General features: G+C 73.5%; 206 protein-coding genes, 2 tRNA genes and 2 pseudogenes (2 of these 210 cut by a window edge). 81 read left to right on the top strand and 129 right to left on the bottom strand.

What is annotated here, in order from left to right; all coding sequences use genetic code 11:
* Positions 1-895: the 5' portion of an SMP-30/gluconolactonase/LRE family protein gene (locus tag OG994_RS31430; RefSeq protein ID WP_328851814.1), read on the bottom strand. 146 nt of this gene lie to the left of the window's left edge; only the first 895 of its 1041 coding nucleotides appear in the window; the start codon lies at positions 893-895; the stop codon falls past the left edge of the window.
* Positions 896-1158: 263 nt separating this feature from the next.
* Here OG994_RS31430 and OG994_RS31425 point away from each other — a divergent pair, with 263 nt between their 5' ends.
* Both OG994_RS31425 and OG994_RS31420 read left to right on the top strand, forming a co-directional pair.
* Positions 1159-3306 (top strand): M14 family metallopeptidase, encoded by a 2148-nt coding sequence (locus OG994_RS31425; RefSeq protein WP_328851813.1) that lies wholly within the window; start codon positions 1159-1161, stop codon positions 3304-3306.
* A 112-nt stretch (positions 3307-3418) separates the two neighbouring features.
* On the top strand, positions 3419-3685 hold the full coding sequence (locus tag OG994_RS31420; protein ID WP_120331758.1) for a hypothetical protein: 267 nt from the start codon (positions 3419-3421) through the stop codon (positions 3683-3685).
* Between the two features lie 179 nt (positions 3686-3864).
* On the opposite strand, the gene OG994_RS31415 is transcribed toward OG994_RS31420, so the two are convergent.
* The gene (locus OG994_RS31415; RefSeq protein WP_328851812.1) at positions 3865-4485 is read right to left on the bottom strand and encodes a hypothetical protein; all 621 of its coding nucleotides are present in this window, start codon (positions 4483-4485) and stop codon (positions 3865-3867) included.
* A gap of 183 nt (positions 4486-4668) precedes the next feature.
* On the opposite strand from OG994_RS31415, the gene OG994_RS31410 reads away from it, so the two are divergent.
* On the top strand, positions 4669-5001 hold the full coding sequence (locus tag OG994_RS31410) for a hypothetical protein (RefSeq protein ID WP_120331756.1): 333 nt from the start codon (positions 4669-4671) through the stop codon (positions 4999-5001).
* 56 nt (positions 5002-5057) lie between these two features.
* Here OG994_RS31410 and OG994_RS31405 read toward each other — a convergent pair whose 3' ends face one another.
* The 4 genes from OG994_RS31405 to OG994_RS31390 form a co-directional block, all read right to left on the bottom strand.
* Positions 5058-5525, bottom strand: a complete 468-nt coding sequence (locus tag OG994_RS31405) for a ribose-5-phosphate isomerase (protein ID WP_328851811.1) — start codon at positions 5523-5525, stop codon at positions 5058-5060.
* A 71-nt stretch (positions 5526-5596) separates the two neighbouring features.
* Entirely contained in the window at positions 5597-6796 is a 1200-nt protein-coding gene (locus tag OG994_RS31400; RefSeq protein WP_328851810.1) for a DUF1015 family protein, read from the bottom strand.
* A gap of 105 nt (positions 6797-6901) precedes the next feature.
* Complete coding sequence (locus tag OG994_RS31395; RefSeq protein ID WP_328851809.1) at positions 6902-7426, bottom strand: hypothetical protein; 525 nt, start codon at positions 7424-7426, stop codon at positions 6902-6904.
* 157 nt (positions 7427-7583) lie between these two features.
* Positions 7584-8207 carry a mycothiol-dependent nitroreductase Rv2466c family protein gene (locus OG994_RS31390; RefSeq protein ID WP_120331776.1) on the bottom strand — a complete coding sequence of 208 codons (624 nt, stop codon included), beginning with the start codon at positions 8205-8207 and terminating at the stop codon, positions 7584-7586.
* Positions 8208-8426: 219 nt separating this feature from the next.
* On the opposite strand from OG994_RS31390, the gene pepN reads away from it, so the two are divergent.
* A complete protein-coding gene (pepN, locus tag OG994_RS31385; protein ID WP_328851808.1) occupies positions 8427-10976 on the top strand; it encodes an aminopeptidase N in 2550 nt (849 codons plus the stop codon).
* Positions 10977-11269: 293 nt separating this feature from the next.
* Here the strand turns inward: pepN and OG994_RS31380 are convergent, their stop codons facing one another.
* The 14 genes from OG994_RS31380 to OG994_RS31315 all read right to left on the bottom strand — a co-directional run bounded on the left by OG994_RS31380 (position 11270) and on the right by OG994_RS31315 (position 24405).
* Positions 11270-11677: a DUF5130 family protein gene (locus tag OG994_RS31380; protein WP_120331752.1), complete on the bottom strand. Its 408-nt coding sequence runs from the start codon at positions 11675-11677 to the stop codon at positions 11270-11272.
* A complete protein-coding gene (ctaJ, locus tag OG994_RS31375; RefSeq protein ID WP_435870841.1) occupies positions 11664-11969 on the bottom strand; it encodes an aa3-type cytochrome oxidase subunit CtaJ in 306 nt (101 codons plus the stop codon). The genes OG994_RS31380 and ctaJ overlap by 14 nt, the downstream gene beginning before the upstream one ends.
* A 57-nt stretch (positions 11970-12026) precedes the next feature.
* Positions 12027-13490 (bottom strand): amidase, encoded by a 1464-nt coding sequence (locus tag OG994_RS31370; RefSeq protein WP_120331750.1) that lies wholly within the window; start codon positions 13488-13490, stop codon positions 12027-12029.
* 59 nt (positions 13491-13549) lie between these two features.
* A complete protein-coding gene (locus OG994_RS31365) occupies positions 13550-14551 on the bottom strand; it encodes an amidohydrolase family protein (RefSeq protein WP_120331749.1) in 1002 nt (333 codons plus the stop codon).
* Entirely contained in the window at positions 14551-15075 is a 525-nt protein-coding gene (locus tag OG994_RS31360; RefSeq protein ID WP_120331748.1) for a 3-hydroxyanthranilate 3,4-dioxygenase, read from the bottom strand. Before OG994_RS31360 ends, OG994_RS31365 begins: the two co-directional genes overlap by 1 nt.
* Positions 15072-15500: a RidA family protein gene (locus OG994_RS31355; RefSeq protein ID WP_120331775.1), complete on the bottom strand. Its 429-nt coding sequence runs from the start codon at positions 15498-15500 to the stop codon at positions 15072-15074. The genes OG994_RS31360 and OG994_RS31355 overlap by 4 nt, the downstream gene beginning before the upstream one ends.
* A 138-nt stretch (positions 15501-15638) precedes the next feature.
* Positions 15639-16412: a 2-keto-4-pentenoate hydratase gene (locus OG994_RS31350; protein ID WP_120331747.1), complete on the bottom strand. Its 774-nt coding sequence runs from the start codon at positions 16410-16412 to the stop codon at positions 15639-15641.
* Positions 16409-17560, bottom strand: a complete 1152-nt coding sequence (dmpG, locus tag OG994_RS31345) for a 4-hydroxy-2-oxovalerate aldolase (RefSeq protein WP_328851807.1) — start codon at positions 17558-17560, stop codon at positions 16409-16411. Before dmpG ends, OG994_RS31350 begins: the two co-directional genes overlap by 4 nt.
* Positions 17557-18489, bottom strand: a complete 933-nt coding sequence (locus OG994_RS31340) for an acetaldehyde dehydrogenase (acetylating) (protein WP_120331746.1) — start codon at positions 18487-18489, stop codon at positions 17557-17559. Before OG994_RS31340 ends, dmpG begins: the two co-directional genes overlap by 4 nt.
* Positions 18486-19292, bottom strand: a complete 807-nt coding sequence (locus tag OG994_RS31335) for a 2-keto-4-pentenoate hydratase (protein ID WP_396844420.1) — start codon at positions 19290-19292, stop codon at positions 18486-18488. The genes OG994_RS31340 and OG994_RS31335 overlap by 4 nt, the downstream gene beginning before the upstream one ends.
* The gene (locus OG994_RS31330) at positions 19289-20770 is read right to left on the bottom strand and encodes a 2-hydroxymuconic semialdehyde dehydrogenase (RefSeq protein ID WP_328853844.1); all 1482 of its coding nucleotides are present in this window, start codon (positions 20768-20770) and stop codon (positions 19289-19291) included. Before OG994_RS31330 ends, OG994_RS31335 begins: the two co-directional genes overlap by 4 nt.
* 23 nt (positions 20771-20793) lie before the next feature.
* On the bottom strand, positions 20794-22131 hold the full coding sequence (locus tag OG994_RS31325) for an FAD-dependent oxidoreductase (RefSeq protein ID WP_328851806.1): 1338 nt from the start codon (positions 22129-22131) through the stop codon (positions 20794-20796).
* A 49-nt stretch (positions 22132-22180) separates the two neighbouring features.
* Positions 22181-23482, bottom strand: coding sequence for a kynureninase (gene kynU, locus OG994_RS31320; protein WP_328851805.1), 1302 nt, complete (start codon positions 23480-23482; stop codon positions 22181-22183).
* Between the two features lie 20 nt (positions 23483-23502).
* Complete coding sequence (locus OG994_RS31315; protein ID WP_120331772.1) at positions 23503-24405, bottom strand: tryptophan 2,3-dioxygenase; 903 nt, start codon at positions 24403-24405, stop codon at positions 23503-23505.
* A gap of 145 nt (positions 24406-24550) precedes the next feature.
* On the opposite strand from OG994_RS31315, the gene OG994_RS31310 reads away from it, so the two are divergent.
* The 3 genes from OG994_RS31310 to OG994_RS31300 all read left to right on the top strand — a co-directional run bounded on the left by OG994_RS31310 (position 24551) and on the right by OG994_RS31300 (position 26561).
* Complete coding sequence (locus OG994_RS31310; RefSeq protein ID WP_328851804.1) at positions 24551-25018, top strand: Lrp/AsnC family transcriptional regulator; 468 nt, start codon at positions 24551-24553, stop codon at positions 25016-25018.
* Between the two features lie 214 nt (positions 25019-25232).
* Complete coding sequence (locus tag OG994_RS31305; protein WP_120331771.1) at positions 25233-25712, top strand: hypothetical protein; 480 nt, start codon at positions 25233-25235, stop codon at positions 25710-25712.
* Positions 25713-25724: 12 nt separating this feature from the next.
* Positions 25725-26561, top strand: a complete 837-nt coding sequence (locus tag OG994_RS31300; protein ID WP_328851803.1) for a class F sortase — start codon at positions 25725-25727, stop codon at positions 26559-26561.
* A gap of 11 nt (positions 26562-26572) precedes the next feature.
* Here the strand turns inward: OG994_RS31300 and OG994_RS31295 are convergent, their stop codons facing one another.
* Complete coding sequence (locus OG994_RS31295) at positions 26573-27106, bottom strand: HNH endonuclease (RefSeq protein WP_120331741.1); 534 nt, start codon at positions 27104-27106, stop codon at positions 26573-26575.
* A gap of 278 nt (positions 27107-27384) precedes the next feature.
* Between OG994_RS31295 and OG994_RS31290 the strand changes: the two genes are divergently transcribed.
* From OG994_RS31290 to OG994_RS31280, 3 genes are all read left to right on the top strand, one after another.
* The gene (locus OG994_RS31290; protein WP_120331740.1) at positions 27385-28455 is read left to right on the top strand and encodes a mechanosensitive ion channel family protein; all 1071 of its coding nucleotides are present in this window, start codon (positions 27385-27387) and stop codon (positions 28453-28455) included.
* A 234-nt stretch (positions 28456-28689) separates the two neighbouring features.
* On the top strand, positions 28690-30057 hold the full coding sequence (locus OG994_RS31285) for an MFS transporter (protein WP_328851802.1): 1368 nt from the start codon (positions 28690-28692) through the stop codon (positions 30055-30057).
* Positions 30058-30166: 109 nt separating this feature from the next.
* The gene (locus tag OG994_RS31280) at positions 30167-30586 is read left to right on the top strand and encodes a globin (protein ID WP_120331738.1); all 420 of its coding nucleotides are present in this window, start codon (positions 30167-30169) and stop codon (positions 30584-30586) included.
* Between the two features lie 24 nt (positions 30587-30610).
* Here the strand turns inward: OG994_RS31280 and OG994_RS31275 are convergent, their stop codons facing one another.
* From OG994_RS31275 to ettA, 4 genes are all read right to left on the bottom strand, one after another.
* On the bottom strand, positions 30611-31195 hold the full coding sequence (locus tag OG994_RS31275) for a type III secretion system chaperone family protein (RefSeq protein ID WP_120331737.1): 585 nt from the start codon (positions 31193-31195) through the stop codon (positions 30611-30613).
* A gap of 131 nt (positions 31196-31326) precedes the next feature.
* Entirely contained in the window at positions 31327-32034 is a 708-nt protein-coding gene (locus tag OG994_RS31270; RefSeq protein ID WP_328853843.1) for a serine/threonine-protein kinase, read from the bottom strand.
* Positions 32035-32132: 98 nt separating this feature from the next.
* Complete coding sequence (locus tag OG994_RS31265; RefSeq protein WP_120331736.1) at positions 32133-32579, bottom strand: acyl-CoA thioesterase; 447 nt, start codon at positions 32577-32579, stop codon at positions 32133-32135.
* Positions 32580-32602: 23 nt separating this feature from the next.
* Positions 32603-34279 carry an energy-dependent translational throttle protein EttA gene (gene ettA, locus OG994_RS31260; protein ID WP_120331735.1) on the bottom strand — a complete coding sequence of 559 codons (1677 nt, stop codon included), beginning with the start codon at positions 34277-34279 and terminating at the stop codon, positions 32603-32605.
* Positions 34280-34627: 348 nt separating this feature from the next.
* Here ettA and OG994_RS31255 point away from each other — a divergent pair, with 348 nt between their 5' ends.
* Together OG994_RS31255 and otsB are read left to right on the top strand one after the other, a co-directional pair.
* Positions 34628-36028, top strand: coding sequence for an alpha,alpha-trehalose-phosphate synthase (UDP-forming) (locus OG994_RS31255; RefSeq protein ID WP_120331734.1), 1401 nt, complete (start codon positions 34628-34630; stop codon positions 36026-36028).
* A 41-nt stretch (positions 36029-36069) separates the two neighbouring features.
* Positions 36070-38631, top strand: coding sequence for a trehalose-phosphatase (gene otsB, locus OG994_RS31250; RefSeq protein ID WP_120331769.1), 2562 nt, complete (start codon positions 36070-36072; stop codon positions 38629-38631).
* A gap of 189 nt (positions 38632-38820) precedes the next feature.
* Here otsB and cobA read toward each other — a convergent pair whose 3' ends face one another.
* The 3 genes from cobA to cobC all read right to left on the bottom strand — a co-directional run bounded on the left by cobA (position 38821) and on the right by cobC (position 42402).
* Positions 38821-40077, bottom strand: a complete 1257-nt coding sequence (gene cobA / locus OG994_RS31245; protein ID WP_120331733.1) for a uroporphyrinogen-III C-methyltransferase — start codon at positions 40075-40077, stop codon at positions 38821-38823.
* Positions 40078-40174: 97 nt separating this feature from the next.
* Positions 40175-41305 carry a nicotinate-nucleotide--dimethylbenzimidazole phosphoribosyltransferase gene (locus tag OG994_RS31240; RefSeq protein WP_328853842.1) on the bottom strand — a complete coding sequence of 377 codons (1131 nt, stop codon included), beginning with the start codon at positions 41303-41305 and terminating at the stop codon, positions 40175-40177.
* The gene (cobC, locus tag OG994_RS31235; RefSeq protein ID WP_407942623.1) at positions 41305-42402 is read right to left on the bottom strand and encodes an Rv2231c family pyridoxal phosphate-dependent protein CobC; all 1098 of its coding nucleotides are present in this window, start codon (positions 42400-42402) and stop codon (positions 41305-41307) included. Before cobC ends, OG994_RS31240 begins: the two co-directional genes overlap by 1 nt.
* A gap of 147 nt (positions 42403-42549) precedes the next feature.
* Between cobC and OG994_RS31230 the strand changes: the two genes are divergently transcribed.
* Positions 42550-44676: a transglycosylase domain-containing protein gene (locus OG994_RS31230; RefSeq protein WP_328851800.1), complete on the top strand. Its 2127-nt coding sequence runs from the start codon at positions 42550-42552 to the stop codon at positions 44674-44676.
* A gap of 143 nt (positions 44677-44819) precedes the next feature.
* Here the strand turns inward: OG994_RS31230 and OG994_RS31225 are convergent, their stop codons facing one another.
* Complete coding sequence (locus OG994_RS31225) at positions 44820-45389, bottom strand: GNAT family N-acetyltransferase (RefSeq protein ID WP_120330563.1); 570 nt, start codon at positions 45387-45389, stop codon at positions 44820-44822.
* Positions 45386-46789 (bottom strand): cobyrinate a,c-diamide synthase, encoded by a 1404-nt coding sequence (locus OG994_RS31220; protein WP_328851799.1) that lies wholly within the window; start codon positions 46787-46789, stop codon positions 45386-45388. The genes OG994_RS31225 and OG994_RS31220 overlap by 4 nt, the downstream gene beginning before the upstream one ends.
* Before the next feature lie 153 nt (positions 46790-46942).
* Between OG994_RS31220 and OG994_RS31215 the strand changes: the two genes are divergently transcribed.
* A complete protein-coding gene (locus tag OG994_RS31215) occupies positions 46943-47764 on the top strand; it encodes an SURF1 family cytochrome oxidase biogenesis protein (protein WP_328851798.1) in 822 nt (273 codons plus the stop codon).
* Positions 47765-47874: 110 nt separating this feature from the next.
* Here the strand turns inward: OG994_RS31215 and OG994_RS31210 are convergent, their stop codons facing one another.
* The 4 genes from OG994_RS31210 to OG994_RS31195 form a co-directional block, all read right to left on the bottom strand.
* The gene (locus OG994_RS31210; RefSeq protein ID WP_328851797.1) at positions 47875-49458 is read right to left on the bottom strand and encodes an ATP-dependent DNA ligase; all 1584 of its coding nucleotides are present in this window, start codon (positions 49456-49458) and stop codon (positions 47875-47877) included.
* A 62-nt stretch (positions 49459-49520) separates the two neighbouring features.
* Entirely contained in the window at positions 49521-49727 is a 207-nt protein-coding gene (locus OG994_RS31205) for a hypothetical protein (RefSeq protein WP_120330559.1), read from the bottom strand.
* Between the two features lie 77 nt (positions 49728-49804).
* On the bottom strand, positions 49805-51157 hold the full coding sequence (locus tag OG994_RS31200; RefSeq protein ID WP_328853841.1) for a dipeptidase: 1353 nt from the start codon (positions 51155-51157) through the stop codon (positions 49805-49807).
* Between the two features lie 270 nt (positions 51158-51427).
* Positions 51428-52189, bottom strand: coding sequence for a uridine kinase (locus tag OG994_RS31195; RefSeq protein WP_396844438.1), 762 nt, complete (start codon positions 52187-52189; stop codon positions 51428-51430).
* A gap of 100 nt (positions 52190-52289) precedes the next feature.
* Between OG994_RS31195 and OG994_RS31190 the strand changes: the two genes are divergently transcribed.
* Positions 52290-52691 carry a rhodanese-like domain-containing protein gene (locus tag OG994_RS31190; protein WP_120330578.1) on the top strand — a complete coding sequence of 134 codons (402 nt, stop codon included), beginning with the start codon at positions 52290-52292 and terminating at the stop codon, positions 52689-52691.
* Positions 52692-53425: 734 nt separating this feature from the next.
* On the opposite strand, the gene OG994_RS31185 is transcribed toward OG994_RS31190, so the two are convergent.
* The 4 genes and pseudogenes from OG994_RS31185 to OG994_RS31170 all read right to left on the bottom strand — a co-directional run bounded on the left by OG994_RS31185 (position 53426) and on the right by OG994_RS31170 (position 57254).
* On the bottom strand, positions 53426-54967 hold the full coding sequence (locus OG994_RS31185) for a cobyric acid synthase (protein ID WP_328851796.1): 1542 nt from the start codon (positions 54965-54967) through the stop codon (positions 53426-53428).
* A 155-nt stretch (positions 54968-55122) separates the two neighbouring features.
* Positions 55123-56094, bottom strand: a pseudogene (locus OG994_RS31180) (cobalamin biosynthesis protein); the annotation flags it as partial.
* A gap of 190 nt (positions 56095-56284) precedes the next feature.
* Positions 56285-56425: a hypothetical protein gene (locus tag OG994_RS31175; RefSeq protein ID WP_328851794.1), complete on the bottom strand. Its 141-nt coding sequence runs from the start codon at positions 56423-56425 to the stop codon at positions 56285-56287.
* A 100-nt stretch (positions 56426-56525) separates the two neighbouring features.
* On the bottom strand, positions 56526-57254 hold the full coding sequence (locus tag OG994_RS31170; RefSeq protein WP_328851793.1) for a single-stranded DNA-binding protein: 729 nt from the start codon (positions 57252-57254) through the stop codon (positions 56526-56528).
* An 872-nt stretch (positions 57255-58126) separates the two neighbouring features.
* On the opposite strand from OG994_RS31170, the gene OG994_RS31165 reads away from it, so the two are divergent.
* The gene (locus tag OG994_RS31165; RefSeq protein WP_328851792.1) at positions 58127-59158 is read left to right on the top strand and encodes an alpha/beta hydrolase; all 1032 of its coding nucleotides are present in this window, start codon (positions 58127-58129) and stop codon (positions 59156-59158) included.
* A gap of 49 nt (positions 59159-59207) precedes the next feature.
* Here OG994_RS31165 and OG994_RS31160 read toward each other — a convergent pair whose 3' ends face one another.
* A complete protein-coding gene (locus OG994_RS31160) occupies positions 59208-59894 on the bottom strand; it encodes a hypothetical protein (RefSeq protein WP_328851791.1) in 687 nt (228 codons plus the stop codon).
* A gap of 231 nt (positions 59895-60125) precedes the next feature.
* Between OG994_RS31160 and OG994_RS31155 the strand changes: the two genes are divergently transcribed.
* A tRNA-Arg gene (locus OG994_RS31155) sits at positions 60126-60198 on the top strand.
* A gap of 192 nt (positions 60199-60390) precedes the next feature.
* Here the strand turns inward: OG994_RS31155 and OG994_RS31150 are convergent.
* The gene (locus OG994_RS31150) at positions 60391-61053 is read right to left on the bottom strand and encodes an ALF repeat-containing protein (protein ID WP_328851790.1); all 663 of its coding nucleotides are present in this window, start codon (positions 61051-61053) and stop codon (positions 60391-60393) included.
* A 282-nt stretch (positions 61054-61335) separates the two neighbouring features.
* On the opposite strand from OG994_RS31150, the gene OG994_RS31145 reads away from it, so the two are divergent.
* Positions 61336-61863: a hypothetical protein gene (locus OG994_RS31145; RefSeq protein WP_147427279.1), complete on the top strand. Its 528-nt coding sequence runs from the start codon at positions 61336-61338 to the stop codon at positions 61861-61863.
* A 4-nt stretch (positions 61864-61867) separates the two neighbouring features.
* On the opposite strand, the gene OG994_RS31140 is transcribed toward OG994_RS31145, so the two are convergent.
* Complete coding sequence (locus OG994_RS31140) at positions 61868-62464, bottom strand: TetR/AcrR family transcriptional regulator (RefSeq protein WP_120330538.1); 597 nt, start codon at positions 62462-62464, stop codon at positions 61868-61870.
* Positions 62465-62590: 126 nt separating this feature from the next.
* On the opposite strand from OG994_RS31140, the gene OG994_RS31135 reads away from it, so the two are divergent.
* Positions 62591-63409, top strand: coding sequence for an SDR family NAD(P)-dependent oxidoreductase (locus tag OG994_RS31135; RefSeq protein WP_328851789.1), 819 nt, complete (start codon positions 62591-62593; stop codon positions 63407-63409).
* Positions 63410-63440: 31 nt separating this feature from the next.
* Here the strand turns inward: OG994_RS31135 and OG994_RS31130 are convergent, their stop codons facing one another.
* Entirely contained in the window at positions 63441-64184 is a 744-nt protein-coding gene (locus OG994_RS31130) for a class I SAM-dependent methyltransferase (RefSeq protein ID WP_328851788.1), read from the bottom strand.
* A gap of 254 nt (positions 64185-64438) precedes the next feature.
* Between OG994_RS31130 and OG994_RS31125 the strand changes: the two genes are divergently transcribed.
* The 5 genes from OG994_RS31125 to OG994_RS31105 all read left to right on the top strand — a co-directional run bounded on the left by OG994_RS31125 (position 64439) and on the right by OG994_RS31105 (position 69475).
* Positions 64439-65332 carry a septum formation family protein gene (locus OG994_RS31125; protein WP_328851787.1) on the top strand — a complete coding sequence of 298 codons (894 nt, stop codon included), beginning with the start codon at positions 64439-64441 and terminating at the stop codon, positions 65330-65332.
* 198 nt (positions 65333-65530) lie between these two features.
* A complete protein-coding gene (locus OG994_RS31120; protein ID WP_328851786.1) occupies positions 65531-66709 on the top strand; it encodes a sensor histidine kinase in 1179 nt (392 codons plus the stop codon).
* Positions 66710-66821: 112 nt separating this feature from the next.
* Entirely contained in the window at positions 66822-67976 is a 1155-nt protein-coding gene (locus OG994_RS31115; RefSeq protein ID WP_328853839.1) for a hypothetical protein, read from the top strand.
* Complete coding sequence (locus OG994_RS31110) at positions 67949-68662, top strand: response regulator transcription factor (protein ID WP_328851785.1); 714 nt, start codon at positions 67949-67951, stop codon at positions 68660-68662. The genes OG994_RS31115 and OG994_RS31110 overlap by 28 nt, the downstream gene beginning before the upstream one ends.
* 87 nt (positions 68663-68749) lie before the next feature.
* On the top strand, positions 68750-69475 hold the full coding sequence (locus tag OG994_RS31105; RefSeq protein WP_328851784.1) for a hypothetical protein: 726 nt from the start codon (positions 68750-68752) through the stop codon (positions 69473-69475).
* Positions 69476-69490: 15 nt separating this feature from the next.
* Here the strand turns inward: OG994_RS31105 and OG994_RS31100 are convergent, their stop codons facing one another.
* Positions 69491-70240 carry a lysophospholipid acyltransferase family protein gene (locus tag OG994_RS31100; protein WP_328851783.1) on the bottom strand — a complete coding sequence of 250 codons (750 nt, stop codon included), beginning with the start codon at positions 70238-70240 and terminating at the stop codon, positions 69491-69493.
* Positions 70241-70394: 154 nt separating this feature from the next.
* Here OG994_RS31100 and OG994_RS31095 point away from each other — a divergent pair, with 154 nt between their 5' ends.
* Entirely contained in the window at positions 70395-71042 is a 648-nt protein-coding gene (locus tag OG994_RS31095; protein WP_328851782.1) for an alpha/beta hydrolase, read from the top strand.
* 45 nt (positions 71043-71087) lie between these two features.
* On the opposite strand, the gene OG994_RS31090 is transcribed toward OG994_RS31095, so the two are convergent.
* The 7 genes from OG994_RS31090 to OG994_RS31060 form a co-directional block, all read right to left on the bottom strand.
* A complete protein-coding gene (locus OG994_RS31090; RefSeq protein ID WP_120330530.1) occupies positions 71088-73148 on the bottom strand; it encodes an amylo-alpha-1,6-glucosidase in 2061 nt (686 codons plus the stop codon).
* The gene (locus tag OG994_RS31085; protein WP_120330529.1) at positions 73148-73516 is read right to left on the bottom strand and encodes an SCP2 sterol-binding domain-containing protein; all 369 of its coding nucleotides are present in this window, start codon (positions 73514-73516) and stop codon (positions 73148-73150) included. Before OG994_RS31085 ends, OG994_RS31090 begins: the two co-directional genes overlap by 1 nt.
* Positions 73517-73782: 266 nt before the next feature.
* Positions 73783-74199: a CBS domain-containing protein gene (locus OG994_RS31080; protein WP_120330528.1), complete on the bottom strand. Its 417-nt coding sequence runs from the start codon at positions 74197-74199 to the stop codon at positions 73783-73785.
* A 122-nt stretch (positions 74200-74321) separates the two neighbouring features.
* Positions 74322-74762 carry a PPOX class F420-dependent oxidoreductase gene (locus OG994_RS31075; RefSeq protein ID WP_328851781.1) on the bottom strand — a complete coding sequence of 147 codons (441 nt, stop codon included), beginning with the start codon at positions 74760-74762 and terminating at the stop codon, positions 74322-74324.
* Positions 74763-74785: 23 nt separating this feature from the next.
* The gene (locus OG994_RS31070; RefSeq protein WP_120330527.1) at positions 74786-75811 is read right to left on the bottom strand and encodes an aspartate-semialdehyde dehydrogenase; all 1026 of its coding nucleotides are present in this window, start codon (positions 75809-75811) and stop codon (positions 74786-74788) included.
* Between the two features lie 323 nt (positions 75812-76134).
* The gene (locus OG994_RS31065) at positions 76135-77475 is read right to left on the bottom strand and encodes a M16 family metallopeptidase (RefSeq protein ID WP_328851780.1); all 1341 of its coding nucleotides are present in this window, start codon (positions 77473-77475) and stop codon (positions 76135-76137) included.
* Positions 77472-78764: a M16 family metallopeptidase gene (locus OG994_RS31060; protein WP_120330525.1), complete on the bottom strand. Its 1293-nt coding sequence runs from the start codon at positions 78762-78764 to the stop codon at positions 77472-77474. Before OG994_RS31060 ends, OG994_RS31065 begins: the two co-directional genes overlap by 4 nt.
* Before the next feature lie 113 nt (positions 78765-78877).
* Here OG994_RS31060 and OG994_RS31055 point away from each other — a divergent pair, with 113 nt between their 5' ends.
* Positions 78878-79624 carry a phosphodiesterase gene (locus OG994_RS31055; protein ID WP_240033098.1) on the top strand — a complete coding sequence of 249 codons (747 nt, stop codon included), beginning with the start codon at positions 78878-78880 and terminating at the stop codon, positions 79622-79624.
* On the opposite strand, the gene OG994_RS31050 is transcribed toward OG994_RS31055, so the two are convergent.
* A complete protein-coding gene (locus OG994_RS31050; RefSeq protein ID WP_120330524.1) occupies positions 79591-79803 on the bottom strand; it encodes a hypothetical protein in 213 nt (70 codons plus the stop codon). The two genes, OG994_RS31055 and OG994_RS31050, sit on opposite strands and share 34 nt — an antisense overlap.
* A 363-nt stretch (positions 79804-80166) precedes the next feature.
* Here OG994_RS31050 and OG994_RS31045 point away from each other — a divergent pair, with 363 nt between their 5' ends.
* The 3 genes from OG994_RS31045 to OG994_RS31035 all read left to right on the top strand — a co-directional run bounded on the left by OG994_RS31045 (position 80167) and on the right by OG994_RS31035 (position 81980).
* On the top strand, positions 80167-81261 hold the full coding sequence (locus OG994_RS31045) for a 3-deoxy-7-phosphoheptulonate synthase (RefSeq protein ID WP_328851779.1): 1095 nt from the start codon (positions 80167-80169) through the stop codon (positions 81259-81261).
* Positions 81262-81523: 262 nt separating this feature from the next.
* A complete protein-coding gene (locus OG994_RS31040; protein ID WP_120330522.1) occupies positions 81524-81748 on the top strand; it encodes a hypothetical protein in 225 nt (74 codons plus the stop codon).
* Between the two features lie 28 nt (positions 81749-81776).
* The gene (locus OG994_RS31035; protein WP_328851778.1) at positions 81777-81980 is read left to right on the top strand and encodes a hypothetical protein; all 204 of its coding nucleotides are present in this window, start codon (positions 81777-81779) and stop codon (positions 81978-81980) included.
* A 60-nt stretch (positions 81981-82040) separates the two neighbouring features.
* Here the strand turns inward: OG994_RS31035 and OG994_RS31030 are convergent, their stop codons facing one another.
* The 3 genes from OG994_RS31030 to OG994_RS31020 form a co-directional block, all read right to left on the bottom strand.
* Positions 82041-82592, bottom strand: coding sequence for a DUF1360 domain-containing protein (locus OG994_RS31030; protein WP_120330520.1), 552 nt, complete (start codon positions 82590-82592; stop codon positions 82041-82043).
* A gap of 134 nt (positions 82593-82726) precedes the next feature.
* Entirely contained in the window at positions 82727-83056 is a 330-nt protein-coding gene (locus OG994_RS31025) for an SRPBCC family protein (RefSeq protein ID WP_120330519.1), read from the bottom strand.
* Positions 83053-83394 (bottom strand): DUF6158 family protein, encoded by a 342-nt coding sequence (locus tag OG994_RS31020; RefSeq protein WP_120330518.1) that lies wholly within the window; start codon positions 83392-83394, stop codon positions 83053-83055. Before OG994_RS31020 ends, OG994_RS31025 begins: the two co-directional genes overlap by 4 nt.
* Before the next feature lie 130 nt (positions 83395-83524).
* On the opposite strand from OG994_RS31020, the gene OG994_RS31015 reads away from it, so the two are divergent.
* Positions 83525-83947, top strand: a complete 423-nt coding sequence (locus tag OG994_RS31015) for a hypothetical protein (RefSeq protein ID WP_328851777.1) — start codon at positions 83525-83527, stop codon at positions 83945-83947.
* A 25-nt stretch (positions 83948-83972) separates the two neighbouring features.
* The gene (locus OG994_RS31010; RefSeq protein WP_120330516.1) at positions 83973-84299 is read left to right on the top strand and encodes a DUF3817 domain-containing protein; all 327 of its coding nucleotides are present in this window, start codon (positions 83973-83975) and stop codon (positions 84297-84299) included.
* Positions 84300-84387: 88 nt separating this feature from the next.
* Here the strand turns inward: OG994_RS31010 and OG994_RS31005 are convergent, their stop codons facing one another.
* Positions 84388-84873, bottom strand: coding sequence for a DUF6232 family protein (locus OG994_RS31005; RefSeq protein ID WP_328851776.1), 486 nt, complete (start codon positions 84871-84873; stop codon positions 84388-84390).
* A gap of 545 nt (positions 84874-85418) precedes the next feature.
* On the opposite strand from OG994_RS31005, the gene OG994_RS31000 reads away from it, so the two are divergent.
* Positions 85419-86390 carry a C40 family peptidase gene (locus tag OG994_RS31000; protein WP_328851775.1) on the top strand — a complete coding sequence of 324 codons (972 nt, stop codon included), beginning with the start codon at positions 85419-85421 and terminating at the stop codon, positions 86388-86390.
* 72 nt (positions 86391-86462) lie between these two features.
* On the opposite strand, the gene OG994_RS30995 is transcribed toward OG994_RS31000, so the two are convergent.
* The 3 genes from OG994_RS30995 to OG994_RS30985 all read right to left on the bottom strand — a co-directional run bounded on the left by OG994_RS30995 (position 86463) and on the right by OG994_RS30985 (position 89815).
* Positions 86463-87452 carry a sigma-70 family RNA polymerase sigma factor gene (locus OG994_RS30995; protein WP_192902242.1) on the bottom strand — a complete coding sequence of 330 codons (990 nt, stop codon included), beginning with the start codon at positions 87450-87452 and terminating at the stop codon, positions 86463-86465.
* A gap of 492 nt (positions 87453-87944) precedes the next feature.
* Complete coding sequence (gene murQ, locus OG994_RS30990) at positions 87945-88904, bottom strand: N-acetylmuramic acid 6-phosphate etherase (protein ID WP_120330512.1); 960 nt, start codon at positions 88902-88904, stop codon at positions 87945-87947.
* On the bottom strand, positions 88901-89815 hold the full coding sequence (locus OG994_RS30985; RefSeq protein WP_120330511.1) for a MurR/RpiR family transcriptional regulator: 915 nt from the start codon (positions 89813-89815) through the stop codon (positions 88901-88903). The genes murQ and OG994_RS30985 overlap by 4 nt, the downstream gene beginning before the upstream one ends.
* Before the next feature lie 296 nt (positions 89816-90111).
* Between OG994_RS30985 and OG994_RS30980 the strand changes: the two genes are divergently transcribed.
* The gene (locus tag OG994_RS30980) at positions 90112-90804 is read left to right on the top strand and encodes an SDR family NAD(P)-dependent oxidoreductase (protein WP_120330510.1); all 693 of its coding nucleotides are present in this window, start codon (positions 90112-90114) and stop codon (positions 90802-90804) included.
* Here OG994_RS30980 and OG994_RS30975 read toward each other — a convergent pair.
* Positions 90789-91514, bottom strand: a complete 726-nt coding sequence (locus OG994_RS30975) for a dTMP kinase (protein WP_328851774.1) — start codon at positions 91512-91514, stop codon at positions 90789-90791. The genes OG994_RS30980 and OG994_RS30975 overlap by 16 nt on opposite strands.
* Before the next feature lie 156 nt (positions 91515-91670).
* Between OG994_RS30975 and OG994_RS30970 the strand changes: the two genes are divergently transcribed.
* The 4 genes from OG994_RS30970 to OG994_RS30955 are packed head-to-tail and all read left to right on the top strand — an operon-like array spanning position 91671 to position 93448.
* On the top strand, positions 91671-92255 hold the full coding sequence (locus tag OG994_RS30970; protein ID WP_120330508.1) for a nucleotidyltransferase: 585 nt from the start codon (positions 91671-91673) through the stop codon (positions 92253-92255).
* Positions 92252-92527 (top strand): hypothetical protein, encoded by a 276-nt coding sequence (locus OG994_RS30965; protein ID WP_120330507.1) that lies wholly within the window; start codon positions 92252-92254, stop codon positions 92525-92527. Before OG994_RS30970 ends, OG994_RS30965 begins: the two co-directional genes overlap by 4 nt.
* 10 nt (positions 92528-92537) lie before the next feature.
* Positions 92538-93299: a metallophosphoesterase family protein gene (locus OG994_RS30960; protein WP_328853838.1), complete on the top strand. Its 762-nt coding sequence runs from the start codon at positions 92538-92540 to the stop codon at positions 93297-93299.
* A gap of 5 nt (positions 93300-93304) precedes the next feature.
* On the top strand, positions 93305-93448 hold the full coding sequence (locus tag OG994_RS30955) for a GPGG-motif small membrane protein (RefSeq protein WP_167363573.1): 144 nt from the start codon (positions 93305-93307) through the stop codon (positions 93446-93448).
* A gap of 225 nt (positions 93449-93673) precedes the next feature.
* On the opposite strand, the gene OG994_RS30950 is transcribed toward OG994_RS30955, so the two are convergent.
* Complete coding sequence (locus tag OG994_RS30950) at positions 93674-94450, bottom strand: peptidoglycan DD-metalloendopeptidase family protein (protein WP_328851773.1); 777 nt, start codon at positions 94448-94450, stop codon at positions 93674-93676.
* Positions 94451-94695: 245 nt separating this feature from the next.
* On the opposite strand from OG994_RS30950, the gene OG994_RS30945 reads away from it, so the two are divergent.
* The 5 genes from OG994_RS30945 to OG994_RS30925 all read left to right on the top strand — a co-directional run bounded on the left by OG994_RS30945 (position 94696) and on the right by OG994_RS30925 (position 100995).
* Positions 94696-96042: an ABC transporter substrate-binding protein gene (locus OG994_RS30945; protein ID WP_120330504.1), complete on the top strand. Its 1347-nt coding sequence runs from the start codon at positions 94696-94698 to the stop codon at positions 96040-96042.
* 69 nt (positions 96043-96111) lie between these two features.
* Positions 96112-97158 (top strand): carbohydrate ABC transporter permease, encoded by a 1047-nt coding sequence (locus tag OG994_RS30940; RefSeq protein WP_120330503.1) that lies wholly within the window; start codon positions 96112-96114, stop codon positions 97156-97158.
* A 1-nt stretch (position 97159) separates the two neighbouring features.
* Positions 97160-98125: a carbohydrate ABC transporter permease gene (locus OG994_RS30935; RefSeq protein ID WP_120330502.1), complete on the top strand. Its 966-nt coding sequence runs from the start codon at positions 97160-97162 to the stop codon at positions 98123-98125.
* A gap of 63 nt (positions 98126-98188) precedes the next feature.
* A complete protein-coding gene (locus OG994_RS30930) occupies positions 98189-99253 on the top strand; it encodes a LacI family DNA-binding transcriptional regulator (RefSeq protein ID WP_120330501.1) in 1065 nt (354 codons plus the stop codon).
* 80 nt (positions 99254-99333) lie between these two features.
* Positions 99334-100995 (top strand): glycoside hydrolase family 13 protein, encoded by a 1662-nt coding sequence (locus tag OG994_RS30925; protein WP_407942558.1) that lies wholly within the window; start codon positions 99334-99336, stop codon positions 100993-100995.
* Positions 100996-101043: 48 nt separating this feature from the next.
* Here OG994_RS30925 and OG994_RS30920 read toward each other — a convergent pair whose 3' ends face one another.
* The 3 genes from OG994_RS30920 to xylA all read right to left on the bottom strand — a co-directional run bounded on the left by OG994_RS30920 (position 101044) and on the right by xylA (position 105209).
* Positions 101044-102471, bottom strand: a complete 1428-nt coding sequence (locus tag OG994_RS30920; protein WP_328851772.1) for an MFS transporter — start codon at positions 102469-102471, stop codon at positions 101044-101046.
* Between the two features lie 70 nt (positions 102472-102541).
* Positions 102542-104011, bottom strand: coding sequence for a xylulokinase (gene xylB / locus OG994_RS30915; RefSeq protein ID WP_328851771.1), 1470 nt, complete (start codon positions 104009-104011; stop codon positions 102542-102544).
* A 10-nt stretch (positions 104012-104021) separates the two neighbouring features.
* The gene (gene xylA / locus OG994_RS30910) at positions 104022-105209 is read right to left on the bottom strand and encodes a xylose isomerase (RefSeq protein ID WP_120330498.1); all 1188 of its coding nucleotides are present in this window, start codon (positions 105207-105209) and stop codon (positions 104022-104024) included.
* A gap of 75 nt (positions 105210-105284) precedes the next feature.
* Here xylA and OG994_RS30905 point away from each other — a divergent pair, with 75 nt between their 5' ends.
* Positions 105285-106523, top strand: coding sequence for an ROK family protein (locus tag OG994_RS30905; protein ID WP_328851770.1), 1239 nt, complete (start codon positions 105285-105287; stop codon positions 106521-106523).
* A gap of 75 nt (positions 106524-106598) precedes the next feature.
* Here OG994_RS30905 and OG994_RS30900 read toward each other — a convergent pair whose 3' ends face one another.
* Complete coding sequence (locus OG994_RS30900; protein WP_240033097.1) at positions 106599-107174, bottom strand: MarR family winged helix-turn-helix transcriptional regulator; 576 nt, start codon at positions 107172-107174, stop codon at positions 106599-106601.
* A 57-nt stretch (positions 107175-107231) separates the two neighbouring features.
* Between OG994_RS30900 and OG994_RS30895 the strand changes: the two genes are divergently transcribed.
* On the top strand, positions 107232-108362 hold the full coding sequence (locus tag OG994_RS30895) for a PP2C family protein-serine/threonine phosphatase (protein ID WP_120330496.1): 1131 nt from the start codon (positions 107232-107234) through the stop codon (positions 108360-108362).
* Between the two features lie 7 nt (positions 108363-108369).
* Here OG994_RS30895 and OG994_RS30890 read toward each other — a convergent pair whose 3' ends face one another.
* The 7 genes from OG994_RS30890 to OG994_RS30860 all read right to left on the bottom strand — a co-directional run bounded on the left by OG994_RS30890 (position 108370) and on the right by OG994_RS30860 (position 116980).
* Positions 108370-109845, bottom strand: coding sequence for a sugar transferase (locus tag OG994_RS30890; RefSeq protein WP_240033096.1), 1476 nt, complete (start codon positions 109843-109845; stop codon positions 108370-108372).
* Positions 109846-110142: 297 nt separating this feature from the next.
* The gene (locus OG994_RS30885; RefSeq protein WP_120330569.1) at positions 110143-111888 is read right to left on the bottom strand and encodes a substrate-binding domain-containing protein; all 1746 of its coding nucleotides are present in this window, start codon (positions 111886-111888) and stop codon (positions 110143-110145) included.
* 155 nt (positions 111889-112043) lie between these two features.
* The gene (locus tag OG994_RS30880; RefSeq protein WP_328851769.1) at positions 112044-113081 is read right to left on the bottom strand and encodes a lactonase family protein; all 1038 of its coding nucleotides are present in this window, start codon (positions 113079-113081) and stop codon (positions 112044-112046) included.
* Between the two features lie 151 nt (positions 113082-113232).
* Entirely contained in the window at positions 113233-113835 is a 603-nt protein-coding gene (locus OG994_RS30875) for a GTP-binding protein (RefSeq protein ID WP_120330494.1), read from the bottom strand.
* Positions 113816-114202 (bottom strand): DUF742 domain-containing protein, encoded by a 387-nt coding sequence (locus OG994_RS30870; protein ID WP_120330568.1) that lies wholly within the window; start codon positions 114200-114202, stop codon positions 113816-113818. The genes OG994_RS30875 and OG994_RS30870 overlap by 20 nt, the downstream gene beginning before the upstream one ends.
* Positions 114192-114614 carry a roadblock/LC7 domain-containing protein gene (locus tag OG994_RS30865; protein ID WP_120330493.1) on the bottom strand — a complete coding sequence of 141 codons (423 nt, stop codon included), beginning with the start codon at positions 114612-114614 and terminating at the stop codon, positions 114192-114194. The genes OG994_RS30870 and OG994_RS30865 overlap by 11 nt, the downstream gene beginning before the upstream one ends.
* The gene (locus OG994_RS30860; protein ID WP_328851768.1) at positions 114614-116980 is read right to left on the bottom strand and encodes a sensor histidine kinase; all 2367 of its coding nucleotides are present in this window, start codon (positions 116978-116980) and stop codon (positions 114614-114616) included. The genes OG994_RS30865 and OG994_RS30860 overlap by 1 nt, the downstream gene beginning before the upstream one ends.
* A gap of 485 nt (positions 116981-117465) precedes the next feature.
* Here OG994_RS30860 and OG994_RS30855 point away from each other — a divergent pair, with 485 nt between their 5' ends.
* The 5 genes from OG994_RS30855 (at position 117466) to OG994_RS30835 (ending at position 121875) form a co-directional block, all read left to right on the top strand.
* Complete coding sequence (locus OG994_RS30855) at positions 117466-118101, top strand: hypothetical protein (RefSeq protein WP_328851767.1); 636 nt, start codon at positions 117466-117468, stop codon at positions 118099-118101.
* A gap of 13 nt (positions 118102-118114) precedes the next feature.
* A complete protein-coding gene (locus tag OG994_RS31665; protein WP_407942557.1) occupies positions 118115-119140 on the top strand; it encodes a hypothetical protein in 1026 nt (341 codons plus the stop codon).
* A 151-nt stretch (positions 119141-119291) separates the two neighbouring features.
* Positions 119292-120950 carry a sodium:solute symporter family protein gene (locus OG994_RS30845; protein WP_328851766.1) on the top strand — a complete coding sequence of 553 codons (1659 nt, stop codon included), beginning with the start codon at positions 119292-119294 and terminating at the stop codon, positions 120948-120950.
* Between the two features lie 16 nt (positions 120951-120966).
* Positions 120967-121317 carry a hypothetical protein gene (locus OG994_RS30840; RefSeq protein ID WP_120330490.1) on the top strand — a complete coding sequence of 117 codons (351 nt, stop codon included), beginning with the start codon at positions 120967-120969 and terminating at the stop codon, positions 121315-121317.
* Positions 121318-121491: 174 nt separating this feature from the next.
* Positions 121492-121875, top strand: a complete 384-nt coding sequence (locus OG994_RS30835) for a hypothetical protein (RefSeq protein WP_328851765.1) — start codon at positions 121492-121494, stop codon at positions 121873-121875.
* 112 nt (positions 121876-121987) lie between these two features.
* On the opposite strand, the gene OG994_RS30830 is transcribed toward OG994_RS30835, so the two are convergent.
* Complete coding sequence (locus OG994_RS30830; protein WP_328853836.1) at positions 121988-123727, bottom strand: glycoside hydrolase family 6 protein; 1740 nt, start codon at positions 123725-123727, stop codon at positions 121988-121990.
* A 594-nt stretch (positions 123728-124321) separates the two neighbouring features.
* On the opposite strand from OG994_RS30830, the gene OG994_RS30825 reads away from it, so the two are divergent.
* A complete protein-coding gene (locus tag OG994_RS30825) occupies positions 124322-125413 on the top strand; it encodes a hypothetical protein (protein ID WP_328851764.1) in 1092 nt (363 codons plus the stop codon).
* Positions 125397-126095 carry a class F sortase gene (locus OG994_RS30820; RefSeq protein WP_328851763.1) on the top strand — a complete coding sequence of 233 codons (699 nt, stop codon included), beginning with the start codon at positions 125397-125399 and terminating at the stop codon, positions 126093-126095. The genes OG994_RS30825 and OG994_RS30820 overlap by 17 nt, the downstream gene beginning before the upstream one ends.
* 60 nt (positions 126096-126155) lie before the next feature.
* On the opposite strand, the gene OG994_RS30815 is transcribed toward OG994_RS30820, so the two are convergent.
* The gene (locus tag OG994_RS30815; RefSeq protein WP_120330485.1) at positions 126156-131213 is read right to left on the bottom strand and encodes an NAD-glutamate dehydrogenase; all 5058 of its coding nucleotides are present in this window, start codon (positions 131211-131213) and stop codon (positions 126156-126158) included.
* Positions 131214-131502: 289 nt separating this feature from the next.
* On the opposite strand from OG994_RS30815, the gene OG994_RS30810 reads away from it, so the two are divergent.
* Positions 131503-133464, top strand: coding sequence for a penicillin-binding transpeptidase domain-containing protein (locus OG994_RS30810; RefSeq protein WP_328851762.1), 1962 nt, complete (start codon positions 131503-131505; stop codon positions 133462-133464).
* Positions 133465-133619: 155 nt separating this feature from the next.
* Here OG994_RS30810 and OG994_RS30805 read toward each other — a convergent pair.
* The 6 genes and pseudogenes from OG994_RS30805 to OG994_RS30780 form a co-directional block, all read right to left on the bottom strand.
* A pseudogene (locus OG994_RS30805) lies at positions 133620-134666 on the bottom strand (arginase family protein); the annotation flags it as partial.
* Between the two features lie 84 nt (positions 134667-134750).
* A complete protein-coding gene (locus tag OG994_RS30800; RefSeq protein WP_328851761.1) occupies positions 134751-135656 on the bottom strand; it encodes a tetratricopeptide repeat protein in 906 nt (301 codons plus the stop codon).
* Between the two features lie 205 nt (positions 135657-135861).
* Positions 135862-137550: an acyl-CoA mutase large subunit family protein gene (locus OG994_RS30795; RefSeq protein WP_120330482.1), complete on the bottom strand. Its 1689-nt coding sequence runs from the start codon at positions 137548-137550 to the stop codon at positions 135862-135864.
* 110 nt (positions 137551-137660) lie between these two features.
* Positions 137661-138074, bottom strand: a complete 414-nt coding sequence (locus OG994_RS30790) for an Asp23/Gls24 family envelope stress response protein (RefSeq protein WP_120330481.1) — start codon at positions 138072-138074, stop codon at positions 137661-137663.
* An 84-nt stretch (positions 138075-138158) separates the two neighbouring features.
* Complete coding sequence (gene meaB, locus OG994_RS30785) at positions 138159-139094, bottom strand: methylmalonyl Co-A mutase-associated GTPase MeaB (protein WP_396844436.1); 936 nt, start codon at positions 139092-139094, stop codon at positions 138159-138161.
* A gap of 92 nt (positions 139095-139186) precedes the next feature.
* Positions 139187-140386 carry an acetyl-CoA C-acetyltransferase gene (locus OG994_RS30780; protein ID WP_328851759.1) on the bottom strand — a complete coding sequence of 400 codons (1200 nt, stop codon included), beginning with the start codon at positions 140384-140386 and terminating at the stop codon, positions 139187-139189.
* A 61-nt stretch (positions 140387-140447) separates the two neighbouring features.
* Between OG994_RS30780 and mce the strand changes: the two genes are divergently transcribed.
* From mce to OG994_RS30755, 5 genes are all read left to right on the top strand, one after another.
* On the top strand, positions 140448-140927 hold the full coding sequence (gene mce / locus OG994_RS30775; protein ID WP_328851758.1) for a methylmalonyl-CoA epimerase: 480 nt from the start codon (positions 140448-140450) through the stop codon (positions 140925-140927).
* A gap of 318 nt (positions 140928-141245) precedes the next feature.
* On the top strand, positions 141246-142601 hold the full coding sequence (ccrA, locus tag OG994_RS30770) for a crotonyl-CoA carboxylase/reductase (RefSeq protein WP_328851757.1): 1356 nt from the start codon (positions 141246-141248) through the stop codon (positions 142599-142601).
* Positions 142602-143095: 494 nt separating this feature from the next.
* Entirely contained in the window at positions 143096-144352 is a 1257-nt protein-coding gene (locus tag OG994_RS30765; protein ID WP_120330476.1) for a DivIVA domain-containing protein, read from the top strand.
* Between the two features lie 175 nt (positions 144353-144527).
* The gene (locus OG994_RS30760) at positions 144528-146804 is read left to right on the top strand and encodes a hypothetical protein (RefSeq protein ID WP_328851756.1); all 2277 of its coding nucleotides are present in this window, start codon (positions 144528-144530) and stop codon (positions 146802-146804) included.
* Positions 146805-147132: 328 nt separating this feature from the next.
* Positions 147133-148398 carry an AI-2E family transporter gene (locus tag OG994_RS30755; RefSeq protein WP_328851755.1) on the top strand — a complete coding sequence of 422 codons (1266 nt, stop codon included), beginning with the start codon at positions 147133-147135 and terminating at the stop codon, positions 148396-148398.
* Between the two features lie 67 nt (positions 148399-148465).
* Here OG994_RS30755 and OG994_RS30750 read toward each other — a convergent pair whose 3' ends face one another.
* The 5 genes from OG994_RS30750 to OG994_RS30730 form a co-directional block, all read right to left on the bottom strand.
* Positions 148466-149275 carry an alpha/beta hydrolase gene (locus OG994_RS30750; protein ID WP_120330474.1) on the bottom strand — a complete coding sequence of 270 codons (810 nt, stop codon included), beginning with the start codon at positions 149273-149275 and terminating at the stop codon, positions 148466-148468.
* Positions 149276-149342: 67 nt separating this feature from the next.
* Positions 149343-149669 (bottom strand): hypothetical protein, encoded by a 327-nt coding sequence (locus OG994_RS30745; RefSeq protein ID WP_120330473.1) that lies wholly within the window; start codon positions 149667-149669, stop codon positions 149343-149345.
* 38 nt (positions 149670-149707) lie between these two features.
* Entirely contained in the window at positions 149708-151498 is a 1791-nt protein-coding gene (locus OG994_RS30740) for a 3-hydroxyacyl-CoA dehydrogenase family protein (protein ID WP_328851754.1), read from the bottom strand.
* A gap of 254 nt (positions 151499-151752) precedes the next feature.
* The gene (locus OG994_RS30735) at positions 151753-152817 is read right to left on the bottom strand and encodes an alpha/beta fold hydrolase (protein WP_328851753.1); all 1065 of its coding nucleotides are present in this window, start codon (positions 152815-152817) and stop codon (positions 151753-151755) included.
* Between the two features lie 166 nt (positions 152818-152983).
* Positions 152984-153400 carry an FHA domain-containing protein gene (locus OG994_RS30730; protein WP_328851752.1) on the bottom strand — a complete coding sequence of 139 codons (417 nt, stop codon included), beginning with the start codon at positions 153398-153400 and terminating at the stop codon, positions 152984-152986.
* Positions 153401-153674: 274 nt separating this feature from the next.
* Between OG994_RS30730 and OG994_RS30725 the strand changes: the two genes are divergently transcribed.
* Entirely contained in the window at positions 153675-155171 is a 1497-nt protein-coding gene (locus OG994_RS30725; RefSeq protein WP_328851751.1) for an aldehyde dehydrogenase family protein, read from the top strand.
* 19 nt (positions 155172-155190) lie between these two features.
* On the opposite strand, the gene nucS is transcribed toward OG994_RS30725, so the two are convergent.
* Complete coding sequence (gene nucS / locus OG994_RS30720; protein ID WP_120330566.1) at positions 155191-155850, bottom strand: endonuclease NucS; 660 nt, start codon at positions 155848-155850, stop codon at positions 155191-155193.
* Positions 155851-155921: 71 nt separating this feature from the next.
* Here nucS and OG994_RS30715 point away from each other — a divergent pair, with 71 nt between their 5' ends.
* On the top strand, positions 155922-156539 hold the full coding sequence (locus tag OG994_RS30715; protein ID WP_328851750.1) for a DUF4126 domain-containing protein: 618 nt from the start codon (positions 155922-155924) through the stop codon (positions 156537-156539).
* Positions 156540-156597: 58 nt separating this feature from the next.
* Here the strand turns inward: OG994_RS30715 and OG994_RS30710 are convergent, their stop codons facing one another.
* Positions 156598-157194 (bottom strand): hypothetical protein, encoded by a 597-nt coding sequence (locus tag OG994_RS30710; protein WP_328851749.1) that lies wholly within the window; start codon positions 157192-157194, stop codon positions 156598-156600.
* Between the two features lie 510 nt (positions 157195-157704).
* Here OG994_RS30710 and OG994_RS30705 point away from each other — a divergent pair.
* Positions 157705-158001, top strand: a complete 297-nt coding sequence (locus OG994_RS30705; RefSeq protein WP_120330466.1) for a DUF1540 domain-containing protein — start codon at positions 157705-157707, stop codon at positions 157999-158001.
* Between the two features lies 1 nt (position 158002).
* Here OG994_RS30705 and OG994_RS30700 read toward each other — a convergent pair whose 3' ends face one another.
* Positions 158003-160009, bottom strand: coding sequence for a protein meaA (locus OG994_RS30700; protein WP_328851748.1), 2007 nt, complete (start codon positions 160007-160009; stop codon positions 158003-158005).
* Between the two features lie 151 nt (positions 160010-160160).
* On the opposite strand from OG994_RS30700, the gene OG994_RS30695 reads away from it, so the two are divergent.
* Entirely contained in the window at positions 160161-161009 is an 849-nt protein-coding gene (locus OG994_RS30695) for an ABC transporter ATP-binding protein (RefSeq protein WP_328851747.1), read from the top strand.
* Complete coding sequence (locus OG994_RS30690) at positions 161006-161851, top strand: ABC transporter permease (RefSeq protein ID WP_120330463.1); 846 nt, start codon at positions 161006-161008, stop codon at positions 161849-161851. The genes OG994_RS30695 and OG994_RS30690 overlap by 4 nt, the downstream gene beginning before the upstream one ends.
* Before the next feature lie 58 nt (positions 161852-161909).
* Here OG994_RS30690 and OG994_RS30685 read toward each other — a convergent pair whose 3' ends face one another.
* Both OG994_RS30685 and murA read right to left on the bottom strand, forming a co-directional pair.
* The gene (locus OG994_RS30685; RefSeq protein ID WP_120330462.1) at positions 161910-162758 is read right to left on the bottom strand and encodes a 3-hydroxyacyl-CoA dehydrogenase family protein; all 849 of its coding nucleotides are present in this window, start codon (positions 162756-162758) and stop codon (positions 161910-161912) included.
* A gap of 80 nt (positions 162759-162838) precedes the next feature.
* On the bottom strand, positions 162839-164278 hold the full coding sequence (gene murA, locus OG994_RS30680) for a UDP-N-acetylglucosamine 1-carboxyvinyltransferase (RefSeq protein ID WP_120330461.1): 1440 nt from the start codon (positions 164276-164278) through the stop codon (positions 162839-162841).
* Between murA and OG994_RS30675 the strand changes: the two genes are divergently transcribed.
* A complete protein-coding gene (locus OG994_RS30675; protein WP_120330460.1) occupies positions 164277-164849 on the top strand; it encodes a cob(I)yrinic acid a,c-diamide adenosyltransferase in 573 nt (190 codons plus the stop codon). The two genes, murA and OG994_RS30675, sit on opposite strands and share 2 nt — an antisense overlap.
* Positions 164825-165244 carry a VOC family protein gene (locus OG994_RS30670; RefSeq protein WP_328851746.1) on the top strand — a complete coding sequence of 140 codons (420 nt, stop codon included), beginning with the start codon at positions 164825-164827 and terminating at the stop codon, positions 165242-165244. The genes OG994_RS30675 and OG994_RS30670 overlap by 25 nt, the downstream gene beginning before the upstream one ends.
* A 6-nt stretch (positions 165245-165250) precedes the next feature.
* On the opposite strand, the gene OG994_RS30665 is transcribed toward OG994_RS30670, so the two are convergent.
* From OG994_RS30665 to OG994_RS30605, 13 genes are all read right to left on the bottom strand, one after another.
* Complete coding sequence (locus tag OG994_RS30665; protein ID WP_328851745.1) at positions 165251-165706, bottom strand: DUF2550 domain-containing protein; 456 nt, start codon at positions 165704-165706, stop codon at positions 165251-165253.
* Between the two features lie 12 nt (positions 165707-165718).
* Complete coding sequence (locus tag OG994_RS30660) at positions 165719-166003, bottom strand: F0F1 ATP synthase subunit epsilon (protein WP_120330457.1); 285 nt, start codon at positions 166001-166003, stop codon at positions 165719-165721.
* A 73-nt stretch (positions 166004-166076) separates the two neighbouring features.
* The gene (locus OG994_RS30655; RefSeq protein ID WP_120330456.1) at positions 166077-167213 is read right to left on the bottom strand and encodes an LCP family protein; all 1137 of its coding nucleotides are present in this window, start codon (positions 167211-167213) and stop codon (positions 166077-166079) included.
* Positions 167214-167432: 219 nt separating this feature from the next.
* A complete protein-coding gene (gene atpD / locus OG994_RS30650) occupies positions 167433-168869 on the bottom strand; it encodes a F0F1 ATP synthase subunit beta (RefSeq protein ID WP_120330455.1) in 1437 nt (478 codons plus the stop codon).
* Positions 168869-169798, bottom strand: coding sequence for a F0F1 ATP synthase subunit gamma (locus tag OG994_RS30645; RefSeq protein ID WP_120330454.1), 930 nt, complete (start codon positions 169796-169798; stop codon positions 168869-168871). Before OG994_RS30645 ends, atpD begins: the two co-directional genes overlap by 1 nt.
* A gap of 9 nt (positions 169799-169807) precedes the next feature.
* The gene (atpA, locus tag OG994_RS30640; RefSeq protein ID WP_120330453.1) at positions 169808-171457 is read right to left on the bottom strand and encodes a F0F1 ATP synthase subunit alpha; all 1650 of its coding nucleotides are present in this window, start codon (positions 171455-171457) and stop codon (positions 169808-169810) included.
* A gap of 93 nt (positions 171458-171550) precedes the next feature.
* Positions 171551-172372, bottom strand: coding sequence for a F0F1 ATP synthase subunit delta (locus OG994_RS30635; RefSeq protein WP_120330452.1), 822 nt, complete (start codon positions 172370-172372; stop codon positions 171551-171553).
* A complete protein-coding gene (locus OG994_RS30630; protein WP_120330451.1) occupies positions 172372-172908 on the bottom strand; it encodes a F0F1 ATP synthase subunit B in 537 nt (178 codons plus the stop codon). The genes OG994_RS30635 and OG994_RS30630 overlap by 1 nt, the downstream gene beginning before the upstream one ends.
* Positions 172909-172935: 27 nt before the next feature.
* Positions 172936-173175, bottom strand: coding sequence for an ATP synthase F0 subunit C (locus OG994_RS30625; RefSeq protein ID WP_120330450.1), 240 nt, complete (start codon positions 173173-173175; stop codon positions 172936-172938).
* 67 nt (positions 173176-173242) lie between these two features.
* Positions 173243-174040 (bottom strand): F0F1 ATP synthase subunit A, encoded by a 798-nt coding sequence (gene atpB, locus OG994_RS30620; protein ID WP_120330449.1) that lies wholly within the window; start codon positions 174038-174040, stop codon positions 173243-173245.
* A gap of 11 nt (positions 174041-174051) precedes the next feature.
* The gene (locus tag OG994_RS30615; protein WP_120330448.1) at positions 174052-174288 is read right to left on the bottom strand and encodes an AtpZ/AtpI family protein; all 237 of its coding nucleotides are present in this window, start codon (positions 174286-174288) and stop codon (positions 174052-174054) included.
* A gap of 182 nt (positions 174289-174470) precedes the next feature.
* Complete coding sequence (locus OG994_RS30610; protein WP_120330447.1) at positions 174471-174902, bottom strand: hypothetical protein; 432 nt, start codon at positions 174900-174902, stop codon at positions 174471-174473.
* The gene (locus OG994_RS30605; protein ID WP_204985260.1) at positions 174895-176184 is read right to left on the bottom strand and encodes a serine hydroxymethyltransferase; all 1290 of its coding nucleotides are present in this window, start codon (positions 176182-176184) and stop codon (positions 174895-174897) included. Before OG994_RS30605 ends, OG994_RS30610 begins: the two co-directional genes overlap by 8 nt.
* A gap of 35 nt (positions 176185-176219) precedes the next feature.
* Here OG994_RS30605 and OG994_RS30600 point away from each other — a divergent pair, with 35 nt between their 5' ends.
* Complete coding sequence (locus OG994_RS30600; RefSeq protein ID WP_328851744.1) at positions 176220-177707, top strand: SDR family oxidoreductase; 1488 nt, start codon at positions 176220-176222, stop codon at positions 177705-177707.
* On the opposite strand, the gene OG994_RS30595 is transcribed toward OG994_RS30600, so the two are convergent.
* The 4 genes from OG994_RS30595 to prmC all read right to left on the bottom strand — a co-directional run bounded on the left by OG994_RS30595 (position 177682) and on the right by prmC (position 182105).
* On the bottom strand, positions 177682-179793 hold the full coding sequence (locus OG994_RS30595; RefSeq protein WP_328851743.1) for a transglycosylase domain-containing protein: 2112 nt from the start codon (positions 179791-179793) through the stop codon (positions 177682-177684). The genes OG994_RS30600 and OG994_RS30595 overlap by 26 nt on opposite strands.
* 112 nt (positions 179794-179905) lie before the next feature.
* Positions 179906-180517, bottom strand: a complete 612-nt coding sequence (locus OG994_RS30590; protein WP_120330444.1) for an arsenate reductase/protein-tyrosine-phosphatase family protein — start codon at positions 180515-180517, stop codon at positions 179906-179908.
* The gene (locus tag OG994_RS30585; protein WP_120330564.1) at positions 180517-181158 is read right to left on the bottom strand and encodes an L-threonylcarbamoyladenylate synthase; all 642 of its coding nucleotides are present in this window, start codon (positions 181156-181158) and stop codon (positions 180517-180519) included. Before OG994_RS30585 ends, OG994_RS30590 begins: the two co-directional genes overlap by 1 nt.
* 26 nt (positions 181159-181184) lie before the next feature.
* A complete protein-coding gene (gene prmC, locus OG994_RS30580) occupies positions 181185-182105 on the bottom strand; it encodes a peptide chain release factor N(5)-glutamine methyltransferase (protein WP_328851742.1) in 921 nt (306 codons plus the stop codon).
* Between the two features lie 71 nt (positions 182106-182176).
* Between prmC and OG994_RS30575 the strand changes: the two genes are divergently transcribed.
* Positions 182177-183727 (top strand): GGDEF domain-containing protein, encoded by a 1551-nt coding sequence (locus OG994_RS30575; RefSeq protein WP_120330442.1) that lies wholly within the window; start codon positions 182177-182179, stop codon positions 183725-183727.
* Positions 183728-183777: 50 nt separating this feature from the next.
* Here the strand turns inward: OG994_RS30575 and prfA are convergent, their stop codons facing one another.
* Both prfA and rpmE read right to left on the bottom strand, forming a co-directional pair.
* Positions 183778-184866 carry a peptide chain release factor 1 gene (gene prfA, locus OG994_RS30570; RefSeq protein WP_328851741.1) on the bottom strand — a complete coding sequence of 363 codons (1089 nt, stop codon included), beginning with the start codon at positions 184864-184866 and terminating at the stop codon, positions 183778-183780.
* A 126-nt stretch (positions 184867-184992) separates the two neighbouring features.
* Positions 184993-185217, bottom strand: a complete 225-nt coding sequence (gene rpmE / locus OG994_RS30565) for a 50S ribosomal protein L31 (protein ID WP_120330440.1) — start codon at positions 185215-185217, stop codon at positions 184993-184995.
* Positions 185218-185530: 313 nt separating this feature from the next.
* On the opposite strand from rpmE, the gene OG994_RS30560 reads away from it, so the two are divergent.
* Positions 185531-186427 (top strand): phosphatase domain-containing protein, encoded by an 897-nt coding sequence (locus OG994_RS30560; RefSeq protein WP_328851740.1) that lies wholly within the window; start codon positions 185531-185533, stop codon positions 186425-186427.
* A 59-nt stretch (positions 186428-186486) separates the two neighbouring features.
* On the opposite strand, the gene OG994_RS30555 is transcribed toward OG994_RS30560, so the two are convergent.
* The 9 genes from OG994_RS30555 to argS form a co-directional block, all read right to left on the bottom strand.
* Positions 186487-189966 (bottom strand): phosphodiester glycosidase family protein, encoded by a 3480-nt coding sequence (locus OG994_RS30555; RefSeq protein ID WP_328851739.1) that lies wholly within the window; start codon positions 189964-189966, stop codon positions 186487-186489.
* Between the two features lie 306 nt (positions 189967-190272).
* Positions 190273-192297: a transcription termination factor Rho gene (gene rho, locus OG994_RS30550; RefSeq protein ID WP_328851738.1), complete on the bottom strand. Its 2025-nt coding sequence runs from the start codon at positions 192295-192297 to the stop codon at positions 190273-190275.
* A gap of 297 nt (positions 192298-192594) precedes the next feature.
* Complete coding sequence (gene thrB / locus OG994_RS30545; protein ID WP_328851737.1) at positions 192595-193539, bottom strand: homoserine kinase; 945 nt, start codon at positions 193537-193539, stop codon at positions 192595-192597.
* Positions 193540-193606: 67 nt separating this feature from the next.
* A complete protein-coding gene (locus tag OG994_RS30540; RefSeq protein WP_328851736.1) occupies positions 193607-194851 on the bottom strand; it encodes an MFS transporter in 1245 nt (414 codons plus the stop codon).
* A 234-nt stretch (positions 194852-195085) separates the two neighbouring features.
* Positions 195086-198364: an efflux RND transporter permease subunit gene (locus tag OG994_RS30535; RefSeq protein ID WP_328851735.1), complete on the bottom strand. Its 3279-nt coding sequence runs from the start codon at positions 198362-198364 to the stop codon at positions 195086-195088.
* Between the two features lie 341 nt (positions 198365-198705).
* Entirely contained in the window at positions 198706-199755 is a 1050-nt protein-coding gene (thrC, locus tag OG994_RS30530; RefSeq protein WP_328851734.1) for a threonine synthase, read from the bottom strand.
* 205 nt (positions 199756-199960) lie between these two features.
* Positions 199961-201280 carry a homoserine dehydrogenase gene (locus OG994_RS30525; protein ID WP_328853834.1) on the bottom strand — a complete coding sequence of 440 codons (1320 nt, stop codon included), beginning with the start codon at positions 201278-201280 and terminating at the stop codon, positions 199961-199963.
* 8 nt (positions 201281-201288) lie between these two features.
* Entirely contained in the window at positions 201289-202674 is a 1386-nt protein-coding gene (gene lysA, locus OG994_RS30520) for a diaminopimelate decarboxylase (protein ID WP_120330431.1), read from the bottom strand.
* 3 nt (positions 202675-202677) lie between these two features.
* Positions 202678-204345, bottom strand: coding sequence for an arginine--tRNA ligase (argS, locus tag OG994_RS30515; protein WP_328851733.1), 1668 nt, complete (start codon positions 204343-204345; stop codon positions 202678-202680).
* A gap of 99 nt (positions 204346-204444) precedes the next feature.
* Here argS and OG994_RS30510 point away from each other — a divergent pair, with 99 nt between their 5' ends.
* The 4 genes from OG994_RS30510 (at position 204445) to OG994_RS30495 (ending at position 207209) form a co-directional block, all read left to right on the top strand.
* Positions 204445-205245 carry a DUF3105 domain-containing protein gene (locus OG994_RS30510; protein ID WP_120330429.1) on the top strand — a complete coding sequence of 267 codons (801 nt, stop codon included), beginning with the start codon at positions 204445-204447 and terminating at the stop codon, positions 205243-205245.
* 8 nt (positions 205246-205253) lie between these two features.
* Positions 205254-205916 (top strand): DUF305 domain-containing protein, encoded by a 663-nt coding sequence (locus OG994_RS30505; RefSeq protein WP_328851732.1) that lies wholly within the window; start codon positions 205254-205256, stop codon positions 205914-205916.
* A gap of 295 nt (positions 205917-206211) precedes the next feature.
* Positions 206212-206904: a winged helix-turn-helix domain-containing protein gene (locus tag OG994_RS30500; protein WP_120330427.1), complete on the top strand. Its 693-nt coding sequence runs from the start codon at positions 206212-206214 to the stop codon at positions 206902-206904.
* A gap of 230 nt (positions 206905-207134) precedes the next feature.
* A tRNA-Arg gene (locus tag OG994_RS30495) sits at positions 207135-207209 on the top strand.
* Positions 207210-207331: 122 nt separating this feature from the next.
* On the opposite strand, the gene OG994_RS30490 is transcribed toward OG994_RS30495, so the two are convergent.
* Positions 207332-208300, bottom strand: a complete 969-nt coding sequence (locus OG994_RS30490; protein ID WP_120329112.1) for a GlxA family transcriptional regulator — start codon at positions 208298-208300, stop codon at positions 207332-207334.
* 161 nt (positions 208301-208461) lie between these two features.
* Here OG994_RS30490 and OG994_RS30485 point away from each other — a divergent pair, with 161 nt between their 5' ends.
* Entirely contained in the window at positions 208462-209100 is a 639-nt protein-coding gene (locus OG994_RS30485; protein WP_120329111.1) for an HD domain-containing protein, read from the top strand.
* Between the two features lie 52 nt (positions 209101-209152).
* Here OG994_RS30485 and OG994_RS30480 read toward each other — a convergent pair whose 3' ends face one another.
* The 3 genes from OG994_RS30480 to OG994_RS30470 all read right to left on the bottom strand — a co-directional run bounded on the left by OG994_RS30480 (position 209153) and on the right by OG994_RS30470 (position 212485).
* Complete coding sequence (locus OG994_RS30480) at positions 209153-210106, bottom strand: DNA polymerase domain-containing protein (protein ID WP_328851731.1); 954 nt, start codon at positions 210104-210106, stop codon at positions 209153-209155.
* 31 nt (positions 210107-210137) lie between these two features.
* Positions 210138-210935, bottom strand: coding sequence for an isocitrate lyase/PEP mutase family protein (locus OG994_RS30475; RefSeq protein ID WP_328851730.1), 798 nt, complete (start codon positions 210933-210935; stop codon positions 210138-210140).
* A gap of 104 nt (positions 210936-211039) precedes the next feature.
* Complete coding sequence (locus OG994_RS30470; protein WP_120329108.1) at positions 211040-212485, bottom strand: MFS transporter; 1446 nt, start codon at positions 212483-212485, stop codon at positions 211040-211042.
* A 121-nt stretch (positions 212486-212606) separates the two neighbouring features.
* Between OG994_RS30470 and OG994_RS30465 the strand changes: the two genes are divergently transcribed.
* From OG994_RS30465 to OG994_RS30455, 3 genes are all read left to right on the top strand, one after another.
* Complete coding sequence (locus tag OG994_RS30465) at positions 212607-213002, top strand: winged helix-turn-helix transcriptional regulator (RefSeq protein WP_120329145.1); 396 nt, start codon at positions 212607-212609, stop codon at positions 213000-213002.
* A gap of 140 nt (positions 213003-213142) precedes the next feature.
* On the top strand, positions 213143-213718 hold the full coding sequence (locus tag OG994_RS30460; RefSeq protein WP_120329144.1) for a TetR/AcrR family transcriptional regulator: 576 nt from the start codon (positions 213143-213145) through the stop codon (positions 213716-213718).
* Positions 213718-215925 (top strand): MMPL family transporter, encoded by a 2208-nt coding sequence (locus tag OG994_RS30455; protein WP_328851729.1) that lies wholly within the window; start codon positions 213718-213720, stop codon positions 215923-215925. The genes OG994_RS30460 and OG994_RS30455 overlap by 1 nt, the downstream gene beginning before the upstream one ends.
* A gap of 131 nt (positions 215926-216056) precedes the next feature.
* Here the strand turns inward: OG994_RS30455 and OG994_RS30450 are convergent, their stop codons facing one another.
* Positions 216057-216698, bottom strand: coding sequence for a CatB-related O-acetyltransferase (locus OG994_RS30450; RefSeq protein ID WP_120329106.1), 642 nt, complete (start codon positions 216696-216698; stop codon positions 216057-216059).
* Positions 216699-216803: 105 nt separating this feature from the next.
* On the opposite strand from OG994_RS30450, the gene OG994_RS30445 reads away from it, so the two are divergent.
* A complete protein-coding gene (locus tag OG994_RS30445; RefSeq protein ID WP_328851728.1) occupies positions 216804-217436 on the top strand; it encodes a TetR/AcrR family transcriptional regulator in 633 nt (210 codons plus the stop codon).
* Here the strand turns inward: OG994_RS30445 and OG994_RS30440 are convergent.
* Complete coding sequence (locus OG994_RS30440; protein ID WP_120329104.1) at positions 217418-218674, bottom strand: erythromycin esterase family protein; 1257 nt, start codon at positions 218672-218674, stop codon at positions 217418-217420. The genes OG994_RS30445 and OG994_RS30440 overlap by 19 nt on opposite strands.
* A 184-nt stretch (positions 218675-218858) precedes the next feature.
* Between OG994_RS30440 and OG994_RS30435 the strand changes: the two genes are divergently transcribed.
* On the top strand, positions 218859-219050 hold the full coding sequence (locus OG994_RS30435) for a DUF2795 domain-containing protein (RefSeq protein WP_120329103.1): 192 nt from the start codon (positions 218859-218861) through the stop codon (positions 219048-219050).
* A 6-nt stretch (positions 219051-219056) separates the two neighbouring features.
* Here the strand turns inward: OG994_RS30435 and erm are convergent, their stop codons facing one another.
* The 3 genes from erm to OG994_RS30420 form a co-directional block, all read right to left on the bottom strand.
* Positions 219057-219854: an ErmE/ErmH/ErmO/ErmR family 23S rRNA (adenine(2058)-N(6))-methyltransferase gene (gene erm, locus OG994_RS30430; RefSeq protein WP_328851727.1), complete on the bottom strand. Its 798-nt coding sequence runs from the start codon at positions 219852-219854 to the stop codon at positions 219057-219059.
* A 388-nt stretch (positions 219855-220242) separates the two neighbouring features.
* Positions 220243-221346, bottom strand: a complete 1104-nt coding sequence (locus tag OG994_RS30425) for an IS30 family transposase (RefSeq protein ID WP_456238361.1) — start codon at positions 221344-221346, stop codon at positions 220243-220245.
* Positions 221347-221433: 87 nt separating this feature from the next.
* Positions 221434-222339, bottom strand: a complete 906-nt coding sequence (locus OG994_RS30420) for a Gfo/Idh/MocA family protein (RefSeq protein WP_328851725.1) — start codon at positions 222337-222339, stop codon at positions 221434-221436.
* Between the two features lie 259 nt (positions 222340-222598).
* Here OG994_RS30420 and OG994_RS30415 point away from each other — a divergent pair, with 259 nt between their 5' ends.
* Together OG994_RS30415 and OG994_RS30410 are read left to right on the top strand one after the other, a co-directional pair.
* The gene (locus OG994_RS30415; protein ID WP_328851724.1) at positions 222599-222994 is read left to right on the top strand and encodes a hypothetical protein; all 396 of its coding nucleotides are present in this window, start codon (positions 222599-222601) and stop codon (positions 222992-222994) included.
* Entirely contained in the window at positions 222987-223412 is a 426-nt protein-coding gene (locus tag OG994_RS30410; RefSeq protein WP_120329100.1) for a hypothetical protein, read from the top strand. Before OG994_RS30415 ends, OG994_RS30410 begins: the two co-directional genes overlap by 8 nt.
* A 16-nt stretch (positions 223413-223428) precedes the next feature.
* Here the strand turns inward: OG994_RS30410 and fabG are convergent, their stop codons facing one another.
* Entirely contained in the window at positions 223429-224187 is a 759-nt protein-coding gene (gene fabG / locus OG994_RS30405) for a 3-oxoacyl-ACP reductase FabG (RefSeq protein WP_328851723.1), read from the bottom strand.
* A gap of 70 nt (positions 224188-224257) precedes the next feature.
* Positions 224258-225904 carry an alpha-amylase family protein gene (locus tag OG994_RS30400; RefSeq protein WP_328851722.1) on the bottom strand — a complete coding sequence of 549 codons (1647 nt, stop codon included), beginning with the start codon at positions 225902-225904 and terminating at the stop codon, positions 224258-224260.
* A gap of 69 nt (positions 225905-225973) precedes the next feature.
* On the opposite strand from OG994_RS30400, the gene OG994_RS30395 reads away from it, so the two are divergent.
* Together OG994_RS30395 and OG994_RS30390 are read left to right on the top strand one after the other, a co-directional pair.
* A complete protein-coding gene (locus tag OG994_RS30395; protein WP_328851721.1) occupies positions 225974-226579 on the top strand; it encodes a DUF1349 domain-containing protein in 606 nt (201 codons plus the stop codon).
* Between the two features lie 78 nt (positions 226580-226657).
* Positions 226658-227329 carry a DedA family protein gene (locus OG994_RS30390; protein WP_120329097.1) on the top strand — a complete coding sequence of 224 codons (672 nt, stop codon included), beginning with the start codon at positions 226658-226660 and terminating at the stop codon, positions 227327-227329.
* Between the two features lie 43 nt (positions 227330-227372).
* Here the strand turns inward: OG994_RS30390 and OG994_RS30385 are convergent, their stop codons facing one another.
* Positions 227373-228300: the 3' portion of a glycoside hydrolase family 18 protein gene (locus OG994_RS30385; RefSeq protein ID WP_328851720.1), read on the bottom strand. 635 nt of this gene lie beyond the right edge of the window; 928 of the gene's 1563 nt are visible here — the last part of the coding sequence; the start codon falls outside the window, past its right edge; its stop codon occupies positions 227373-227375.

The following is a 228300-nucleotide window of genomic DNA, read 5'->3' as shown; positions in this document are numbered from 1 at the left end:
CCCACATCGCGTCCACCCAGGCCAGGCGGGGGTCGGCCACCAGCGTCGCCACCTCGCGCTCCGGTGAGACGGTGAGGATCCGCCGCCGCTCGGCGTCGGCGAGGTAGATGGTGCCCGCCGCGTCGATGGCCGTTCCGCCGGTCGTCGGGGTGTCGAGCCAGGGTTCGACGTGCGCGGCCACCGTCGCGGGGGTGACCGACGGGTCGTCGAGCCACCGCGTCTCGATGCGGGACAGGCCGCCGGAGGCCGGCTGGTAGTACAGGTACCGCCCGTCGGGCGACACCTCGAGCTGGTCGACGTGCAGCACGACCTCGGCGCCGTCGGGGCCGCGCAGCACCTCCCCGTCGGCGACCAGCGGCCGCCCCCGCGTGCTGGGATGCCCGTCGAGCACCCGGCGGGCCCGCCCGGAGGCCAGGTCGAGGACGATGAGGCCGCCCACGCCCGCGTCGGTGAGGTACGCCGTGCCGCCGTTGAACCGTACGTCGTCGACGTAGCTGTGCTCCCTGACGGCCACCTTGAGGTCGTAGATCCGGGTCACCTCGCGGGAGCCGGGGTCCGTGACGATCAGCCGGGCCCCACCGGGCACCTGCGGCCGGCCGAGCCCGGGCGCGCCGGAGTCGACGATCCACAACCGGCCGTCCGGGCCGGCGCGCAGGCCGTTGACGTGCACGTACGCGCCGTCGGGGCGGGGCTCGTCGTGGACGGCGTTCCACGACTCGTCCGGCCACGGCACCCGCCGACCGTCCGGCAGCGCCTCGGCGACCTGCACCCCGGGCTCGTCCGCTCCGGGGAAGCTCACGAAGATGCGCCCGTCGACGGTGGTGACCCCCGTGCAGACGCGGTCGTTGGCGACGACCGGCGTCACGCGCCCGTCCTCCCGGGTCGGCAGTGCCACGGCGTCCTCCCGGCCTGTGACGTGATCGGCGGCGTTGCCGGCCCGAGCGGCCGGCGGCGAACCGGGCCGGTTCCCGGCCTCCCGGCGCCGCCGGATTCCCGGGCCCCACCAGGCCCGCCGGCTTCCCGGCCTCCCCGGCCCCGCCGGGTTCCCGGGGCCCCGCCGGGCCAAACACCGGCGCACCACGGGAAGCCTTCTTGACAGAAATCGATCCGTGGACTGGTGTGGAGGGCCGGAGACATCGACGTCCGTCAGGAGGGCACATGATCGTCCGACGACGGTGGACGGCCGCCGCCACCACAGCGATCCTGATCAGCGCGGTCCTGTCCCATTCCGGTTCCGGCGCCGCCGCGCCGGCCCCCGCGCCCCGGCCCGCGGTCACCCTGGCCGGCGACGAGACGGCGCTGGTCCGGGTGCAGCTGCGGGACCAGGCGCAGCTCGACCAGCTCGTGGCCCGCGGAGCGGACCTCGCCAACCGCCCCCGGTCCGCCGACGGGCGGATCCTCGCGGACCTGGTGCTGACCGGCGCCCAGCTCGCCGAGCTGACCGCGCAGGGGGCCACCGCCGTCCAGGTGGTGCAGCGCGCCGGCGACGGGGCCCGGCACTTCGCGGAGAGCGTCCGCGCCGCGCAGGCCCGTACGGCGGCGGGACTCCGCGCCCCGGCCGCGGGGCAGCGCACGACGAGCGCCGCGACGGCCGTGGACACCCTCCAGTTCCTCCAGGCGTACTGGTGGACCACCGGTGGCCGGACGTTCGTGCAGACCCAGGTGGCGACGACCGCCACCGACGACCCGGACGTCGAGATCACGGTGAGCTGGCGCGCCGCCGACGGCGCCACCGGCTCGTTCCCGCTGACCCGGTTCGAGGACTCGGGCGAGTACCAGTACCACTACGCGCTCCCCGTGCCGGTGCCGAGCCGGCCGGTGCAGGTGACGGCCACCTCCAGCCTCGGCGGGGTGAGCCGGCCGGTCACGCCGGCGCTGTGGCCGAACGCCGCTCCGCCGCCGCTGCCGGAGGGCTACCAGAAGGACTTCATCGACGCGTACCTGACGCCCGTGGACATCCAGGCCCGGATCAAGCGGCTGGCCCGCCAGTACCGCGGCCTGGTGGACGTCATCGACCTGCCGTACAAGACGCAGGGCTACCGGCGGACCGCCACCGCGTACCTCGGCGACCCCGCGGTCGCGGCCGTCGTGGTGGAGTCGGTGCGCTTCGGTGACCAGGGCATGAACGGCGTCCAGGTGCGCACCGTCGACCCCGGCCGGGGGAACCGCCCGCTCACCGCCACCTACCGGGACCGGGTGCTCACCGTCTCGCTCGCCACCGACCGCTCCGGCGCGGTCGTCAGCACCACCGACGACGTCGCCGCCGTCATCAACGCCCGGTTCCCGAACCGGTTCCGCGCGTTCGTCGAGGACGGCTCCGCCGGGCTGCCCATGCCGGTCGTGGCACCGGTCCGCCTCGACGACGGGCTGGAGGGCGCCGAGGTGCCCACGAAGCCGTGGACGGTGCAGGCGCTGCGCATCGGCAAGCACCGCGACGGGTCGCGCATCGGCGTCCTGGCGTACTTTCAGGAGCACGCCCGGGAGTGGGCCACGCCGCTGGTCACGCTGGAGTTCGCCGAGCGGATGCTCGCCAACTCCCGCACCGACCCGGCCACCCGCGAGCTGCTGGAGCAGGTGGACATCTTCGTCATCCCGACGGTCAACCCGGACGGGGCGAACTACTCGTTCCACGACTTCAACTTCCAGCGCAAGAACCTGGTGAACCACTGCACCGGGACCAGCCGCGACCCGCGCAACCGGGACGCGTGGGGCGTGGACCTCAACCGCAACTACACGGTCGGCTCGTACTTCGACGGGTACGTGGGCGGCAGCGGCAACTGCCTCTCCGGCACGTACGCCGGCTCCGGCGAGCTGTCCGAGGCGGAGAGCCGCAACGTCATCGCGCTGGCCCGGGAGCACCGCAACATCCGGTTCGCCATGAACGTGCACTCCTACGGCGGGTACTTCATGTGGCCGCCGGGGGCGTACAAGGCCGACGGGCGGGTCACCCTGCCGCGGCCGTCGATCGACGAGTCGAAGCTCTTCCTGGACAGCGCCCGGCGGATCGTGGGCGCGATCGCGCAGGAACGCGGCACCGTCACCTGGCCGTCGCAGACCGGTCCGGTCGCCGACGTGCTCTACTCGGCCGCCGGCAACTCGGCCGACGAGCTCTACTACGAGCTCGGGATCTTCGCGTGGGACTTCGAGGTGGGCAACGACCGCTGGAACGACGAGACCGGCCAGTGGGAGGGCGTCGGCTTCCAGCCGCCGTTCGAGGAGGCGCACGCCGAGTCCCAGGAGTACGCCGGCGGGCTGGTCGAGATGGTCCGGGTGGCCCGCGACTACGCCGCCGCCCAGGAGGGCTGACGGGCCGCCGCCCCGAGACCCGGGTGCCCGGGGCGGGCCGGCCGGGTCGTCCGGCCGGCCGGTCCCGGGCCGCGTCCGTTTTGCGCGGACCCGGCCCGGGTACGGCATCGACATGGACACGAACGACACCGCGCACCTCGTCGGCGGCCCCCGGGACGGCAGCACCCACGACGCGGGTGACAGCGCCCTGCTGGAGCTGGAGATCGACGGGATGATCCACCGGTACATCCGCACCACGAAGCGGCACGACGACGGCGGCACCGTCTACACGTACGACGGGATGGTGGCCCCCGGCGGCGGCGAGCCCGGCGTCGAGGACCCGGCCGCCCGCGTGGCGTCGCCGCGCGCCGACGCGGAGGGCGGCGCCGGCGGGCACTGACCGCGCGCAGTTGCCGGCGTGCCCGGTCTCCTGCCGTGGATGAACCGCGGCGGTCCGGGTAAGCAGCGGCCCAGCCTGGTGGAGGACGACGACGTCGCGGCGACTCCGCGACCGGGCGCGGGCGGGCGGGCGTGGCCCGCCCGCCCGCGGTCAGCTTCTCGCGTCGCTCCCGGGCGGCGTCAGTGGCCGGTGATCCAGTTCCAGGCCGACACCACCCAGTCGGTCTGCTGCAACCAGGCGACGCCGAGCCCCACCAGGAAGACGGCCGTGATCAGGTGGGCGCCGCGGGCGCTGCGCCGGACCCGGCCGAGCTGGCGTTCGAGGATCACGCGACCGACCAGCCGGGAAAGCGCGAAGAGGCCCACCGCGACCAGCAGGCTCAGCACGAGGATCAGGAACGGTCCGGTCAGGTTCCCCTGCCCGGAGATCGCCCAGATCCCCCAGCAGACGAACGCGAAGAGCGCCCCCGCGGCGCTCCACTCGCCACCGCGCCGCAGCTGCGCCAGGTGCCAGCTCATCGGCCGGCGCGGTGCCGGCTCGCCCGGCCAGCCGATGCCGGTCGGTTCCTGCCCGACGGCGGGGAACGGCTCGGTTCGCGGCGCCCGGGGCTGGCCGACCGAGGCGACGCCCCGGCGGAAGCCGTCCCGCTGCTGGGGCACGGCCCCGGGCCGCGGCGGCACCTCGACGGTCCGCTCCGCCCAGGGCTGGGTCTGGTCCGGCTCGACGGTCCGCTCCGCCCAGGGCTGGGTCTGGCCCGGCTCGACGGTCCGCTCCGCCCAGGGCTGGGTCTGGTCCGCCATCTCTCTCCTCCCCCTGACCGGCGGCATTCACCGCCGCCTGAGTCCGAGGGTAGCCACCCGGCAAATGCACCACCGCCCGCGATCTTGCACTTTACGCCCCGGCGTACCGGACAAAAGCCCCGAACCTGGGGCCGAAAGTGCAAGATCGCGGGGAGAGGCGGGGGTGGGCGGTACGGTCGGGGGGTGGGCGATGCGGAGCGACGGCGACGACGGCTGAGGCACCACGGCGACGACGGGCCCGGGCGGGGCGGCACCGGCGGGTCGGCCACGACGTCCGGAGTCCACGACGGCGACCCGCCCCGACGCCGCGGCCCGGCCGCCGACGAGCGCGACGGCGAGCGCGGGCTGCGCGGCCTCGTCGGCTCGGGCTCGTCACAGGTGGGGCTCAGCGCCGCCCTGCGGGCCCGGGACGCCGCCCGACCGACCGAGCGGGACCTAGCCGAGGCCGAGGCCCGCGTGGTCGTCGTACGGCGCAACTGGGTGCCCCGCGAGGAACTGCCCCGCTCGCCCCGCTGACTCCCGCGCCACTGACTCTCGCCCCGCGACACGTCACCCGGCGCGTCGGTGACCCGTCAGGGCAGCGGCGGCAGCTGCCGGCTCGCCTCGTACGCGGCGACCTGGCCGATGCGCCGCGCGTGCCGGTCGTTGCCCGAGAACGGCGTGGTGAGGAACGCCTCGACGATGGCGGTCGCCTCGTCCAGGGTGTGCTGGCGCGCCCCGACGGCGACGATGTTGGCGTCGTTGTGCTCGCGGGCCAGCTGCGCCGTCTCGACGCTCCAGGCGAGCGCCGCCCGCACCCCCGCGATCTTGTTCGCGGCGATCTGCTCGCCGTTGCCGGAGCCGCCGATGACCACGCCGAGGCTGCCCGCGTCGGCCACCACCCGGTCACCGGTGTGCAGGCAGAAGGCCGGGTAGTCGTCGTCGGGGTCGAACACGTGCGGCCCCACGTCCACCACCTCGTAGCCCTGGTTGGCCAGGTAGCTGGCCAGGTGCACCTTCAGCTCGTAGCCGGCGTGGTCGGATCCCAGGTAGACGCGCATACCGCGCAGTCTGTCAGGCCGCCGCCGGTGACGACGCGCGGGCGGCGTCACCGGGGCGATTCGTCACAGCGTCAGCCGGCCAGCTCGGCGACCACCAGGCCGCCGCGCGCCTTCGGCGTGAACCAGGTGCTCTTGCGCGGCATCTTCTCCCGGGCCAGGTTGACGGCCACGAAGTCGTCGACGGTCACCGGCGCGATGAGGATGGCCAGCTCGGCCCGTCCCGCGTCGACCTCGCCCGTCAGCCAGCTCGCCGGGTAGTCCCCGCCGACGTACGTGATCCGCTTGTCACCCGGGTCGAGCCCGAGGGCGTCGCGCAGCAGCAGGCGCTCGACCAGGGTGTGGTCGAGGTTGTCGAGCGGCCCACCGTCGACGTGGGGCAGCCGGACGGCGTACCCCTGGCCGGGGAGCCGGAGGTGGACGGTGCCGCCGGCGGCCGGGACCTCGACCGGGCCGTCGATCGGGGTGACCTCCGCGCCGGCCGCGCGGAGCCGGTCCAGCAGCTCGGCGCCGCTGGTGGTCAGCTCGCTCACCAACCGGTTGTACGGCTGGATGGCGACCGACCGGGGCGTGGTGACCACCGCCAGGAAACGCGGCAGGTTGCCGGTCTGTGCGGCGAGGCTGCGGTGGTTGCCGTCGGCGACGACCAGCTCGCCACCCCCGGCGAGAGTGGTGAGCCGGTCCTGTTCGGGGCCGGGACCGACCAGCCAGATCGCGTGCGTCCGCCCGGCCTGGTCGGTGTCGGTGGCCGCGGGCGCGCCCGCGGACTCGGTCGCCGCGGCGAGCGCCTCGTGCAGCTCCTCGCCCCGCCCGGTCTGGAGCAGCAGCACCGGGGAGAGCAGGTGGCCGAGCGCCTCGGCCAGGGCGACGCGTTCTCGCACCTTGGCGATGAAGACGTCCTCGTTGCGGATCACCAGGCCCGGCTCGTCGGCGCGGGTGGAGATCTGGTCGGTGTCCACCATCGCGAAGAGCCCGTACGCCGGCTCCTCCCCCGGCGCGGTGATCCGGTAGAGGACGACCACCTGCTCGGCCGGGGTGTAGCTGCCGTCGGCCTTCGCCTCGGCGAGCCGCGCGACCGCGTCGGGCAGCGCGTCGAGGAACGACTTCCCGAGGCTGCCCGGCGCCCGGTGCGGCATCTCGATGCCGAGGGCACTGTGCGGGTTCGCCTCGATGATCGCGGTGATCTCCGCGTCGTCGGCGAACTCGTCGTAGTTCTGCGCGCCGGTGCCGCCAGTGGTGATCCAGGCCCGGGCGATCGGATGCACGACCGTCATGCCCGCTGACGCTACCGTCGCCGTACCGGTCGGCGACGTGGACCCGGGCCGCCGTCCACCAGGTGAAAGCGGCGACCCGGCACGTCCGGTCATCGTGCGGAGGGCTCAGCGGCTCTGCTCGGCCGAGCGGCGGTGCCGGCCGACCGGCGCCCCGGCCGGGCGGACACCCGGGGGGAACGGAAGGACCGGGCGGACGCCGGAGGTCGCCGACACGGGCGGGGGCACCGGACGGGCGGCCGGGGTGGGCGGAGCCGCCGGACGGGCGGCCGCCGCGGGCGGGCCCGCCGGGCGGGCGGCCGGGACGGGCGGAGCCGCCGGGCGGGGCTGGTTCCGCCGGGCGGGCGCCGCGGTAGGCCCGGGCGGGGTCAGCCGGGACATCGCCGCGGTGGCCCCGGGCGGGGTCAGCCGGGCGGACGCCGCGGTGGCCCCGGGCGGGGTCAGCCGGGACGTCGCCGCCACCCGGGCGACGCCCACCACGATCGGCGGGGCCAGCAGGTCCGCCACGTCCGTGGGCAGGTCGGGCCGGACCGTCGGCCAGCGGGAGTCGTCGACCGACCAGTACGCGGCCGTCTCGGCCGCCTCCTCCTGGTTCAGCGGATCGTCACCGGACACGCGGCGGTGCTTGGCCATCGGGATGCCTCCACGAGCTGCGAGATGCGGGTTGCGACTGGCTGCGGCGGACATCCGGCCAAACGAGGTCGGAGGCGGGGCGGTGACGGTACGTGGCGTGGTGTTAACAGGGGCCCCTGTTACGACCGACCGCGTCGACGGGGCCCCTGTCCGCACCTCAGTCGAAGATCGGGTCCTGCTCCCGCGTCCGCTTGAGCTCGTAGAAGCCGGGCGTGCCGGCGACCAGCAGGACACCGTCCCACAGCCGCCCCGCCGCCTCACCCTTCGGCGCCGGCGTGATCACCGGGCCGAAGAAGGCCACGGTGCCGCCGTCCGGGCCGGGAGCGTGGATGACCGGGGTGCCCACGTCCTGGCCGACCGGTCGCATGCCCTTCTCGTGGCTGGCCCGCAGCGCCTCGTCGTACTCGGTGCTGTCGGCGGCCGCGGCGAGCGCCGGGTCCAGGCCGGCGTCGGTCAGGGCGGCGGCGTACAGCTCCGGGCCCCGGTTCTCCTTGCCGAGGTGGATGCGCGTGCCGAGCGCCGTGTAGAGGCGGCGCAGCACGTCGCCGCCGTACCGCTGCTCGGCCGCGATGCACACCCGCACCGGGCCCCAGCCGGTCCGCATCAGCTCCTGGTACTCCTCGGGCAGGTCGCGGCCCTCGTTGAGCACCGACAGACTCATGACGTGGAACCGGACGTCCAGGTCACGGACCCGTTCGGCCTCCAGCAGCCAGCGGGACGTGATCCAGGCCCACGGGCAGATCGGATCGAACCACATGTCAACGGCTACGCGTTCGCTCATCGGCGCGGTCCCTCCACGACGGCTGACGCCGTACCGTGCGGCGTCCCACCCGATCTTCACCCCGGGATGCGGGGAGCGGCAGTGGAATGAGAGCGTGACCTCGGCCACCGCGGGCTGCCGCTGCATGGAAGACTCGTTCCGGGCCGACCACCACGAGCCGGTCGGCGAGCGGCGCCGCCGCGGCGTGAAGCGAATGGGATGGAGACAACAGTGCCGGGAGTGCGCAACCTGACGCAGGTCGAGGCCACCGAGCGAGCCCGCCTGCTCGAGGTGACCCGATACGACATCAGCCTGGACCTGTCGACCGCCGTGCAGGCGGCCGAGGGTCGCACCTTCCGGTCCACCACCGAGGTCCGGTTCCGCTGCACCGAACCGGGCGCGAGCACGTTCATCGAGGTGGCCGCCGAGTCGGTGCGCTCGGCCACGCTCAACGGCTCCCCCGTGGACCTGTCCGGCTGGTCGGCGGAGAAGGGGCTCGCCCTGACCGACCTCAAGGGCGAGAACACGCTCGTGGTCGACGCCGACTTCGCGTACTCGAGCAGCGGCCAGGGCCTGCACCGCACCGTCGACCCGGTCGACGGTGAGACGTACCTGTACAGCCAGTTCGAGACCGCCGACGCGCAGCGGGTCTTCGCCTGCTTCGACCAGCCCGACCTGAAGAGCGTCTACACGTGGCACGCCACGGTGCCGGAGCACTGGCGGGTGGTGTCGAACATGCCGGTGGAGCGGGAGGAGCCGGCGGGCGACGGCCTCAAGACCGTCCACTTCGCGCAGTCGGTCCGCATGAGCACCTACATCACGGCGCTCTGCGCCGGCCCGTACCACGAGGTGCGCGACAGCCACGACGGCATCGACCTGGGCGTCTTCTGCCGGGCGTCGATGGCGCAGTACATGGACGCCGACGACCTCTTCCTCATCACGAAGCAGGGCTTCGACTTCTTCCACGAGCAGTTCGGCGTCCGCTACCCGCTGCCGAAGTACGACCAGCTCTGGGTGCCCGACTTCAACGCGGGCGCCATGGAGAACTTCGGCTGCGTCACGCACGCCGAGTCGCACTACATCTTCCGCTCGCAGGTGACCGACTTCGAGTACGAGCAGCGGGCCAACACGATCCTGCACGAGATGGCCCACATGTGGTTCGGTGACCTCGTCACCATGCGCTGGTGGAACGACCTGTGGCTCAACGAGTCGTTCGCCGAGTGGGCCAGCCACTGGTGCAACACCCACGCGACCCGGTTCCGGGAGGCCTGGACGACGTTCCTGTCCATCCGCAAGAACTGGGGCTACCGGCAGGATCAGCTCTCCTCCACCCACCCCGTCTACTGCGAGATGCCCGACCTGGAGGCCGTCGAGGTCAACTTCGACGGCATCACGTACGCCAAGGGCGCGAGCGTGCTCAAGCAACTGGTGGCGTACGTCGGTGAGGAGCCGTTCCTGGCCGGCCTGCGGGCGTACTTCGGCAAGTACGCCTGGGGCAACGCCACGTTCGACGACCTGCTCTCGGAGCTGGAGGCGGCCTCGGGTCGGGAACTGCGCAAGTTCGCCGCCCAGTGGCTGGAGACCGCCCAGGTCAACACGCTGCGGCCGGAGGTGACCATCGCCCCCGACGGCACCTACGAGCAGGTGGTCGTCCGGCAGGAGGCCCCGGCCGGGCACCCGACGCTGCGCACCCACCGCATCGGTGTGGGCCTCTACGACCTCACCGACGGCCGGCTGGTGCGCCGGGAGCGGTGGGAGGTGGACGTCGCCGGGGAGCGGACCGAGCTGGGCGACCTGGCCGGTGTCCGGGCCGCCGACGTGCTGCTGCTCAACGACGACGACCTCACGTACACCAAGCTCCGCCTCGACGAGCGGTCGATGTCCACGGTCGTGCAGCACATCGCGGGCTTCGAGTCGTCGCTGGCCCGGGCGCTCTGCTGGACCGCCGCCTGGGACATGACCCGCGACGCGGAACTCGCCGCCCGCGACTACGTGGCGCTGGTGCTCGCCGGGCTGCCCGCCGAGGGCGACATCAACCTGGTCACGGCGACGCTGCGGCAGGCCACCACCACGCTCACCTTCTACGCCGACCCGGCCTGGGCGCCGACCGGCTGGGCGGAGCTGGCCCGCACCGCGAAGGCCGCGCTCGCCGCCGCCGAGCCCGGCAGCGGCTTCCAGCTCGCCTGGGCCCGGGCGTACGCCTCGGCGGCCCGTTCCAGCGAGGACCTCGCGATCCTGCGGGGCTGGCTGGACGGCACGGACGTGCCGAACGGGCTGACGATCGACACCGAGCTGCGCTGGGGCCTGCTCGCCGCGCTCGTGGCCAACGGCGCGGCCGGGCCGGCCGACGTGGACGCCGAGCTGGCCCGTGACCGGACGGCGAGCGGCGAGCGGGAGGCCGCGTACGTGCACGCGCTGGTGCCCACCGCGGAGAACAAGGCGGCCGTGTGGGCCCAGCTCACCGGCCCGGAGGCGCTGCCGAACTGGCGGCACCGCGCCCTGCTCCAGGGCTTCACCCACCCGACGCAGGTCGAGCTGGTGGCGCCGTACCGCGAGCGGTACTTCGCCGCGGTGGGCCAGGTCTGGGCCAGCCGCGACAGCGAGCCCGCGCAGGAGTTCGCCCAGCTGGCGTACCCGGCGTACCTGGTGGACGAGGACACCGTGGCGGCCAGCGACGCCTGGTTGGCCGCCGAGGGCAACCCGGCGCCGCTGCGCCGGCTGGTGGCCGAGGGGCGTGACGGCGTGGTGCGCGCCCTCAGGGCCCGCGAGAGGGACGCGCGCAGCGCCTGACGCGAAGGATCGGACGCGGCCCGGGCGGGCGTGGGCGCAGGCCCGCACCCGCCCGGGCCGTCCTCGTCCGGCGGGGACGCGACGGCGTCGCCTCCGACGCACGGTTCCTTGGCGCTGCCGGACCGCCGCCGGGCCTCGGCCGGTGCGCTCGACGGCCCGCCCGCGGTTCCAGCGGGACCCGAGCACCCGCGCCCGGCAGGGGGCCGGGTCCTGGCCGGTCGATCCGCCCCGTCAGGACGACGAAAGCCCGGCCCGCGTGTGCGCGGGCCGGGCTTTCGTCGTACGCGAGCGGGTCAGCCCCGGCCGGCGTGGCTGGCGAGCTGGTCGAGGCCGCTGATGATGCCGCCGGCCAGGTCGCCGCCGCCGAAGGAGGCCACCATGGAGAGCGCCGCCAGCTTGGCGTACGTGTCCGGGATGCGCTTGCGCGCGTGGCGGCCGGTGACGATCTCCAGGCGTCGCTGGTTGGGCGAGACCGCGATCAGGACGGAGCGGTCCGGGTCGGCGAGCTGGCGGTGCAGCCGCTCGGCGTGCTCCCGGACGGGCTCGTCGAGGCCGCCCACGAAGACCGAGAAGACCAGGCCGGTGCCCTGGTCGGCGAGGCGGAGCGCCTCGTCGATGCGCAGCAGCTGGCGGGTCGAGAACGGGCCGTCCAGCACCTCCGGCGGGTTGCCCGTGCCAGCCTGAACCTCACCAACGGTCACTTGCGCCTCCGGTTCCCCCGGCCGGCGCCTCGCGGCCGGCCTGCTCCTGCTTGCGGCTCGTCAGCGCGGGTGCCTGCGCGCCCGCTGCCAGGGCGGTGCCGGCCGAGTCGGCCAGGTGCTCCGGGCGGGCCAGGAACCAGACCGGCGTGAAGTCGAAGGGCCGGCCCGGGCGGTAGCGCTTCGCGCCGCGCCCACCATTGCCACGACTGGCCGCGTACGCGAGGCCGCCGATCACCAGTACGGCCGCCGCCGGGATGCCGACGTAGACCAGCAACGTGTCGGTAACAGACAATCCCAACGCCCCCAGGCGGAAGAAGAGACCTCAGGCATCAAGGTCGGGTGGACAGGTTCAAGGCGTCGACCGCCCGACTCCGCTGCCATTCACGTTAGCGGAGTCCACGGCCCGCCAGATCGCGGGGTGGCGATCCCATCCGCCACTGGAGTTCTCGAGTTCCGCAGCGGTCGCGATCAGGCGCGCGTCGTCACCGTACCGGCCGGTGAGCAGCACTCCCACGGGCAGGCCGGTCCCCGTCGTCCCGATCGGCAGCGATACGGACGGCTGGCCCGTGACGTTGAAGATGGCACAGTACGGGGAGAAACGGCGTTGGCGGTCGAAATCCGCCTCCGGGTCACCGTCGGCGGTGAACCAGCCGACGGGCGCCTGCGGTGCGGCCAGGGTGGGGCAGAGCAGCAGGTCGCAGTCGGCGGTGCGGCGGGCGCCGAGGCGTACCTGGGCCTGGAGTTCGCCGAGCGTGGCGGAGAGCGTGCCGGCGGAGATCTGTGCGCCCCGGGCCCGGAGGAACCGGGTGAGCGGCAGCAGTTCGCTCTCCCGCTCGGGCGGCACCGGGGACAGCGCCAGGACGTACCAGACGACCTCGAACAGCGGCCACGCCGCGGGCCCGAGCGGCGCGGGCACGTCGACCACCTCGTGGCCCGCGGCGGCGAGCAGCGCGGCGGCGCGGTCCACGGCGGCGACGCAGTCCGGGTGCACCGGTTCCTCGGCGAGCATGGGGGTGGTGAACCGGCCGATCCGCAGCCGGCCCGGCGAGGCTGCGCGGGCGGTGGCGAGGTAGCCGTCCGGCGGCGCGACGGGCGGCAGGTAGGGCTCCCCGGGCACCGGTTGGGCCATCACGTCGAGCAGGGCCGCGACGTCGGTGACCGTACGCCCGATCGGGCCGGGCGTGGGCAGGCCGAACGCGCCGAACCCGAGGGGGCCGCCGGACACCAGGCCGCGGCTCGGCTTGTAACCGACCAGGCCGCAGAGTGCGGCGGGGATGCGCACCGACCCGCCGCCGTCGGAGCCCTGTGCCACCGGCACCAGCCCGGCCGCCACGGCCGCGGCCGCGCCTCCGCTGGACCCGCCCGCCGTGTACGCGAGGTCCCACGGGTTGCGGGCCGGCGGCGCCACGAGGCCCTCCGAGTAGAGCGAGCAGCCCAGCTCCGACGTGGTGGTCTTGCCGAGGCTGACCATGCCGGCGGCCCGCATGAACCGGACCACGTCGGCGTCGACGGGCGGCACGAAGTCGGCGAAGGCCGCCGAACCGAAGGTCGTCCGCACACCGGCGGTCAGGGTCAGGTCCTTGAACGCGGTCGGTACGCCGTGCAGCGGCCCGCGGCCGTCCGCCGGCGCCGCGTCGGCGTCGCGGGCCGCCGCGCGGGCCGCGTCGGGCGTGACGGTCACGAACGCGCCCACCGTGTCGCCGAGCGCCGCCACCCGGTGCAGGTGATGCTCGACCAGTTCCACGCTGGACAGCTCGCCGCGGGCGATCGCGGCGGCCTGCTCCAGCGCGGTCAGGTCGTGCGGCTCGGCCATGCCCCCATCCTGCCCGCCGGCGGGCCGGCCGGCGGGAAAGACACGTCGTCCGGGCCGCGCTACCGGCCGAGGAAACGCAGGGCGTTGCGGGACAGCAGCTTCTCCCGCTGGTCCGGCGTGAGGAAGTCGGCCTTGCGGACCACCTGCCCGACCGGCCGCTCCCCCAGCGGGTACGGGTAGTCGCTGCCGAGCAGCACCCGGTCCTCCCCCATGGTGTCCACGAGCAGCCGCAGCGCCGCCGGGTCGAAGACGACCGAGTCGACGAGGAACCGGTCGACGTAGGCGCTGGGCGGCGCCGTGGAGGCGCCGCGGACGAGGTCGCCGCGACGGTGCCAGGCGTTGTCGGCGCGGCCGAGCCAGAACGGGAAGCTGCCACCGCCGTGCGCAAAGCAGATCCGCAGCGTGTCGGGCACGCGGTCGAAGACACCGCCGAGGATCAGCGCCAGCACCGACAGGTGCGTCTCGGCCGGCATGCCGGTGAGCCAGCGGGCCATCCAGCGGTCCAGGCGCGGCCCGCCCGGCATGTCCCAGGGGTGGACGAAGACCGGGGCGCCCACCTGCGCGCAGTGGGTCAGGAACTGCACGATCCCGGCGTCGTCGAGGTCCCGGTCGCCGACGTGGTTGCCGATCTCCACGCCGACGTGGCCGGCCGCGAGGCACCGGTCCAGCTCGGCGCAGGCGGCGTCCGGGTCCTGGAGCGGCACCTGGCAGAACGGGACCAGCCGGCCGCCACCGGCGGCGGTCACCGACAGCGTGAGGTCGTTGAAGACGCGGGCGACCTTCACGGCCTGGTCGGCGGGCCGGTCGTAGCTGAAGAAGACCGGTGTGGGCGAGACGACCTGGACGTCCACGCCGTCGGTGTCCATGTCGGCCAGCCGCGTCGGCGCGTCCCAGCACTCGGCGCCGACCGGCCGGAACTCCGTCTCCCCCACCATGATCATGGCGGCGCGCTCGGAGTCGATCCGCAGCCACGGCCAGCCGGACCCGCCGCACGCCGCGGCGAGGTCCGGCCATCCCCTGGGTACGACGTGCGTGTGCACGTCGACCACCGGTGCGCCCATCAGCCCTTGCCCGGGTGCAGCGCACCGCAGTTGTCACAGGTGCGCGCCTTCTCGTCGGCGTAGAACGCCTGGAACACCGGGGGCAGGTCGGCCGCGATGTCCCGGACCTGGAGCTCGACCTCGTGCACCTTGTGGTGGCACTCGGGGCAGTACCACTGGAACTTCTCCAGCGTGCCCTCCTCGCGTACCCGCTCGATCACCATCCCGATCGAGCCGGCCTCCGGCCGCTGCGGCGAGTGCGGGGTGTTGCGCGGCAGCATCCACATCTGACCCTCGCGGATGTGGACCGTACGCGGCCCCTCCGGCAGCATCAGGTTGACGTGCATGTTGCCCTTGACCTGGTAGAAGAACTCCTCGTACGGGTCGACGTGGAAGTCGGTGCGCTGGTTCGGCCCGCCGACCACCATGACGATGAAGTCGTCGCTGCCCGGCAGCATCTCCTTGTTGCCGACCGGAGGCTTGAGCAGGTGCTGGTTCTCGGCGATCCACCCGGGAAAGCTGAACGGCTCGGCGATCTCGCTCACGACTGACCTCCTGAGGGAAGAAGGGCCACGGCCTGTATCTCGATGAGCAGGTGCGGGTGGGGCAACTGGTGTACGGCGACCGTGGTCCGGGTGGGTCCGGTGGCGTCGAAGAACTCCGCCCACACCTCGTTGTAGCCGCCGAAGTCGTTCATGTTCACGAGGTAGGTGGTCACCTGGACGAGATCGGACAGGTCCGCGCCGACCGAGCGCAGCAGGTCCCGGACGTTCTCGATGACGGCGCGCGTCTGCACCCGGATGTCCAGGTTGGTCGTGCCGAACTCGTCCACCTCGACGCCCGCGAACGTGTTGTCCGGCCGCCGGGACGACGTACCGGAGACGAAGACGAACCCGCCGGCCACCTTGACGTGCGGGAACGCGCCGCGCGGCACGGCCTTGCCCGGCACCACCTTCGCGCCGTCACCCACGTCGACCACCTCCGGCCTCCGACGCGGGGACGGTGACCACGACGAGGTTCCCGGCGGGCCCCCCGGCGTTGCGGGCCGGCGGCCGGGTCGAGGCGTCAGGCCCGACCGCCCGCAGCGGGGTAGGCCGCCCGGCGCGGGTCACGACGCCGCCCGCAGCGACGCGGCACCGAGCTTCTCGACGACGGCCCGCACGTGCGCGCCGGGGCGCAGCGGCACCGCGGCGGTCGCGGCCCCGGCCAGGAACACCCAGCCCTCGCGCAGCCGGACCCCGTGCCGGCCCGCCAGCCGGATCCCCTCGTCGAGCGCGCGGCGCGGGTCGCCGAGGATCGCCGCCGTCGAGCCCACCTGGGCCACCCGCCCGTCGATCTCCAGCAGCACACCCAGGTTGTCCAGGCCGTCCGGCACGGGCGACCAGGGGCCGATGACGAACGCGGCGGCCGAGGTGTTGTCGGCGATCACGTCGGGCAGCGAGAACGTGAAGTTGGCGTACCGGGAGTCGATCAGCTCGATCGCCGGGGCGACCGCGCGGACCGCGTCGGTGAAGTCGCCGACCGGCTCGCCCGGGCCGGGCAGGCGGTCCAGCAGGAACGCCACCTCCGGTTCCACCCGCGGATGGATGTACGCGCCGACGTCCACCGCGCCCCCGTCGGGCACCCGCATCGCGTCGGTGAGCCGCCCCCAGATCACCTCGTCCACGCCGACCTGGGCCATCTTCGCCCGGCTGGTGAGCCCCATCTTGAGCCCGACGAGCCGCTCACCCCGGTCCAGCCGGCGTTGCAGCAGCGCGGTCTGCACCGCGTACGCGGCGTCGACGTCGAGGCCGGTCTCGGCGGCGAGCTGGCCGATGGCCGTGGCCGTGTCGGCGGCCGCGCCCAGCTTCTCGGCGATCCCCGCCACGTCCGGTCCGATCATGCCCGTTCCTCCCGGTCGCCCCGGCCCACCGGGAGCTGGTCGCCCGCCGGGTCCTGGTCGCCCGCCGGGAGCTGGTCGCCCGCCGGGTCCTGGTCGCGCCGGCCGGCCAGGTCCAGCGCCACGTCGACGATCATGTCCTCCTGGCCGCCGACCATCCGGCGGCGGCCCAGCTCGACGAGGATCGAGCGGACGTCCACGCCGTACTTCGCCGAGGCGCGTTCGGCGTGCCGCAGGAAGCTCGAGTACACCCCGGCGTAGCCGAGCGAGAGCGTCTCCCGGTCGACCTGCACCGGCCGGTCCTGCAACGGCCGCACCAGGTCGTCGGCCGCGTCCATGAGCGCGAACACGTCGCAGCCGTGCTTCCAGCCGTGCAGCTCGGCGACGGCCACGAACACCTCCAGCGGCGCGTTCCCGGCGCCCGCGCCCATGCCGGCCAGCGAGGCGTCCACCCGCACCGTCCGCCCGTGCGGGGCGTCCGGCCCGGCCGGCGCGTCACCGAGGATCCGCCCGTGCTCGACGGCGACCACGCTGTTCGCCACCCCGAGCGACAGGTTGTGGTGCGCGTGGATGCCGATCTGCGTCTCCGGCTCCAGCACCTGCCGGTACGCGTCGATCCGCTGCGCCACGTCGGACATCAGCAGCCGGCCGCCGGAGTCGGTGACGTAGACGCAGTGCGCGCCGTACGACTCCATGAGCTTGGCCTGGGCGGCGAGGCCGGCCGGGTCGTTCATGTGCGACATCATGAGGAACCCGGAGACGTCCATGCCGTTCTCCCGGGCCCAGGAGATGTGCTGCGCCGCGATGTCCGCCTCGGTGCAGTGGGTGGCGATGCGTACGCTCGTCACGCCGAGCGCCCGTGCGGCCTTCAGGTCGGCGATGGTGCCGATGCCCGGCAGCAGCAGGGTGGTGAGCTTCGCGCTCGTGAGCACCTCCGCCGCCGCGGCGATCCACTCGGCGTCGCTGGCCGCGCCGGGGCCGTAGTTGACGCTCGACCCGGCGAGCCCGTCGCCGTGCGCCACCTCGATGGCGGCCACCCCGGCCGCGTCCAGCGCCGCGGCGATCGTGCGGACCTGGTCGACGGTGTACCGGTGGGCGATGGCGTGCATGCCGTCGCGCAGCGTCACGTCCTGGATGTACAGGTCGGTCACGCGGTCACCTCCTGGCCGCGCAGCGCCACCAGCCGCTCCGCGGTACGCAGCGCGGCCGAGGTCATGATGTCCAGGTTGCCGGCGTACGCGGGCAGGTAGTGCCCGGCGCCGGAGACCTCCAGGAAGACCGAGACCAGCAGCCCGGACACGCGGCGGCCCAGCGACGGCAGGTAGGTGTCCACCCGGTCGAACTGCACGTCCTGCTTGAGCCGGTAGCCGGGCACGTACTCCTGCACGGTCGCCACCATCTCCGCCACCGAGGCGGCGACCGCCGCGGTGTCGGCGTCGGCGTCGGGGCAGAGGCAGTAGACGGTGTCCCGCATGAGCAGCGGCGGGTCGGCGGGGTTGAGCACGATGATCGCCTTGCCCCGCTCGGCGCCGCCCACCACCTCGATGGCCCGGGCGGTGGTCTCGGTGAACTCGTCGATGTTGGCCCGGGTGCCCGGGCCGGCCGACTTCGAGGCGATCGACGCGACGATCTCCCCGTACGCCACCGGGGTGACCCGGCCGACGGCCGCGACGATCGGCACGGTGGCCTGCCCGCCGCAGGTGACCATGTTGAGGTTGCGCTCGTGCAGGTGCTCGTCGAGGTTCACCGGCGGCACCACGTACGGGCCGATCGCGGCCGGGGTCAGGTCGACGACCGTCCGCCCGTGCGCGGCCAGGACCGCGTCGTTGTGCCGGTGCGCCCCGGCCGAGGTGGCGTCGAAGACCACCTCGACGTCGGCGAACTCCGGCATGGCGACGAGCCCGTCCACCCCGTCGGCCGTGGTGGCCACGCCGAGGCGGCGCGCCCGGGCCAGACCGTCGGAGTCCGGGTCGATGCCGGCCATCGCGACCATCCGCAGCCGGTCACCGAGCCGGAGCACCTTGATCATCAGGTCGGTGCCGATGTTGCCGGACCCGAGCACCGCCACCCCGACGCTCATCGCTCACCCTCCTTCGAGAAGCAGGTGCGCACCGAGCCGAGACCGGAGATGCGCGCCTCGTACGCGGCGCCGGGCGTGACCGGCACCATGGGACCGAGCGCACCGGAGAGCACGACGTCACCCGCCCGCAGCGGGTCGCCGGTGCGCGCCAGCGTCCGCGCGAGCCACTCCAGGGCGTGCAGCGGGTTGCCCAGGCAGGCGGCGCCGGCGCCCACCGACACCGGCTCCCCCGCGTGCTCCAGCACCATGCCGCACAGCCGCAGGTCCACGTCGGCGAGGCGACGGGGCGTCGTGCCGAGCACGAACAGCCCGCTGGAGGCGTTGTCCGCCACGGTGTCCACGATGGAGATGTCCCAGCCGGCGATGCGGGAGTCGACGATCTCGATGGCCGGCAGCAGGTGGTCGACCGCGCGGATCAGGTCGGCCGTGGTGACCCGCTCGTCGGTCAGGTCCGCGCCGAGCACGAACGCCACCTCCGCCTCCACGCGGGGCTGGAGCAGCCGCCGTATCGGCACCTCGACGCCGTCGCCGACCGCCATGGCGTCGGTGAGCACCCCGAAGTCCGGCTGGAAGACGCCGAGGCTCTCCTGCACGGCCCGGGACGTCAGCCCGATCTTCGCGCCCACCCGGCGCTCGCCGCGGCCCTGCCAGGCGCGGGTCTGGAGCTGCTGCACCCGGTACGCCGACTCGACGTCCCCCTCGGGCAGCAGCCGCCCGCGTAACGGCGGGCAGGGTTTCCCGCTGGTGCGGGCCTCGGCCAGTTCGCGGTTGGCCGCCTCGAGGTCGATCGAGATGCCGGTCATGACAGGTCCACGCAGACGTTGGTGAGTTCGGAGTAGAAGTCCAGGGAGTGCACGCCGCCCTCGCGGCCGATGCCGGACGCCTTCACCCCGCCGAACGGGGTACGCAGGTCGCGCAGGAACCAGGTGTTCACCCAGACGATGCCCGCGTCGAGCCGGGCGCCGGCCCGGTGCGCCCGACCCACGTCCCGGGTCCACACCGTCGCCGCGAGACCGTACTCGGTGCCGTTCGCGAGGGCGTACGCCTCGTCCTCGTCGTCGAACGGCGCCACGTGCACGACCGGGCCGAAGATCTCCTCCCGGTTGGTCCGGGTGTCCGGGCCGAGCCCGGTCAGCACGGTGGGCTGCACGTACGCGCCGCCGTCGCGGGCGTCTCCGAAGCGGGGCGTGCCGCCCCCGGTGAGCACCTGCGCGCCCTCCGCGCGGGCGAGGTCGTAGTGGCCCAGCACCTTGGCCCGGTGACCGTGCGAGATCAGCGGCATGGTGGCGGTGGCCTCGTCGGTCGGCCACCCGTACGCCAGCTCACCGGCCCGCTTCGCGAGCCGCGCCGTGAACTCGTCGAAGACCGGCCGCTGCACGTAGATGCGTTCGGTGCACAGGCAGACCTGGCCGCCGTTGGTGAAGCTGGACCGCACCGACCCGGCCACCGCCGCTTCCAGGTCGGCGTCGGCGAACACCAGCCCGGCGTTCTTGCCGCCCAGCTCGAAGCTGACCGCCTTCACGCCGTCCGCGGCGGCCCGCATGATGGCGCTGCCGGTGGCCGACTCGCCGGTGAACGTGATCGCGTCGACGCCGGGGTGCCGGGTGAGGTGCTCCCCCGCCGAACCCGGCCCGAAGCCGTGCACGAGGTTGAACACCCCCGCCGGCACGCCGGCCGCGGCCATCACCTCGGCGAGCAGTGTCGCCGACGCCGGAGTCTCCTCGCTGGGCTTGACCACGACGGTGTTGCCGCAGGCCAGCGCGGGCGCCACCTTCCAGGTGAGCAGCAGCAGCGGCAGGTTCCACGGCACGATGACGGCCACCACCCCGACCGGCTTGCGGACGGCGTAGTTGAGCGCCCGGCCGCCGCCCGGCGTGACGGTGGTGAACGACTCGGTGGGCGCCGTGGCGACGATCTCCGCGAACGCCCGGAAGTTGGCGGCGCCGCGCGGGATGTCGAGCGTACGGGCCTGCGAGATGGACTTGCCGGTGTCGGCCACCTCGGCGGTGACCAGGTCGTCGAAGCGGCGCTCCAGCTCGTCGGCGATCCGCCGCAGCACCTCGGCGCGTTCCCGCTCGCCCATGCGGCCCCACGGGCCGCGCAGCGCCGCCCGGGCCGCCGCCACGGCGTCGTCCACAGCGGACGCGTCCGCCTCCACGACCTCGAAGACCGGCTCGCCCGTCACCGGGCTGGCCTTCGTGAAGCGCTGACCGGCGGCGACGAACTCGCCGGCGACGAAGTTGCGCAGGAGCCCCGGCCCGTCCGGCGCGCGGCCGGTCATCAGGCGGGGGTCCCAGGTGACGGTCATCGACGCCTCCCTCGGCTGAGCACCGTGCCGACCGCGCCGGCCAGCAGCGCCGCCGCGCCCGCGGCGACGGCACCGAGCACCTGGTGCTGCCGGCGGACCCGGCGGACCACCTCGGCGTACGGCGTGGTGGAGAAGGACACCAGTTCGTACCGGGAAACGTACCGGCCGGGCAGCGCCCGCTCCAGCGCGTGCTCCACCCGGCGGCCGAGCTGGAACAGCGGCGAGGCCACCTTGTCCCGCATCTCCACGAAGTTCGCCAGGGCCATCTGGGCGATGGCCTCGACGTTCTCCTGCCGCCGCCGCTCGAACAGCGGCAGCGCGGCCGCCCAGTCGTCGTCGCAGTCGTCGAGGCAGCGGTCCAGCTCGACCACGTCCTCGAAGGCGCAGTTCGCGCCCTGGCCGTAGAACGGCACGATGGCGTGGGCCGCGTCGCCGAGCAGGCCCACGACCCCGTTCGCCTGCCAGGGAGCGCAGCGGACCGTACCGAGCACCCCGACGGGGTTGTGCTGGTAGTCGTCGACCAGGTTCGGCGCGAGCGGGATCAGGTCCGGGTACTGCTCGGCGAAGTGCCGCTCGATCGCCGCCGGGCTGCCCAGCGACGCGAACGCCGCGGTCCCGTGCGTCGGCCAGAAGAGCGTGCAGGTGAAGGACCGGTCCGGGTTGGGCAGCGCGATCATCATCGAGGTGCCGCGCGGCCAGATGTGCAGCGCGTCCGGCTCCAGCGCGAAGTCGCCGCCCAGCGGCGGGATGGTGAGTTCCTTGTAGCCGTAGTCGAGGAAGTCCAGGCTCTCGGTGAGCAGCCCGTGCGCGAGCAGCTGCCCGCGTACGGCCGACCCGGCCCCGTCGGCGCCCAGGACCACCGGCGCGGACGCGGTCACCTTGCCCTGCGGGGTCTCGAACGTCATCTCGCCGCTGGCCGGGTCGAGCCCGACCAGCCGGTGGTCGAAGGCGATCCGCACGCCCGGCAGCGCGGTGGCCGCGTCGAGCAGCGCGTTGTTCAGGGCGCCCCGGCTGATCGAGTTGATCGCCCGGTCGCCCGTCGCGCTGTACGACTGGAACTGCGGCTCGCCGGCCACCGGGTGGATCATCCGGCCGCGCATCGGCAGCGCGTCGGCCATCACCTGCTCGTCGAGGCCGATCCGGCGCAGCGCGTCGAGGCCACGCTCGGACAGCGCCAGGTTGATCGAGCGGCCCCGCTCGACCCGCCCGGTGCGCGGGTCCGGCCGCCGCTCGTACAGCGCCACCCGGTAGCCGCGGCGGGCCAGGAAGCAGGCCAGCAGGCAACCGGCCAGTCCCGCGCCGACCACCGCAATCTCGTCACGTCCGGTGCTCATCGCCCCGCTCCGCCTTCCGTCCGCGCGGGTCGCGGCCCGCTCGTCGCGCTCACCGCGCCACCGCCACCGTCGCGGCCAGCGCGTCCGCCGCCCGCCAGCAGTCGTGGTACGTCGAGTAGAGCGGCACCGGGGCGAACCGCACGATGTCCGGCTCCCGCGCGTCGGCGATCACCCCGTGCTCGTGGCGCAGGCGCTTGGTGAGCTCGGCCGCGCTGCCGGCGCCGATGCGCACCGAGAGCTGGCAGCCGCGCCGCTGCGGGTCGCGCGGGGTGACGACGGTCAGCGGCCGGTCGGCGGTCACCTCGTCGAGCAGCCGCTCCAGGTAGCCGGTGAGGCGCAGGCTCCGCTCCCGCAGCGCCGGCATGCCGATCCGGTCGAACAGCTCCAACGACGTACGGACCGGCCCCATCGCGAAGATCGGCGGGTTGGAGATCTGCCAGGCCTCCACTGTGGCGGGCGGCCGGGACACCGGCGTCATCTCGAACCGGGTGGCCGCCTCGGTGCTCCACCAGCCCTCGAAGCGGGGCAGGGACGGGTCGCCGAGGTGCCGCTCGTGGACGAACACGCCGGCCAGCGCGCCGGGCCCGGAGTTCAGGTACTTGTAGGAGCACCAGGCGGCGAAGTCCACGTCCCAGTCGTGCAGCGCCAGCGGCACGTTGCCCACGGCGTGGGCGAGGTCCCAGCCGACGACGGCGCCGGCCGCCCGGCCCGCCGCCGTGACGGCCGGGATGTCCATCAGCTCGCCGGTGAGGTAGTTGACGCCGCCGAGCAGCACGAGGGCCACCCGGTCGCCCTCCGCGGCGAGGTAGCCGGTCACGTCCTCGGTGCGCAGCGTGTCCTCGCCCGGCCGGGGACGCAGCCGGACCACCGTCTCGTCGGGGTCGAGGCCGTGGAAGCGGGCCTGGCTGCGAACCGCGTAGCTGTCCGAGGGGAAGGCGCTGTCCTCGATGACGATCCGGGTACGCCGGCCGGACGGGCGGTAGAAGCTGACCATCAGCAGGTGCAGGTTGACCGTGAGCGAGTTCATCACCACGGTCTCCGACGGCAGTGCGCCGACCAGTCGCGCGGCGGGCCCGGTCAGCAGCTCGTGATACGGCAGCCAGGGCCGCTCCGCCTCGAGGTGCCCCTCGACGCCGAGCCGGCGCCAGGCGTCCAGGTCGGCGAGGAGTTCGTCGCGGGTGGCCCGTGGTTGCAGCCCGAGCGAGTTGCCGGCCAGGTACGCGGCGTCGGGATAGCGGCCGCCGTCAGCCGGCGGCACGTGGAACAGGTCCCGGTGCCCGGGGTCCTCGGCGTCCAGCCGGAGCGCCTGGGCCTCGTCGAGCCCGTGGGGTGGGGGGTGAGGGGCGTTCATGCAGTTGTCTCGCTTCCGGGTCACATGCTGGTGCGGGCCGACCACAGCTCGGGGAAGACGACCCGGGCCATGCTGCGTTGCAGCCACGCCAGTCCGGCGGAGCCGCCGCTGCCGACCTTGGCCCCCATGGTCCGCTGCACCGCCTTGACATGCTCCCAGCGCCAGTCGCCGAACTGCTCGGCCACCTCGGTGAGGGCCTCGCCGAGCAGCCGGAGCTGGTTCTCCGGGCCGTCGTCGGCGTAGATGCGCACCCAGGCCGCCTCCACCCGCGGGTGGGCCTCGTGCTCGACCGAGACGTCCCGGTCGAGCAGGTCGGCGGGGATGTCGAAGCCGTGCCGGGCGAGCAGGGCGATCACGTCGTCCCACAGGCTCGGCGCGGCGAGCGTCTCGCGCAGCTCCGCGTAGACGTCCGGCTGGCGGCGGAACGGCCGGATCAGCGCCGGGTCGCGGAGGCCGAGCAGGAACTCGAGCTGGCGGTACATGGCGGACTGGAAGCCGGACGCCTCGCCGAGCAGGTCGCGGAAGCGGTTGAAGTCGGCGGGAGTCATCCAGCGCAGCCCCCGCCACGCGGCGTTGAGCGCCTCGAGGTGCAGGCCGGCGCGGCGCAGCGGCGCGAGGGCGTCCCACACCCGGTCGGCGCGCAGCATCCGCTGGGCCTGCAACAGCTCGTAGCGGGTCAGCCCGAAGTACAGCTCCATGATCTGGCTGACCATCAGGAAGGACATCTCGCCCGGGTCGTCGCTGATCGGCTGCTGCAGCCGGTGCAACGTGCTGGCGTTCACGTACACGTCGTAGGGCGTTCGGCCGTCGAACTCCAGGGTGGGTTCGCCGCCGGTGCGCGCCGCCTTCGCCTCCCGCTGCTTGGGCGTGACCGGACGTAGCGCCGCGGTCACGGTGCGGCCCCGCAGCTCCGTCTGTTCCACCGTCGTCTCCTCCATGAGCCGGATCACGTCATGATGTCGCGGGCGGATCGCCCGGCGGAATGCCCGATCAACGGGACTGGCCGGCATCGACCTACCGATCGGAAGCCATGAAGGCGATTCCGGTTCAGGAAAGTAAGGTCTGCTCATGGACGACATGGACTGGGCCCTGCTGCGCGAGTTGCAGGCCGACGCCCGCCTCTCCTTCAGCGAGCTGTCGCGCCGGGTGCACCTCTCGCCGCCGGCCGTCGCGGAGCGCGTACGCCGGCTGGAGGAGTCGGGGGTGATCACGGGCTACCACGCCCACGTCGACCTGAGCCGGGCCGGTCGCAGCGTCGTGGCCCTGATCCGGATGTCCTGCTACGGCTCCCGCTGCATCCTCTACGACCCGGACGTGGCCGGCTGGCCGGAGATCCTGGAGATCCACCGGATCACCGGGGACGCGTGCAGCATGTTGAAGGTCGCGGCCGGCTCGATCGACGCGTTCGAGCGGGTCATCGACCGTCTCGCCCCGTACGGCCAGCCCTCCAGCACCATGGTCCTCTCCACTCCCCTGGACTGGCACCCGGTCACCCCGCTGCCGCCCGCCGGACCGGACACCGCCCGGCGTCGCTGACCCGGCGCCGGTCGGCGTGGCGCGGTACGGCGGGCGGCGCGGGGCGCCGGCCGGGGGCTCCCGCCCGACGGGCGCGCCGGGTTAGCCGGCAGACCAGGGGGAAAGCACCGCGGGTCGCCCCAGCAGGACCGGTGCACCGGTGCCGGGAGGGAGGATCATGCGGGGTCTGCGACCGGACGGTGGCGCGCTTTCCGCCCCGTCGACCATCGTGCGGATGCTCGGCGCCGTTGCGCTGTTCGTGGCGTTCGTCCTGGTCGGTGCCGCGCCGGCCCGGGCGGGTGAGAACGTCTTCGTCGAGGTGACGCCCAACAGCGTCCAGGCCGGCAGCCGGGTCAACATCCGCGCCAGCTGCGACAACAACAACAATCGGCAGGCGCAGGTCGAGTCGGACGCGTTCGGGCGCGTCACCGTACGACCCGACAACGGCTTCCTGACCGGCTCCGTGACCGTGCCGGCCAACAAGGAGCCCGGCGACTACCCGGTCAACCTGCGCTGCCCGAACAACAACACGGCGTCCACGACGCTCACCGTGCTGAACATGGCCCAGCCCAGCAAGGGGCCGGCGACCGGCGGCGGGGGCACCGCGATGGGCGGCACCGGCAGGATGCTGCTGATCGGCGGGCTGGCCGCGGCGGGCGCCGCGGTGGCCCTCGGCCTGGCGGGCGGCCGCCGGCGGACCGGGGCCGGTTCCTGATCCGGGAGCGCCATGGCCCGCGCAACCGCACGTCGGAGGCGGCCGGATCCGGGCCGAGTCCGCGCGGCCACCCGGACCGCGCTGCGGGCGTCCGGCCGGTGGGCGGCGTCCACCTCGCGCCGGTTGGGTCGGGTGGCCCACCACGCGATGTCGGCGAGCGTCGCCACGACCGACCCGAAGGCGCCGCCCCTGCCGGCACGGCGGCAGCAGCGCGTCGTCCGCCGCCGGGCGGGCGCCGGCCCCGGCCTGCCGGTCCTCTTCGTCGCCTCGCTCATGGTGCTGATCGTCGCGATGCTCGGCGTCGAGCGCGTGACGGGGCTCGACGTCCTGCCGGACCAGCTCGGCGCCGGCCTGCGGCCACCGCCGAAGAAGTTCCCGGTGCTGCCGGCCAGCGAGCCGGTGGAACTCACGATCCAGACCATCGACCTGCGCGCGCCGGTGCACAACGTGGGCATCGCGCCGGACGGCAGCATCGGGGTGCCGGACGCGGCCCGGGCGCAGGAGGCCGGCTGGTACGACCAGGGCCCCACGCCCGGCCAGTACGGGCCGGCGGTGATCGTCGGGCACGTGGACACGACGACCGGGCCCGCGGTCTTCCACCAGCTCAAGGAGCTGCGCGCCGGCGACCGGGTGGAGGTGACCCGGCAGGACGGCACGGTGGCGGTCTTCGAGGTGAACTCGCTGCACCGGTTCGACAAGGACGAGCTGCCGGTGGACGAGGTCTTCGGCGACTTCAGCCGGCCCAACCTGCGCCTCATCACCTGTGGCGGACGCTGGGTCGGCGGGGAGACCGGCTACGCGGACAACGTGGTGGTGTTCGCGTCCCTCGTGAAGGCCCGCCGGACGTGAGCGGGCCGGGGTCAGGCGGCCTCGGGCTCGCGCAGGTCGAGCCAGTCGGCCCAGCGCGGGTCCGGCGTCCGGTGGCCGAGCACCCGCCAGGCCGTCCCCTTCGGGGCGGCGGGCAGCGAGTGCAGGCGCCAGCCCATCTCGGCCGGGGTCTTGTCGCCCTTCGTGTGGTTGCAGCGGGCGCACGCCGCCACCACGTTCTCCCAGGCGTGCCGGCCGCCCCGGCTGCGGGGGAACACGTGGTCGATCGTCTCGGCCGGGCCGCGGCAGTAGGCGCAGCGCCACCCGTCCCGGGCGAAGACGGCCCGACGGGAGAGGCCCACGTGGGTGCGGTAGGGCACTCGGACGTAGCGGGTCAGGCGGACCACCGAGGGCACCGGAAGGGCCTCCCGGGCGCTGTGCAGGATGCCGTCGCCGTCGGCGACGCAGACGGCCTTGGCGGACAGGACGAGGATCGCGGCACGACGCACGGACACGACACACAGCGGCTCGTAGGTGGCATTCAGGACCAGCGCACCGGAGCCCACCGTGGGTCGTATGTCAGGCATCGCGCTCACCCTCCCGGTTCAGCGGCCACCTCGCGCGCCGCCGACCCAGATCGGGGCACGACGGCCACCAGGGTCGACGCCGGCCGGATCACCGACGTCCGTTGCGCCAATCGTCCCTGATCGGACCCGCGATTGCACGTACTAATCCGGGGTCCCTCGTGAAGCGATTTCCGACCGTGACAAGATGACCGGTTTCGCCCCGCGCGTTCACCCTCCGGCCAGGGCCGCACCGCCGTCGCGTCACCCGGCGGTGGGTCGGCGGCGGCCCGCCCGGCCCGTTGCGGTACGAAGACAGGGTGACTGCCTCCGCTCTGACGCTCCTCGCGGCCGCCCCCGGACAGGGCGACAGCCCCAGCCCGGACTGCCTGAACGAAGCGGTCTGCAACGCCGTCTGGAAGCTCACCGGTTCGGTCTGGTTCGCCGAGGGCAGCTACTGGATCCTCGTCAAGCCGCTGCGGGTCGCGCTGATCCTGCTGCTCGCCGTGGTCGCGAGGTGGGCCGTACACCGTACGATCAACCGGCTCGTGCGTACGACGAGCGACGCCGGGGTGCCCACCATGCTCCGGCCGCTGCGGGAGCGGATCCCGACCGCCGCCACCGAGCCCGGTGAGTTCGTCCCCGAACGGCGCCGGCAGCGGGCCGAGGCGATCGGGTCGGTGCTGCGGAGCCTCACCACCGCGTTCGTGTTCGGCATCGCGCTGCTGATGGTCCTGCGCGAGTTCAGCTTCGACCTGGCGCCGCTGCTGGCGAGCGCCGGGATCGCCGGCGTGGCGCTGGGCTTCGGCGCGCAGAGCCTCGTCAAGGACCTGCTCGCCGGCCTGTTCATGCTCATCGAGGACCAGTACGGCGTCGGCGACACCGTCGACCTGGGCGAGGCGACCGGTGTGGTCGAGGCGGTCGGACTGCGGGTGACCACGGTCCGGGACGGGCGCGGCGTCCTCTGGTACATCCGCAACGGCGAGATCGTCCGGGTCGGCAACAAGAGCCAGGGCTGGGCGCTGGTCGTCGTCGACCTGCCCATCGGCTTCGCGCCCACGGAGGAGGCGACGGCCGTGCTGCGGACGGCGGCGGCATCCGTGGCCGTCGACCCGGACCTGTCGTCGGAGATCGTCGAGGCGCCGGAGGTGCTGGGCGTCGAGCAGATGACCGTGGACGGCGCGGTGATCCGGACGGTGGTGAAGACGACCGCCGAGGGGCAGTTCGCGGTCGGCCGGGAACTGCGCCGCCGCCTCGCCGAGGCGCTGGAGAACTCCGGGATCACCGCGCAGATCGCCGCCGCCCGCCTCTACCCCGTGGCGCCGGCCCGGCCGCCGGCCGACGGCGGGACGGGACAGAGCGGCGCGACCTGACACCGGGGCTGACCGAGGATCGAGGGGTCGCGAGCCGCGCGGCCCCTCAGGTATCGTCCGTTCGTTCAGTCGGAGATGCGACGATCTATCCGTTCGCCCTAGCCAGTTGTCAGACGATCGGGCAGAATCCGGGGCACGCGTTCCCGCCAGAAGCGTGCTGCGTCCTCGCTGATCCGCAGATCTGACGAGAGTTCCCGGGCTGGCGCCGCCATCAGTGGCCCGCCCTGGGGAACGATGGAGGCGACGGTGTCCGACGAGCGACCCTCTCCGGAAGGGCCGGCAACCTTCCGCGAGGTCTTCGCCCAGCGGGAGTTCGGGGCCGTCTTCGCGGCTGGCGCGCTCTCCTGGGTCGGCGACTACCTCGCCAAGGCGGCCGTCACCCTGCTCGTCTACCAGGAGACCAGCTCGGTCGCCCTCTCCGCCACCGCCTTCGCGGTCAGTTACCTGCCGTGGCTCGTCGGCGGGCCGCTGCTCGCCGCCCTCGCGGAGCGGCACCCCTACCGGCGGGTGATGGTCGCGTGCGACCTCATCCGGATGGTGCTGATGCTGCTCATCGCCATCCCCAGCCTGCCGGTGCCGGTCCTGCTGGCGCTCCTCTTCCTCGCCACGCTGGCCAACCCGCCGAGCCAGGCGGCCAAGTCGGCGCTGCTGCCGCACATCCTCACCGGTGACCGGCTGGTCCTCGGGCTGTCGCTCAACGCCAGCGCCGGCCAGGCCGCCCAGGTCGTCGGCTACCTGCTGGGCGGAGCGATCGGCGGCTTCAACCCGGTGATCGCGCTGCTGATCAACGCCGCGACGTTCGGCGTCTCGGCCGTGCTGGTCCGCTTCGGCGTGCACGAGCGGCCACCGGCGCTCAGCGAGGCCCACCGCACCCGACTGCTGCGGGAGACCGCCGAAGGGGTCCGGTTCGTGTTCGGGGCCCCCGTGCTGCGGGCGATCGCCGTGCTGGTGTTCAGCGCCATGCTCTTCTCGATCGTGCCGGAGGGGCTCGCGGCGGGCTGGGCCAAGACCAGCGCCGGTGACGATCTCGACACGGGCGTCGCGCAGGCGATCATCATGGCCGCCAACCCGGTCGGTTTCATCCTCGGCGGGTTGCTGATCGGCCGCGCGTTCGGCCCGGCCCGCCGGCTGGCCCTCATGCGGCCGCTGGCCGTGCTCGCCCCGCTCACCCTCGTGCCGGCCCTGCTCGACCCGTCGCCACTGGTGGTGGCGCTGCTCGCGGCCGCCTGCGGCTTCGCCGTGGCGGGCATGATCCCGACGGCGAACGGCCTCTTCGTCCAGGCCCTGCCGGACGCCTTCCGGGCTCGGGCCTTCGGCGTGATGGCCACCGGGATCCAGGTGATCCAGGGCGCCGCCGTACTGATCACCGGGGTCCTCGCCGACCGCTTCGCCATCCCGTCCGTCGTCGGCCTGTGGAGCATCGCGGGCGTCCTGCTGATGCTGCTGGTGAGCCTGAGCTGGCCGAGTCGGGAGACGATCGCCGCGGCCGTGGCCGCGGCCGCCCGTCCCGCCCAAGCCGGCGTGGGCGACGACCCCGGCCCGGCCGCCGATCCGGTCGGCGGCCCGTCCCGCGACGGACGGCCACGGCACGCGGTCAGCTGAGCGCTCCCCCACGCCCTCGGCGCGCTCCGACGGACCTCGTGACCGGCCGCACAGCGAAGCGGGTCTCCTGCCTACCGCCACCCACGGGGGCGCCTGGCAGGATGGAACGGTGAATCCCGCAGGCGAATCCGACACTTCCCGGCCGACGAAGACCCTCTTCGAGGCGATCGGAGGCGAGCCCACCTTCCGGAAGCTGGTGGACGAGTTCTACGCCGGTGTCGCCACCGACCCGCTGCTGCGGCCGATGTACCCGGAGGAGGATCTCGGCCCGGCGGCCGACCGGCTCACGCTCTTCCTCATGCAGTACTGGGGCGGCCCGAACACGTACTCGGCCCAGCGGGGGCACCCGCGGCTGCGGATGCGGCACGCTCCGTTCCGGATCGGCGCGGCCGAGCGCGACGCCTGGCTGCGCCACATGCGCCGGGCCGTCGACCGGCTCGACCTGCCGCAGGAGCACGCCACGGTGCTGTGGGACTACCTGGAGCGGGCCGCGTACTTCATGGTCAACGTCATGGAGGACCCGGCCTGACGGGCCGGGCCCCACGCCGGAGGTTCAGAGCAGGGCGCCCTCGTCGTGCAGCCAGTCGACGAAGCTCGTGGCCACGGCCGCGCCGCAGTCGAGCATCTCCACCAGGAGCGCGTCGTGCGTCCCGGCGCCCAGCGGCACCTGGAGCTCGGCGTAGATCGGCAACTGCCCGCGCTCGGTGGGGTCGCCGACGTACGCCTTGCAGAACCGGCGGGTGTGGTTCCACTCGTTGACCACCCGGTAGGCCCGGTCGGCCCAGTCCGGCGGCACCGTCGCGTGTGGACGGGCCCGCATGACCAGGATCTCGTCCTCGGGGCCCTCGAGGGTGACCAGTACGGCGTGCCGCTCCCACATGGCCAGGAGGTTGCCGTCGCCGTCGGCCAGGTAGCGGACGTCGAGCAGGTCGAGCGCGTCGCAGACCCGGCTCAGGGTGACCGGCGCGACGGTGGCCGGCATCTCGGCGAGGACGGGCCGCTCGTTGCCCGTGCAGTCGTCTCCCGGCTTGCGCGGGGTCGGCGCTCCGACCCGGACGGTGCCCTCCACTGTGATCCCGCTTCGAGTTTCCGGGTCGCCGCCGTTGGCGGGACCGGGGCGCCATGACCACCACGGCATCGCACGCGCACCTCACTCCCCAGCGGATCCAGCCGCCTACCGTGCGTTGGATCCGAGGATGGACGGTACCCGGACAGCCGGGTTGAAGCATCCCCCCAACGGCCGCCCCAAACCGGAAGGATGACCGGTGGTCATCCGTTCGGATGAGGCGCGATCGGCGTCAGGGCAAGATCGGTGCCCTTCTGCAACCAGGCCGCTCCGTACGGTCCCACGAGACCGACCCATCGACCGACGACGCGCACCTGCACGTCGGCCGCCGGCCGGGCCGCGTCCGGCGAGCCCAGGAAGCCCATCCGGACCAGACCCTGGACGAGCCGCTGGGGCACCTCCACCGGAGGACCGGGCGGATCCTCGGGCGTCACCAGCACGGCCACGTGGTCGAGCAGGGCGTCGCGCAGCGCCCGCTGCCCCACGGCCCGCCCGGCCACACCCTGCTCGCTCGCGACGCGCAGCGTGCCCGCCGCCGCCCGGGCGATCCGCCACATGTCGTCCGCGGGCAGCGTCTCCACGGGCCGGCTCGCGGCCGGTGGCAGCGGCCAGCGCCACAGCGCGTCCCGGCGCGGCGGCAGGGCGGCACCGGAGCGTTCCAGCTCGGCGAGGAGTTCCCCCGCCGCGACCGCCGCGTCACCCGGGCCGGCCCCCGCCACCGTCCGCACCACGAGCACGCGCCACGGCAGCCGGGCCCAGAGCGCGGTCCGGTCCGGCCCGGCCGGGCGGAACCGGACCGGCGCGGCCGGGTCCAGGCGGACCAGCCGGGCGAGGAAGGCACCCGCGTCGGCCACCCCGACGATCCCGTGGCCGCCGGCCGGCGCCGCGCCCCCGCCCGGCTGCTCGGGCAGAGTCGGGCGGCCACCGGGACCGGCCCGGCCGGGGCCGGTCGACGAACCCCCGCCGGGACCGGTCCGGCCGGGGACGCCGGTCGAGCCCCCCGGGCGGGTCACGCGGGCCCGCCCGAGGGGGCGTAGTTCAGCAGGAACTCCCGCTCCCGCTCGGTGATCCGCCGGGGCACCTGCCGACCCAGGTCGAACGGCACGAGCACGGAACGGGCCCGCCCGGCCAGCACCTCGCCGTCGTACAGCTCGTACGCCACGGTGAAGCGCGACGCCCGGATCTCCTCCACCCACAGCTCGATCCGCACCGTGGGCGCGGCCTCGGCGGTGGCCCGGTCGAGGGAGTAGTCGACCGGGCGCAGGTAGTCGACCTCGTGCCGGCGGATCACGACACCCTCGGCGAACGAGTCGACCCCCCACGCCCGGGCGCCCGCGAACATCATCGCCACCCGCGCCTCCTCGTAGAGGGTGAGGAAGCGCGAGTTGTTGACGTGACCGTAGGCGTCCAGGTCCGACCACCGCAGCGTGCAGTGGTACACGAAACGGTCACTCATGGCGCGGTACCGGTCGGCCGTCCTCAGTCACGGGTCAGCTTGCGGTACGTCACCCGGTGCGGGCGGGCCGCCTCGGCGCCGAGCCGCTCGACCTTGTTCTTCTCGTACGCCTCGAAGTTGCCCTCGAACCAGAACCACTTCGCCGGGTTCTGGTCGTCGCCCTCCCACGCGAGGATGTGGGTGGCGACCCGGTCCAGGAACATCCGGTCGTGGGAGATGACCACGGCGCAGCCGGGGAACTCGAGCAGCGCGTTCTCCAGGCTGCCGAGGGTCTCCACGTCCAGGTCGTTGGTCGGCTCGTCGAGCAGGATCACGTTGCCGCCGATCTTCAGGGTCAGCGCCAGGTTGAGCCGGTTCCGCTCGCCGCCGGAGAGCACCTTGGTCGGCTTCTGCTGGTCCGGTCCCTTGAAGCCGAACGCCGCGATGTAGGCGCGCGACGGCATCTCGACCTTGCCGACCATGAGGTGGTCCAGCCCGTCGGAGACCGTCTCCCAGACGGTCCGGTCGCCGGCCAGACCCTGCCGGTTCTGGTCGACGTACGACAGCGACACGGTCTCGCCGATGCGCACCTCGCCGCTGGTCGGCTGCTCCAGCCCGACGATCGTCTTGAACAGGGTCGTCTTGCCGACGCCGTTCGGACCGATGATGCCCACGATGCCGTTGCGCGGCAGCGAGAACGACAGGTTGTCGATCAGCACCCGGTCACCGAACGCCTTGGTGAGGTTCTTGACCTCGATGACCGTGTTGCCCAGGCGGGGGCCCGGCGGGATCTGGATCTCCTCGAAGTCCAGCTTGCGGGTCTTCTCCGCCTCGGCGGCCATCTCGTCGTACCGGTCGAGACGGGCCTTGGACTTGGTCTGCCGGGCCTTGGCGTTGGAGCGCACCCACTCCAGCTCCTCGGCGAGGCGCTTCTTCATCTTGGCGTCGCGGCGCCCCTCGACCGCCATCCGCGCGGCCTTCTTCTCCAGGTAGGTGGAGTAGTTGCCCTCGTACGGGTAGGTGCGGCCGCGGTCCAGCTCGAGGATCCAGTTGGCCACGTTGTCGAGGAAGTACCGGTCGTGGGTGATGGCGATGACGGTGCCGGCGTACTTGGCCAGGTGCTGCTCCAGCCACTGCACGCTCTCCGCGTCCAGGTGGTTGGTGGGCTCGTCGAGCAGGAGCAGGTCGGGCGCCTCCAGCAGGAGCTTGCAGAGCGCGACCCGGCGACGCTCACCACCGGAGAGCGTCGTCACGTCGGCGTCCGGCGGCGGGCAGCGCAGCGCGTCCATGGCCAGTTCGAGCTTCGAGTCGATGTCCCACGCGTCGGCGTTGTCCAGCTCCTCCTGGAGCCGGCCCATCTCCTCCATGAGCTGGTCGGAGTAGTCGGTCGCCATCTGCTCGGCGATCTTGTTGAACCGCTCCAGCTTGGCCTTGGTCTCGGCCACCGCCTCCTCGACGTTGCCGAGGACGGTCTTGGCGTCGTTGAGCGGCGGTTCCTGGGCCAGCAGGCCGACGGTGTAGCCGGGCATCAGTCGGGCCTCGCCGTTGCTCGGCCGGTCCAGCCCTGCCATGATCTTGAGGAGGCTGGACTTACCGGCGCCGTTCGGCCCGACCACACCGATCTTGGCCCCCGGCAGGAAGTTCAGCGTCACGTTGTCCAGCACGACCTTGTCGCCGTGCGCCTTGCGCGCCTTTTCCAGGACGTAGATGAACTGGGCCACGGTGCGGGCTACCTCCGTAGGTTTCGACTGGGAGCCGGCGGGCGATGGGCCCGGGCGACGGGTGCCTCCGGGGCCGCCGGCCGGGGCCGGCCGCACGCACGCCATCGTCAATCCTGACAGGTACGCGGCGCAGCGCCCACATCACCCCGCCGGGCGTACGTCCGCGTCGCGGCCGGCCCGCGCACCGGGGCCCCCGGTCGCGCCCCGGGCCCCGGCTGTTGACAAGATCACGATCTGGGATTCGGCGAGCGTGGGACGGGTAGGGAACTCCGGCACGGGGGTCCAGACGCCGCAGCTACGCTCAGTACGCTCATGCGGTTGACCCGTCAGCACCGGAGGTGGCCGAACGTGACCGTCCGCAGCTCCTTTGTCGTAGTGGCGAACCGCCTGCCGGTCGACGAGGTGAGCACACCCGAGGGACGGCAGTGGCGGCGCAGCCCGGGCGGGCTGGTGACCGCACTGCACCCCGTCCTCGCCGCGCACAAGGGCACGTGGGTCGGCTGGGCGGGCGGCACCGGCGCCGCCCCCGAACCGTTCGACCTGGAGGGCATCCGGCTCCACCCGGTGCCGCTCAGCGCCGACGAGCTGGAGCGCTACTACGAGGGCCAGTCCAACGCGACGATCTGGCCGCTCTACCACGACGCCGTCGAGACGCCGGTCTACAAGCGGCGCTGGCGGGAGACGTACCGCCTGGTCAACGCCCGGTTCGCGGAGGCCGCGGCGGACGTCGCGGCCGAGGGCGCGACCGTCTGGGTGCAGGACTACCAGCTCCAGCTCGTGCCGGCGATGCTGCGCGAGCTCCGCCCGGACCTGCGCATCGGCTTCTTCCTGCACATCCCGTTCCCGCCGATCGAGCTGTTCATGCAGATGCCGTTCCGCACGGAGATCCTGCGCGGCCTGCTCGGCGCGGACCTCGTCGGGTTCCAGCAGCGCCTGGCCGCCCAGAACTTCGTCCGGCTGGCCCGGCACCTGCTCGGCCTGCGCTACGAGGGGCAGATGATCCAGGTCGACGGCCGGCAGGTGAAGGCCGGGGCGTTCCCCATCTCGATCGACACGAAGGAGATGGAGCGGATGGCAGCCGACCCGGCCGTCCAGGCCCGGGCCAAGGAGATCCGCGAGGAGCTGGGCAACCCGCGGACGATCATCCTGGGCGTGGACCGGCTGGACTACACGAAGGGCATCGAGCTACGTCTCAAGGCCTTCCGCGAACTGCTCGCCGACGGCAAGCTGAGCGTTCCGGACGCGGTCATGGTGCAGGTCGCCACGCCCAGCCGGGAGCGGGTGGAGCACTACCAGGCACTCCGCGTCAAGGTGGAACGCGAAGTTGGTCGGATAAATGGCGAATTCGGCAGGGTGGGCGTGCCGGCGGTGCATTATCTGCATCAGTCGTACAGTCGCAGCGAGCTGGCCGCGTTGTACGTCGCTGCCGACGTGATGATGGTGACCCCGCTGCGAGACGGGATGAATCTGGTGGCCAAGGAGTACGTGGCATCGCGCGCCGACCAGGGTGGCGCGCTCGTGCTCAGTGAGTTCGCCGGCGCGGCCACCGAGCTGCGTCAGGCGTTCCTGTGCAACCCGCACGACCCGGACGCGGTCAAGGACGCCCTGCTGCGGGCCGTGCATGTCGAGAAGCCGGAGGCCCGCCGCCGCATGCGGACAATGCAACGCCATCTGCGTACCAACGACGTGGGCCACTGGGCCCAGTCCTTCCTCACCGAGCTCGGCGCCCCGGAGGCGGAGGCCGCGTGACCACCCCCGTCCCCGGCGGGTCCACCGTCCTCACCGACGTCATGGACCCCGAGCTGCGTGCCGCCATCGGCCGGATCGCCCGCGTGCCGCAGCTCCTGGTCGCCTGCGACTACGACGGCACCCTGGCGCCGATCGTCGAGGACCCGAGCAAGGCCGTGCCGCTGCCCGAGGCCGTGGCCGCCGTACGCGCGCTCGCCGCGCTGCCCCAGACCACCGTGGCGGTGGTCTCCGGCCGGGCGCTGCGCGACCTGGCCGCGCTCTCCCGGCTGCCCAGCGAGGTGCACCTGGTGGGCAGCCACGGTTCCGAGTTCGACATCGGCTTCGTGGAGCGCCTCTCCCCCGAGCTGATCGCGATCCGCACCCGGCTGCGCGACGCGCTGCGCGAGATCGCCGCCGCCCACCCGGGCATCCGCCTCGAACGCAAGCCGGCGAGCGTCGCCGTGCACACCCGCGGGGTGGACCCGGAGATCGCCGCCGCCGCCATCGAGGCGGTCCGCAGCGGCCCCGCCACCTGGGAGGGCGTCACCGTCACCCAGGGCAAGGAGGTCATCGAGCTGTCGGTGGTCGCCACCCACAAGGGCACCGCCGTCGACCAGCTGCGCACCCAGCTCTCCGCCAGCGCCGTGCTGTTCATCGGCGACGACGTCACCGACGAGAACGCCTTCGGCAACCTGCACGGCCCGGACGTCGGGATCAAGATCGGTCCCGGCGACACCAAGGCCGACTACCGGGTCGCCGAACCGCTCGACGCCGCCCGCGCCCTCGGGCTGCTCCTGGAGACCCGCCGGCACTGGCTCTTCGGCGAGCGGGCCGTGCCGATCGAACGGCACTCGATGCTGGCCAACGGCCGCACCGTCGCGCTGCTCACGCCGGCGGCCAAGGTCACCTGGCTGTGCCACCCGAAGCCGGACTCGGCGGCGATCTTCGCCGACCTCGTGGGCGGCAGCCCGGCCGGCCACTTCACCGTCTCGCCCGAGCGGGGCGGCATCCCGCTGGGCCAGCGGTACCGTCCGGGCACCATGACCGTGGAGACCCGCTGGTCCGGTCTCACCGTCACCGACTGGCTCGACAAGCCGGCCCGGGAGACGACGCCGGACGGTCCCGCCGTCATGAGCGGCGACTCGACGCTCGTCCGGGTGCTGAGCGGCACCGCCCGGGCCCGGATCGAGTTCGCACCCCGGCCCGAGTTCGGCCAGGTGGCCGTACAGCTGCAACCGCTCGACGACGGGCTGCTGGTGCTCGGCTCCAACGAGCCGGTGGCCCTCTACTCCCCCGGCGTGGAGTGGGAGGTCGTCAGCGACGGCGTCTACGAGAGCGCCAAGGCGGTCGTGGACCTGCGGGCGGCCGGCGGGCAGGTCGTGCTGGAGCTGCGCTTCGGCACGCACAGCCTCGAACACCACCGGGTGCCCGTGCACGAGCGGCAGGCCGCGGCCGAGCAGCCCTGGAAGGACTGGGTGGCCTCGCTCCGGCTGCCCACGACCGCCCGTGACCTCGTCATCCGCAGCGCGCTCACGCTGCGGGGGCTCTGCCACGAGGCGACCGGTTCCATCCTGGCCGCCGCCACCACCTCGCTGCCCGAGGAGCTGGGCGGCGTACGCAACTGGGACTACCGGTACTGCTGGCTGCGGGACGCGGCGCTGAGCGCCCGGTCGCTGGTCGACCTCGGCTCGACCGAGGAGGCCGAGGCGCTGCTGCGGTGGATCGACGGGGTCGTCGAGCGCACCGGCGGCCACCCGGAGCGGCTGCACCCGCTCTACACGGTCGACGGGTACGAGCTGGGCGCCGAGGCCGTCATCGACACCCTCCCCGGCTACGCCGGCTCCCGGCCCGTCCGGGTCGGCAACCTCGCCAACCACCAGCTCCAGCTCGACGTCTTCGGGCCCGTCGCCGACCTGATCGCCGCCGTCGCCGACCTGCGCGGCTCGGTGCGCGAGACGGAGTGGCGGGTGCTGGAGTCCATGGTCGAGGCGGTCAGCCGCCGGTGGCACGAACCCGACCACGGCATCTGGGAGGCGCGCCTCCCGCCGCGCCACCACATCTTCTCGAAGGTGATGTGCTGGATGACCGTGGACCGGGCCCTGCACGTCGTACGCCGGCACGGCGGCGAGGACCGGCCGGAGTGGGTGAACCTGCGCGACCGGATCGCCGACAACGTGCTGGAGTACGGCTGGCACGAGCACGCCGAGGCGTACAGCGTCGCGTACGGCGACGAGGACATGGACGCCTCGTCGCTGTGGATCGGCCTGTCCGGCCTGCTGCCCGGCGACGACCCGCGGTTCCTCTCGACCGTGCTCAAGATCGAGGCGGACCTGCGCAGCGGCCCCGTGGTCTACCGCTACCACTGGGACGACGGCCTGCCCGGCCGGGAGGGCGGCTTCCACATCTGCACGGCGTGGCTCATCGAGGCGTACCTGCGCACCGGGCGGCGTGGTGACGCCGAGGAGCTGTTCGCCCAGATGATCGACACCGCCGGGCCGACGGGCCTCCTGCCCGAGCAGTACGACCCGCTCGCCGAGCGCGGCCTGGGCAACCACCCGCAGGCGTACAGCCACCTCGGCCTGATCCGCTGCGCCCTGCTGCTGGACAACATGCTCAAGCAGTGACCGGCGGTGGCCTCGGGGCGCCCGTCGGGCCGCCCCGAGGCCACCGCGCTCGGCCCCGCCTGGCCCCGCCTGGCCCGGCCTGGCCCCGCCCGACCCCGTTGATCATGACGTTATCGCCGTCCGACACGGCGTGTCGTGACGACAACTTCATGATCGACGGCCCTGGCCCCGGGGCGGGCCGGGGGTCGGTTAGCCGGGCGGGAGTGTGGTTACCACCTCGCCGACCACCACGATGGCGGGTGGGCGCAGGTGGGCGGCCGCCACGTCGGCGGCGACCCTGCCGAGCGTCGAGCGCAGCACCCGCTGCCCGCCCGTCGTGCCCTCCTGCACCACGGCCGCCGGGGTTCCCTCCGGTCGTCCGTGCGCGACGAGGGTCGCCGTGATCGCCGCCAGGTTCTTCAGCCCCATGAGGATCACCAGCGTGCCGCGCAGGGCGGCGAGCGCGTCCCAACGCACCAGCGACGCCGGCGAGTCCGGCGCGACGTGCCCGGACACCACGGTGAACTCGTGGGCCACCGCCCGGTGCGTGACGGGGATGCCGGCCACCGCGGGGACCGCCACGGCGCTCGTCACCCCGGGCACCACCGTCACCGGCACGCCGGCCTCCGCGCAGGCCAGCAGTTCCTCACCGCCACGGCCGAAGACGTACGGGTCGCCGCCCTTCAGCCGTACGACGAACCGCCCCGCCCGGGCCCGGTCCACGATGATCCGGTTGATCTCCTCCTGCGTCCGGGCCGGCCCGTACGGGATCTTGGAGGCGTCGACCAGCTCCACGTCGGCGCGCAGCTCGTCCAGCAGCAGCCCGGGCACCAGCCGGTCGGCGACCACCACGTCCGCCTCGGTGAGCATCCGCAGGCCCTTCACGGTGATCAGCTCGGGATCGCCCGGCCCGGCGCCGACGAGGGCGACCCGGCCGCCGGGGGCGTGGACAGGGCCCGCCTCCTCTGCCGGATCCGTCGACAGGGGGCCCGGCCTCGCCTCCAGCAGCGCCCGGACGGCGTCGCGCACGCTCATCGCCCGGCGGGGATCACCGCCGCCGAGCACGGCCACGGTCACCGGACCGTGCCGGGTGACGGCCGGCGTCCAGGCGGTCGCCGCGTCCCGGTCGTCCGCGCGTACGCAGAAGACGCGCCGCTCGTCCGCCGCGGCGCTCACCGCCGCGGCGGCCCGCCGGTCGTCCACCGCCACCTGTACCAGCCACGCGCCGTCGAGGTCCGACGGGACGAACCGGCGTGCCTCCCAGCGCAGCCGTCCCGCGTCGACGTGGGCGCGCAGCGCCGGGGTCAGCTCCGGGGCCACCAGCAGGACGTCGGCGTCCGCGTCGAGCAGCGCCGGCACGCGCCGGGTGGCGACCGTCCCCCCGCCCACCACGACCACCCGCCGGCCGCGCAGGCGCAGGCCCAGGGGGTACGGGTTGCCGCCCGACGGCTCGACGCGACCGCTCACGGTGCGACGCTCCCCGAAGGGACGGCGGCCCCGCCCGCCGTCGCGGCGCGGACGGGCGCGGTGCGGCGCGGCCGGAGGGTGAGGTCGACGGGCACGGTCACTTCTCGGCCACGCCGGCGGAGTCGAACGTCGCGACCTCGTGCAGCACCCGCACGGCACCGGTGACCACGGGGAGCGCGAGCAGGGCGCCGGTCCCCTCGCCGAGGCGCAGGCCGAGGTCGATGAGCGCGTCGAGGGCCAGCTTCCGCAGCGCGAGCGTGGCGCCCGGCTCGGCCGACCGGTGCCCGGCGACCATGGCGCCCACCGCGTCCGGGGCGAACGCCGCGGCGGCGAGGGCGGCGGAGCCCGCGATCACCCCGTCGAGCAGCACCGGCACCCGACGCGCGGCCGCACCGAGGATCAGCCCGGCCAGCGCGGCGTGCTCCAGGCCGCCGACCGTGGCCAGCACGCCCAGCGGGTCGGTCGGGTCCGGCCGGTGGCGTTCCAGCGCCGCCCGCACCACGTCGACCTTCCGCTGGTACGTGGCGTCGTCCACGCCCGTGCCGCGACCCGTCGCCGCGGCCGGGTCGGCGCCGGTGAAGGCCGCGATGAGCGCGGCGGCCGGGGTCGTGTTGCCGATGCCCATGTCCCCGGTGAGCAGGATCCCGGCGCCGGCGTCGATCAGCTCGTCGGCGACGCGGACACCGGTCTCCACCGCAGCCCGGGCCTCGTCGCGGGTGAGGGCGGCGGTCACCGTGAGGTCGGCCGTACCGGGCCGGACGTTGGCGTCGACGAGGCGCGGCACGGCCGGGTCGAGCAGCCGCGCGCTGCCGGCGGGATCGAGCACCGACGCGCCGCCGGCCGGGTCGAGCGGTTCCGTGCCGGCGGTCGGGATCGGGGTCGCCACCCCGACGTCCACCACGGTGACCGCGGCGCCCGCCTGCCGGGCGAACGCGTTGACCACGGCGCCGCCGGCCAGGAAGTTGGCGATCATCTGGGCGGTGACCTCCTGCGGCCACGGGCTCACGCCCTGCGCGTGCACGCCGTGGTCGCCCGCGAAGATCGCCACCGCCGCCCGCTCCGGCAGCGGGGGTGGGCAGGCGCCAGCCAGGCCGGCGAGCCGTACCGAGAGCTCCTCCAGCGCGCCGAGTGAACCGGCCGGCTTGGTGAGCCGCCCGTGCAGCTCACGGGCCGCGGCCATCGCGGCGTCGTCCAGCGGTCGGATGGCCGCGATCGTGCTCTCCAGCATCATGCCTCCAGGATCTCGCCCAGTACCCGGGTGAACGCGTCGGTGGTGGCCGGGTCGCGGACCGCCACCCGCAGCCAGTCCGGCCCGAGGCCGGGGAAGGTGTCGCCGCGGCGTACGGCCCAGCCCCGTTCGCGCAGGGCGACGCGGACCGCCGCCGCGCCGGGCAGGTGGATCAGGACGAACGCGCTCGCGGGCCGGCCGGCGACGCGTACGCCCGGCAGGCCGGCGAGGCGGGCCACCAGGTGCTCGCGGTCGGCGGCCAGTCGCGCGGCGATCGCGCGCTCGGCCTCGACCGCGACGGGGCTGGCGCAGGCCGCGGCGGCCGCCAGCGCGGGCGTGGAGACCGCCCAGAGCGGCTGGACGGCGGCGAGCCGGGCCAGTAGGTCCGGGGCGCCGAGCAGGTAGCCGATGCGGAGCCCGGCCAGCCCCCACGTCTTCGTGAGGCTGCGCACCACGAGCAGACCGGGCACGTCCCGCCGGCCGGCGAGGGACTCCGGTTCGCCCGGGCGGCCGGGGACCGTGGTGGTGTCGGCGAACGCCTCGTCGACCACGAGCACCCGGCCCGGGCGGGCCAGCGCGGTGAGGTCGGCCGCGGGGTGCAGCACCGAGGTGGGGTTCGTCGGGTTGCCGATCATCACGAGGTCGGCGTCGGCGGGCACCCGGGCCGGGTCGAGCCGGAAGTCGTCGGCGGCGTCGAGCAGCACCCGCTCGACCTGGTGACCGGCCGCCCGCAGCGCCGCCTCGGGCTCGGTGAACTGCGGGTGCACCACCACCGGGCGGCGTACGCCGCGCAGGGCCTGGGCGATCAGCACGAACCCCTCGGCGGCACCCGCGGTGAGCAGCACCTCGTCCGGGGCGCGGCCGTGCCGGGCGGCGACGGCGGCCCGGGCCGGTGCCGGGTCGGGGTAGCGGGCGAGGTCGCCGAGGGTGGCGGCGATGGGCTCGGCCAGCCACGGCGGCGGCGCGGCGTGCCGGACGTTGACGGCGAGGTCCACGAGCCCTTCCCCGACCTCAGCGTCGCCGTGGTGACCGAGGTCCGGCCCGTCCGCGGCCGGCGCGGGGGCCGGTGGCGCTCCGGCGCCGGGCGGCGTCCCCATCGGCTGACCACGCATGTCCGCGATCCTGCCGGGAAGGCGGCGTGCGGGACAGCCGATCACGACGTGGGCCGCGTCACCACTCGATTGCCGTCCGCCCGTTTATGAATTTTTCTCATTTCCGAATCGGAAATGTCATAGCTTGACCCTGTGAGCAACCGACCCCTTGCCACCGCTGGTCGTGCCATTCCTCTCCTTCGCGCCGGACTGATCGCGGGCATCGTGATCGCCGCCGTCGCCTACCCCGTGGTCGCGTTCACCGGGCTCGGCGCGAAGGCCACCGCGCACGCCACGGAGCACAAGACCAGACTGTTGACCAAGGCCCTGCCCGCCGAGACCTCCTACCTCTACCTGCCCGACGGCAAGACCGTGCTGACGATGTTCTACGAGGAGTACCGGCAGTACACGAAGCTGTCGGACATGTCGCCGTACATCCAGCAGGCGATCGTGGCCGCCGAGGACTCCCGCTTCTACCAGCACCACGGCGTCGACCCGAAGGGCGTCGTCCGCGCGTTCGTGGCCAACGCCCGCTCCAGCGGCGTCTCCCAGGGCGCGTCCACGCTCACCATGCAGTACGTCCGCATGGCACTGCGGGACAGCGCCACGACACCGAAGGAGGTGCAGGAGGCCACCCAGCAGACCAGCCTGCGCAAGATCAAGGAGATGCGGCTGGCGCTCGACCTGGAGAAGGAGCTGAGCAAGGAGGAAATCATCGAGCGGTACCTCAACTCGGCGTACTTCGGTCACCGCGCGTACGGCATCTACGCGGCCAGCGAGATCTTCTTCTCCAAGACGCCGAAGGACCTGACACCGGTCGAGGCGGCGACGCTGGCCGGCCTGGTCAAGTCACCCAGCCAGTACGACCCGGCGACCTCCGACCAGAAGGACGCCACGGCACGGCGCAACTACGTGCTGGACCGGATGACGCAGCTCGGCTACCTCTCGCCGGACGCGGCCGCCTCCGCCAAGGCCGAACCGATCCGGCTCAAGCTGACCGACCCGCCGAACGACTGCGCCGCCGTCCCGAAGAAGTACAACAGCTGGGGCTTCATCTGCGACTACCTGAAGAACTGGTGGAGCGCGCAGCCCGCGTTCGGGGCGAACCGGCTGGAGCGGATGGACAAGCTCCGCCGCGGCGGCTACCGGATCGTGCTCGGCATCGACCCGAAGATCCAGGAAGCGGCGGAGAAGAACCTCGGCGCCGGCACCGGCAGCCCGTTCGCCAACGGGATCGTCGTGAGCGAGCCCGGGACCGGGCGGGTGAAGGCGATGGCCGTCAACCGCACCTACTCCCTGGACCTCAACGAGAACCCGCAGAGCTCCAACCCGGAGGCCGGGCCGAACGTGAAGGCCAACTACCCGAACACCGTGGCGCCCCTGCTCGGCGGCGGCGACCTGCCGGGCTACCAGGCCGGATCGACGTTCAAGATGTTCCCGATGCTGGCCGCGCTCAACGCCGGCATGCCGCTGTCCACCTCGTTCAACGCCCCGTACCGGTACCAGTCGAAGGTCTTCGACGGGTGGGCGCCGTCCAACGCGAGCGGGGCGATGTCCGGCCTGCAGACCATGTGGTCGGGCTTCGGCAAGTCGGTCAACACGTACTTCGTCTGGCTGGAGGAGCAGATCGGCGCCGAGGCGGGCGTCCGGCTCGCCGAACAGCTCGGGCTGCGCTGGCGCACCGACGTCGACCGCGACCAGGCCTCACCGGAGAAGGTGAAGAAGTGGGGGGCCTTCACGCTGGGCGTCTCCGACGCCACCCCGCTGGAGATGGCCAACGCGTACGCGGCCATCGCCGCCGACGGCCGGTACTGCGAGGCCATGCCGGTGCAGGCGATCTACAACCGGGACGGTACGCCGACCACGTACACGACCGCGTCCGGCATCACCCGGGAGGTGGCCAAGCCCCGCTGCCGGCAGGTGGTGAGCGCGGACGCCGCCCGCGCGGCCACCGACGCGGCCCGCTGCCCGACCGGCGACACCCCGGCCCGGGGAAGCTGCGGCGGCTGGTCGACGGCGGACAGCGTCCGGGGCACGGTGGGGCGGCCGGTGGCCGGCAAGACGGGTACGACGGACAGCACCCGGTCGGCCTGGTTCGTGGGCTACACGCCGGAGCTGGCGGCGGCGAGCTTCATCTCCGACCCCGACAACCCGTTCAACGCGGTGGGTGACGGCCAGTCCCAGATCCCGATCAGCGCCGTGGCGGAGACCCTCCGGGACGCGCTGAAGGGCAAACCCACCCGGCAGTTCACGCCCCCGTCCGACGCGATAGTGGGCTGACACGCGACCACTCCTGGTTGATCATGAGGTTGGCGGGCCGGATCCGGACGGATCCGCCCGCCAACCTCATGATCACCGGGGTGAGCGGGGGGGCGGGGGGCGGGGGGGCAGGGCGGGGCGGGGCGGGGCGGGTGGGGTGCGGGTTAGCGGAGGTCGGCGGCCACGAACGACCACAGTTCCAGGTCGACCCGGGCGCCGCGGACGTAGCCGGCGTTGCGGAGCAGCCCCTCGTAGCTGAAGCCGGCCTTCTCGGCCACGCGCCGAGAAGCCGTGTTGCCCGGCGCCACCCGCAGCTCGACCCGCTGGAAGCCGTGCTCCAGGATCAGCGCGATGGCCACCGCGTCCACCGCCTCGGCGGCCAGGCCGAAGCCCCGGGCGTGCGGCGCCACGGCGTACGAGACCTCGGTGACCCGGGCGCCCCAGTCGGTACGCCGGGTCCACAGGCAGCCCACGAGCCGCGCGTCCTCCCGGCGGATGATCCCGTAGTGGTCGCCCTCCCCGCTGTCCCGGCGCTGCCGGGCCAGGTCGGTGCACCACGCGTGCCCGTCGATCGGCCCGGAGTCGTCGGCCAGCGGCAGCCAGCGCCGGGTCATCTTGTCGGCGAGGATCTCCCCGACCGCCGCGGCGTCCGCCGCCACGAGCTGGCGGACCTCGGTACGCGGCGTCGAGACGGTCAGTGCCGGGAAGCGCCGTACGGCGACCTGACCGATCACGCCGGCACCCCGCCGGAACCCGTCTCGGCCGGATCGGGCGCCGGATCGGCCACCGCGGCGGCCACGAGGCGCGTGGCGATCCCGGGGTAGCCGGCCCAGTGCACGGCGAGCTGCGAGGCGTGCACGTTGCGCCAGACGAAGCCCTCCGGCGTACCGCCCTCCCAGCTCCAGGCCGGTCGCCGGCCCGCGCGCGGATCGAGCACCGCCCGGTGCTGCTTGTGGCCGACCACGACCGACCCCTCCGCGGCCACCACGCTGCCGGCGCGGGCCGTCGCCTCCCGGTAGCCGATCACGAGGCCGTCGCGGCTGGTCCCCACCGCGTCGAGCACCCCGCACATCGGCAGCCCGTCCAGCTCGCGGGCCAGCCAGAGCAGGCCCGTCCCCTCGGCGATCACCGGACGGCCGGTGCGGGCCAGCTCGGCCACCGCGATGCAGAGCCGCCGGTTGGCCGAGAGCTGCTCGGCGTACGTCTCGGGAAGCGCCCCGCCGACGACCAGCGCGCGGGTGCCCGGGGGCAGCGCCTCGTCGCGGAGCGGGTCGAGCGTCACCACCTCGGCGCCGGCGGCGGCGAGCAGCTCGGCCGTCTCCGGCGGGCTGTAGCTCCCGCCCGCGGCGCCGGCCAGCGCGACCACCGGCGGCTCGGCCGGGGCCACCGGGTCACCCAGCTCGTCGCCGGGCGACCAGGCCGTGGCCGGCAGCGGCGGGGCCGACCGGGCCAGCCCGAGCAGCCGGTCCAGGTCGACGGTGGCGGCCACCGCCTCACCCAGCCGGCGTACGGCGCGGCCCGCCTCGGCGGAACCGCCGATCGCCGGCACCACGCCGTGCCCCCGGCTGGGCAGCACGGCGGGCAGGTCCTGCCGGCGCAGCGCCCCGTAGACGGGCACCCCGAGGTCGTCGAGCGCCTCGCGCAGCATGGCCTCGTGCCGGGACGAGGCGACCCGGGTGAGGATCACCCCGCCCAGCCAGAGCTGGTCGTCGTACGACCGGAAGCCGTGCACCAGGGCGGCCACCGACTGACCCATCGCGGCGACGTCGACGGCCAGCACCACCGGGCTGCGCAGCGCCGTCGCCACGGCGGCCGTGGAGTCGTGCTCCGGCCGGCCGCTCACGCTGTCGTACAGCCCCATGCTGCCCTGGACGACGGCCAGCCCGGCCCCCGCGGCGCCGTGGGCGAGCAGCGGGGCGAGGCGGTCGGCGCCGACCAGCCGCGGGTCGAGGACACGCCCGGGCCGACCGGCGGCGAGCCCGAGGTAGGCCGCGTCCACCGGATCCGGGCCGATCTTGAATCCGGCGACCGTGAGGTCGCGGTCGGCGAGCGCGGCGAGCAACCCGATCGCCAGCGCGTTCTTGCCGTGGCCGGAGGACGGCGCGCTGAGCACCAGGCGCGGCACGACGGTCATCATCGACTCCTCGCGTGCGGTACGCGGTCGCGGGGCGGCTGCCCGCCCGGTGACGATACCGGTCCGGACCGCCGGGCGAGCGGCACCCGATGTCCTGTCGCGACGCGCAGCCGGGCGGTCGCGGGCAGTGGTGCCGGTCATACGAGTAGCCTCGTGGCTGTGTACCGGTTCCTGCTGACCCCGCGCTGGCTCGGCATCCTGGCGCTGACGCTGGTGGCGGCCACCGTGATGGTGTTCCTGGGCAACTGGCAGCTGGACCGCTACCGGGGGCGCACCGAGATCAACGAGCGGATCGACGCGGGCGCGAGGATGGCCCCGACGCCGTTGCGCGACGCGCTGTCCGCCCCGACGGGTGGCGCGGGCACCGCCGGGCCGGCCCCGGCCGAGGACAAGGTCTGGACCCGGGTCACCGTCACCGGGCGGTACGACCCGTCGAACATGGTCCTCGTCCGCAGCCGCACCGTCGACAGCCGGGTGGGCTTCGAGGTCGTCACCCCGCTGGTGCTGGGCGACGGCACCGCCGTCCTCGTGGACCGGGGCTGGATCCCGCCGGCGCCGGGCGGGGCGACCGCCCGGCCGGACCTGCCCGCCACGCCGTCCGGCGAGGTCACCGTGGTGGGCCGGGTGCACGAGAGCGAGAGCGGCGCGGGCGCGGTGGAGCGACGCGACGGGCGGCTGGAGACGCGGCGGATCGCCGTCCCCCGGCTGGCGCGTGAGCTGCCGTACCCGGTCTACGGGGCGTACCTGCTGCTGGACGAGCAGACCCCGGCCGCCGACCCGGCCTTCACGGCGGTGCCGATCGGGCACACCAACAACTGGCAGAACTTCGGCTACGTCGTGCAGTGGTGGCTCTTCGCCGGGATGACCCTGTTCGGCTACGGCTGGGCCGCCCGCCGGGAGGCCCGCCGTGCGGCCGGCCACGACCCCCGCCCCGTCGACCGGGCCGCGGAGCCCGCCACCAGCACCTCCGTCTGACCCGGCGCCGGGCGCCCGCCGCTGCGGGGTCCGCCGAGACTCGATCGGGCGGGGCGATGCCCGTGAACCGGCGGATCGGTCGGGCGGCGGTGCCCCTGGACCGGCGGCGCTCAGCCGGTCGGGCGGCCCGCGTGGATGGCCCGGACGGCGTCGATCGTGTCCGCCTCGGCGGCCGACTTGTCGGTGCGGTAGCGCACGACCCGGGCGAAGCGCAACGCCATCCCGCCCGGGTAGCGGGAGCTGGTCTGCACCCCGTCGAACGCGATCTCCACGACCTGCTCGGGGCGGACCCGCACCACCCAGTCGCCCTTCTCGACCGCCAGGCCCAGGAAGCGCTCGGTCTGCCAGCGCAGCATCTCGTCGGTGAGGCCCTTGAACGTCTTGCCGAGCATGACGAAGTCGCCCGTGCGCGGGTCGCGGGCCCCCAGGTGGAGGTTGGAGAGCCAGCCCCGGCGCCGGCCACTGCCCCACTCGACCGCGAGCACCACCAGGTCGAGCGTGTGCCGCGGCTTGACCTTCACCCAGGCCGAGCCCCGCCGGCCCGCGTCGTACGGCGCGTCCGGCGCCTTGACCACGACCCCCTCCTGGCCGGCGTCGACGGCCGCGGCGAACGCCGCGCCGGCCTGCTCCGGCCCGTCGACCTCCACCCGGCCGACCAGCAGCGACTCGTCGACCGCGCCGGCCAGGGCGGCCCACCGGTCACGCCCGGGCAGGTCGATCAGATCCTCGCCGTCGAGGTGCAGCAGGTCGAAGAAGTACGGCGTCAGCACGGTCTCGCCGGTGGTCTCGGCCGCGGCGAGCACCGCCGGGGCGACCGGCGAGCGGCCGGTGGTGCTCGGCGTGGTGCGCCGCGCCGCCCGGCTGGACGTCTGCTGGAAGGGCAGCGGCCGGCCGACCTCGTCGAGGCCGATCGCCTCGCCGTCGAGCACCAGCTCCCGGCCGGGCAGGGCGCGCACCGCGGCCACCACCTCGGGCACCCGGGCGGTGATCTCGTCGAGGCTGCGGGTGAAGACCGCGATGTCCTGCCCCGAGCGGTGCACCTGGATCCGGATGCCGTCGAGCTTGACGTCGACCACCGCCGGCGTGCCGGTCGCGGTGAGCGCCTCGTCGACCGTGGGCGCGCTCTGCGCCAGCATCGGGGCGAGCGGACGCCCCACCTGGAGACCGAAGTCGGCCAGCGCGGCGGCGCCGCCGGACAGGGCGGCCGCCGCGACGGCCCGCAGGTCACCGGCGAGCAGCAGCGCCCGACGTACGGCCGTGACCGGCACCTCGGCGGCCCGGGCGATCGCGTCGGCGAGCAGCCCGGCCTGCGCGCCCTGGCGCAGCTCGCCGCTGAACAGGCCGGTCAACAGCCGCTGCTCCTCGGCCGTGGCGGCGGCGTAGAGCGCGCCGAGCAGCGCCCGACGGCGCGCCTGGGAGCCGGCCCCGCGCACCGCGGCGATCTCGTCGATGGCCGCGTCGACGTCGGCCACCGTCAACGTCGGCTCGGCGGCGGGAGGTGGCAGGTCGCGCAGGCTCGCGTAGCCGACGCCGGTCTGCCGTTGGCGCAGCTCGCCGGCGAGCCAGCCGGCGCCCGCCGACACCTCGGCCGGGTCGAGCGCCCGCAGCGCACCGGCCAGCAGCTCCACCTTGGCCCGCCGGCCGCTGGTGGCGGCCACGGCCGCGGAGGTGGCTGCCAGGTCGAGGAACCGCACGGGTTCATCCTGCCAGCCACCTCCGACATCGCCCCGAGATTGCGCGGCGGCGGAGCCGCCGATCAGGCCGAGACCGGCTCCTCGATCCGCAGCCCGCGGGCCCGGACCTCGTCGGCCACCCGGCTGAGCAGCGAGTCGAGCGCGACCAGGGAGGCGGAGAGTTCACCGAGCTGTTCCTTGAGCGTGTCCTCGGACCACGCGGAGACGTCGACGTCCCCCAGAGCGCTGACGGCGGCCTGCAACCGGGCCATCACCTCGTTCGTACTCATGTTCGAAAGGCTATACCACCGCGGCCCGCGACACGCCGCAAAGTCCAGAATCGACCCGGGCGTTACGGTTTCGACACCTAGCTCCGGCTGCGGGCCACCTCGGCGACCTTGCCGAGCAGCAGCGCCTCCGCGAGGCAGACCCGGGCGAACTCGCCCAGGTGCAGGCTCTCGTTCGGGCCGTGCGCCCGGGCGTGCGGGTCCTCCACGCCGGTCACCAGGATCGCGGCCTGCGGGAACATCTGCTGGAAGGTCGCGATGAACGGGATCGAGCCCCCCACGCCGATGTCGACCGGGTCGGTGCCGTCCCAGGCGGTCCGGAACGCCGAGCGGGCGGCGTCGAACATCGGCCCCGACGCGTCGATGACGCACGGCTCGCCGTCGTGCTCGAACGTGACCGTCACCCGGGCGCCCCACGGCGCGTGCTTCTCGAGGTGGGCGCGCAGCGCCGCGTACGCCCGCTTCGGGTCGTCGCCCGGCGCGAGCCGGACGCTGAGCTTCGCCTTCGCCGCCGGGACCAGGGCGTTCGGCGCCTCCCCGGTGGGCGGCGCGTCGATGCCCAGCACGGAGAGGGCCGGCTTGGTCCACAGCCGGTCGGTGAGCCGGCCCGTGCCGATGAACTCGGCGCCCTCGATGAGCCCGGCCTCGGCGCGGACCCGCTCCTCCGGGTAGTCGACCGTCGCGCCCTCCCGGCCGACCAGACCCTCGACGGCGACGTCGCCCGCGTCCGTGTGCAGCGTCGCGAGCAGCCGGACCAGCGTGGTGAGCGCGTCCGGGACGGCGCCGCCGAACATGCCGCTGTGCACCGCGTGATCGAGGGTGCGGACCTCCACGAAGCAGTTGACGATGCCGCGCAGCGAGGTGGTCAGCGCCGGCACGCCGATGTCCCAGTTGCCCGAGTCGGCGATGACGATCACGTCCGAGGCGATCTCGTCCCGGTGCTCGGCGAGCAGCCGCTCCAGCGAGTCCGAGCCGTACTCCTCCTCGCCCTCGATGAACAGGACCACGCCGACCGGAAGCTTGTCGCCGTACGCGCGCAGCGCCGCCACGTGCGCCATGATGCCGGCCTTGTCGTCGGCCGCGCCGCGGCCGTAGAGCCGGCCGTCGCGCTCCACCGGCTCGAACGGGTCCGACTCCCACAGCGACAGGTCACCGACGGGCTGCACGTCGTGGTGGGCGTAGAGCATCACCGTCGGCGCGCCGGGCGGGGCGGCCTTCCTGCCGATCACCGCGGGCTGCCCGCCGGAACGCGCGATCGTGACGTCCAGGCCGCAGCCGCGCAGCAGCTCGGCCACCGCCTCGGCGGAACGCTCGACGTGCGAGTGGTCGAAGCCGTCGAACGCGATGCCGGGGATGCGGACGAGGCGTTCCAGGTCGGCGCGGACGCCGGGCATCTCCCGCTCGACGGCGGCCCGGATCTCGGACTCGGACATGATCGGTGTGGTCATGACCGGCATCGTATGCCGGCCTTACCGTGCCCGCCCGGGCCGGTGGAGGGATACAGAGCGATCGGACGGCTGGCGACGCGCCGTCGAGCGCGGTCGTGCGGCGTACCTTGCGCGGCCGGTCCTGAGACGCGCGGTTGCGGAGCGACCCGAGCCGGCGGGCCCGGGCCGGCGGTCGCCGCGCCGGTCAGGGCAGGCAGCGGCGCGGTTGCGCAGCGACCCGAGCCGGCGGGCCCGGGCCGGCGGTCGCCACGCCGGTCAGGGCAGGCGCACGTAGTAGCGGGCACGGTCGTGCGGCAGGCCCGGCGCCCCGTCGACCACCAGGTCGACGCGCTCGGCCGTACGGTCGGCGGCGAAGTGCGCCTCCTCCCCCACGTGCCAGCGGCGCAGGTGCGGCAGGATCTCCGGGCCGTCCCGGGCCACGGCGCGGGCCAGGCGCAGCGGCGCCGGCGCCGTGACGAAGACCCCGAGCGTCAGCTCCGGCCGGGCCTGCGCGCGGGCCGCGCTCACGCCCTCCAGGAGCAGCACCGGGCCGACCGGCACCGGCACCACGTCGGGCAGGAACTCCCGCCGCACCCAGCTGTACCGGCGGTACGCCCCCGCCCGCCCCGCACGCAGCGGCGCGAGCACCTGCTCCTCCAACCGCGCCCAGAAGGTGAACTGGTCGTCCCAACCGTCGAGCAGGTCGTCGGTGTGCACCAGGGGCGGCCGACCGCCGCCGGGCAGCGCGGCGAGGGCATCGGCGAGGTGCGTCGCGAACCGGCTCTTGCCCGCCCCGCTCGGCCCGTCGACCGCCACCAGACGCGTACGCCCCAGCCGCGGCGGGCCCGCGAGCACCCGCCGGGCCAGATCGGCGTACGGCTCGACGACCGCGACCGGAGTCACGCGCCGGTCGCGGCGGCTCGGAGCGTGGTCAGCACGGCGCCAGTATGCCCGGGGCGCGACGCGCTGGCCGCGGCGGATCTCCCTCGGCCTGGGGTCCGCCGCCCCGTTCGGGGTACGGCCGTCCGGTGCGCCGATCACGTCCGGGGGAATCACGTCACCCACCGGTTGCCGCCGACCCGTTCGCCGGGTGGGACAGCCGTCCACTCGGCATGATCGAGACGTGCTCCGTGACGTGATGAGCCCCGGCGTCGAGGCCCTGCTGGAACAGGCCCGCTCCGGGCTGCACCGGTTGACCCCGCACGAGACCGTCGAGGCGGTCCGCGGTGGCGCGCTGCTGGTCGACATCCGGACCGATCGGCACCGCCGGGAGCAGGGCGACCTGCCCGGCGCGATCGTCATCGACCGGACCGTGCTGGAGTGGCGGCTCGACCCGGCGAGCCCGTGGCGCATCCCGGAAGCCACCGGGTACGACCGGGAGATCGTCGTGGTGTGCCGGCACGGCTACAGTTCCAGCCTCGCGGCGGCGAGCCTCCAGGCGTTGGGGCTACGCCGGGCGACCGACATGATCGGCGGTGTGCAGGACTGGATCACCGCCGGCCTGCCGCTCTCCGACGGCCCCGCCGACGTCCGCCCCTGACGGGACACGGCTGGCCCGCACCACCCTGGAGGTAGTGGCCTCCGGCCGAGCGAGGTGGCTGGTCCGCGACATCCTGGATGTGGCGGCCTCCGCCGCCGAGGGAGGCGACAACTCCCAGGAAGTAGTGGGATCCCGCACGCCGAGTGATCCGCGGAAGCGAGCAACCTTCGCGCAGGACGACCGCGACGTCCCTGAATGACGCGACATCCCTGATGAGTCGCCTCCGGGCGGAGCGACCGCAACATCATGGATGTAGTGGCCTCCGCGGTGCGGAAAGGCAACAACATCCAGGAAGTAGTGGGCTCTGCGTCCGGCGAGGGCAACACCCGGGAGGTGTCCTCCCGGTGCGGAACGAGGCAACATCCGGGAAGGAGTGGCCTCACTGCACAGGGAGACAACGACATCCCGGAAAGAGTGGCCTCGACCATCCCGGGAGACAACAACATCCAGGAAACAGCGACCTCCCACGCGCCCAGTGACGACAACTCCGCGAAGTTGCGGCCCCTTGGATGGCCACGCCTCGGACGCCGCGCATCGAGCAGCTGCCCGTTCGGCCGCCGGGCATCGAGCACGCGCACGTGGGCGCCGAGCACCTCTGCAACGAGCACCGGACAACCCGGGCACCGGGCATCGGCAACCCGGAGCCCGCTGCCGGCGCTGGGGCACCTGCAATCTGGCGCCGGCTGCCGGGGCCGGGCGTGAGGTCAGGTGAGGGTTGCGCGTCGGTTGGCGTCTCAGAGGTGTGGGGCGCCTGGGGGGATGAAGGGCAGGTCGGCGGGCGGGCCGGACTCGATGAGGCGCCAGAGGGCGTCGGTGTCCAGGTGCTCCTCGACCAGGTCGCCGAGCAGGTCGAGCGACCGTTCCCGGGCCGCCGCGAACGCGGTGTCCGGGGCGACCCGGAATCCGTGCCGGCCGGCGAGGCGGGCCACCTCGGTGAGGAACCGGCGGCGGAACTCGTCGGACTCGAAGGTGCCGTGCCAGTGCGTACCGTGGATCGCGCCGAGGACGGCACCCTCACCGGTGCCGTCCGCCGCGGTGATGAGCGGGGTGAGCCCCGGGTCGGCCGTGGAGACGTACCCGTGGTGGATCTCGTAGCCGCGGACCGGCACCCCCTCCCCGGCGGTGCCCACCGACTGCCGGACGGTCTTGCGCGGGTCGAACGTGATCTCGATGGGGAGCAGGCCGAGGCCGGCTACGCTGCCCCGCCGGCTCTCCACCGGGTCGTGGATCTCCCGGGCGAGCATCTGGAAGCCGCCGCAGATGCCGAGCAGCGGCTTGCCGGCGGCGACGTGGGCGAGGACCGCGTCGGCGAGGCCGGTCTCCCGCAGCCAGGCGAGGTCCGCCACGGTTGACTTGGAGCCGGGCAGGACGACCAGGTCGGCGGCGGCCAGTTCGGCGGGCTCGACCGTGAGCCGCACCCGGACGCCCGGTTCGGTGGCGAGCGCCTCGACGTCGGTGGCGTTGCTGATCCGGGGCAGCCGGACCACGGCCACGTCGAGCCAGTCGGTGCCGTGCGGGGCCGCGGGGCGGCCGAGCACCCGGCCGTACGCGAGGGAGTCCTCCGCGTCCAGCCAGAGGTCGAGCGACCAGGGCAGCACCCCGTACGTCGGGCGGCCGGTGACCTGGCGCAGCATGTCCAGCCCGGGGCGGAGCAGGCCGAGGTCGCCCCGGAACTTGTTGATGACGAAGCCGGCGACGAGCGCCTGGTCGGCCGGGTCGAGCAGCGCCAGCGTGCCGAACATTGACGCGAAGACGCCGCCCCGGTCGATGTCGCCGACGACGATCGTCGGCAGCCCGGCGTGCCGGGCCAGCCCCATGTTGACGTAGTCACCGGCGCGCAGGTTGATCTCGGCGGGGCTGCCGGCGCCCTCGCAGATCACCACGTCGTACGCCTCGCGCAGTTCGGCGAGCGCCGCGTACGCCGTCTGTGCCAGGCGGGGTCGCAGCTCCCGGAACGTGCCGGCGGTGACCGTGTCGACCGCCTCGCCGAGCAGCACGACCTGGCTGGCGAGGTCGCTGCCCGGTTTCAGCAGCACCGGGTTGAAGCGCAGGTCCGGGGCGAGGCCGCAGGCGGCGGCCTGCATCGCCTGGGCCCGGCCGATCTCGCCGCCGCGCCCGTCCGCCCCCACGACCACGGCCGAGTTGTTGGACATGTTCTGTGCCTTGAACGGCGCCACCTTCACGCCCTGGCGGTGCAGCCACCGGCAGATGCCCGCGGTGAGCACGCTCTTGCCGGCGTCGGACGTGGTGCCGGCGACCAGCAGCCCGCCGCTCACCGCCGCCTCCCGGTCGCCGCCGCACCCCGAGGCAGGGCCGCCGGTTCGGCACGGTCGCGTACGCCGGGTCGCGCCCACCGGCTCCCGCCCGGCGCGTCGTCGGAACGTGCGGGGCGGAGCGCCGCCCGTCGGGTGCGGGCGGGCACCACGGCCCGCAGCGTACGGCGGCCGGCGGCGGCCACCAGCCGTCCGGCGGTCAGCGGGTAGACGGCCGCCACGGCGAGGGCGGCCAACCCCACGGCACCGGAGATGCGGGCCGCCCGTAGGAGGTGTCGCGCCTCCGGACGCGGCCCGTCGCCGAGGAACGGCCGCACCTCGGAGCGGCCGAAGTAGACGTTGCGGCCACCGAGCCGTACGCCGAGCGCACCCGCCATCGCGGCCTCGCACTGGCCGGCGTTGGGGCTCGGGTGGTCGTTGCGGTCGCGCCGCCACACGCGCCACGCCCGTTCCCGGTCGCCGTGCGCCACTGGGGCGACCGCCACGGTGAGCAGCCCGGTCAGTCGCGCCGGCACGAGGTTGAGCAGGTCGTCCAGGCGGGCGGCCGGGGTGCCGAAGCGCGCGTACCGCGGCGAGCGGTGCCCGACCATCGCGTCGAGGGTGTTCGCGGCCCGGTAGCCGACCAGGCCCGGCAGCCCGGCCACCGCGCCCCACAGCAGCGGGGCGACCACGGCGTCGGAGGTGTTCTCGGCGACCGACTCGACGGTGGCCCGGGCCAGTTCCGGCTCGTCGAGGGCGGATGGGTCCCGACCGCAGAGGTGCCCGAGGCGTTGCCGCGCGGCCGGCAGGTCTCCGTCACGCAGCGCACGCCCCATCACGTGCGCCTCGTGGCGCAGGGTGCGACCGCCCAGCACCGTCCAGGTCCCCGCGGCGACCAGGGCCGCCCGGGCGACGGGCCGCCGGCGGGTCGCCACCGTGGCGGCCGCGCCGAGCAGCACCGGCACACCGACGGCCAGGGCGGTGAACGCCGCGCCCGCGGTGCGGTCCGGTCGGTAGATCCGCTGCTCCAACGCACCGGCCGCACGACCGAACCCGGCCACCGGGTGCCACCGGCGCGGGTCGCCGAACAGCCGGTCCAGGGCGTAGCCCGCCGCCAGTCCCGCCGCGTTCGCCACCGGCGCGTGCCGCACGCGCATCACCTCCGGCCGGCCAGCCTAGACGAGCGCCCCGAACAGACCCGCCGGTGCGGGGGCTCCGGGTGGGCCGGTCCCCGTCCCGCCGGGGCAGCCAGGAAGCCGCCCGCGGTCAGTCCTCGGCCGCCGGTCGATGCCGGGCGATCCAGTTCCTCGACGTCGCGCCGACGCCACACCATGCCCATCCTCAGCACCGCCACAGGTGGATCAGGATCGAGCCGAAGCCGCCGCCCGAGGGGTCTGGGAACCCTTCGTCGCGGGTGTGACCACGCTGCCGCGATACGCCGCCCAGCATGTCGCGTGTCTCGGCGATGCCGACAAGGTCCACGAGTCAACGCCAGGGCGGCGCTGAGGGGAACGGCCCGGCGCGCGGGGTGACGTCGGCTCTCCGCCGCCACCCCGCCCCCGTCGCGCCGCCGGCGGCAGGCTCAGGCCGGCTGCGGCACCCGCCCCCGACCCCGGCGACCACGGGCCGGCGCGGCGCCGCTCTCCAGCGGCTCGTCGGGCACCGGGTCGAGGTCGCCGTCGCCGGCGGACCCGCCCGCCACGGGCACCAGCTCCTCGGTGTCGCCCGCGAGCTGCCCGTCACCCGCGCCCGCGTCAGCCGGTCCGTCGAGCTCGCCCGGGTCACGGTAGGGCCGCGAGGTGCTGAAGTCCGGCAGCTCGAACTCGTCGTCGAGCGACCGGTCTTCGGGCAGCGCGGGGGCCTGGCCGTCGGGCACCGGCTCGGTGGGCTCGCCGTGCACGCGGGTCTCCGCCTCCGCGTCCTCGACGGTGCTGGTGGTCGTGCTCGGCCGGTTGCGCAGGAACCGGGCCCGACCTCGGGACAGGTCGTGGCCCACGGCCACCGCCTCCAGTTCGTAGAGGGTGCGGTGGTTGCCGGCGTCGTCGGTCCAGTCCCGCGTGTAGAGGCGGCCGCAGACCACCACCGGGTCGCCGACCATCACGGAGGCGGCCACCCCCTCGGCCAGCTTCCGCCAGCAGTTCACGCGGACGCGCAGGCTGTTGCCGTCGACCCAGCGGCCGCTGTCCCGGTCGAGGCGCCGGGCCGTCGAGGCGACCTTGAAGTTGGCCACCAGGGTGTTGCTCTGGGTGGTGCGCCGCCACTCCGGCGCCGTCAGCACATTGCCGACGACGGTGACGTAGGTGTCGAACATCGTCCCTCCAGGGGATCCGGGGCTGCCATCGCGAGTCGACTCGTGCCGAGCCTCCGCCGCGCCGCGACCCGGCGCCACCGCCCATGCCCGTTCTGTGGATGACGCGAGTGCCTGTGGACAACGCCCTGATCAAGCTCGAATCTGCTACGCGACCGGCCCTCGGCGACCGGTGACAAGGCTCGCGGCCAGGCGGATCGGAACGCGCTGGTCTCCTGGAGCTGGTCGCCCGGATCCGCAACCGCATCAGCGTGTTGCGGGGATCCGGTGGCTTTCCGTTGCGGGGATCCCGGCGGCTCCCGCTGACCGCCGCGCCGCCATGTTGGTTGCTCAACGGGGCGGCAGGGGCGCGAGTGTGGTGGTCGGATCCTTCGGAGCTGAGGTCGTAGACGATTCGACAACCGGTCCCCGCCGAACCACCGGCCCTCGACGGCGGCCCCAACCCGACAACGTCCCGGAAGTCGGCGCCCACCGCGCGCCGATCCGCCGGCATTCGGGGACGTTGTCGTGCCCCGGCCGGGCGGCAGGGACGCCGTAGCCTCGGCGTGCGCGCCGAGGCCGAGTCGCGCCTCACGGCATGATGTGCCCCGGGGCGATGGAGGCCACAACATCCGGGATGTTGTGGCCTCGATCGCCCCTCGATGCGACAACATCCAGGAAATTGCGCGATCTTGACGAGTGACCCGCATGGGGAGGGCGTCGTGCGGTGGCCGCCGGGTGGCATGCTGCGGGGGTCCCGGCGGCGCGCCCGCCCGCACCACGATGACCGTGCTGCCCCACATCTGGGGCAGGTCGACAGCACACACCCACCCACTGCGCACGCGCGGAGCCGCCGACCCCTACCGCCGGGTAACGTGCCGGCGTACCGTCGGGTCGTGGAACCGGACGTGCTGGGCCCGCCCTACGAGCGGCAGACGATCGACCTGGGCGCCGACGACGAGGGACCGGTGGTCGCCACCCTGGTCCGGCGGCGCGCCGACCGCCCCACCCGCCGGGCGGTGCTCTACGTGCACGGCTTCGTGGACTACTTCTTCCAGACCCACCTGGCCGACTTCTTCGCCGAGCGGGGTTGGGACTTCTACGCCCTCGACCTGCGCAAGTACGGCCGCAGCCTGCTGCCCCACCAGACCCCGAACTTCTGCCGCGACCTCGCCGACTACTTCCCCGAGCTGGACGCCGCCGCGGAGATCATCCGCACGGACGACGGGCACGACACACTGCTCGCCGTGGGTCACTCCACCGGCGGCCTCATCGTGTCGCTCTGGGCGCACGCCCGACGCGACGCGCGCATCGTCGACGGGATCTTCCTGAACAGCCCGTTCTTCGACTTCAACGCCCCCTGGGTCGTGCGGCGCCCCCTCGTGGCCGCCGTGTCCGGGCTGGGCCGCCGGGCGCCGCACCGCGTCGTCCCCTTCGGCCTCGGCACCGTGTACGGCGAGAGCATCCACGCCGACCACCGCGGCGAGTGGAGCTACGACCTGACCTGGAAGCCGCTGGCCGGGTTCCCCGTCCGGGCCGGCTGGCTGCGTGCCATCCGGGCCGCGCAACGGCAGCTGCGCGCGGGGCTGGACATCCCGGTGCCCGTGCTGCTCGCCTGCTCCACCCGCTCGTTCCGGGGCAAGCGGTGGCACGAGTCGGCGGCGCTGGCCGACGCCGTCCTGGACGTCGCGCACATGGTCCGGTACGCCCCGCGCCTCGGCCGGCACGTGACCGTGTCCCGGTTCGACGGCGGCATGCACGACCTCACGCTCTCCGGCCCCGCCGTCCGGGAGAGGGTCTTCACCGAGGTCGGCCGCTGGGCCGAGGCGTTCCTCGGCGCCGGCCCGACGGCACCGGCCGACACCGTGACGACGCCGGCACCCCGGCGGCCCGCCGACCCGGCCGACGCGGCGGCCTCCGGCGGCTGACCCAGGTCAGGGGCACCTCGGTCAGGGCCCTCCGGCGGCCGGAGCCGGGTCAGGCCGCGTCCGGCAGCGCCGCCCGGATCCTGTCGAACGTCGCCACCGGATGCCCGTCGCTGCCCGGCAGCAGCAGGCCCAGGCAGTGCAGGCGCATCCCGCCGTCGTCGTCCGCCTCGACGCTGAACACCGGCGCCCCGACGTAGCCGGGCGGCAGCTCGGCGGCGACCCGGACCACGCCGTCGGCACGCACCACCCGCTCGACGGCCACCTCCAGCGGCCGGTCGCCGTCCTCGCGTACGCCATGGGCCAGCACGAACGCCGACGCCGGCGCGGCGCCGACCCGCTCGACCACGGCGGCGTCGGCCGCGATCACGTCGATCACCGGCTGGACGCGCCACGCCCAGCCGCCCTCCCCCGCCTGCCGGTGCAGCTCGCTCGCGGGCAGGATCGCGACGCCGATCTCCGGACGCCGGGTCCAGCCGCCGACCCCCAGCGTCGCGGGAGCCACGCCGACCGGCTCGGTGACGCTCGCCCGCAGGCCGAGGTCACCCGTGCCGCCGGTCACCGCGTCGGCGGTCAGGAGGTACTCACCGCTCGCGTCCTGGAAGAAGAAGGCCGTGCCGTCACCACCGGGCCCGCCGGGGTCGGGCTGGTCGGTGCGGCGGTACGGCAGGATGGCGCGGCCTACGAGCTGGCACAGCTCGTAGGCGACCGCGTCCTCGGCGTCGGGGTCAAGCAGCACGTCGCCGAGGGTACGTCCCGGCGCGTGCTGCCGGCGCGACCGCGGTGGCCGCCCTGGGCGCGCCGCCGGCACCCGGCCTGGCCGGGGCCGTTCGCGGGAAGATCACCGAACCGGAAACCCGATGTCCGACCCCGCCGGCCCGTGCGAACCTTGACCGGCGTACGTCTGCCGGACCGTTACGTCGATCAGCCGAGGGTCGGGCGGTACCCTCTTGGCGCAACGCCACGCCACGCGCCCGTAGCTCAGCGGATAGAGCAGGGGACTTCTAATCCCAAGGCCGCAGGTTCGAATCCTGCCGGGCGCACCCACGTCACCCCAGGTCAACGGCCTGTCGCTCCCGGCCCGGTCGATCACCACGGCCCCCGTAGCGCCCTTCGGTCCGACCGCCGGTACGAGGTCATCGGAACTCACCGCACGGCTGTGTCGGGAGACCGACGTTGCACAGCGCTCATCGCGCCCAGCCCGACGAAGCATCGAGCCGGGCGCGAGGAGCGAGCTATGCCACGAAGCGGGAACGGCGTCGGCGTCCGATCAGGTAGCCCACGCCGCCGAGAAGCAGAAGCACACCGCCGATGCCGGCCACGGTCGCGGTGTCGGCACCGGTCACCGGCAGCCCACCTCCCTCGCCGCCGGGGGCGTCCAGGCTGGCGGAGGAAGTAGGCGTCGGTGCAACCGTCGTCGTGGCGCTGGGCGTCCCACTGGGCGTCGCGCTGGGCGTGGCGCTCGGCGTCGGTGTGGGCTGAGACGCGCAGTCAAGCTCACGCGCGGCGTACAGGCCGTCGTTCAGGTGAGCCAGGTAGGCATCGATGGTGCCCTCGTCGAGCGCCTTCTGCGCGGCCGCCTTCACGTTGGCGCCAGCGTCCGTCAACGTGCGGACCACCGTGATTCGCAGATCCGTTGACCAGGCGTTCTGCAGGTCCGTCGTGAGGAACGCGCGGAGGTCATCCGCGGTGCCGTCCAGCCGCTCCTGGATTACGCGAGGCAGAATGGGCAACGAATCGGCGTTCGCCGCGGCCAGGATCTGGTTGGCCAATACCCGCACCTCCACATTGGAGGCGGTGTCCAGGTCGATGGTGACAAGCTCGCGGATGTCCTTGTACACCTTGCGCTCGACCGTCTGACATGCCTCGTTCAGCCCCGGCGATTCGGCTTGCGCCACTGCCGGTGCCGCCGGAACGTGGTCATCGGGGCGCCTACCCTGCCGAACGTCGGATGGGTCGCCCCTTCTTCGAGCCGCCCCTCAGCCGCTCGACGCCGAGCACCGTCGCGGTCGGTCCACACGCGGCGGACACGAGGCGGCATACGGCGGCGGGCGGAACGAGTCGTCGACCACGTCCGTCTCCTCACGTGTCCGGGCGGTGCCGCCCCGCGCCAGCCGTGCCGGCGAGGCGGGCCGACGACGGGGCCGCCGACGACGGGATCAGCTCCTATCCTCATGCCGGTGAAGGAACGTGGACCAGGGTGGGCTGCCAGCCTCGGCCTGCTGCTGGTGACGGCGGGATGCGCCGCGGTCGGCGGCGACGAGGCGGGTCCGTCGCGTACCTGCCAGGAGGCCCTGCGCGCCGACGAGGCGAAGATCCGCACCGACCGTTGGGATCCTCCGAAGGACCTGCCCGGTCTCGGGGACTACCCCGAGATCCACTGGCAGGTCCGCGCGAAGGGCAACCCCTGCTCGCGGGGGCCCGGCCCGACGGAGTGGGCGTACCAGGGCGTGGTCACGCTACGCCCGGAGGACGCCCGGACTTTGGCGCAGCGGTACGCGTTCATCCCGTACGACTCCGTCGACCCGGCCGAGCTTCCCGACAGTGGCCCCGCCGACACGTGGCCTGGCCTGGTGCCGTTCCTTCCGGCCGAGCCCCGGTGGCGGTACAGCCGGATCTACAACGAGTCGGAACCGTCGACGCGGTGGCGGGTCGCGTTCCTCGACGTCGAGCGCGGGATCCTGCTCTTCAGGCTCGACGACCACTGACGGGTCACGGGCGTAGCGCCCGGAGTACGTGGTCGACGACGGCGTCGGCGTACTCCGGGGTGAGCGGCCCGGAGCGGAGCAGCCACCGCTGGTAGAGCGGGGCGTACAGCAGTTCCAGGGCCAGGTCCAGGTCGGCGTCGGCAGCGATCTGGCCGGCCCGCTGCGCGCTGCGCAGCCGCTCCTTCTTGGCCTCGTCGACCGGCCCGGCCAGCTTCTCCCGGTACTGGGCGGCCAGGTCGGGATCGCTGGCGATCTCCAGGTTGAGCGCCCGGATCGGCGCCTCGAACGTGGGGTCGGCGAACTCGGCGACGGTCGCCCGTATGACGGCCTTCAGGTCGGCCTCGATGTCGCCGGTGTCGGGCAGCGCCATCCCGTCGACGCCCTCGCTCAGCGCGAGGAAGGAGTCGAACACCACGGCGCCCTTGGACCGCCACCACCGGTAGATCGTCTGCTTGCCGACGCCGGCCCGGGCGGCGATGGCCTCGACGGAGAGCTTCGCGTAGCCGACCTCGGAGATCAGCTCGCGGGTGGCCTCCAGGATCGCCTGCCGCGAGCGCTCGCTACGGCGGGTGGGGTCGGGCTTCCTCGGCACGGACGGCATGACGGGAGCGTACCGCAAGCAAGACGAGACGGTCCGTCTTGACAAGTGCGATCGAGGTACGGCAGACTGCCGTCATCCAACGAGACGGATCGTCTCGTCTCTCCAAGGATGAGGAGGTGGGGTCACATGACCTCACGCGTATGGTTCATCACCGGCGCGTCCCGGGGCCTCGGCAGGGCCATCGCCGAGGCCGCCCTCGGCGCCGGTGACCGCGTCGTGGCCGCCGCCCGCAACGTGGCGCCCCTCGACGACCTCGCCGCCCAGCACCCCGACGCGCTCGTACGCCTGCCGCTCGACGTCTCCGACCGCGCCGCCGTCGGTACGGCGGTCGACCGGGCGGTGGCGGCGTTCGGCCGGCTGGACATCGTGGTCAACAACGCCGGCGGGCTGCTCTACGGCATGCTCGAGGAGGCCACGGAGGAACAGATCCGCGCCCACCTCGACGTCAACTTCTTCGGCGCGGTGTGGGTCACCCAGGCGGTCGTCCCGCACCTGAGGGCACAGGGGTCGGGCCACATCCTCCAGGTCACCTCGATGGGCAGCGGGGGCGGTGTGGCCGCCGTGGGGTTCTACGCGGCGGGCAAGGCCGCCCTCGACGCGCTCAGCCAGTCGGTGGCCATGGAGGTCGAGCCGTTCGGCGTCAAGCTCACCATCGTCCAGCCGGGCGGCTACGACACCGGGCTCTACACGGTGGGCACCACCGCCACCGACCCGAACCCCGTCTACGAGCCGCTGCGGGCACGGCTCGCCGAGATGTGGGGCGACGACGCCGGCCCGGCCCCGGAGACCGCCGCGCCCGTCGTCATGGAGCTGGTGGACCTGCCCGATCCGCCACTGCGCCTCATCGTCGGCAGCGTCTCCTACGACATCGTCCAGCAGATGGAGCAGGCACGCGCCGACGAGTACCGGGCCTGGGAACACCTCAGCCGCAAGGCCCCGGGCTGAGGCTGGCGTCCCGCGCCACTGGGCAGCGCCGCTAGGCGCGGGACGAGAGCCGGTACACCGACACGTGCGACCGGGACTCGGCGGTGAACTCGCCGCCCGTCCAGTCGGCGTGCCGGCTCTCCAGCTCGAACCCGGCGAGCCGGCCCATGAGGTCCAGCTCGGCGGGCCAGATGTAGCGGTGCGGGCTGCGGGTGAGGCGGGCCTGCCGGCTGTCGTCGAAACGCACGTGGTGCGACACGACCTGCTGGTTGAGCACGTCGTACGTGTCGAGTCCGAGGTAGCCGGGCTCGGTGTGCCACACGACGGCCTGCTGGCCGGGTGGGAGCTTGCGCAGCTCCGGCACCCACAGCTCGATCACGAACCGACCGCCGGGCACCAGGTGCCGGGCGGCGTTGCGGAAGCACTCGACCTGCTCGTCCTGTGTGAGCAGGTTCGAGATGGTGTTGAAGACCAGGTAGACGAGCGTGTACTCCCCCGGGGCCACGGCCGTCGCCATGTCGCCGACGACCACGGGAATCGTGGCCTCGTCCACCTTGGTCCGCAGCCGGTCGATCATCGGCTGGGACAGCTCGATGCCGGTGACGGGCACCCCGCGCTCGGCCAGCGGGACGGCCACCCGGCCGGTGCCGATGGCGAATTCGAGGACGCGCCCACCGTCGGCCAGTTCGGCGAGACGGTCGACGGTCGGCCCCAGGACATCGGGCGCGAACATGCCGGTGCCGGGGGTGTCGTAGCTCTCGGCGGTCTCGGCGTCCCAGATCTCGTCCTGCTGCATGCCGGCAACCCTGCCCCTCGGGCGGCCTTCGCTCAACGCGTTTTCCGGCCGCCCCGGTTCGGCCCGCGAACGTCCGCAGCCGCAGGCCCGCAAGCCGCCCACCGCCCGCCTCGTGGGCGGGGCGCGAGGCGGAAGCGTCCACACGGGAGCGTCGTCGCCGCAGTCGTGCGCCGGGTCACACCGCTCGGTCGGGGGGACGGTCCCCGCGGTGGCCTATGCTCCGCCGTGTCACGGGGGACCTGCGGGAGGGTGGCATGCGACGCCGGCGGCGCGCGGCGGTGGGGGCTGCGCTGATCATGATGGCGCTGGCGGGGTGCGGCGATCCGACCGGCATCGACGGTGACCTCACCGACGACTGGCGCCCGGCGGCCGAGGCACGGCAGTTCACCCCGCGGCCGGGCGAGTGCCACACGGTCGCCGGCGAGTCCGGCCACCTCAGCGGTCACGCCCCGGTGGACTGCGGCGAGGTGCACCTGGTCGAGACGCTCCACGTCGGAACGTTCACCGGCGACACGGCCCGTCGTCCGCACCCTCCCCCGCCGGGGTCGGCGCCGATGCGCGAGGCCTTCCGCGAGTGCGACGCGCGAGCCAGGGAGTTCGTGGGCGGCGACTGGCGCGGCGCCCGGCTGTCCGTGCGGGCGGTGGCCGCCTCGGCGGTGGGCTGGACCGCCGGTTCCCGCTGGTTCCGCTGCGACCTCTACGAACTGAACGCCGTGACGGGCGCCAACGGGGAGGATGACACGGCGGTCAGCCGCGCCGGCAGCCTGCGCGACGCCGTGCGGAGCGGATCCGGCGTACGGCTCGGCTGCATGGCCGAGGACGGCTGGCGGCGGCTGCTGCCGACCGCCTGCACGACTCCCCACCAGTACGAGTACGTGGGCGTCTGGACCGCGCCGGAGCGGCCGTACGAGGTCGCGCAGCGCGACGGGGAGACCGTCCACGCCCGCTGTCGCACGGTCGTCGCCGCGTACGCGAAGGTGCCGGTCGACCGCATGCTCCGTTACCGCACCGGCACCACCTTCCGCTTCCCGTCGCAGGAGGCGTGGGAGCGCGGCGACCGGGGTGTGCGGTGCTACTTCTGGTCCGGTGGCCGCCGGCTCACCCGCTCGATCGCGGGGGGTGGGCCGGCCGTGCTGCCGATCAACTGAGCGGCGGGGCGACGCGCCGTAACCGGGCCGGCGGGGGAACCCGGAGCCGCGGCCAGCACAGACGGGCGACCGCCAGCCGTACGACCGCGTGTCGCACACCGTGTGTGATCGTACGCTCCGCCCGCGTGTTATTCTTCGGCGTCGATCTATGCCGCGCGACCCCGGATCGGGTCGTCGCCGGAAGGACGCCTCAACCCGATGCCGGCCGTTCCCGTTCGGACCGTGACCCCTGCCGTGCTGGACAGCCCGGCCGGCGGCGCGCTCAGCCTCATCTTCGCCACCCTGCCGGCACTGCTCCGGCTCACCTGCGGCCTGGTCGGCGCGGTCGTCGCCGTCTCCGTACGCACCCCTCCCGTGCGGGTGGAGCTTCTGCTCCCCGCCGTCGCCGTGCTGACCGCGTGGTCCGTCTGGTACGCGGCACGTGCCCTGCGCGGCGGCGTCACCCCGCTCCTGGTGGCCGGCGACGTGGCGCTCACCACGGCCACCTGCCTGCTCATCCCCCATCTCGTGGCGCCGGAGGTGCTGCCCGGCGAGGGGAGCTGGATCGCCGTGCTGGCCAGTACGACGGTCATCAACACCCAGGTCACCGCACCGGCGCGCTGGTCGGTCCCGGCCGCCCTCGTGGTCACCGCCGCCTACGCGGTGGGCGCGCACGGCGCGGGGAACCCGCGCGAGGCCACGGCCCACGCGGCGACCCTCCTGGTGCAGACCGGGTGCACGGCCGTGATGAGCACCGTGATGCGCCGCCGGATCGGCCGCGCCGACCGCGCCTTCGCGGCACACCAGCGGCTCGTCGGGGAGGCGCTGGCGGCGCGTACGGCACGGGAGTCGGAACGCCGGCAGAACCGCGACCTGCACGACACCGTGCTCGGCACGCTCACGATGGTCGGCCTCGGCGCGATCCCCGGCCCGTCGGCGGCGCTGCGCCGGCGGTGCGCGGCCGACCTGCGTACCCTCGCCGCCCTGGCCGACGCGCGCGCGGTGCCCGCCGACGGTCCGGTACCGCTCGACGAGCGGCTGCGGTCGGTGCGTGACCGGTTGCCGGAGCTGCCGCTGGACACCGACCTGACGCCGTGCGCCGTGCCCCCGGCGGTGGCCGAGGCGATGGCGGCGAGCGTGTACGCGGCGCTGTCCAACGTGGTCCGTCACGCGCCGGGGGCGGCGGCCGCACTGCGCCTCACGCCGTACGGGGGTGGCGTCGTGGTCGAGGTGGTCGACGACGGTCCCGGTTTCGACCCGGCGGCCGTGCCGCCGCACCGGTACGGGCTGCGCGAGTCGGTGCGCGGTCGGATGACGGCGGTCGGCGGCAGCGTACGGATCGACTCGGCCCCCGGCGCGGGCACCCGGATCCGGCTGGAGTGGCCCGGTGTCGGCTGACCTCAACGCCGCCACGCCCTCCCCACTCGACGCCGCCGTGCCGGCCACCGGGCCCGGCGCGGCGGCCCTCCCCGTCTCGCGCACGCCGGTCGGGGAGGCGCCGCCGGTCGAGGTGCCGCCGGTCGGGGAGGCGCCGGTCCGTGCGGCCGTGGGTCAGATCGCGGCGGCCGTGGCCCGGGCCTCCGACCGTGGCGCCCGCGTCGCGGCCATCACCATCGCGCTGGCCTGGCACACGGCCGTCGCGCTGCCCGCCGTGCTTGCCGGCCACGCGGACCTGGCGGCGCCCGGGGTGGTGCTCGCCGCCTGGGCGCTCGTCGCGGTGCTCGGCGTGCTCACCGGTGTCCGGCTGCTGCACGACACGCCGCTGCCGGCGTGGCCGCTGGCCGGGCTGCTGCTCGCCGTCGACGTCACGGTCTTCGCCGCCGTCGGCGGTACGCAACTCTTCACCGCGGCGAACTGGGTGTGGAGCACCCTCGGCTGGTTCTTCGTGCTCGCGCTCTGGGGCCGGCGGGTGGTGGGGCTCGTCGCGTTGCTCGCCGCGCACTCGCTCATCGCGTTCGCCGCGGTCGTCGGGTACGGCGCGACCGCCCCCGCCGACCTGGCCCGCTACGCGATGTACGTCTACGGCACGGTCTCGCTGCCGATCGCCGCGTTCGCGGGGAGCGCCGTGATCGCCGCGCTGGCCCGGCAGCGGGCCGCCACCGCGGCGGCCACCCGGGCGACGACGGCGGAACGGGACGCCGCCGAGCGGGCCCGACGCGACCGGCGCGAGCGGCTGGCCCTGGTGAGCGGCGCCGCCGGGGCGGTGCTGGCGGACCTGGCGGAGGGGCGCGCCGACCCGGCCGACCCGCACGTGCAGCGCCGGGCGGTGCTGGCGGCGTCCCGGCTGCGGCGGCTGATCGCCGAGTCGGACGACGTGCCCGACCCTCTGCTGCACGAACTGCGGGCCGCCGCCGACCTGGCCGAGCGCAACGGCGTACCCATCGACCTGGTGACCATCGGCACGCCACCGCCGCTGCCGGTGGACGTCCGCCGCCGGCTCGCCGAACCCCTCACCGCCACGCTGGCCGACGCGCGGGGGTGGGCCCGGCTCACGGTGGTCTCCGCCCCGGACGAGGTGGTGGTCAGCCTCGTCACCCCGGACCGGGACGGCCCGGACGCGACGGGTCCGCCGCCCGGGTGGGAGGACACGGACGACGGTCGGGTGGATCAGCTCTACGAGCGGGACGGGGAGATCAGATGGGCGCAGACCCGGTGGCGGAGATGAGCGGTGAACGGCCGGTCGGAGTGGCGATCGTGGACGACCACCCGGTCGTGGTCGACGGCGTACGCGCCTGGCTGGCCACCGAGCCCCGGCTGACCGTGCTGGCCACCGGGGACGACCCGGACGAGGTGCTCCGGTCCGCGCCCGACGCCGACGTCGTCCTGCTCGACCTGCGCCTGCACGGCCGCATGGTGCTCGACAAGCTGTCGGAGCTGAGCGCGGCCGGCCGCCGGGTGGTGGTCTACTCCGAGCACAGCGACCCGGAGACCATGCTCGCCGCGCTGGACGCCGGTGCGGTGGCCTTCCTCGCGAAGCACGAGGGGCGCGAGCACTGCGTGGCCACCGTGCTCGCGGCCGCGAGCGACCGCCCGTACGTGCCGCCGGCGCTCGCCGGGGCGATGGTCGGCGACCCGCGACCGGACCGGCCGGTCCTCTCCGACAAGGAACGCGAGGCGTTGCTGCTCTGGTTCCAGTCGATGTCGAAGGCGTCGGTGGCCCGTCGGATGCGGATCAGCGAACACACCGTCAAGCAGTACGTCGACCGTGCGCGGATCAAGTACACCCGAGCGGGCCGCCCGGCCGCCACGAAGGCGGCGTTGCTGGCCCGTGCGATCGAGGACGGCCTCATCCGGCCGGAGGAGATCGGCATCTACCGGTCGCAGGCGCGGTACGACCGGCCGACCCCCTAACGGCTGTCATGACACCTGGTCTGCGGATCCGCCACCCTCGACCCGAGGGAAGCACGGCGACGGTGAACTCTGCGGGAGGTCGTGACGATGCACGCTGACGCGTCCCCCTTCTTCATCGGTCCGTACCGGTTCGACGCCGCCGATGACGAGGTGGGACCGGTGCTCGACCGCCGGTACGAGCTGGTGCCGGTCGGGGGCGAGCGGGTGCTCGGGCGGCACCGGCTCCAGGTGGCGGGCCACCTGCTCGGCCCGAGCGAGGTGCGGCGGGTGTGGGCGCTGCCCGGTGCCGTGGCGGTGACCGTCACCGACCAGCGGCTCGTCTGGGTGGGTGAGGGGTCCCAGCTCGCCGTGGTGCCCGGCGGCCGGGCCGTCGGCATCGCCCGGCACCGTCCGCCGTTGCGGCTGCCCGGCCTGATGAGTGGGCAGATCCGCTGGCAGTGGCCGTCCCGGCTGGAGCTGCTGCCGGCCGGGCCCGATCATCCGGCCCAGGTGCTCATCGTCTGCGACGCGCTGCGGACGATCCGGCAACCGGCGCTCGCCCTCGGCGGCCCCGACCGGGAGGTCCGGGAGCTGGCCGGGCAGGTGTGCCGGGCGGTGGCCACCTTCCGGCTGTCCCGTCCGCACCTCGTCGACCTCTCCGCCCAGGAGCGCGACGCGCTGGCGGAACGCGCGGCCGGGCCCGGCCGGGACGCGGGCCGGATCATGCTTCCCGGGTCGCTGCCGGTGGAGTTCCGCTCGCGGGACGACTACTACCGGACCGTGGACGCGCCGTCCCACGATTCCGCGGGGGACGCGGCCTTCGGGCGCCGGTGAGACCGGGCGGCCGGGTCAGGCGGTCGACGGCTCGCGCGGTGAGGCGTCCAGGGCCGCGGCCTCCTCGGGGGTCGGCGCCGTGCCGCCCAGGTGCGCGGGCTGCCACCAGCGGTCCTCCGGGCCGGTCGGCGTTTCCGGGTACTCCCGCTGCGCCCGGTCGACGAGAGCCGTGAGCCGCTCCCTGAGTGCGGCCGTCATCGTGGCGGCGTCCGGCCAACCGGCCGGGTCCATCGGCTCGCCGACCAGGATGGTGATCGGGGTGTGCCGCCGGGTCAACGTCCGGGGGCGTCCCTTGGTCCACAGGCGCTGGGTGCCCCAGATCGCCACCGGCAGCAGTGGCACGCCCGCCTCCCGGGCCATCCGGGCCGCCCCGCTCTTCAACTCCTTCACGGTGAACGACCGGCTGATCGTGGCCTCGGGGAAGACACCCACCACCTCGCCACGGCGCAGCGCGTCCACGGCCGCCGCGTACGACTCGGCGCCCGCCGACCGGTCGACGGGGATGTGCCGCATGCCCCGCATGAGCGGGCCGGAGACGCGGTGCCGGAAGACCGACTGCTTGGCCATGAACCGGACCAGACGCCGCGACTCGTGGGCGCCGAGCCCGGAGAAGATGAAGTCCAGGTAGCTGACGTGGTTGCTGGCCAGCACCGCCCCGCCGGAGCGGGGCACGTGGCAGGCTCCCTCGACGGTGATCCTCAGGTCGAGGACGCGGAACATCGTCTTGGCGAAGGCGATCACGGGCGGGTACACGAGCTCCGGCATTCGCGGAACCTACCCGCTCCAGCTGTGGTCAACCTGAATGTGACGGGCGCCGCCACCGGGCGGCGCTTGTGCCAGCGGGCACCGCCGCCCGGCGGCACTTCTGCCCGTAGCGGAAGGCCTGGGCGTACGCGGTCGCGGGCGGCAGCATGGGCGCATGACCGAACGCGCAGTCCTGCTCTGGATCCACGGCGGCGGCTGGCGCGCCCGGGCGAGCGAGGACGGCGCGGCGCTCGCGGCGCACGGGCTGCGGGTGGTGCCGGCCGACTACCGGCTGGTGCCCGAGGCCCGCTGGCCGGCGCAGCTCGACGACGTCCGCGCCGCCGCCCGCCGGGCCAGGGCGGAGGCGGGCGAGCTGCCCCTGCTGGTCGCCGGTGACTCGGCCGGCGGGATGCTCGCCCTCCACCTGGCGCTGCGCGGTGTCGACCGGCCGGACGATGTGGCGGGTGTGCTGGCGTACTGGCCGCCGGTGGACCCGCTCGCCGCGGACTGGAAGCGGCTGCGCGCCGGTGACGACCCGTGGGAGGGCCTGCTCGGCCGCCCGCCCGCCGCGGGCGACCCCGTCACCGTCGACGCCACGGTCGCGACCCACCTGGGCAACCGGGTGCCCGTGCTGCTCGTGCAGGGCGTCGACGACCGCTCGGTGCCGGCGAGCCAGACCGTCGGGCTCACGGCCGCGCTCCTCGCCGCCGGGCACCCCGTGCACAGCTGGCTCACCCACGGCGGGCACGCGCTGGCGCTGGACCGGCCCGACCTGCGCGGGGTGACCGCCGCCTTCCTCGACACCGTCCTGCCGGCGGGCTGACCGGCCCGGCCCTCGCGCCCGCGGCGGACCCCGCCGGCCGGCGCGTCAGTCGACCAGCTTGTGCATCTCCATCCGGCCCCGGGCGAAGGCGTCCACCCGGCCCCACCGGCCGGGGATGTCGAGGACCTCGATACGCCCCATGCCGACCGGCAGCCGCGGGTCGACCGCCAGGTGCCCCTCGTGCGGTTCCAGCCCGAGCATCGTGCGCAGCAGCAGCAGCGGGGTTCCCGTCGACCACGCCTGCGGGCTGCAGGCCGTCGGGTACTCCACCGGGAACTTCGTCAGCTCCCGCTCGTAGCCGCCGAACGCCTCGGGCAACCGGCCGTCGAAGTAGGTCGCCGCGTCCAGGATGCCGCTCGCGATCGTCGACGCCTCCTCGGCGAAGCCGTACCGGCGCAGACCCCAGGCGATGAAGGAGTTGTCGAACGGCCAGATCGTGCCGTTGTGGTAGCCGATCGGGTTGTAGCGGACCTCCCCCACGGCGAGCGTCCGCACGCCCCAGCCGGAGAACAGCCGCGGCCCGACCAGATGCTGCGCGATCTTCTCGGCCCGCGCGTGGTCGACGATGCCGCTCCACAGCAGGTGGCCGATGTTGGAGCTCAGGACGTCGCACTGCCGCCCGTCGGGGTCGAGGGCGAGCGCGAAGTACTCCCCGTCCTCCACCCAGAAGTCCCGGTTGAACCGCTGCTTGAGGTCCTCCGCCTCCCGCTCGAGCTGGTCGGCGTACGCGGGGTCGTTCCAGAACTCCCGGGCCAGCCGCGCCGCGCGCGTCTTCGCGTCGTACGCGTACCCCTGCACCTCGCAGGTGGCGCGGGGGAACGGCGGCAGCCGGCCGTCGGAGTACGAGATGGAGTCCCACGAGTCCTTCCAGCACTGGTTCTCCAGGCCGGTGTCGCTGTTGCGGCGCTCGTACCAGATGTAGCCGTTGCCGACGAGGTCCGCGTAGTCGTCGATCCAGCGCAGCGCGGCCCGGGACTCCTGCTCCAGCTCCTTGACCAGGGCCACGTCCCCGGTCCACCGTTCGTACTCGTCGAGCAGGATCAGGAACAGCGGGGTGGCGTCCACCGAGCCGTAGTACGGCGAGTGGGGCTGCTCCTCGAACGCGGCCGTCTCGCCGTACCGCATCTCGTGCAGGATCCGGCCCGGGTCCTCGTCGCGGAAGTCGTCGAACCGGGTCCCCTGCAACGACGCGAGGATCCGCAGCGTGGTCTTCGACAGCGCCGGGGTGAACGGAAGGGTCTGCAGGCACGTCAGGATGCTGTCCCGGCCGAACATGGTCATGAACCAGGGCAGCCCCGCGGCGGGAAGCGTCGCGCCGCCGAGCGACAGCGGCGAGAAGCGCAGCGCCGCCAGGTCGACGAGACTGCGTCGGTACGTCGAGGCGAGGTCCTCGTGCTGGCTGTTCACCTTCGGCGCCTCGGCGATCCAGCGTTCCAGGTCGTGCTGGAGCGCGGGCCGCTCGCCCCCGTGGGCCTGCACACCGATGCGCAGGTCGCGCCCGCCCGGGCCGACCGCCGTGGTCTGCACCTCGATCCGGGTCTCCCACTGCTCGTTCGGTTCGAGGTGGATGGTGTACGCGAGGCCCTCCCGGTCGTAGCGGGCCGGGGCGGAGGAGCTGATCGACGTCTCCCGGACGAAGTTGCCCCGCCGGTAGCCCAGCCGCAGCCGGTCCGGTTCGGCCTCGCTGTACAGCTCGCCCTTCTTGTTGACGATCTCGTCCTTCACCTGGAACAGGTCGGCGAAGTCGGATCCGGCGTCGAGCCGGATCTCCAGGTCGACCGGCTTCTCGTCGTGGTTCAGGATGATGATCTGTTCCCGGAAGCTGCCGCCGACGGTCCGTTCCCGGATGATCGACAACTTGGCGTCGATGTAGTGCGTCGCCATGCCGGGCACGAGGAAGAACCGCGCCTCGTAGTACTGGAGGTCGTCGTAGGAGAGGGCGTTGAGGCGCTCGCCGTTGACCGTCAGCACCCAGCGGGACAGGAAGCGGGTGTCGAGGGAGAAGAGGCCGGTGGGCTCGCTCGGCGTCGCCTCGATGTCCCCCGTGTCCTCGGAGACGACGAACGTGTTGCCGTCCAGGATCCGGATCGTGCTGTTCGAAGCCATCAGCGCACCTCCTGCTGGAACCGCCGCCGGGGACCGCGCGCGTCCGGGTTGCCGGGGAAGATCCGCTCCACCTGTACGAGCAGCCGGGCGTCGCCGGACACCGTCATGTCGCCGCGCAGGATGGCCGCGATCCCGTGCTCGCGGCCGGAAGCGATCTCCTCGAACAGTTGCGGACTGGTCCCCACCACCGTGTCCGCCTCCTGGTTCTGCTGGCTCACCTCGATCCGGCCGTGGTCGATCTTCAGGAACCAGTGCATCGTCCGTGGCCCCTCCTGGAGGTCGATCCGGAGACTGCCGGTCGTCTTGGCCAGCCGCGGTTCGTACCCCCGCCGGTCGATCTCCTCGAAGAACCTCGTCGTGGCGTCCAAGGGTCCCCTCCTCCCGGTCGATCGCGCCCGGTCCCGCCCGGCCGGGGCGGGTGGTCCTCCGGGCGGCCGCACGGCATCGGAGCAGAAGTCCCCGCCCGCGACGCCGTCAACCTCGCCCAGTTCGGGTGAGCGGCGCGAGGGGTGGAGAGCCCGGAGCGCTCGGGGCGGCGGCGAGCCGGCGCGCCGCGGGCACGGCCGCCCCGGCGCAGACGTGAACGCCGGCTCCCCGACGGTGCGGGGGGCCGGCGTACGCCCGCGGCGGACGGTCAGTTGTTGGGATCGTCGGCGCTGATGTCGGCGAGCACCGACTGGGGCTCACGCTCGACGGCGAGGTCACCCATGGACACGAGCCCGATGAGGCGCCCGTCCTCGACGACCGGCAGCCGGCGCACCGCGTAGGTGCGCATCAGGTCGGCGGCCGCGACCGCGTCGTCGTACTGGCTCACGGTGATCACGTCCTTCGAGGTGATCTCGTTGAGCCGCGTGGTGTTCGGGTCCTTGTTCTCCGCCACGGCCCGTACCGTGATGTCGCGGTCCGTCACGATGCCGACCACGTTGTCGCCGTCGGTCACGACCACGTCGCCGATGGCCATGTCGCGCATCTCCTGCGCCGCCGCGGTGAGCGTGTCGTCGCCGTCCATCGTCACCAACCGGGTCGTCATGAACTCTCCGACCGTTGTCATGGTGCCCCCTCTCGGTGTCGGCACCGGCCGTCTACCCGTCCCGCCGGGCGGGGTAACGCCGCCGCGTCAGCCGCGGGGCGGAAGCCGCGCCGCGTCAGCCGCGTGGCGGAAGCCGCGCCGCGTCAGCCGCGGGGTGGAAGCCCGTAGACGCGCTCGACGTGCAGGCGCAGCACGATACGCCGTTCGGCGACCATCGCGCGCCGGTAGTCGTCCCAGTCGGGGTGCTCGCCCTGGATCGACCGGTAGAGCGCGATCAGCTCCTCGACGGTGGCGTCACCCGGATCGGCCGCCACCGGGGTCAGCTCGGCGCGCCCCTCCACCACCGCGTACGCCCAGCCGTCCTCGCTGGCGACGTGGAAGGTGGCTCGGGGGTCGCGGCGCAGGTTCGCGGTCTTGGCCCGGTCGTCGGTCACCGAGACGCGGATCAGGCCGGCGTCCGCGTCGTACGAGTAGATCACGGTGGACAGCTGCGGCCGCCCGTCCCGCTTGATCGTCGCGAGCACGCCCAGCCGGCGGGCGGCGACCAGGTCCGTCAACGCCCGCCGCGTACGCTCGTCCGCCACGGTCTTCTCCACCCCCGCCCCGGTCAGCGCCGCTCGGCCGCGACGAGTTCGGCGATCTGCACGGCGTTGAGGGCGGCGCCCTTGCGCAGGTTGTCGTTCGAGCAGAACAGGGCCAGCCCGTGCGCGACGGTCTCGTCGGCGCGGATCCGGCCGACGTAGACCGGGTCCCTGCCGGCCGCCTGAAGCGGCGTCGGCACGTCGGACAGCGTCACGCCGGGAGCGCCGTCGAGCAGCTCGCGGGCGCGCTGCGGGGTGATCGGCCGGGCGAACCGGGCGTTGATCTGGAGGGAGTGGCCGGTGAACACGGGAACCCGGACGCAGGTGCCGGAGACCTTCAGACCCGGAATTTCGAGGATCTTGCGGCTCTCGTTGCGGAGCTTCTGCTCCTCCTCGGTCTCGAAGGAGCCGTCGTCGACGATCGCGCCCGCGAGCGGGAGCACGTTGAACGCCACCGGCGCGGCGAACGAGCGGGGGGCGGGGAACTCCACGGCGTCGCCGTCGAACGTGAGCCCGGCGGCGTGCTCGGCGACCTTGCGGACCTGCTCGTCCAGCTCGGCGACGCCGGCCAGGCCGGCCCCGGAGACCGCCTGGTAGGTGGCGACGACGAGGCTGACCAGCTCCGCCTCCGCGTGCAGCGGGCGCAGCACCGGCATGGCGGCCATCGTCGTGCAGTTCGGGTTGGCGATGATGCCCTTGGGGCGTACGGCGGCGGCGTGCGGGTTGACCTCGGCGACCACCAGCGGCACGTCGGGGTCCATCCGGAACGCCGACGAGTTGTCGATCACGACGGCGCCCGCGGCGGCCACCCGGGGGGCCAGCTCCTTCGCCGTGCCCTTGCCGGCGGAGAACAGCACGATGTCGAGACCCGAGTAGTCGGCGGTGGCCGCGTCCTCCACGGTGATCTCGTCGCCCCGCCAGGGCAGGGTCCGACCGGCCGACCGCGCCGAGGCGAACAACCGCACCTGCTCCGCCGGGAACTCCCGCTCCGCCAGCACCTGCCGCATCACGCCACCGACCTGCCCGGTGGCCCCCACAATGCCGATCCTCATGCTCGCGAGGCTACCCAGGAGGCCACCGGAACCGGGAACCGTTTCCCACCAGCCGTACGCCCCGCCTCCCCGTCACGGCCGTCACGGGGACGGCCGGCGGCCCGCAAACGTACGCGCGCGGCGGCCCGACGTACGGAAGATCCCGGGGCGGGAGGGCCGTCCGGCCGCAGCCGTTCCCGTCGGCACGGGCGACCGCCCGGCGCCCGCCGCCACGGGAGGCGCGACCGAGATCACATCAGGTCCGGGCACGGCCGATCGGGCGGCGGCCCGCCGATCCCGCGCCGAACGGAGGCGGGACCGGCGGGCGCCGCGCGGGCGGGCCGTCAGGACTCGACGATCTCGCCGAGGCCGGTCGCGGCGAGTTCGTCGCGGATCACCGCGGCGTCGCCCTCGACGACGAGGGTGAGCGACTCCGGGTGCAGGTGCGTGGCGGCCGCCGCGCTCACCTGGTCGACGTCGGCGGCGAGCAGCGCCTCCCGCAGCCGCGCGTGGTAGTCGTCCGGCAGGTCGTGCACCACGAGGGTGACGAGCGCCGCGGCGATCGCCCGCGGGGTCTGCAGCTCCACCGAGAGCTGCCCGGCCCGCCAGGAGCGGGCCACGGCCAACTCCTCCTCGGTGACCCCGCCGCTCTGCGTACGCGAGATCTCGCCGACCGCCTCGGTGAGGGCGGGAGCGGTGACGGCGGTCTGCACCCCGGAGCTGACCGCGAACCGGCCGAAGCGCCGGGACGAGGCGAAGTCGCCGCGGATGCCGTACGTGTAGCCGCGCACCTCGCGGATCAGGTGGTTGAGCCGCGACGTGAAGGCGCCGCCGAGGACCGTGCCGGCCAGCGTCATGGGCACGTGGTCGGGGTGGGCGCGGTGCGGGGACGGATGCCCCAGTCGCAGCGTGGACTGCACCGACCCGGGCCGGTCGACCAGGATGATCCGCCGCCCCTCGCGCAGCCGGACGTCGATCGGGCCGGCCCGGTCGACCGGCCCCCCACCCGTGCCGGCGAACGCCGCCGCCCCGAGCGCGTCGAGGTCCACCCGGTCCAGGTCGCCGGCGACGACGAGCGTGCCGGGCCGGATGAACCACTCCGAGTGGAAGACCCGCACGTCCTCGACGTCCAGGCCGGCGACCGACTCCGGGTCGCCGTACATCGGGCGGCCCCAACGGTTCTCCGCGCCGAACAGGTCGGCGCGCAGCGCGGCGTCCGCCCGCGGCCCCGGGTTGGCCCAGTCCATCCGCAGCGCGGTGGCCTCGTCGTCCCGGACCCGGACCACGTCGGCCGGGTCGAGCCGGGGCGTACGGACCGCCTCGGCGAGCAGTTCGACGGCGGCGCCCAGCCGGTCGACCGGGACCTGCACGCTGACCTGGAACGAGTCCCAGTCCAGCGCGGTCACGAGCTCGGTGCCGAGCCCCTCGACGGCGAGGGCGTACGCGGCCGCGTCCCGCTGGGCCGTCCCCTCCTCCAGCGCCTTGGCGAGCACCCCGCCGAGGCCCTCCTTACCGACCGGTTCCCGCTCGGCGCCGGCGTCGAGCAGCAGCAGCGCGACCGCGAGGTTCTGTCCCGGCAGGTGCGCGGCGACGACCTGACCGCCGGCCACGGCGCGGCGGACCACCGACGGGAACCGGTACGGGCGGGCCGGACCCGGCCCGGGGCGGGTGGCGATGAGCGTCATGGCTTCTCCTCGGCGAGGTAGGTCAGGGTCACCCGGTCGTCGGCGGCGAGCACCTCCGCGGCGGCCTCGGCGATCTGCTCGGCGGTCACCGCGAGCCAGGCGGGCAACCGCTCGGCGGCCCGGGCCGGGTCGCCGAACTGGGTGGCGTACCGGCTGAGCGTGTCCGCGCGCCCGTCCACCGTGGACATCTGCCGCCACCACGCGGTGCTGAGCAGCGCCTTGGCGCGGTCCAGCTCGCTGGGGGTGACGGGCACCGTGGCCAGCTCGTCCATGACCGCGTGCAGCCCGTCGGCCAGCCGCTGGGCGCCCACCCCGGGCCGGGCGGTCACCGTCGCGATCAGCGGCGCCGGCGCGTGGGCCAGGTCCACCCCGTACGCCCCGACCAGGTCCGGTTGGGCGATCCGCTCCCCGTCGGCGAGCCGCTGGTAGAGCCGGCTCCCCCGGCCGCTGCCGAGCACGGCCGCCAGCACGGTGATGACGTCGTAGCCGGGGCTGCCGAACGGGTGGGTGCGGTGCGCCACGTACACCCGGGGAGCCGGCACGTCGGCGGTGACCGTCTCCGCGACCGGCCGGCCGGTGGCCGGCACCGTCCGGCCGTCCGGCGCGGCCGGGATGTCCCCCCGCGCCGGGATGCCCCCGAAGTACTTCTCGGCGAGCGCGAACACCTCGGCCGCGGAGGTGTCGCCGACCACGGTGAGGACGGCGTTGTCGGGCGCGTAGTACGTCCGGTGGAACGCCTGGAAGGTGGCCAGGTCGGCGGCGTTCAGGTCGGCCATCGAACCGATCGTGGCGTGGTGGTACGGATGCCCGGGCGGGTAGAGCAACGGCAGCAGCCGCAGCCACGCGTCGCCGTACGGCACGTTCTCGTAGCGCTGGCGTCGCTCGTTCTTGACCACGTCCCGCTGGTTGTCCAGCGTCTCCTGGGTCAGCGCCGGCACCAGGCCACCCATCCGGTCGGCCTCCAGCCAGAGCGCCAGCTCCAGGTGCTCGGCCGGGACCGTCTCGAAGTAGTTCGTCCGGTCCGGGTTCGTGGTGGCGTTGAGGGAACCGCCGGCGCCCTGGATGAGCTTCATGTGCTCGGTCTTCGCGACGTTCACCGACCCCTCGAACATGAGGTGCTCGAACAGGTGGGCGAAGCCGGTCTGCCCCTGCGGCTCGTGCCGGGAACCGACGTCGTACCAGAGGTTCACCGCGACCGCCGGCGCGGTGCGGTCCTCGCTCACCACCACGCGCAGGCCGTTGTCCAGTCGGGTCGTCTCGATGGGCCAGGGGTAACCGCTGTCGGGCATGGGACGACGCTATCCGATCTCCCGGGCGGAAAGGTGACGCGCGGTCGCGCCGCGTCCCGCGGCGGGAGCCCGGATCGGGGCATCGACCGGCCGGGCCGGGGTACCGGAGGGGCATGTCCGTGCCCACCCCGTCCACCGTCGCGGCCCGCGCGGGCGAGGCCCTCACCCACGCCGCCGAGGTCCTGACCCGCCTGCGGCGGGCCCGGCTGCTGCATCCCGCCGGCCGGTCGTTCGCCGGCGAGGTCACGATCTGGGGTACGGGCGGCCCGCCCACCGGTGTGCCGCTCCTCGACGAGCCGGGCCGGTACCCGGCGACGATCCGGCTGTCCAAGGGGATGCCCACCCCGGGAAGCTGGCCGGACGTGCTCGGCCTGGCCGTGCGGGTGCACACCGAGGGCGACCGGCCGTTCGACCTGCTGGTGAGTTCGAGCGGCGCGCCGCCGGTGCTGCGGTCGGTGCCGCTGCCCCGACGCCGCTTCGCCGGGACGTACAGCACGATCGTGCCGCTGCACGGCGGCCGGGGGCGGCTCTGGCTCGCGGCGCTGGCCGACCCGGACTCCCCCGGCCTGGGCCGGAGCCTCGCCGAGGCGGCGGCCGCGACCCGGGTCGACGAGCCGCGCCTGGTGCTCGCGACGGCCTCCGCCGTCGGCCCGTGGCGGCCGTTCGGCCAGGTCAGCATCGGCACCCAGCTCAGCGCCCGGCAGGACGCCGTGCTGGCGTTCGACCCGATCCACAACCTCCCCGACGGGCTGCGGGCCACCGGGGTGCTCGCGTGGCTGCGGGACCACACCTACCGCGGTTCCCGGCGGGCGCGCGGTGCCTCCGTTCAGTCCGGCGGCTCGCTGGGCGTCACCGTCTGATCCGAGGTGCGGTGCTCCAGCACCGTGTCCGGCGCCACGTTCCGGTCCTCGCGGACGTCGGACTCGGTGAGGATCGCCTCCGCCTGCGCCTCCGGGTCGTCGCTGCCCACGGCCGCCTCCTCCGGCAACAGGTGGGCCCGGGACTCGACCCGGTCGGCCTCGCTCCACTCGTCGCTCATGCCGCCACCTCCCTCCGGTCGGCGCCGTCACGAGGCTCCACCGCGCTGTGCCCGATGATTCGCTCGCTGCGCTCGCTCATGCGTCCCCCTTACCCCGCGGCGGCAGCGGCCACGCCGCGTGCCCGCAGGTTGGGAACCTCACCGGCATCCGGGTGAACACCCGCGCCACGTCGGGTAGGCTGGTCGGCGTGACGCGGTCGTATCGATGGTTTAGGCAGCCGGCTGGAGGAGCCGGTGACTTCACCATGATCTGACGTCACCTCTCTTCGAGCCGGCTGGGCAGGGCCTTCTGGTCCTGCCCTTTCGTGTACGAGCAGCCGGCTCGACCCCGGGCACCGGCACCCGGGCGCGGTCGGCGGAAGGATGCCCACCGTGACGACCCCGGAGACCGATCGGGTCAGCGACCAGCGGATCGACCGCGTCGTGCCACTGACCACCCCCGCCCTGCTCCACCACGAGTTGCCGCTCGACGACACGCTCGCCTCGGCCGTGCTGGCCGGCCGACGCGCGGTCGGCAGGGTGCTGGACCGTGCCGACGACCGCCTGCTGGTGGTGGTCGGCCCGTGCTCGGTGCACGACCCGGCCGCCGCCCTGGACTACGGCCGGCGGCTGCGCGAGGCCGCCGACCGGTTCGCTGACGACCTGCTCGTCGTCATGCGGGTCTACTTCGAGAAGCCGCGATCGACGGTCGGCTGGAAGGGCCTGATCAACGACCCGCGGCTGGACGGCTCCGGCGACGTCAACACCGGGCTGCGGCTCGCCCGGGCGCTCCTGCTCGACGTGCTGCGCCTCGGCCTGCCGGTCGGCTGCGAGTTCCTCGACCCGATCACCCCGCAGTACATCGCGGACACGGTGGCCTGGGGCGCGATCGGCGCCCGGACGGTGGAGAGCCAGGTGCACCGGCAGCTCGCCTCCGGACTCTCGATGCCGATCGGGATGAAGAACCGCCCGGACGGCAGCATCGCCACGGCCGTGGACGCGATCCGCGCGGCGGGCGTGCCGCACGTCTTCCCCGGCATCGACTTCTCCGGCACCCCGGCGATCATGCACACCCGCGGCAACGCGGACGGGCACCTGGTGCTGCGCGGTGGCGGCGGCCGGCCCAACTACGACGCGGAGTCGGTGGCCGGCGCGCTCGAACTGCTGCGGGCCGCCGGCCTGCCGGAGCGGGTGGTGGTCGACGCCAGCCACGCCAACAGCGGCAAGGACCACCGCAACCAGCCGCTGGTGGCCGCCGACGTGGCCGCCCAGCTCGCCGCCGGTCAGCGCGGCATCGTCGGCATCATGCTGGAGAGCTTCCTGCGGCCGGGCCGGCAGGATCTCGACCCCACCCGGGAACTGGAGTACGGCAAGTCGATCACCGACGCGTGCATCGGCTGGGAGACGACCGAGGACATCCTCGACCGGCTGGCCGCCGCCGTACGCGCCCGGCGGGCCGTCCTGCCGACCCGGGCCTGACCGGGCTCCGCCCCGCGTGTGGCGCAGCGCACACCACCGGTCGGAAGATCGGGCGGGGTGGCCGGGTTGAGTGAGGTGTCGGTGTGTCCAGTGTCCCCGGGCCTCACCCAATTGCCTTCGCGGAATACCGTCCGGCTGGAGCCGCGTCGCGCCACTCGCCGAGAGGCGACCTGCACACCGACACGTGGCGCCCCGGCCGTGCGGCCGGGGCGCCGCTGTCTCCCCGGTGTTTGACCGGTTCCGGCGCGGGTAGCTGATCGCCGTGACCGACGACGTACCCGTGACCGACATGCCGGACACCCGGCGCCTCGACGACCTCCTCGAGGACCTGTATCACGGCCAGGAACGGATCAGCCAGGCGGACATCTACCGGCGGGCGGTCGCCGCGGAGATGCCCGCGCAGTGGCTCACCCGGATCGCCGCCCTGCCCGAGGGCGAGTACTCGGTCGACGAGGCGGCGGACCTGCTGGGCGGCTCGGTCACGTGAACCCGCCCCCCGGCGAGAGGAGCACGAGATGTCCCACCACGAGGAGCAGCCGGAGAAGGCACTGGGCCAGCCGCCGGAGGGCGTGGACACCCTGCCCGACCCGGACTTCGCCGGCGAGCACGACCAGACCTCGGTGGACAAGAAGGTGATCACCGGCGAGGACGAGGGCCGGCGGGAGCCGGAGGCGGCCCGCGGCTGGGCCGGCGAGGACCACGGCACCACCCCGACGTGACCACGACGTACGCACGACGAAGGGCCGGCGCGGATCGCCGGCCCTTCGTCGTGGTCGGGCTCAGTGCTCGTCGTGCCCGTCGTGCCCGCCGCCCTCGGCGGCCTGCTGGGCCACGGCGTACCCCATCTGGAGGAAGTCGGACGCGGCCACGGCGGTCAGCGCCGTGGCCACCAGCCGGGTCAGCCGCGGCGCGAGCACGAGGCCACCGGTGAGCCCGGTGGCGACCCAGACCGCGAGGCAGAACGGGCAGCTCAGCAACTCCCCGATCGCGTGCCGGGTGGCGCTGCCGGAGTCGCGGACCTGCTCCATCACCTCGCCGCTGCCGATGGGCCGGTCGTAGCGGGTGAACGGGGCCCGCAACGGGCTGGTCACGGCGTCCTTCGACAGCAGCCGGCTCAGCTTGTGGGTGGCGACGGAGAGCAGGACCACGTCGGCGGGCGACGGGCGCTCCGGCACCGGACGGCCCGTCAGCCGGACGAGACCGGCGAGCGCCCCGGTCACACCGACGTACGTGCCCATGGCCGCCAGGTAGCCGCCCAGCGGGCGGTGTTCGTGCGGCGCGTACGCCTGCCGCAGCCGCGTCACCTTCTGCTTCAAGCCGTTGTCGGTCACCCGGTCTCCTCCGCTCTCAGTCCTGCCACCCGCCGCCCCGTGGCGGACGGGACCCTGCCCCAGGCCACCGCCGGTGGGACCCGGGCCGCGAACGGCGGCCGACGAGGCACGCCCCGCCGCGCCGGTGGCCCGGCTCAGCCCGCCTGGAGGTTGTCGGCCACCTCGCGGGCCAGGCTGTCCAGCGCCTCGGTGGCGAGCCGGTCGGCGTCCCGCCCGTCCTGCGGGTCGGCGAGGTCGAGCCGGACGACGGCCCCGCCGGAGTCCTCCGGGTCCACCCGGATCTCCGCCGTGGCCTCGGACGGGCCACGCCACCGGGCGCGCAGCTCCTCCCCCTCGATGTCCGGGGTCGGCGCGCCGTCGACGCGCAACGCCGGAGGCAGCCAGGCGGAGGCCCGGGCGGGGTCGGTCGCCGTGTTGAAGACCACCTCCGGCGGCGCGGACATGTGGCGCTCGGCGGCCATCACTCGTCCCGCAGCCGGCTCGGGTCGACCTCCCGGCCCGGGTGGCGGGCCAGGTACTCGGTCTCCAACTCCGCCGTGCGGCGCAGGTGGTGGGCCAGGGCCGAGTCGGCCGCGTGCCGCAGCGTGTCCAGGCGCGTGCGGTGCAGGCTGTGCATCTCGCGGATCAGGTCCTCGTCGGTCAGCTCGGCGGGGTCGACACCCAGTTCGCCGTCCGGGTCGGGGCCGGCGGTGGCCGGGTCGGCCAGGTGGTCGCCGCTCCACTCGGTCACCCGCTGCTCCGGGCTGGCACCCGCGTCACCGCTCGTCGGGTAGCCGCCCTGTCGTACGGATCCGGTCATCATCGCCCCCCTGCTCTCGTTTGGGCTGGCGTCTAGACGGATGCCCACGCCGGGTGGCACCAAACCATGCCGTGGCCGCGACAACTACGACACCGCGTCGGAGAGCGCCGCCCGTCCCGGTACCCTCGATGCCATGAAGCGGCTCTGGACCCCGGCGTGGATAGCGCGCCACGTGGCCGCGATCGCGCTGGTCGTCGCGTTCCTCGCGTTGGGCTGGTGGCAGATCAGCCGGGCCGCCGGGGGCAACACGCTCAGCTGGGCGTACGCCTTCGAGTGGCCGGTCTTCGCGGGGTTCGTGGTCTTCGTCTGGTGGCGTGAGGTGCGGCACACGCTGCGCGGCGACGCCGCTCCGGCGAGGCGGACCGGCGGGGAGACGGCGGCCGGGGAGAGCGAGGCGCCGTCGGCGCGTCCGGCGGTGCGCCGGCCGGTCCGGGTGGCCCGGGTGCCGGTGCCGGCGGACGGCGTGGAGGACGACGCCGAACTGGCTGCCTACAACCGCTACCTGTCATGGTTGAACGCGAATCCGGGCGCCCGGCCCGGTGACTACCCCGGCTGAGCCGGGCCAGGAAGGACGGACAGAGGTGGGCGGAGCCCTTACCCGGTACCGCGCGATCGCCTGGATCGTGGGTGTGGTGCTGATCGTTCTGGTCGTGATCGGCATGCCGCTGAAGTACGCGTTCGACAACCCGACCGTCGTCGAGACCGTCGGCCCGGCCCACGGCTTCCTCTACATGGTCTACCTGGTGGCCGCGTTCGACCTGTCCCGCCGTGCGGACTGGCCGCTGAAGCGGATGCTCGCCGTGATGCTCGCCGGGACGATCCCGTTCGTCTCCTTCTACGCCGAGCGCCGGGTGACCGGGTGGGTGCACCGCCCCGCCGAGCGCGCCCCGGAGCCGGTCGCCGGCTGAGCCACCCGGCGTCGGGCCGCCCGGGCGAGGGTGCGACCGCCCGGCGTCAGGCCGCCCGAGCCGGCGGTCGGCCGCCCCGGCGGCCCGGTCAGCGGCTCGGCCGCCACGGGTCCACCGAGGCGAGCGGCTCGTTCCACCCGCCGTACCGGTTCATCTCCCGCGCCCGCACCAGCGCGCGGGTGACCTGGCCGAACTGCCGCTCGTCGTCGGCGCTGAACAGCAGCATCTCCTCGCCCCGGTAGACGCCCCACAACTCGTACGCCGGGGGCCGCCAGCGGTCGCCGGCGAGGCCGAGCAGCGCCGGTACCAGCAGGACCGCCCCGAACATCAGGTACGCCCCGGCGGTGAGCCGTTGCAAGCCGCCCGTGAAGCCGAGCAGCAGGCCCACCCCGGCGATCATCGCCCCGCTCGTCGCCACCGCCCGTACGGCGATCCGGTCGTGCGGTCCGCGCCGGCTGCGCAGGTGGGTGAGGTCCGCGACCCGGAAGGTGTTGCGGCCGACGGTGAACCGGTCGACCGTCACGATGATCCCGGGACGCGCGTAGAGGAGCGTGGTCTTCTGTCGGCCGGTCACCCTCGGTGATCCCGACGCTCGTGTGGTGGCGCCTTCAGGGTTCACGGTTGCCTCCCGCGGCGGTCCACCGGGTCGGCCCGTCCGCTGGAGGCATCAATGCCGGTCGACGGGAATCCCGGCTACGCGACTTCATTGTGTTGGGGTCCTGCCAGGGCAACCGCCGGTTATCGGACTCGGTCGCGGCATTGACGGCGAGCGGTTCGCGGGAAATGGGAATCCATTTCCGGCTTTATCGGTTTTGACGCGACGCTATCCGTCGCCATCCGGTGAGAACGACGAATGTCACTGGTTGTGCAAATGCCGCAACCCGGGCGCACCCCGCGCGGGGACGGCCTCGTTGATGATCACAGCAGGTCACCTGTCGCACCGGGCGCTTGCCGCCACTTTGCCAACATTCGTCCCGGCTTCCACTGCGGACCACTCCCGCCCCGGGTTAGGTTGGGCGAGCCGGCCCGGCCCAGCGCCCGCCAACCGGAGGGCCCCGGACCGGTGCCGCCGGGGGCGTCAGCACCCGCCGGCGGCCGTGGGAGAGGAGCCTTCCGCTCTTGCCATCCCTGAAAAACCTGCTGCGTACTCTCGCGATCACCGGCCTGTCGGCCGCGCTGGTCGCCCCGGCGGCGGCGGCCCACGCCGAGCCGTCCCCCGCCGACCTGAACCGCCGGATCGAGCGCTCCTCCGCGGAGCTGGAGCGGGTCGTCGAGTCGTACAACAGGCTCCGCGAGGACATGAAGGCCAACAAGGCCGCGGTGGACCGATTACAGGCCCGCATCGCCCCGCTGGAACGGCAGACCGAGCAGAGCCGGGCCGACGTCGGTGAGATCGCCGTGACGGCGTACAAGACCGGCGGGCTGCGGACCGCGGACGCGCTGCTGCGCCCGGGCGGCTCCGCCGCGCTGCTCGACCGCCTCGGCACCATCGACCACCTGACCCGCGAGCGCCAGGAACGGATCGCCGGCTTCACGAGCCGCCAGCGGGAACTCGTCGCCGAGAAGGCCCGGCTGAACAAGGTGCTGGCCCGGCAGGACGCCCAGGCCCGTGCGCTGGCCACCACGAAGTCACGCATCGAGCGGGACCTCGCCCGCCTTTACGAGCTGCGCCGCCAGGCGTACGGCCGGGCCACCGAGGCGCCGGCCGCGCGACCGGACGCCGCCCGCGAGGCGCCGTCCATCTCCGGCCGGGCCGGCGTGGCCGTCCGGTACGCCTACGGCGCCATCGGCAAGCCGTACGTCTGGGGCGGCTCCGGCCCGAACGGCTACGACTGCTCGGGCCTGACCTCGGCGGCGTGGCGGGCGGCCGGGAAGTCGCTGCCGCACAACGCCCGGATGCAGTGGGGCGCGGTCGCCCACATCGGTCGCGGTGAGCTGAGCCCCGGCGACCTCGTGTTCTACCGGGGCCTCGGGCACGTCGCCCTGTACGTCGGCGACGGCCAGGTGATCGACGCGCCCAGCGCGGGACGCAACGTCCTCAAGCGGGGCATGAACCTGATGCCCATCCACGGCTACGGCCGGGTGCGCTGACCTCGCCGTAGTGACAGGAACGGCCGGCGTCCCCCTATCGGACGCCGGCCGTTCGCCGTCATTGGTACCAGGTCAGGCCGCCTGGAGCCCCTCCGCGCGGGCCAGCTCGCGGAGCCGGCCGAGCGCCTGGATCTCCAGCTGGCGGATCCGCTCCCGGGAGAGCGAGAACCGCGACGCGACCTCGGTGAGGGAGTGCTCACGGCCGTCCTCCAGCCCGTAGCGGGCCCGCATGATGCCGGCCGAGCGGTCGTCCAGGTGGTTGAGCAGCCCCTCGATGCGCTGCCGCTCCAGCCCGGTCAGGACGATGTCCTCCGGCGACGGGGCGTCGCTGTCCGCGACGAGGTCACCGAGGTTGGTGTCGCCGTCGTCGCCGACGGGCGTGTCCAGCGACACGGTGTCCTGCGACCAGCGGACCAGCTCGTTCACCCGCTCGACGGTGACGCCGAGCGCCGCGGCGATCTGCTCCGGCTCCGGGTCGGTGCCCAGCTCACGGGTGAGCTGGCGGGCCACGTTGCGCATCCGGTTGACGTCCTCCACCAGGTGCACCGGCAGTCGGACGGTGCGCTCCTGCTGGGCGATCGCCCGGCTGATCGCCTGGCGGATCCACCAGGTGGCGTAGGTGGAGAACTTGTAGCCACGCTCGTAGTCGAACTTCTCGACCGCCCGGACGAGGCCGGTGTTGCCCTCCTGGATCAGGTCCAGCATGGGCATGCCCGATCGCACGTAGCGGCGGGCGATCGAGACGACCAGCCGGAGGTTGGCGCGGATGAAGAGGTCCTTCGCCCGCTCACCCTCGACGACCAGCCGCTCCAGCTCCTCACGGGCGACACCGGCGGGGACGCGGTCCTCGTCGAGCAGGTGCTCGGCGTAGAGGCCGGCCTCGATGGCCTTGGAGAGGTCGACCTCCTTGGCGGCGTCCAGCAGTGGCGTCCGCGAGATCTCGTGAAGGTAGACGCCGACCAGGTCGCGCTCCTCGGCGACCTCGTCGGTCCGCATGCCGATGTTCTTGTCCACGTTGCCCACGGTCCCCTCGCTCGCGCCGGTTGCCCGGTTCCTTGCCATCCCCACGTCCATCAGCCCTCCCCCGTAACTTCCGCTGTGCCCGTCGGTGCTGACACCTACACAACAGATGAGACGTGTCGGGGATTCCATGTCGTGAGTCGAAACTGTCACGAATGCCTGAGTAGTAGCTGAAAGCACGGTCCATGTTTGCTGTCAGCACCCCGCCGGGTGGCTCGCCGATGGGCACCACGTGCGGGTCGGCGGATCCACGGATCGCCGTCGCCCCTGTCTATGGCAGCACCGCACGTCGGAGGAGACAGCGACCCGGGTCACCACGGTGGTGCGATCCTGGTCACTGCCGAATACGCACCGGTGAACGGGTCGGTTCATCCACGGAGTTGGTAATACCCCGCGCCTGGTTGAACAATCCGGAGCCGGGTTCTATGCCCGCCCGCCGCAAGCCCTCCCGAACGCCCCGGGAGGCGTCGTGGGAGCGTGACGCGAAGCACGTCCGCCGGCGGGACGGGCCGGCGGGGAGCCCGGCGCCCCGGGTCAGGAGGCGAGCAGGGCCAGCGCGCCGCGCACCTGGTCGGCCGAGCGCGCCAGGGCGGCGCGGGCCGCCGGGATCCCCGCACCGGAGACCAGCGCCACGAGGGCCGTCTTGAGGTCGCCGTCGGCCTCGGTGAGGGCCTTCTGGGAGACCTCCTCGGAGCAGCCGGTCGCCTCCATGAGGATGGAGATCATCCGGCCGCGGAGTTTGGCGTTGGTCGCCACCATGTCGATCATGAGGTTCGAGTAGACGCGACCCAGGCGGACCATCACGGCGGTGGAGAACGCGTTGAGCACCAGCTTCTGCGCCGTGCCCGCCTTCATCCGGGTCGACCCGGTGACCACCTCGGGTCCGGTATCCACCCCGATGAAGACGTCGACCGAACCCGCGGCCTCCGCCTCCGGATTGGCGCACACCAGCACCGTCGAGGCGCCCTTGGCGCGGGACGCGGCGAGCGCGCCCAGGACGTACGGCGTGCGCCCGCTGGCCGTCAACCCGACCACGAGGTCGCCGGCGCGTACGCAGTCGGCGGCCTCCGCCGCACCGCCCCGGTCGTCGTCCTCGGCGTCCTCGACGGCACGCCACATGGCGTCCGGCCCGCCGGCGATGTGGGCGCAGAACCAGCCCCGCGGCGAGTTGAAGGTGGGGGCGAGCTCGGCGGCGTCGAGCACGCCGAGCCGGCCCGAGGTGCCGGCGCCGAAGTAGTGCACGCGGTTGCCGCCCCGCAGTGCCGCGACGGCCAGGTCGACGGTGGTGGCGATCTCGTCGAGCAGGTCGGCGACCGCGGCCGGGACGCGGTGGTCCGCCTCGTTGATGACGGTGAGCACGTCGCGGGTCGACATGAGGTCGAGGTCGACGCTGAGCGGGTTGCGATGCTCGGTGGGGGCGCCCACCCGGACCGCCGGGCGGGAGTCCGGGTTGGGTGACGACACCTCGTCCGGCTCCACGGCGCCGGCCGTCATGCCCGCCTCCGTCCGCCGCCCACCCGGTGGGACTGCACGGCCTCGGCCGTCGCCTCCAGGGCCTTCCTCGCCCGGGCGCGGTTGCGCGCGGCCACGCCCACGAAGAGGCAGTCGACCACGGTGAGCTGGGCGAGCCGGCTGGCCATCGCCCCGGACCGGTAGGTGGTCTCCCGGGCCGCCGTGGTGAGCACGAAGTCGGCCACCTCGGTGATCGGCGAGCGCGGGAAGTTGGTGAGCGCCACGGTGGCCGCGCCCCGGGCCCGGGCCTGCTCCAGCACCTCGATGACGTCGGAGGTGGTGCCGGTGTGCGAGATGCCCACCGCGACGTCCCCCCGGCCGAGCAGCGCGGCCGAGGTCAGCGCCGTGTGCACGTCCGGGAAGTAGAAGGCGGTGCGGCCGATGCGGTGCAGCTTCTGCTGGAAGTCGGAGGCCACGAAGCCGCTGGCCCCGGCGCCGTAGACGTCGATGCGTCCGGCCGCCGCGATCGCGTCGACCACCCGCTCGCAGACGGCGGGGTCGAGCTGCTCGGCGGTCTCCTCGACGGCCCGCGCGTCGTTGAAGGCGATCGTGGCGATGATCTGGGCCAGGTCGGCGCCGGGCGGGATGTCACCGCCGACCACCCGGGCGTCCGGCGGCTCGACGCGGCGGGCGGCCTCGGCGGCCAGGCGGATCCGCAACTGCGGGTAGCCGTCCATGCCGACGGACCGGCAGAACCGGATGACGGTCGCCTCCGATGTCTCGGCGGCGGTGGCGAGGTCGGTGATGGTCCGCCGGGCGGCGTCGGCCGGGTCGGCGACGACCAGGCGGGCGACGCGCTGCTCGGCCGGCGACAGCGACGGGAGCAAGCCACTGATGTGGACGATCAGCCCACCGGGCTCGTGACTCGCAGAAATCTTCGGACTCTTCGCCACGGATGAAACTTACTTTCATGAGGCGTGAGCGTCAACCATGACTGCGCGTGTTGGCGAAAGTACCGCCGACCGGAATCCTCCGTCCGAAACAGCGTGCCATCCGGGCGACGCCGTCGCGTCAGCCGCCGGGTCGGCTCCGCTGTCCCCCACGGCGGTCGGGGCCGCGGCCATCCGGTCCGGTCCAACCGTACGGCGTCGGGCGGCGTCCGGTCCGGTGGACCGGGATCCGACGACCCGGCGCGTCCACCGGCGTACCCGCGTCACGCCCCGTGGGGGGCGGCGCTAGCGTGGGCCGCATGGCGGGACGCAGTGTGCTGGTCACCGGTGGCGCGGGCGGGCTCGGCGGGGCGGTGACGGCCGCCTTCGTCGAGGCGGGATGGCGGGTGGTCGTACCGGAGCGGTCGAGCCGGCCCGGGACGCGGCCGGCGGCCGACGGGGTGCACCGGCTGGTCGCGGACCTCACCGATCCGGAGGGCGCCGAGCGCGCGGTGCGGGCCGCCGCGGACGACCCGGCGGCGCCGCTGCGCGCCGTGGTGAACCTGGCCGGCGGGTACGCCAGCGGCGGGCTCGTGCACGAGACGCCGGTCGAGGAGTTCGAGCGGATGTTCACGGTGAACCTGCGGCCCACCCACCTCGTCACGCGCGCGGCGCTGCCGCACCTCCTGGCGGCGGGCGGCGGGGCCGTCGTCTGCGTCGCGGCCCGGGCCGCGGTCTCGCCGTTCGCCGGCGCGGCCGGCTACGCCACCGCGAAGGCCGCCGTGCTCGCCTTCGCGAACGCGGTGGCGGTCGAGTACCGCCGCTCCGGCGTCCGCTGCAACACCGTGCTGCCGAGCGTCATCGACACGCCCGCCAACCGGGCCGCCCAGCCGGACGCCGACCACTCGCGCTGGGTGGCGCCGGCCGAGATCGCGTCGGTGATCCGCTTCCTGGCCTCCGACGAGTCCGCGCCGACGAGCGGGGCGGCGGTGCCGGTCTACGGCCGGGCCTGAGCCGCCACGTCGCGCCGCGGCTCCGGCTCCTCCGGCTCGGGGTCCTCGGGCTCCGGGTCCTCGGGAGCGGAAGCGGCCTGCGGGAACCAGTCGGCGAGGTGGTGCCGGATCTGGCGGGACACCTCGTCGGCGGGCCGGCCGGCGTCCACCACGACGAAGGTCGGGTACTCCGGCAGCGTCCGGTACGCGGTGTCCGCGGCCGTGAGCCAGCCCATCGTCTCGTGGTCGGTGCCGCGCCGCTCGATCCGCCGGTACGCCTCGGCGGGATCGACCGAGAGCAGGAAGGTCACCTGCGGCTGCGGGAAGACCCGGTAGGTGGCCCGGGCGAGCCGTTCCCAGCGGTGGCCGCCGTGGGCGCGGATGCTGGCGTACTGGCAGACGGCGTACCGGTCCATCACCGCCGTCCGGCCGGTGACGAGGCAACTCACCAGGGCCAGGGCGATGGCGAGCCAGCGCAGCACCGACTCCACGGCGAGCAGCCCGTTCCGCCCCACCAACCGCTGCGCGTCCGGCCGTCCGAACCGTTGGGCGATACGGCCGAGCCAGCGCCGCCCGCCCGCGTTGCGGTGGTAGGTGGCGCGGCGCCCGGCCGCGGTGAGCGCGTCGGCGAGGCGGTGCGCCTGGGTGGTCTTGCCGGAGCCGTCGATGCCGATCAGGGCGACCGTACGCAACCGGCCCCGGCGGCGTCGCGCCCGTAATGATCTGGCCACCTTGCCCAGGCTATCGGACCCGCGCTCTCGGCCGCGCCGTTATGTACCTGTTACGCCCGTTTCGCGCCCACCCGCCACCGCCGCAGGTGTGGCCGACCGGAACGCCGGGTACGGAAGTCGGAATCATCCGCCTGTTACGACCGACGGGAGAACCAGATGGCCGAGCGCGGGGACGAGAGTCTTCTGCACACCCTCAAGAAGGTCGCCGCCGTGCTCAAGCAGTCCGAGATCCCCTTCGCGCTCGGCGGCAGCTTCGCGGTGTACGCGCACGGCGGCCATTCCAGTGAGCACGACGTCGACTTCCTCATCCGGGAGTCGGACGTCGACCGGGCGCTGGAGGCGCTGGTGGCGGAGGGCTTCACGGCCGAGCGGCCACCGGAGGACTGGCTGGTCAAGGTCTTCGACGACGGGCGCATGGTGGATCTCATCCACCGGCCGATCGAGACGCCGGTGACCGAGGAGACGTTCGCCGACACCGTGGTACGCCCGGTCGACGCGATCCACATGCCGGTCCTCTCCGCGACCCAGCTCATGGTGCACAAGTTGCTCAGCTTCTCGCAGCACTACTGCGACTTCGCCCGGGGCCTGCCCCTCGCCCGCTCCCTGCGGGAGCAGATCGACTGGGAACGGGTACGGAAGGAGACGCAGCACTCGCCGTACGCCGAGGCGTTCCTGGTGCTGCTGGACCGGCTCGAGGTCGTGCCGTACTCCGGCACCCCGGCAGGGAAGGGGACATCGTGAGCCAGCACCGAGAAACCGGCATCGGACCACCGGACGAGTACGTCGAGGCGGAGATCCACCGGCTGCTCGCCGAGGACCCGTCCGTCGCCGAACAGGGCATCACCGTCGTCCGCCGGGAGACGGGCCTCGTGCTCTACGGCGAGGTGGAGAGCGCGCACCGCCGGGAGGAGATCCTCCGCCGGGTCGCGGAACGGTTCCCGGGCGTGCCGGTCACCGCCGAGATCGGGGTGATCCGCACCGAGGCGCCGACGCAGATCGAGCAACTGCCCTGAGGAGGTTCTCATCGTGATCCGGATCGCTGCCGTCGGTGACGTGCACCTGGACGAGGACGTGGTCGGCCGGTTCCGGCCGGCCCTGGAGGAGCTTCCCGACTGCGCGGACGTCCTGCTGCTCGCCGGCGACCTCACCCGGCACGGAACGGAGGCGGAGGCCCGCTGCGTGGCGCAGGAGTTCGGCGGGCTGGGCGTGCCGGTGGTGACCGTGCTCGGCAACCACGACCACCAGTGCGACGAGGTGCCGCAGGTGGTCAAGGTGCTCGAGGACGCCGGCATCACCGTGCTGGAGGGCGACGGCGTGGTGCTCGACTGCGCCGGCGGGCGGCTCGGCGTCGCCGGCGTGAAGGGGTTCGGCGGCGGCTTCGCCGGACGCTGCGCGAGCGACTTCGGCGAGCCGGAGATGAAGGCGTTCGTCCGCACCACGACCGACAGCGCCGACCGCCTGTCGAGGGCCCTGCGGAGCCTGGACTGCGACGTGCTGGTGGCGCTCACCCACTACGCGCCGGTCCCGGACACCCTGGCCGGCGAGCCGTTGGAGATCTACCCGTTCCTCGGCGCGTACCAGCTCGGCCAGGCGATCGACTCGGCGCCGACGGCGCTCGCCCTGCACGGGCACGCGCACGCCGGTAGCGAGCGCGGTACGACGCCGGGCGGGGTACGGGTCCGCAACGTCGCGCACCCGGTCATCAAGCAGGCGTACAGCGTGTTCCACCTGGGTGATCATCTCGACCAGGGCGAGGTTTCCCGGATGAGCGTGTCGGGTACCTGAACCGCATGGAGCTGATTCTCTGGATTCTCGCGGTCGTACTGGTGGTTGCCGGCATCCTGGCGCTGTTCCGCCGGCAGATCCTGTGGGGCATCGTCCTCATCATCGTGGGGCTGCTCGTGGGCCCCGGCGGCGTCAGCGTCTTCAATTGACGCCGTACGGACGCACCTCTGACCCGCCGGGGTCGCCGCGGCCGGGCTCCGTCCTCCCGACAGGGGCATCCGGTCGCGACGACCCCGGCTTCGTGCTGTCCGGGACCGCGACCGCCCGCGCCGGCGGGGTCTCCACGACCGCCCCGCGCTGACGGCGGCGTTCCACCACCCCGGGCGACACGCTCCGGCCGGCGGGGCCCCACGACGGGGCCCCGCCGGTCGTCGTCAGCAGCGCGGCAGGTTCGGGATGTACCCGTCGTAGCCGGTGTAGACGTACGCGTCGGCGATGAAGCGGCCGGCGCCGATGCGGTCCCAGATCGAGCTGGTGCCGTAGGTGCCCGTGACGCTCGTGCCGCTGGTCTGGCACTGGATGGTCACCTGGGTGCCGTCGGCCACCGTGCCGACGGCCGTGTAGCCGGTGCCCGGGCCCGAGCGCACGGTCAGCGGGGTGCCGCTGGTGTTCACCGTGCCGGTGGCGGTGCCGCCGGAGGAGCAGCCGTTGTCGCTCGTGTAGTTCTTCGTGCCCCAGTAGAGCGCCAGCGTGCCGTTGAAGCGCACCTGGATGTCGTTGCCGTTGAGGCGCTGCTCGTAGTGCAGGTGGGGCCCGGTCGACCCGCCGGTGCTGCCGACCCAGCCGATCACCTTCCCGTAGCCGACGCTCTGACCCACCGAGACGTTGAAGCCGTTCAGGTGGGCGTAGTACGTGTGGTAGCCGCCGGCGTGGCTGATGCGGACGTACTTGCCGTAGCTCGTGCCGCCGAGGTCGGTCACCCGGTCGACGGTGCCCGGGGCGCTGGCCACCACCGGGTCGCCGAGGTCGTCGGTCCGGTTGAAGTCGATGGCGTTGGCCGGGCTGTGGTTGGTGCGGGTCTGGCCGGACCAGACCTGGCCGCAGGGGAAGGGGACCTTGAAGGTGGGGGCGGCCATGGCCGGTGTCGCGGACACCAGGGTGCCTCCGATCAGCAGACCGGCCACCATCAGGCTGAACCACCGTCTACGCATCCAGCGCCTCCTATGTTGAAAACCTTCGATCGGATGCGTCCAGGGTGACAGATATCGCCAGACATCGAAAGAGGGAGGGATCTGCCGCGGGAGCGTGCCCACGGGCGGCCGGCGGGTTTCCGGATTGTTACTCGGTCGTGTCTGACAGGGGGTGGACCCGGTCCGATGCAAGCGCTTACATGTGGGGACGCCCATCGGACCGGCGCCGGGTCTGGACGACCGCGCCGGCAAGAAAGGAGGACGGCATGGCGGTCTTTGCCAGACCACGCCAGGCCTTCGTGATCGCCGGCGTACTCGGGCTGGCGCTCAGCGCCGCCGCCTGCGGCACCGGCAACGACAAGGGAAGCAGCAGCAACGCGGACTCCGCGGAGTGCGCCGCATACGACAAGTACAAGGGCCACGACGGCAAGAAGGTCAGCATCTACTCGTCGATCCGGGACATCGAGGCCGACCGCCTCGACCAGTCCTGGGAGCAGTTCGAGGAGTGCACCGGGATCGACATCGACCACGAGGGCAGCGGCGAGTTCGAGGCCCAGCTCCCCGTCCGGGTGGATGGCGGCAACGCGCCCGACCTGGCCTTCATCCCCCAGCCGGGTCTGCTCAAGCGGTTCGCCGACGCGGGCAAGCTGAAGCCGGTCGGCGCCGACACCAAGGCGATGGCCGAGCAGAACTACTCGCCGGACTGGCTGAAGTACAGCACCGTGAACGGCACGCTCTACGGCGCCCCGCTCGGGTCGAACGTCAAGTCCTTCGTCTGGTACTCGCCGAAGATGTTCAAGGAGAAGGGCTGGACCGTCCCGACCACCTGGGACGACCTGATCAAGCTCAGCGACACGATCGCGGCGAGCGGCATCAAGCCGTGGTGCGCCGGCATCGAGTCCGGTGACGCCACCGGCTGGCCGGCCACCGACTGGATCGAGGACGTCTTGCTGCGGACGGCGGGCCCCGAGGTCTACGACCAGTGGACCACGCACGGCATCCCGTTCAACGACCCGAAGGTCGCCGAGGCGCTCGACCGCGCCGGCTCCATCCTCAAGAACGAGAAGTACGTCAACGGCGGCTTCGGCGGCGTGAAGAGCCTCGCCACCACCTCCTTCCAGGAGGCCGGCGTGCCGATCACCACCGGCAAGTGCGCCCTGCACCGCCAGGCGTCCTTCTACGCGAACCAGTGGCCCGAGGGCACCAAGGTGGGTGAGGACGGCGACGTCTTCGCCTTCTACTTCCCGGCCATCGACCCGGCCAAGGGCAAGCCGGTGCTCGGCGGCGGCGAGTTCGTGGCGGCCTTCAACGACCGGCCCGAGGTGCAGGCCGTCCAGACCTACCTGGCCTCCGGCGAGTACGCCAACAGCCGCGCCAAGATCGGCGACTGGGTGTCGGCGAACAAGCAGCTCGACCTGGCCAACGTCGCCAACCCGATCGACAAGCTCTCGGTCCAGATCCTCCAGGACCAGAGCACGGTCTTCCGCTTCGACGGCTCCGACCTGATGCCGGCCGCGGTCGGCGCGGGGACGTTCTGGAAGGGCATGGTCGACTGGGTGAACGGCAAGGACACCGCGTCCGTGCTCCAGGGCATCGAGAGCAGCTGGAAGTGATCTGAGACGGTGGGCCGGTCCGCGTGACGCGCGGGCCGGCCCACCGGCCATGAGGACCTGGGAGGGTCGATGGAGTTCGACTTCGCGGAGGAACAGCCGAAGTTCCTCATGCTGATGTACGGGCTGATCGCTTTCGTCGCGGTGGTGGGTGGCCTGCTCCTGCTTCTCGACGTGGTGCCGGCCTGGTTCGCCCGCCGCCGGGAGGCGCAGCTCGTCGCCGCCTCCGCCAGCGGGGCCCCGCTCCCCCGGCGCCGGCAGCGGGAGGGCTTCCTCGCTCTGTTCTTCCTGCTGCCGACGCTGCTGCTGCTCGTCGTCGGGCTGGTCGTCCCCGCGATCCGCACGACGCTGCTGTCGTTCATGGACAAGGACAGCGACCAGTGGGTGGGGTTGCAGAACTACGGCTGGATGTTCTCCGACGGCTCCATCGTCCGGGTGCTGGTCAACACCCTGGTCTGGGTGCTCCTGGTCCCGCTCGTGGCCACCACCATCGGCCTGCTCTACGCCGTGATGGTGGACCGGGCCCGGTTCGAGGCCGTCGCCAAGTCACTGATCTTCATGCCGATGGCGATCTCGTTCGTCGGCGCCAGCATCATCTGGAAGTTCGTCTACGCCTACCGGGGTGACGAGCAGGAGCAGATCGGCCTGCTGAACCAGATCGTGGTGAGCCTCGGCGGGGAGCCGAAGCAGTGGCTCCTCGAGTCACCGCTGAACACCCTGCTGCTCATCGTCATCATGGTCTGGATCCAGGCCGGCTTCGCCATGGTGGTGCTCTCCGCCGCGATCAAGGCCATCCCCGCGGACATCGTCGAGGCCGCCCGGCTCGACGGGGTCACCTCGTGGCAGATGTTCTGGCGGATCACCCTCCCGAGCATCCGGCCGGCGCTGATCGTCGTCGTGGTGACCATCACCATCGCCACGCTCAAGGTGTTCGACATCGTCCGCACCTCTACCAACGGCAACTACGACACCAGCGTGATCGCCAACGAGATGTACAACCAGGCGTTCCGGTACGGCGAGAACGGCCAGGGCTCCGCGCTGGCCGTCGTCCTCTTCATCCTGGTGATCCCGATCGTGATCTACCAGATCCGCAACCTGCGCCAGCAGCGGGAGGGCTGAGATGACCACGACAACCCCCACGGTCCCCACCGGAACGCAGCGCACCGGTGCCACCCCGACCCGGGTCGGGCGGGTACGCAGGCGGCTGAACAGCCCCGTCGCCTCGCTCGTGTCGATCGTCATCGCGGTGGTGTGGACGGTCCCGACGTTCGGGCTGTTCGTCTCGTCGTTCCGCCCCGAGGACGAGATCAAGACGACGGGCTGGTGGACGTTCTTCACCAACCCCCAGTTCACCCTGGAGAACTACCAGGAGGTGCTGTTCGGGCGGTCCGCCTCGTCGGGACAGCTCGCCAGCTACTTCATCAACTCGCTGGCGATCACGATCCCGTCGGTGCTGTTCCCGCTCGCCTTCGCGGCGCTGGCCGCGTACGCGCTGGCGTGGATGAACTTCCGCGGCCGGGACTGGGTCTACATCGCGATCTTCGCGTTGCAGATCGTGCCGTTGCAGATGGCCCTCGTGCCGCTGCTGCGGTTCTTCTCGGCCGGGGTGACCGTGGCCGGCGTCCAGGTGCTGCCGGCGTGGGACCTGGTCGACGAGCAGAAGTTCGCCCAGGTGTGGTTCGCGCACACCTGCTTCGCGCTGCCGCTGGCGGTGTTCCTGCTGCACAACTTCATCTCGCAGCTGCCCGGCGACCTGATGGAGGCGGCCCGGGTCGACGGCGCGAGCCACCCGAAGATCTTCCGCACGATCGTCCTGCCGCTCATCACGCCGGCACTGGCCGCGTTCGGCATCTTCCAGTTCCTCTGGGTCTGGAACGACCTGCTGGTCGCGCTCATCTTCGCCGGCGGCAACGACGAGACGGCGCCGCTCACCGTCCGGCTCGCCGAGATGGCCGGCACCCGCGGCAACGAGTGGCAGCGCCTCACGGCGGGCGCGTTCGTCTCGATCGTCGTACCGCTGATCGTGTTCCTGTCCCTGCAGCGCTACTTCGTGCGAGGCCTGCTCGCCGGCAGCGTCAAGGGCTGACCGCGCACCCGCCGCCGCCCCGGTCGGGGCGGCGGCGGTCGCGGAAGCGAGGCTGGGGGAACCGTGACGACGATCGATGATGTCGCCCGGCTGGCCGGGGTCTCCACGGCCACCGTCTCCCGGGCGCTGCGCGACCTCCCCACCGTCTCACCCGCGACGCGCCGCCGGGTGCTCGCCGCGGCCGAGCAGCTGCAGTACGCCGTGTCGCCGAGCGCGTCGCGCCTGGCCGGCGGCCGCACCGGCACCGTCGCCGTGGTGGTGCCGCGCATCACCCGGTGGTTCTTCGCGACGGTGGTCGAGGCGGTCGAGGACTTCCTCCACCAGTCCGGCTACGACCTGCTGCTCTACAACCTCGGCGGTCGGGAGCAGATGCGGCAGCGGGTGCTGCGGACGGCGAACCTGCACAAGAGGGTGGACGCCATCATGCTCGTCGCCACTCCGCTGGGCGCCACCGACCTCACCGCGCTCACCGCGCTCGACCTGCCCGGGATCACGATCAGCTCCGGCACGCCCGTGCCCGGCTGGCCGCGCGTACGCATCGACGACGTGGCCGCCGCGCGGACGGCCACCCGCCACCTGCTCGACCTCGGCCACCGCCGCATCGCGCACATCTCCGGCGACCCGGACGACGAGCTGGCCTACACCACCCACGTCGACCGGCGGCGCGGCTACCAGGAGGCGCTGCGGGAGGCTGGGCTCCGGCCCGACCCGAGCCTCGACGTGGAGTCGCAGTTCACGATCGACGGCGGCACGCGGGCCACCGCCGAGCTGCTGGCCCGGGGCGAACCGCCGACCGCGATCGTGGCGGCGTGCGACGAGATGGCCATGGGCGCCATGGCCGCGCTGCGGGACGCCGGGTTGCGGGTGCCGCAGGACGTCAGCGTCGTCGGCATCGACGACCACGACCTCGCGGGCGTGCTCGGTCTCAGCACCGTGGCCCAGCCGGCGGCCGAGCAGGGCCGGCTGGCCGCGCGGATCCTGCTGGACCCGCTCGGCGGTCAGGGCCTCGACCGGGTCGGTGGCCGGCCCGTCGACCACCCCTGCCCGCCGGACACGCCGGGCCCACCGGTGATCCTGCCCACTCGGCTGGTCGTACGCGAGTCGACCGCGCCGCCCCGGGCACACTAACGGGGACCGCCCGCCAGCGTCGACGGGAGTCCCACGGCAGCACACGCACGACAACACGGGAGAAGGCCCTGAGCAGCAACGTGACGCAGCACAGCCCGTCCGGCGACCCGATCACCGGCTGGTGGACCGAGGCGGTCATCTACCAGATCTACCCGCGGTCGTTCGCCGACTCCGACGGCGACGGGATCGGGGACCTGCCCGGCATCACCGGCCGCCTCGACCACCTCGTGGAACTGGGGGTCGACGCCGTGTGGCTCTCCCCCTTCTACCCCTCCCCGCAGGCCGACGCCGGGTACGACGTGGCCGACTACCGCGACGTCGACCCGCTGTTCGGCCGGCTGCCGGACGCCGACAAGCTGATCGCCGAGGCGCACTCGCGCGGCCTGCGGGTGATCGTCGACCTGGTGCCGAACCACACCTCGTCCGCGCACCCGTGGTTCACCGCGGCGCTGGCCGCGGCGCCCGGCAGCCCGGAACGCGCCCGGTACGTCTTCCGGGACGGTCGCGGACCGGACGGCGAGCAGCCGCCGAACGACTGGCAGAGCGTGTTCGGCGGGCCGGCCTGGACCCGCGTCGTCGAGCCGGACGGGCGGCCCGGGCAGTGGTACCTGCACCTGTTCGACACCGGCCAGCCCGACCTGAACTGGGACAACCCCGAGGTGCGGACGGAGTTCCTGGACATCCTCCGGTTCTGGCTGGACCGGGGCGTGGACGGCTTCCGGGTCGACGTGGCGCACGGCCTGGTGAAGCAGGCCGACCTGGCCGACTGGCAGGAGCCGCAGGAGATCCTCTCCGGCCGGGAGGAGGACCGGCCGCCCCCGCCGATGTGGGACCAGGACGGCGTGCACGAGATCTACCGCGAGTGGCGGCGCGTGCTGGACTCCTACCCGGGCGAGCGGGTCCTCGTCGCCGAGGCGTGGGTGGAGCCCGCCGAGCGGCTGGCCCGGTACGTGCGCCCGGACGAGATGCACCAGGCGTTCAACTTCGAGTACCTGCTCGCCTCCTGGACCGCACCCGCCCAGTACGCGGTGATCACCCGCTCCCTGGAGGCGACCGACGCGGTCGGCGCGCCGACCACCTGGGTGCTGTCCAACCACGACGTGGTGCGGCACGCCTCCCGGCTGGGCCTGCCGGTCGGCACGCCGCGGCCGAACGGCATCGGCGTCGGCGACCCGCAGCCCGACGCGGCGCTCGGCCTGCGCCGGGCCCGCGCGGCCACGCTGCTCATGCTCGCCCTGCCCGGCTCGGCCTACCTCTACCAGGGCGAGGAGCTGGGGCTGCCCGAGCACACGACGATGCCCGACGAGGCCCGCCAGGACCCGACGTGGGAGCGCAGCGGGCACACGCAGCGCGGGCGCGACGGCTGCCGGGTGCCGATCCCGTGGGAGGCCGACGCCCCGTCGTACGGCTTCGGCCCGACCGACGCGAGCTGGCTCCCGCAGCCCGCGGTCTGGGCCGAGTACGCCCTGGACCGGCAGCGGGACGTGCCCGGCTCCACGTACGAGATGTACCGGACGGCGTTGCGGCTGCGCCGCGAGCACGGGCTCGGCCGGGGCACGCTGCGCTGGCGGGAGTCCGGCGACGAGGTGCTCATCTTCGACAACGGCGGGCTGACCGTGCTCACCAACTTCGGTGCGGCGCCCGTGCCGCTGCCCGCCGGGGCCGAGGTGCTGCACGCCAGCGCCCCGCTCACCGACGACGGTGGCGTCCCGACCGACGTGACCGTCTGGTTCCGCGCCTGAGATCGGCGGGAGGGGGCCCTGGCCACGCGTCGACAGGGCCCCCTCCTCCTACTCCAGGCGCTCGGCGCGGGTGTGCAGGAGGTCGCGGACCGCGCCGATGTCGGTCGGTGAGTGGCGCGCGGCGAGCCAGTACATGACGCCGGTGGGCACGAAGAAGAGCTGGAACGCGGCGAGCCCCACGGCGTAGTTCAGCGGCGGCGGGAACGCGCCCCGCAGCGCCTGGAACGCGACGCCGACCAGGCCGTTGCCCGCCGCCCGGCCGACCCCGTTGACGAGGTTGCCGAGGCTGTAGATCGTCCCCCGGTGCTCGGGCGGGTTGACGTCGGCGATCAGGGCGAACCAGTTCGGCGAGTTGGCCGAGGTCAACGCGAGCGCGAACAGCGCCGTGAGCAGGCTGAGCCCGACCGTCGGCTCGGTGACCACGCTGGCCAGCACGGCGGCGACCACGGCGCCGGTGCTCCCGCCGTCGGGCACGTCGATGCGCATCGGCACGAAGAAGAGCACCACGTAGAACGGCACCGCGGCGAGGACGCCGACGGCCGCCACGAGCCCGCGCCCGCGGGGCGTACGCCGCTGCACCGCGTCGCCGACGAGCCCGCCCACGATGGAGAAGACGCCGCCGAGCTGGAAGAGCGTCGCGAAGATGCTGCCCACCACCACCGCCGTGGCGGTCGAGTAGCCCTGGTCCTCGGCCCGCTCGGTGAACAGCACCGGCAGCCAGACGAGGGAGCCGAACGCGGCCTGCGCCGTGAGCCCCTGGAGGATCAGCCACCGGTTGGTGCGCCGGGCCAGGATGCGCGGCAGGTCGGCCCGGCTGATCCGGTAGTCGTAGTCGCCGCCGGCGGCGAGCGCGTCGGCGAGTTCCGGCTCGCTCTGGCCACGCCGGATGTCGTACGTGAACAGGTACGCCGCCGTGGCGGCCAGGCCGACGACGGCCAGCAGCAGGAACGGCCGGCGCCAGTCGGTGTTGCCCAGCAGGCCGGCCACCAGCGTCCCGGCCAGCGTGCCGACGCCCTGCGAGAGCCCCCAGAAGCTCATGACCAGCCCCCGGCGGCGGGGCGAGATCAGGTCGGTGACCACGGAGAAGCCGACCGAGCCCACGGCGCCCAGCCCCACGGCGGCCACCAGTTGGGCGGCCAGGAAGAGCGGGTAGTTCCCGGCGACCGCGCTGCCACCGGTGCCCGCCGCCCAGATGAGCGTGCCGACCATGAGCAGCGGCTTGCGGTTGGCGCGGTCGCCGACGTACGCCCAGCCGACGGCGGCCGCCGCGCTGACCACGAAGCTGACCGCGGTGACCAGGCCGAGGAGGCGCTGCGGCACACCGAACGCGTCGGCGATCGGACCGTACAGCGGCGGCACCAGCCCGATCGCCACGTTGTCCAGCGAGGCGAGCACCACGAACACGACCACGCTGTAGCCGCGGTGCGCCGCCGTCCCGCCCCAGGCCCGTGCCATCCCACCCCGGGTCAAGGTCATGTGCCGAAGCCAAGCAGCCCAAGGTCACGGGCGGGTGACGGCACGGCCGCCACCCGCCCGTGCCCGGCGGTCAGCCGGCGTCTCCCGCCGCGCCGACCCGGTCGAGGTGGTGCTCGCGGGCGGCCGCGTACCGCTCGCGGATCGCCGGGACCGGCTCGGCGTCGTACTCCTCGGTGCCGGCGAGGTGCCACGCGGGCGGCGCGGCACCGCCCAGGGCGACCCACGCGGCCTGGCGGGCCGCGCCGTCGGCGACGTACTCGCCGGGCGGCGGCACGACCACCGGGCAGCCGAAGACCTGCGGCGCGATCCGCCGCACCGCGACCGACCGGGCCCCGCCGCCGACGAGGATCACCCGGCGCACCTCGGCGCCCTGGGCGACGAGCGCGTCCAGCCCGTCGGCGAGCGCGGCGAGCAGCCCCTCGACGGCCGCCCGCGCGAGGTGCGCCGGGGTCGACGTGCGCAGCGTGAGGCCGTGCACGGCCCCGGCGGCGTCCGGCCGGTTCGGGGTCCGCTCCCCTTCCAGGTAGGGGACCATCACGAGCCCGTCGGCGCCGGCCGGCGCGGAGAGCGCCAGGTCGGCCAGCTCGTCCAGGCCGACCCGGAGCATCGCCGCGGCGGCGTCCAGCACACGCGCGGCGTTCAGCGTGCAGACCAGCGGCAGGAACCGGCCGGTGGCGTCGGCGAAGCCGGCCACGATGCCGCTGGGATCGGCGGACGGGCCCTCGGCGACGCTGAACACGGTGCCGGACGTGCCGATCGAGACCACCACGTCGCCCGGGCCGGCGCCGACGCCCAGTGCGGCGGCGGCGTTGTCGCCGGTGCCGGGGCCCAGCAGCACCCCGCTCCCGGCGGCGTGCGACGCCCGGGTGCCGAGCGCGTCCGGGCGCAGCTCGCCGGCCGCCTCCGCCGGACCGAGCACCGCGGGCACCGCGACGCGGCGACCGAAGGCGCGTTCCAGCAGGTCGAACCGGTACTCCCCGGTCGCCGGCGACCAGTACCCGGTGCCGCTGGCGTCGCCGCGGTCGGTGCGCAGCGCCGCGAGGCCCGGCGCACCGGCCAGCCGCCACGTGAGCCAGTCGTGGGGCAGGCAGACGGCGGCGACCCGGCCGGCGTGCTCCGGCTCGTGCCGGGCCAGCCAGCGCAGCTTCGTGGCGGTGAAGCTCGCCACCGGCACGCTGCCCACCGCGTCGGCCCAGAACCGGCGCCCGGCCTCGCCGCCGCCGGCCTCGGCGATCAGGTCGGCGGCGGCGCCGGCCGAACGGGTGTCGTTCCACAGCAGCGCGGGACGGACGACGTGGCCCGCCTCGTCCAGCACCACCATCCCGTGCTGCTGACCCCCGATCGAGACGGCCGCCACGTCGGCCAACCCGCCGGCGGCGTCGACCGCCGCCCGCAGCGCCGTCCACCAGGCGGCCGGGTCGACCTCGGTGCCGTCCGGGTGCGGCGCCCGACCCTCGCGGACCAGGGCGCCGGTCTCCGCGTCCCGGATCACCACCTTGCACGACTGGGTGGACGAGTCCACCCCCGCCACGAGCGGCATGGCGACCGCCTCAGCGCGCGCCGAGCAGGTGCTCGACGGCGAGCTGGTTGAGCCGGACGAAACCGAAGCCCCGGGCCGCGACCGCGTCGACGTCGAACTCCTCGAAGGCGGAGCGGTCGTTCAGCAGCTCGGCGTAGCTCTCCCCGTCGCCCAGCGTCGGGACGGCGAGCTCGGCGACCTTGCTGGCGGCCAGCGCCTCGGCGACCTCGGGGTCGGCGCGGAACGCGGCGGCCCGCTCCTTGAGCAGCAGGTAGGTCCGCATGTTCGCCTCGGCGGAGGCCCACACGCCGCTGAAGTCCTCGGTGCGGGAGGGCTTGTAGTCGAAGTGCCGGGGGCCGTCGTACGCCGGCCCGCCCTGGGGGCCGCCGTTCTCCAGCAGGTCGACGAGGGCGAACGCGTTGAGCAGGTCGCCGTGGCCGAAGACCAGGTCCTGGTCGTACTTGATGCCGCGCTGGCCGTTGAGGTCGAGGTGGAACAGCTTGCCCTGCCAGAGCGCCTGGGCGATGCCGTGGGCGTAGTTCAGCCCGGCCATCTGCTCGTGGCCGACCTCCGGGTTCAGGCCCACCAGCTCGGGATGGGCCAGCGTGGAGATGAACGCCAGCGCGTGCCCGACGGTGGGCAGCAGGATGTCGCCGCGCGGCTCGTTCGGCTTCGGTTCGAGCGCGAACCGCAGGTCGTAGCCGCGGTCGATGACGTACTGGGTGAGCAGGTCGACGGCCTCGCGGTAACGGTCCAGCGCGGCACGCACGTCCTTGGCCACGTCGTACTCGGAGCCCTCCCGGCCGCCCCACATCACGAAGGTGCGCGCGCCCAGCTCGGCCGCGAGGTCGACGTTGCGCAGCACCTTGCGCAGCGCGTACCGCCGCACGTCACGGTCGTTGCTGGTGAACCCGCCGTCCTTGAAGACGGGGTGGGTGAAGAGGTTGGTGGTGACCATCGGCACCACCAGCCCGGTCTCGTCGAGCGCCTTGCGGAACCGGGCGATGTGCTGGTCGCGGGTGGCGGCGTCCGCGCCGAAGGGGACCAGGTCGTCGTCGTGGAAGGTGATGCCGTACGCGCCGAGCTCGGCGAGCCGGTGCACCGCCTCGACCGCGTCGAGGGCGGGGCGGGTGGCGTCACCGAACGGGTCGCGGGCCTGCCAGCCCACGGTCCAGAGCCCGAAGGAGAACTTGTCGGCGGGGGTGGGACGGGGTGCCATGGCGGCCTCCGCAGGTGGTGTCGGCTATTTGTTCAGCGATTGAATTATTTGCGTGACCTGTGGCACTGTCAAGGGGTGACGACTACCTCCGGACCCGTGGGGGCGGTCCGCCAGGGCAGCCTGCGGGAACTCAACCTCGCCGTGGTGCTCGGCCGGATAGCCGCCGCCGAACGCCCTCCCTCCCGGGCCGACCTCGCCGCGGAGACCGGCCTCACCCGGGCCACCGTCTCCGCGGTCGTCGAGGACCTCATCACCGGCCGACTGGTCACCGAGGCCGAGCCGGCGCCACGCGCCGGAGCGGGCCGCCCGGCCCGGGGACTGGTGCTGGCCGGCGACGGGCCGGCCGGGCTCGGCCTGGAGGTCAACGTCGACTACCTGGCCGCCTGCGTGGTCGACCTGGCCGGCCGGGTACGCCACCACACGGTGCACCGCGCCGACCTGCGCCCGCTCTCCCCCGCCGACGCGCTCACCCGGCTCGTCGCGCTGGCCGTACGGGCCCGGGCCGACGCGGCCGCGCAGGGCCTCACCCTGGCCGGGGCGGCACTCGCCGTACCCGGACTGGTCGACGACGCCGGCACCGTCCGGCTGGCGCCGAACCTGGGCTGGCGGGACGTCCCCGTGCCGGCCCTGCTCGCCGGGCACGCGCCACTGACCGAGCGGGTCGACGGGGTGCCCCCGCTCGTGGTCGACAACGAGGCCAACCTGGCCGCGCTCGGCGAACTGCACGCCGGCCCCGCGGCCCCGGCCAGCTTCCTGCACATCACCGGCGAGGTCGGCATCGGCGCCGGGATCGTGCTGGACGGCGCCCTCTTCCGGGGCACGCGGGGCTGGAGCGGCGAGATCGGGCACATCCCCGTCCGGCCCGAGGGACGCCCCTGCCGCTGCGGCGGGCGCGGCTGCCTGGAGCGGTACGCCGGGCAGGAGGCCATCCTGGCCGCCGCCGGACTGGCCGAGGCCGACCTGCCGGCGGACACCGCCGCCACCCGCCTCGCCGAACTCGCCGAGGCGGGGTCCACGGCCGCGCTGGACGCGCTGCACGAGGCCGGCACGGCGCTCGGCGTGGCGGTCGCCGCCGTCGTGAACCTGCTCGACCTCGACACCGTGGTGCTCGGCGGCGGGTACGCCCCGCTCGCGCCGTGGCTGCGGCCACCGGTCCTCGCCGAGATCTCCCGCCGGGTGCTCACGGCGGCCTGGTCGCCGGTCACCGTACGGCCCGCCGCGCTGGGCGCGGACGCCGCCGTGGTGGGCGCGGCCGGCTCGGTCGTCCGCCGGATCATCGCGTGGCCCTCCGGCTGGCTCGCCCGCGCCGCCTGAGCACCGGACCCCCGGCGGGCCGCGCCGCGCGATCCCGCGTGCACCGGCGCGCGGCGTGGTGCTGCGGTACCGGCGTCAGGCCGTCCGCGCCACCGGCGGGTCACCCGCCGGCCAGTCCCGGGGAGCGGGCAGCGCCCGGGCATCGTCGTCGAGGGCGTCGGGCCGGACCGGGACCGGCTCGACCGGCGCGGACTCGGCCTCCTGCCGGCGGGCCGTCTCGTCGAACTCCCGCATCCCGCGCAGCAGCGCGTCCCGCCCCTCCGGTGACATGCCGGAGAGGATCCGGGCGAGTTGCTCGCGCCGGTCCTCGCGAAGCTCGGCCAGCAGCCGCCGGGCCTCCGGGGTCAGGTGCAGCGAGATCTCCCGGCGGTCGAGCCGGCCGGGCTCGCGCTCCAGCATCCCCGCGGCCACCAGCCGGTCGCAGAGCCGGCTGGCCGAGCTGAGCAACATGTCGAGCCGGCTGGCGAGCCGTCGCAGGTTGATGCCGTCGTGCTGCTCGATCACCATGACGGCGCGCAACTGGGCACCGGACAGCCGGCTGGTCGTCCGCTCCCGCGCCGCCTCCCACACGGTCAGCAGGGCGCCCGCCGCCGCGTCCAGCGCGGCGGCCATACTCGTCTCGGGGTCCGGCGGACCGTGCAGTTCGGCCATGGTGGCCCGAGACTACTCCGCAGCGAGGCGGATCGGGCCGGTGAGCGAGGAGCGGGGATGAGCGAACCGGTCGACCGGGCACGAAGTGCCCTCACGGAGGCGCCCGTCGACCGGCTGGTCGACGCCGTCGCCGACGTGCTCGCCGGGTCGTACGGGATCACCGCCGTCGAGCTGCTCCAGGTCGACTACCGCCTCGCGGCCCTGGTGCCGCTCGGCCCGGAGGAGCCGGTCACCAGCCCCGGCCACCCCGCGTGGCGCTGCTTCGACCACCAGGAGCCGGTGCGGGACGGGCACACCGCCTACGTCCCGGTGAGCATGCGCGGCGAGCGGCGGGGCGTCCTCCGGCTGGCCCCGGTGCCCGACGCGTCCGCCGTACTGGCGGAGCTGGCCGAGATCGCCACCGCGCTCGCCCACGAGCTGGCGGCCGTCGCGGCCGGCACGGACGTCTACCGGGCCGCCCGCCGCACCCGCCGGCTGACGCTCGCCGCCGAGATGCAGTGGGAGCTGCTGCCCGGCCGGAGCCGGAACCGCCCGGCGTTCCGGCTGGCCGGTCAGTTGGAGCCGGCGTACGCGGTGCGGGGCGACAGCTTCGACTGGTCCGACGACGGGCACCGGCTCTGGCTCGCCATCATCAACGGCACCGGCGAGGGGGTCGCCGCGTCGATGCTCACCGCGCTGGCGACGAGCGCCCTGCGCAACGCGCGCCGGGCCGGTCTCCCCCTCGCGGACCAGGCGGCCCTCGCCGACCAGGCCGTCTACGACCAGCACCGCGGCGAGCGGTACCTCTCCGCCCTGCTCATGGAGCTGGACCTGGCCAGCGGCGTGATGACGGCCGTCGACGCGGGTTCCCCGCGCCTGGTACGGGTGAGTGACGGCGAGGTCACCGAGCAGCCGCTGGAGGCCCAGTTCCCGCTCGGCATGTTCGAGGGCACCGACTACCGCGAGCAGCGGTTCCCGCTGCGCCGGGGAGAGCGGCTCTTCGTGCTCAGCGACGGCGTCATGGAGGCCGCCGGCCAGCACGCCCGGTACGGCGAGACGGCGCTGGACCGCTTCCTGCGCCGGACCGGGCCCATGGAGCCGCTGGACGCCGTCCGGTCGCTCCTCGGCGACCTGCGCGCCTTCGTGTCCGGCGACCTGGTCGACGACGCCGTCGTGGTCTGCCTCGACTGGACCGGGCCGGACGCCTGACCGCCGCTCAGTACGCCCCGCGGCCGTTGACCACCGCCCCGAACGTCTTCCAGAGGATCGTGAGGTCGGCGGCGAGGGACCAGTTCTCCACGTAGTACAGGTCGAGGCGGATGCCGTCCTCCCAGCTCAGGTCGGACCGGCCACTGACCTGCCAGAGCCCCGTCATGCCCGGCTTGACGAGCAGCCGCCGGGCCACGTCCCCGTCGTAGCGCGCCACCTCCGACGGCAGCGGCGGACGGGGACCGACCAGGCTCATCTGGCCGAGCAGGACGTTGACCAGCTGCGGCAGCTCGTCCAGCGACCACTTGCGCAACAGGCGCCCGACGCGGGTGACCCGCGGATCCTCGCGCATCTTGAACATCAGGCCGTCGGTCTCGTTGCGGGCCGCCAACCCGCCGAGCAGCGCGTCGGCGTCGACCACCATGGTGCGGAACTTCCACACTCCGAACTCCCGGCCGCCCTGACCGACCCGGGTCTGGCGGAACAGCACCGGGCCACGGCTGTCCACCCGTACGGCGACCGCGATGGCCGCCAGCAGCGGCATCAGCAGCGTCAGCGCGACCGCGGCCGCGGACCGGTCGACGAGGCCCTTCACGAGCTTGCGGGCGCCCCGGAACTCGGGCGCCTCGACGTGGATGAGCGGCAGGCCGGCCACCGGGCGGGTGTGGATCCGCGGGCCGGCGACGTCGGTCAGCGCGGGGGCGACCACCAGGTCGATCCCGGTCCCCTCGAGCTGCCACCCGAGCCGGCGCAGGCGTCCGGCGGTCAGCTCGACGGACGCCGTCACCGCCACCGTGTCCGCGCCGATCGCGGTGGCCGCCTCCGGGATGCCCCGGAACGAGCCGACCACCGGCACGTCGCCCAGCCGTTGCGGCACGGGGGCGAGCAGCGCGTCCGGGATGCACGCCCCGACCACGGTGTAGCCCGCGTACGGCTCGCGGCGGAGGGTCTGCACCAGGTCCAGCGCGTGCGCCGTGTCGCCCACCACGAGCACCCGGCGGGACCAGCCGTCACCGCGCGACCGGGCCCGGTGCAGCCGTTTGCGGGCGGCGAAGCGGGCCACCTCGAGGCCGACGGTGCCCACCGCGAAGGTGATGGCCAGGAAGCCCCGGGAGACGCCCACGTCGGCGACGTAGCCGACGATGGCGATGCCGCCGGCCAGCCGCAGGCTCGCGGTGCCGACCCGGCGGTACTCGTCGGCCCCGTAGCCGATCACGCGGTCGTCGTAGCAGCCCAGCGCCTTCAGGGAGACCAGCCAGGCCAGCACGAGCCCGGGAGCCACCAGCACGTACGGGATCTTCGAACCGCCCGGCGTCTCGTCGCCGAAGCGGGCCAGGTAGCCCGTCAGCAGCGCGACCGTGAGCACGGCGGAGTCCAGTACGACGAGGACCCGGATGTAGGCCCGTTCGTCGATGCGGTTCGCGACCGTGGACGCGGCCTCCGACGGCGTCCTGGCGGGGGTCAACAGCGTAGCCGAGGTCACGGGCCCTCCCACTTCGCTCAGGACGCCCCGGTCGACCATCCGGCCGGCCGGCAGCACGGCGCCGATCCGGAGCACCGACGACATCCTGCCCCGCCAAGCGTGGCAAGCGATTGCTTCCGACGTATTGCCGTCACTTTGCCGGCCGCCGGGGCCGAGCGGAAGGCACGCGCCGGCGGGGAGGGCCGGCGAAGTCGGTGCGGGAGGGCCCGAGGCGTCCGTGCGGAAGGACCCAAGACGCCGGTGCGGAAGGGCCCGTCAGGGGACCCTTCCGCACCGGGATCGGACGATGCGCTCCGGTCAGCGCGGCGCCGGCGGGCGCAGGGCGATGGCCCTCAGGAAGATGCCGCTGATCTCGGTCGGGTTCTTGGCGACGAAGGCGCCGCCACCGGTCACCTTGGTGATCGACTCCAGCTCCGCCTTGCTGACCTCGTCACCGATACCGATGAGGATGACCTGCACGGGCCGCTCGGGGTCGGCGCGCTTCTTGAGTTCGGCGAGCAGCGTCGCCTGCGAGATGCCGTCGGCGTCCTCGTTCTTGCCGTCGGTGAAGAGCACCACCGAGTTGACCCGCCCGGCCTGCCAGTCCTCCTGGACCTCCTCGTACGCCGCCAGCATGGTGTCGTAGAGGCCGGTGTCGCCACTGGACGGGCGGATCGTGCTCAGCGCCGACTCCAGCTTGCCGCGGTTGCTCGACAGCGGGCCGATGTCGACCAGTTGCCGGTAGTCGCGGTTGCCGACGAGGTTGGTGGAGAAGGTCCAGAGCCCGATCGACCAGGAGTCGTCGAAGAGGCCGAGCCCGCGCCGGGCCGCCTCCACGGTGACCTCCTCCCGGCTGCGGTTGTTGGCGCTCGGCACCTCCGCCTTCATCGAGCCGGAGACGTCGATGACGGCGAGCATGCGTCCGGTCTGGGTGGCGATCGACCAGCTGGACACGACCCGGTCGATCGAGTCGGCGTCCAATCCACCGGCCGCCGTCCCGCCGGTGCTCGGCGCGGTCGGCGGCCCGCCGGCCGGGCTCGGCGCGCCCTGCGGCGCGGCGAACCCCTTGCCCCAGTTGCCGTCGGGCGCCCGCAGTGCCTGGGCGGCCAGCCGGTCCCGGAAGCTGGAGGTGGTGAGCAGCTCGTAGAGCACCCGGGCCGCCGCGGCCTTGTCGGGGTCGATGCCGGGCAGCACGGCGAACGGGTAGTCGAGCGGAGCCGGCGCCGGGTCCAGGTAGAGCGCGGCCAGCGGCACCGGCGGCTGCTTGCTGTTGTACTCGATGACGTCCTCTTCGGAGAGCGCCGCCGCGCCGAGCCCGCTCGCGATCGCCGTCGGGTCCTTCGAGGTCGGGAACCGGGCCAGCAGGTCGTTGCGGAGGGCGGACCGGCCGGTCGCCAGCGCCCGCAGCGCGCCGATCTGGCGCTGCTGGTCGCCGCCGGCGGCCGTGGCCAGCGACAGCAGGCCGGAGAGGCCGGCCGCGTCACGGGTCGGCTCCACGATGCCGGTCCGCAGCGGCTTGCTGCTGTTGACCTGGTTGAGCAGGTCGTTCCAGCCCAGCTTCGCGTTCGGCCAGCCGAGCCGGGTGGCGATCGGCTCGGGCATCGCGACCACGACGGGGCTGCGCGCGATCGAGGCCCCGTTGGTGGGCGCGAACGCGGTGGCGTCCTTCTTGAGGCGCAGCAGCCAGGTCGACGAGTCCGGGATCCAGACGTCGGGCGCCACCGCCGTGCCGGGGGCCTGGCCCACACCGGCGAGGACGGCGCCGTGCTTGGCCGCGACCACGGCGGCCACCTCGACCGGGTCGGAGGCGGTGACGTTGACGGCGATGCAGGTGCCACCGACGGCGGCGCCGTCCTCGACCCACTGCGTGGCGGCGTCGTCGACGGCCGGGGCGAGTTCGGAGGCGACCGCCACCGTGAGCTGGATCTGCCCGGAGCAGGAGGGCTGCACTAACTCTCGGTAACCAAACCAGGAGCCCGCCGCGACGACGACGAGCGCCAGCGCCGATGCGGCGACGGCTGCTCCGGGAATCTTTGAACGCATGCGGTGGCGGCCTGCAGACACGCAGACCATCTTGCGTACCCCGTCACCGGACTGCCACGTCCGTTCGGACGAAAGTTACGGAGCAGAAACAGTTGATCTACAATGAGCGACGGAGAGTGACGATCCGGCCTCGCCGTGTCGTCGTGACGGCCCCCGTCGCACCGGCCCGGGCGCGGTCAGGGCAGCACACACGTCGGGCTCGGCACCGCCAGCGGCTCGCCGGCCGGGGTGGGCATCCCGCTGTCGGCGTCCACCCGGAAGACGGTGACCACGTCGGCCCGCTCGTCGGCCACGTAGAGATGGTCGCCGATCAGCGCGAAGTGCCGGGGCCAGTCCCCGCCGGCCGCCACCTCGCCGACCCGTTCCGGCCGCTCGCCCCGCAGGTCGAACACGGCGATGGTGCCGACCCCCCGGTTGGCGACGTAGAGGAACGCCCCGTCCGGGCGTACGGCGACCTCCGAGGGCTGGACGTGCCCGGACCACCCGCTCGCGTCGAACCGGCCCCGCTCGTGCAGCGACCCGTCGTCGCCGAGGTCGTACGCGGTCACCGTCCCGTCCAGCTCGCCCACGAGATAGCAGCGCCGGCCGTCGGGATGGCGGGCCAGGTGCCGGGGGCCCGTGCCGGCGGCCGTACGGATCCGCGGCCCGCGCGGCACCAGCCGGCCGGTGGGGGCGTCCACGTCGTACCGGTAGACCGAGTCGGTGCCGAGGTCGACCGCGAGCAGCGGCCCGCCGGCCGGGTCCGGCGAGACCATGTGCGTGTGCGCCCGCTCCTGGCGCTGCGGGTCCGGGCCGTGCCCCTCGTGCACCACCAGGTCGCTGCGCTCACCCGGCACACCCCGCGGGTCGAGGGGGAAGACCGCCACGCTCCCGCCGCCGTAGTTCGCGGCGACGAGGTGCCCACCCCCGGGCAGCACGGCCAGGTGACAGGGTTCGCCGCCGCCCGTGGCCCGGCTCCCCAGCAGGGTCAGGCCGCCGTCCGGGTCCACCCGCCAGGCGCTGACCTGGCCGTCGGGAAGCTCGTTCACCGCGTAGAGCACGGGCGCCTCCGGGTGCCGGGCGAGGAACGACGGCGAGGCGGTGGGCGCCACGGTGCCCAGCGGCGTCAACGCCCCCGAGTCCGGATCGCGCCGGACGGCCATGATGCCCGTGCCGCGCCCGTCGCTCTCCGCCGTGTAGCACCCGATGTGGACGATCTCGCCCCGACCGTTCACGTGTCCCGTCCTTCCCGCGCCGGTCCCTCCGGTCCGATCCAACCAGAGGCTTCCCGCGCCGCGGCCCCGGTGAACCGCGCCGCCCCCGATTTTCCCGGCCGCCCGGCCGGCGGCGGACGGGGCACGGCCGGCGGCCGGACGGCCGGCGGGCTCAGGCCGCCGGCACCGGCTCACCCCGCTGCCGGGCCACGTGCTCGACCAGGGAGATCAGCACCTGCTTGCCCGACTGCCGGTCGCGCGCGTCGCAGAGCACGAGCGGCACGTCGGGGTCGAGGTCCAGCGCCCGGCGGACGGTCTCCAGGTCGAACCGGCGGGCGCCGTCGAAGCAGTTGACCCCCACCACGAACGGGATCCCCCGCTGCTCGAAGTAGTCGATCGACGGGAAGCAGTCGGCCAGGCGGCGGGTGTCGGCGAGCACCACCGCCCCGAGCGCGCCGAAGGCCAGCTCGTCCCAGAGGAACCAGAAGCGGTCCTGGCCCGGGGTGCCGAAGAGGTAGAGCTGGAGGTCGTCGTTGATGGTGATCCGCCCGAAGTCCATGGCGACCGTGGTGGTGGACTTCGTCTCCACGCCGGAGAGGTCGTCGGTGCCGACGCCGGCGCCGGTCAGGACCTCCTCGGTCTGCAACGGCCGGACCTCGCTCAACGCGCTCACCAGCGTCGTCTTGCCCGCGCCGAAGCCGCCGGCGACGAGGATCTTCAGGGCCAGCGGGAGCCGGGCGCCGGTGCCCGCCCCGTCAGAGCGCACGGAGTCCACTGACCACCGCCTTGAGGATGTCGTCGTGGGGACGCGCGGCCACGGCCGGGGGCTCGTGCACCGCGACCAGACCGCGCGCGAGGAGGTCGCCGAGCAGCACCCGGACCACGCCGACCGCGAGGTCCAGCTCGGCCGCCAGTTCGGCCACCGGGACGGGCCGGTGCGCCAGTTCGACCAGACGCCGGTGCTCCGGCGCCAGCCACGGGTCGGCGGCGTCGACGTCCCGCCCGGCCAGCACGAACGCCACGAGGTCGAACGCGTCGCCGGCGGGCCGGACCCGGCCGCCGGTGAGGGTGTACGGGCGGACGACCGGGCCGGCGTCGGCGTCCAGCCACTCGTGCGGCCCGGGGGACGGGTCAGCCAGCATCGACGGCACCCGCCGCCGACCGGGCGGGCGCCGTGAGGTACTCGCCCACCCGGGTGACCAGCATGGCCATCTCGTACGCCACCAGCCCGATGTCCGCGTCGGCGTCGCTCACCACGGCGAGGCAGGCGCCGGAGCCGGCGGCGGTGACGAAGAGGTACGCCTGTTCCATCTCCACCACGGTCTGCCGCACCGGCCCGCCGTCGACGTGCCGGCTCGCGCCCCGGGCCAGGCTGGCGAAGCCGGCGGCCAGGGCGCACAGGTGCTCGGCGTCGGACCGGTCGAGGTCGGCGGAGGCGCCGAGCAGCAGCCCGTCCGCCGACAGCACCACCGCCTCGCGGGCGGCCGGTACCCGTTGCACCAGCTCGTCGAGCAACCAGTCGAGATCGGCGCTCTGCTTCGTCGATTGCCGCACTAGGCGTCCCTCTCAGTATCGGTCGGTTGGTCGCCAGCCGTCGGGGCGTCGGACGGCGGGACCGGGTCGTGGCCGGCGGAAGCGGTCGGGCGGGCCGCCTCGGCGGCGGCGCGGCCCCGGGCGGTGCCCGCCTGCAGCGCCGACATCACCCGGCGCACCTCCTCCGGTGGGCGGGGGCTCGGCGTGTCGGTGGCCGCCGGCCGGGGGCGGCCCGACGGCGGGCGGCGGCGCACCCGGCGGGGCAGGCCGCCGAGCTCGGCGTCGGAAGGCTCCGCGCCGGCAGGCGGCGCCGGCTGCGGGGTGGTGGCCGTGGCCGCGCCGCCGGCCGGCGGGACGTCCACCGGCGCGGGGCGGTCGGACAGGGTCGGCGCACCGGCCCGGCGGCCCGCGCGGGGCCGGGGCACCGTGCGGCGGCGCGCGGCGGCCAGCCGCCGTTCCGGCCGTCCCGGCTCGCGGCCCACGACGTCCCCCACGCCCGGGGCCGGCTCCTCGGTGATCAGGTCGGTGGGGACGAGCACCACGGCGGTGACGCCGCCCGTGCCGGAGCGGCGCAGGTTCACCCGCACGGCGTGCCGGGCCGCCAACCGGGCCACCACGAAGAGGCCGAGCCGGGCGCTCTCCGCGGGGTCGAACTCGGGCGGCTGGGACAGCCGCCGGTTGGCGTCGGCCAGGGCGGCGTCGGACATGCCCAGGCCGTGGTCGGTGACCTCCAGGGCGTACCCGTCGGGCACCCGCTCCCCCGACACCGTGACCCGGGTGGACGGCGGCGAGAACGCGGTGGCGTTCTCGATGAGCTCGGCGAGCAGGTGGATCACGTCACCGACGGCCCGCCCGAGGACGCCGGCCGGCTGCACGGCCGCGATGTCCACCCGGTCGTACGCCTCGACCTCGGAGATCGCCCCGCGGACCAGGTCGACCATCGCCACCGGGTTGCGCCAGCCCCGGCCGGGCGCGGCGCCGGCGAGGATGACGAGGTCCTCGGCGTGCCGGCGCAGGCGGGTGGCCAGGTGGTCCACCTGGAACAGCTCCGCCAGCTCGTCCGGGTCCTCGGCGCCGCGCTCCATCCGGTCGAGGAGGGCGAGCTGCCGGTGCACGAGCCCCTGGCTGCGCCGGGCGATGTTCAGGAAGACCTCGTTGAGCCCGCGGCGCAGGGTGACCTCGTCCACGGCCGCCCGGACGGCCGTGCGCTGCACCTCGTTGAACGCCCGCCCCACCTGGCCGATCTCGTCGTCGCCGTACTCCAGCGGGGGCGCCTCGCGGGCGACGTCCACCTGCTCCCCGCGGCGCAGCCGCGCCACCACGTCGGGAAGCCGCTGCTCGGCGAGTTCCAGGGCGGCGGTCCGTACGCCGCTGAGCCGGCGGGCCAGCGTCCGACCCACGCGCACCGCGACCAGCACCGACACCACGACGGCGACCAGGCCGAGCAGGCCGGCGGCGGCGAGCCGGACGAGGATGCGTACGGCCGTGGGCACCGACCGGTCGGCGAGGTCGTCCGCCGCGTCCAGCTCGAACTCGCGCAGCTGCCGCTGGACCTCGTCGTAGCCAGCCTGCCACGCCGCCGGATCGACCGACGGCGCGTCCGTGGCGCCGGCGCCGATGATGGTGTCCTGCATGCTCCGCAGCCGGGTGAAGGCCGGCTGCTCGGTGAGCCGCTGGTACGCCGCCCGCTCCGCCGGGGGCAGGTCGGCGACCGCGTCCTCGACGAGGAAGCGCTGGTTGCCGATGATCTGCACGAAGCGGGTGTGCTCCCCCGGGGCGAACCGGCCGTCGGTCACGGCGGCGGCCAGCAGCGCGTCGGCCTGCCCGAGCAGTTCCCGGGACCGGCCGAGGGCGGTCAGCGCCCGCGCCTGCCGGTCGAGGTCCGGGTCCGGCAGCACCGCCATGGCGGAGAACGCCTGGAACGCCGAGCCGATCATCCCGTTGTAGAGGCCGAGGGCGCCCGCCCGGTCGAGCTTCCGCTCGTCGATGAAGCCCCGGCCGGCGGGAAGCGCCTCCAGGGCGGTGACCAGCTGGTCGATGCGCGCCTCGAGCGAGGCGTCGGCGGCGTCCCGCAGCTCGTCGCCCGCGACGCGGGCGCGCAGTTCGCCGATCGCCTGGTCCGTCCGCCGGCGCTGCGCGGCGAGTGCCGGCAGCGACTCGGTGCCGGCCAGCTGCACCACGGTGAGCCGCCGCTCCCGCTGCAGTTCGGCGACGACCGCCTCGCCGGGGCGGCCCAGGTCGTAGAGGAGGGTACGGGCGGCGAGCAGGTCGAGGGCCGGCCCGAAGGTGAGCGTGGTCGCGAAGATCCAGAGCGCCAGCAACGCGGTCACCGGCACGACGACCAGCGCCGTCAGCTTCGAGCGGATCGGCCAGTCGCGCGTTCTCATCGGACCTCGCCCGGAAGGTGTGGCAGGAGGGGCGCCGGCGACGGCCGGGCAGCGCTCCCACCGGGCAGCTCCCGGCGTCCGGCGCCGGGCACCGGCACGGGCGCCTTGGGCAGGATACGTAATCCGGGGCCGAAGCACTACCGGCCGTTGTGACCACCGCGACGCTCCGATGTGGAGGCGCGGGCCCCACGGCCGCCCGGCGGTCCGGCCCGACGGGTCCCCGGCGCCGGTCGATCGGACGTTGACGGCGATGCGCCAGTGGGTGCTGGTGCCAGCGCGTCCCCTGAGCCGGGTGCGGCCGGTTGGGCAGGCGCGTGGACCGGCCCGCCGCGACGACCCCCGGCCGGGCGGGGACGGACGCCGGGCGCGGGCGGGGACGGACGCCGGGCGCACGGCGGCCTGCGGGGCGACGACCCAGGAAAGTGCCGCGAATCGGGATTGCCGATCAGGGAACGGAGGGAATACCGGGTGACGAAGGAGGAGCCATGTCACCCACGCAGATAGTCGTCATCGTCGTCGTCGTGCTGGTGGTCGCGGCGCTGGTCGTCGCCGGCCTGACCCTCGCCCGCCGCCGGTCGCTGCGCGACCGGTTCGGCCCCGAGTACGACCGGGTGGTCGCCGAGCGGAACAGCCGCGCCGCCGCCGAGCGGGAGCTGCGGGAACGGGAACGGCGGCACGCGGAGCTGCGGCTCACGCCGCTCGACCCCGAGTCCCGGGCCCGGTACGCCGCCGCCTGGGAGGAACTCCAGGCGCGCTTCATCGACGCACCGGCCGAGACCGTCGGCGACGCGGACGAGCTGGTCACCCGCCTGATCGCCGAGCGGGGCTACCCCACGGGTGACTTCTCCGACCAGATCGCCCATCTCTCCGTCGAGCACGCCCGCACGCTGTCCCACTACCGGGACGCCCACGAGATCCACCTGCGCAACAGCCGGGGTGAGGCCAGCACGGAGGACCTGCGTCAGGCGGTCGTCCACTACCGGGCCCTCTTCGCCGACCTGCTCGGCGAGGAGCCGGTACGGCCGCGGGTGCCGGAGCAGCCCGGCCCGGAGCGGCAGCCCGACGGGCGGCACCCGGAACGGGGACGGCCCGAGCAGTCCCAGGACGCCACGAACCGCTGAGGAGGGCACCGCGATGCGCCACGAGGAGCAGCAGGTGAGCAACGACCACCCCGAGGCCGTCCGGTCGGCCCCGGTACCCGTGCCGTCCGCCGGCGGGCGGACCGAGGTGCCCGAGGACGCCCTCGACGACCGGGGCACCTTCGACGACCCGTCCGTGGCCGGCGACGACCGGACCCGCCGGACCGGCGATGACGACCGGTCCCCGCGGGCCGGCGGCGACGGCGCGACCGACGACGACACCCGGGTGACGCGGACCGCGCAGCGGGACGCCGACGAGGGGGGCTTCCACGACCCCGCACCGGTGCCGACCGCGCTCGGCGCCCCCACCGTGGCCGGCGCCGTGGCCGCGTCCGCCCTGGCCAGCCCGCGTCCCGAGGACGAGGTGGACGCCCGCGAGGAGCGGACGGCCCGCCCGGGCGACGGCGCGGAGGAGGGCGAGCGCGAGGGCCTGCGGGCCGACCCGACGGCCGAACTGCACCGTCGCGGCGGCCCGGTCACCGCGGCGGCCGCCGAGCCCGGCCGGGTCCGGACGGAGGAACCGCCCCGGGCCCGTGTCGTGCCACCCGCCGTCGACGGCGACCCGGGACGGCGGCCCGATGCCGCCGACCCCGACGCCGCCCCGTACGGCAGCCCGGCGCCCCGGATGGTCGACCCCGACGCGGACCCGGCCGCCGGCGGGGGCGTCGGGACCGTGGCGGCCGCCGCGGGCGCACCCGGTTCCCTGGCGTCGGCGGGGACGGCCCGGCCGGCCGGCTCGACCGTGGCGGCCGAACCGGCCAGCCTCTTCGACGCGCGGACCGCGCAGACCTTCCGCGACCGCTGGCGGGACGTCCAGCTGCGGTTCGTGGACGACCCGCGTGCGGCGGCCGGCGAGGCCGAGGCGCTGGTCGAGGAGGCCATCGAGGCGCTCTCCGCGGCGCTGGCCGCGCAGAAGGACACCCTCGGCGGCTGGCAGGAGGCGGGCTCGGCGGACACCGAGGAGCTGCGCATGGCCGTACGCCGGTACCGGGACTTCCTGGACCGGGTGCTCGGCCGCTGACCGTCGCGGGGGCGCCCCGGCCGGACGGCCGGGGCGCCCCCGTGTGTCCGCCCGCGTGCCGCGCCGCGCCGCGGCAGGCGTGGATTTTCGCGATCGGGGTAATAGGCCGCGCGCACCACGGACGCGACGGACGGGACGAAAGGTGACGGGGATGGACGGCGGCGGACTACGGCTCAACATGAACGCCCTGGACTACGCGCTGCTGGGGCTCTACTTCGTCACCGTTCTCGGCGTCGGCTTCGCGGCGCGGCGGGCGATCCGCACGAGCGTCGACTTCTTCCTCTCCGGCCGGTCGCTGCCGGCCTGGGTCACCGGCCTCGCCTTCGTCTCGGCGAACCTGGGGGCGCTGGAGATCATCGGCATGGCCGCCAACGGCGCCCAGTACGGCGTCATGACGGTCCACTACTACTGGATCGGCGCCGTGCCGGCGATGGTCTTCCTCGGCATCGTGATGATGCCCTTCTACTACGGCTCCAAGGTCCGCAGCGTCCCCGAGTACCTGCGGCTGCGCTTCAACCGGCCGACCCACCTGCTGAACGCCATCAGCTTCGCCGTGGCGCAGGTGCTGATCGCCGGGGTGAACCTCTACGCGCTGGCACTGGTCATGCAGGCGCTGCTCGGCTGGCCGCTCTGGGTGGCCATCGTCGTGGGCGCCGCCATCGTGCTGGTCTACATCACCATCGGCGGGCTCTCCGGCGCGATCTACAACGAGGTGCTCCAGTTCTTCGTGATCCTCGCCGGCCTGATCCCGGTCACCGTGATCGGCCTCGTGAAGGTCGGCGGCGTCTCCGGCCTGATGGACGCGGTCCGCGAGTCGAAGCTCGGCGAGGCGGGACTGCACGCCTGGCAGGACACGGGCAGCACGGCCAACCCGCTCGGGGCGCACTGGATCGGCATCGTCTTCGGCCTCGGCTTCGTGCTGTCGTTCGGCTACTGGACGACCAACTTCGCCGAGGTCCAGCGCGCCCTCTCGGCGAAGAACATGAGCGCGGCCCGGCGTACGCCGATCATCGCCGCGTACCCGAAGCTGGTGATCCCCGCGGTGACGGTCATCCCCGGCCTGGTTGCCCTCGTGACCGTGCAGGGGCTCGGCGCCCCGAGCGGCGACCTGCAGTACAACAACGCGATCCCGCTGCTCATGCGGGACCTGCTGCCCAACGGCGTGCTGGGCGTGGCGGTCACCGGCCTGCTCGCCTCGTTCATGGCCGGCATGGCGGCAAACGTGAGCGGTTTCAACACGGTGTTCACGTACGACATCTGGCAGGCGTACGTCCGCCGCGGTCGCCCGGACGACTACTACCTGCGGATCGGCCGGTACGCGACGGTGGCGGCCGTGGTCATCGGGATCGGCACCGCCTTCATCGCCGCCGGTTTCAGCAACATCATGAACTACATCCAGGCGCTCTTCTCGCTGTTCAACGCCCCGCTGTTCGCCACGTTCATCATCGGCATGTTCTGGAAGCGGATGACCGCACTGGCCGGCTTCTGGTCCCTGCTGCTCGGCACCCTGGCGGCGCTGCTCACGTACCTGCTCTACAAGGGCGGCGTGATCCACTTCAACTCGGACCTGGAGGAGAGCTTCTGGGGCGCCGGCATCGCCTTCGTGACGGTGGCCGTCGTCGCCGTGATCCTCACGCCGCTGACCGCCCCGAAGCGCGACGAGGACCTGCGCGGGCTGGTCTACGGCACCGGCGGCATCGACCTGAAGGCCGACGTGCTGGCCGGGGACACCGCCTGGTACCGCTCCCCCGTGCTGCTCGGCGTGATCGCCCTCGCCCTGGCCGTCGTCCTCTACATCCCGGTCTTCTAGGAAAGGTGCGCGCGAGATGGACAACCGCAGTGAGCCGGCCCGCGATCCGCTCGTCACGGCGGCCGAGGCCGAACAGCGGCGTTCGGCCGCCGCACGCCTGTTCGACATCCGCCGGGTGATCGGCGCCCTCTTCGTCGCCTACGGGATCATCGTGACCCTGATGGGCGTCTTCGACAGCCAGGCCGAGATCGACAAGGCCGAGGGCGTGCGGATCAACCTCTGGTCCGGGCTCGCGATGCTCGCGTTCGGCCTGCTGATGCTGCTCTGGCAGTGGCTCCGGCCCGCGGAGCCGCCCGCCGAGCCCGAGGAGCGGGGCGTGATCGGGCCGCCCGAGGACAGCGGCCCCGGCTCCTCGAAGATCGGCTGACCCGACGGGCGTTCGCTCGGCCCGCCACGCCCCCGCCGTCGGCCGGGCACCCGGAGGACGGCCCGGGCACGCCGCCGCACCGCGCCCGGCCTCGCCGGCGCCGGTCCGGGCATGACGTCGCGCGCACGGGGTACGCGACGGGAGGAACGCGCCTCGGGACAGGAGGGCAGCAGCATGAGCGATCGCGACCGCCAACCGCCGCTGGAGGAGAGCCCGGAGATGGCCGCGGCGGTGGACGACGACAGCACCGTCCCGCAGCTCCGCACCGGCGGCGGCGCGGACCGGGACAACCCGGCGTTCGCCCAGCCGGGCGAGGGCGGCGCCTCGGGCACGCCGACCGAGGACCTTCTCGGCGACCCGTACGCGGCCGGCACCGGGGCCACCGGGACCGGCACGGGTGCCGGCGGGGACAACATCCGCACCGGGGCCGAGCAGCCCTGGGAGCCGGAGGACCTGGTGATGGCCCGGGGTCAGGACCTCACGCCGGAGAACATCGAACGGGCCCGCCGGGACCTCGACGAGCTGGGGCAGGCCGCCGTGGAGCGGACGGTGCCCTGACACCGGCACACGCGAGGAGGTCCCTGGCCCGACCGGGGGACGGTCGGGCCAGGGACCCGGGAGGCCGGCCGCCGCTGCCTCACCTACCCGCGGCGGCCGGCGGGCAGCACACTCACAGCGGCGGGTAGGCGTTCCGCATCAGCTCCTGGAACTGGGCGGAGAACCAGGCGCCGGAGATCGGCGCGTTCGGGAGGGCGCCCGTCGGGTTGTTGCCGTTGCGCGCGTTGCCCCCGTACGTCGGGTCGCACATCCGGTCGAACCCCTTGCCCTCGTCGTTGGGGATGTACTCGCTGGAGCCGTCCGACTCGCCCGGGGGCTTCACCCAGACGTACGCGTCGATGCCCGGCTCGGGGTTGGCCCGCGGCCGCTCACCGAGACCCGCACCGGCCTGGTTGCACCAGTTGCCGGCGTGGATCCGGCGGTCGATCCGGCCGCCGTTGACGTACGCGTCGACGCTGGTCGTCGGGCCGGGGCCGGCGGGCCGGGCGGAGCCGCCCCACCCGTTGCGGGAGGTGTCGATCAGCATGCCGATGCCCGCGTCGAAGCCCACCGAGACCAGCTTCTGCCGGAACGCCTGGGCGAACGACAGTTCGTCCACGTACTGGTTCCAGTCGATCCACTTGGACTGCCGCACCGTCTGGCCGTTCACCGTGTCGGTGACCTTGACGTACGGCTCGCGCAGCGCCGAGTAGTTGGCCGTGTTGACGATGAAGCCGTGCACGTTCCGCACGGTGCTGCCGGAGGCCGTGGCGGCGGTCTTCAGCATGTCGGCCGTCGGGCCGAAGTTGCTGTCCCAGCCGATCCAGCCGTGGTGGGCGGCGTCGATGTAGTTGTAGACGTTGCCGATCGCCCCCAGCTTCGCGAGGGCGTAGCCGACGCCGTTGACGTACGCGCCGTTGGCCTTCACGGTGTCGCACATGGCGGTGCCGCCGGGCTGGCCGGAGGTGTTGGTGACCAGGTTGGGCAGCGAGTCGATCTCGATGATGTTGATGATCTGCAGGCTCGCGTACTTCGGGTCGCCCTGGATCGCGGCGATCGGGTCGATGTACTCGGCCTTGTACCGGGGCAGTTCGTCCGGGCCCAGCTCGCCGTTCGACGCCAGCGCCGCGCAGTCCCGGCCGGGCAGGTTGTAGATCACGAACTGGATGTAGCCGGCGCCCTGGCGCAGCGCCTCGTCGAGGTGGTCGCGGAGACCCATGGCGCCGTTCGAGCTGCTGTCCGGCGTGCCCTCGATGGCGGCGATGCGGTCCAGCCAGACCGCGGTGGGGTTGTTGGAGACGCGGCTGCCGCCCGGCTCGGCGTCCGCCTTCGCCTTCCACTCCGGGTTCACGTAGCCCCGCACCCCCTGGTACGGGTTGTCGACCCGGCCGTCCGGCGGGTCGGTCGGGGGCGGCGTGGTGGGCGGAGGCGTGGTGGGCGGGGTGCTGCCGTCGCACGTCACCCCGTTGAGGGTGAACGAGGTGGGCTTCGGGTTGCTCCCGCTCCAGGCGCCGTTGAAGCCGATGCTCGTGGACGCGCCGGTGGCGAGGCTGCCGTTGTACGACAGGTTGCGGGCCGTCACCTGGCTCCCGGACTGGGAGAACTCGGCCGACCACCCCTGCTGCACCCGCTGGCTGGAGTTCGGGAAGGTCCAGCCGAGCGTCCAGCCGTTGATCGGATCGCCGAGGTTGTGGATGGTGATGTTGGCGGTGAAGCCACCCGGCCAGTCGTTGGTCGAGTAGGTCACGTCGCAGCGGGTCGCGGCGTGCGCCACGGTGACCGGTAGGGTCACCAGCCCGCCGGCGACCAGGACGCCCGCGCCGGCGAGCGCGAGGGCCCGGCGTGGGGCGGACAGTCTTCTCCAGACGTTCATTGCCACTGAACTCCTTGGGCGAGACCGGGCCCGCGGACGGCCCGGCGAGGGGGGCCGGTGGACGTCGCGGTGGGACGGCCGCCGGCGCCGACGGGATTGCTCGGGAGTGCCCGACCCGGACGGGCGGTGGTGGTGCGCGACCGGCGTGACCCGGCCGGTCGCTTCGGCGGCCGGAGACCGTCCCGGTGGACCGGGTGCCCTACGGCTCCTGCCTGGCGGTGTGGCTCCGCGACCGCGTGGAGCGATTCTTGCATGGGAGCGCTTCCATGGCAATCCCTCGATGCCTTGGCGGTCCGCGACCTCGGGAAGTCGGGCGATGGCGGGCCAGCGAGGACATCGATCCCGAGCGGGTCGAACCGGGACGCGGGGGACCGTCCGTACCACCGCCGGAAGGCCGGCGCCTCAGGTCCGGAACCCCGCGACCGGCCCGCAACAGGGCCGGCCGTACGGGACGGTACTTACCTCTCCGAACGGTCGTATCCCCAATACACGTAGAAACACGAATGTTCTCCTTCATAGGTCATGAAACGGTCTAACGTCAGCTCTAGCTCGGGGGCACCGAGTCCAGGACAAAGGGATGGAGTGACGCAGGTCATGGCTAAGAAGATGCTCGGGAAGGTCGTCGCGGGCGCCGCCCTCGGTGGGGCGTCCCTCCTGGTGTTCGCGCCGGGGGTCGCGTTCGCGGACGGTCACCACGACGGGAAGGACCGCGACGGCAAGGTCCTCGCCAAGCCGCACGTGGTGAAGGCCGGCGAGGAGGTCAAGCTCCTCGAGATCTGCAGCGAGCCGCAGAAGCACGCGTACGTCTGGTCGAAGGTCACCGGCAAGGTCGACCTGAAGCCGGTCAAGGACGGCGAGGACCGGGGCGACTGGCGCGACGAGGACTCCTACGGCCGCGACGACAAGGACGAGCACGGCAAGGACGACAAGGGCCGCGACCACGAGGGCAAGGACGAGCACGGCAAGGACGACAAGGGCAAGGACGAGCACGGCAAGGACGAGCACGGCAAGGACGACAAGGGCCGCGACCACGAGGACAAGGGCGACAACGGCGAGACGGCGAAGCCGCAGCCGCCGGCCGACGAGGCGCAGCCCGACGGCCAGGGTGGCGGCGCCGCGGCCGACGCGGCCGACGAGGGCAAGGACGAGGACAAGGGCAAGGACTGGAACGGCTACGAGCACGGCCAGGACGCCGAGGGTCGCGGTGACCACGGCGACAAGAAGGACCACGAGGAGTACGGCTCCGAGGAGCGCGGCTCGTGGGAGGACAAGGGCCGCGAGCACGGCTCCGAGGAGTACGGCTCGGACGGGTACGGCTCGGACGAGTACGGCTCCGAGGAGAAGGGCTCCTGGGAGGACAAGGGCCGCGACGGCGGCTGGAACGGCGAGGACTCGCGCGACCACGGCAAGGGCGAGGACAAGTGGGAGCACAAGCGGGACTTCGTCTACTACGGCGAGGCGAAGGTCGACAAGTGGGCCAAGCCGGGCCGCTACGAGCTCAAGGGCTCCTGCGGCGAGGGCGAGCTGGTCGTCACGCCGCGCGGCGGGGTCGACGGCGGTGACGGTGGCGTCGCCACCGGTGCCGACATGAACCTCGCCGCGGGTGGCGCCAGCCTGCTGGGCGCCGCCGCCCTGGGCGGGATCGTCCTGCTGCGTCGCCGGCGGACCGATGAGTTCGTCGCCTGACGCGACGGGGACACGGGCCGGCGGCCGTCACGGGAGACCGTGGCGCGCCGCCGGCGCCGGCGTCGTCGCCCTCCTCGCCCTGGCCGGCGCCGGCATGGTCGGCGCCGCGTTCAAGACCACCCCCGCACCCCGCCCGCCCCAGCCACTGGCCCAGGCCGCCCCCGAGTCCGGCCGGCCGAACGAGGCGGACCAGCCCGGCGAGGGACAGCCGGCCCCGACCGGCCTCCCCCGCGCCACGCCCACCACCATCACGATCCCCCGGATCGGGGTGGACGCGCAGATCATGAAGCTGGGCACCAACCCGGACGGCACCGTCCAGGTGCCGCCGCTCGACCAGGCGCAGCTCGCCGGCTGGTACGAGCCCGGCCCGGCCCCCGGCGAGGTCGGCAACGCCGTCATCGTCGGCCACGTCGACTCGGCCAAGATGGGGCCCGCGGTCTTCTTCGACCTCGGCGCCCTGCAGGCCGGCGACACGGTCACGGTGAAGCGGGACGACGGCCGGTCGGTCACCTTCCGGATCGACTCGGTCGAGTCGTACCCGAAGGACGCGTTCCCCACGGAGCGGGTGTACGGGCCGAACGACCGGCCCGGCCTGCGCGTGGTGACCTGCGGCGGCCAGTTCGACGAGACCGCCCGCAGCTATCTGAACAACGTGATCGTCTTCGCCAGCCTGGTCGGCTGACACGACGGCGCGGTCCGGCCGGTCGGGTTGTCCCGACCGGCCGGACCGCGTCCGGCGGCGTTAGGCCGCGGCCGAGGTCCGCACCAGCGTGCGGATCTGGCGCAGCAGCACCGACAGGGCGGCGAGGTCCGCCCGGGACTCGTCGAACTCCCCCATCGCCCGGCGGGTGCGGTGGACGGAGATGGCGTTCGACTGCTCCCACTGCTGCACCCGCTCCTGCGGGGGCAGGCTGTCCGGCGTGGAGTCGAGCACCTCCGCGGTGAGCGCGGCCAGCGCGGCGTACAGGTCGTAGCGCAGCGCCATCCGGGCGAGAGTCTGCCACCGGTCCTCCCGCGGCAGCAGGGAGATCTTCGACAGCAGCGCGTCCACCCGGAACAGGTCGGACAGCACGAAGTAGACCGGAGCCACCTCGCCGACGTCCCGACCCCGGCTCGCCGCGGTCTCCACCACGTCGAGCAGGCCGAAGCTGTACATCAACCGGGTCGCCTGCTCGGCCAGCTCGCGCGGGAGACCCCGCTCGGTCATCGAGTCGATGTGGGCCCGGATGGCCTCCCGCTCGCTGCCGTAGAAGAGGTTCTCCAGCTCCGGCAGGAGCCGGGCCACCCCGTCCCGCAACCGGGCGATCTCCCCCGGCACGTCGATCGGCGAGCGGCGGTTGGTCACCAGCCACCGCACCGCCCGGTCGAGCAGCCGGCGGGTGTCCAGGTAGACGGTCGTCTGCAACTCGGGCGAGACCTTGTTGTCCAGCGCCTCGACCGCGTCCCACAGCTCCCGCAGCCCGAACACGTCGCGGACCACCACGTACGCCCGGATCACGTCCGCCGGCGACGCGGCCGTCTCCTCCATGACCCGGAAGACGAACGAGATGCCGCCCCGGTTGATCGCCTCGTTCACCAGCACCGTGGTGACGATCTCGCGGCGCAGCCGGTGCCGGGACATCCGGTCGGCGAACCGCTCCCGCATCGGCGTCGGGAAGTAGTTGACCAGGACGTCGGTCGTCCACTCCTCGTCCGCCAGGCCGTCGGCGAGGATGTCCCGCTCCAGCACGATCTTGACGTACGCGAGCAGCACCGCGAACTCCGGCGCGGTGAGGCCGGTCTCGGACCGGACCGCCAGCTCCTCGTCCGGCGGCAGCGCCTCGAGCGACCGGTCCAGCGCACCGGAGCGCTCCAGCTCGTTGATCATGCGCCGGTGCACGGGAAGGAGCGAGGCCGCCTGCGCCTGGGCGTTGTTGATCGCCCGGGCCTGGTCGTAGTTGTCGCGCAGCACCAGCGTGGCGACCTCGTCGGTCATCTCGGCGAGCAGCTCGTCCCGCTGCTCCGTGGTCAGCTCCCCGTCGGCGACCGCGGTGTTGAGCAGGATCTTGATGTTCACCTCGTGGTCGGACGTGTCCACACCGGCCGCGTTGTCGATGAAGTCGGTGTAGATCCGCCCGCCGGTCAGCGCGTACTCGATCCGGCCGAGCTGGGTGAAGCCCAGGTTGCCGCCCTCGCCGACCACCCGGCAGCGCAGGTTCCTGCCGTCCACCCGGATCGCGTCGTTGGACTTGTCGCCCACCTCCGCGTTGGTCTGGCTGGACGCCTTGACGTACGTGCCGATGCCGCCGTTCCAGAGCAGGTCCACCGGCGCCGTGAGGATCGCCCGCATCAGCTCCTGGGGAGACATCTGGGTCACGTCGTCCTCCAGGCCGAGCCGCGCCCGCACCTGCGGCGAGATCGGCACCGACTTGGCCGTACGCGAATACACCCCGCCGCCCTCGGAGATCAGCTCCGGGTTGTAGTCCTCCCACGACGAGCGCGGCAGCTCGAACAGCCGCTTCCGCTCGGCGTACGAGATGCCGGCGTCCGGATCCGGGTCGAGGAAGATGTGCCGGTGGTCGAACGCGGCCACCAGCCGGATGTGCTGCGACAGCAGCATCCCGTTGCCGAAGACGTCGCCGCTCATGTCACCGACGCCGACCACGGTGAAGTCCTGGGTCTGGGTGTCGTGGCCCAGCTCCCGGAAGTGCCGCTTGACCGACTCCCAGGCGCCCCGGGCCGTGATGCCCATCTTCTTGTGGTCGTAGCCCGCCGACCCCCCGGAGGCGAACGCGTCGCCGAGCCAGAAGTTGTGCGCCGCCGAGATCTCGTTGGCGATGTCGGAGAAGGTGGCCGTGCCCTTGTCCGCCGCGACCACCATGTACGGGTCGTCGCCGTCGTGCCGGACCACGTCCTGCGGCGGCACGATCCGGCCCCCGACGATGTTGTCGGTGACGTCGAGCAGGCCGGAGATGAACTCCTTGTAGCAGATGACGGCCTCGTCGCGGTCGCCCGGCTTCTGCTTGAGCACGAAGCCGCCCTTGGCGCCGACCGGCACGATGACGGTGTTCTTCACCATCTGCGCCTTGACCAGGCCCAGCACCTCCGTGCGGAAGTCCTCCCGCCGGTCGGACCAGCGCAGACCACCGCGCGCCACCGGCCCGAAGCGCAGGTGCACACCCTCGAAGCGCGGCGAGTACACGAAGATCTCGAACTTCGGCCGCGGCGCCGGCAGGTCCGGGATGGCCTGCGGATCCAGCTTGAACGCCACGTACGACTTGGGTCGGCCGTCCTCGCGCCGCTGGTAGAAGCTCGTCCGCAGGGTGCCCTGGATGAGCGTGAGGTACGCGCGCAGGATCCGGTCCTGGTCGAGGCTCGCCACGTCGTCGAGCGCCTCGCCGATCGCGGCGACCAGTTCGGCGCTGTGCCGCTCCCGCTCCTCGGCCTCGATCGGGCCGGGCGCGAACCGCGCCTCGAAGAGCCGCACCAGCAGCTCGGCGATCTGCGGGTACGCGATGAAGGTCTGCTCCATGTAGTCCTGCGAGAAGACCGTCCCGGCCTGCCGCAGGTACTTCGCGTACGCCCGGAGCACGACCACCTGACGCCAGGTCAGCCCGGCGCGCAGCACCAGCTCGTTGAAGCGGTCGACCTCGGCCTCGCCCCGCCACGCGGCCGCGAACGCGTTCTCCACGTGCGGGCGCACCTCGGCCAGCTCCTGATGGCCCTCGGGCAGTTGCAGCCCGAAGTCGTAAAGCCATATCCGGCCGTCGATCCGGTCCACCTCGTACGGGTGCTCGTCGATCACCCGGACGCCGAGCGAGTGCAGCACCGGCAGCACGGCGGAGAGCATCATCGGCTCGCCGTACCGGTAGACCTTGAACCGCACGTCCATCGACTCGTCGACGTCCGCGCCGGCGCGCGCGCCCGCCCGCGGGGCGAGCTGCTTGCGGAACAGGTGCATCTCGAGCTGGCCGGGCTCCTCCAGCAGCTCCAGCTTGGCCAGGTCCTTCATCGCCTCGTACGGCGTGTGCCCGTCCTTGTAGCCCTCGGGGAACGCGTCGGCGTACCGGGCGAAGAGGTGCTTGGCCTGCTCGTCGCCGAGCTTGCGCTCCAGCACCAGCCGGTAGTCGTCGTCCCAGAGCCGGGTCGCGTCGGCCAGCTCCTCGGCGAGCAGGTCGGCGTCGATCTCGCTCGGCGGCTTGGTCGGGTCGGTGCGGACGATGAAGTGCACCCGCGCGAGCATCGACTCGGTGACCCGGGTGGTGTAGTCCACCCCGACACCGTTCAGCTCCCGCAGCAGGATGTCCTGCATGCGCAGGCGGTTCTGCGTCGTGAACCGGTCCCGCGGCAGGTAGATGAGGCAGGAGATGAACCTCCCGTACGCGTCCTTGCGCAGGAAGACCCGCAGCTGCCGGCGGCCGGCCATGCGCAGGACGCCGATGACCGCGTGGTAGAGGTCGTCCGTCTTGATCTGGAACAGCTCGTCGCGCGGGTAGGTCTCCAGGATCTGCAGCAGATCCTTGCCGGAGTGGCTACGCTGGCTGAGGCCGGAACGTTCGAGCACCTCGGCCACCTTGCGGCGGACCACCGGCAGTTCCCGCACGCTCGTGCGGTACGCGGCGGTGGAGAACAGGCCGATGAAGCGGCGCTCGCCGACGACCTCGCCGGCCTCGTCGAACACCTTGAAACCGATGTAGTCGAGGTACGCCGAGCGGTGCACGGTGGCCCGCGAGTTGGCCTTCGTGATGATGAGCAGGCGCTTCTCCAGCACCTTCTCGTGCGCCTCGGGCGTCATGGACGACAGCGTCCGGGGCTCCGTCGAGTCCTGCCGGAGGATGCCCAGCCCGCTGCCGAGCACCGCCTCCAGGGCCTGACCGCCCTCCGGCGTGTCCACCAGCCGGTACTCGCGGTAGCCGAGGAAGGTGAAGTGGTCGTGCGCGAGCCAGCGCAGCAGCTCGACCGAGTCGGTGATGTCCTTCTCCGGGACCGGCGGCCGGTTGTCGCTGGTCCGGGCCGCGGCGAGCTCGTCGGCGAGCGACAGCGCCCGCTGGCGCATCTTGGGCCAGTCCTCCACGGCCTCGCGCACGTCGGTGAGGACCCGCTGGAGTTCCCGGCGGAGCCGGTCGCGTCCGGCGGCGTCGCGGACCGGATCGATCTCGATCCGCATCCAACTTTCCACCAGGTCACCGGCGATCGCGTCGTCCGGCTCGACGTCGGCGGCGACCTCGGTCAGCCGGCCGAGCGGCTCCCGGCGCACGACGACGAGCGGGTGCACCAGCAGGTGGACGTCGAGGTGGTGCGAGTTGAGCAGCGCGGTGACCGAATCGACCAGGAATGGCATGTCGTCCACGACGATCTCGATGACCGTGTGGTGCTGCTCGGCGTCCGGCTCGTGGATGCGCAGCTTCAGCTCGCCGGGCACCCGCTGCTGCGCGAGCTCCCGGTGGGCGCGCGCCGCGGCGAGCATCTCCTCGGCGGTGAAACCGATCAGCTCCTCGTCCGGAGCGAACCGCCAGAAGCGGCTGACCAGCGCCGCCGCCTCGTGGTCGTCGCCCGCCAGCGCGACCGCCTGGGCCACCAGGCGCTCCGCGTTGGGCACGGGCTCATCGAGCTCGCTGTCCTCGGACTCGTCGGCCAGCGCCTCCGCCGGCAGACCGAGATCGTAGATGGTGTCGATGCTCGACCCGGTCAACCCTGTCACGCCCGTGTCGAGCCGGCCGTAGCCGTCCCCGTCGGTCGCCGAGTCGAAGCTGTCGTCGTTCCGGCCGGTGTCATCCTGCCGGAGGTCGGGTTCCGGTTTGATCGCCGGACGCCGGTCCATCGGTGCCACTCCCCTCGACCCACCGCGTTGTGGGTCACTATGCCGCCCAGCCTAGGCCCTGCCGATCTGCCCCTCTGCCGGCGGACCACGGGCCGGACGTCCGGATCGCGACTCTGTCCTTTCGCCCGTTGCGGGTCCGAGGTTGGCCGACCCGGGAGTACCCCGTCGCGCGATGTTCATCACGCCGCCACGGGTCCGTCTTTTCGCACGTCGGGACCCATGCCGGGACGATGGGGGCGGCGCGGACGTACTACGGTGGGGCGTCCCGAGAACGGAGGGAATCCGCTTCATGCTCCTGTCGTACCCGCGCCACCCCGCCCGAGGCCGGACCCGGCGTCCGCTCGTCGCACTCGCCGTCACCGTCCTCGCCGCCGGCGCGCTCACGGCCTGCTCGGACGGGGACGGCCCCGAACAGAGCGTCGACGCCTTCCTGTCCGGCTGGCACTCCGGCGACCTGCAGAAGGTGGGGTTCGTGGACCCCACCGGCGCCAAGGTCGCGGCGTCGGAGGTGACCAAGCAGCTCAAGGAACTCTCGGGAGAGCTCGCGAACACGCCGCCCACCCTACGCCGTCAGGGTGAGGCCAAGGTCACCGCGGACACCGCCACCGCGGCGGTCCAGGTCGAGTGGACCCTGCCCGGCGACACCCGCTGGGAATACGAGCGGCAGGTGACCCTGGTCCGCGGCGACGACGACCAGTGGCAGGTGATGTGGGAGCCGCGGGTCGTGCACGAGAAGCTCACCGACGGTGACCGGTTGGGGCTGCGCCGGGACACCGGCCCCCGGGCCGCGGTGCTCGACGGCGCCGGTCAGCCGATCGTGGCGCCCCGTCCCGTGGTCCGGGTCGGTGTGCAGCCCAGCGAGGTGAGCGACGCCAAGGCGCTCGTCCGCCAGCTCGATGCCGCCTTCCGGGCGATCCGTCCGGCGCTCGTCCCGGCCGTCGACCTCTCCGACCTGCCGAAGCGTCTCGACGAGGCCGATCCGGGCGCGTTCGTCGAGGTGGTGACGCTGCGGGACGAGGCGTACCGGCAGATCAAGTCCCGCATCTACGACCTGCCCGGCACCAAGTTCCGCGCCGACAAGCTCGACCTCGCGCCCACCCGCGAGTTCGCCCGGGCGTTGCTGGGCTCGGTGGACCCGGCCCAGGCCGACGACCTGGCCGAGCATCCCGACAAGTACGCGGCCGGCGACCTCGTCGGCCACGGCGGGCTCCAGGGCCGCTACGACGACCGGCTGCGCGGCCGGCCGGGTCTCACGGTGCTCGTCGAGCGTCCCGGCGAGGACGGCACGCTGGTCCCGACCGGCACGGAGCTGTTCCACAGCGAGCCGCAGCCGGGCCAGCCGTTGAAGACGACGCTCGACGTCGCCACCCAGAACGCGGCCGACGCCGCGCTGCGCGGTGAGAAGCGGCGCTCCGCCCTGGTGGCGGTCCGCATCAGCGACGGCGCGGTGCTCGCCGCGGCGAACGGTCCGGGGGCGGCCGGGGAGAACCTCGCCTTCACCGCCCAGGTGCCGCCCGGCTCCACGTTCAAGATGGTGAGCGCGCTGGGCCTGCTCGACCGGGGCGCCGTCACCCCGGACACGCCGGTGACGTGCGACAAGACGTTCACGGTGGACGGCCGGTCGTTCAAGAACTCCGACAACTTCGCGCTCGGCTCGGTGCCGTTCCGCACCGACTTCGCGAAGTCCTGCAACACGGCCTTCGCGGCCCTCGCCCCGAAGCTGGGGGCCGACGGCCTCGCCGTCGCCGGCCGCTCGCTCGGCCTGGAGGGCCAGTGGGACCTCGGCATCGACGCGTTCACCGGCAAGGTCTCGGCGAACGGGTCGCCGGCCGAGCAGGCCGCCGCCTCGTTCGGCCAGGGCACCACCGTGGTGAGCCCGCTGGCCATGGCGTCCGCCACGGCGGCCGTCGCGCGGGGGCGCTTCGCGCAGCCCAAGCTGCTGCTGGACCCGGCCCCGGCCAAGCCCGCCGCGGCCGGCCCGGAGCTGAAGCCCGAGTCGGTCGAGGCGGTGCGGGCCATGATGCGCGAGGTGGTGACGGCCGGTACCGGCACGGCCCTCAAGGACGTCCCGGGCCAGCCGGTGTACGGCAAGACGGGCACCGCCGAGTACGACAACAACCCCGCCCACACGCACGCGTGGTTCGTCGGCTGGCAGGGCGACGTGGCGTTCGCCGTCTTCGTGGAGCAGGGCGGGTCCAGCACGGCGTCCGCCGTACCGATCGCCGAGCGCTTCCTCCGCGCCCTCCGCTGACCCGACCCGGTCGATCATGAGGTTGGCGGGCGATCTGGAGATCGAAGGCCCCGCCAACCTCATGATCGACGCGCGCGTCCTGCCGGCCTTCCCGGTCCGGGTACCGGTCAGGCGAAGCCGGCGGCGGAGCGTGGGCTGTCGTCGTCCGACGACTGCGGCTCCGGGGCGGGCCGGTCCGCCGGGTCGAGCCCGCCGGCGGCGCTGACGGGCGGGCGGCCGGCGCCCCGGCGGGGCGCGGGCGCCGGCGGGGGTGTCGAGCCGGGCAGCAGCCGGGGCGGCACGGCCCCGGGCGAGGTCACCGGCGTCAGCCCCGCCACCACGGTGTTGACGATCTCGGCGGCGTACGCGCCGTCCGGGTCGTAGTCGGGGTCGAACACGGTCAGCTCGACGCCCAGGCAGTGCGGCGTGTCCACCAGGCCGGCGAGCAGGATCTCCAGCTCCGCGAACGCGATCCCGCCCGGGTCGGGCGCGTCGACGGCCGGCATCACGGCCGGGTCGAGCACGTCCACGTCGATGTGCACCCAGTAGCCGGCGCAGTCGGCCAACTGCTCGTGCGCCCACTGCGCGGTCCGGGCCGCGCCCTCGGCCCGCAGCGCCGGCACCGGCCGGGTGACGATCCCGGCGGCCTGGAGGTCGAGGCGGTACTCGTCCTGCGCGCGGATGCCGAGCACCACCACGTCGACGTCCCGGAAGTACGGCCGGCGCCCCTCGATGGCGGCGAGGTCGGCCTGTCCCCGGCCGGTGACGAGGGCCAGGTCCTCACCGGCGGCGGCGCCGACGTACGACGCGTTGCCGGGGTGCCGGAAGTCGGAGTGGCCGTCGACGAAGACCAGCCCGATCCTGCCGCCGACCGCCTCGCCGAGCCGGTGCATGGCCAGCGCCGAACCGAGCAGCACCGAGCAGTCGCCGCCCAGCACCAGCGGGAACTCCCCCCGGTCGATGATGCCCCCGATCCGGTCGGCCAGCGCCACCGAGTACGCGGAGATCTCCCGGGCGTGGCACACGCCGTCGCCGGGCCGCCAGTCGCCCGGGTCGTACCGGGGCGGGGTCAGGCAGCCGGCGTCCCGGGCCCGCAGGCGGGCGAGCAGCCCGTGGTCCCGCAGGGCGCCCGGCGCCTTCGCGCAGCCCGGCACGGAGCTGGGCGTGGGCGGGCGCAGGCCGAGGTTTGTCGGCGCGTCGAGGACGGCGATCCGGCGCGTCATGGGCTCCCGTCCTCGGTCGTCGGGCGGGCCGGCCGGTCCGCCGGCCCGCGCTGGTGTGCTACGTGCTCGGAACCGTTCGGGTGGTCAGAACAGGGCGCTGGCCAGGGCCCGTCGGGCCGAGGCGACGGCCGGGTCCTCGGGGCCGGCGATGGTGAAGAGGCCGACCAGGTGCTGGCGTACCTTCTCCCGGTCGTCGCCCGTGGTGCGGCGCACCGTGTCCACGAGGCGCTTGTAGGCCTGCTCGGCGAGCCCGCTGAGCACCTCGATGTCGGCGGCGAGCAACTGCGCGTCGACGTCGTCGGGGTTCGCCTCCGCCGCGGCGAGCGCGGCCTGCGGGTCGGCGCCGGCCACCCGGCGGGCCAGGCCCACCTGGGCGAGTCCGGCCTCGGCCGCCGCGTCGGCCGGGGACTCGGCCAGGATCTTGCGGTACGCCCGCTCGGCGGCGTCGAGGTCGCCGTTCATGAGCGCGTCGTCGGCCTCGTCGAGGCGGGGGTCGCTCGGCGCGGCGACGCTCACGCCGCCGGCCTTGAGCACGGCCTGGATCCACTGCCGCAGCTGCGCCTCGGGCACCACGCCGGCGAACGCGTCGATCGGCTGGCCGCCGACCACCGCGTACACCATGGGGATGCTCTGGACCCGGAACATCTGCGCGATGCGCGGGTTGGCGTCCACATCGATCTTGGCGAGCACCCACGCGCCGCCGCCCTCGACGGCGAGCCGTTCCAGCACCGGGGAGAGCTGCTTGCACGGCTCGCACCACTCGGCCCAGAAGTCGACGACGACCGGGGTGTTGAGCGAGCGTTCCAGCACCTCGGACTGGAAGGTCGCCTCGGTCACGTCGATGACGGTGACACCGCCGACCGCGCCACCCGGCGCGCCAGCGGGCGGGCCGGACTGGGCCGGAGCGGAGGAGGGGGCGGGGGTGCGCAGGGCGCTGAGGTCGACCGCGCCGCGAGTGAAGATCGACGAGGTGATCCGTGGGTCGCTCATGGTTATCTAGTTTCGCACGGACGTCGCCGAACTCAGATCAACCGCGACGGCGACAGTTGCAGTTCTCACCCTGCTCAGCCCGCCCCCGGCCCACACGACGCCACACCCCCGCGATCTTGCACTTTCGGCCCGCGGTTCGCGGCATTCGTACCGTATGCCGGGGCAGAAAGTGCAAGATCGCGGGGGCGGGTGGGGGCGCGGCGGGTTAGAAGCGCGCGGGTTCGCGGTAGGTGCCCCACTCGGCGCGCAGCGCGTCGCAGATCTCGCCGAGGGTGGCCTCGGCCCGGACGGCGTCGAGCATGGCCGGGATCATGTTCTCGCCCGTCCGGCTCACCTCGACCATCCGGGCCACCGCGGCCTTCACCGCCGCGTCGTCCCGCTCGGCCTTGCGCTCGGCCAGCACCCGGCGCTGCTCCAGCTCGACCTCGTGCGAGATCCGCAGGATCTCCAGGTCCTTGGCGACCGTGTTGGTGTGGCAGTTGACCCCGACGATCTTCTTCTCGCCCTTCTCGAGCGCCTGCTGGTACGCGAAGGCCGCCTCGGCGATCTGGCTGGTGAACCAGCCGTCCTCGATGCCGCGCAGGATGCCCGACGTCATCGGCCCGATCTCGTGCGGGCCCTCGCCGCCGAGCTGGCGGATCCGGGCGAAGATGGCCTCGGCCTCGGCCTCGATCTTGTCGGTGAGCGCCTCGACGTACCAGGAGCCGCCGAGCGGGTCGGCCACGTTGGTGACCCCGGTCTCCTCCATGAGCACCTGCTGGGTACGCAGGGCGATCTCGGCGGACTCGTCGGTGGGCAGCGCGAGCGTCTCGTCCAGCGCGTTGGTGTGCAGCGAGTTGGTCCCGCCGAGCACCGCGGCGAGCGCCTCGACGGCCGTGCGGACCACGTTGTTGACCGGCTGCTGGGCGGTCAGCGACACGCCGGCGGTCTGGGTGTGGAACCTCAGCCAGAGAGCCTTCTCGCTGGTCGCGCCGTAGACGTCGCGCAGCCAGCGGGCCCAGATCCGGCGGGCGGCCCGGAACTTGGCGATCTCCTCGAAGAAGTCGACGTGCGAGTCGAAGAAGAAGCTCAGGCCGGGGGCGAAGACGTTGACGTCAAGCCCACGGCTGAGGCCCAGCTCGACGTAGCCGAAGCCGTCGGCCAGCGTGTACGCCAGCTCCTGCGCGGCGGTCGACCCGGCCTCCCGGATGTGGTAGCCGGAGACCGAGAGCGGCTTGTACCGCGGGATCTCCCGCGCGCAGTACTCCATGAGGTCGCCGATGAGGCGCAGGTGCGGCTCCGGGTCGAAGAGCCACTCCTTCTGCGCGATGTACTCCTTGAAGATGTCGGTCTGGAGCGTGCCGTCCAGGGTGGAGAGGTCGGCGCCCTGCCGCTCAGCGGCGACGAGGTACATGCAGAAGACCGGCACGGCCGGGCCGGAGATGGTCATCGAGGTCGTGACGCCGGCCAGGTCGATGCCGTCGAACAGGACCTCCATGTCGGCGGCGCTGTCGATCGCCACGCCGCAGTGGCCCACCTCGCCCAGGGACTGGGGGTCGTCCGAGTCCCGCCCCATGAGGGTCGGCATGTCGAAGGCGACGGAGAGCCCGCCACCGCCGGCGCCCAGGATCATCTTGTAGCGCTCGTTGGTCTGCCGGGCGTTGCCGAAGCCGGCGAACTGCCGGATGGTCCAGGTCCGCCCGCGGTAGCCGGTCGGGTAGAGCCCCCGGGTGTACGGGTACTCCCCCGGCCAGCCGATCCGCTCGAAGCCCGGGTAGTCGGTCCCCTCCGGCGGCCCGTAGACGGGTTCCACGCTCATCCCGGAGAGGGTGGTGAAGTCGGCGTCCCGCTTGCGCGCGGCGTCGTACCGGGCCTGCCAGCGGGCCCGTCCGGCGGCGATCTCGTCGGCGTTCATCGGCGGGGCTCCTCCTCGAGTCCTCGACTGCCCCTCGAGTGTAGAGCCGGAGCCTGAACGATCGCTAAGGAGTGTCGTACCGGCGGGTAGCCCCGACGCGCCGGGCCCGGTCAGGCCGTCGGCGCGGCGGGCTCACCCAGGGAGACGTCGTCGACCCGGATGTTGACCTCGTCGACCCGCAGCCCGTACGCCTCGACGGCCTCGGTCACCTTCGCCCGGACCGCCTCGGTCACCTCGGGCACCGTCCGGCCCGCCTCGATGACGATCACCAGGTTGATCACGGCCGCGCCGTTCGTGACGGCCGCCGAGGCGCCCCGGGTGGCGTCGCCGACCTTGTCCAGCCCGACCCGGTCGAGCACCGAGTTGAAGAACCGGGCGACGTCGCCACCCAGCTCGGTCACCCCCGGCACCGATCGGGCGGCGGCCACCGCGATCTTCTCCACCACCTCGTCGGAGACGGACGTCGTACCGCCCGCCACCGCGTCCGGCGTCACCGTCAGCTCCTGCGTCGCCTCGTCAGCCATGGTCTCCCCACACGTCGCACCGCCCCCACGCCGTCCGTGGGGCGGTGCGAGCGTACTAGGCGGGGCCCGTCCGTAGTGGACGCGTCAGGTGCCCAGCTGCGCGAGCAGCTCGTCGGCGGCCGCGTACGGGTCGATCGCCCCCTCGGCCACCTTCGCGGCGAGCGACGGCAGCTCCGTACCGTCGCGCAGCGACCCGATCCGGTCGCGGAGCACACCCACCGCGATCGCCTCGATCTCGGCGGCGGCCCGCGCCTCCTGCCGGCGGCGCAGCTCACCGCGCTCGACCAGCCAGGTGCGGTGCTTGTCGACGGCGGCCGCGATGTCGTCGATCCCCTCGCCCCGCGCGGCGACCGCGCGGACGACCTGGGGCCGCCACTCACCCGGGCCGCGCTCGCCGAGCGCGATCATGCCCTGGATGTCACGGTACGTCGCGTCGGCGCCGTCCCGGTCGGCCTTGTTCACCACGAAGACGTCGGCGATCTCCAGGATGCCGGCCTTCACGGCCTGGATGGCGTCACCCATGCCCGGAGCGAGCAGCACCAGCGTGGTGTCCGCCAGCGAGGCGACCTCCACCTCGGCCTGCCCGACACCGACCGTCTCCACGAGCACCACGTCGCAGCCGGCGCCCTCCAGCACCCGCACCGCCTGCGGGGTGGCCGCCGCGAGCCCACCGAGGTGCCCGCGGCTGGACATCGAGCGGATGTAGACGCCCGGATCCGTCGCGTGGTCCTGCATCCGCACCCGGTCACCGAGGATGGCGCCGCCGGTGAACGGGCTGGACGGGTCGACCGCCAGCACGCCGACCCGGTGCCCGCGCGCCCGCAGCGCCCGGACCAGCTCGTTCGTCGTGGTGGACTTGCCCACGCCGGGCGAGCCGGTCAGCCCCACCACCTGGGCCTGACCCGCGTACGGCGCGAGCGCCGCGGCGATGTCGCGCAGCAGCTCGTCGCCGTTCTCCACCAGCGTGATGAGGCGGGCCACCGCGCGGTGGTCGCCCGCGCGAGCCCGTTCGACCAGCATGGGTACGTCCCGGCTGCGCCGCACCGAGCCGGTGGCCGCCGCCGGGACGTTCTCGATCGTTCCGCTCACTGAGCCAGCTCACACAACCCCGGTCACCGACCGCTCTCGGCGGGGGCGGGGACGTGGACGATCAGCGCGTCGCCCTGGCCACCGCCGCCGCAGAGCGCCGCCGCGCCCGTGCCGCCACCCCGGCGCTTCAGCTCCAGGGCGAGGGTGAGCACCAGCCGCGCGCCGGACATCCCGATCGGGTGCCCCAGGGCGATGGCGCCGCCGTTGACGTTCACCTTGGCCGGGGACACACCGAGGTCACGGATGGACTGGATGCCGACCTGGGCGAACGCCTCGTTGATCTCGATGAGGTCGAGGTCGGCGACGGTCAGACCCGCCTTGCGCAGCGCGTGCTGGATCGCGTTGGACGGCTGGGAGTGCAGCGAGTTGTCCGGGCCGGCGACGTTGCCGTGCGCCCCGATCTCGGCGATCCAGGTCAGCCCCAGCTCCTTCGCCTTGGCCTTGCTCATGACGACGACGGCGGCCGCGCCGTCGGAGATCGGCGACGAGCTGCCGGCGGTGATCGTGCCGTCGGGGGTGAACGCCGGACGCAGCTTGCCCAGGGTCTCGACCGTGGTGTCCGGTCGGATGCCCTCGTCCTCGCTGATCACGACCGGGTCGCCCTTGCGCTGCGGGATGACCACCGGGGTGATCTCGTCGGCGAAGTGGCCGTTCTTCTGCGCGGCGGCGGCCTTCTGGTGGCTCGCGGCGGCGAAGGCGTCCTGCTCCTCACGGCTGATGCCGTGCCGGGCGCCGAGCCGCTCGGTGGACTCGCCCATCGAGCAGCAGTCCCAGGCGTCGGTGAGCCCGTCCAGCGCCATGTGGTCCTTGACCACCACGTCGCCGTACTTGTAGCCGCCGCGCTGGCCCATGAGCAGGTGCGGGGCGTTCGTCATCGACTCCATGCCGCCGGCGACGACGATGTCGAACTCACCGGCACGGATGAGCTGGTCGGCGAGGGCGATGGCGTCCAGGCCGCTGAGGCACACCTTGTTGATGGTCAGCGCCGGCACGGACATCGGGATGCCCGCCTCGACGGCCGCCTGGCGGGCGGGGATCTGGCCGGCGCCGGCCTGGAGCACCTGCCCCATGATCACGTACTGCACCTGCTCGGGGCTGACGCCGCCGCGCTCCAGGGCCGCCTTGATGGCGATTCCGCCGAGCTTCGTGGCAGGGAGGTCCTTGAGGTTGCCGAGCAGGCGCCCCATCGGGGTCCGCGCGCCGCTGACGATCACCGAAGCCATAGCCGCCTCCGAGGGGGTGCCGACCTGTACGCCTTAACGATTGTTCGGCCAGACTAGCGCCATGGCAGAGAACTCCCCCGTCGAGCCCGCTGCGGACTATGTCACAGACATTGGGCTCCGCCGAATCGACCACGTCGGCGTCGCCGTCGCGGACCTGGACGCCGCGATCGACTTCTACCAGCGGACGTTCGGGATGCGGTGCGTGCACACCGAGACCAACGCCGAGCAGGGCGTCCGCGAGGCGATGATGGCGGTCGGCCCCGGCACCGAGGGCGGCTGCGTGCAGTTGCTCGCCCCGCTCACCCCGGAGTCGACCATCGCGAGGTTCCTCGACCGCAACGGCCCGGGCGTGCAGCAGGTGGCGTACACGGTCGCGGACATCGACGCGGCGTGCGCGGCGCTGCGCGAGCGCGGGGTACGGCTGCTCTACGACACGCCGCGACGCGGCACCGCGAACTCCCGGATCAACTTCGTGCACCCCAAGGACGCCGGCGGCGTCCTGGTGGAGCTGGTCGAGCCGGCGGCCACCGACGCCCACTAAGTCCCGCGCGACCAACGCGTCGATCATGAGGTTGGCGGGTGCGGGCGCCGGCGTGTCGCCCCGTCAACCTCATGATCGACGCGGCCCGGGCCGCCTACTGGTGCGCGGTTCGACAGCCCCGTGGACACCTTCACGCATCGGCGGATGCAATTCTTCACAGAGGACTTCCCGCCCTAGCTACCGTTCAGTAACGTCCGCCCGCAACAGGAGCACGACCGGCCTGTGTCGGACGCCGACATGGCGGCTCGGTCGCATCGGCGCCGACGATGGCAGCACCCCAGGCCCGCGCGCGCGGGTGCGGACGAACGGGAGGTCACCGTGCAGGACATCCTCGAAGCGATCATGGCGGCGGAGGGCTCCAGCCGGCCGGAGCGGGAACTCGCCGGGGTCGCCGGACTGCCCGTGCCCGACAGCTACCGGGGCGTCGTCGTCCGGGCCGACGAGACCCGGATGTTCGACGGCATGGCCACCCGCGACAAGGACCCGCGCAAGGCGCTGCACGTCCAGGAGGTCCCGACGCCGGAACTGGGGCCGGGTGAGGCGCTCGTCGCCGTGATGGCCAGCGCCATCAACTACAACACCGTCTGGACGAGCATCTTCGAACCGCTGCCCACCTTCACGTTCCTCCGGCGGTACGGCCGGCTCTCCGACCTGGCCCGCCGGCACGACCTGCCGTACCACGTGGTCGGCTCGGACGCGGCCGGCGTGGTGCTGCGCACCGGTCCCGGCGTGACCCGGTGGAAGCCCGGCGACGAGGTGGTGGCGCACTGCCTCTCCGTCGAACTGGAGGACGCGCCCGGCCACGACGACACGATGCTCGACCCCCAGCAGCGCATCTGGGGCTTCGAGACCAACTTCGGCGGCCTCGCCGAACTGGCCGTGGTGAAGGCCAACCAGCTGATGCCGAAGCCGCGGCACCTCAGCTGGGAGGAGGCGGCCAGCCCCGGCCTCGTGAACTCGACCGCGTACCGCCAGCTGGTGTCCCACCACGGCGCCAACATGAAGCAGGGCGACGTGGTGCTGATCTGGGGAGCGTCCGGCGGCCTGGGCAGCTACGCCACCCAGATGGCGCTGCACGGCGGCGCGATCCCGGTCTGCGTGGTCTCGTCGCCGGAGAAGGCCGAGCTGTGCCGCAGGATGGGCGCCGAACTGGTCATCGACCGCGCCGCCGAGGGCTTCCGGTTCTGGCGGGACGAGGAGACCCAGGACCCCGACGAGTGGCGCCGCTTCGGCGAGCGGATCCGGGAACTCACCGGCGGCGAGGACCCGGACATCGTCTTCGAGCACCCGGGCCGGGAGACGTTCGGCGCCAGCGTGTACGTCGCCAAGCGGGGCGGCACGATCGTCACCTGCGCCTCCACGAGCGGCTTCCAGCACCAGTACGACAACCGGTACCTGTGGATGCACCTCAAGCGGATCATCGGCAGCCACTTCGCCAACTACCAGGAGGCGTGGCAGGCCAACCGCCTGGTGGCCCTGGGCCGGGTGCACCCGACGGTGTCGAGGACCTACGCGCTGGAGCAGACCGGCCAGGCCGCGTACGAGGTGCACCGCAACGCCCACCAGGGCAAGGTCGGCGTCCGCTGTCTGGCGCCGCGCGACGGCCTGGGCGTCCGCGACCCGGAGCTGCGCTCCCGTCACGAGGATGCCATCAACCGGTTCCGGGGGCACTGACCCGCCCCGGCGCCGCAGTACCGACACGACACCGCGCCCCGACACGACACCGTCGCGCTCCGGCGCCGCGTCCTCCGGCGCCGCGTCCCGACGGGACACCGCGTCCCGGCGCGGCGCCTCGTCCCGCTCCGGCCGCCGTCCCTACGGCCGGAGCGGGACGGCCGTCGCGGGCGCGCACGGCCGGAGCGGGACGGCCGTCGCGGGCGCGCATTGCGGCGTACGCCGTCGCGTTTCTCCGGGGCCGCGCGCACCCATTCACGGCGCTCGACGGCGCGCGTTCGCATGGCCCGACGGGTGACGCGGCAAAGGGCCGCACCGGCATCCGGCACCGTCCTTTTTCATGATCCGCGCCACGCGATCCGCCCGGCCCGGACCTGCCAAGATCGCCCCTTCGACCGGCTACCGTGACCACCGGGAGTTGACCATGTAAAGAGGACTCGAAAGGTTCCTACCGCTCTTGCGGAGCACCCTGGGGCGTCTGCCAGTATGTCCCAATGCCCCAGCAGCAATCCTCCCCTCTCGCGTTCTTCGACAACGCGAACTCACAGCCAGATTTCACGGTTGGCCTGCGCGGATACAACACCCACCAGGTCGATGACTTCATCGGCCGGATGACCGCCGCGCTGACCCAGTCCGAGCAGGCCCGCGCCGAGGCCGAGCAGCGGATGAACGACGCGCAGCGCCGGCTCCGCCAGGCCGAACAGCGCATGGCCACGCTGGAGCAGAAGCTCGCGGACGCCAGCAAGCAGCTCGAGGAGAACAGCCGGCCGACCCTCTCCGGCCTGGGCACCCGCGTCGAGCAGATCCTCCGGCTCGCGGAGGAGCAGGCCAACGACCACCGCAACGAGGCCAAGCGCGAGTCGGAGGGGATCCTCTCCGCCGCCCGCCTCGAGGCGCGTGAGATCACCGACAAGGCCCGCGCCGAGGCGGCCGCCATGAAGGCCACCGCCGAGCGCGAGGCCGGCAACCTCCGCACCGCGGCCGAGCGGGAAGCGGCCGAGGTGCGCGTCCAGGCCCGCCGTGAGGCCGACACGCTGCGCGCCGACGCCGAGCGCGAGACCAAGCAGCTGCGCACCGTGACGGCGCACGAGGTGGCCGAGCTGAAGTCCACCGTCGAGCGTGAGGTGGCGACGCTGCGGGCCACCGCCGAGCGGGAGATCACCCAGCTGCGGGCGAAGGCCGCGCGCGAGGCCGAGGAGAAGCGCGCCGAGGCGACCAAGCTGCTCACCGACGCGCGGGACAAGCGCGACAAGGACCTCCAGGCGCTGGAGCTGCAGCTCGCCGAGCGCCGGGAGAAGGCCGAGCGCGAGGAGTCCGAGCGGCACGCCGCGCAGGTCGCGCAGACCCAGAAGCTGGTCAACGAGGCGGAGCAGCGGGCGCGGGCCGCCCAGGAGCGGGCCAAGGAGATCGAGCAGCGCGCCGAGGCCCGCCGGGTCGAGTCGGAGCGCACCGCGGCCGAGACGGTCGAGAAGGCCAAGGCGCTGGCCGAGAAGACCCTCAACGAGGCGCGGGCCGAGTCGCAGCGCCTGCTCAGCGAGGCCCGGACGGAGGCGGAGCTGACCACGCAGGCCGCGCGCCGCGAGGTCGAGGACCTCACCCGCCAGAAGGACGCGGTCACCGCCCAGCTCGGGCAGATGCTCTCCGGTCTCGCCGGCATCGTGCCCGGCGTGCCGAACGGGGGCGCGGCGGCCAAGGCGGACGCCGACAAGGCCGGCGACGACGGCAAGGTGGCCGCGGAGTCCAACAGCTGACGCCACGCCAGGTCGGGGCATGACGCGGCGCGGGGCGGCACCGGGTGACCGGTGCGGTCCCGCGCCGCGCGCTTTTCACCACCCACTGTCATCCACCGGTACGAACCGAGTGAAGTAGGCCAACAGGGGCGTCCGTATCGCCCCAGCAGGGCCGGTTGCGTGTGAGGATGGGGGCATGTCGCACGGCGAGGAACTGTTCGCTCTCGGCGGGGACGTGGCCACGGAGCCAAGCTTCGAGTCCGCTCTGCGGGGGTACGAGAAGAAGCAGGTCGACCGTTACGTCGCGCGTGCGGAGCACGAGATCGCGACCCTCGCAGCCGAGCGGGAGCAGGCCTACACACAGATCCACAAGCTCGCCGGTCAGGTCGAGGTGCTCCAGCGGGACCTCGCCCAGGTGCGCAAACAGGTGGGCGTGGTGGACCGGGCCTCGTTCCGGCACCTCGGCCCCCGCGTCGAGCAGATCCTCACCCTCGCCGAGGAGCAGGCCGAGGACATCCTGCGGGCCGCCCACGAGGAGATCGAGTCCCGGCGGGCCGCCGCCGAGCACATCGTCGAGGACGCCCGGGAGCAGGCCGCCAAGGCGCTGAAGGACTTCGAGATCGCCCTCGCCGCCCGGCGGGCCGAGGAGGAGCGGCAGGCCGCCGCGCGCAAGGCCGAGTCGGAGACCGCGCTGCGCGCCGCCAAGGAGGAGTCCGCGAAGCTGCGCCGCAACGCGCAGGACGAGTTGGCCAGGGCGCAGCAGGAGGCGACCCAGCTGCGCGAGGCCGCCAAGGAGATCCACACCCGGGCGCAGCAGGAGTCGACCAAGCTGCGCGAGGCGGCGCGGGAGGCCCTGGCGAAGGCGCAGCAGGAGGCCACCGAGCTGCGCGACGCGGCCAAGGAGGTGCACGCCAAGGCCCAGCAGGAGGCCAAGCGCCTCATCGACCAGGCGACCGAGGCCGGTCGGGCCACCCACGCCAAGGCCCAGCGGGAGGCCAAGCAGATCATCGACGACGCCTCGATGGCGGGCCGGGCCACCCGCGCCAAGGCGCAGCAGGAGGCGGAGCGCCTCACGACGCAGGCGGCCGAGGCGGCCAAGCGCAGCCGGGCCGAGACCGAGGCGTACGTGCAGCGGATGCGCAGCGAGACCGAGACGTACGTGCAGCAGGCGCGCGCGCAGACCCAGCAGGAGCTGGGCGCGTGGCGGGCCGGCGTCGAGAAGGAGGTGAACTCCCGCCGCGAGGCGGCCGACCGCGAGCTGGCCCAGCGCCGCGCCGCCGCCGAGAAGGAGTTCGCCAAGCGCCGCGACGAGTTGGAGAAGCAGTTCACGTCCCGCCAGCAGGAGCTGGAGACCACGTTCGAGCGCCGCAAGCAGGAGCTGGAGTCCGGCTTCACCAGCCGGCGCGAGCGGTTGGAGTCCGAGTACACGGCCCGGAAGAACGAGATCGAGCAGGGCGCCGACCGCATCCGCCAGGCCGCCGAGCGGGACGCCACGACCCTGCGCCAGCAGGCCGAGGAGCAGGCCACCGAGCTGCTGCGCCGGGCCGAGTCGGAGGCCACCGAGAAGCGGCGTGCCGCCGACGAGCACGTGGCGGCGTCCCGACGGCAGTTCGAGGAGTACGCGGCGACGACCCAGCAGGCCCTCGCCACCACGCAGCAGCACCTCGCCGCGACGCAGCAGGAGGTGGCGGCCGGCCGCCAGCAGCTCGCCCAGGTGATGCTGGAGATCGCACAGGCCCAGCAGCAGCTCGCCGACCTGCGCCAGGAGACCTGGAAGTCCCGGCAGGAGTCCGACGAGCTCCAGCGGCGGCTGGCGGAGCTGCGGGTGCAGGTAGCCACCGCACCGGGTGGTTCCGACGGCCCCACCTCACCGCCTCCGGCGGGTACCGTCGCCCCCGCCTCGGCGGCCGGGCCCGCCGTGGCCGCGAAGCCGGTCGACGCCGGACGCGGGACGAGCGACCCGACCGCGAAGCCGGCCGGCGGGAAGGCGGAGCAGGCCACGAAGGCGCAGCCCGGCAGCGGGACGCCGGCGGACGGCACCCGGCCGACGCAGGGTGCGGGACGACCCGCCGGCGCGGGCGCTCGCGGCGGCGCGGGAAGCCCCGCGAAGCCCGGTCCCGCCGGCACACCGCACGGCGCGAAGCCCGAGCCGGCGGTCACGGCGAAGCCGGAGCCGGTGGTCGCCGCGAAATCGGAGCCGACGGCCGCCGCGACGGCCGAGCCGGCGACCGAGGCGGAGCCGGAGGTTGGCGGCCAGCCGAAGGCGCGACCGGTGGCCGAGCCGGTGACCACGGCCGACGCGGGCGCCCCGGTGGACGGCGAACCGACGGTCGCCGCGGTGCCGGGCGAGGGCGGCCGGGGCGCCACCCCCACGAAGATCACCAGTAAGGGCGAGAACGGCAAGCGGCCCACCAAGCCGACCACCGACGAACGCGCCGCACGGCCCAACACCGTCTCCGTCGAGAAGGAGTGACGGCCGGTCCGAGGTGGCGACCGGCGCCTGTGCCCGCGACGGGTCACCGCGCGGGCCTGCCGGTGGTCGCGGCGCGGCGGGGTGACCCCGGCGGTCACCGCCCGCGGCGGGCATGACCGCGGCGGTCGTCGACCGTGTGGTCCGGCGGGTAGACCGTCCGACGGTCAGCCGGTGCCGGCGTGCCACCCCTCCCGTGCCGTAACGGCGAGGGCGCCGCGGACGGGTGGTTGCGGGAGTGGCCGGCCAGTAGTCTGCCGGGCAGGACCGGCCGGAGGCGGCCGGGTGCCCGCACGGGGCGGTGGACCCGCCGGACCTGAGCGGAGGACTGGTGACGCAGGACGGGCCGACGGCCGACGGACCGGAGCCGGAGGGGTCCGGCGCGGGGCACCCCGTCCCCGAGCCCGCCGGGAGTGAGGGCCCGGCCGCCGAGGGACGCCGGGCGCACCGGCACACCCCTCGGCCCGAGGGCGCGGAGCCGCCGCACGGCGAGGCGGCGCCCGCCGGCGAGTCTCCGGACGACCCGATCGCACCGCCGTCGACGGGTTCGGGCCGGTTCGGGCCGCCGGGGCGGCCCCTGCGGCGCAACAGCTTCCTGGTCGGCTTCACCTGGGCGCTCGGCGCGCTCGCGGCGTACTCCCTCTACGGCGGGATCCGCAACGCCGCCGGCATCCTCGTCCTGGTGGTGATCGCGCTGTTCCTCGCGATCGGCCTCAACCCCGCCGTGGTACGGCTGCGGTCGTGGGGCCTGCCGCACGCCCTGTCCGTGGGGCTGGTCGCCTTCGCCGTCCTGCTGCTGCTCTGCGGCGGCGTGGTGGCGCTCGTGCCGCCGATCATCACCCAGTCCGGGCAGTTCATCGAGCAGTTGCCGACGTACATCGAGGAGCTGCGCCGCAGCGAGACGGTCAACGAGCTGGTCGAGCGGTACGACGTGGTGGAGAAGGTGCAGGGCGCCGTGAACGCGGGCACCGTGGGACGGGCCCTCGGCGGGGTGCTCGGCGGCGCCCAACTGCTCTTCGGCACCCTCTTCAAGGCACTCACCGTGCTGGTGCTCACCATCTACTTCCTGGCCTACTTCAACCGGCTGCGCACGCTCGCGTACTCGCTCGTGCCGCGGTCCCGCCGGGAGCGGGTGCAGTTGATCGGCGACGAGATCCTCACCCGGGTGGGTGCGTACATGGTGGGCGCGCTGTGCATCGCCGTGCTGGCCGGCCTCAGCACGTTCGTCTTCGCGCTGATCGTCGGGCTGGCGTACCCGATGGCGCTCGCCGTGGTGGTCGCCGTGACCGACCTGATCCCGCAGATCGGGGCCACCCTCGGCGCGATCATCGTCAGCCTCGTCGGCTTCGCCACCGACCTGTCCGCCGGCATCGCCTGCGTGATCTTCTTCCTCGTCTACCAGCAGGTCGAGAACTACCTCATCTACCCGAAGGTGATGCGCCGGTCGGTGCACGTCAACGAGGTGGCCGCCCTGCTCGCCGCGCTGCTCGGGGTCGGGCTGATCGGCGTGGTGGGCGCGCTCATCGCGATCCCCACGGTGGCCGCCATCCAGATCATCCTGCGCGAGGTGGTGCTGCCCCGCCAGCAGGCCCGCTGAGCCCGCTCGAAACCGGCCGGCGCCCGCTCAGCCAGCCCGCCGCCGACTCGGTCGGCCCACCGCCGGATCAGTCGGCCCGCCGCTGCGGCGGGCCCGGCACCGGTCGGTCGGCGAACGAGGCGACCGTCCGGTCGGCGTACGCGCTGACGTCGCCGGTCTCCATCGGGCCGTCCCACGTCGTGGGCAGCGGGACGGGCACCGACGGGTTGACCCGGCGGACCACCTCGTCGAGGACCCGTTCGGCGTCACCGACCCAGAGGTGCTTGGCGCCCGGCACCCCGATCACCTCGGCCTGCGGCACCACCGCGAAGCGCTCCCGCGCCTCGGCCGGACGCAGGTAGTCGTCGAACTCCGGCACCAGCGCCACCAGCGGCCGGCCGGAGCCCGCCCACTGCGCCAGGTCGTCGGGGGTGGAGTAGCGCAGCGGCGGGGAGAGCAGGATCGCGCCCGAGACGGCCGGGTCGCAGCCGTACTTCAGCACCAGGTCGGTGCCGAACGACCAGCCCAGCAGCCAGATGTTCGGCAGCTCGTGGAACTCGGCGTACTCGATGGCGGCGGCCACGTCGTAGCGCTCGCCCACGGCGTTGTCGAAGGCCCCCTCGCTGGTCCCCCGGACGCTGCTCGTGCCCCGCGTGTTGAACCGGAGCACCGCGACGTCGGCCAGGGCCGGCAGCCGCCACGCGGCCTTGCGGAAGACGTGGCTGTCCATCATCCCGCCGTGGGTCGGCAGCGGGTGTAGGCAGACGAGGGTGGCCGCCGGCTCGCGGTCGACCGGACGGGCCAGCTCACCGACCAGGCGCAGCCCGTCGGCGGTGTGCAGCTCGATGTCCTCCCGCTGCCCGGGGAGGATGGACGACGCGCGGATCGGTGTGCTCACCGGTCAAGTCTGGCGCGAAGTCGCCCCCGCCGCCCGCCCGGGGAGGAATCAGCGTGATCCAGATCGCTCAGCCGTAGCGGGGCGCGCCGCGCCCGCGCTGGATCACCGGGCCCCGGCGGTCCCGGGCCCGCCAGCAGCCGCTGTGCCAGTGCCGGCGGTCGCTGAGGTCGCCCCGGCCGTCGGCCGGCCAGGCGACCACGTGTGCCACCCCGGGACGGATCTCCTGGTCGCAGCCCGGGCAGCGGTACGTCTTGACCGAGGCCCCGCCGCTGATGCCGCGCACCTGCCAGTCGCCGTCGCGCCACTGCTGCACCGACGCGACGCCCTGGCGTACCCGGTCGGTGTCCAGGTGCGGGGCGTCGTCCCGGCGGGGACGGTTGCGACGGGGACTCACGTCGTCAAGGGTACGGGCGGCCGGGGGCGACCCCGGGATCAGCGGTGGGTGTGGTCGCGGAAGCCCCGGCCGGTCTTGCGCCCGAGGTAGCCGGCGGTGACCAGGTGTTCCAGCAGCGGCGCGGGCGCGAAGCCCGGCTCGCGGAGCTCCAGGTAGAGCTCCCGCTGGATGGCCAGCGCGACGTCCAGGCCGACCACGTCGAGCAGCTCGAACGGCCCCATCGGGTAGCCGCAGCCGAGCTTCATGGCGTTGTCGATGTCGTCGGCCGTCGAGTAGCTCGCCTCCAGCATCTTCACGGCGTCGTTCAGGTACGGGAACAGCAGCGCGTTGACGATGAACCCGGAGCGGTCGGCGCACACCACGGCGGTCTTGCCGAGCGCCGCGCAGACGGCGCGGGCCGTGGCGACGGTCTCCGGCGACGTACGGATCGTCCGCACCACCTCGACGAGGGGCATGATCGGCGCCGGGTTGAAGAAGTGCAGCCCGATCACGTCGGCGGGCCGCTGGGTGGCCATCGCCACCTCGATCACCGGCAGCGACGACGTGGTGGTGGCCAGTATGACGCCCGGCTTGCAGATCTCGTCCAGGCTCGCGAAGAGCGCCTTCTTCACGCTCAGCTCCTCGACCACCGCCTCGACCACCAGGTCGACGTCGGCGAGGTGCTCGAGCGTGGCCGACCACGTGATCCGGCCGAGCGCGGCGTCCCGGTCGTCCTCGCTGACCTTGCCGCGTACCACGCCCTTGTTGAGCGAGGTCTTCACCGCCTCGCAGACGCTCGCCGACTTCTCGGCGCCCCGGGTCACCGAGACGACCTCGTACCCGGCCTTCGCGAAGACCTCGATGATCCCGGTGGCCATCGTCCCGGAGCCGACGACGCCGACCTTCGTGATGCCGCGCGCGCCGTCGGCGAGCGCGGCCGCGTCGGCCACCGGCGTCGCCTCGTCCGGTACGACCACCGGCGAGCCGGGCCGCTCGTAGGTGTAGAAGCCCCGGCCGGTCTTCCGGCCGAGCAGCCCGGCGGTGACCATCTGCTTGATCAGGGGCACGGGTGCGTGGCGGCGGTCCCGCCCGCCGCGCCGGTACATGGTGTCGAGGATCTCGTACGCGGTGTCCACGCCGATAAGGTCCATGAGCGCGAGCGGGCCCATGGGCAGGCCGCAGCCGAGCTTCATGGCGGCGTCGATGTCCTCCCGGCTGGCGTAGTTCGACTCGAACATGGCCACCGCGTGGTTGAGGTAGCCGAACAGCAGCGCGTTCGCGATGAAACCGGCGCGGTCGTTGATGGTCACGTCGACCTTGCCGAGCCGGGCGCAGAGCGCCTCCACGTCGGCGACCACGTCCGGCGAGGTGACCACCGTCCGGACGACCTCGACCAGCTTCATCACCGGCGCCGGGTTGAAGAAGTGGATGCCGATGACCTGGTTGGGGCGGCTGGTCGCCACGGAGATCTCGGTGACGCTCAACGACGACGTGTTCGTGGCGAGGATGGCGTCGGGCTTGCACACCCGGTCCAGCTCGGCGAAGATCCGCTGCTTGAGGTCGAGGTGCTCGGGAACCGCCTCGATCACGAGGTCGACCGTGTGCAGGGCGTCCAGGCCGGCGGCGAACCTGACCCGGCCGAGCAGGGCGTCCCGGTCGGCCGGCGCGAGCTTGCCCTTGGCGACCGCCCGGTCGGTGGAGCCGGTGAGGGTGGCCCGGCCGCGCTCCAGCGCCGCCTCGGAGACCTCCACGGCCACCACGTCGATGCCGCTGCGCGCGAAGACCTCCACGATGCCGGCACCCATGGTGCCCAGCCCGACAACGCCCACGCTGGTGAACTCGCGCGCCACGACCGGCCTCCCCAAACACTCCGTACGGCCGCATGAACGGCCGCTAAGGTTATGCGCGCGAGTCTGCCATGCGACGCTGCGTTGTCGAGACGCCGTGGCCTATTTCACCCACCCCGTCCCATCCGACCCCCGCCTCCCCCGACGGCTCTCCCCGTCGATCATGACGTTGTCGTCGGCCTCGTCGGCGTGTCGCGGCAGTAACCTCATGATCGCCGGGGCAAGAGCCAGGGCAGGGGCCGGCTGGCCGGGCGGGGTCACGGGGTGGGGACGGTGGTCAGGGACAGCAGCTCGGCGACGAACTCGTCCGGCCGCTCCAGGTGCGGGCTGTGCCCGCAGCCGGGGAGCACCACCTCGCGGTAGACGCCGCCGGCGTGCGCGTACCGCTCCAGCACCGCCCGGGTCTGCCCGATCATCGGCTGCGGCGGGCACTCCGCCGCGCCCGGCCAGCCGGGCACGGCGCCGAGCGAGCCGAGGTACGCGAGGTCGAAGAGCGAGGTGTCGGAGACGATCACGTCGGCGTCGCCGCGCACCCAGGTGATGGGCGGTTTCGGGGCGACGGCGACCAGATCGTCCGCGATCCGGAACCAGGTCGGCGCCAGCGCGTTCAGCACACCCCGCTCGCCCGGTGCCGTGCCGGGCCAGTTGGCCGAGGCCACCGCCGTGCCGGGGTAGTTGTCGTCGCCGGTCGCCGTGGACAGGATCGTGTCGAGCAACAGCTCCTCGTCCGCGCCGAGCGACGCCGGGTCCGCCACGTAGGCGGCGCGCAGCACGGCCCGCGGACTGGTCGGGGCGTCGTCGCCCCGGTCACCGGCCGCCAGCCGGGCCACGAAGTCCGGGTTCGCGGTGCCGGCGCCGGTGCCCGCGAAGTCCGGGGTGGTGGGAGTGCCGGCCAGGTCCCGGGTGCCGCCGAATCCGTACGGGGACACGGGAGCGGCGAGCAGCAGCCCGGAGAACCGGTGCGGGTGGTCGACGAGCAGCGTCATGGCCACTCCCCCGCCGAGCGAGTGCCCGACCACGACCGGGCGGGCGTCCGCGGCGCCGAAGAGCGCCGGCTCGTCGAGCAGGGCCGCCACGTCGTCGGCGAAGTCGCGCAGCCCGCGGGTGGCGTCCACCGGCGCGGTCTGCGTGTCGCCGTAGCCGCGCAGGTCGGGAGCGACGACGCGCATCGTGTCGGGCAGGCGCCGGACCAGCGGCTCCCAGAACGCCGCCGAGGAGCAGTTGCCGTGCACGAGCAGCACGGGTACGCCGTCCGGCGGCCCGGCCACCCGTACCGACTGGGTGATGCCGTTGGCCGTGACGACGCGCTGCTCGCTCCTCATCCGCGGCATGCTGCCACCCGGCCGGGCGGCCGTCCATGTGGCGTCGCCCCACCCGCGACCGCGCGGAGATGTGGCCGGTCACCGGCCCCGGCGACCCGGCGGGACATGTTCCCACCGCCGAACGCGACGGCGGGGAGGCCCGGCATGGCGGGCGTCGCCGCCCGCCTCAGCGGAGCGCGGGAGGCGCCGGCAACGGCAGCGGCAGCGTGGGCCGGTGGTGGTCCCGCCGGGACGTGCCGAGGCGAAGCCCGACCGGGTCGGTACGGGCCACGCCCGGGTCGAAGAACCGCAGCTCGGTACGCCCGAGCCGGATCACGTCGCCGTCGGCCAACTGCTCCACGCCGGTGATCCGCCGGTCGTTCACCCAGGTGCCGTTGGTCGAGCCGAGGTCACGCAGCGAGGCGCCCTCCGGCGCCAGCCAGACCTCGGCGTGACGGCGACTCAGGTGCGGGTCCGGTACGACGATGTCCGCCGTCGGCGCCCGGCCGATCGTCTGGGCGTCGGCCCGCAGGCGGACACTGGCCCCGCGCATCGGTCCGCCCGCGATCGTCAACAACGGCAGCAGTTGCGGATACTCCTCCATGGACAGTCCACCCTCCCACCCACACCGTCACTCCCCGCGCCAGCGTGCCATCAGACGGTAGTCGCGTTCCACCGCCTGGCGGACACCTCCGCCTCTCCGGCCGGCCAGCTTCCGATCACCGGATCGGCGATGGTCGACCGGCACCCCGTCGTGCGGTCGGGCGTCGACCGCCGGGCGGGCCCGCTGCCGAGGTGCCGGCGGTGGCGCGACGGGGCCCCGCCGGCCAGGGGTCACAGGGCTACCGGCGAGTAATGCTCGGGTCTAGACTTCCGCCATGACGGCTGTCCATGTGCCCGGCGCCCCGGTCATCGATCACGGCACGCTGATCTCCACCAGCCCCGCCACCGGTGACGAGGCCGGGCGGTTCCCGGTCGCCACGCCCGCCGACGTCACGGAGGCGGTGGATCGGGCCCGGTCCGCCGGGCAGTGGTGGGCCGGTCTCGGCTTCACCGGTCGCCGGGAGCGGCTGCTGCGCTGGCGCGCACAACTCGCCCGCCGGATCGAGGAGCTCGCCGACCTGGTGCACCGGGAGGGTGGCAAGCCGATCGCGGACGCCGTCGTCGAGATCGTCACGGCCGTCGAACACATCGACTGGGCGGCGCGCAACGCCCGCCGGGTGCTCGGCCCGCGTCGGGTCCGGTCCCGGCTGATCCTCGCCGAGTTCTCCGGCCACCTGGAGTACCAGCCGTACGGGGTGGTCGGCGTCATCGGCCCGTGGAACTACCCGGTCTTCACACCGATCGGCTCGATCGCGTACGCGCTGGCCGCCGGCAACGCCGTCGTCTTCAAGCCCAGCGAGTACACGCCGGCCGTCGGGCAGTGGCTGGCGGACAGCTTCGCCGAGGTGGTGCCCGAGCAGCCGGTGCTCACGGCGGTTCACGGCCTCGGCGACGTGGGCGCGGCACTGTGCCGCTCCGGCGTGGGCAAGCTGGCCTTCACCGGCTCCCCGGCCACGGGCCGGAAGGTGATGGCCGCCTGCGCCGAGACCCTGACCCCCGTGCTCGTGGAGGCGGGCGGCAAGGACGCCATGATCGTCGACAGCGACGCCGACCTGGACGCCGCCGCCGAGGCCTGCGTCTGGGGTGCCCTGACCAACGCCGGGCAGACCTGCATCGGAATCGAGCGGGTCTACGCGGTCGAGCCGGTCTTCGACGCGTTCGTGGAGAAGGTGGTCGCCCGGGCCGGCCGGCTCACCGTCGGCCCCGACGGCGAGGACATCGGCCCGATCACGATGCCTGCCCAGCTCGACGTGATCCGCCGGCACATCGACGACGCGCTGGCCCGTGGCGGGCGGGCCGTGCTCGGCGGGGCCGATGCGGTGCAGCCGCCGTACGTGCGGCCGACGGTGCTGGTCGACGTCCCCGAGGACTCGGCCGCCGTGCGGGAGGAGACGTTCGGGCCGACGCTCACCATCAACCGGGTACGCGACGTGGACGACGCCGTCGCGAGGGCCAACGCCCTCCCGTACGGCCTGGGCGGCTCGGTCTTCGGCCGGCGCCGCGCCGTGGCCGTGGCCCGGCGGCTGCGGTCCGGGATGGCCTCGGTCAACTCCACCCTGACGTTCGCCGGGATGTCCACCCTGCCGTTCGGCGGCGTCGGCGAGTCCGGCTTCGGCCGGATCCACGGCGAGGACGGGCTGCGCGAGTTCGGCCGGGCCAAGGCGATTACGCGCCGGCGCGCCCGGTCGCTGCTGCCGTCGATGACGTTCGAGCGCACCCCCGCCGACGTGGCCCGCCTCGTCAAGGTGATCAAGACGCTGTACGGACGCTGACGGGCCGCCGGCGGGCGGGTCAGAACAGGGTCAGCTCGTCGCGCTCGATGCCGCGCAGCTTGTCGTAGTCGACCACCACGCAGCGGATGCCCCGGTCGGTGGCGAGCACCCGGGCCTGCGGCTTGATCTCCTGGGCGGCGAACACCCCGGCCACGGGGGCGAGCAGCGGGTCGCGGTTGAGCAGTTCCAGGTAGCGGGTGAGCTGCTCCACGCCGTCGATCTCGCCGCGCCGCTTCACCTCGACGGCGACCGTGCCGCCGTCGGCGTCCCGGCAGAGCAGGTCCACCGGCCCGATGGCCGTCATGTACTCCCGGCGGATCAGCGTGTAACCCTCACCGAGGACGCCCGGGCTGGCGGCCAGCAGCTCCTGGAGGTGCGCCTCCACGCCGTCCTTGCGGAGGCCCGGATCGACGCCCAGGTCGTACGAGGTGTCCTGGAAGATCTCCTCCAGGGTGATGCGCAGCTCCTCACCGGCCTTGTTGACGACCCGCCACACACCCGGGGCCTCCTCCAGCCGGCAGGGCGGGCTCATCCAGTTCAACGGCTTGTACGCCCGGTCGTCGGCGTGGATCGAGACCGACCCGTCCGCCTTCACCATGAGCAGCCGGGTGGCCGGCGGCAGGTGGGCCGAGAGCCGTCCGACGTAGTCCACCGAGCACTTCGCAATCACCAACCGCACCCGACGAGGGTAGCGGAGGAGCCCCGGTTCGCCGGCGAGCGGCACTGGCGTGCCGGTGGGATGCTGAGACGGTGCTCGAACTCCTCACCGGCACCGGCCTCGCGGCCTCGGCGGGCCTGAACGCCTACATTCCCCTGCTCACCATGGGTCTGCTGGCCCGGTACACCGACCTGGTCGACCTGCCCAGCGGCTGGACCTGGCTGGGTGACGGCTGGGTCCTGGGCATCCTCGCGGCGCTGCTCGCCGTCGAGGTGGTCGCCGACAAGGTGCCGGTCGTCGACCACGTCAACGACGTGGTGCAGACGGTGGTCCGGCCGACCGCCGGCGGCCTCGCGTTCGGCGCGGGGTCGACCGCCGAGACGGTGACGGTGAGCGACCCCGGCACGTTCTTCTCCTCCCACGAGTGGGTGCCGGTGGCGATCGGCGTGCTCATCGCCCTCGGCGTGCACCTGCTCAAGTCGGCGGCCCGCCCGGTGGTGAACGCCACGACGGCGGGGGTCGGCGCCCCCGTGGCCAGCACGGCCGAGGACGCGACGAGCGTGCTGATGTCCGTGGTGGCGATCCTCCTGCCGGTGCTGGTGCTGCTCTTCCTGGTCGGGCTGGTCGCCGTCGTCCTCTGGTTCCGGCGCCGCCGCGCCGACCGCCGGCGGGAGCGGCGGGCCGCGCGCGCGGCCGGTTTCCGGGTGTAGGCACGACACTGGCCGGCACCCCGAGGGGGGTGCCGGCCAGCGTGTGGTCGTGCGATTGTCAGCTGTTCCAGTACTGGGCCACCAGGTCAGCGGCCTGCTGCTCCCACTGGGCGTAGGCGTCCGGGTACGCCGACACCTGCACCGTCTGCGCGGCCTCGGTCAGCGGCATGTCCTGCCAGCCGTCGACCTGCTTCAGACCCTTGAGGAACGCCATCGTCGAGTACTCCGGATCGGTGATCTGCTCCGGCGTACCCCAACCCGAACTCGGGCGCTGCTGGAACAGGCCCAGCGAGTCGTGGTCGTTGGCGTCACCCAGGTGGCCCAGGTTCTCCAGCTTCGACTCCTGCAGGCTCGTCGCGATCGCGATGACCGCCGCCCGCTCGTCCATACCGGACTTCTTCGTCGCCGCGATGATCGCCTTGACGTTCGCGGTCTGCTCGTCGTTCAGCTCGATACGCGACTGCGCACCCTGGGTGCCGTGCGGGATCAGCTTCGCCGTGTCCACGCCCGGCTTGTCCGCCTGCAGCACCGCCACCGGCCGCGCGTCGACCGCGTGGTGCTCGTTGGTGTGGGCCGCGATCGGGCCACCGACCACGCCACCGGCGAACGCCAGACCAGCGATACCGAGCACGCTCTTCCGCAGGATCGTGTTCATGACAAGCTCCTTCGGGGGTTGACAGCCACGCGACCGGGGGGTTGGGCACGCGGCTGTAAGCACCTCGTCGGGCGCTCGAAGACTCGGGGGATATCCGTGACCGGCTCGTCGGCCGTCACGGGCGGCCCGCGGGCGGGGGTGCCACACGGCGCCGGGTCCATCTCCAACGACCGGGGTCCCGTCGGCATTCCGCACCGGGCTCGCGGCTCCGCGGCCCGACCGGCGTCCTCCCTCGGCCGTCGGGGATGTCAACGGCCCCGGGCCGCCGACGATTCCGGGCCTCGGGTGCCGCCGGTCACACCGTCGAAGCGGACATGCCGGCGGAGGTTGGCCTGTTGTGGGGCGGCGGTCCGCCCGCCGTACCGGACACCGGCCCCCGGGGCGGCGGATCACCCGGAACCGGACAGACGGTGGGTGACTCCGCGAGACCGTCGCGCGCGCGTGTCACGGATCGGTCGTGATAATCAGGGCGAAAACATAGAATCGGGCAAAAGGCCAGAGGAGGTCGGCATGACCGCAGCCATGCAGATGCCGCGCGTCGAGGAATGTGTGGTCGCCGCCTGCGCGTACAACCACACCGGTGACTGCCACGCCTTCGCCATCACGATCGGCAGCGCCGACCACGCCCACTGCCACACGTTCGTGGAGATGCCGGTACGCGCCGGTGTGGCCGAGATGGTCGCCCAGGTCGGCGCGTGCCAGCGGGCGGACTGCCGGCACAACGAGCAGCTGGAGTGCCGCGCCCCGGCGATCCGCGTCGGCCCGGACAACGACATGGCCGACTGCATGACCTACGACGAGCGCTGAGTCAGGTCAGCCCGTTCGCCTCGCGGATCACCGTCACCAGCTCGTCGACGATGCCGGTCAGGGCGAAGTCCTTCGGCGTGAAGACGCGGGCCACGCCGGCGTCTCGCAGCTGCGCGGCGTCCCCGGCCGGGATGATGCCCCCGACGACCACCGGCAGGTCACCCCGCCCCGCGGCACGCAACCCGTCGAGCACCGCCGGGACGGCCGCCAGGTGCGAGCCGGAGAGGACCGAGAGCCCGACGAGGTCGATGTCCTCCTCGACGGCGGCCGCCACGATCTGCCCCGCGGTCAGCCGGATGCCCTGGTAGATCACCTCGAAGCCGGCGTCGCGGGCGCGTACCGCGATCTGCTCGGCGCCGTTGGAGTGGCCGTCCAGGCCGGGCTTGCCGACCAGCAGGCGCAGCCGGCCGCTGCCCAACTCCCGCGCGGTCGCCGCGACCCGGGCCCGCACGGCGGCCAGCCCTCCGTCGGCACCCGCGGTGCCGGCGCCGGCCAGGCCGGTCGGCGCCCGGTACTCGCCGAAGACCTGGCGCAGCGCCCCGGCCCACTCCCCCGTGGTCACGCCGGCCCGCACGCACTCCAGCGTCGCCGGCATCAGGTTCGTGGCCGTCGCCGCGTCGGCCCGCAGCCGCGCCAGCGCGGCGTCCACCGCTCCCGCGTCCCGCCCGGCTCGCCACGCACGGACGGCGCTCGCCGCCTGCGCCTCCACGGCCGGGTCGACCTGTTCGATCGCCTGCGCGCCGGCCGCGGTCAGTGGAGACGGCTCGGTCTCGGTGAACCGGTTGACGCCGACCACCACATCCGCGCCCGACTCCATCCGGCGGCGCCGCTGCGCGAGCGAGGCGACCAGGGCGCTCTTCAGGTAGCCGGTCTCCACGGCGGTGACCACGCCGCCCATCTCCAGCACCTTCTCCAGCTCGACCCGCGCCCCGGCCACGATCTCGTCCACGAGCGCCGTCATCACGTGGGAGCCGGCGAAGAGGTCGGGGTACTCGAGCAGGTCCGACTCGTACGCGAGCACCTGCTGCATCCGCAGCGACCACTGCTGGTCCCACGGGCGGGGCAGGCCCAGCGCCTCGTTCCACGCGGGCAGCTGCACGGCGCGGGCCCGGGCGTCGCGGGAGAGCGTGACGCCGAGCATCTCCAGCACGATCCGCTGGACGTTGTTCTCCGGCTGCGCCTCGGTGAGGCCCAGCGAGTTGACCTGCACCCCGTAGCGGAACCGGCGCTGCCTCGGGTCGGCCACGCCGTACCGGTCCCGGGTGATCTCGTCCCAGAGCGCGCCGAACGCCCGCATCTTGGCGATCTCCTCGACGAAGCGCACCCCGGCGTTGACGAAGAACGAGATGCGCTGCACCACGTCACCCATCCGCTCGGCGGGCACCTGACCCGCGTCCCGGACGGTGTCGAGCACCGCGACCGCGGTGGCCAGCGCGAACGCCACCTCCTGCACGGGCGTGGCGCCGGCCTCCTGGAGGTGGTACGAGCAGATGTTCACCGGGTTCCAGCGCGGCATCTCGCGCAGCGTGTACGCGATGACGTCCGCCGTGAGCCGCAGCGACGCCGCCGGCGGGAAGATGTGCGTCCCCCGGGACAGGTACTCCTTGATGATGTCGTTCTGCGTCGTGCCGGCGAGCCGGGCCCGCTCCCCGCCCTGCTCGACGCCGACCGTGGCGTAGAGGGCGAGCAGCCACATGGCCGGAGCGTTGATGGTCATGGACGTGTTCATCTCGGCGAGCGGGATGCCGTCGAACAGCGCCCGCATGTCACCGAGATGGGCGACCGGGACACCCACCCGCCCCACCTCGCCGGCGGCGAGCTCGTGGTCCGGGTCGTACCCGGTCTGGGTGGGCAGGTCGAAGGCGACCGACAGGCCGGTCTGCCCCTTGGCCAGGTTGCGGCGGAAGAGGGCGTTGGTCGCGGCGGCCGAGCTGTGCCCGGCGTACGTGCGCATCACCCACGGGCGGTCGCGCTCCGGCAACCGGCCCGGGAGACCCTTCTCGTCCATGGCCGGAGTCTAAGTTACCGTTCAGTCACTTGGGCTGTGGAAAATTACACAGGTCCATGGAGGGGACGCCCGGGCCCGAAGGGCGTGACATGGGCGCGACCACCACACCCCGCCCGCCGCTCGGCCTCCGTCACGAAGCACACTTGACGGCATGGATGACGAGCTGGCGATCTCCGTACGGGGGCTGCGCAAGGCGTACGGCGACAACGTCGCGGTGGCCGGCGTCGACCTCGACGTCCGCCGTGGCGAGGTCTTCGCCCTGCTGGGCCCCAACGGCGCCGGCAAGACCACCACGGTGGAGATCCTGGAGGGCTACCGCCGGCGCGACGCCGGCGAGGTACGCGTCCTGGGCAGCGACCCGGCCTCGCCGGCCCCGGACTGGCGCTCCCGCGTGGGCATCGTGCTCCAGGGCACCGGCGAGTTCGACGAGCTGACCGTGGCCGAGGTGGTGCGGCACTTCGCGGGCTTCTACCCGGACGCCGACGACCCGGAGAAGGTGATCGAACGCGTCGGTCTCGGCGACAAGCGGCGGGCCCGCACGCACTCCCTCTCCGGCGGGCAGAAGCGCCGGCTCGACGTGGCGCTGGGCATCATCGGCCGGCCCGAACTCCTCTTCCTCGACGAACCGACCACCGGCTTCGACCCGGAGGCGCGCCGGGACTTCTGGGAACTGATCCGCGACCTGGCCGCCGCCGGCACCACGATCCTGCTCACCACCCACTACCTCGACGAGGCGGAGGCCCTCGCGGACCGGGTCGGTGTGATCGCCGGCGGGCAGGTGGTGGAGGTCGCCGCGCCGGACCAGTTGGGCAACCGGCAGGCCGCGCTGGCCACGGTCTCCTGGCGTACGCCCGAGGGGGCGCTGGAGAGCGCGCAGAGCGCGACGCCGACGGCGTTGGTCGCGGAGCTGGCCGCGCGCTTCGGCGGCGAGGTGCCCGGCCTGACCGTGACCCGGCCGACCCTGGAAGACGTCTACCTCACGATGATCGGACACCGATGACGACCACCACCTCGAAGCCGGCGACCCGCCCCGCCGTCCCGACCCGGCGGGTCGGACCGGTCGCGCTCGGTCTGCGGCAGGGCCGGCTGGAGATCACCCAGTTCCTGCGCAGCCGGGAGTCCGTCGTCTTCACGATGGGCTTCCCGGTCATCATGATCCTGATCTTCGCGGCGATCTTCAACGACGAGATCGCGCCCGGGGTCAGCTACACCCAGTACTTCATCACCGGGATGATCGCCACCGGCCTCATGACGGTGAGCTTCCAGAACCTCGGCATCTGGATCCCCATCGAACGGGACCGCGGGGTGCTCAAGCGCTACCGGGGCACGCCGATGCCGAAGTGGGTGTACTTCGCCGGCAAGGTGATCATGGTGGTGGCGATCGGTGTCGCCGAGACGCTGCTGCTGCTCGCCGTCTCGGTCGCCTTCTTCGACCTCGACCTGCCCTCGACCGCCGGGCGCTGGCTCACGTTCGGCTGGGTGGCGGTGCTCGGCGTGACCGCCTGCACCCTCTGCGGCATCGCGATCTCGTCACTGGCCCGCACCGCGCGCAGCGGCTCGGCCGTCGTCACCCCGGTGGCGCTCGTGCTGCAGTTCATCTCCGGGGTGTTCTTCGTCTTCACCGAGCTGCCCACGTGGATGCAGCAGGTGGCGGCGCTCTTCCCGCTCAAGTGGATGTGCCAGGGGCTGCGGGCCGTCTTCCTGCCGGACAGCTTCGGCGCACAGGAGGCGGGCGGCTCGTTCGAGCTGGGCCGCGTCGCCGTGGTCCTCGCCGCCTGGTGCGTGATCGGCCTGGTGCTCTGCCTGACCACGTTCCGCTGGACCACGCGCCGCGACGGCTGACGGCGCACGAAGGGCCCCCTGCTGCCGCCGCGCGGCAACAGGGGGCCCTTTCGCACGATCAGTACGTGTAGAAGCCCTTGCCGGTCTTGCGGCCGAGGTCACCCGCGGTGACCATGCGCTGGAGCAGCTCCGGCGGGAAGAACTTCTCGTCGGCCGTGTCGGTGTAGATGTTCTTCGCCGCGTGCAGCAGCACGTCGACGCCGGTCAGGTCCGTGGTGGCCAGCGGGCCCATGGCGTGACCGAAGCCCAGCCGGCAGGCGGTGTCCAGGTCCTCGGCCGAGATGACACCGGACTCGACCAGCTTGACCGCCTCCACGACGAGGGCGGCGATGAGGCGGGTGGTGACGAACCCGGCGATGTCCCGGTTGACCACGACCACCGTCTTGCCGATCTCCTCGGCGAACGCCCGGGCGGTGGCCAGCGCGGCGTCGCTCGTCTTGAAGCCGCGGACCAGCTCGCAGAGCTTCATCATCGGCACCGGCGAGAAGAAGTGGGTGCCCACCACCGACTCGGGGCGCTCGGTGACCGCGGCGATCTGGGTGACGGGAATGGCCGAGGTGTTGGTGGCGAGGACCGCGTCGGCCTTGCAGATCTTGTCCAGCGCCCGGAAGACCTCGTGCTTGACCTCCAGCCGCTCGAAGACCGCCTCCACGACGATGTCCGCGTCGGCCGCGGCCTCCAGGTCGGTGGTCGGGGTGATCCGCCCCAGGGTCGCCTCGACCTCGGACGCCTCGATCTTCCCCTTCTCGGCGAACTTCTCCAGCGACCGCCGGATGCCGTCGATGCCCCGGCCGGTGGCCGCGTCGTCCAGGTCCCGGAGCGTCACCTGCCAGCCAGCCTGCGCCGCCACCTGGGCGATCCCGGAGCCCATCAGCCCGGCCCCGACGACCGCGAGTCGACCCGCCATCTGTTCTCTCCCTCGCCTGATTGGGTGTCTGCCAGCACCCTAGTCGGCGAGCTAAACGACGGCTAAGCCGTGGTCGGCGCTCAGATGGTGAGGTCCGGCTCCTCCGGCGCCGTGCCGCGCTCGACCTCCACGCCGAGCGCCCGCAGATCGGCCACGAAGTCCGGGTATCCCCGGTCCACGTGGTGCACGTGGGACACCTCGGTGACCCCGTCCGCGCAGAGCCCGGCGATGATCAGGCCGGCGCCGGCCCGGATGTCGGTGGCGCGCACCGGCGCCCCGGAGAGGCGCTCGCGGCCGCACACCAGCGCGTGGTGCCCGTCGGTCTTGATGTCGGCCCCGAGCCGCATCATCTCGTTGGCGAACATGAACCGCCCGTCGAAGATGTTCTCGGTGATGAGCGAGGCACCCTCGCTGACCGCGGCGAGCCCGATGGCCATCGGCAGCAGGTCGGTGGCGAAGCCGGGAAAGGGCAGCGTGACCACGTCGACCGCCGCCGGCCGGTCGTCCATCCGGATGCGGAACGCGTCCGCCCGGGTCTCCACGAGCCCGCCCGCGGCGACGAGCTTGTCGAGCGCGACCTCCAGGAAGGCCGGGTCCGCCCCGGTGACCGTGACGTCCCCCCGGGTCATGGCGGCACCGAACGCCCAGGTGCCGGCCACGATCCGGTCGCCCACCGTGGCGTGGCGCACCGGCCGCAGCGCGGGCACCCCCTCGATGTGCAGGGTGGAGGTGCCGGCGCCGGAGATCTGCGCCCCCATCTGCTGGAGCATCGTGCAGATGTCGACGATCTCCGGCTCCCGGGCGGCGTTGTCGATCACGGTGGCGCCGCGGGCCAGCACCGCCGCCATGACGAGGTTCTCCGTGGCGCCCACGCTCGGGAAGTCCAGCATGATCTCGGCGCCGTGCAGGCCGTGCGGCGCGGACGCGATGACGAAGCCGTGCTCCCCGGAGATCTCCGCGCCCATCCGGGTGAGCCCGGAGATGTGCATGTCCAGCCCGCGCGAGCCGATGGCGTCACCGCCCGGGTGGGCCACCCGCACGTACCCCCGGCGGGCCAGCAGGGGCCCCAGCACGCAGATGGACGCGCGCAGCCGGCGCACCAGGTCGTAGTCGGCGTCCGTGCCGGGCTGCTCGGGCACGTCGATGGACACCGACCGGGACCGCGCGACCCCGCCGCGGGCCACCATCGGGTCCACCGGGTCGTCGGCGTCGAACCGGACGTCGCAGCCGAGCCGGCGCAGCACCTCCCCCATGATCGCGATATCGGTGATCCGGGGGACGTTGGTGATCACGCTGCGGCCGGGCGCGAGCAGCGCGGCGGCCATGAGCTTCAGCGCCGAGTTCTTCGCGCCGACCACGTGCACCGTCCCGGCCAGCCGGGCGTCACCGCGGACCCGGATGACGTCGACGTCGTTGACCGCCGGATCACCCGCGTCGCCGGGACCGACCGTGGCCGGCCAACCGGGGGCGTCCGGCCGGGCCGGGATCGTCAGTTCCGGTATCCGTAGGCTGTGCGTCATGGCCGTCCACCTCACGCGCATCTACACCAGGGCCGGCGACGCCGGCACGACCAGGCTGAACAACAACGAGCAGGTGCCGAAGACCGATCCACGCATCGCCGCGTACGCCGACGTGGACGAGTGCAACGCGGCGATCGGCGTCGCGCTCGCCCTCGGCCAGCTCGACGACGACCTGCGGGCGGTCCTCGGGTCGATCCAGAACGACCTCTTCGACGTGGGAGCCGACCTCGCCACCCCGGTGGAGCCGGAGCCGAAGTATCCGCCGCTGCGGGTCACCGAGGAGTACGTGGAGCGCCTCGAGAGCTGGTGCGACGAGTACAACGCACGCCTGCGCAAGCTCGACTCCTTCGTCCTCCCCGGCGGCACCCCGGGTGCCGCGCTGCTGCACGTGGCGCGGACCGTCGCCCGGCGGGCCGAGCGTGCGGCATGGGCGCTGGTCAGCCACGACCCGGAGCGGACCAGCACTCTCCCGGCCAAGTATCTCAACCGGCTCTCGGATCTGCTCTTTATCCTGTCAAGAACGGCAAATCCGGCCGGAGATGTGGTATGGGTCCCCGGAGGGGAGCGCTGACCGGCGGGTTGCACCACGTCGAGGTGTGGGTCCCCGATCTGGCCGCCGCCGAACGTGCCTGGGGCTGGCTTCTCGGCGAGCTGGGCTGGACGCCCTTCCAGAAGTGGCCGGCCGGCCGGTCCTGGCGGCTCGGCCCGACGTACCTCGTGCTGGAGGAGTCACCGGCGATGCGCGGGCGGCGGCACGACCGGCTGGCACCCGGCCTGAACCACCTGGCCTTCCACGCCGGCCCGCCCGCCGCCGTGGACCGGCTCGTCGCGGCCGCGCCGGCGTACGGCTGGACGCTGCTCTTCCCGGAGCGGCACCCGTACGCCGGCGGCCCGCAGACGTACGCGGCCTACCTGGCCGACGGCGAGGGCTACGAGGTGGAGCTGGTCGCGGCCGTCGACCGGTGACCGAGGTCAGGCCGCGGGCCAGTCCTGGGACGCCAGACGCGGCGAGACCGCCCCGGGTGGGGCGGCCTCGAGCCAGGAGAGGAAGCCGGTCACGGTGGACCGCGCCATGGCGATCTCGACCGGAGCGTGGTGACTGGTACAGCGGAGGATCACCCAGTCGGCGGGCATCGAGAGCCGCTCCTGCCCCTCCGGAAGTCGCCGCCGCTCGACCGCGAGCCCCTTGCGGGTGAGCACCCGCTTCGGGCGGAGCGCGAAACTGAACATCCGGTACCAGCGGAGCTCGTCGCCGACGAACCGGCCGAAACCGGGAGACCAGCCGCGGCCGTCGAGCAGCGTGGAGACCCGGACGCTGCACCGGATGGTGCCGCCGCTACGGGTGAAGAGGGCCCGCCGGACGAAGAGGATCAGGAGCGCGCCGATGACGGCGGCGATGCCGATTCCGATCCCTTCGACGATCTCCATCGGCGGTGACGGTCAGCGGCTCTGCGCGGCGGAGACGGGGGTCGCGGACTCGGCGAGGATCGTGACACCCTCACCGGTGACCGAGAGGAAGCCGCCGGCCACCTCGTAGGAGACCTGCTCGCCACCGGGGAGCTTGATGCGTACCTGCCCGGGCTCGGCGAGCTGGCCGAGCAGCGGCGCGTGCCCTGGCAGCACACCCAGCTCGCCCTCGGTCGTCCGGGCGACGACCATCTCGGCCTCGCCGGACCAGACCTTCTCCTCGACGGCTACGAGCTCGACGTGAAGCTGCTGTGCCACGCTGTCTCCTTGCTGCGGCGGCGGGATGGGCAAATTCTAGTCCCGCCCCGCCCGGGTCCCCCACGCGGGTGGACTACTTGGTCTTGTTCTGGAACTCCGGGTGCTCCAGCAGGAACGGGTCGAGCTGCTCGTTCCGCAGGGCGGTGAAGAAATCGTCCACCTCCGGCTTGAACCGCTCCCCCTTGTACGTCTTGCCCTCGTAGACCGGCCCACCCGGCAGCTTGACCATCTGGATGGTGTTGGGCCGGATGTCCTTGAGCGCGAGGGCGAAGTCGAGGACGCTGTTGCCCCGCCCGTTGAAGATCAACGACTGGCCGGCGGCGCGCAGCACCCGGTCCAGCTTGATCGGGTTCGTGACCACGTCGGCGCTGAACGCCTGGCCGACCATCGCCTTGATGAACTGCTGCTGGTGGCGTTGCCGGCCGTAGTCGGCGTCCGGGACGCCGTTCTTCGGGTAGCGCTGCCGGACGTAGTCCAGCGCCTGCCACCCGCTGAGGTGGTGGGTGCCCTTCGTGTACACCGCCTGCGGCCCGACGTAACCCTCCCCGTTCGGGTTGGGCGCGCGGTGCGTGCCGTCGGGCTGCCGGTGCTCGGAGCGCACGTCCCGCTCGATGTACATCGTGACGCCGCCCATGGCGTCGACGATCTTCTGGAAGCCCGTGAAGTTGACGATCGCACCGGCGTCGAACCGCTCGATGCCGGTGACCTGCCCGACGGTGGTCGCCAGCAGTTCGAAGCCGCGGGCCGCGTCCGGGTTCTGCCCGGGCACCCGACTGCCGAACGACATGGCGGCGTTCAGCTTCGTGGTCTCGCCGGGGAAGTCGGCCTTCTCGAACGGGGGGATGTCGACGTAGAGGTCGCGCGGCACGGAGAAGAGGTACGCCCGGTCCATCGAGGCCGGCACGTGCAACACCATGATCGAGTCGGCCAGCGGCGGGGTCTCCGGCTTGCGCGGGTCGATGCCGACCAGCAGGATGTTCAGCGGCCCCTTGATGTCGCTCTTGCGCGGCGTCGCACCGGAGGCCTGGTCGCCGAAGAGGTCCGCCTTGCCGACGGCGCCCTCGTACCGGGCCGTCAGCACCTCGGTGCCGACGAGCACCGCGCCGCTGAGCACCATGAGCACGGTGCCGAAGATGGTGCAGACCTTCGCCCAGCGCGGGACACCCCGCCAGATGGACCGCTTGCGGCCGTTCGTTCCGGCCTTCGCCACGACACTCTCCGTCCGTCACGCCGCATCCTGTCGAGGAATACGGCGTGGATCATCAAAAGTTTGCACCGATCCACGTTGACCCGGTGAGGCGCGATGAACGGTACCTCGCGTCTGCGCCTGCGCCGACCGGTGGAAACGGATCAGCGGGGACGGTAGCGCCCGAAGATGAACAAAAGGCCGCCCCGGCATTGCCGGGGCGGCCTTTTTTCTCGGGCCTCGTCAGCCCTTCATCAGCTCCTGTGCCTTGCGCTCCAGGTCGTCCAGACCGCCGCACATGAAGAACGCCTGCTCGGGGAAGTGGTCGTACTCACCCTCGCTGATCTTCCGGAAGGCCTCGATGGTCTCCTTGATCGGGACCGTCGACCCCGGCACGCCGGTGAACTGCTCCGCCGCGTAGGTGTTCTGCGACAGGAACCGCTCGATCCGCCGGGCGCGGCCGACCGTGACCTTGTCCTCCTCGGAGAGCTCCTCGATACCGAGGATGGCGATGATGTCCTGCAGGTCCTTGTACCGCTGCAGGATCCGCTTCACCTCGCTGGCCACCGCGAAGTGCTCCTGGCCGACGAACTCCGGGGCGAGGATCCGGGACGAGGACGCCAGCGGGTCCACGGCCGGGTAGATGCCCTTGTCGGAGATCGACCGCTCCAGGTTGGTGGTCGCGTCCAGGTGGGCGAACGTGGTGGCCGGCGCCGGGTCGGTGTAGTCGTCCGCCGGCACGTAGATCGCCTGCATCGAGGTGATGGCCTGGCCCCGGACGGAGGTGATCCGCTCCTGGAGCTCGCCCATCTCGTCGGCCAGGGTCGGCTGGTAACCCACGGCGCTCGGCATGCGGCCGAGCAGGGTGGAGACCTCCGAACCGGCCTGCGTGAAGCGGAAGATGTTGTCGATGAAGAGCAGCACCTCCTGCTTCTGCACGTCGCGGAAGTACTCCGCCATCGTGAGCGCGGAGAGGGCGACCCGCAGCCGGGTGCCCGGCGGCTCGTCCATCTGGCCGTAGACCAGCGCGGTCTTGTCGATGACGCCGGACTCGGTCATCTCGGCGATGAGGTCGTTGCCCTCACGGGTCCGCTCCCCCACGCCGGCGAACACCGACGTACCACCGAAGTTGCGGGCCACACGGGTGATCATCTCCTGGATGAGCACCGTCTTGCCCACGCCCGCGCCGCCGAACAGACCGATCTTGCCGCCCTTCACGTACGGGGCGAGCAGGTCGATGACCTTGATGCCGGTCTCCAGCATCTCGGTCTTCGGCTCCAGGTCCGCGAAGGCCGGGGCCTTGCGGTGGATCTGCCAGTAGTCGTCCGCCTGGAGGGTCTCGCCGGGCGCGAGGTTGAGCACCTCGCCGATGGCGTTGAACACGTGACCCTTGATGGCGTCACCGACCGGCACCTTGATCGGGGAGCCGGTGTCGCGCACGACCGAGCCGCGGACGAGGCCGTCGGTCGGCTGCATCGAGATGGCGCGGACCGTGTTGTCACCCAGGTGCTGGGCGACCTCCAGGGTCAGCGTCTTCTCGCCACCGGAGAGCGTCACGTCCACGTGCAGGGCGTTGAACAGGTCCGGCATGGCGTCGCGCGGGAACTCGGCGTCGACGACCGGGCCGATGACCCGGACCACGCGACCCGTGGCCGTCTTGGTCTCTACTGGGGCAGTCATCACACTTCACTTCCCGACGCGGCCAGCGCGTTCGCGCCGCCGACGATCTCGCTGATCTCCTGGGTGATCCCGGCCTGGCGGGCCGAGTTCATCTCACGCGTGTACTTCTCGATCATCTCTTCGGCGTTGTCGGTGGCGCTCTTCATCGCCCGCCGCCGCGCCGCCGACTCGCTCGCCGCCGACTCGATCAACGCCGCGTAGATCCGCGTGTTGATGTACCTCGGCAGCAGGGCGTCGAGCAGCGCGTCCGCCTCCGGCTCGAACTCGTACGCCGGCAGCAGCCCCTCGGACCGCGGACGGTCCTCGACCTGCATCGGCCCGATGATCCTGGCAACCGGCGTCTGGGTCATCAGCGAGTGGAACTCGGTGTAGACGACGTGCAGTTCGTCGATGCCGAGCACACCGTCCGCCCCGGCGCCGCCGTCGACGTCGTCCGCACCCGCCGTGAACGCCTTGATGAGCGTCTCACCCACGGCGCGCGCGTCGGCGAACGACGGCTGCTCCGAGAACCCGGTCCAGTTCGCCTCGATCGGCCGGTTACGGAACCGGTAGAAACTCACGCCCTTACGTCCGATGACGTAGAGCACGGGCTCCTTGCCGTCCTCGCGCAGCCGGGCGAGCAGCGACTCCGCCGTCTTGATCGCGTTCGAGCTGTAACCGCCGGCCAGGCCCCGGTCGGCGGTGACCAGCAGGACGCCCGCCCGCCGCACCCGCTCGCGCGGGGTGAGCAGCGGGTGGTCGATCCGCGCGTTGGACGCCAGCGCCGTGAGCACGCCGGTGATGGCCCGGGCGTACGGCAGGGACGCCTCCACCCGGGCCTGGGCCTTGGCGATACGGCTCGTCGCCACGAGCTCCATCGCCTTGGTGATCTTCTTCATCCCCTTCGCGGAACGGATCCGCTGACGAAGAACGCGTACCTGGGCCGCCATCGATCAGCCCTACTCCGCCGGCCGGTCGGTCGCGCCGTCGCGGAAGCGGGTCACCGTCTCGCGGTTCTCCTCGCCCTCCAGCGGCGCGGCCGGGGCCTCGTTGATCCGGCGCTCGTCCTCCTTGCCCAGGAAGACCTGCTTGAACTCGGTGACGGCCGACTCGAGCGAGCCGATGATCTCGTCGTCCCACTGGTTGTCCGCGATCGCGGCCAGCACACCCGCGTGCTTGTGGCGCAGGTACTGCAGGAACTCGGCCTCGAAGCGCCGGACCTCACCCACCGGAACGTCGTCCAGCTTGCCCTCGGTGCCGGCCCAGACGGAGACGACCTCCTCCTCGACCGGGAACGGCGAGTAGTTCGGCTGCTTGAGCAGCTCGACCAGGCGGACACCGCGGTCCAGCTGCGCCCGCGACGCCTTGTCCAGGTCGGAGGCGAAGGCGGCGAACGCCTCCAGCTCGCGGTACTGGGCGAGGTTCAGCCGCAGCGAGCCGGCGACCTTCCGCATCGGCTTCACCTGGGCGGCGCCACCGACCCGGGAGACCGAGGTGCCGACGTTGATGGCCGGCCGGACGCCCTGGTTGAACAGGTCCGTCTCGAGGAAGATCTGGCCGTCGGTGATGGAGATGACGTTGGTCGGGATGAAGGCCGAGATGTCGTTGGCCTTCGTCTCGATGATCGGCAGGCCAGTCATCGAGCCGCCGCCCATCTCGTCGGAGAGCTTGGCGCAGCGCTCCAGCAGACGGGAGTGCAGGTAGAAGACGTCACCCGGGTACGCCTCGCGGCCCGGCGGGCGGCGCAGCAGCAGCGACACGGCCCGGTACGCCTCGGCCTGCTTGCTCAGGTCGTCGAAGACGATCAGGACGTGCTTGCCGCCGTACATCCAGTGCTGGCCGATGGAGGAGCCGGTGTACGGGGCGAGGTACTTGAAGCCCGCCGGGTCCGACGCCGGGGAGGCCACGATGGTGGTGTACTCCATCGCGCCCGCCTCCTCCAGCGTCCCCTTGATCGAGGCGATGGTGGAGGCCTTCTGCCCGATGGCCACGTAGATGCAGCGGACCTGCTTCTTCGGGTCGCCGGAGCGCCAGTTCTCGCGCTGGTTGAGGATCGCGTCCAGCGCGACGGTGGTCTTGCCGGTCTTCCGGTCACCGATGATCAGCTGGCGCTGGCCGCGGCCGATCGGCGTCATGGCGTCGATGGCCTTGATGCCGGTCTGCAGCGGCTCGAACACCGACTGCCGGGCCATCACGTTCGGGGCCTGGAGCTCCAGCTCGCGGTAGCCCTCGTTTGGGATGTCGCCGAGGCCGTCGATCGGCTGGCCGAGCGCGTTGACCACCCGGCCGAGGAAGGCGTCGCCGACCGGCACGGAGAGCACCCGCTGGGTGCGCTTGACGCGCTGGCCCTCCTCGATACCGGCGTAGTCACCGAGAACGACGACGCCGATGTCCCGGACGTCGAGGTTCAGCGCCACGCCGAGCGTGCCGTCCTCGAACTCCAGGAGCTCGTTGGTCATGGTCGAGGGCAGACCCTCGACGTGGGCGATACCGTCACCGGCGTCGGCGACGGTGCCGACCTCCTCACGGGAGACGTCGGTCGAGTAGGAGGAGACGTAGCGCTCCAGGGCGCCGCGGATCTCCTCCGTCGAGATGGTCAGCTCGGCCATCCTCTGCTTCCTTATGTATCAGGGGCCCGGGATACCTAGTACCGACCGGTCCGAGTGGCGTCTGTCGTTCAGGGCGCTGCGCGGCGGGAGCCGTCAGCGCTTCGCGAGCGCGTTGCGGGTCTCGTTGAGGCGGCGCAGGACGGTGCCGTCGTACAGGTCGGAGCCGACCCGAACGCTCACGCCGCCCAGGACGTCGGGGTTCACCGTCTGTCGGACGGATACCTCCCGACCGTATATCGCGGAGAGGCGAGCGCCCAGCCGCTGCTCCTCCTCGTCACTCAACGGGGCGGCCACCGTCACGTAGGCGACCTGCCGGTCGCGCCGGTCGGCGGCGAGCTCGACCAGTCGGGTGAGCGCCCCGGTGAAGGACCGACCCCCGAAACCGGCGAGGGCCACCTCGACGAGACGGACCGTGACCGGGCGGGCCTTGCCCTCCAGCAGCTGGCGGGCCAGCCCGGCCCGCTGCGCCGCCGGGGCGATCGGGTCGCCCAGCACCGCGGCCAGGTCCGGCTGGCCGGCCACGACCTGCCCGAAGCGGAACAGCTCGTCCTCGACCTCGCCCAGCTCGCCCGCGACGTCGGCGCTGGCGAGCAGCGCCTCCACGCCCAGCCGCTCGGTGCCGTCGAGCAGATCCGACGGAGCCGACCAGCGGCCGGACACCAGCGAGGCGAGCAGGTCGAGCGCCTCGGAATCGATCTTGCCGCGGAGCACGTCGCCCAGCAGCCCGGTCCGGTCGGCGCCGGACCGGGCGGGGTCGGAGAGCACCCGGCGCAGCCGCGGCTCCCGCCGCAGCAGGGCGGCGACGGAGAGGATGTCGTCGGCGGTGGTGGCCACCGCCGACGGCTCCGCGCCGCGGACGTACTCGTCGAGGCGCTCGGCCGCGATCTTGTACGACTCCCGGCTGGCGGCCTGCATCAGCGGGCCCCCGTGCTCTCGAGGCTGCTCAGGAACCGGTCGACGGTGCCCTTGCGACGCGCCTCGTCGGCGAGCGACTCACCGACGATCTTGCTGGCCAGGTCCACCGCGATCGTGCCGACCTCGGCGCGCAGCTCGCGCACGATGGTGGCCCGCTCGGCGGCGAGCTGGTCCTTGCCGGCCTGGATGACCCGGTCGGCCTCCTCCCGCGCCTTGGCGAGGATGTCCTGCCGGATGCCCTCGGCGTCGGCCCGGGCGTCGTCCCGGATCTTGGCGGCGTCGGTGCGCGCCTCGGCGAGCTGCGCGCGGTACTGCTCGAGCAGCTGGTTCGCCTCGGCCTGCGCGGCCTCGGCGCGCTTGATGCCACCCTCGATCGCGTCGACGCGCGCCTGGAACGTCTGCTCCATGCGGGGGAAGACGAACTTCATGAGCACGAAGCAGAGGATGACGAAGGCGATGCCACCGACCACGATCTCCTGCCACAGCGGAAGGATCGGGTTGTGCGCTTCACCGCCTTCTGCGGCGAGGAAGTACATGGAAGACCTCCCGGTCGAAGGGCGGGATTAGAGCTGGCCCTGCCACACGAAGCCGAATGCGACACCCAGCAGGGCGAGCGCCTCGATGACGGCGAAGCCGATCCAGACGTACGGCAGGGTCATCCGCGACGACTCCGGCTGGCGGGCGGTCGACTGGATGTAGGCGGCGAAGACCAGGCCGACGCCGATACCCGGGCCGATGGCGGCGAGGCCGTAGCCGATGGCGGCGGTGCTGCCCTCTACCGCGGCGAGAACGCTAGCGTCCATTGGTGTGGTTCCTCCTGGTTATCACGCGTGACGGTCACGCGGGACGACAACGGTTGGTGCGAGTGGATCAGTGTTCCTCGGCGAGCGCGCCCTGCACGTAGCTGGCGGTCAGCACGGTGAAGACGTAGGCCTGCAGGACGATGACCAGGAACTCGAGGAAGGTGAGCGCCACGGTCATCACCCAGGACAGCACCGAGACCGGCGCCAGCAGGGCGTTGGCGTTGAGCATCGCGAAGCCGCCGAGCGTGAAGACCAGCAGGAGCATGTGGCCGGCGAACATGTTCGCGAAGAGACGGACGGCGAGCGAGAAGGGCCGGACGAGGAAGGTCGAGAACGCCTCGATCGGGATCAGCAGCGGCAGGATGTACCAGGGCGCCGGCGGGATGAGGGCGTGCTTGAAGTACTTGCCGAAGCCGTGCTTCTTGATACCGACCCAGTTGAAGAGCACGTAGCTGATCAAGGCGAGGAACGCCGGGAAGGCGATGTGCGAGTTCGGCGAGATCTGGAAGAACGGCACGATCGCGAAGAAGTTCGTCAGCAGCACGAAGCAGAAGAGCGTCGTGAAGTACGGCGCGAACCGCACGCCCTGGTGCCCGATCATGTCGACCGCGATGTTGTTCCGCACGAAGCCGTAGATCGACTCGGCGATCCACTGCTTCTTGGTCGGCACCAGCTGCGGCTTGCGGTAGGTGAGCAGGAAGAACAGGATCAGGATCCCGACCGCCAGCCACACCATGAACGTGATCTTGGTGAACCAGTAGTTGTTGTGCGCGCCCCACGGGGCGATGCTGGGCAGGTAGAAGTCCTCCACGCTGGGTGGGAAATTAACCTCGCCCTGTGCCAGGACGTTCGACTGTCCGAACACCGCGTCCCTTCCTATTTAGGCGTGCCGAGGTTTCGGATGACCAGGATGACGCCCCCGGCCATGCCGAGGACGATCCCGATGCCGGTGGCGATGCCGCCGGTGTCCAGCCATCCGTCAACCAGCCAGCCGATGAAGCCCCACACGAGCATGCCCGCGATCAGGTAGCTGAGCGCGGTCCAACCCTGACCGGCACCGGACGGAACGTCGCCCGGGCCGCCAGCGTTGGGGGGTTTCTGGTCACCGGCCATGACGGGGCGAACGATATCAGTCGAGCAGAGAAGGCTGTGCCTCACCCCCCGCACAACCTGGTTGTGTGGGACACGGGTGGGCGAAGTCGTCGCAAGGCACGGTACTCCCCTTCGGCCGGGGAGAGAATGACCGATCGGGGACACGACGGCGCGTCGCCCGAAAGGTGGGACGCGCCGTCGGCTCAGGCGCGCGTTCGTCGGGCGTGGACCGCGGTCAGCCACCAGATGTGCACGCCCGTCCAGACCACCACGCCGGCGGCGATGCCCAGGCAGAGGGGGATCAGGCCGGACCACCCGGTGGACGCCACGGCGACCATCACGACGCCGAGCAGCGTGAACTTGGCGACGTACAGGCCGAGGCCGAAGGGCAGCACCAGTTGCGAGTTCCGGGAGTCGGCCCAGGCCAGCACCACGGTGGTGAGGCTGTAACTGACCACCGTGACGGCGACACCGAGCGCGGCGCCGAGCGCCGCGTCGCCGCCGCCGGTCACCCCGCCGAGGACGGCCGCGCCGGCCGCCAGCACCGCCGACGCCGCGAGCAGCACCGGCAGGTGCCGCAGCCGCCAGCCCCGGTCCTCGGCCGCCCGCTGTCCGCGGGTCGTCGGCTCAGCCACGGGGGTACGCCGGGAACGCGGCGACCAGGTTGGCCACCTCGGCGCCGATCCGGGCCAGCTCGGCCGTGCCGCCGGGAGCGGCCGGGTCGGTACGCACGGCCCGGGCGATCAGGCTCGCCACCTGCCGCATCTCCGGCTCCCGCATGCCCTGGGTGGTGACGCTCGGCGTGCCCACCCGGATCCCGGAGGCGACCATCGGCTTCTGCGGGTCGTACGGGATCGCGTTCTTGTTGAGCGTGATGGCGGCCGCGTCGCAGCGCGCCTCCGCGTCCGCTCCCGTCACACCGACCTCACGCAGGTCGACGAGGGCCAGGTGGGTGTCGGTGCCGCCGGAGACCGGCCGCATCCCCTCCTCGGCCAGCCCGGCCGCGAGCGCCTGCGCGTTGCGGACCACCTGCGCGGCGTACGCCCGGTACTCGGGCTGGGCGGCCTCGCGCAGTGCCACCGCCTTGGCCGCCACGGCGTGCATGAGCGGCCCGCCCTGGGTGAACGGGAAGACCGCCTTGTCGATCCGCTGGGCCAGCGACTCCCGGCAGAGGATCATGCCCCCGCGCGGGCCGCGGAGCACCTTGTGGGTGGTGCAGCAGACCACGTCGGCGTACGGCACCGGCGAGGGGATCGCCTTGCCGGCCACCAGTCCGATGAAGTGCGCGGCGTCCACCATGAGGTACGCCTCGACCTCGTCGGCGATCTCCCGGAACCGGGCGAAGTCGATCAGCCGGGGGTACGCCGTCGCCCCACAGATGATCATTTTCGGCCGGTGCGCCCGGGCCAGGTCGCGTACCTCGTCGTAGTCGATGAGCTCCGTGTCCCGCCGGACGGTGTAGCCGACGGTGTGGAACCACTTGCCGGAGAAGTTGACCCGGCTGCCGTGGGTGAGGTGGCCGCCGTGCGGCAGGTCCATGGCCAGCACCGTGTCGCCGGGCTGCACGAGCGCCGCGTACGCGGCCAGGTTGGCGCTGGCCCCCGAGTGCGGTTGCAGGTTGGCGTGGTCGGCGCCGAACAGGTCCTTCGCCCGGGCGATGCCGATCGCCTCGGCCCGGTCCACCTCGGCGCACCCGCCGTAGTAGCGCCGTCCCGGATAGCCCTCGGCGTACTTGTTGGTGAGCGTCGAGCCGAGCGCGGCGAGCACCGCCGGGGAGGTGAGGTTCTCGCTGGCGATCAGCTGCAACCCGCCGCGCAGCCGGTCCAGCTCACCGAGCACCACCCCGGCGATCTCCGGGTCGGTGGCCCGGAGCTGGTCGAAATCCGGCCCCCAGAAGGTGCTCGTCACGGTGTCCACGACGAAGCAGTCTAGGGGGCCGCAGACTGGAGACCATGAGATGCCTGGTCACCGGCGCGACGGGGTACATCGGCGGGCGGCTCGTCCCGCGACTGCTGGCCGACGGGCACCAGGTGCGCTGCCTGGCCCGCAACGCCGGCCGGCTGCGTGACGTGCCCTGGGCCGCCGACGTGGAGATCGCCGAGGGTGACCTGCGCCGTCCGGAGACGCTGCCGGCCGCCGTCGCCGGCGTGGACGTGGCCTACTACCTCGTGCACTCGCTGGGCCAGGCCGGGTTCGAGTCGGCCGACCGGGAGGCGGCCGAGACGTTCGCCGCCGCGGCCCGCGCCGCGGGCGTACGCCGGATCGTGTACCTCGGCGGGCCGCAACCGGCCGCCGACGGCGGCACCTCCGCCCACCTGCGCTCCCGGGCCGAGGTAGGCAGGATCCTGCTCGCCAGCGGCGTGCCCACGGCGGTGCTCCGCGCCGCGGTGATCATCGGGTCCGGCTCGGCGTCGTTCGAGATGCTCCGGTACCTGACCGAGCGGCTGCCGGCCATGGTGACCCCACGCTGGGTGCGCAACCGCATCCAGCCGATCGCCGTGCGGGACGTGCTGCGCTACCTCGTCGCCTGCGCGGGACTGCCGCCCGAGGTCAACCGCGCCTTCGACATCGGCGGCCCGGACGTGCTCACCTTCGAGGACATGATCCAGCGCTACGCGCGGGTGGCCGGTCTGCCCCGGCGCGTCATCGTCCCGGTGCGGGCGCTCACGCCGGCGCTGTCGTCGTACTGGGTCGGGCTGGTGACCCCGGTGCCGAACGCGATCGCCCGGCCGCTCGTGGGCAGCCTCATCCACGAGGCGGTCGCCCACGAGCACGACATCGCCGCGTTCGTTCCCGACCCGCCCGAGGGGCTCACCGGCATCGACCGGGCGCTCGAGCTGGCGCTCGCCCGGGTCCGCAACGCCGAGGTGGAGACGCGCTGGTCGACCGCGAGCGGCCCGCACGCCCCGGCCGAGCCGCTGCCCAGCGACCCGCGGTGGTCCGGCGGCACCGCCTACACCGACCTGCGGGAGCGGGAGGTCGACGCTCCCGTGCAGGCGCTCTGGCGGGTCATCGAGGGCGTGGGCGGCGAGCACGGCTGGTACTCGTTCCCGCTCGCCTGGTCCGTCCGTGGCTGGCTGGACCGGCTGATCGGCGGGGTGGGGCTGCGCCGGGGGCGGCGCGATCCGCACCGGCTCCAGGTCGGCGAGGCGCTGGACTTCTGGCGCGTGGAGGAGATCGAGCCGGGGAAGCTGCTGCGGCTGCGGGCGGAGATGCGGCTGCCCGGCCGGGCCTGGCTGGAGATGCGCGCGCTGCCGCGCGACGGCGGGCGCAGCCGGTACCAGCAGCGGGCCGTGTTCCTGCCGCGCGGGCTGGCCGGTCACGCGTACTGGGGCGCGGTGGCGCCGTTCCACGCGGTGGTCTTCGGCGGGATGGCCCGCAACATCGCCCGCGGCGCCGAGCGGGCCGCCGGCCTCAGTTCCCCGTCCGCGGGCCGGTGACCTCGTACGCGATCCGCTCGCTGGGCGGCACGAAGTCCCGTACCGGCTCGTCGCGCAGGCCGAACGAGAGCACCTCACCGACCGCCGCCACCAGCCGCGACTGCACGGCCTGCCCCACGGCGTCCCGCGGATCGTCCGGGTTCGTGGCCATCGTGGCGACCGCGAGCTGCGGGGTGAACGCCACGACCGTCTCCGTCGCGTACCGCTCGGAGCTGCCCGTCTTGCCCGCGACCGGCCGGCCCAGCCGTTGCCGCAGCGACTCCGCCGTGCCGCCGTCGCACCCCTGGTACATCGACTGGTCGCCCACCGGGCACCGGGCCGCGTCGGCGGCCGCCCGCGCCACGTCGGTGTCGAGCACCTGGCGGCAGTCCGGCCGGCCGGCCGCCACCGGCCTCCCGGCCGCGTCGGTGACCGACACCACGGGCAGCGGCGCGCACCAGGTCCCCTCGGCGGCCACCGCGGCGTAAGCGCCGGCGAGGTCCAGCGGCGTGGTGGCCGAGACGCCGAGGGTGAACGGTCCCCATTCCTTCGCGCCCTCCCGCGCCAGCCGGGCGTCGGACTCGGAGCGGAAGACGATGCCGAGCCGCTGGGCCATCTCGACGACCCGGTCCGCGCCGACCCGCTCGATGAGCCAGGCGAAGTACGTGTTGACCGACCTGCCGAACGCGCTCCACATGTCGTGCCGCCCGTCCAGCGACACCGAGGCGTTCTCCGGGCACCAGCGCCCGCCACAGCTCGCCTCCCCGGTGACCGGGAAGTTCGTGACGAGCCGGCCCGGCGCGTCGTACTCGGTCCGCAGCGGCAGGCCGGCCTCCAGGGCGGCCAGCATCGTGAAGAGCTTGAAGGTGGAGCCGGCCTGGTACCCCTCGATCGTCCCGCCGCCGGCGACGAGCTGGTTGACGGTGTTCGGGTAGTTCTCCCCACCGTCCGGGTTCTCGTCGACGCTGTAGGTGCGGTTGACGGCCATGGCGAGCACCCGGCCGGTGCCGGGCTGGATCACCGCCGTGGGCGCGGCCCGGCGGTCGGTCTTCGGGTAGACGCTCAGCACCTGCTCGACGGTGGCGCGCTGCACGGCCGGGTCGAGGGACGTGACGATCGAGTAGCCGCCCCGGCGCAGGGCGCGCTGCCGCTCGTCGGCCGTGGCGCCGAACGCCGGCTGGGCGCTCCACCACCGGGTGAACCAGTCGCAGAAGAAGCCCCAGTCGTTGTGCTCCCCCGGCACCGCCGTGCAGTCGTTCGGGGTCTCGCTGGGCCGCAGGTTCAGCGGCTCGGCCTTGGCGCGCGCCGCGACGTCGGCCGGGACCTGGCCGGTCTCGACCATCCGGTCCAGCACGTACGCCCGGCGGGCGAGCGCCGCGTCCGCGTCACCGTTGATCGGCTCGTCGGTGTGCGGCGAGCGCACCAGGCCGGCGAGCAACGCCGCCTCGGCGAGCGTGAGGTCGGCCGGCGACTTCGAGAAGAACCGCTTGCTGGCCGCCGCGATCCCGTACGCCCCGGCGCCGAAGTACGCGATGTTGAGGTAGCGGACGAGGATGTCCTCCTTGTTCAGCTCCCGCTCCAGGGCGAGCGCGTACCGCATCTCCTGCACCTTGCGGGCCGTGCTGACCTCGGTGGCCGCCTTGCGCTGCTTCTCGGAGAGGCGGGGATCGCTGCTCAGCACGTTGCGCACGTACTGCATGGTCAGCGTGGAGGCGCCCTGCCGGGTCTGCCCGTCGCGCTGGTTGACCGTGAAGGCGCGGGCCACCCCGCGCAGGTCCACCCCGCTGTGCTCGTAGAACCGGGTGTCCTCGGCGGCCACGATGGCCTGCCGCATGACCGGCGCCACCTCCTGCAGCGGCACGTCCACCCGGTCCTCCTCGTAGAAGGACGTGATGAGGGTGGTGCCGTCGTTGGCGTAGAGGTTCGAACGCTGGGCGGTGGGCGGCGTCCGGAGGGTGTTCGGCAGTTCGGAGTAGGGCGTGGAGAGCGCGCTGAACCCGATCCCGAACACCAGCGCGACCGGAAGGGCGGCCCCCGCCAGCACGAGCCCGGCCAGCACGCCGGCGATCAACACGGTCAGCACTTTGTCGAGATGGGCCCGGATCATCAGCTCTCCCCGCAGGAGCCGGTCACGCTAGGACCCGTTCAGGATGACCCGGAATGCGCCGATTCGCCCCGTGTTTAGGGCAAACCCGGAGGAATTTCGCGAGGCGCGACAGTCACGGCAGCAGGGTCGCCGCGAGCGGCTGCACCGTCTCCTCGATCTCGTCGGCAACCCGGCTGAAGCACTGGTCGCCCCGACCCCACGGGTCGTCCAGGTCGTCCGTCGAGAGCGGTCCGGCGCCCTGGCGCGCCGCGTGCGCCGCCGCCACCAGCGCGACCCCGCGCGCGTACACCGCGTCCGGGGTCGCCTCGGCCGGCGGCAGCCCGGCCGCGTCCACGGCGCCGAGCAGCCGGCCGAACTCCCCGAGCACGAAGGTGCGGTCGGCCGCGTCGGGACGCAGCGCCACCACGTACTCCTGCTGGTCGGCCGTGGCGGTGAGGACCAGGTCGGCGGCGTCGATGTGGTCCGAGCGGAGCTTGCGCGCGGCGAACCCCGCCACGTCGCCTCCCCGCGACGTGACCTGCCGGGCCGCCGGCGGGTTCATCTCCTCACCGGCGTGCCAGCCGCCCGTGCCGGCGCTGTGGCTGTGCAGCAGCTCGTCGGCCCGGGCGGGATCGACGCCGCGCCGCGTCAGCCGGTCCCGCACCGCCAGGGTGAGCAGCCGCTCGGCCATCGGCGAGCGGCAGATGTTCCCCATGCAGACGTGCAGGACCGTGAACGGCGGCACTAGGCCCCCTCGGTGATGTCCGGCACCACGTCGCGCAGCTTCTCCATCGGGATCGCGCCGTGGCGCAGGACCTGCGGCACCTCGCCGGTCAGGTCCACGATCGTGCTCGGCACCGGGTCGGGGCAGGGGCCCGCCTCCAGGTAGGCGCGGACCGAGTAGCCGAGCTGGTCGCGGGCCTCCTCGGCGGTGACCGCCGCCGGCTGGCCCGTCTTGTTCGCCGAGGAGACGGCCATCGGCCCGGTCTCCCGCAGCACCTCCAGGGCCACCGGGTGCAGCGGCATGCGCACCGCCACCGTGCCGGTCTTGTCCCCCAGGTCCCACTGCAGGCTCGGCGAGTGCTCGACCACGATGGTGAGCGCGCCCGGCCAGAACGCCTCGACCAGGTCACGGGCGGCGCGGGGCAGGGAGAGGACCAGACCGTCGAGGGTGTGCCGGGAACCGATCAGCACCGGGGGCGGCATCTGGCGGGTGCGGCCCTTGGCGTCCAGCAGGGCCTTCACGGCGTACGGGGTGAACGCGTCCGCGCCGATGCCGTACACGGTGTCCGTCGGCAGGACGACCAGTTCCCCGTTCTTGACCGCCTCGATGGCCGCGGCGATGCCGCGGTCCCGGTCGGCGGGCGACCGGCAGTCGTAGAGCATCACGAGGAGTCAGTCTGCCACGCCGGTCACGGTTCGCGACGGCGGCCGTCCGCCCGTCGGGACGCGGTGGCGAAGCGGGGCCGCCCGGTGAGGTCCCGGTGCTCGGCCACGTCGGTGAACCGGCCGTCGGCGACGAGCAGCGCGGGCACGTCCGCGCCGTGCGTGTCGTCGTGCTCGATGCCGACCACCCCGCCGGCGCGCAGCAGCGCGCCCGCGCGGGCGACGACCGGGCGGATCACGGCCAGGCCGTCCGTGCCGCCGAAGACCGCCTCGGCCGGGTCGTACCCGGCCACCTCTGGGGCCACGAGTGTGTCCGCCGGAACGTACGGCGGGTTGCACAGCAGCACGTCGACCCGGCCGACCAGGTCCGCCAGCAGGTCCGGCGCGGTGACGTCCGCCTCGACCACCTCGATCGGCCGGTCACCCGCCGCCGCCCGGTCCGCGGCGTTGCGCCGCAGCCAGCGCAGCGCCGCCGCAGACCGCTCCACGGCGACGACCCGGGCCTGCGACAGCTCCTGCGCCACGGCGAGGGCGATGGCCCCCGACCCGCTGCACAGGTCCACCACGAGCGGCGCCTCCCGACCCCGCCCCTGGGCGATCCCCCAGCCGGCGAGCAGCTCGGTCTCCGGCCGGGGCACGAAGACACCCGGCCCGACGGCCAGCTCCAGGCGGCGGAACGCCGCGCTGCCGGTGAGGTGCTGCAACGGCTCGCGGCCGGCCCGCCGGGCCACCAGCGCGTCGAACGTGGCGAGCTGGTCGCCGTCGAACCCGTCGGCGAGGGCCAGCCGCCCGCGCGGCACGTCCAGCACGTACGCGGCGAGCAGCTCGGCCTCCGTACGGGCGGCCTCCACCCCGGCGTCGGTGAGGATCCGGGCCGCCCGCGCCACGGCGATCGAGGGCCTGATCCGGTTCGTCCCTTCGGAGGGGTGTTGCGGCTCGGTGGTCACGACATAATCATGAAGCGTCGCGGGTCACGTCACGATCGGGTGCGTCAGGCGCAGCCGACAGGAGGTCGCTGGTGGGTTGGCTCGACCGGGTCGGTGACCAGGTTGACGCGCTGACGCAGTCGCGGGCGTTGCAGGAGTCCAGCCGTTCCGCCGAGGCGTACACGGTGCTCGAGCGGGTCCTGCACACCACGACCGATCCCCGCACGCGCGCCGACGCGCTCGTGCAACGCCTCTCCGCCCTGATCAATCTCGGACGTACGGCGGAGTTCACCCGGGCCATCGAGGAGGCCTCCGCGGCCGTCCGCGACCTCCCGGAGCCCTACCTGCACGGCCACCTCAACGCGCTGGCCGCGCTCGCCGCCCACCACCAGGGCGCGCTCGACCGCTGCGTCACCCACCTGGTCAAGGCCGCCCGCGCGCTGAACGCCGTCGAGGACCCGGACCGGGACACCGCCTGGGGCTGGCACGACCTCGCCATGGCGTACTCCTACCTCAGCTTCCACGGGTACGCCCTGGGCGCCATCGAGCGGGCCCGGCAACTCGGCCTCACGGCCGGCATCCCCGAGGAGACGTTCGCCGCACCCGGCATCCGGCTGCGCAACGCCGTCGCGCTGGACCACAACGGGGACAGCGACGGCTGCCTGCGGGTGCTCCGCGACGTGGCCTCCGACCTCGCCCGCTTCCTCCGGAGCGGGCGGGCCGGCCGGCTGCGCCCCAGCAGCCTCGCCGCGTACGGCTACGCGGCGGCCCGACGCGCCGCGCTCGGCGACGAGATCGAGCCCGGCGACGAGGCCGCGCCCGCCCGGCTGCTCGCCCACGGCGGCGACAGCGCCCGGGCCCGCGACATGCGTGACCTCGGCACGGTCTGCCTCGCCATCGCCGCCGGCCGGCCCATCGAGGCGGTCACCCGGCTGGACTCCGTACGGGTGTCGAGCGAGACGCTCGGCGCCGCCGAGCCGGCGCGGCTGCGCAGCATCGCGCTGGCACGGGCCGGCGACCACGCGGCGGCGCACCGGGTGGACCGGCTGGCGTTCCGGCTGGCGGCCCAGCGCAACGACCGGCTGCGGGACGTCTACATCGACGGCATCGCGGCCCGGATCGACCACGAGGAGATGCGCCGGGAGGCCGCGCGCTACGAGGGCGAGGCGCTCACCGACCCGCTGACCGGGCTGCCGAACCGGCGCCGGCTGGAGCGCTACATCGCCAGCGTCGTCGCCCGCGGCGAGCGCGTGGTCATCGGGGTCTGCGACCTGGACGGCTTCAAGGCGGTCAACACGCGCCACGGACACCACTCGGGTGACCTGGTGCTCCAGCGCATCGCCGGGGTGATCAACCGGGTGATGCGCCGGGGCGACTTCGTGGCCCGCTACGGCGGCGACGAGTTCGTCGTGGTGCTGCCCGGCGCCGGCATGGCCGAGGCCACCGAGGTGGCCCGCCGTATCGGCGCGGCGGTCGCCAGCGAGGACTGGGAGGCGCTCGTCCCCGGCACGCCGGTCGGCGTGAGCGTCGGCTTCGCCGAGGTCTCCGGCACCGGGTCGGCGCTACGCGACGCGCTCAGCACCGCGTTCGAGGAGGCCGACCGGGCGATGCTGCGCGCGAAGACCCGCCCGCGCGCCTCCTGACCCGTCGCTGCGGTCGAAGCTGCGGGGGCCGGACCGGACGCGGGGCGGGATCAGCGACGGGCGAGTTCGGCGTCGCCGGCCAGGCGGGCGGCACGGTCGGCCTCGGCCAGCGCGTCCAGCACGCCGTCCAGCTCGCCGGCGAGGGCCAGGTCGAGGTTGTACGCCGTGTAGCCGATCCGGTGGTCGGTGATCCGGTTCTGCGGGAAGTTGTAGGTGCGGATCCGCTCGGACCGGTCGACCGTGCGGACCTGCGCCTTGCGCGCGTCCGAGGCGGCCGCGTCGGCCTGCTCCTGCGCGGCGGCCAGGAGCCGGGCGCGCAGGATGCGCATGGCCTGCTCGCGGTTCTGCAGCTGCGACTTCTCGTTCTGGCAGGAGACCACGATCCCGGTCGGCAGGTGGGTGATCCGGACCGCCGAGTCGGTGGTGTTCACCGACTGACCGCCCGGGCCGGACGAGCGGAAGACGTCGATCCGCAGGTCGTTGGGGTCGATCGTGACGTCGACCTCCTCGGCCTCCGGGAGCACCAGCACACCGGCGGCGCTGGTGTGGATCCGGCCCTGCGACTCGGTGACCGGGACCCGCTGCACGCGGTGCACCCCGCCCTCCCACTTGAGCCGGGACCAGACGCCGTTGCCCCCCTCCGGCACACCCTTGCTCTTGATGGCCAGCGAGACGTCCTTCACCCCGCCCAGGTCGGAGTCCTGCGAGTCGATCACCTCGACCAGCCAGCCCCGCCGCTCGGCGTACCGGGTGTACATCCGCAGCAGGTCGCCGGCGAACAGGGCGGACTCCTCGCCACCCTCGCCCGCCTTGATCTCGACGATGACGTCCTTGGCGTCGTGCGGGTCCCGGGGGATGAGCAGCTCCGCCAGGCGCTCCTCGAGCGCGGGCAGGGACGCCGCGATCGACTCGGCCTCGGCCGCGAAGGACGGGTCCTCGGCGGCCAGCTCCCGCGCGGCGGCCAGGTCGGCCCGCGCCTGCGCCAGCTCACCGGCCGCCTTGTGCAGCGGCACCAGCTCGGCGTACCGGCGGCCGACCCGCCGCGCGGTGGCCTGGTCGGCGTGGATGCCCGGGTCGGCCAGCCGCTTCTCCAGCTCGGCGTACTCGTCGAGGAGAGCGGTCAGACGCTCGCTGCTCATGCTGCGGATGCTCCTTCGACGGCGGGGAGGACGGGGGTACGGGCCGGCGGCGCGGCCGGGAAACGGCCGCAATACGGACGGCGCCCGCGTCCGGTGCGGAACCGGACGCGGGCGCCGAACGAGGAGCTACTTGCCCTTCTTGGCCTGAACCTTGGCGTACTTCTGCTGGAACTTGGCGACCCGGCCGGCGGTGTCGAGCACGCGCTGCTTACCGGTGTAGAACGGGTGGCAGGCGCTGCAGGTCTCGACGTGGATCGCCCCGCCCTTGGCGGTGCTGCGGGTCGTGAAGGTGTTGCCGCAGGAGCAGGTGACCTCGGTGGTCACGTACTCCGGGTGGATGTTGGGCTTCATGTCGCCTCGGTCCTTTCGTCGGTGGTCGCCGGGTCGCCGTCACCACCCGCCGCTCCGTACGACGGGCTCGGGCGTGAACCGGAACCGGTGGCCGATTGACCAGTGTGCCATGGGCGCGGGCCGGGCCCGTCATCGGGCGGCACAGCAGGTCCGGCATCGACAACGCCCGGCATCCTTCCGGCATTCCCGCCGGCCGGCGGGGCATTCACGGGGCTCCGGTGCGGGCCGGCGTACCCCGGACGGGGCACGATCGACCCGGAACGCGGCGGTGGTCAACGGCCGCCGGAGGTCGACGGACACGGAGGTGAGCGGTATGCCCCGCCTGATCGCGACCCGAGGTCTGCCCGCCTCGGGGAAGACCACCTTCGCACGGCGGCTCCAGCCGTCCGTGGTCCGCGTGAACCGGGACGACCTGCGGCGGATGCTGCACGGCGAGCGCCTCTTCACGCAGTGGGCGGAGGCGCAGGTGACCGTCGCCCAGCGGGCGCAGGTCGAGGCGCTGCTGCGGGCCCGGGCCGACGTCTGTGTCGACGACACCAACCTGCGGGCGCGGACGCTGCGCGACTGGGCCGAGTTGGCCGCCCGGTACGGCGCCGAGTTCGAGGTGCACGACTTCACCGACGTGCCGCTGGACGAGTGCCTGCGCCGGGACGCGACGCGGCCCGAGGCGGACCGGGTCGGCGAGGCCGCCATCCGGCGGCTGCACGCGCGCTACCTCGAGGGACGGCCCCTGCCGCTGCCGGTGCCGCAGGCCCGCACGGGCCGCCCGGCCCGGGTGCACCCGGCGCCGACCGGGGCGCCGGAGATCGTCCTCGTGGACATCGACGGCACCGTGGCGCTGAACGTGTCCCGCAGCCCGTACGACATGACCCGGGTCGGCGAGGACCAGCCGAACGAGGCGGTGATCGCGGCCGTGCGCGCCATGCACTCGGCCGGGTACGGGGTGGTGTTCTGCTCCGGTCGGGACGCCTCGGCGCGGGCGGACACCGTGGCGTGGCTGGCCCGGCACGTCCGGGTGCCGTACCTCGCCCTGCACCTGCGGGCGGTCGGCGACTCCCGCAAGGACTCGGTGGTCAAGCGGGAGATCTACGAGCGGGAGATCCGGGACCGGTACCGGGTGGTCGGCGTCTTCGACGACCGTGTCCAGGTGGTCCGGATGTGGCGCGCCCTGGGTCTCACCGTGTTCCAGGTGGCCGACGGCGACTTCTGACCGTGCGAGCGGGGCCCCTCCTCGACCGGTCCGGCCGGGGAGGGGCCCCGCTGGCCACCTCAGGCGGCGGCGCGGCTCGCGGCGGCGGTGGTGACCGTGGCCTCGGCGCGGACGCCGTTGACCGTCACCGCGAGCACCAGCGAGGCGCCGGACCGCAGCGCCACGAGCCGGCCGGTGGCCGGGTCGAACCAGGCCGCGTGCCACGGCCGCAGGCCCGTCACCGGCCCGACGTGCACGTTCGGGGAGGCGGACCAGTCCGCGCTGACCGGCGCGGCCACCGGCACGGCCCGTCCGCCCGGCTGTTGGAGCGTCGCGGCGACGGTCACCGGGACGCCCACCTCGATGCTCGCCGGCGCCGTCACGGTGACCGCGTCCGTGTGGGCGTGGACCTCGGCCGCCACCCAGCGCGGCCCCTCGGCGAGCGGGCTGCGCCGGGCCCGGTCGGCCTCGGCGGCGGTGACCGGGTCGACCCCGAACTCCGTCCAGCCGGTGAAGCCGCCGCGGTCGGCGGGGGTCGACGGCGTCTTGCCCGAGTTGCCGTTGACGACGTACGGGACGCCGTCCACCCGCTCGGCGTGGAAGGTGCCCACGTGGCCGCCGACGAAGAGCGCGCCCTTGCCGGTGCGGTGCTGGAAGTCGGCCAGCCACTGCTCCAGCAGCGCCGCCTCCTTGCGGTCACCGAGCTGGCTCGCCTTGGCCGGGGTGGGGTCGCGCGGCGGGTGGTGGTGCAGGACGACCACCGAGCCGACCGTCGGGTCGGTGGCGGCCGAGTCGAGCGCCGCGCGCAGCATGCGGACCTGGTCGAAGCCGCCACCACGCAGCGAACCGGTGGACGTGTTCAGCGTCACGAACCGGGTGCCCCGGTGGTCGAAGGTCCGGTACGTGTCACCGAACACGGCCTGGAAGTTGCCGATCGGCGCCCCCATGATCTCGTGGTTGCCGGGCACGTAGTACCAGGGAACGGCGTCCCCCAGCTCCTCGTCGAGCAGCCGCTTCGCCAGCGCGAAGTCCTCCGGGTACGCGGTGTCCACGAGGTCACCGTTGACGACCAGGAAGTCCGGCCGTGCCGCCCGGATCTCACGCAGCGTGCGGCGGGCCTGGGCGACCAGCTCGCTGTCCGGGTCGGCGGCCACGAACTGCGCGTCGGACATCACGGCGAAGCGCCACGGCGCGCCGTCGACCGTGCCGTCGGTGACGACCACCCGGTCGGTACGCGACGGCTCGGCGGGCGCGTCCACCGACGGCGGCACCTTCGCCACCAGGTCGTCGATGACGATCTCGCTGGTGTACTGGGCGGCGGCGTTGGTCTCCGCCACGTAGAACCGCCGGATCCGCACCGGGTACTGCACCCCGGCGGGGACCGCGAACTCGACGTACCGCCATCCGGTCCAGGTGATGTACGGCCCCCGCAGCACGTGCTGGGTGTCCTGGGCGTCGTGCAGGTGCAGGCTCGGCCACTCCCCCTTGCCGTTGCCGTGGATCCACATGCCGAACGCCTGCGGCTGGCCGGGCACCTCGATCCAGGCGGGCGGGTCGGCGTACGCGGCCCGGGTGCCGGTCGACTGGCTGAAGTCGTACGTCATCTTCAGGCCGGTGCCGGTGTGGCCCGGCGCCGGCGCGACGGAACCGCTCGCCCGTGCCTGGCTGAACTTCCAGGCGGACGCGTCCTCGAAGTCGGCCACCGGCTGGTCGGTGAGGCCCACGGTCACCGCGATCACGGTCTTCTTCGTTCCGACGTGGACGGTGACCAGCCCGGAACCGGAGTCGCGCAGCGCCGTGACGACCAGGTTGCCGTCGGCGTTCGGCGCGATGCGGAGCAGGTCGCGGTCGTAGTCGAGCTTCAGGTCGGCGGGCTCGATCGGTGCGGTGTTCCCCTCGGCGTCGAGGCCGACGACGCCGAACAGGGAGCTGCCGTCGCGACCGGTCAGACCGATGCGCTCGACCGTGGAGTCGATCCGCTGCAACGGCCCGAGCACCGTGAGGTCCAGGGAGCCCTCCGCCCGGCCCCGGCTGGCCGTCACGGTGGCGGCGCCGGGGACCAGGGCGCGGAACACGCCGTCGCGGTCGACCCGCCCGTGCACCGCCGGGGTGACCCGCCAGGTGGGTGCGCCGGCCGCCGGCCCGTACGTCTCGTCGTGTCCGGCGGCGGTGAGCCGGCGGGTGAGCCCGGGGAAGACCCGGTCGGGCCGGCCGCCCCGCACCGGGGAGACGCCCGGCGCGGCCGTGGGGTCGCTGGCCGTCTCCACCCAGAAGCCGGTCAGCCGCCCGCTGCCCTGCGGTGCGTAGAGGGCGAGACCGTTGGGGACCGGGCGCTCCGAGCCGTCCGACGGGGTGTTCTCGACCTGGACGGTCGCCGCGCCGGGCTCGCGGGCGAGCAGCGTCGACGAGCCGCCGCCGTCGAGGTTGAGCGCGTGGTGGGCGCCCAGCTCGGCCATCATGCGGCCCATTTCGGTCTGGGTGACGCCCCGGCTGTCGACGTGGCGGCCGTCCACCGTCAGCATGATCATCTTGCGTCCGTCGGCGGTGAAGCCGACGGCCGTGCGCGGGGCCAGCGACGTGTCGGCGATCGTCTGCACCACGCCGTCGCGGACCAGCACGTTGCCGCCTCCCACGGCGGCGTGCAGGCGGCTGCCGTCCGACGGCTTCGGCTGCCAGGCCACGCTCACCGGGTCACCCGGTCGCAACCCGGCGAGCGCGTCGGCGCCCGCCTCCCGACCGAGCAGGATGGTGGTGCCGGCGGGCACCTGGCCGCTGCCGGCGGCCGAGGCCACGCCGGTGACGCGGCCGTCGACCACCGTGACCTCGGTGACGCGCGCCGCGCCCGCCACCGCACGTTCCCGGGTGTACGACCCCCAGAGCGCGGTGAACACGCCGATGCCGCCGGCCTGGACCATGTTGTTGAACTGGGTGAGCGGGACCGGACCGGTGGGCAGGGTCGCGGTGCCGTCGAAGTTCACCTCGATCACCCGGCCGACGCCCTCGGTGGTCACGGCCACCGCGTTGCGGTGCCCGCTGACCGCCGACTGGATCAGCTCGCCGCTGCGGATGCCGACGCCCTGGGCGGCGCCGGAGTTGTTGATGTCGAAGAAGTCGCCGTTGACGGCCGCGACGGCACGGGTGCGGTCCACGGCGGCGCGCAGGGGTTCGGCCCGGCTCACCGCGCCCGAGTTGACGTAGTCGACGGTGACACCGCCGCTCAGGTCGGCGGTGAGCGCGTCGGCGCGCAGCCAGCCGTCCGCGTCGTAGCGGTCGAACGAGGTGAGCTGGACGCCCGGCGCGACCGGCCGGGTCTTCTTCGCGGTCTCCAGGCCGCCGGCCGGTTCCACACCGCCCGCGGCGGCCGGACCGGCCTGCCGGGACGGGGCGAGGGCGACCGGCTCGGAGGTCAGGGACGAGGCGCGCGGGGCGTCCTCGGCGAGGGTGCCGGACGGGCCGGCCGCGGGCGTCGGTGGGGCGGCACCGACCGGGAGCGGACCGGCCAGGGTGAGCAGGGGCGTCAGCAGCAGGACGCCGGCGAGGGATCGTCTGCGGGTACGCATGGACGACAGTCAACCGGACGGTGAATAGAAGTTTCAATAGGCGACGCCTTAACCGAAGGAAAACTTCGACGGCGTCGTGGCCCCGGCCGCCGTCCACTCGCGACCGCCGGCTCACCCGGGAGCCACGACCGCCGGCTCACCCGGGAGCCGCGGCTGCCGGCGGGCGCCGGACGCGCATCCGACAGCGGGACCGGCGCACGGACACCGGATGGGGACGCGGTCGTCGGGCGTCGAGCGACCGGACGCGGACACGACGAAGGGCACGGCCGTGGCCGTGCCCTTCGTGGGTTCCCCCGTCGGGAGAGGTCACTCCCCCGGCGTGGACTTCGCGATCTGCATGAGGAACTCGATGTTGGTGCGGGACTGCTTCAGGCGGTCCAGCAGCAGGTCCAGCGCCGCCTGCGAGTCCAGCGAGTGCAGGACCTTGCGGAGCTTGTGGATGATGGCCAGTTCCTCCGGCGCGAGCAGGATCTCCTCCTTGCGCGTGCCGGACGGGTGGATGTCGATGGCCGGGAAGGTCCGCTTGTCGGCGATCTTCCGGTCCAGCTTCAGCTCCGCGTTACCGGTGCCCTTGAACTCCTCGAAGATGACCGTGTCCGCCATGGAGCCGGTCTCGACCAGCGCCGTGGCGAGGATGGTCAGGGAGCCGCCGTTCTCGATGTTGCGAGCCGCGCCGAGGAAGCGCTTCGGCGGGTAGAGCGCCGTGGAGTCGATACCACCCGACATGATCCGGCCGCTGGCCGGCGCCGCCAGGTTGTACGACCGGCCGAGCCGCGTCACCGAGTCGAGCAGCACGACGACGTCGTGACCCAGCTCGACGAGGCGCTTCGCCCGCTCGATCGCCAGCTCCGCCACCGTGGTGTGGTCCTGCGGCGGACGGTCGAACGTGGCCGCGATGACCTCGCCCTTCACCGACCGCTGCATGTCGGTGACCTCTTCGGGCCGCTCGTCCACGAGCACCACCATGAGGTGGCACTCCGGGTTGTTGCGCGTGATCGCGTTCGCGATCGCCTGCAGCACCATCGTCTTGCCCGCCTTCGGCGGCGACACGATGAGCGCCCGCTGGCCCTTGCCGATCGGCATCACGAGGTCGATGACACGGGTGGTCAGGATGTGCGGCTCGGTCTCCAGCCGCAGTCGCTCCTGCGGGTAGAGCGGGGTGAGCTTGTAGAACTCGGGGCGGCGCTTGGCCTCCTCGGGCTCCATCCCGTTGATCGTGTCGAGGCGGACCAGCGGGTTGTACTTGTCCCGCCGCTGCTCGCCCTCCCGGGCCGCGCGGACCGCACCGGTGATCGCGTCACCGCGGCGAAGGCCGTACTTCTTGATCTGGGACATCGACACGTACACGTCGTTCGGGCCGGCCAGGTAGCCGGTCGTCCGTACGAAGGCGTAGTTGTCGAGCACGTCGATGATGCCGGCCACCGGGACGAGCACGTCGTCCTCGCTGACCTGCGGCTCGCGACCGCCGTCGCCGCCCTCGGAGCGCTCGCCCCGGCCACGGCGACGGTCCCGGAAGCGGCTGCGCCGGCCACGCCGGCCGCCGCTCTCGCCGTCCTCCTCGCCGTCGGTGTCCCGCTCGGCACGCTGGCCCCGCTCGTTGCGGTCGCCACGGTCGTTGCGCTCGGCCCGCTCGCCACGCTCACCGCGCTCGGCACGGTCGGCCCGGTCGCCACGCTCACCGCGCTCGGCCCGGTCGCCGCGCTCCGCACGCTCACCGCGCTCGCCACGCTCACCGCGCTCGGCCCGGTCGCCGCGCTCCGCACGCTCGCCACGCTCGCCGCGCTCCGCGCGCTCGGCACGCTCCGCACGCTCACCGCGCTCGGCACGCTCACCGCGCTCGCGTCCGCCGCGGTCGGCGCGCTCGCCGGCCTCGGCCTCGTCGGTGCGCGTCTCCGCCGTACGCGCCTCGGCGGCTCGCGCCTCCGCGGCGGCGCCCCGGCGCCGGGTCCGGCCACGGCCCTCCGTCTCGACGGTGGCCTGCTCGGCGGGCGCCTGCTCGGCGGTACGCCGCTCGGCCTCCGGCCGCTCGGTGGTCTCCCGGACCTCGGCGTGCACCTCTTCCCGCGCGGGAGCGGCCGCGGCCGCGACCTCGGCCCGCGGTCGAGGGGTCCCGGCGGCGGCGCCCTGCCGCTCGGTGATCGCGCTGATCAGCTCGCCCTTACGCATGCGAGCCGTGCCGGAGATGCCGAGCGACGCGGCCAGGCTCTGGAGCTCTGGCAGCAGCATCGCCGACAGACCGGTGCCGCCACGCCGACGACGGGTGGGAGCGGCGTTGGTGGCTTCGCCAGCGACGTTGGAAACATCCGACGTCACGTCGGTGGTGTCGCTCAATGGATTCCTTCCCTCGATAGGCCGGGACTGCCCGGAGTCGACAGAGCAGGTGGCCGGGCGGCCTCGGTGCACCCGCCTCGCACGAACGCGGCGCGGGAGTCTGTAACACAGCAGCCGGTCGGTTTCCCGACTCACCAACATCGGTGAGCAGGTCTCGCCGTCTGCGGCGACCTGTGGAAACTGCGGTGCGGCGTTGGGCCTTGGCAGGGGTGACGGGCTGACCGCCGAGAGCTTCGGGGGTGCGCCGACCCGCAGGAAGATCGCATGCTTCGCGGCTGTGCTAAGTCTAGAGCGTAATCAACTCTTCCGACCTGCGGCAACAGGGTCCCGCTCGGCGTGTCCAAGTCTACCCCGGGCGACCCGGGCACCGCTGACATCTATCGGTAACCGCCAGACCTGCCAGTCTCTTCCCGGGTCGAAGCCCTCGGGCGGATCGCTGAGCGCGAGCACAGTTGGACCCGCCCCGCTGACCACAGCGGCCACACCGGCCTCACGCAGCGCACGCACCAGGGCGGCCGTGGCCGGCATGCCGGCGGCCCGGTAGTCCTGGTGCAGCCGGTCGACGGTGGCCGGCAGCAGCAGCGTCGGGTCGGTGGTGATGGCGTGCACGAGCAGGGCCGCCCGCCCGGCCGTCAACGCCGCGTCGCCGTGCGGCACGGTGGCGGGCAGCGCCGCCCGGGCCTCCGCGGTCAGCCCGCGCTCGGTGGGCACGTAGACAGTGGGGCGTACGCCCTCCGCGACCTCGCGGGAGACGGCCCGGGCCCCGGTGGGCTCGGTCCAGGCGACGGTGAACCCGCCGAGCAGGCACGGCGCCACGTTGTCGGGATGCCCCTCCAGCTCGGCGGCGAGCCGGAGCACCGCCCCGTCGTCGAGCCGGCGCTCGCCGTCGGTCACCAGCGCCCGGGCCAGCAACACCCCCGCGACGATGGCCGCCGACGACGACCCCAGCCCGCGCGCCTGCGGGATGCGGTTGACACACTCCACGGCGAGGCCCGTGGGTCGCGCGTCGAGCCGCTCGAAGGCCGCGCGCATCGACCGGACCACCAGGTGCCGGTCGTCGTCGGGCAGCTCGCCCGCGCCCTGCCCGGTCACCGTCACGCGCACCCCGGTCGGCACGATCTCGGCGCTCACGTCGTCGTGGAGACCGAGGGCGAGCCCCAACGCGTCGAAGCCCGGCCCCAGGTTGGCGCTGGTGGCGGGGACCCGGACCCGGACCGGCCCGGCGATGAAGTTCGTCGGCACGGGCTCATGCTAGGACCGGGGACCGACGGTCCCGGATCTCGGCCCGAGCGGTGGGACGACGGCGGGGTCAGCGGGCCGTGTCGGGGGCCGGTTCGGGAACCGGGTCGGTGAGGGAGAGCCGGCGGGTGGCGAAGCGCCAGCCGACGGCGTACACGAGGGTGACCAGCCCGCAGCCGGCGAGCACCACCCGCTCGTCCACGGTGTCCACGACCGCCGCCACGACGAGCTGACTGATCGAGACGGCGAGCGTCGCCAGCATCATGTCGGTGGCGAACACGCGACCGCGCAGCCGGTCCGGCACCTCGCCCTGGAGGGCGAAGTTCGACATCACCCAGTTGCTGCCGCCCGCGAGGTGCGCCACGAACACGAGCAGCAGCACGAGCGGGAACCAGCCCGCCACCGAGGTGCCGAGGTAGGCCAGCCCGTAGAGGGACATCGACAGCGCCAGGCCGGGCAGCAGCCAGGACCGGTTGGTGAGCACCCGGCGCATCAGGATCGGCCCGACCAGCGCGCCCGCACCGCGGACCGCGAAGAGCAGACCCGTGCCGGACGGGCCGGCCCCGTACACCTCGGCGAGCAGCGGGAATACGGTCAGCACCCCGTTGCCGAGGCCGACCGCCGACTTCACGGTGACCAGCGCCAGCACGCGCGGCCGGTGCCCGATGTAGCGCAGCGCCTCGCCCACCGCCGCCCAGGCCCGCTGCGGGGCGAGGTCGGCCTCCCGGGGCGCCTGGAGGGGCCGCCGGATGGTCGCGGCGAGGACCGCGGCGAGCGCCAGGCCGACCGCGGCGATCCAGAAGCAGGCGTACGCGCCGACCCGGTCGCTCAGCACACCGCCGAGCGAGGCGCCGACGACCGTCATCGTGCCCCACGCCGATCCGGCGACCGCGTTTCCGGCCGCCAGTTCGTCGGGGTCGAGCACGTTGGGCAGGGCCGCCTGGGCGGCCGGCGAGTAGAAGCCCTTGGCGACGGCGATCACCGCGATCGCCACCATGGCGAGCCACGCGGTGCCCGCGCTGCGTACGCCGAGCAGGAGCAGCACCCCGGCCAACGCCGCCACGTTGGCCACCATCATGATCTTGCGGCGGTCGAACCGGTCGGCGAGGGTGCCGGTGAACGGCAGCAGCAGCGCCACGACCCCGGTGTCGACGGCGAGGACCAGCGCTCCCCACACGCCGCTCCCCGTGAGGTCCGGGAGCAGCACGAGCAGCGGGACCATGACGAACCAGTCCGACCCGAAGACCACCAGCTCGGCCAGGAAGAGATTGCGGAAGCTCCGGTTCCGGGTGAGGACCGACAGGGTGGACGCCACGGAGCAGGACCCTACCCCGCCCCGGAACGTCTCCCCGTGCGCGCCGCCCCCGGCGCGGCCACCCTGTTGATCATGAAGTTGTTGCCGCCCGCGACGGCGTGTCGTGGCAACAACCTCATGGTCGACGCCGGCGGCCGCCGGGACCGCGGACGCTCGGGTTGGAGGGGCGCCGGCGGAGACGGCGCGCCCCCGGCAGGCGCCGGCCTGCCGGGGGCGCGACCTTCGTCCGGTCGCCTATTCGGTCGGCGGCAACGGCGAGGTGCGGCTCTTCGGCAGCCGGAGCACCTCGAACTGGTCCGTACCGTCGACGAGCGCGGCCGAGGGCACGGGCCGCGGTTCGCCCGCCGGCTGCTCCGCCGCGCGGGCCGTCGCCGCCGCGCCGGCCGGGACCGGCTCGGGCCGAGGCTCCGACTCGGACGGGGTGCCCGCTCCGGTCGGCCCGGCGGACGGGCCGCCGGCACGCCGCCGGCGCCGCTCGCGCAGCGACTCCTTGGTGTTCTCCACCATCGTGTAGAGCGTCGGCACGAGGATCAGCGTCAGCACCGTGGAGCTGAGCAGACCGCCGATCACCACGACGGCCAGCGGCTGCGAGATGAAGCCGCCCTCGCCGGTGAGCCCGAACGCCATCGGCAGCAGCGCGAAGATGGTCGCCACCGCGGTCATCAGGATCGGCCGCAGCCGGTGCCGGCCGCCCTCGACGACCGCCTCCCGTACGCCCAGGCCCTGGTTCCGGTACTGGTTGATCAGGTCCAGCAGCACGATCGCGTTGGTCACCACGATGCCGACCAGCATGAGCACACCGATCAACGCCGGCACGCCGAGCGGGGTACCGGTGGCCAGCAGCAGGCCGATCGCGCCGGTCGCCGCGAACGGGATCGAGATCAGCAGGATGAGCGCCTGGGCCATGCTGCGGAAGGTGGCCACCATGATCAGGAAGACGATCGCGATGGCCGCGAGCACCGCCAGCAGCAGGTCGGCGAACGCATCCTCCTGGTCCGCGCTGACGCCGCCGATGGTGAACGTCGCGCCCGGCACGTCGATCGCGTCCAGCCGCTCGCGCAGCTCCTGTGTGGTGGCGCCGAGGTTCGAGCCGGTGGACGTACCGGTCACCGTCACGCTGCGCTCACCGTCGATCCGGGTGACCTGCTGCGGGCCCTCGGCCCGCTCGACCGTGGCGATGTCGCCGAGCCGCACCGGCCCGACGGGCAGGGCACGCAGCTCCTCGACGCTGACCGGCGCCTTGGCGGACAGGCGCAGCACGACGTCCTGCTGGCCGCCGTCGAGCGGGACCTGGCCGAGGGGGGCGCCCCGGAAGACCTGCGCCACGAGCTGGCCCACGGCGGCCTCGGTGAGTCCGGCCCGGCCGGCCTTCACCCGGTCGACGGTCACGTCGACCCGCGGCACCCGGTCGGCGAGGCTCGTCGTGACGTCCGCCACGTCCGGCGTGCCGGCCATCGCCTCGCGCGCCGCGTCCGCGGCCCGGCTCAGCACCTCCGGGTCGTCGGCCTGGACGATCACCTCGAGCTGGTTCGCGGAGGCGTCCTGGCCGCCGCCGAAGGTGAACTCGCCGGCGTCGCTGCCGAGGGCGTCGAACTCCTTGCGCAGCACCTCCCGCATCCGCGCGGCGTCGGTGTCGCCGCTCAGCGCGAGCGACCAGCTGGCCACGTTGTTCCGGCCGCCGCCGAAGAACGCCATGTCGCCGCCGCCGCCGGCCGTCACCTGGTACGTCTCGACGCCCGCCGTACGCTCCAGCACCGCCTCGACCTTGCGGGCCGCGGCGTCGGTCGCCGCCAGGCCCGTGCCGGCCGGCAGCTCCTGCCGGATGCTCAGCGTGTCCTGGCCGGAGTCGTCCAGGAAGTTCGTCTCCAGCCGGCTGCCCAGGCCGAGCGTGCCGAAGAGCACGAGCACGCCGAGCCCCAGGGTGATCCAGCGGGTACGCCGGGTGCGGGTGGCGAACCCGATCACCGGCAGGTAGCCCCGCTGCAACGGGCTGCGCAGCTCCTTCTCCTCGGCGGCCCGCCGGATCGCGGCGTGGTCCGCCGTGGCGCTCGGCGGCTTGAGGAACCAGTACGCGAGCACCGGGATGATGGTGAGCGCCACCAGCAGCGAGGCGAGCAGCGCCACCGTCACCGTGATCGCGAACGGGGCGAAGAGCTGCCCGACGAAGCCACCCACCAGCGCGATGGGGGCGAAGACGGCGACCGTCGTGAGGGTGGACGCGGTCACGGCGCCGGCCACCTCGCGGACGGCGTTGAGGATGGCGTCCCGCTTGGCCTCGCCGTACTCCAGGTGCCGTTTGATGTTCTCCAGCACCACGATCGAGTCGTCGACCACGCGGCCGACGGCGATGGTCAGCGCGCCGAGGGTCAGCAGGTTGAGCGAGTAGTCGCCGATCCAGAGCGAGATCAGCGCCACCAGCACGGACAGCGGGATGGAGACCGCCGTGACCAGCGTGGAGCGGACCGACAGCAGGAAGACCAGGATGACGACGACCGCCATCACCAGACCGAGCAGGCCCTCCGTGGTGAGGCTCTCGATGGACTTCTCCACGAACGGCGCCTGGTCGAACACGATGGTCAACTGGGCGCCGGAGGCGTCGGTGAGCGCGTCCAACCGGTCGCGGACCTCGTGCGAGATCTCCACGGCGTTGCCGTCCGGCGCGGCGGTGACGGCGATGCCCAGGCTGTCCTGGCCGTTGGTGCGGGTGATGGCCGTCGCCGGGGCGAGCGACTGCTCGACGGTGGCGATGTCGCCGAGCCGGACCGGGGTCGGGCCGGGGGCGACGACGATGCCGCGCAGGTCGTCCAGGCTCGCCACGGGCGTGCCGACCTGCACCGGCAGGGACATGCTGCCGTCGCCGACCGTGCCGGCGGGCACGGTGACGCCGTTCGTCCGCAGCGCCTCCCCGATTGCGGTCGGCTGGAGCTTCGCGGCGGCCAGCTTCGCCATGTCCGGCGTGACCACGACGATGTCGTCCCGGGTGCCGGTCAGCTCGACGGTACGGACGCCGTCGATCGCCTCCAGCTCGGGCAGGACGGTGGTACGCAGCTTGTCGGCGAGGGCCCGCTCGTCGCCGTCACCGGCCGCGGCGAGCACCAGGGCGGGCAGGTCGTCGGTGCTGCCCGCGATCACCTGCGGGTCCACGCTCTCCGGCAGCTGCGCGTCGATCCGGTTGAGCGACGTCTGCATCTTGTTGACGACGTCGTCCAGGTCGGTGCCGAACTCGAACATCACCTGGACGGTCGCCATGCCCTCGCGCGAGGTCGAGGTGACCTGCTCCAGCCCCGGAATGCCCTGGAGGCTGTTCTCGATCGGCTCGACGACCTGCGATTCGACGACCTCGGGGGCCGCGCCGGGGTACGCGGCCATGACGAACGCCGCGGGGAACTCCAGCGACGGCAGCAGCTGCTGCTTCAGCGACGGCACGGCGAACAGTCCGAACGCCGTGGTCACCACCGCGATGAGCGCGATGAGCGCTCGGTTGGCGAGACTGAATCTGGCGAGCAGCGACATCGGCCTGGCTCACTCCTAGGAAAGTCTGCGGGGCACGCAAAGTGTGCCCGATCCGCTCACCTCGCCCCGCGCCGGGTACAGCCCGTCAGCCCCCGTCCAGCCCGGCCCCAGCAACCCCTCAGCCCCCACCCAGTCCCGCCCGTCCCGGCCCCTGCCCCGGCCCATCCCCCGGGCCCGTCCCCGCCCTCCCCCCGGCCGTCCCGGTGATCATGAAGTTGTCGTCACGACACGCCGGCGCGGGTGGCAACAACGTCATGATCAACGCGTAGGCGCCCCCGGAGCGCGGACGGGCGCGGAGGGCCCGGGGGCGCGGACGGGCGGGGGCGCGGAGGGGGTGGGCGTCAGGCCAGGTCGAGGCTGCGGGCGGCGGCCAGGGGATCGTTGGCGATCGTGATCGGGGCGGGCGCCGTGGAGATGGCCCACTCCGGGTCCTTGAGGCCGTGCCCGGTCACCGTGCAGACCACGGTCGAGCCGGCCGGGATCCGTCCCTCCGCGGCCTGCTGCAGCAGCCCGGCCACGCTCGCCGCGCTGCCCAGCTCCACGAAGGCCCCGACCTCCCTCGCCAGCAGCCGGTACGCGGCGAGGATCTCCCGGTCGGTCACCGCGGAGATCAGGCCACCGGAGGCGTCCCGGGCGTCGATGGCCCGGGTCCAGCTAGCCGGGTTGCCGATGCGGATGGCGGTGGCGATGGTCGACGGCTCCCGCACCACCGCACCGGTGACCAGCGGCGCCGCGCCCGAGGCCTGGAAGCCGTACATGCGGGGGGCGCGCGTGGCGCGGCCGTCGGCGAGTTCCTCCGAGTACCCCATCCAGTACGCGGAGATGTTGCCGGCGTTACCGACCGGCAGGCAGTGGATGTCGGGGGCGTCGCCCAGCGCCTCGACGATCTCGAACGCCGCGGTCTTCTGCCCGTGCAGCCGGTCGACGTTCACCGAGTTGACGAGCGCGACCGGGTAGTCCTGGGCGAGCTTGGCGGCCAGCGCGAGGCAGTCGTCGAAGTTTCCGTTGACCTGGAGCAGCTTCGCGCCGTGCACCAGCGCCTGCGCCAGCTTGCCCAGCGCGATCTTGCCCTGCGGCACCAGCACGGCGCAGGTCAGGCCGGCGCGGGCCGCGTACGCCGCGGCGGAGGCGCTGGTGTTGCCCGTGGAGGCGCAGATGATCGCCTTGTTGCCCGCCTCGACGGCCTTCGAGACGGCGACCGTCATGCCCCGGTCCTTGAACGAGCCGGTCGGGTTGGCCCCCTCGACCTTCAGGTGGACGTCGCAGCCGAGCCGGGCCGACAGCACCGGCGCGGGCAGCAACGGGGTGTTCCCCTCGTGCAGCGTCACGACGGGCGTGGCGTCGGTGACCGGCAGCCGGTCCCGGTACGCCTCGATCAGACCCCGCCACATGTCGCTCTCCTCGCCTCGTCCGCCCCGCTGACCTGGGGACACGTCCAGCCTGGACCAGCCTGCCCGAGCGCCTCCGACCAGGCCCGCGAATACCCACCTGGCGGGACACGCCCACCGCTGCGGCGCCGGACGTGTCCCTGAGCCGCCCGGCCACCGGCCCGCCGCCAGCCGGCCACCCGGCCCCGCCGGTCACCCGGTCGACGACTCAGAACCCGCCCTCGACCCGGAGCACGCTGGTCACCGACCGGACGATGTCGAGGCCGCGCAGCTCGGCGACGGTGGCGGCGAGCGCGGCGTCCGGCGCGACGTGGGTGACGATCACCAGCTCGGCGTCACCGCCGCGCCCGGTGGTGCCGGCGGAGCCGTCCGCCGATCCCTGCCGTACGGTCGCGATCGACACGTCGTGCCGGGCGAAGACCCCCGCCACGGCGGCCAGAACGCCGGGACGGTCGGCCACGTCGAGGCGTACGTGGTAGCGGGTGAGCGCCTCACCCATGGGCCGCACCGGAAGGTCGGCGTACGCGCTCTCGCTGGCCGCCCGCACCCCGGCGAGCCGGTTGCGGGCGACCGCCACGACGTCGCCGAGCACCGCGCTGGCGGTCGGCGCGCCGCCCGCGCCCCGGCCGTAGAACATCAGCTGGCCGGCCGCCTCCGCCTCGACGAAGACCGCGTTGAACGCGTCGCCGACGCTGGCGAGCGGGTGCGTCAACGGGATCATCGCCGGGTGCACCCGGACGTTGACGGTTTCCCGGCCGGCGGCGTCGACGCCCCGGGCGGCGATGCAGAGCAGCTTGATGGTGCAGCCCATCGCCTTGGCGCTGGCCACGTCGGCGGCGGTGACCTCGGTGATGCCCTCCCGGTGCACGTCGGCCGCGCTCACCCGGGTGTGGAACGCCAGCGACGCGAGGATCGCGGCCTTCGCGGCCGCGTCGAAGCCCTCCACGTCGGCCGTCGGGTCCGCCTCGGCGTACCCCAGCTCGGTGGCCTCCTCGAGCGCCTCGGCGAAGCCGGCGCCGGTGGCGTCCATGGCGGAGAGGATGAAGTTCGTGGTGCCGTTGACGATGCCGGTGACCCGGGTGATCCGGTCGCCGTGCAGCGACTCGCGCAGCGGGCGCAGCAGCGGGATCGCCCCGGCCACGGCCGCCTCGTAGTAGAGGTCCGCGCCGCCCTCGGCGGCCGCGTCGTGCAGCGTCCCGCCGTCCTCGGCGAGCAGCGCCTTGTTCGCCGTCACCACGCTCTTGCCGGCGCGCAGCGCCTCGACCAGCCAGCCGCGCGCCGGTTCGATGCCGCCCACCACCTCGACCACGACGTCCACGTCGTCGCGTTTGACCAGGCCGAGCGCGTCGGTGGTGAACAGCGCCGGGTCGACCGGCAGGTCGCCGCGGTCACGGCCCAGCCGGCGTACGGCGATGCCGGCGATCTCCAGCGGGGCGCCGATGCGGGCGGCGAGGTCGGCCGACTGCTCGTGCAGCAGGCGGACCACCTCCCCGCCGACCGTGCCGCAGCCGAGCAGCGCCAGGCGCACAGGTGACGTCATCCAACATCCAATGCGAGCAGGTCCTCTTCGGTCTCCCGCCGGACGATCAGGCGCGCCTGGCCGTCGCGCACCGCGACCACCGGGGGGCGCGGCACGTGGTTGTAGTTGCTGGCCATGCTCCGGCAGTACGCGCCGGTGCCGGGCACTGCGACAAGATCTCCGGGCTGCACGTCGGCGGGCAGGAATTCATCCTTCACCACGATGTCCCCGGACTCACAATGCTTTCCCACCACGCGGGCGAGCATCGGGTCGGCGCCCGACGCCCGCGAGGCCACGGTGGCGGAGTACGAGGCGTCGTAGAGCGCGGTGCGGATGTTGTCGCTCATCCCGCCGTCGACGCTCACGTACGTGCGGATGCCGTCGACGTCCTTGACGGTGCCGACCTCGTAGAGGGTGAACATGGCCGGACCGACGATCGCCCGGCCCGGCTCGATGGACAGCCGCGGCACGGCGAGCCGCTCGGCCTCGCACTCGGAGTCGACGATCTTGCGCAGTCGCTTGGCCAGGTCGTGCGGGGTCGCCGGGTCGTCCTGCGTGGTGTACGCGATGCCGAAGCCGCCGCCGAGGTCCAGCTCGGGCAGTTCGACGCCGCGCGCGTCGCGGATCTGCGCCTGTAGCGCGAGCACCCGGCGGGCGGACACCTCGAAGCCGCTGGCGTCGAAGATCTGCGAGCCGATGTGCGAGTGCAGGCCGCGCAGCTCCAGCACGTCCTCGTCGAGGATCTTGAAGGCGGCCGCCGCGGCGGCGCCACCGGCCAGCGAGAAGCCGAACTTCTGGTCCTCGTGGGCGGTGGCGATGAACTCGTGTGTGTGCGCCTCCACGCCGACGGTGACCCGGACGAGCACGTTGGGGCGTACGCCCCGCTCGCGGGCCAGCGCCGTCAACCGGTCGATCTCGACGAACGAGTCGACGATGATGCGCCCCACCCCGGCGTCCAGCGCCCGGGCCAGCTCGGCGACGGACTTGTTGTTGCCGTGGAAGCCGATCCGCTCCGGCGGCATCCCCGCCGCGAGCGCGGTGGCCAGCTCGCCGCCGCTGCATACGTCGAGGTGCATGCCCTCCTCGTCGATCATCCGCACCACCGCGCGGCAGAGGAACGCCTTGCCCGCGTAGTAGACGTCGACGCCGGCGAAGGCGGCCCGGAAGTCGCGGCAGCGCGAGCGCAGGTCGTCCTCGTCGAGCACGTACACCGGGGTGCCGAACTCGGCGGCGAGGTCGCGCACGCTGAGCCCCGCGACGGCGAGCGCGCCGTCCGCGGCGCGCGCCACGTTGCGCGGCCACAGGTCCGGCACCAGGGCGTTGACGTCGACCGGCGTACGCAACCAGGCCGGCCCGCGGCTGCCGATCTCGCCGTGCAGCGCACCGGCCTCGTGAGCACGCATGTGCTACATCCTCTCGGGCGCGGAGACGCCGAGCAGGTGCAGGCCGTTGGCGATCACCGTTCGGGTGGCGTCGTTGAGCCAGAGCCGGGCCCGGTGCAGGTCGCTGACCTCCTCGTCGCCCTGCGGCAGGATCCGGCAGTTGTCGTAGAACCGGTGGTACGCCTGCGCGACGCTCTCCTCGAGGTAGCGGGCGACCCGGTGCGGTTCGCGCAGCTCGGCGGCGGTGGCCACCACGGACGGGAACTCGGCGAGCGCCTTGAGCAGCTCGTTCTCCTTCTCGTGGCTGAGCAGCTCGGGCCGGAACGCGTCGGCGTCGCCCCGGGTCAGCCCCACCTCGGCCGCGTTGCGGGCCACGCCGGCGGTGCGGGCCGCCACGTACTGCACGTAGTAGACCGGGTTGTCCCGGGTGGCCCGGGTCCACAGCTCCACGTCGATGTCGATGGGCGAGTCGCTGGAGTAGCGGGCCAGCGCGTACCGGGCGGCGTCGACCCCGATGGCGTCGACGAGGTCCTCCAGGGTGACGACCGTGCCGGCCCGCTTGCTCATCCGCACGGGGGCGCCGTCGCGGACCAGGTTGACGAGCTGACCGATGAGGATCTCGAGGTTCCGGTCCGGGTCGTCCCCGAAGCAGGCGACCATGGCCCGCATCCGGCCGATGTAGCCGTGGTGGTCGGCGCCCAGCATGATGACGACCCGCTCGAAGCCGCGCTCGCGCTTGTCGAGGTAGTAGGCGCAGTCCGCGGCGAAGTACGTCCACTCGCCGTTGGACTTGCGCAGCACCCGGTCCTTGTCGTCGCCGAACTCGGTGGTGCGCAGCCAGGTCGCGCCCTCGGCCTCGAAGACGTGCCCCTGCTCCCGCAGGCGGGTCAGGGCGAGGTCCAGCTCGCCGCGGTCGTGCAGGTCCTTCTCGTTGAAGTAGGTGTCGAACTCGACCCCGAAGTCGCGCAGCGACGACCGGATCTCGTCGAACATCAGCGCGACGCCCTCGACCCTGAAGACCTCCTGGGCCTCCGCGTCGTCGAGGGAGAGCACGTCCGGGCGCCGGGCCTGGACCTCCGCGGCGATCTCCGAGATGTACGCCCCGCCGTAGCCGTCCTCCGGCACCGGCTGGCCCTTCGCGGCGGCCAGCAGCGACCGGGCGAACCGGTCGATCTGCGAGCCCGCGTCGTTGAAGTAGTACTCGGTGCCGACGTCGGCGCCGGTGGCGCGGAGCAGCCGGCTCAGCGCGTCGCCGACCGCGGCCCACCGGACACCGCCGATGTGCACGGGACCGGTCGGGTTGGCGGACACGAACTCCAGGTTGATCCGCTGGCCGGCGAGACGATCACTGCGCCCGTACTCCGTACCGGCCTCGACGATCACGCGGGCGAGCTGGCCGGCGGCGGCGGCGTCGAGCCGGATGTTGAGGAAGCCCGGACCGGCGATCTCGACGGACTTGACCCCGGGCGCCTTGCCCAGCTCGTCGGCGAGGGCGCCCGCCAGCTCCCGCGGCGGCACGCCGACCTTCTTGCTCAGCTGCAACGCCAGCGTGGAGGCGTAGTCCCCGTGCTCGGGGTTGCGGGGTCGCTCGACGGTGGTCTCCCCGGGCAGCACGGCGGGGTCCAGACCCCGTTGGGTGAAGACGGCGTGGGCTGCGGCGAGGACGACCTCGGCGAGTTCTGCGGGAGTCACCGATCCATGGTATCGGGGGTAGACTCGGTGCCCGCGGCGGCGACCCGTTGTGTGCACCAGACCCGCCGGTTCCCTGACCGACCGACCTGACGAGGCACGATGAGCATCAGCACCCCGGGCGGCGAGCAGCGCCGTCCGACCGTGGTCAGCACGGGCAAGAAGCCGGCCGCGGGCCGGCCGGCGTCCGGCGCCAAGGCCGGAGCCGGCAAGCCGAAGGGCGCCTCCTCCGGTGGCAAGGGGCCGCGCAAGCCGGTGACCCCGGTCAAGGTCAGTCAGGGCCGTTCGCTGGGGCCGATCGCCCTCTTCGTGGCCGTTGGCGTGATCGCCGTCGCGATCATCGGCTACGGTGCGTGGGCCGCGTTCCAGGGCTCCAAGCCGTGGGAGGAGCGGGCCAACGCCATCGACGGCATCGTGAACTACCGCGAGAAGGACCCGGAGCTGGTCAAGGGCAGCAACCACCAGCCCGGCCAGATCAAGTACGACATCCTCCCGCCGGTGGCCGGGCCGCACAACCAGGCCTGGCAGAACTGCATGGGCGACGTCTACCCCGCCCCGATCGCCAACGAGCACGCGGTGCACAGCCTGGAGCACGGCGCCATCTGGATCACGTACCGCCCCGACCTGCCCGCCGACCAGGTCAGCAAGCTGGCCGACAAGGTCCGCGGCAACGAGAAGATGCTCATGAGCCCGTTCGAGGGCCTCGACAAGCCGATCTCGCTGCAGACCTGGGGCTACCAGCTCAAGGTCGACAACGCCGACGACAAGCGGATCGACGAGTTCATCAAGACGCTGCGGGTGAACGCCTCCATCGAGGGCCCGACCGCCCTCTGCAACCAGGGCATCACGGCCACCGGCACGACGCCGCGTGACGACCTCCAGCCGCAGATGCCGACCCAGTAAGGATTCCGATGACGGCTCCCGCCACCCTGGACAGCACGCCCGAGACCCCGGCCGCCGACGGCGGCCGGGCGTCCGGCCGACGCATCGGCCTGGTGGGATTGGCCGTCGCCGTCGTGGTCGCCCTCCTGCTCGGGTACGCGGGGGGCCTGCTCACCCCCGGGCTGACCCGCCCGGGGGACGACTCGGTCGAGGCCGGCTTCGCCCGGGACATGACCGCCCACCACGCCCAGGCGGTGGAGATGGGGCTGATGGCCTTCCAGCGGGCCACGGATCCGGAGGTGCGCGGCATCGGTGGCGACATCGCCACCAACCAACAGGGCGAGATCGGCACCATGCAGACCTGGCTGCGCGAGTGGGGCCTGGATCCGACCGGCTCGCAGCCGCGGATGGCCTGGATGCCGGACGGCCCGAAGATGGTCAGGGACGGCCTCATGCCGGGCATGGCCACGCCCGAGGAGATGGAACGCCTGCGGACCGCGCAGGGCCGGGAGTTCGACCTCCTGTTCCTCGACTTGATGATCAAGCACCACGTGGGTGGCGTCCACATGATCGACGGCGTGCTCGACGCCAGCGACGAGAAGGACGTGGTCCGCACCGCGCAGACCATGAAGAACACCCAGCAGACCGACCTCGTGAATCTCCAGAACGCCCGGAAGCGCCTCGGCGGCTGACGCCGGCCGCCCCCTTCCTTCACCGCGCCCCGTGCCGTACCGGCCGGGGCGCGGTGCCGTCTGGCGTGCGGTCGAGCCCCGGGACTGTCGGTGGCGCACCGGCCGGGCCCGCTGACCCTGGCCCGTGCTCGCCCTCGCCCTGGTGGTCACCGGGGCAGCCCGAGCAGGTTGCGGCGTCGGTCATCGCCTCGGCTAGGCCTATGTCTGGTTTGGGAACTCTGACCGATTGCGTTGCTTGGGGAGTTTTCTCCCCACATATCGTGACCAGATGCGATTCGGGCTCGTTGCGCAGGACGTGGGGGTTGCACTCAGAGACGCACGGCGTTCGGTCACCAGTTGGTGCCGGCGCCACACCATCGGCGGTGACGGGGCGGTGGCAGCCGTCCGTCGCGGACAGCGGCAGGGCGAGCCCGGAATGCTCAGCCGCGAACAGGAACTCGAACTGATCGACACCCTGCGGGGCGTCCACCCGGACCAGTTCGGTCTCGACGAGGAGCTGTGGACGCGGCAGAGCCTGACCGCGCTCATCCAGCGCCGGTTCGACCTGTCGATGGACGCCGGCGCCGTCGGGGCGTACCTGCGGGCCTGGGGGTTGGGTCCGCGGGAGCCACGGGAGCGCGCGTGCGGCCTGTGCGTCGGGGCGGTCGAGCGCTGGGTGCGCAGCGAGTACCCGGCGATCACCCGGGCGGCCCAGGAGCACCTCGCCGAGGTGTACTGGATCGGCCGGGTCCGACTGCGCGGCACGATGCCGGCGGCGGACGTGGTCTCGGCCGTCTCCTCGCGCGGTCGGGTGCGCTTCATGATCACCACACCCAACGTCGACCCGCCACTCCCCCGGGACTTCGTCCTGCGGCTGAGTGGCGAGGAGCAGCGGACGGTCCACCTCATCGTGGACGGGTCCTGGACCCGCAGCGAGTGGCCGCGCCGGCTGCCCCGCCGGATCGTGCTGCACCCGCTGCCCAGCTGCGGCCGCGCCGTAGCCGCCTAACCCAGGCCCACCCCGCCCCCGGACCCCGCCCCCTGGACCCTGGGCCCCACCCACCCCCGGCCCACACCCAGCCCGGTGATCATGAGGTTGGCGGCCTTCTCGATCTCCACAGGCCCCGCCAACCTCATGATCGACGCGGTGGTGGGGGGCGGGTGAGCTGGCGCGACGCGCACGGCGGATACCGATTCGGCGGTCGTGGAGGTCGTTTGCTAGTCTTTCCCAGTCGCTGAGCCCCCGTAGCTCAGGGGATAGAGCACCGCCCTCCGGAGGCGGGAGCGCAGGTTCGAATCCTGCCGGGGGCACCAGAGAGACGTCGAAGCCCGGGCCGCCCGCCCGGGCTTCTCCGTTTCGCGGCCACCGCGCCCGGGCTTCTCCGTTCGGTCGCCCGGACCCGGCCGATGATCACGCTTACCGGGCCGTTCCCGGGTCAGCGCACCCCTGTCGTACGGAACCGGCGCTGGTAGACCGAGGGCGGAACGCCATAGGCCGCGACGAACGCCCGCCGCAACGTCTCGTCGCTGCCGAACCCGCTGCGCCGGGCGGCCTCCGTGACCGTGCCGCCCTGTTCGAGGAACGCCCGCGCGGCCTCGATCCGGGCCAGCTCCAAATAGCGACCGGGCGTGATGCCGAGTTCCTGCTGGAAGAGCCGGCGCAGGTGCCGCGGGGTGACGGTGGCGTCCCGCGCCATCGCCTCGACCGGGTAGGGGCGGGCCGGGTCGGCGGTGACCCGGTCGACGACCCGGCGCAGCCGCTGGTCGCCGCTGGGCGGCAGGTCCTGCCGTACGGAGAACTGGGACTGCCCGCCGGGGCGCTGCATGAACACCACGAGTTCCCGGGCCACCTCGCGGGCCAGCCCGGCTCCGTGGTCCGCCTCGACGAGGGCGAGCGCGAGGTCGATGCCCGCGGTGACGCCGGCGCTGGTGGAGAAGCGGCCGCTGTGCACGTAGATCGCGTCGGGCCGTACGTCGATCTCCGGGAACTCGGCCCGCAGCCGCGCCGCGTGCCGCCAGTGGGTGGTGGCCGGGTGCCCGGCCAGCCAGCCCGTGCGCGCCAGTACGAACGCCCCGGTGCAGACCGCGGCGAGGCGGGTGTCGGGCCGGACGAGCCTGCCCAGGCGGGCCCGGACGTCGGCCGCGTCGGGCAGCGCGGACAGGTCGTCCGCGCCGGTGAGCACGAGCGTGTCCGGCGCGTCCGCCTCGTCGAGGGTGCGGTCGGCGGCCAGCCGTACGCCGGACGACGTCCGCACCTGCGCCGACCGCCAGCCGATCAGCTCGACGGTGTAGCCGGCGCCGCGCCGGGCGGCGGCGTCGAACACGTCGACAGGGCCCGACACGTCGAGCAACTGCACCCCGTCGAAGACCACCACGCCGATCCGGTGCGGTCTCGCTCCGGCCATCCGCGGTTCCTCCTCCCCGCCCGACGCGTCCCGCGCCGCGCGACGACCCATGTCCGTTTCCGAGGGATAGGCGTCCCCAGGGACATGGTTCGTCGAGTCTAGCCGGGGAAGCATCGGGGGCCGGGCCGACCACCGGCCGCCGAGAGAAGAAGGAGCTCGCCATGCCCGAGACCGTCGCGGGGATCACCATCCCCGACACACCGCTCGTCGCCGCCACGACGGACCTGGTCCGCGGCGCCACCGACGACCTGCTGTTCCACCACTCCCGCCGGGTGTTCCTCTTCGGCGCGTTGCAGGGCGAGCGACGGGGCCTCGCGCCCGACCCGGAGCTGCTCTACGTCGGGGCGATGTTCCACGACCTCGGTCTGACGGGCGCGTACGCCAGCAGCGACCTGCGCTTCGAGGTGGACGGGGCGAAGGCGGCGGAGCGGTTCCTGCTCGACCACGGCCGCTCGGCGGCGGAGGCGCGCCGGGTCTGGCTCGCCATCGCGCTGCACACCACGCCCGGCGTGCCGGAACACCTGGATCCGGAGATCGCCCTGGTCACGGCCGGCGTGGAGACCGACGTGCTCGGCATCGGCCTGCGCGACCTCGATCCGGCGCGGGTCGCCGAGGTGACCGCCGCCCACCCCCGCCCCGACTTCAAGCGTCGGATCCTGGCCGCGTTCCACCAGGGCGTGGCGCACCGCCCCGAGACCACGTTCGGCACCGTGAACGACGACGTGCTCGCGTACTTCGACCCGTCGTTCGTCCGCGAGGACTTCGTGCAGATCATCCTCGGCAACGACTGGCCGGAGTGAGGGGCCCGGGGCGTCGCTCGACCTGGACGCCGACCCGGTGGCCGTCCACGCGTCAGCCGGCCTGGCGGCGGGCCCTTGCCCGCCGCTTGCCCTCGTGCATGGCCTGCACCCGGGCGATCGGGATGGTCCGACCCTCTTCGACCAGGTCGGGTGGGAGCGGCTGCGGCGGCGGCGTCAGGTCGAGCCACGGATCGCGCTCCGCGACGAGCGCCGGGACGGTCCGCACGGTGAAGTCGGCGGGGGTCACGTCCGGGAGGTCCGCCCAGTCGACCGGGAACGACACCGGCAGTCCGGGCCGCAGCCGCGGGCTGTAGGCGGCGACCACGGTGGCCCCGCCGGCCCGGGTGGAGTCGACGAAGACCCGCCCGCCCCGGTCCTCGCGGATGAAGGCGGTGGTGGCCAGCGCCGGGTCCAGCCGCTCGGCGCGGGCGGCGAGGGCCCGGGTGGCGGCGGCCATCTGCTCCGCGTCGGCGTCGGGCGTCACCGGCACGAAGACGTGCACGCCCTTGGCCCCGCTGGTCTTCGCCACCCCGGCCAGGCCCGAGTCGCCGAGCGCCTGCCGCACCAGCAGCGCGGCGGCGACGGCCGCCGGGAACGAGTCACCCTCGGGCGGGTCGAGGTCGAGCACGAGGTGCGTCGGCCGGTCGAGGTGGTCGGCCCGGGCCAGGGTCGGGTGGTACTCGACGGCCCGCTGGTTGGCGAACCACAGCAGCGTGCGCCGGTCGTCGCAGAGGGCGTACGACACCTCGCGCTGCGACGCCTCGGCCCAGACCGGCACCCGGCGCACCCACTCCGGCGTGTACTTCGGCAGGTTCTTCTGCATGAACGGCGCCTGCCCGCGCAGCGACCGGATCACCGACAGCGGCCGGTCCCGCAGCTGCGGGAGGATGCGGTCACTGACGCGATCCAGGTAGTCCACCAGGTCGCGCTTGCTGGCCCCCTCGACGAGCGGCTGGTCCAGATTGGTCAGCGACACCCCGTCCCGGGTCTCCTCCACGCCGCTCATCACCCCACCTTCCCGGCCCGGGGGTCGGTGGTCAACCGGACCGGGCGGGACGCGCCGGCACGAACGGGTCGCCGCCGGCCCGGACGGCGGCCAGCAGGTCGGCCGTACGCGCCCGGACGGCGGCGTGCAGGTGGTGGCCGTAGCTGATCCGGGCGATTCCGAGGGCGGCCAGTTCGGCGGCGCCGGGGCCACCGGGGCGGGCCAGGAGGTTCACCCGCCCGTCCACCGCCGCCACGAGGGCGCGGACCGCCTCGGGTTCGGTGAGCCCGATCGGGTAGACGCAGTCCGCGCCCGCCGCGCGGTAGCGGCGGGCGCGGTCGAGCGCGTCGGCCAGCCGGGCGTCCGGGTCGCCGCCGGGGCGCAGGAACACGTCCAACCGGGCGTTGATCACCACGTGCACGCCGGCCTCGCGGGCCGCCGACCGGACACCGGCGAGCAGGTCGGCCTGCGCCCCGACGGGCACGAGCCGGCCGGTGGCCGGGTCGGAGTCCTCCAGGTTGAGCCCCACGGCACCGGCGGCGAGCAGCCGCTCGACCAGTTCGGCCGGGCGCAGCCCGTACCCCCGTTCGAGGTCGGCGGTGACCGGGACGGTGACGGTCCGGGCGATCCGGGCCACGGCGGCGAACATCTCCCCGGGCGGCGTGGCCTCGCCGTCGGCGTGACCGAGGGCGGCCGCGACCGCCGCACTGCTGGTCGCGACGGCCGGGAAACCGGCCTCGACGACCGCCCGGGCGGAGGCGGCGTCCCAGGCGTTGGGCAGGATCAGCGGGTCGCCCGGGCGGTGCAGCGCGCGGAGCGCCTCCGCCCGGTCGGCGAGGGTGGCGGACATGCCCACGATTCTCCGGCGCGCGAGGGCCCGTTCCGACGGCCAATTCCCCTCGAATGGAACGGGCCATTCCGCGCCGTCCCCGGGCCCCAGCCGGCCCGCACGTCCTACCCCGACACCCCGGCCCGGGCCGGCTCGGCGACCCCACGACCGCGGGCCGGGGTGCGGCGCAGGGTCGTGGCGGCGACCAGCAGCGCCGCGACGACCAGCCCGGCGGCCACCGCGAAGGCGGTCCGGTAGCCGGCGGCCAGCGCGGCCGTCTCGTCCCACCCGCGCGCCCGCAGTCCGGCCGTGCGGCCGGCGGCCAGCGTGGCGAGCGCCGCCAGACCGAACGCCCCGCCGATCTGCTGGGTGGTGTTGGCCAGCCCGGAGGCGAGACCCGTCTCCGCGTCGCCGGCGCCGGCCATGGCCGCCGTGGTGACCGCGGGCAGGACCAGGCCACCGGCCGCACCGAAGACCAGCATCGCCGGGAGCACGTCGGTCAGGTACGCGCCGTCGGCCGGCAGGCGGGCGAGCAGCAGGAACCCGACCACCGCGAGGGCGAGCCCGGTGACCAGCACCCGCCGCGCGCCGTGGCGGGCGACGAGCCGGCCGGCGAGGCCGAGCGACACGGCCGCGATCACCAACGGCGTGGGCAGGAACGCCCACCCGGTGGCCGCCGCGTCGAGCCCGAGCACCAGTTGGAGGTCCAGCGCGAGCAGGAACTGGAAGGCGAAGAACGCGGCGACCGCGAGGAACTGGACGGTGTTGGCGGCGACCAGGTCGGGCGTACGCAGCACCCGGGGCGGCAGCAGCGGCACGGCGGCGACCCGCTGGCGCAGCGCGAACGCCACGAGCAGGGCGGCCCCCGCGGCGCCCGCCCCGATCGTGCGCGCCGAGGTCCAGCCGTGCTCGCCGGTGCCGACGACCGCCAGCACCGCCGCCATCAGGCCCGCGGTGGCGAGCACGGCACCGGGCACGTCCAGGCCGGCCCGCAGGCCGAGCCCACGGTCGGCGGGGATCCGGCGTAGCGCGGCGAGGACGATCAGCAGCCCGACCGGCACGTTGATCAGGAAGATCGACCGCCAGCCGGCGAGGTCCGTGAGCAGGCCGCCGGCCACCGTGCCGAGGGAGGCGCCGGCGGCGCCCGTGAAGCTGAAGACGGCGATGGCCCGGGCCCGCTCGGCCGGCTCCGGGTAGAGCCGGACGATCATGCCGAGGCTGACCGCCATCGTGAACGCCCCGCCGGCTCCCTGGAGGAAGCGCGCGGCGACCAGCGTCGCCGGCCCGGCGGCGGCCACGCAGAGCAGCGAGGCCAGGGTGAAGAGGGCGACGCCGGCGAGGAAGACCGCCCGCCGGCCGAGCAGGTCGCCGAGGCGGCCGGCGAGCAGCAGCAGCCCGCCGAAGGCCACCAGGTACGCGTTGACCACCCAGGCCAGCCCGGTGGCGGTGAAGCCGAGGTCGCGCTGGATGGCCGGCAGCGCCACGGTCACGATGCTGCCGTCCAGAATGATCATCAGACTGCCGGCGCAGAGCACGAGCAGGGCGGGCCAGCGGTCGGTGCGGGTTGTCATCGCTCCCCCTAGGTGCATGGTTTGTTACCGAAGACATGCTCTGTGACCATGGGGCGAGGCGGAAGGAGGCACTGTCGTGTCACAGGGGAACAGCGATGTGTCCGTGCAGGTCGGCGGCCTTGTGGAGTGCGCCGGTGTCGCCTCCGACACGCCCTTCACACCCGGTCAGGCCCGGGCCTGCACGGTGCGCGAGGTGCTCGACCGGGTGGGCGGCAAGTGGAGCATCGGCATCCTCGTGGCCGCCTCGCAGGGCCCGGTCCGCTTCACCGAACTGGAGCGGCAGATCGAGGGCATCAGCCGCCGGATGCTCACCCTGACGCTGCGCAACCTGGAGCGCGACGGCCTGCTGCACCGCCGGGTCTACCCCACCGTGCCGCCCAAGGTCGAGTACACCGCCACCCCGATCGCGCTGGAGCTCTACGAGTCCCTCGTCGCGCTGACCAGCTGGGCGGAGCGGCACCGGAGCACGATCGCCGCGGCCCGCGCCGCGTACGACCGGGAGCACGACCGGGCCTGACCTGCCACCGTCCCGACGCCGGGACGGCGCCCGCCGCACCACACCTCCGGCCGGTGTGGGGAAGACCACGCCATTGCTCTGACCGATCGGTCAGGATCTGACCGATCGGTCAGGCATGCTGGTTGGCGGAGGTGACCAGCGTGCGACGGGCGGAACCGACGACCCGCGACGAGATCCTGGCCGCGGCGACACGACGCTTCGCGGCCACGGGCTACCGCGGTACGTCGTTGCAGGACATCGCCACCGAGGTCGGGTGTTCGAAGGCCACGGTGCTGTACCACTTCGCGAGCAAGGAGGCCCTGCTCGCCGAGCTGATGGCGCCCGCCATCACGATGCTCCGGGCGCTCGACGACACCCTGGCCGGCCTCACCGGCCGGGCGGCGCAGGAGACCGCGGCCGAGGGGTTCGTCGACCTCGCGGTGCGGTTCCGGCGGGAGATCGCCCTGCTCCGGGGCGAGTTCCCCGAGCTGCTGCAACAGCCCGCGTTCGCCCACATCCAGCAGATCTCCGAACGGCTGCTGGCCGCCATGGCCGGCGGCAGCGACCGGCCCGCCGCCCGGATCGCGCCCATGGTGCTGCTGGCCGGCATCTCCGAGGCGTGCGCCGAGTTCATCGACGTACCCGACGACGAGCTGCGCCCCGCGCTGCTCGCCCTCGCCCGGCGGACCCTCGAACTCGTCCCTGACCAATCCTCGACCTCGGACAAGGAACCCTGATGGCGACCCTGCTCTACCGGCTCGGCCGGGGCTCGTTGCGCCGCCGGCGACTCGTCGTCGCGGTCTGGCTCGTCGTACTCGTGGGTCTCGGCCTGGCCGCCGCGTTCCTGCGCGGCCCGACGGCCAGCAACTTCACGATGCCCGGCACCGAGTCACAGCGTGCTCTCGACCTGCTCTCCGAACAGTTCCCGGCGGCCAGCGGCGCCACCGGCACCATCGCCGTGAAGGCCCCCGCGGACGGCCAACTGGCCACCCCGGAGGGCCAGGCCGTGGTGAAGGAGATCGTCCAGGAGGCCGCCGCGGTGCCCGGCGTCGTGGGCGCCGTCGACCCGTTCACCGTGGGGGCGGTCTCCCAGGACGGCCAGTACGCGCTGGTCCAGGTGCAGTTCGCCGACACCGCCGACGAGCTGGACGACGCGCAGCGCGAGGCGTACGAGCGAGTCGGGGCGTCGGCCGAGGCGCGGGGCTGGCAGGTGGCACCCGGCGGCGAGGCGCTCAACAGCGTGCCGGAGGTCGGTTCCACCGAGGCCATCGGCGTGGTGGTGGCGGCGGTCGTCCTCGTGATCACGTTCGGCTCGCTCGTGGCCGCCGGGATGACCATGCTGAACGCCCTCATCGGCGTGGCCGTCGGCATGGCCGGCCTGTACTCGCTCAGCAGCGTCGTCGAGCTGACCAGCGTCACCCCGATCCTCGCGCTGATGCTCGGCCTCGCGGTCGGCATCGACTACTCCCTCTTCATCACTTCACGGCACCGCCAGTACCTGCTCGAAGGGCTGAGCCCGGACGAGGCCGTCGGCCGGGCGGTCGGCACGGCCGGCTCCGCCGTGGTCTTCGCCGGCGCGACCGTGGTGATCGCGCTGGCCGGGCTCGCCGTGGTCGACATCCCGTTCCTGACCTCGATGGGTCTCGCCGCCGCCGGCACGGTGACCCTGGCCGTGCTGGTCGCGATCACCCTCCAGCCCGCGCTGCTCGGCTTCGCCGGCCGGAAGGTGCTCCCCCGCCGCCTGCGCGGCGCCGTCCCGGCCGCGACGGAGGGCGAGGACGCCGCCGGCCCGGCCGAGGACCGGTCCGGCTTCGGCTTCCGCTGGGCGCGGCTGGTCACCCGGCTCCGGGTGCCGGTCATCCTCGTCGGGCTGCTCGGCCTGGGGCTGCTCGCGGTCCCCGCGTCGGACATGCGGCTCGCCCTCCCCGACGCGGGCACCGCGCCCGTCGGCTCGCCGGCCCGGGTGTCGAACGACCTGATCACCGAGGGCTTCGGCCCGGGCTTCACCGGCCGGCTCGCCGTGGTGGTGGCCGGTGACACGCCGCAGGCCACCTCGGCGGCCGTACCCCAGGTGACCGCCCTCGTCCAGCGCACGGAGAACGTGCTCGCGGTGGCCCCGCCGCAGCTCAGCCCGGACGGTCGGACGGCGCTGCTCGGCGTGGTGCCGAAGACCGGGCCGACCGACGAGGCCACGGAGACGCTGGTGCACGACGTCCGCGACGCGGTCGGCGGGATCAGGGACGCGGACGTGCTGCTGACCGGCGCCACCGCGATCGGCATCGACGTGTCGGAGAAGCTCGCCGACGCGCTCCCGATCTACCTGTTCCTGGTGGTGGGCCTCTCGGTGCTGCTGTTGATGCTGGTGTTCCGCTCGCTGCTGGTGCCCGTCAAGGCGGCGCTGGGCTTCCTGCTCACCGTCGCGGCGACCTTCGGCATCACGGTCGCGGTGTTCCAGCAGGGCCACCTCGCCGACCTGGTCGGCCTGGACACGCCGGGCCCGCTGATCAGCTTCCTGCCGATCCTGCTGATCGGCATCCTGTTCGGCCTCGCCATGGACTACGAGGTCTTCCTGGTCTCCCGCATGCGGGAGGACTTCGTGCACGGCGACACCGCCCAGCAGGCGACCATCAACGGCATGGGCCACGGCGCCCGGGTGGTCACGGCGGCCGCGCTGATCATGATCTCGGTGTTCGGTGGCTTCGTCTTCTTCCTCGACGACCCGATCATCAAGTCGATCGGCTTCGCGCTCGCCGTCGGGGTGGCCATCGACGCCTTCGTGGTGCGGATGACCATCGTGCCGGCCGTGATGTCCCTGCTCGGCCGGGGCGCCTGGTGGCTGCCGAGGTGGCTCTCCCGCGCCCTGCCGAACGTGGACATCGAGGGCGAGGGGCTGCGCGCCCACCTCGCCGACCAGCCTCCGGCCCCGGTCGGCCAGCGCGGCTGAACTTCGGCCAGCGCGCTCAACCTCGGCCGACGCGGCTCGACGTCGGGCAGCGCGGCTGAACCGGCGAGGTCCGCCCCGGTGTCCCACCGGGGCGGGCCTCGCCCGTCCGGGCGGTAGACGATGGCCTCCGGTCAGCCGCGCACCGCTCGCGCCAGGTCGGCCGGGGTGCCAGCCATGATCGTGCGGGCGTGCCGCGCCACCTGTTCCGCGGGCCAGTCCCACCAGGCGAGGTCCAGCATCAGCCGCACGTCCGCCTCGTCGAAACGCCGCCGGATCAGCCGCGCCGGATTCCCGCCCACCACGCTGTACGGCTCGACGTCGGCCGTCACCACCGAGCCGGCGGCGACGACCGCACCGTCGCCGATCCGTACGCCGGGCATCACGAGGCACCCGTAGCCGAACCAGACGTCGTTGCCGACCACGGTGTCGCCCCGGCTCGGCATGCCCATGACCACGTCCAGGGTGGCGTCCCGCCAGGCGCCCTCGAACATGGCGAACGGGTACGTGGAGACCCCGACCATGGGGTGCGCTCCGCCGGCCATCAGGAACCGGGTGCCGGTGGCGATCGCGCAGTACCGGCCGATGACCAGCCGCTCCGGCCCGTAGGCGTACAGCACGTTGGTCCGCTCGAAGTCGGTCGCCCCGGCGGGGTCGTCGTAGTAGGTGTACTCCCCGACCTCGATGGTCGGTGAGGTGACGACGGGCTTGAGGAAGGCCACGCGGTCGAGCCCGGGCAGCGGGTGGGGGGTCATCGGGTCGGGGACGGCTGGCATGCGGCTCCTTCCCGCCGCCTCGACGGCGGCACGACATAAACGCAACATCAGTTGCGATAGCATCAGCATGTCATCCGCCACGGCCAAACGCAACCGGAGTTGCTTTTGTCACCAGAACGCGCGGCCCGCCCCGGCGGCCGGAGCGCCCGGGTCCGCGCCGCCGTCCGCGCGGCCACCCTCGCCGAACTCGCCGAGAAGGGCTACCAGGGCCTGACCGTCGAGGCCGTCGCCGAGCGCTCCGCCGTGCACAAGACCACCGTCTACCGGCGCTGGGGCGGCGTCGAAGGGCTGATCGCGGACGCTCTCGAACTGGCCAGCGGCGAGCCGTGGCCGGTGCCGGACACCGGTGACCTCACCGGCGACCTGCGGGCGCTGGCCCGGGAGGTCGTGCGCGGCTTCACCGACCCGGAGACCGGGCCGATCGCCCGGGCCTTCGTCTCGGCGGCGGTGCAGGATCCCGCCGCCGCCCGCGCCCTGCACGCGTTCCTCGCCGCCCGGCACGAGCAGTCCGCGCCGGTCGTCCGGCGGGCGGTCGCACGGGGGGAACTACCCGCCGACACCGACGCCGCCGAGGTGGTCCGGACGGCCGTCGCCCCCCTCTACTACCGGCTGTTCGTGAGCGGGGAACCCGTCGACACGGCGACCGCCGACCGGGCCGCCGACGCCGCGGCGGCCGCCGCCCGAGCCGGCGTCCTGCGCGCCCCGGCGGAGCCGGGGGGTCACACCCCGGCGGGATAGGTCTCCATCTCGCCGGGGGTGCTGACCGCCGGCAGGGGGTGCAGCGCCGTGGTGTCGTCGCACCAGATGAAGGCGTCGTACCGCTCGGACAGCCGCGTCGGCACGTAGTTGCCCCACGACTCGAACGTGGGGTCGTACACCACGCCGATCGCCCGGTGGTCGATGGTCTCGGTGGCCCACCCGGGCTGGTCGTCGCCGCCGAACACCAGCACCGCCCGCTCCGGCATCAGCTCGTGCAGCCGCCGCTCGATCGAGCCCTGTCGCGCCGGCGGCACGACCATGGCCTCCGACGGCGAACCCCAGCGCGGCGCCGCGACGACGGTGCCCCGGTAACAGCCGAAGCCCACGAGGACGACGGCGTCGGCGCCGTGCCGCTCCCGCGCCAACTGGCCGATGTTGACCATCCCGTCGGCGGTCATGTCGGTCGCCCGGGCGTCACCCACGTGTGTGTTGTGCGCCCACACCACGCCGCGCGCGTCCGGGCCGTACCGGTCGAGCAGCCGGTCCAGCGTGTCCTGCATGTGGGTGTCCCGGATGTTCCAGGACTCCGGTCCCCCGGCCACCATCGCCCGGTAGTAGCGCTCCGCGCCCGCCACGACCTCGGCGTTCTGCCAGGTCGAGAAGCGGTCGGCCCCGTCCGAGAGGGCCTGTTCCCGCGTACGTGCCAGCAGCCGGACGACCTCCTCCTCGCAGCGGGCGGAGACGAACCGGCTGGCGATGCCGTACTCCTCGACGCGCCGGCCGTACGGCTCGAAGCAGCGGTACGCGTCCTGGGCGGCCTCCAGCGACCCGGGGTCCTCCTCGCCGAGGTAGTCGAAGATGGCCTGCATCGACTCCCAGAGGCTGTAGACGTCCAGCCCGTGGAAGCCGACGCGCGCGTCGGCCGGCCGGTCCGCGTTCCACGACCGCAGCCAGCGGCAGAAGCGGGTCACCTCGGCGTTCGACCACATCCACGTCGGCCAGCGCTCGAAGCGCTCCAGGGCCGCCATGGGCTCGACCGCGCCGCCGGGGGCGGCCGTCACCGAGCGGTGCACCCGGTCGCAGTCCGGCCAGTCCCCCTCGACCGCCACGAACGAGAAGCCGCACTCCGCGATCAACCGGCGCGTCAACTGCTCCCGGAGGCGGTAGAAGTCGTACGTGCCGTGGGTGGCCTCCCCGATCATCACCACGCGGGCGTCGCGGACGCGCTCCAGCAGGGGGTCGAAGTCGCTCGGCGCGCCGAGCCGCTGAACCAGCATGCCAGCGGCTACCCGGCCGCCCGGCGGGCAAACCGCCGTGCGGTCGGGGCGAGAGGATCGCCCTCCGCCGGCCCGCCGGACCGCAGGCCGGACGACCGCCCCCGACCGGTCTGCCCGCCGTCCGTTCCGGCGCGACGCACACCGCCGGGGGTGTGCGCCGCGCCGGAACGGGTAGCCGCCCGGCATGACCGTCAGCGGGGTGCAGTGGCAGGAGTTCCTGGCCGGGCTCGACTACCCGGTCTCCCGCGAGGACCTCGTCCGGTGGGGCCAGGAGAACGGGGCCAGCACGGAGATGTTGCAGATGCTGCGGGCCCTGCCGGCCGAACAGTTCGACTCCCCCGCGGAACTGCACGAGGCGCTCGGCACCCTCGCCTGAGGGTGCTCAGCGGGCGTGCAGCAGGCGGAACAACACCAGCCACTGCTCCGGCCAGACGTACCCGACGGGGGTGTCCGGATCCAGCCGCGTCGCGCGCAGCGCCGCCGCCAGCCTCGCCGGCGGATGGCGCCGGCGCAGCGAGGCCGCGAGCGAACCTCCCGCGCCGCCGAAGCCCAGCTCCACCATCCGGTGGTACGCGGGCAGCGCGGCCCGGGGCACCAGCGGCTCGGGCCGCCGCTCGATACGCAGGATGCCGGCGTCCACGCGGGGCACCGGACGGGACGCCGTCCGGGGCACCCGCCCGGCGAGCCGCCAGGAGAACTCCGGCCAGGTCGCCACGGTGAGGCGGGACCAGCGGCCGTAGTCGCCGGTGCGGCGGCGGGCGTACTCCAGTTGCGTGAGCAGCGTCGCGGCCCGCAGCCTCGGCGCGGCGAGGCACCAGCGGACCACCGCCGAGGTCAGTGACCAGGGGATGTTGCCGACCACCGCGAACGGCTCGTCCGGTGGTTCGGCGGTGAGGAAGTCGGCCTGCCGGTGCCGGACGTTCGGCAGCGCGGCGCGGACCGCGGCCAGCTCGTCGGCGACCGACGGGTCGACCTCGTACGCCACGAGTCGCCCGCAGCGGGCGGCCAGGGGCCGGGTCAGCTGGCCACGGCCGGCGCCGACCTCCAGCACGAGGCCGTCCGGGTCGGGTCGGGCCGCCCGGACTACCCGGGCCACCGCGGCCGGGTCGGCGAGGAAGTTCTGGGAGAGTACGCGACGGGACCGGTCGCGTTCGGTTGCTCGGGTACGGCGGGGCGCCACGTGTCGTCGTCCTGTCTGCCGCCGTCGGCGGCGGGCCGGACGGGCAGCCCGGAGCGGGGCCCGTCCGAGTGGATGGGGACTCGGACGGCCCTGGAGGTGGCGCGGGAGTGCGTCTGCGGTCAGTCGCGGGTCGCGTCCCGGCCGACCAGGGCCGGACGCCGGACTCGCGGGCGGGACGCCAACAGGGGGCCCCGGCCGGCCGGCGTGCCGACCAGCTCGATCAGGGCGAATGCGCACATGGCCGCCAGGCTAGCCGACCCCGGCCGCCCCGACGACCCATTAACCCCGCCCCGCCCCCGCCCCCGGGCGCGCCTCCGCCCGCGAGCTCCGTTGATCATGAAGTTGTCGTCACGACACGCCGGGTGGCGTCAAGTGGTGAGTGCAATTGTTAGGGCGTGATGAGTTCGGCTAGTCGCTGGGCTGGGGTGGCCCAGCCCAGTGTCTGGCGGGGTCGGGTGTTCAGTTCGTGGGCGACCTCGTCCAGGCCGGTCTGGTCGATGGTGCGGAAGTCGTAGCTGCCTTTGGGGAAGTACTGGCGTAGCAGCCCGTTGGTGTTCTCGTTGGTGCCGCGTTGCCAGGGGCTGTGCGGGTCACAGAAGTAGACCGGGCAGCCGGTGGCGACGGTGAACACCGGGTGGGTGGCCATTTCCACGCCTTGGTCCCAGGCCAGCGAGCGGCGTAGGTGCGCCGGCATCCGGGTGGCCAGGGCGGTGAGGACGCCGATGACGGCTTCGCTGTCGCGGCCGTGGGGCAGGGCGCCGAGCATCACATACCGGGTGGCCCGTTCCACCAGGGTCACGATCGCCGAGCCGCCGGCTTTGCCGATGACCAGGTCACCTTCCCAGTGCCCCGGCACCGCCCGGTCCGCGGCCTCGGCCGGTCGGGCGCTGATGTGCAGGTCCCCGATCCAGGGCCGCCGACTACGGGCGGCGCCCGCGGCACGTGACCGCGGGCGCCGCTGGGTACGCCCCGACCGCAGGGCCACCTGCCGGGTCAACTCGACCCGCAGGTTCCCCCGCGACTGCACGTAGATCGCCTGGTAGATCGTCTCGTGGGACACCTGCAACTCCGGCCGGTCGGCGAACGTGGCCCGCAACCACGCGGCGATCTGCTTCGGAGACCACCTACGAGCCAGTTTCCCCGCCACCACCTGCCGCAGCCGCACACCCACACCGAGCTTCGACGTCTTCGGCCGACGCCTGGCCGCGTCCGCCCGCCGCTGCGCCCACTGCGCCTGATACCCCCACCGATACGACGCCCGAGCCCGCCCCGGCGGCAACGACCGCCCGAGCGGGTTCTTCGTCCCATGCCGCGCACTGTGATAACGGGCAACCTCCCGCGACACCGTGCACACCGGCACCCCCAACACGCCCGCGATCTGCGTAATCGTCCGCCCTGAACCCCACAGATGCTCCAACACCTGCCGATGCCCGAACGTCAACACACCCGGCCTCGCCACCAGCACCCCCAACCCAACCAAGATCAGTTGCACTGAAGCCTAGAAACCACCCCGACACGGCGGGCGACAACTTCATGATCGACCGCAGCAGGCAGCCCCGGGTGGGGGTCGGGGGGCGGGTCAGGCGGGGACGGTTACGGTGCGGGACTCGGCGCGGGCGGTCTCGGCGGCGGCCAGCACGGCCACCACCTCCCGACCGAAGCGCACGTCGCACCGGTGGTCCCGGGTACCCGCGTCGATCTCCTCGAGCAGCTGGTCGATGGCCACGCCGAAGGCCACCGCCGGCTCGTTCTGCCCGTTCGGCACGGTCTCGATGCCGTTCTCGCCGTAGAAGGCGAACTCCCGGGTCACCGCCTCGGTCGGGACGTCCAGGGTCAGCGAGGCGCTGCTGGTGGCGCCCCCGTCGTGGGTGAGCAGCAGGTGCACGAGACCGCGGGTGCCGTTCACCGCGGTCACCGTCTCCACCCGGCCCATCACGGGCAGGAGGATCGACAGGGCGTGCGGCCCGATGTCCCAGAGCGCGCCGTGCTCGCGCCGCCACTGCGACTCGCCGTACGGGCTGCCGGGCTGGAAGATCGACGCGAACATCGTGGCCCGCGCGTGGTGCCAGCCGCCCGCCGCGGCGGTCGACGCGAGGAACGCCGTCACGTTCGGCTGGAACCGCTGGGTGAAGAAGACCACCGAGGCCACCCCGGAGGACTGGGCGGCGTCGACGACCCGGTCGGCGTCGGGGACGCTCAGCGCGAGCGGCTTGTCCAGCAGCAGGTGACGCCCCGCGGTGGCCGCCCGGACCGCGATGTCGGCCTGGATGTCCGGTGGCAGGGCCACGGCCACCGCGTCGCACGCGTCGATGAGCGCGTCCACGTCGTCGAAGGCGGGTACGCCGTACCGGTCGGCCAGCGCGGCGGCCCGCTGCGGGTTGCGACCCCAGACGCCGGCCAGCTCGGCGCGCGGGTGCGCGTCGAGCGCCGCGCCGTGCGTCTCCATCGCCCAGTGACCGGTGCCGAACAAACCGAAGCGCAGCACGAGAACCCCCGCCGTGTCATCCGCCGCGGCGGCGCCGCGACACTGATCCACGCTAGTCGCCCGGCCCCGTCCGCGCGGGCGCGGGGGCAGGTCGGGACGGGCGCGGGGGCAGGTCGGAACGGCCGCGGGGACCGATCGGGACGGGGCACGGAGACCGGTCGGGGCGGCCGGGACGGCAGGTCGGGGCGGGCAAGGGCGGCGGTTACTACGACGGTTAGTAGGCTGTGCCGGTGACCGTGCCAAGGACCGGGTGGCCCCGATGACCGGCGCCGCCGCGGCGGGTTCGCCGGTGGACGGGTTCCTCGCCACCGCGTCGATCGTGCTGTCGCTCGTACTCGCGCTGTGGAGCCTCGTGTCGGCGGTGCGCAACCGGCCGCCGGACCGCTGGCAGCTGGTCGGGTTGGGCGTGCTGGAGCTGGCGCTGCTCGCGCTGGCCGTGGTGGCGCTGGTCGCCCTCGCCGGTGGCGAGCGGCCGGGCGAGCCGGGCGCCTTCTTCGGCTACCTCGTGACGCTGGTCTGCCTGCCGCCGCTGGCGGCGGTGCTGGCCCGGATGGAACCCACGCGCTGGGGCTCCGGGATCGTCTGCGCGGTCTGCCTGGTGACCCCGGTCGTCGTGGTCCGGCTCCAGCAGACCTGGGAGGTGCTCGGTGGTTGACACAGCGGAGACGGCCGCGCCTCGGCGCACCACCAACCGGGGCCCGGGGCGGTTGCTGATCGCCGTCTACATCCTCTTCGCCATCGCGGCGACCTCGCGGGCCGCGCTCCAGATCGCCACGAAGTTCGACGAGGCGCCGGTGGCCTACTCGCTGTCCGCGGTGGCCGCGCTCATCTACATCGTGGCGGCGGCCGGGCTGGCCAGGGCCGGCCACGCGGGGCGGCGGCTGGCCCTGGCCTGCTGCTCGGTGGAGCTGGTCGGGGTGCTCGCGGTCGGCGTCCTCAGCCTCGCCGACAAGGCGCTCTTCCCGGACGAGACCGTCTGGTCGCAGTTCGGCAGCGGGTACGGGTACGTCCCGCTGGTGCTGCCCGTGCTGGGCCTGGCCTGGCTCTGGCGCACCCGCGACGCGTCCCGCTGACCACCGCCGGCGCGTCTCAGGCCCGGGGGCCCCCGGCCACGTAGATGACCTGGCCGGAGACGAAGGACGCGCCCTCGCTCACGAGGAACGAGATGGTGTGGGCGACGTCCTCGGGGCGCCCCACGCGGCGGACCGGGATCTCCGCGACGGCGTGCTTCTGCAGCTCGGCGAAGTCGACCTTCATCCGGGCGGCGGTCGCCGCGGTCATGTCGGTGACGATGAACCCGGGCGCCACCGCGTTCACCGTGACGCCGAACGGGCCCAGCTCGATGGCGAGGGTCTTGGTGAAGCCCTGCAGGCCGGCCTTGGCCGCCGAGTAGTTGGCCTGGCCGCGGTTGCCCAGCGCCGACGTGCTGGACAGGTTGACGATTCGCCCCCACTTCCGCTCGACCATGTGCCGCTGGGCGGCCTGGCTGAACAGGAACGCGCCGCGCAGGTGCACGCCCATGACCGTGTCCCAGTCGGCGTCGGTCATCTTGAACAGCAGGTTGTCCCGGAGCACGCCGGCGTTGTTGACCAGCACCGTCGGGGCGCCGAGCTCGGCGGCGACGCGCTCCACCGCCGCCTCCACCTGACCCCGCTGCGCCACGTCCGCCCCGACGCCGAGCGCGCGGCCCCCGGCGGCCACGATGGCGTCGACGGTCTCCTTGGTGGCCGCCTCCTCGATGTCGACCACGGCGACGGCCATGCCGTCGGCGGCGAGCCGGCGGGCGGTGGCCGCACCGATGCCGCGCGCGGCTCCGGTGACGATGGCGACGCGGGGCTCCTCCGACATGACTACCTCCCGGTAACTTGGCTCGATCGAAGGAGCTTAGCCCCACCCGCCGGCCGGCGTCAGGCCCGCGTCAGCAGCCCCGGCGCAGCCGGATCCAGCGGTAGCCGTAGCCGGCCAGTTGGAGGCGTTCGAGCTTGCCCACGTCGCCGTAGCCACGGTCGCTGAGCACGTCGATCGGCTGATCCGCCTCCGGCTGGAGCAGGCTGAGGTCCACCTCCACGTCCTCGGTGCCGAGGTTGTGCAGGAAGACCATGGTCCCGGTCGGTCCGTCGGCGCGGTGCGCGAGCACACCCGGCGGCATGGGGACGTCGATGTGGGTGGTCGACCCGGACCCGATCTCCGGGGCCTCGCGCAGCGTACGGATCATGCGCTCGAACCAGGCGAGCAGGGACCTCGGGTCGCGGCGCTGGGCGGTGACGTTGACCGTCTGGTAGCCGTACTCGCCCTTGTCGATGACGGGACGGACCAGCTTGTCGGGCGGCGCCGTGGAGAAGCCGGCGTTCTCCTTGAACGACCACTGCATGGGGGTACGGATCGCCTGCCGGCCCGGCAGGGACAGGTCCTCGCCCATCCCGATCTCCTCGCCGTAGCGCAGCACCGGCGTGCCGCGCAGCGAGAACTGGAGGGCGTACGCCATCTCGATGCGCCGCCGGTCGTTGCCGAGCATCGGGGCGAGCCGCCGCCGGATGCCCCGGTCGTAGATGCGCATGTCCTCGTCCGGGCCGAACTGCGCGTACACCTGGTTGCGCTGCTCGGCGGTGAGCCGGGACAGGTCGATCTCGTCGTGGTTGCGCAGGAAGGTGGCCCACTGCGCGCCGACGGGCAGGGCGGGCGTGTCCCGCAGTGCCTCGATCACCGGCTCCGGGTCCTGCCGGGCCAGCGCGAGCATCAGCCGCCCGTTGAGCATGAAGTCGAACAGCATGTGCAGGCGGTTGGCGGACCCGCCGCCGTCTCCGAAGTAGACGGGCAGCTGGTCCGGTTCGACGTTCGCCTCCGCGAGCAGGATCGCGTCGCCCCGGCGCCACTGGACGTGCTGGCGGAACTCGGTGAGGAGGTCCAGGTCCTTCGGGGAGTTCGCGTTGCCCGGCTCGGTGAGTTCGATGATGAACGGCACGGCGTCCATCCGGAACCCGGAGACGCCGAGCTGGAGCCAGAACGACATGATCTTCTTGACCTCGGCCCGCACCGCCGGGTTGGCCATGTTGAGGTCGGGCTGGAAGCGGTAGAAGCGGTGGTAGTACCAGGCCCGGGCCGTCCGGTCGTACGACCAGGTCTCCCGCTGCTCGCCGGGGAAGACCATGCCCTGCCGGCGGTCCGGCGGCTCCTCGGCGGACCAGACGTACCAGTCGCGGTACGGCGAGTCCGGTGAGGAACGCGCCGACTGGAACCAGGGGTGCTCGTCGGAGGTGTGGTTGACCACCAGGTCGATGATCACCCGGATGCCCCGGTTGCGGGCCTGGTGCAGCAGTTCGGCGAAGTCCCCGAGGGTGCCGAAGCGCGGGTCCACGTTGTAGAAGTCGGTGGCGTCGTAGCCGTCGTCCCGGTTCGGCGAGGGGTGGATCGGGTGCAGCCAGAGGCAGGTGACGCCGAGCCGGGCGAGGTAGTCCAACCGGCCGATGAGCCCCTGGATGTCACCGACGCCGTCACCGTCGGAGTCCGCGAACGTGTCGATGTCGAGGCAGTAGACGACCGCCTCCGAGTACCACCTGTCGCCCATGCCCGGTTGTCTTTTCCGATCCGTCGCCCGGGCAAACGGCGACGGGTCCGCGAGGGTACCGTGCCGATCATGGAGACACCCCACACCGAGCCGGTCGACTGGTCCGCCGGGGCGTGGCTGCGCCCGCCGGTCCGGACCGAGCGTACGCCCGACGGCGGGCTGGTCGTGGAGCCGACCGCCGGCAGCGACCTGTGGCGGCACACGAGCTACGGCTTCGTCCACGACGACGCCCCGGCGCTGCTGGCCCCGCTCCCGGCCGGTACGGCCGTGGAGGTGAGCTTCCGGCTGGAGTGGACGGAGCAGTTCGACCAGGCCGGCGTTCTGGTGCGGGTCGACGAGCGGAACTGGATCAAGGCCGGCGTGGAGGTCAGCGACGGCGCGCCGCAGGTCGGTGCGGTGGTGACCCGGGAGGTGTCGGACTGGTCGGTGGCCCCGGTGCCGGAGTGGGCCGGGCGCGAGGTGACCGTCCGGGCCAGCCGGGCGGGCGACGCGCTCACCGTCCGCGCGCGGGTGGCCGGCGAGCCGTGGCGGCTGGTCCGGCTCGCCCCGCTGGCACCGGAGGCGGAGGCGGTCGCCGGTCCCTTCTGCTGCTCGCCGAGCCGGGGCGGGCTGCGGGTGCGGTTCACCGGCTGGCGCCGGGGGCCGGCCGACGCCGCGCTGCACCCGCAGGATTGACGGCGGCCGTACGCGAGGTGTGACATCCGCGCCACGGGGTACGGAGGTGCGATCCCCGTCGCCGCGGAGAGGATCGTCATGTCACTGGCCCAGGACGTCGACCCGACCCAGCTCGGCGGGCTGACCGGCTGGGTGGCCGGGGTGATCGACGCGGCCGGGCTGGTCGGCGTGGCGCTGCTGGTGGCCCTGGAGAGCGTCGTCCCGCCGATCCCGAGCGAGATCGTCCTGGCCCTGGCCGGTTTCCTGGCCGGCGAGGGCCGGTTCAACGTGGTCGTCGTGGGGCTCGCCGCCACCGCCGGATCGCTGGCGGGCGCGCTCGTCCTCTACTGGATCGGCGCCGTCGTCGGTGAGGACCGGCTCAAGCGGTGGCTCGACCGGCTGCCACTCGTGGACCTGGACGACCTGGAGCGCGCCGACCGCTGGTTCGAGCGGTACGGCAACTGGGCCGTCTTCTTCGGCCGGATGATGCCGGTGGTGCGCAGTCTGGTGTCCGTACCGGCCGGGGCGAACCGGATGCCGCTGGTCCGGTTCGTCACGCTGACCACGCTCGGCAGCGGCGTCTGGAACGCCCTCTTCGTGGGCGGCGGGTACGCCCTGGGCTCCCGCTGGCAGCAGGTCGAGCGTTACAGCACCTGGTTCGACTACGGCATCCTCGCCGTGTTCGCCGTCATGATCGCGCTCTGGGTGGTGAAGAAGGTCCGCCGCCGGGGCGCGCGCCGCGACCGGCGGTCGGTGACCGCCGGTCGCTGACGGGATGTCCGGTGGGGCCGGTGTGGCACGCGCCGCGTGCCGCTCAGCCGTACTGGGCGGTGATCGAGGTGAACTCCCACGTGTTCTGGGCGATGCCCGAGCAGTGGGCGACTACTCCCCCGCCGGGACAGGGCCGGTCCCGGTTGACCGACCAGAACGTGAACCGGGCCAGCGAGCGAGCCTCCGCCCAGTCACGGATCTGCGTCCAGGTGGCCGGCGAGGTCAGCTCCTGCTGGTCGGAGAGCCCGTTCATCCCGGAGATCCCCATGTGGGCGTACGCCGTGGCGTCGGACCAGCCGAACGCGCTCTTCAGGGTGTTCTTCAGCCCCTCGGCCGCGCTGACGGTGCTCTGGTACATGTTCGCGCCGCCGCCGAAGTTGAACGGCATGATGGTGAACACGTCGATGTCCGCCCCGAGCGTGGCGGCCCGGTTGACCAGCCGGGTGCCCCAGTACGACGGGCCGGTGGTCGTGGTGCCGAAGGTGATGATGGTCTTCAGCCCCGGGTTGTTCTGCTTGACGATCTTGAGCGCGCCGAGGATGCGGTCCTGCACCACCTCGTTCTCGAACTCGTCGCTGTTCTCGATGTCGACGTCGATGGCCCGCAGCCCGTACGCGTCGATGACCTGCTGGTACGCCCCGGCCAGCGCCTGCGCCGACGAACAGTTCGGGCCGAGCTTGTTGCCGCTCCAGCCGCCGATGGACGGGATGACGTCGCCGCCCGCGGCCCGGATGGCGGCGATGGTGGCGGCGTGGGTGCCGCCGGTGAGCGGGCCGGAGCCGTCCCAGGCCGGGGTGCAGCCGCCGCCGGAGAGGATGAAGGCGATGGTGAACCAGCGGATCCCCGTGGCGCCCATGACCGTGGCCGGTGCCGGCGGGTCGCCCCAGCCGGGGTAGAGGTAGGGCGCGGCCGCCATCGGGCCGCCACCGCCGGTGCAGCCGGAGGTGGTCGCCGACACGGGCGCCGACCGC

This window comes from Micromonospora globbae (assembly GCF_036184225.1).
GTDB classification, from domain to species: domain Bacteria; phylum Actinomycetota; class Actinomycetes; order Mycobacteriales; family Micromonosporaceae; genus Micromonospora; species Micromonospora globbae.
The sequence above is the reverse complement of the archived record's forward strand: the minus strand, read 5'-3'. Positions and strand labels throughout refer to the sequence as shown.

Excerpts from the sequence above, each read along its gene's own strand:
- OG994_RS31425 (WP_328851813.1), top strand. The coding sequence starts at position 1,159 with ATGATCGTCCGACGACGGTGGACGGCCGCCGCCACCACAGCGATCCTG.
- OG994_RS31420 (WP_120331758.1), top strand. The coding sequence starts at position 3,419 with ATGGACACGAACGACACCGCGCACCTCGTCGGCGGCCCCCGGGACGGC.
- OG994_RS31415 (WP_328851812.1), bottom strand. The coding sequence starts at position 4,485 with ATGGCGGACCAGACCCAGCCCTGGGCGGAGCGGACCGTCGAGCCGGGC.
- OG994_RS31405 (WP_328851811.1), bottom strand. The coding sequence starts at position 5,525 with ATGCGCGTCTACCTGGGATCCGACCACGCCGGCTACGAGCTGAAGGTG.
- OG994_RS31400 (WP_328851810.1), bottom strand. The coding sequence starts at position 6,796 with ATGACGGTCGTGCATCCGATCGCCCGGGCCTGGATCACCACTGGCGGC.
- OG994_RS31395 (WP_328851809.1), bottom strand. The coding sequence starts at position 7,426 with ATGGCCAAGCACCGCCGCGTGTCCGGTGACGATCCGCTGAACCAGGAG.
- OG994_RS31390 (WP_120331776.1), bottom strand. The coding sequence starts at position 8,207 with ATGAGCGAACGCGTAGCCGTTGACATGTGGTTCGATCCGATCTGCCCG.
- OG994_RS31370 (WP_120331750.1), bottom strand. The coding sequence starts at position 13,490 with ATGGCCGAGCCGCACGACCTGACCGCGCTGGAGCAGGCCGCCGCGATC.
- OG994_RS31365 (WP_120331749.1), bottom strand. The coding sequence starts at position 14,551 with ATGGGCGCACCGGTGGTCGACGTGCACACGCACGTCGTACCCAGGGGA.
- OG994_RS31350 (WP_120331747.1), bottom strand. The coding sequence starts at position 16,412 with ATGATCGGACCGGACGTGGCGGGGATCGCCGAGAAGCTGGGCGCGGCC.
- OG994_RS31340 (WP_120331746.1), bottom strand. The coding sequence starts at position 18,489 with ATGAGCGTCGGGGTGGCGGTGCTCGGGTCCGGCAACATCGGCACCGAC.
- OG994_RS31335 (WP_396844420.1), bottom strand. The coding sequence starts at position 19,292 with ATGACCGGCATCTCGATCGACCTCGAGGCGGCCAACCGCGAACTGGCC.
- OG994_RS31330 (WP_328853844.1), bottom strand. The coding sequence starts at position 20,770 with ATGACCGGCCGCGCGCCGGACGGGCCGGGGCTCCTGCGCAACTTCGTC.
- OG994_RS31325 (WP_328851806.1), bottom strand. The coding sequence starts at position 22,131 with ATGAGCACCGGACGTGACGAGATTGCGGTGGTCGGCGCGGGACTGGCC.
- kynU (WP_328851805.1), bottom strand. The coding sequence starts at position 23,482 with ATGAACGCCCCTCACCCCCCACCCCACGGGCTCGACGAGGCCCAGGCG.
- OG994_RS31310 (WP_328851804.1), top strand. The coding sequence starts at position 24,551 with ATGGACGACATGGACTGGGCCCTGCTGCGCGAGTTGCAGGCCGACGCC.
- OG994_RS31305 (WP_120331771.1), top strand. The coding sequence starts at position 25,233 with ATGCTCGGCGCCGTTGCGCTGTTCGTGGCGTTCGTCCTGGTCGGTGCC.
- OG994_RS31300 (WP_328851803.1), top strand. The coding sequence starts at position 25,725 with ATGGCCCGCGCAACCGCACGTCGGAGGCGGCCGGATCCGGGCCGAGTC.
- OG994_RS31295 (WP_120331741.1), bottom strand. The coding sequence starts at position 27,106 with ATGCCTGACATACGACCCACGGTGGGCTCCGGTGCGCTGGTCCTGAAT.
- OG994_RS31285 (WP_328851802.1), top strand. The coding sequence starts at position 28,690 with ATGGAGGCGACGGTGTCCGACGAGCGACCCTCTCCGGAAGGGCCGGCA.
- OG994_RS31275 (WP_120331737.1), bottom strand. The coding sequence starts at position 31,195 with ATGCCGTGGTGGTCATGGCGCCCCGGTCCCGCCAACGGCGGCGACCCG.
- OG994_RS31265 (WP_120331736.1), bottom strand. The coding sequence starts at position 32,579 with ATGAGTGACCGTTTCGTGTACCACTGCACGCTGCGGTGGTCGGACCTG.
- otsB (WP_120331769.1), top strand. The coding sequence starts at position 36,070 with ATGGACCCCGAGCTGCGTGCCGCCATCGGCCGGATCGCCCGCGTGCCG.
- OG994_RS31240 (WP_328853842.1), bottom strand. The coding sequence starts at position 41,305 with ATGCTGGAGAGCACGATCGCGGCCATCCGACCGCTGGACGACGCCGCG.
- cobC (WP_407942623.1), bottom strand. The coding sequence starts at position 42,402 with ATGGGGACGCCGCCCGGCGCCGGAGCGCCACCGGCCCCCGCGCCGGCC.
- OG994_RS31220 (WP_328851799.1), bottom strand. The coding sequence starts at position 46,789 with ATGACCGTCGTGCCGCGCCTGGTGCTCAGCGCGCCGTCCTCCGGCCAC.
- OG994_RS31205 (WP_120330559.1), bottom strand. The coding sequence starts at position 49,727 with ATGAGTACGAACGAGGTGATGGCCCGGTTGCAGGCCGCCGTCAGCGCT.
- OG994_RS31200 (WP_328853841.1), bottom strand. The coding sequence starts at position 51,157 with ATGTCCGAGTCCGAGATCCGGGCCGCCGTCGAGCGGGAGATGCCCGGC.
- OG994_RS31190 (WP_120330578.1), top strand. The coding sequence starts at position 52,290 with ATGAGCCCCGGCGTCGAGGCCCTGCTGGAACAGGCCCGCTCCGGGCTG.
- OG994_RS31170 (WP_328851793.1), bottom strand. The coding sequence starts at position 57,254 with ATGTTCGACACCTACGTCACCGTCGTCGGCAATGTGCTGACGGCGCCG.
- OG994_RS31140 (WP_120330538.1), bottom strand. The coding sequence starts at position 62,464 with ATGCCGTCCGTGCCGAGGAAGCCCGACCCCACCCGCCGTAGCGAGCGC.
- OG994_RS31135 (WP_328851789.1), top strand. The coding sequence starts at position 62,591 with ATGACCTCACGCGTATGGTTCATCACCGGCGCGTCCCGGGGCCTCGGC.
- OG994_RS31130 (WP_328851788.1), bottom strand. The coding sequence starts at position 64,184 with ATGCAGCAGGACGAGATCTGGGACGCCGAGACCGCCGAGAGCTACGAC.
- OG994_RS31125 (WP_328851787.1), top strand. The coding sequence starts at position 64,439 with ATGCGACGCCGGCGGCGCGCGGCGGTGGGGGCTGCGCTGATCATGATG.
- OG994_RS31120 (WP_328851786.1), top strand. The coding sequence starts at position 65,531 with ATGCCGGCCGTTCCCGTTCGGACCGTGACCCCTGCCGTGCTGGACAGC.
- OG994_RS31110 (WP_328851785.1), top strand. The coding sequence starts at position 67,949 with ATGGGCGCAGACCCGGTGGCGGAGATGAGCGGTGAACGGCCGGTCGGA.
- OG994_RS31105 (WP_328851784.1), top strand. The coding sequence starts at position 68,750 with ATGCACGCTGACGCGTCCCCCTTCTTCATCGGTCCGTACCGGTTCGAC.
- OG994_RS31100 (WP_328851783.1), bottom strand. The coding sequence starts at position 70,240 with ATGCCGGAGCTCGTGTACCCGCCCGTGATCGCCTTCGCCAAGACGATG.
- OG994_RS31095 (WP_328851782.1), top strand. The coding sequence starts at position 70,395 with ATGACCGAACGCGCAGTCCTGCTCTGGATCCACGGCGGCGGCTGGCGC.
- OG994_RS31090 (WP_120330530.1), bottom strand. The coding sequence starts at position 73,148 with ATGGCTTCGAACAGCACGATCCGGATCCTGGACGGCAACACGTTCGTC.
- OG994_RS31080 (WP_120330528.1), bottom strand. The coding sequence starts at position 74,199 with ATGACAACGGTCGGAGAGTTCATGACGACCCGGTTGGTGACGATGGAC.
- OG994_RS31070 (WP_120330527.1), bottom strand. The coding sequence starts at position 75,811 with ATGAGGATCGGCATTGTGGGGGCCACCGGGCAGGTCGGTGGCGTGATG.
- OG994_RS31065 (WP_328851780.1), bottom strand. The coding sequence starts at position 77,475 with ATGACGCTCATCGCCACCCGCCCCGGGCCGGGTCCGGCCCGCCCGTAC.
- OG994_RS31060 (WP_120330525.1), bottom strand. The coding sequence starts at position 78,764 with ATGCCCGACAGCGGTTACCCCTGGCCCATCGAGACGACCCGACTGGAC.
- OG994_RS31055 (WP_240033098.1), top strand. The coding sequence starts at position 78,878 with ATGTCCGTGCCCACCCCGTCCACCGTCGCGGCCCGCGCGGGCGAGGCC.
- OG994_RS31050 (WP_120330524.1), bottom strand. The coding sequence starts at position 79,803 with ATGAGCGACGAGTGGAGCGAGGCCGACCGGGTCGAGTCCCGGGCCCAC.
- OG994_RS31045 (WP_328851779.1), top strand. The coding sequence starts at position 80,167 with ATGCCCACCGTGACGACCCCGGAGACCGATCGGGTCAGCGACCAGCGG.
- OG994_RS31035 (WP_328851778.1), top strand. The coding sequence starts at position 81,777 with ATGTCCCACCACGAGGAGCAGCCGGAGAAGGCACTGGGCCAGCCGCCG.
- OG994_RS31020 (WP_120330518.1), bottom strand. The coding sequence starts at position 83,394 with ATGATGACCGGATCCGTACGACAGGGCGGCTACCCGACGAGCGGTGAC.
- OG994_RS31015 (WP_328851777.1), top strand. The coding sequence starts at position 83,525 with ATGAAGCGGCTCTGGACCCCGGCGTGGATAGCGCGCCACGTGGCCGCG.
- OG994_RS30995 (WP_192902242.1), bottom strand. The coding sequence starts at position 87,452 with ATGGCAAGGAACCGGGCAACCGGCGCGAGCGAGGGGACCGTGGGCAAC.
- murQ (WP_120330512.1), bottom strand. The coding sequence starts at position 88,904 with ATGACGGCCGGCGCCGTGGAGCCGGACGAGGTGTCGTCACCCAACCCG.
- OG994_RS30980 (WP_120330510.1), top strand. The coding sequence starts at position 90,112 with ATGGCGGGACGCAGTGTGCTGGTCACCGGTGGCGCGGGCGGGCTCGGC.
- OG994_RS30970 (WP_120330508.1), top strand. The coding sequence starts at position 91,671 with ATGGCCGAGCGCGGGGACGAGAGTCTTCTGCACACCCTCAAGAAGGTC.
- OG994_RS30955 (WP_167363573.1), top strand. The coding sequence starts at position 93,305 with ATGGAGCTGATTCTCTGGATTCTCGCGGTCGTACTGGTGGTTGCCGGC.
- OG994_RS30950 (WP_328851773.1), bottom strand. The coding sequence starts at position 94,450 with ATGCGTAGACGGTGGTTCAGCCTGATGGTGGCCGGTCTGCTGATCGGA.
- OG994_RS30945 (WP_120330504.1), top strand. The coding sequence starts at position 94,696 with ATGGCGGTCTTTGCCAGACCACGCCAGGCCTTCGTGATCGCCGGCGTA.
- OG994_RS30940 (WP_120330503.1), top strand. The coding sequence starts at position 96,112 with ATGGAGTTCGACTTCGCGGAGGAACAGCCGAAGTTCCTCATGCTGATG.
- OG994_RS30935 (WP_120330502.1), top strand. The coding sequence starts at position 97,160 with ATGACCACGACAACCCCCACGGTCCCCACCGGAACGCAGCGCACCGGT.
- OG994_RS30920 (WP_328851772.1), bottom strand. The coding sequence starts at position 102,471 with ATGACCTTGACCCGGGGTGGGATGGCACGGGCCTGGGGCGGGACGGCG.
- xylB (WP_328851771.1), bottom strand. The coding sequence starts at position 104,011 with ATGCCGCTCGTGGCGGGGGTGGACTCGTCCACCCAGTCGTGCAAGGTG.
- xylA (WP_120330498.1), bottom strand. The coding sequence starts at position 105,209 with ATGGCACCCCGTCCCACCCCCGCCGACAAGTTCTCCTTCGGGCTCTGG.
- OG994_RS30900 (WP_240033097.1), bottom strand. The coding sequence starts at position 107,174 with ATGGCCGAACTGCACGGTCCGCCGGACCCCGAGACGAGTATGGCCGCC.
- OG994_RS30895 (WP_120330496.1), top strand. The coding sequence starts at position 107,232 with ATGAGCGAACCGGTCGACCGGGCACGAAGTGCCCTCACGGAGGCGCCC.
- OG994_RS30870 (WP_120330568.1), bottom strand. The coding sequence starts at position 114,202 with ATGCTGGCTGACCCGTCCCCCGGGCCGCACGAGTGGCTGGACGCCGAC.
- OG994_RS30860 (WP_328851768.1), bottom strand. The coding sequence starts at position 116,980 with ATGAGAACGCGCGACTGGCCGATCCGCTCGAAGCTGACGGCGCTGGTC.
- OG994_RS30855 (WP_328851767.1), top strand. The coding sequence starts at position 117,466 with ATGTCACCCACGCAGATAGTCGTCATCGTCGTCGTCGTGCTGGTGGTC.
- OG994_RS31665 (WP_407942557.1), top strand. The coding sequence starts at position 118,115 with ATGCGCCACGAGGAGCAGCAGGTGAGCAACGACCACCCCGAGGCCGTC.
- OG994_RS30845 (WP_328851766.1), top strand. The coding sequence starts at position 119,292 with ATGGACGGCGGCGGACTACGGCTCAACATGAACGCCCTGGACTACGCG.
- OG994_RS30840 (WP_120330490.1), top strand. The coding sequence starts at position 120,967 with ATGGACAACCGCAGTGAGCCGGCCCGCGATCCGCTCGTCACGGCGGCC.
- OG994_RS30835 (WP_328851765.1), top strand. The coding sequence starts at position 121,492 with ATGAGCGATCGCGACCGCCAACCGCCGCTGGAGGAGAGCCCGGAGATG.
- OG994_RS30830 (WP_328853836.1), bottom strand. The coding sequence starts at position 123,727 with ATGAACGTCTGGAGAAGACTGTCCGCCCCACGCCGGGCCCTCGCGCTC.
- OG994_RS30825 (WP_328851764.1), top strand. The coding sequence starts at position 124,322 with ATGGCTAAGAAGATGCTCGGGAAGGTCGTCGCGGGCGCCGCCCTCGGT.
- OG994_RS30820 (WP_328851763.1), top strand. The coding sequence starts at position 125,397 with ATGAGTTCGTCGCCTGACGCGACGGGGACACGGGCCGGCGGCCGTCAC.
- OG994_RS30815 (WP_120330485.1), bottom strand. The coding sequence starts at position 131,213 with ATGGACCGGCGTCCGGCGATCAAACCGGAACCCGACCTCCGGCAGGAT.
- OG994_RS30810 (WP_328851762.1), top strand. The coding sequence starts at position 131,503 with ATGCTCCTGTCGTACCCGCGCCACCCCGCCCGAGGCCGGACCCGGCGT.
- OG994_RS30800 (WP_328851761.1), bottom strand. The coding sequence starts at position 135,656 with ATGAGCGACCCACGGATCACCTCGTCGATCTTCACTCGCGGCGCGGTC.
- OG994_RS30795 (WP_120330482.1), bottom strand. The coding sequence starts at position 137,550 with ATGAACGCCGACGAGATCGCCGCCGGACGGGCCCGCTGGCAGGCCCGG.
- OG994_RS30790 (WP_120330481.1), bottom strand. The coding sequence starts at position 138,074 with ATGGCTGACGAGGCGACGCAGGAGCTGACGGTGACGCCGGACGCGGTG.
- meaB (WP_396844436.1), bottom strand. The coding sequence starts at position 139,094 with ATGCTGGTCGAACGGGCTCGCGCGGGCGACCACCGCGCGGTGGCCCGC.
- OG994_RS30780 (WP_328851759.1), bottom strand. The coding sequence starts at position 140,386 with ATGGCTTCGGTGATCGTCAGCGGCGCGCGGACCCCGATGGGGCGCCTG.
- mce (WP_328851758.1), top strand. The coding sequence starts at position 140,448 with ATGGCAGAGAACTCCCCCGTCGAGCCCGCTGCGGACTATGTCACAGAC.
- OG994_RS30765 (WP_120330476.1), top strand. The coding sequence starts at position 143,096 with ATGCCCCAGCAGCAATCCTCCCCTCTCGCGTTCTTCGACAACGCGAAC.
- OG994_RS30760 (WP_328851756.1), top strand. The coding sequence starts at position 144,528 with ATGTCGCACGGCGAGGAACTGTTCGCTCTCGGCGGGGACGTGGCCACG.
- OG994_RS30735 (WP_328851753.1), bottom strand. The coding sequence starts at position 152,817 with ATGAGGAGCGAGCAGCGCGTCGTCACGGCCAACGGCATCACCCAGTCG.
- OG994_RS30730 (WP_328851752.1), bottom strand. The coding sequence starts at position 153,400 with ATGGAGGAGTATCCGCAACTGCTGCCGTTGTTGACGATCGCGGGCGGA.
- OG994_RS30725 (WP_328851751.1), top strand. The coding sequence starts at position 153,675 with ATGACGGCTGTCCATGTGCCCGGCGCCCCGGTCATCGATCACGGCACG.
- OG994_RS30710 (WP_328851749.1), bottom strand. The coding sequence starts at position 157,194 with ATGAACACGATCCTGCGGAAGAGCGTGCTCGGTATCGCTGGTCTGGCG.
- OG994_RS30705 (WP_120330466.1), top strand. The coding sequence starts at position 157,705 with ATGACCGCAGCCATGCAGATGCCGCGCGTCGAGGAATGTGTGGTCGCC.
- OG994_RS30700 (WP_328851748.1), bottom strand. The coding sequence starts at position 160,009 with ATGGACGAGAAGGGTCTCCCGGGCCGGTTGCCGGAGCGCGACCGCCCG.
- OG994_RS30695 (WP_328851747.1), top strand. The coding sequence starts at position 160,161 with ATGGATGACGAGCTGGCGATCTCCGTACGGGGGCTGCGCAAGGCGTAC.
- OG994_RS30690 (WP_120330463.1), top strand. The coding sequence starts at position 161,006 with ATGACGACCACCACCTCGAAGCCGGCGACCCGCCCCGCCGTCCCGACC.
- OG994_RS30685 (WP_120330462.1), bottom strand. The coding sequence starts at position 162,758 with ATGGCGGGTCGACTCGCGGTCGTCGGGGCCGGGCTGATGGGCTCCGGG.
- OG994_RS30675 (WP_120330460.1), top strand. The coding sequence starts at position 164,277 with ATGGCCGTCCACCTCACGCGCATCTACACCAGGGCCGGCGACGCCGGC.
- murA (WP_120330461.1), bottom strand. The coding sequence starts at position 164,278 with ATGACGCACAGCCTACGGATACCGGAACTGACGATCCCGGCCCGGCCG.
- OG994_RS30670 (WP_328851746.1), top strand. The coding sequence starts at position 164,825 with ATGGGTCCCCGGAGGGGAGCGCTGACCGGCGGGTTGCACCACGTCGAG.
- OG994_RS30665 (WP_328851745.1), bottom strand. The coding sequence starts at position 165,706 with ATGGAGATCGTCGAAGGGATCGGAATCGGCATCGCCGCCGTCATCGGC.
- atpD (WP_120330455.1), bottom strand. The coding sequence starts at position 168,869 with ATGACTGCCCCAGTAGAGACCAAGACGGCCACGGGTCGCGTGGTCCGG.
- OG994_RS30645 (WP_120330454.1), bottom strand. The coding sequence starts at position 169,798 with ATGGCGGCCCAGGTACGCGTTCTTCGTCAGCGGATCCGTTCCGCGAAG.
- atpA (WP_120330453.1), bottom strand. The coding sequence starts at position 171,457 with ATGGCCGAGCTGACCATCTCGACGGAGGAGATCCGCGGCGCCCTGGAG.
- OG994_RS30635 (WP_120330452.1), bottom strand. The coding sequence starts at position 172,372 with ATGCAGGCCGCCAGCCGGGAGTCGTACAAGATCGCGGCCGAGCGCCTC.
- OG994_RS30630 (WP_120330451.1), bottom strand. The coding sequence starts at position 172,908 with ATGTACTTCCTCGCCGCAGAAGGCGGTGAAGCGCACAACCCGATCCTT.
- OG994_RS30625 (WP_120330450.1), bottom strand. The coding sequence starts at position 173,175 with ATGGACGCTAGCGTTCTCGCCGCGGTAGAGGGCAGCACCGCCGCCATC.
- OG994_RS30615 (WP_120330448.1), bottom strand. The coding sequence starts at position 174,288 with ATGGCCGGTGACCAGAAACCCCCCAACGCTGGCGGCCCGGGCGACGTT.
- OG994_RS30600 (WP_328851744.1), top strand. The coding sequence starts at position 176,220 with ATGAGATGCCTGGTCACCGGCGCGACGGGGTACATCGGCGGGCGGCTC.
- OG994_RS30595 (WP_328851743.1), bottom strand. The coding sequence starts at position 179,793 with ATGATCCGGGCCCATCTCGACAAAGTGCTGACCGTGTTGATCGCCGGC.
- OG994_RS30585 (WP_120330564.1), bottom strand. The coding sequence starts at position 181,158 with ATGCTCTACGACTGCCGGTCGCCCGCCGACCGGGACCGCGGCATCGCC.
- prfA (WP_328851741.1), bottom strand. The coding sequence starts at position 184,866 with ATGAGCAGCGAGCGTCTGACCGCTCTCCTCGACGAGTACGCCGAGCTG.
- rpmE (WP_120330440.1), bottom strand. The coding sequence starts at position 185,217 with ATGAAGCCCAACATCCACCCGGAGTACGTGACCACCGAGGTCACCTGC.
- OG994_RS30560 (WP_328851740.1), top strand. The coding sequence starts at position 185,531 with ATGCCCCGCCTGATCGCGACCCGAGGTCTGCCCGCCTCGGGGAAGACC.
- OG994_RS30555 (WP_328851739.1), bottom strand. The coding sequence starts at position 189,966 with ATGCGTACCCGCAGACGATCCCTCGCCGGCGTCCTGCTGCTGACGCCC.
- OG994_RS30535 (WP_328851735.1), bottom strand. The coding sequence starts at position 198,364 with ATGTCGCTGCTCGCCAGATTCAGTCTCGCCAACCGAGCGCTCATCGCG.
- thrC (WP_328851734.1), bottom strand. The coding sequence starts at position 199,755 with ATGTGGCGGGGTCTGATCGAGGCGTACCGGGACCGGCTGCCGGTCACC.
- lysA (WP_120330431.1), bottom strand. The coding sequence starts at position 202,674 with ATGCGTGCTCACGAGGCCGGTGCGCTGCACGGCGAGATCGGCAGCCGC.
- OG994_RS30510 (WP_120330429.1), top strand. The coding sequence starts at position 204,445 with ATGAGCATCAGCACCCCGGGCGGCGAGCAGCGCCGTCCGACCGTGGTC.
- OG994_RS30505 (WP_328851732.1), top strand. The coding sequence starts at position 205,254 with ATGACGGCTCCCGCCACCCTGGACAGCACGCCCGAGACCCCGGCCGCC.
- OG994_RS30490 (WP_120329112.1), bottom strand. The coding sequence starts at position 208,300 with ATGGCCGGAGCGAGACCGCACCGGATCGGCGTGGTGGTCTTCGACGGG.
- OG994_RS30485 (WP_120329111.1), top strand. The coding sequence starts at position 208,462 with ATGCCCGAGACCGTCGCGGGGATCACCATCCCCGACACACCGCTCGTC.
- OG994_RS30480 (WP_328851731.1), bottom strand. The coding sequence starts at position 210,106 with ATGAGCGGCGTGGAGGAGACCCGGGACGGGGTGTCGCTGACCAATCTG.
- OG994_RS30475 (WP_328851730.1), bottom strand. The coding sequence starts at position 210,935 with ATGTCCGCCACCCTCGCCGACCGGGCGGAGGCGCTCCGCGCGCTGCAC.
- OG994_RS30470 (WP_120329108.1), bottom strand. The coding sequence starts at position 212,485 with ATGACAACCCGCACCGACCGCTGGCCCGCCCTGCTCGTGCTCTGCGCC.
- OG994_RS30455 (WP_328851729.1), top strand. The coding sequence starts at position 213,718 with ATGGCGACCCTGCTCTACCGGCTCGGCCGGGGCTCGTTGCGCCGCCGG.
- OG994_RS30450 (WP_120329106.1), bottom strand. The coding sequence starts at position 216,698 with ATGCCAGCCGTCCCCGACCCGATGACCCCCCACCCGCTGCCCGGGCTC.
- OG994_RS30440 (WP_120329104.1), bottom strand. The coding sequence starts at position 218,674 with ATGCTGGTTCAGCGGCTCGGCGCGCCGAGCGACTTCGACCCCCTGCTG.
- OG994_RS30435 (WP_120329103.1), top strand. The coding sequence starts at position 218,859 with ATGACCGTCAGCGGGGTGCAGTGGCAGGAGTTCCTGGCCGGGCTCGAC.
- OG994_RS30415 (WP_328851724.1), top strand. The coding sequence starts at position 222,599 with ATGACCGGCGCCGCCGCGGCGGGTTCGCCGGTGGACGGGTTCCTCGCC.
- fabG (WP_328851723.1), bottom strand. The coding sequence starts at position 224,187 with ATGTCGGAGGAGCCCCGCGTCGCCATCGTCACCGGAGCCGCGCGCGGC.
- OG994_RS30400 (WP_328851722.1), bottom strand. The coding sequence starts at position 225,904 with ATGGGCGACAGGTGGTACTCGGAGGCGGTCGTCTACTGCCTCGACATC.
- OG994_RS30395 (WP_328851721.1), top strand. The coding sequence starts at position 225,974 with ATGGAGACACCCCACACCGAGCCGGTCGACTGGTCCGCCGGGGCGTGG.
- OG994_RS30390 (WP_120329097.1), top strand. The coding sequence starts at position 226,658 with ATGTCACTGGCCCAGGACGTCGACCCGACCCAGCTCGGCGGGCTGACC.